Source organism: Bradyrhizobium macuxiense, assembly GCF_001542415.1.
GTDB lineage: Bacteria > Pseudomonadota > Alphaproteobacteria > Rhizobiales > Xanthobacteraceae > Bradyrhizobium > Bradyrhizobium macuxiense.
Map to the genome: position 1 here is coordinate 1 of NZ_LNCU01000019.1, position 180,082 is coordinate 180,082.

The following is a 180,082-nucleotide window of genomic DNA, read 5'->3' on the forward strand; positions in this document are numbered from 1 at the left end:
CCTTCGCGGATCACCCGCAGGCCGTCATCGAGCGGCCCGAGCACGACGGGCCTCGCCTCCACCGTGTTGTCGTCCTTGACCACGAACACGATCTTGCGCGACTGGTCGGTGACGATGGCGGCATCCGGAACCAGCAGCGCCTCGTAGGGCGCGGAGCCGATGATCCGGACCCGGCCGAATTGCCCGGGCAGGATCGAGAGGTCCTTGTTGGGGATGATGGCGCGGCTGCGCAGCGTCGCGGTCGAGACGTCCAGGCGGTTGTCGAGGAAGTCCATCGTGCCGTCATGGGAGGGCTTGGTCTCGCCGGTCAAGGACACCTGCACCGGGTTCGGCGTGTCGCGCGAGCTTGGCCGCTTGCCTTCGAACCAGAGCTTGCTGTTGCGCTGATAGGTCGCCTCGTCGACGTCGAAATAGATGTAGATCGGATCGAGCGATACGATCGAGGTCAGCAGCGTCGCGCCGCTGTCGGCGCCCTGCACGAGGTTGCCGGGGGTCACCAGATGGCGGCTGACGCGGCCGGTGATCGGCGCCAGCACATGGGTGAATTCGACATTGAGCTGGGCGGCCTTCAGCGCGCCTTCGGCCTGCGTCTCGGCGGCGTGGGCCGCCTGCAAGGCCTGGCGGCGCTGGTCGACGACCTGCTCGGAGACTGCACTGGTCTGCACCAGGTTCAAGCCACGGTCGAGCTCGCGCTTGGCAAGCTCCGCCTTGGCGCGCGCATCGGCAAGCTGCCCCTCTGCCTGCAGCGCGACCGCCTCGAACGGGCGCGGGTCGATGGTGTAGAGCAGATCGCCGGCATGGACGATCGCGCCGTCCTTGAACTCGACGGTGTTGACGAAGCCGCCGACGCGGGCGCGGACCTGAACCTCCTCGATCGCCTCGAAGCGGCCGGTGAACTCGTCCCAGTCGGTCACCGTGCGCCTGACCGGCTGCGCCACCGTCACGGGCGGCGGCGGAGGCGCGGCCGCCTGCGATTGTGCCTTGTCATCGCAGCCGCCGAGCGCCAGCGCGAACAGCAGGCCGAACGGCGCAAGGCCGCATCGTGCAAAGCGGCGAAACGAACCGCAATCGAGTCGGGTCGCCGGAGCCGGATGCTCCGCTTTGTCAGTCGCACTCATTCCGTCTCCCCAAGGACCTATAGACCTCCTGCCTTTTCAATCTTCCATAGTGTTCCGCGTGTCGATCGCGGAACCGGAAGCTTCGGCACGATGATGCTTTGGAGAGTGACCTTGCAACGTCGGCGGGTGAAATGGCCTCTCGCCATGGAGTCGATAAACGGGCGTTATTGCCGGTCGCTGTGCGGCGTGACGCCGTACCGAGGAATGCCACGAGCCGCATGGCGCTCACGAATTTCCTTGTTGGGGAGCTTCGACGCTGACTTCGCGGAGCATTCCTGCGGGTTATGGATATGATAGCTTTACCCGAATGGTCGCCGAATTTAATTTCCAACCGCTCCGGCCGGACCGCATGCGGCGCTGAGCTTTCGCACGAATTCCAATATCGCTGCCGATAGCGCGCCAACGGCAGAGTGGGATGCCGCCTCGATCAAGACCGAACGGTATGGCGGTTAACGACGCCGCTTTGCATGACACGCTCAACGCAATGGAAGGATTCTCTATGGCGCCCCACGACAAGGCATCCAGGCTCCGAGAAGTTTTCGTCGCGAGCGACCCCACCAACCATGGTGCGCTGGTTGGTCACGTCGACGCATCTCAGTTTCCTATCGGCGGTCCAGATGGAGCGGGCCACGTATCTCCCGGCCCCAATCCTTACGACCTTCTTAGCGCATCTCTTGCTGCTTGCACCGCAATGACTGTTCGCTTTCACGCCCGGCGCCGAAAATTCCCGCTGGAGCGGGTAGAAGTCGGCGTCAGCTTCCATCACGGCGCGCAGGGCGAAAGAGATTCGTTCGAGCGCACTCTCGTGCTGGAGGGAGAACTCGACGCGCAACAGCGCGCATTCTTGCTGGACGCCGCAAACCTCTGCCCCGTTGGCGAAATTCTCGGCATTGGCGCGGATATTCACTCACGCCCGGACGCCACTAGTTCCGGCCACAACGCAAGCGCTCACGCCAGTTATGAGAATGATCTGGCTGAACTCCAGATCCCGTATATCGATCCGGATTGAGCATCTCTCGCGCCGTCGACCACTGCGCCGGGGTACCGCAGCCTATCATACCCGCGAGGCCACGTCGCAAAAGTGGTTGATCTCATCCATTAGCGGCTCATTGACAACAATCCGGCCGATTCCTGATCTTAGCCAACAGCACCGGTTTTCATCCGTGCGGTCCAATTCTCTCGCGTCCTCCGTGCCCAGAAATCGTGCCCTCGCGGGGCATTCGCTCCGGTTCACTGCTGCGTTCGACGCGCTCTCTTTTTTGCGCGCCGCGTCGATGGCATCGATTCCATAGCTACAGGTCATTGGACCATCGGATTTCGCGGTCGTACTTTTGCTCGTCTGCAAGGGAAAGACATACCACACACAGGGAGATGGACGATGAAGGCAATCGTCGTAGCGGATCAGGCTGCAGGAACGGCCGGGATGACGCTCGTGGAGCGGCCCGAGCCGCAGGCGACGATCAACGACGTCGTCGTTCAGGTTCGTGCGTCAGGATTTGTTCCGACAGAGCTGGCGTGGCCCTCGACCTGGACCGATCGCCTCGATCGTGACCGAACACCGTCGATCCCTGGCCACGAGCTGGCCGGAGTCGTCACCGCGCTCGGCTACGGCACGACGGGTCTGTCGGTGGGACAGCGAGTGTTCGGCCTCGCGGATTGGTATCGCGACGGCACCCTGGCGGAGTACGTAGCCATGGAGGCGCGTAACCTCGCGCCACTGCCGGGCGACGTCGACTTCACGGTGGGCGCGAGTCTGCCAATCTCTGGCCTCACCGCGTGGCAGGGACTGTTCCAGCACGGCCGCCTTCAGGCAGGGCAGAGCGTCCTCGTGCACGGCGCTGCCGGCGCAGTCGGGTCCATGGCGACGCAACTCGCACGATTGGCCGGCGCCTACGTCATCGGCACCGGACGCGCCGTCGATCGTCAGAAGGCGCTCGACTTCAGCGCGCACGAGTTCGTCGACCTCGAGAACGACGTCCTCGAAGACATCGGCGGTGTCGATCTGGTATTCGATGTCATCGGCGGCGACATCGGGAAGCGCTCCGCGCGCCTGATTCGAGCTGGAGGAACACTGCTGTCCATCGTCGGGCCGAGCGAGGCGCGGCCCGCCAACGGCCTGGCGGTCGACTTCGTTGTTGAGTCCGATCGTGCCCAACTGACTGAGATCGTCGAGCGGGTGCGGGACGGACGACTGCGGACGAACATCGGCAACATCGCGACCCTCGACGATGCCGTCGCTGCTTTCAATCCGACCAAGCGGATCAGCGGGAAGACGATCATCCGCGTTCGTCCGTGAACGGCACGCATTCGATGTACAGCGGCCGGCCGCGTCCTATCAGACGCGCCGGGGTCAACCTGGGAAGCTACCCATAGCCGCTGGCATGAGATGTCGAACGGGCTCCATCCCTGCAGCATTTCCAGCAAAGAGCGCGAAGGCACTCGTGTATCTCAACCTATTCCTTCACACATAGGAATCACCATGACCAACGCCGTCATCGAATGTATCCTGAGCCGTAGCTCCGCCAAGTACTACGACCCTGCCGCCAGCCTGAGCGACGGCCAAATCCGCGAGCTGGTGCGAATCGGCACCACCGCGCCGACGTCCTTCCACTTGCAGAACTGGCGCTTCATTGCCGTTCGTTCGCCTGAAGCCAAGGCACGGCTACATCCGATCGCCTGGAATCAGCCCGCGATCACCGAGGCAGCCGTTACCTTCATCATCTGCGGTCAGCTGGCTGATTCCAGCGTAGTACCAGAGCGCCTGGCACCGGTGGTGGAAGCAGGCATCATGCCGGCAAAAATGGTGCCGGAATGGGAAATTCCCGCACGCGGTTTGTATATGGAGTACCCGCAGCGCCAGCGCGACGAGGCAGTTCGCACCGGCACCTTCGGCGCAGCGGCGATGGTCTATGCGGCCCGCTCGCTAGGCCTGGGTTCGACGCCGATGATCGGCTTCGACGCCGAAGCGGTGCACCGCGAGTTCGGACTGGCCGAGGATGAAGTACCGGTCATGTTGTTGTCAGTAGGGGCTGTGCGTCCGGGAAATTGGCCGCAGAAGCCGCGCCGTCCGGTGGCTGATGTGTTGGATATCGTTTGAATATTGGTGAAGCCGGCAACCTACGGAGATCATGATGCCAAGAACTGCAACTCTAAAGCCGGAACAGGTGCCGGCCGATTCGAAGCCGACCCTCGATATGTTCACCAGGAACATCGGGTTCACCCCAAATATGATGGCAACTTTCGCGGCAAGCCCGATCGCGTTCAACTCATGGGCCACCCTGCTCGGCTCCTTGAGCAAGGCGCTCGACGTGAAGACGCGTGACAGCATCGGCCTGGCTGTCTCTGAAGTGAATGGCTGCGACTACTGCCTGACGGTTCACAGCTTTACCGCCGATCACATGGCCAAGCTGCCGGCCAATGAGATCATTCTCGCTCGGAAGGGCCATGCCAGCGACCCGAAGCGGAACGCCGCCATCGAGTTTGCGCGCAAAGTCATCGAGACCCGCGGCAAGGTCAGTGAGGCCGATCTGAAGGTCGTCCGCGATGCTGGCTACACGGATGCGAACGTCATGGAGATCGTCGCGCTGGTGGCCATGTACTCCCTGACGAACTTTTTCAATAACGTGTTCGATCCGGAGAAGGACTTTCCCGCCGTCGCGCCGGCTGGCTCGATCTGAACTCTATCCCGTCACATCGACCATCTCTGAGGTGCTTGGAGCCTTTATGTGATGCGAACGTAACGCCAGAGCCACTTACTCGCCGGCGCAACGACGAGCATGCGCGGGACGAGCTCGAACGCTGCTTCGCCTTCGATGATGGTCATGCCGGAACCGGGGAGACCATAGCGTATGGTCGGCAGCTTGCCTCTATCGATGTGGAGCAGGCTCCGACGGCGAACAGGCACTCGGACAACGAGGCCGACGCTATTTCCATCTACCCATCAGATTGTTGAGATCAGCTCGCGATATTCGCCAAAGCGGTTCGCCTGCCGTATCCAGAAGACCTAGCGGTGCATCAGCTCACATCAGTTCGACGGTCAGAGGCCTTAGGACACCACTGTCCGAGTCCCCGCCCAGATATGAATGGGCAGCAATTCGACGATCAGCTGTTCAGTAGCGAACGAGCCCGAAAAGGCCGAATAGCCCGTCCGCATCCCGCCAAGCCTCAGCAACCCTCCATCCGCCAGAGCGGGCAAGCCGCTCGAAACTCTCCGCAGTATATTTTCGCGAGCTCTCGGTGTGGATGGTTTCTGACGTTCCGAAATGGAACGTGCGCCCGCAGAGCGTAACGCGCTGATCGCACAAGCTGACCAGGTGCATCTCAACGGCTTTATCGATCTCGTTCCAGCGCGCCACGTGCTTGAACTGGTTCAAACGGAAGTCGCCGCCCAGTTCGGTGTTGATCCGCTCAAGGAGATTGAGGTTAAAAGCGGCCGTCACACCTGCGCTGTCGTCATAAGCACGGAGAAGCATATCTACGTTTTTCTGGAGATCGACACCGATGATGGCGCGTCCGTCGTCGCCCAGGTGTCGTCCCATCTGCGTAAGCAAGGTCTTCGCCTCGATCGTGTTCAAATTCCCCATCGTCGAGCCCGGAAAAAATCCAGTCCTGCCGCCGCCGAAGCAATCAAACGGAACCTCAAATACATCCAGGAAATTGCGCTCGATGGGGCGGACCCAGAGCGATGGGAAGCGCGAAGCGATCCTCTTCGAGGTTTCTGCAAGGAAGGTATCGGCGATGTCGATCGGTACGTAGCCTCGCGGGTCACGCAGCCCTGCCAGCACAAGCTCCGTCTTAAGGCCGGCTCCCGCACCATACTCGATGAGAATCGCGCCAGACTCTACAAAATCGGCGATGTCGCTCTGCCGCTCTCGCAAGATCGACGTTTCGGCTCGGGTCAGGTAATACTCATCCTGCCTCGTTATCTCTTCAAAAAGAGCAGATCCGCGCTCGTCGTATAACCAACGGCTCCGCAGTGTCTTCACATCGGCAGATAATCCGCCGACGACGTCTCGGGCAAATGCATTTTCAACAGAGCCGATGCTGCTATTTACGTGAAGCATATTTTCCGCTTTCGATGACACGGCGGATGACGGTCGCGATAACCTCGCGGCCGATGTCATCACCGTGGTTTCTTGCCTGGCGCGGCGCGTATGTTATTTGACGGGCGTCGTCAGCTGCTTGTCATTGGTGTCGAACACGAAGACAGCGAGCAGCTTTGCCGGCTCTGTCTTGCTGGCGTTGCGGCTGATCGAATGGGTCGCGCCCGGCGGTTCGGACCAGCTCTCGCCTGCCCGATAGATGCGCATGTCGCCGTCATTCACCTTCGACTCGATCGCGCCCGAGATCACGTAGGCGAAAATGAAAGCTGACTTCGCGTGGGTGTGGGACGGAGAGGCCGCACCCGGCGCGTAATCGACCTCCACGGCGAGCAGCGACTTGCCAGGGATATTGGGAATGGCCGCCTCGAATTTCTTCGTGACGGTTTCCGCTTCGCTATCATGGGCGTGGATGGGGCCGGCCATCGAGAAAGCGGCGCAGGTGGCAGCGATAATGGTTCGGATCTTCATGGGCTTTCTCCTTCTGCCTATAGGCTGGTCTTCGTTCTTCATTGCTTCCTCTCGGCCTTGCCGGCTCGCTGATTACGGACACCGAACGGGTCAGTCTCGCGGGACGAAGTCGACGTGGGGCCCCGGCTCGATAATGAATACCGCGAGCATGGCGAGAACGCAGGCGACCGCGGCGACAGGCGCATGTCCCGGCCAATCGCCGCAAGCGCGACCATGACGACGCCGCTGCTGACGAACACGAGGCAGCCGCCCAGACTCGACGCGGCGAGCACCTTGGTGCTGCCCTGCGCGCCGACGGCCTTAGGCTCGCAGAGCGCCAGGCCGCGATCGGTCAGGATCAGGGACGCGCTGCTCACGACCTGATCCCTCAGGTGAGGTCGCGCGACTCACGGCGCGCAAGCTCATTGGCGAGCAGCCCGAAGCCGAGCCGCCGCGTCCGTTCGCGGATCACTCCTTGCAACATCGACTCTACCTCAAGTCTCCAAATCGCCGTCACTTCCAGCCCGCGCTGCGCGAGGCCACGGTCGAGCCACGGCCTGCACATGAAGAAAGCGGTCGATCGACACGATCCAAAAGGTGACGTTGAGGCACGAAGAGGACAGACCCCTTCGCCCTTCCCCAATTTCATTACGGACGAACGCGGATGATCGTCTTTCCGCTCATCCGCTTGGTCGGATTGAAAGCGGCGACGGCATCGTCGAGGGTCGCGATGTTGCCAATGTTCGTCCGCAGTCGTCCGTCCCGCACCCGTTGGACGATCTCACCGAGTTGGGCGCGATCGGGTACGAGAACAAAGTCGATAGCCAGGCCGCCGGCGGGTCGCGCCTCGGTCGGCCCGGCGATGGTCACCAGTGTTCCTCCCGGCCGGATCACGGCAGCAGATCGCTTTGCGATGTCGCCGCCGATGACATCGAGCACCAGATCGACACCGCCGACGTCTTCGAGGGCGTCGTTCTCGAGGTCGACGAACTCTTGCGCGCCGAAGTCGACCGCCTTCTGACGGTCAGCGGTGCGTCCGGTGCCGATGACGTAGGCGCCGGCCCCACGTGCGAGTTGCGTCACCATCGACCCGACTGCGCCGGCCGCGCCGTGCACGAGGATGCTCTGCCCTGCCTGAAGACGGCCGTGCACGAACAGTCCCTGCCACGCGGTCAGGCCCGGCATCGCCACGCTCGCACCCACCGTGAAGTCGACGTCGCCCGGCAGTGGCGCGAGGTTGCGTGCCTCGACGGCTACATACTCCGCCAGCGTGCCACCGCGATAAGAATCCGAAAGTCCGAACACGCGCTGTCCCACCGACAGCCCCGTCGTGCCGTAGCCGAGAGCGGTGACCACTCCGGCCAGCTCCTGCCCCGGAATCGACGGTGTTCGGTCACGGTCGAGGCGATCGGTCCACGTCGAGGGCCACGTCAGCTCACCCGAGGTGAATCCCGACGCATGAACCTGAACGACGACGTCGTTGATCGCCGCCTGCGGCTCGGGCCGCTCCACGAGCCTCATCCCGGCGGTTCCCGCAGCCTGATCCGTTACGACGATCGCCTTCATATGAATTGTCTCCTCAGTTCATTCGCCTTGGATACTGCAACGCGCGTTATTCGATCGGACATGGAGCTTCCACAAGCAAAGGAGGGACGGCACATCGACGCCATGCCCGCTTACCGGGTCAGGAACGGAACCGCACTGAAGCCGCTAGGGCAAGGCGACTACCCTTTTTCTCCACGACCACACCTTTTCCCCACGCCATTGAGTGTTATTCTTCGAGTTTGCGCCGGCGCGGCTCGATGAAATATGCGACAGTGGTACGCGTTAGATCGCAGCGCGCGACGAAGTTTTCCAATAGCCGGCATGTATAGTTTCCATAGAAGCGAGGAATGCCGCCGCGACGGCGTCGTGCGGCGAGGCAATAACGATTGTCTATCGATTCGATGGCGAGAGGTGGTTTCCCTCGCCGGGAGTTCGACCGTCACGATTGGAGGCTGCTGTCAGAAGCACCCTCACCTAAAACGAGACTGCGAATGACCCCTCATACAAACGAGAGTCGAAGAGCTTGTCGCCACGACGCGCAGCCGTTTGTAGAGCGGTGCGGCTACGGCGTTATCGACGCAGAGCCCTGCCCGCGAGAGCTCGGGCGGGAAGCGCCGCTTCGGTGCCGGCGCATGGTGCTCACGGCCTGTGTTCTCGCCTCCTCGATGGCGTTCATCGATGGGACAGCGCTACCGGTTGCGTTACCGAGATTGCGCGCTGATTTCGGAGCGGACCTCGCCTCTGTTCAATGGGTCCTCAACGGCTATATGCTGGCCCTCGCCTCGCTGACATTGATCGGCGGCGCGCTCGCGGACGTTTATGGCAAGGCGCGCATGCTCGGGCTTGGTTGCGTCCTGTTCGGTCTGGCGTCCGCGGCTTGCGCCGTGGCGCCTTCGCCCGCCTGGCTGATCGCTGCCCGCGTCGCGCAGGGAGCGGCCGCAGCGATCGTCACCCCCGCCAGCCTCGCCTTGATTGGAGCCACCTTTCCGCGCGAGGAGCGGAACCGGGCGATCGGCCTATGGGCCGCAGCATCGGCTCTCACCACCGCTGGAGGTCCTGTCCTGGGTGGCTGGCTGACTCAAACCTTTGGCTGGCCATCCGTGTTCTGGATCAATCCGCCGCTCGCGCTCGTCGCAGTCGGGCTTCTACTGGTCTTCGCACCCAAGGATGGCCGCATCCAGCGGAGGTTCGACATGATCGGCGCTGCGATCCTTGCTTCGGCGATCGGGGCGCTCGCTTGGGCGCTCAGCCGGATCGGCCCCCAAGCTCAGGCCGCCGCTGACGCTCCAGCCCGGCCGGGCACGGTGCTCATTATTGTCGCCGGGCTTGGCATTGTCGGGCTCGCTATCTACGCATTCTGGGAGCGCAGAAGCGAACACCCGATGACGCCACCTCGCCTGGTCGAGAACCACGCCTTTCTTGGACTGAACGTCGCCACCCTCATGATCTATGCGGGGGTTTCGATCATGTTCTTCCTGCTCCCGTTTGACCTCGTCGACCGCCGCGCGTTGTCATCGACCGATGCCGGACTAGTATTCCTGCCCTTCACACTCGGCGTGGGCCTCCTGTCGGGCGTGTTCGGCAGGCTGGCCGACAAGATTGGCTCGCGGGCCATGCTCATCGCAGGGCCTGCTGGTGCGGCGCTTGCTTATGTCTGGATGGCACTCAGCCAGGAAGAATCGCTGATGCTCAGCGTGTTCGCGCCCATGACGCTGCTTGGCCTGTCCTTCGCCGTACTTGTGGCACCCCTGACCGCGTCCGTCCTGTCGAGCGTTGACCAGACGGACGAAGGGCTCGCGTCCGGCATCAACAATGCGGCGAGCCGGATTGCGCAGCTTGCCGGCGTGGCACTGGCCGCCGGTGTCGCATCTTTCGAGTCCGGCTACCAGGTCGGTCTCGCTGTAGCCGCCGCGACCTCGATCGGCGGCGCCTTTACGGCCGCAATAACCCCGACACCGGCCGCCGCGAAAGCGGACAGCCCGAGAGAGGCTTAGACCGCACGAAATATAGCTGGACTCGAGTGTCCCTAAACCTGGCGGATCACCTCTAACTTCCCCGAAACGGCCTTACGGAGCGGAGTGTCTCCGCCCTCGCTCACCCGCGGCTGCGCAGACAAGAGTTGGGCGGTCCGGCAGCGAGCACATAGCGCAAATATCACCACACGACCTTCGACGCGGCGCCGACGTCCCGCATTTGGACGCTATCTGAACTGACGAGCTCCGCTGATGGCGGCTCCGATCAGAGCGAAGGTCGCTCCGGCGACCAAACAAAGGACCGCGCCATGATCTCCGCCCAAGCCGAAGATCAGTGAGACCAAAGCGGAACCAACTGACCATCCGACGTAGCGAGCTGCGGCATTCATCCCACTTGCAGCCCCGCTACGCCCTATGGGTCCGGCCGTCATCATCGCAGTATTGTTCGGGGTCTGGAAAAGGCCAAAGCCGATACCGCAAAGGGCCAGTCGCCATACGACATCCCACTTCGCCGGAGTTGTCGGCAAGAAGGCCATCAGAAGCAAGCCGGCCGCCAACAACGCCAAACCAATGCTGCAAATCGCCGAAGCGGGATAGCGGATTGTCAAGCGACCGGCAATTGGAGCCGTGATGGCGGTCATGAGCGGCCAGGGCGTGAAGAGAAAGCCGGTCTCCACTGCCGAAAGATGCATCCCCGTCTCAAATAAAAACGGCAAGGAGACGTAAGCCAGAATTTGCGCGGCATAGGAGCAGACAGATGTCCACACCGATAGGGTAAACAGAGGTATGCGGAAAAGATCGAATGGCAGCATCGGCATAGGGTGCTGGAGCTGTTGTCGAACGAAGAGGCTGAAACAGACGAGACCTGCTAGGATCTCTCCCATCGCAATGCGCCCATCGCCAATACCCAGCGTGCCGACGCCGACGACGAAAAGCCCGAATGCTAATGCATTGAGAGCGGTCCCGGTCAGATCGAGAGGGCGAGCAACCCGAACGTCTGGTGGAGCAGCGGCGATAAATAGCGGTACCGCGAGGCCGAAGGGCACATTCACCAGGAACAACCAGGGCCATTTTGCCACGGCAAGTATCGTCGCCGCGATGGTCGGCCCCACTGCTCCGGGTATCGCCACCGCTAATGCGACCAACGCGAAGCCCTTACTGACCATGCGATGCGGATAGATCACGCGTACCAATGCAACGCCGGCCACAGAAACCCCGGCCGCCCCGCCCCCCTGAAGCAAGCGCGTACTCACCAGCATCGGCAATGTTGGAGCGAAAGCACAACCCAACGACGCGAGGACGAAAATAGCTAAACCGGCGGCATAGACGCGCTTCAGACCGAGTGATTCGACCAGACTCGCAACGGGCAACAAGCAGACTGTTGCCGAAAGCTGATAGGCATTCACGACCCAAACAGTCGCCGCGTCACTACTTGCGAATGAACGCGAGATATCCGGTAACGCGATATTCACGATCGCACTTCCGAGGGAACTTAAACCAAGTCCAAGCAAGATGCAGAGCATCGCCCAGCGGCGCTTCGACGCCGTTACGCATTCGACGCCACCCATCAGGATGCAATCTCCGGCGCGATGAGAACAACAATCTTGAAGGCTTCAGCCCGTGTCGCGGGCCGCGCCCGGCTCTCACGAGTAGTCACCGCCGCTCTGCTGACTGAGGTTACCGAGGTAGTCGCGCTTCCCGATCTTCGCGCCGAGGCGCCGAAGAATCGCGTGCGCGATCGAGATGTGGAAGAAGAAGTCGGGCAGCACCAGGTGCCGGATATAGTCATCGCCGCCAAACCACCCTCGCACGATAGGTGGCGTCAGCTCGTATGTGTGGGACTGCGCGCGGGCAATCTCGTCCGGCTGCACGTTTTGCAGGAAGCCGCGCGTCTCGAGGAGCCGCGCCTTCAGTGCCGGGTACACCATGGGGGCGTTATGGGTTGCTGGCGCGTCGCGCTGCATCAGCTTCGCCATGTGCGCGTCGACCTTGTTGCAGCCTACGGAAAACTGCTCTCCGAAAGTCAGCATGTCGGGCGCAAGCCGCTCGCCAAGAATCTTCCCAGGCTCAATCCCCCTGGTCCGCTCGAGCGCTTGGGCGTGGTCGAGATAGTCGTCCATCACGTTCAGTCCGTGCACCATGACAGGGACCGTGATGTCATAGACCGAGAAGGACACGTCGAACTCCATGCGCTCGTTTGTACTCTGAACGTCGGTGGGCCCCGAAAAGTCGATGACCAAAACGAATGATCACAATAGGCTCTTCGACCTCTCGGCCTGCCGCACCAGCTTGCGGGATTCGGCATTGACCTCCGCGAAACCGCGGCAGGAGCGCCCACGCATACGGTCGCCTAGTGACGCAGGACAGGATATCCGTTCACGTAAATCCAGTCCGTGGCCTGGGCGGGCACGTGACACCCCTGGCAATCGGAACGGTAGTCCGTCGAGGTGGTCTTGAGCGGCTTGTCCGCGTCGAACCACGACCATCCCCATCCGTCGCCCCACAACGGGTTGCCGGGGTGCGTTCCCTTGCTGTCTCTCACCATGACGAACCAACCCTTGAGCTTGTCGGCGTGGCTTACCGTGCCGGTGGTCATCTCGTTCGTCGAGGTCGCGAAGACCTCCTTCACCAGAACGGCGCCGTCCGGGAAGTGCCCCGTATTTCGGTAGACATCGATCGCCCCCGGGGATGCGTAGACGGCGTGGATTTCTTTCGAACCCTGGCCGCCGTCGGCGGCAATCGCCCAGCTGCCGAGCGCTTGATATAGGGTTCGGTAGTCCGCCGGCACGCGCAGGTGCCCGGCGGCGTCCGCCACGTTCGCGGTCGGGCCGGCCGGGGTAGCTCCGCTGATCTGCGCGAGCGCCGCCACGGTGCCGGCGGCCAGCGAGACGGCGACAGCCAGGCCGACAATCCTCGGTAACTTCATTGGAGTCTCCTTTGCTGTCCGCGCGCGGCACGGTGACGCGGCGCAGCGGCTTCAATCACTGCTTCAAGCGCTGTAGAGCCGACCGCATGTGCTCGGCCTGCCTAGCGGACCCAAAGATCGAACACCGCCGCCGAAATTAGAAATTCCCTTTGGACATGCATTCGATAGGCGTGAGGTATCGTCCCCTCCGTCCGCGATCAGCCGTCGAGGAGTGAACCGTACTCGGGGTGCCGGGCGGCGTAGGAGGACATGAAGGGGCACCTCGCAATTGCTCTTTTTCCGTCGCGTCGCAACGCTTCGAAAACGCCATGCGCCAGCCTCGATCCGTACCCTAGGCCGGATAGCTCTTGTGGCACCTCCGTGTGAAGCAGGACAACGCGACCGTCTTCGACCTTGTAGTAGGCGACCGCGAGCGCGCTGTTGCTGAGCGGCATTTCAAACCGGCTCATGGCCGGATTGTCCCGAATGTCGCTTTCCATCTTCTGCCTCCCTCACGAGCACGTGGAAGCGGCCTGGCGCAGCGAGGCCAAGATTTGCGCTGGCTCCTCCCGTATCGTGAAGTCGGGCTCGACGAACGCGCTGCGGATCCGGCCTCCTGCGTCGATCACGTAGGTCGCGGGAATGGGCAACATCCACACTGGTGACCCGTGCCGGGCGCCGAAGTCGAAGCCCAGCCTGGAATAGTGCGCTCTGGTCTCGTCGGGCACCCGGAACAGCACGCCGTACGACATGGCAACGCCGTAGTCGACGTCGGAGAGCACCTTCAGATCCAAGCCCAGGCCCCGCTTGAGCTGCCGCGGGAAGTCCCTCGTTTCGGGTGTCACAACTGCGAGGGACGCGCCGACGCTCTCGAACTCATCCTTCGCGGCCTGGAGAGCGCAGAGCTCAGCGGTGCAGAACGGGCACCAGCCGCCTCGGAAGAAGCTCAGGACGAGGGGTCCGTTGCAGCGCAGCTGTTCGAAGGATTGGAGACGGCCGTCGGCGTCCGGCAGGAGGAAGTCTGGCGCGTCGTCTCCGACCTTCAACGCGTGCGATGCCACGTCTGTATCGCGGAGCCAGCCCACGAGGTGGTTGTATGACTCCCAGTCCGCAGCGCTGAACGTCGTCAGCAGCTCGGTGCGAATCCGGGCGAGTGTCTTGTCGGTCTGGTTTGGCATCGGTGGGGAGGCGTCAGGCTGCGGATCGATTGGCTGGAAGTGGTTAGTCGCCGGCGTGCGTGTCGTGGTCATGCGGGCGCGCTCGCCAGTTCCGGGAGCGTTGCGTGCAACATGCCCCGGCCGGGGACTTCGACCGACCAGTCGCGAAGCCGCGCGACCTTGACGAAAGCGTCCAGCGCCGGCGAGTAGCGGCGCCCCTGCACAGCCAGCAGTCGCACCTCCCGCGACACCGGATCGCCTTCGAGCGGAATGGTCTTGAGCGCCGGAAGGCGCGGCATATGTTCAGGCGCGAGTATCACGCCGAAGCCGGCCGCGGCCATGTGTTGCAGGTGCAGGTCGTGACCGCTGCAGTGGCCGAGGTGGGGCGGTTCGTCGGGGAAATACGAGCGCTGGATCTTCGGGGCGACGTCGCATTCGGCGCGTTCCAGCAAGACGGTCTCGCGGAGGTCGTCGATCCCGATCGAGGGACGGTTTGCGAGCTGGTGTGTCGGCGCGAGAACCGCGACATAGCGCTCCTCGAACAGCGACCAATCGTCGATGCGGGCGGGCATGTCCTGCACGTCCCCGACCATTGCGGCGTTGATCTCCCCCTCAAGCAAGAGGTCGACGAGCTTCTCCGCCGCGCCCTCGCGCAACTCGACGTGAAGTCCGGGGACGAACTTTGCGATCTCCGCGATCGGATCGAGGACGAGCGACGCCGAGATCGATGGAGCGAGGCCGATCTTCAGTGGCGCGACCTCCTTGCGTTGGAACTCCTGGGCCCTGCGATGCACCGCCTCTGCCGAGGCCAGCGTGCGCTCCAGCATCGGAAGGACTTCCTTTCCAAGGTCGGTCAGCTGCGTCAGCTGGCGTTCGCGGTAGATCAACTGGCCGCCGAGCTCCTGCTCGAGCTTCTGCACCCCCTTGGTCAGGGCGGGCTGCGTGACATTGCACTGCTCGGCTGCGCGGGTGAAGTTGAGTGTGGACGCGACGGCCAGGAAGTAGCGAACTTGATGAAGCTCCATGCATTGTTCTCCGTCAAGGTGCGGTTGTCTTTACTGACGAGACGACGTGACGGGGCACGTCGCAATCATGGGGCCTAGATGCAACTTGCATGCACACGTTGGAACGGCCCGGTCTATTGATTTGGACGCACGGACACGTCTTCTGGAATCTCTGAGAGCCGGACTAAGACGAATCCCCATTCACGAGTGCGGCTACCACACCCTTTTGCGCCGGATCGCGCTCAATCGCTCCACCTGCAACAAGAGCGTCATAGCGGCCGACGATGGTGGCGGGGGCTGATGGAACGGACGGGCTTGCGATCTGGGGCATCGCCATCTGCCTCAGAAGAGGAATGGATGAACAGCGAGTTCAAGGCCGAGAATGGCGATTACGATCAGAAACCAGCGCCGAAAAGTTGCGGCACTTATGCGCTCACGGACCGTTGTTCCGGCCTGCATGCCCAGCAACGCGGGAATGACCGCGAGGATGGACAAGGTAATATTTCCAAGATGGAAAGCTCCGCCACGAGCCAAGCCCGCCGCAAGTGCAATTGTTGAGACCGTGAACGACAGCCCCAGGGCCTGGATGAGATCGTCTTTGGAGAAGCCGAGGGCCTGAAGATAGGGAACGGCGGGAAGTGTGAAAACCCCCGTTCCTCCGTTGATCAGCCCGGTTGTCAACCCAATGACGGGCGACAGTGGACGCTCGAAGCGCGCAGGAACCGACAATGGCTTCGCGAACAGGCCATGCACCGCATAGACGATCAGGGCGGCGCCCAATCCAACACTTGCGTATGCCGTATTGGCGCTCGTCAGAACCCATGAGCCGGCGAGTGTGCCAGCCATGATGCCGAGCATCATCACCCAAAGCCTTTTTATCAGGGCCAGGACATTCGGCCCCGTGAATAGCTGCCAAAAATTGGTGACAAAGGATGGAATGACCAGCAGCGAAGCTGCGCTGACTGGCGACATGATCGCACCGAGGACACCCATTGCGACGGTGGGCAGGCCCATCCCGGCCACGCCCTTGACGAACCCGGCGAGGAAGAACGTCAACGCGATAATCAGGACGTGCGGCGAAAAGTAATCGTTCATTTTGGCTCACCCGGCCTGGAAAGCGCTGCATTCGAAGATTTCGCGTAAACCGATGGCATCTGCGCACTCATGGTGCGACGATCCGGCGAACGAACCAGCTGTCATCAAGGTGCCACCTCCTCAGTCCCTTGTTTTGTCATCGAAAACCAAGGGGTATGGCGTCGCATGTAGTAGGGTAAGCGCGCGAGCCGAACGTCACAATTGGTAGTTTCCGATGGGAAAGTTCGGCAGAAACGAAGGAAAGGCATTGCGCTTCGATTTGACGGATATGCGGTTGTTCCTGACCGTGGTGGAGCAAGGCAGCCTCACCAAGGGCGCCGAGAGCATGAACCTGGCTCTCGCTTCCGTAAGCGAACGCATTTCCGGAATGGAATTTTCGCTTGGCGCGCAGCTTCTGGAGCGAAACAGGCGGGGGGTCACTACGACTGCGGCCGGTGATGCCCTGATCCGCCATGCCCGTTTGATCCTGGACCAGGTGGAGCAGATGCGTGGAGAGCTGCGTACCTATGGCACTGGCCTGAAAGGGCGCATCAGGCTCTTGTCCAACACGGCTGGGTTGGCTGCTTTTCTACCCCATCAACTCGGCCGATTCTTGGTAGCCTATCCGGATCTTTCTATCGACCTCCATGAACGGCCAAGCAACGAAATTGCGCTGGCCATCGCGGAAGGTCGTGCTGATTTGGGAGTTGTGGCCGACATCGCCGATTTGGCAGCATTGCAAACTCACCTTATCGCGCAAGATCAACTCGTCGTTGTGGCGAGCGAAACGCATCGCATCAGCGATCAACGATCGATAGCCTTTGCGGAAATCGTGGGTGAGCCGTTCGTCGGCTTGTCCGATGCCGCGCTGGAAGCTCATTTGGGAGAACGCGCAGCCCGCCTGGGTCGCCAGATTTACTACCGCATTCAGCTGAGGCGAATTGAGAACATCGCGATGCTGGTTGCATCGGGCATAGGGATTGCAATTTTATCGGAGACGTTCGCAAAAGATCTGGGGCGTCCTGGCTTGGCGATGGTGCCGCTGCAAGAACCCTGCGCGCTTAGGCAGCTTCACCTTTGCGCGCGTGATTTTTCTGCGCTCACGCCGCACGCAGCTTGCTCGCGCAACAGCTCATGGAGTCGAAGGCTGTCATTCCTTAAGCGCTATGGCCGGAGCAGTTGTGCAGCCATTGCACGGTGCAAGTCTTCAATGCCGGCCATTCTCGAGCACGATCCCGGCCGGCAAAAAGGTGACGACAATCCATGTGGGAGGGCAGACCCACTCGCCCCCCGGACAGCGTTCAGATCGAGCCAGCCGGCTCAACGGTGGGATAGTCCTTCTCAGGATCGAACACGTTATTGAAAAAATTCGTCAGGGAGTACATGGCCACTAGCGCGACGATCTCCATGACGTTCGCATCCGTGTAGCCGGCATCGCGGACGGCTTTCACATCGGCGTCACTGACTTTGCCGCGGGTCTCGATGACCTTGCGCGCAAACTGGACGACAGCGTCCCGCTTCGGGTCGCTGGCATGGCCCTTCCGAGCGAGAATGATTTCATCGGCCGACATCTTCGCATGCTTGGCCCCAAAGGTGTGAACCGCCAGGCAGTAGTTGCAGCCATTCACTTCGGAGACAGCGAGGCTGATGCTCTCGCGCGTCTTCAGGTCGAGCGCCTTGCTCAAAGAGCCGCGCAGGGTGGCCCATGAGTTGAACGCGATCGGGCTCAGCGCGAAGGTCGCCAACATATTTGGGGTGAACCCGATGTTCTTGGTGAACGCGTCGAGGGTCGGTTTCGAATCGGCCGGCACCTGTTCCGGGTTTGGCACCGCGGTTCTGGGCATCGTAGTCTCCTTAGGTTTTTGGTTTCAGGGATCTCCTCCACGGCTCGTACCTGGACGACGCAGAGTCGAAATCGCAGCAGGCCGGCCCTTCCCGACGGAGTTGCGTCAGCCGTGGAGGGTCTCGCCGCCCTTGGCATCTGCGTAGTATTGAGGCGCCTCGCGACGGTCGTATTTCCCGTAGTCGCGCACGATCCGCACTTTCCGGACCCTCGCATTGTCATTCAGCGCGGAAGCATCCTCGTAGGCCTGCGCTGCAGCGGCGTCCCTCCAGCTTATGAGCAGAATCAGGTCGCCAGGCGTGAGCACGGCATCGAAGATGTCCCAGGACGTACAGTCGGCGGCCCAAGGGTTCAGTCCGAGCCACTCGGCGCAGTCGTAGGGGTTGTTAGTCTGCTTCCACTCCACGGGGCGCGTCGCGTTGATCAGCGTGACCGCCGCTCCCTCCCCGACTTCGGTCTCGTCGAGCCGCTGCTCCGTGAGGGCGTACCCCGCAGGCACCTGATTGTCGGCTGTGATCTGGCCGACGCGGAGGTGGTAGTCTGCGAGGATTTCGTCGCGGCCCTTCTGCTGGACCTCGTGATGGCGCATGCGGGTGCGCCAGCGGACGAGCGACTTCTCGTCCCGCCAGTTCGAAAGTGAAAGGATCCAGCCTTCGCGAGTGAGGCTCTTGTAGCGGATGTTGTCGACGAAGCCCTCGACCTGCTCCAGCTCGGGGCGCAGCATCTTGGCGCTGTCGAGGTAGTCATCCCAGTTCGCTTCATTGGGGAGGACTTCGAAAATCACTGAAAACATGATCGTATCCCGCTTCTAGAGTTCTGCGACGAAGTCGATCTCGATCTCGGAGTACTCCCGCCATGCGCATCGCCTTCGCCGCAGAAGACCTTCGAGCCGTCGACATCGATCGTCTTGGACAGCATCCGCGTGGCTCCCGTTTCGTTCACTGTTACGTATCCTTGCATTCAGCGCGACAGTGATCGCCGCAGGCCGCACGGATAATCCTGCGTTTGCGAAATTACCCTCTCGCGAAGCGAGAGGGATCGTCTCTCAAGCGCCGTAGCGTTCGGTCTTGATCGCCCCGGCTTCCAGTCCCAAAGCGAGCGCAGCGTCCGCCGCGATGTCGACGAAGGCGTTCGACCCGCACACGAAGGCGCAGCCGGGCGGCACAGGCAGCCGCCCCGCGACGTCAGCGACCATCCTGTCGTCGATCCGCCCGCTGAAGTCGGTGCGGCGCATCGCCGGCTCGCGTGTCAGAGCCAAAGCGAGCACCAGATCGGAAAGCGACCTCTCGAGCTCGAGGAGCTCGTCCCTGAACAGCACGTCACCCCAGGTCCTGGAGGAGAGCAACAGCGCGACCGGCACTGGCTCTCCGCTGGCCTTCCGATACCGGATCATCGCCATGAGCGGCACGACGCCGGAGCCGGCGCCGATCAGGAGCACTGGTTTGTTGGAAGGCCCCGGCCAGAGAAAGTGTCCGCCAAGCGGCCCGCGAAGCTCGATTGTGTCGCCTGCTTGGGCGACGTCGTGGAAGAACGAGGAGACCTCACCGTCCGGGAGGCGCTCGATCGCCAGCTCGATCACCTTGGAATCGCTCGGGGTCGAGGCGATCGAGTAGCTGCGCATGGCAGTGTAGCCGTTGGGCGCAGTCAGCCGCACGTCAACGTGCTGTCCGGCCGTATAGTCGAACGGTTCGGAGAGGCGGAGAAAGAAGCTCTTGATAGCCGGCGTTCTCGTCGCGACCGCGACAATCGCACAGCTCTGCCATCGCGCGGTCGCGGCGATCGCTTCAGTCATTCGTGTAGCGCTGCTCATTCCACGGATCGCCGTACATGTGGTACCCGCGCAGCTCCCAGAAGCCGGCCTCGTCGCGCTCGGTGAATTGAAGCCCGTTCACCCACTTCGCCGACTTCCAGAAGTAGAGATGCGGCACGAGCAGGCGCGCCGGCCCCCCATGGTCGCGCGGCAGCGGCTGGCCTTCGTACTTGAGCGCGACCATCGCCTTCCCCATTGCGAGGTCGGCGAGCGGCACGTTTGTGGAGTATCCGTCGTAGCAATGTGCGAGTGCAAACGGAGTGGGTGCGCCAAGGCAAGCGTCGGCGAGGATGTCGTCAACGGCCACGCCCTCCCAGGCAGTGTTGAGCTTCGACCACGAGGTCACGCAGTGGATGTCTCGCGTCATCTTGGTTCGTGGGAGCGCGTTGAACTCCGACCAGCTCCACGCTTTGACCGGACGAGGTCCGACCTTAAGCGTGAAAGTCCAGTCCGCGGGCTCGATTCGCGGCGTGGGGCCGGCCGTAAGCACCGGGAAATTGTCGACGAGGTGCTGTCCCGGGGGAATCCGGTCCGATGGTTCTGATCCATATTGGCGGCCTGTGAAACCGCGAGTAACCATAGCGGATTTCCTCCGTCGGCGGGTGAAAGGAGCTTAGTCCCGCACAACACGCTAAGCTGCTGTGCGCAGGATGAGCCAGGTACTGGCGAAGCATGGAATCCCGCGCGGCGAATGGGAAATGCCGTCACGCCATGAAGTCGATAGCCGCGCGTTATGATGCCTGTAGGCACGTGAACACCGCTTCGCGGTCGTCGATGGGAAGCGCTCCCACCGCAGCGTGCCAAGCGTCTTTCTGCCATTCCGATAACGATCGGCCATCGACTTCATGTCGAGAGGTGACTTTCTTTTAAGCCGTCCTAGACCCAATGTTCGAGCCGTTGTCGCTCGCCTAGGCGGGCGCGTGGAATCAATCATCTGGCGCGGCCGGCACCCGGGCCCGAGCGGGCGCACGGTCGCGAACGCCGCGTCCCGTCGCCCCTAGGGGAACGTCAGGCCGAAAGCGGCCGGATCGGGCTGCTCGCCTTTCGGGGGGACCAAGAAGCGCTCCAGCCCACCCGGCACGAAGCTGAGCAGCAGGGTCGCTTGGTCGCCGACCACCTCAATTGTATGCGGCACACCGCGGGGAAGAGCCGCGTAGGCGCCCGGCCCCACCTCGACGCGGGCATCGCCGACCCGCGCGATTAGCTGCCCCTGCACCACGTAGAGCAGTTCGTCCTCGCGCGAGTGGGTGTGCAGCGGCGGCTCCTCCCCGGCCCGCACCGTCCACAGGACAGCGCTGTATTCGCCTCCGGTCTGGCTGCTCTCCACTTTCATCTCGACGCTCGAGCCCCCGCTCGAGGTCACCGTCTCGCCGCCGTGGGGCGGCGTGAGAACCGGCTGCTTCACTGACATCTGTAGCCTCCTGACTGTGGACCCTTGTTCGGGTGTCGGAGTGGCGGCGCAACGTTGCCGCTCACGCTCGTCAGCATGGGATTGCGCGCGGCGAATGGAAAATCACCTCTCGCCATGAAATCGATAGCCACGCGTTATAATGGCCGTAGGCACGTGAACATCTCTTCGCGGTCGCCGAGAGTTCCGCTCGGGCGAGTGCTCGCAGAGAGAAGCGCCGCACTCCCTCGGGAGCGCTGCCAAGCGTCTCTCAGCTCTTCCCGATAACGGCCGGCTATCGACTCCATGGCGAGAGGTGATTTTTCTTTGGACCGTCATCGACTCAATCTTCGAGCTGTAGTCGCCCGTCTTCGTGTGCGGGGCCGAAGTCGGCGTTCCGTTGAACGATCGCAAGCCAGGAGGTCCGACATGCAGATCAAAGAGACACCCCACGTTTCCTTCCCCGGCGTGGTCAAGAGCCCTCCGTTGGAGGATGTCATTGTGCTCGCGGACAGCGCGGGCGTCGCGCTTGGAGTACAGCGCGCATTCGGCGCGAGGGTGCGGAGCGTCCGCGATGACGGCAGCGGCCTCGTCGCGTCCAGGTGCGTGGAGATTCCGCTCGTCGGGCGCGGCGGCGAGATCTCCGGGATCCTGTGCCGGACCACCCCGCGGTCCGACACGCGCGGCGTGTTCTCCTCCCGCGGGCCGGAGGGGGCCGGGGCGATAGCGGACGCCGCGCCGTTCGTCGTCCACGATATCAACAACGTTCTCGCCGTGATCGGCGGCGGCCTGCGGCTGCTCGAGTGCCAGGACGATGCCGCCTGCCGAAAGGCCATCGTCGGCAAAATGGAGGAAGCGGTCATGCGAGTTGCGTTGCTCAGCCGGCAGCTCCTCGACGCTGCGCGACCGCGCCCCAAGTCGATCGACGGACTTGTCGAAGGCCGTCGCCTCGCAGCGATGGCGGGCACGCTCGACATGGCGTTGCCTCCAGACATTACAGTCCACGCTGAGATCGCGCCTGATTTATGGGGCTTCAACGCTGATCCGGAAGAGCTGTACTTCGCTTTGCTGAATCTCTGCCGAAACGCGGCCGATGCCATGCCGGACGGCGGCGCGATCACCGTCGCGGCGCGGAACGTCGAGTCTCCCGCTGGCGCGGCCCGGGAGTTCGTCGAGATCATCGTCGTCGACGACGGGGAGGGCATGCCCGAGGAGGTCCTCTCGCAGGCCTTCACCCCGTACTTCACGACAAAGGCCCCAGGCAGCGGAACCGGTCTCGGGCTCCCCCAGGTCCAGCGCTTCGCCGAACGACGAGGTGGCGCGGTCTTTATAGAGAGCGAGCGGGGTGCCGGCACGCTAGTGCGCCTCTTCCTGCCGCGCGTGCACGCAGCTGGGCGACCCGGCAGTGTCGTCGGTACGGAGATCGCGTACACGCCGTCATCGGACGGCGGCGTATTCCACGTCGTCAATCCAGCGGCAGCTATGCCGACGTCTTAGCCGACGCGAACACCTGGAGACCGGTTCAGCGATGGAGCTCATGATCCCGCCCAGCCGCCTCGACCGTCCGGTCAACCACGAGACGGACCACGAGCTCGGCCCCGCCGATGCCGAAATCACGCTCGTCGAGTACGGCAGCTACGCGTGCCCGCACTGCAAGGCTGCCAACGAGTGTATCGCGCAAGCACGCGACCAACTCGGCGACCGCGTCTGCTACGCTTCTCGGCACGGGCTTTCGGCCGTCGTTCGGACCGTCCTTTTCTGGGGAGCTTCACGTCAGGAGCTCATCGAAGAGGCGCCGCGGAGCGCCGGCATGCGAGTATCGTAGCCCGTCGTGTCGTGAAGAGGAGATCTTTCGATGATTCTACCTACCGGTACGACAGTAGCAGTCGCTGACGGCGAGACGATCCGCATGTTCCACAATACAGGCGTGAAACCCGGGGTGCACCTGGTGGAGATCACCGCAGCTTCGCCTGCGCGCGCCCACGCAGGCTCGGGTGCACGGCATCACGTCGGCGCCGCCAACCCCGATGGCAGGCGGCTCGTCGAAGACGACTTCGCGGCAGCGGCGGCCGCATTCCTGAACAAGCTCAGCATGGACGGGACCATAGAACACCTGGTCGTTGTCTCCGACCCGAGGACCCTAGGGGAGATGCGCAAGCACTTCCACCACGACCTGAAAGGCAAGATCATAGGTGAGTTCGCGAAAGACTTCAGCCGGCGACCGCTCGAGGACATCGCCTCACTGATTGCTAACGCCTGACCGCCTCTGGAAGCCCGGGCAAGCCCGTCCTGCCAAAGCCTGCACGCGGCTCTGCACTATCGTATCTGTTGAACGAGTTCGTAGTTTGGTTCTGAATGGTCGCACTTGGGGCGCGCCGTTCAGAGCAAAACAGTGAAACTCATATATCATTGAAATTTCGATGTAATTCATGCCCGCTACTAGCGAGCAGCTGAGCGCTGCTAGCGATGATTCAGTCGCAGCAGAAACTCTCGCTGAGGCCCCGGTTTGTCTGTTTTTGCATAGCCGCGCAGGTTCGTTACGCACATGATCGCACGGAGTTGGAGGCCGTAACCGACATGTTGCTGAAGACGATTGCCGCCGTCGTTTCGAGCGCCACCGTGGCGCTCAAAAAGCCGCACGAGGGAAAACGACTCACTTCGATGGTTCTGGGGTTGCTCAGGCCGTATCGGGGCTGGCTGCTCATCGTTTTCGCCGCCATGCTGATTGAGATCGCAATGAGCCTGGCGGCGCCCTGGCCACTAAAGCTGGTTCTCGATGACGCTCTGGGACGGCACCAATTGCCGGACTGGCTGGCTTGGGCGCATGATTACGGGTTCGGACGACACACCGCTGGCGTCGCGCTGTTTGCCGGCGCCGCAACCCTGCTCATCGCCGTCGTCGGCGCGATCGCGACCTACATCGACAACTACTACACCACCAGCGTCGGCCAATGGGTTGCCAACGATTTGCGCGTACAGATCTACACGCATCTGCATCGGCTGTCGCTGCGCTACTACGACAACGTCAAGACCGGAACCTTGATGTCTACGATCACCAGCGACGTCTCGACCATCCAGGATTTCGCATCCTCCGCTACACTCGATATCGTCGTCGATCTCATCACCATCCTGTTTATGCTGGGATTGATGTTCTATCTGGATTGGGATTTCACGCTGATCGCTGTCGCGCTCGTGCCCTTTCTGCTGGTGTTTCTCTTTCACTTCAAGAAGGCTGTGAAAGAGGTGACACGAACCGTGCGCGCCCGGCAGAGCGAGATTGTTGCAGTCGTACAGCAGGGAATCGGATCGGTTCGTGCAGTAAAGGCATTTGGCCGGCAGGACCTTGAGATAGCGCACCTGGAAGCCGCAAGCCACGCCACAGTGGAAGCTGCGCTGAAGGCGCGCCAGATCAAATCCTTGATGTCACCGACGGTGAGCATTGTTGTTGCGATCTGCACCGGCATTGTCCTTTGGAGGGGGACGTCGCTGATCGTTGCGGGCGCCCTGACGGCCGGAGCGTTGACGGTCTACCTCGCGTACCTGACCAAATTCTTCAAACCGGTAAAAGACTTGGCGAGCATGACCAGCACGATCGCACAGACGACCGTTGCGCTGGAGCGTATTCAAACGATTTTGTCGGCCGACGATGTCATCAACGACCCTGTGGACGGCGTCGATCCTGGACGGATCAAGGGCGCCATCAGCTTCGATAAGGTGGCCTTCGGATATGACGACGTCCCGATACTACGAGAAGTGAGCTTCGAGATAGAGCCCGGTCAGGTCGTCGGCCTTGTCGGCCCCACCGGCTCCGGCAAATCAACTGTACTTAGTCTCTTGCCGCGGTTCTACGAGGCGAGCAGCGGGCGGGTGCTGATTGATGGCCTGGACGTTTCTTCATACAGGCTCGCGACCCTGCGCGCGCAGGTGGGATTCGTGCTACAGGAAACAGTGCTGTTTCGCGGAACGATCCGCGAGAACATCGCCTACGGTTGCCAAGGCGCCACCGAGGAACAGATCGTCGCTGCGGCGAAAGTTGCCAACGCTCATGATTTCATCAGCGCCATGCCGCATGGCTACGATTCGCTGGTCGGCGAACGGGGCGACACATTGTCGGGCGGCCAACGGCAACGTATAGGCATCGCCCGCGCCGTTGTGCGCAACAGCCCGATCATGATTCTCGATGAGCCGACGGCCGCGCTCGACACAGAATCGGAACACCTCGTCATCGATGCATTGCGTCAGCTGATGAAGGGCCGCACGGTTATCATGATAGCTCATCGCCTCAGCACGATCGCCAACGCCGACAAGATCGTCGTGCTGAAGGATGGTGTTGTGGTTGAACAGGGCTCGAACGACGAATTGCTCGCCATGGGCGGGGTTTACGCCGAACTTCACCGCATTCAATACGACACTGCGAACCAGCCTTCCGCGAAAGCCCTCTCGTGATTGCAGCGTTTCGGCCCGGAGATTCATAAACATGTCGCACAGCCTCATCGTGCTTCCCGACGACACCTTCAACTCGATTCTCGATCCGATCAATGCGGCCAAGCGTTCGCTCAATATCCGGATGTTCCTGTTCACAGACCCAACACTGCTGAAAGCGGTGATCGCGGCCAGGCAACGCGGCCTTAACGTTCGCGTCATGCTCAATCCGGCCCGCCGTGACGGCAATAGCGAAAACGAAATCGCGCGCGAACAGCTGACTGCCGGCGATGTCGAGGTCCAATACAGCAGTCCCGATTTTGCTGTAACTCACCAGAAGTCAATGGTGATCGATGACGAGCTGGGTTTCGTCGAATCTTTGAATTGGGAAACACGCGACCTGACCGAAACACGGGATTACGCGATTGTCACGACCAAAAAGATCGAAGTGTCGGAGATGGTGAGGTGCTTTGATGCCGATTGGATGCACCAAAAGTTTGATCCCAGTGCGAGATCGGAGTTGATCTGGTGCCCGAACAACGGGCGCGAACGTACCGCGCGCTTCATCGATTCCGCCAAAGAGACGCTCTGGATCCAGAACGAGCGCTATCAGGATACGGTGATCATCGAACGCCTGGTCCGCGCCATTGAGCGTGGTGTCCGAGTTCACATCATGGCGCGCCCGTCCCATAAATTGAAGAAAAACAAGCTCGTCGAAGGAATCGGTGGCCTTCGGATCATGCATGACGTCGGAGCCAAGATTCACACGCTGAAGCACCTGAAGTTGCATGGCAAGATGCTCCTCGCCGATGAAGAGCGGGCGATCGTCGGATCGATCAACCTCACGCCCGGGAGCTTTGACGATAGGCGCGAGCTTGCCGTCGAAACTCGCGCACATCATGTTGTCAAACGATTGGCCGAGACCACTCGACACGACTGGAAGCGTTCAAGAAAGCTCGACCTTTCCGATGCGGGCATTCTTGCGGACTTCGAAAAGCACGGCACCAAGGGGGCTGATTTGCTTGCCCTCGGCCCCTCGCAAAAACACGAGAACGACTAATCGGCAAAGTCGGTCGATGATCATGAGTAAGAGCCTACTATCTGGCGATGATCACCTGCATCGCTAGTGCCTGCGCGAAACCGGGCTGCGGCACATGATGGAATTCCGCGCCGATCGAGTTGCGAACGAACCATCGCTCCTGCGAGAAAGGACAGCTCTGGCTTCGTCATTTGACATTCCGGCTCGCCGCCGAGTGGACGCTACAGTGCTGGTCGGCGCCCATAGGGCAAGTCGGAGTTTTTCCGTTAAGCGTTTTGAGACCAGTTCTCGCCGAACACCCTTCTATGCTCGACAGAAACGCGCCCTAGCTTGCCCTACCAGAGCGCAACAGGCCTCTCGCTGTTGCGCGGGCATCATTTCCCGGATGGTCGGGAACCGATGACGCCTGAACATTCAACCTATCCCGTGTGCTAGGCACGCTACTGCGATGGCCTCGACGATACGCTGGTCGGGAGTGGTGTAACCGCTCGGATCGGCCTGTGCATGCGCTAACTGGATAATCGCCAAGTTCGACGACGCCGCACCAACGGCCGTTTGCCGCTCGGTTCCTGCTGCTTGCCCGGAACAGATAGACGTGGTCTTGCGCTCGGAAGCTCGTGTCCGACGAGGTGACGGCATGACGCGGTGACTACAATTGAAAGTATCCATTGATTCATCCGACCAGCTTAAAGGTCCGGACCGAACACATCGTTATTGAACTCGGCCGAGGCCTCGTCGTCGTCCATGCTGTTGATCAGGTTTTGCTCGGGATCCGTAAAGCCTCCTGCTGAGAGCGTATCTGCCGGCAGCGCGCCATAGCTGGCGCGATACTTGTCCATGGCGGCCACGCTGCCGACATACGCACAAGTGCATCCGGAGGGATCGGCGTAGACATAGTAGGGGCGTCCGCCCTTTTGCCGCAGCTGGAATTGATTGGGTGGAAACGACATCAGCCGACTCAACATCTCCGGCGTGGTAGCAGCGATGGGATTAAACCCCGATGATATTAACAATTGGTCCGTTGACTGTTGAGCGTAACTGCTAGCGCTCGAGTACAACTCGGCGAGAAGGATGACCAAGACGATGCCTGCAGTAACGCCCGTAGATCGAAAGCTCATTTTTCCTCCGGCGGCGCCTGGATCGACTACCGACCAGAGCCGGGAGTGAAAGGCAGACATCTATAAATATGCAATGTACGAGCTGATCCACACCAGGATCGACATAAGCAAACCGATGGCACCGGCGTCGTCCGCGAAGACGGTGGCGGTGCCGGGCATTCCGAGCCTGAGCTGACCGCGGTCGATGGTTTTCGGTATGGAAATGGCGGCCGGATAGACTTTGGCGCCGCCGATCGAGCCGACGCGCGCCAGCGTACCCGAGACCGCGACCTGGCCCTGCCCCACGCCCTGCGGGATGGCCGTGACCGTCGCTTCGTGGATGCGGCCGGGATCGTCATCGAACACGAGCTTGACCCGCGCGCCGGGCTTGATGGTCTTGAATCCGTTGGGCGGGAACATGCCCGCGATGAGGATATCGTCCATGACGATGAACGACATCGCCGAGCGCGCCGGGTTGGTACGGTCGCCGACGGCCAGGGCCATGATCGTAACGACGCCATCGCCGACGGCACGGATCGTCGTTTGCTCGAGCTCCCACTTCGCATGCTCGAGCTGCGCCTTGATTTGTGCGACTGTCGTGTTGACGCCGCCAATCTCCGAGTCCATGGCCAGCCGCGTATTCAGTTGCGCGGCCTTGGCCGCCTGCAGCTGAAACTCCACGGTCTCGTACTGTACCTGGATGTCTTGCAGGTGAAACTCGGTTTGCGCATCCTCAGTGACGAGCTTGCGGTAAGCGGCCAGCCGCTGGGTGTGATAGGCGAGCTGCTTGGACAGCCCCTCGACATTTGCGCTCGCCTGCTCGTAACTGGCCGTCAATTGCTTGACCTGCTGGTGCGCCTGGGCGAGCGAGGCCTCGAGCTGGTTGACCTTGTACTGGAACGGCGTCGGATCGATACGAAACAACACGGCGCCGGCCTTCACCGGTTCGTTCGGCTTGACCGCAATTTCGATCACCTCGCCGGAAACATTCGGCGTGACCTCCATGACGCGAGAAACCACGACAAAGCTTCCCGACGGAGTGAGGTAATTGAACATCGCGAGGAACGCCGCAAGGATCAAGGCGCCGAACAGCCCGGCGACGGTGCCGGACGCCCAACCCCATCGCACCAACTTGATCTTGAAGAAGACGAGCCACACCATGATCAAGTACAGCGTCAGGATGATGAGCACGGTTGAACCCCTCTAGCTGGCGAGTACCGGATTGAACACTAACAAGCCCGGTAGCACGGCAGTATCGGCCAAACGCTTGGATCCACGACCTTCGTCTCGCATCTAGCTGACCCAAATCCGATCTCTATGAGACGCGCTTGAAGCCGGGAGACTTCGACATCTCCTCACCAGCCGGCAGAATCGACGGCGGCGTGGTTACTCCCTTTCCGCGGTGGACGGACCTGACACGCTAAGCGTCTTGTCGTCCGCTTGCCAAGCTACCGAAAGTGCGACGACCCGCTATGCAGATTCGGCAAGCCGCGGCTTCCGGCCGCGAAGCTATCGCCCGCAAGGGCATCCAATCTGTTGCCTGCGGTTGGCCTTCGAACCGTAGTGCGCGCGCCAGATAGACCGAGCGCCGGCATCAGACCGAAACAGGCCGGGCCCGGCGCAAGAACGCCGGGCCACATTCCGCGCAGTTCCGTCAATAGCATGGTGGATAAGGATAGTACCCGCAAAGGGGCGGCCGATAATACGGGCCATACGCGTAAGCTGCTGCGGCACCGGCCGCCGCGGCGGCTCCAGCATAATACGCACCCCGATAGGCCGTGCGTCGCGCAACGCCCGCGAATGAAAGCGGCGTAAACGGAAGGCCGATGATGTCGATAAAGACAGAGGCAGGGCCATCGGCGCCCTTGATGTCACCCTCGAGAACGTCGACATCGAAGGCAAGATTATCACCTTCGAGCTTGGGATTTTTCAAGGTGACAACGGCATCCCGCACGCCGCTGCCATCTTTCTGAAACACAGACACCGTGGCGTTAGGCGGATCCTTTGCGAAATTGTCGCTGCCGGCTCCCCAATCCTCAACGATATGACTGGTCAGATCGTGGCCGGCCGAGCGAACCGGCCGATCTGCAAATATGATCGCATTTGACGCGACGCCGTTGAGGACCAGCCTGCCGGCCTGCATGTTCGCGCCCCTGGAGTTGAAGACTATCAGCGATGGAACGATCTGGGGTTTGGTGGCCCCGATCGTCTTTAGCGGTGCATGGGGCGCCGTATCCTGCGCTAAGGCCATGTTTGTGACCGTCAGAACGCCGAGAAAAGCAACTGCACGCATCGTATTCGACAACATGATTCAACTCCAAAATCAGGGATAATCCGGGCCGAGGCATGATGGAAAAGAATGGAGGCCGGCTGAATCGGCTGGCCTCCTTCTTCATTAGTAACCACCGAACTTGTAGTTGAGGCAAACTGAGAGCAGATTCGCGTCTGTCTTGGTGTTGGTGGTGATCGACGCGATGGGCGCCAATGACGGCGTCGAGAAAGTGTTGCTCTCGTTCACCCGCCACAGATAGTCGTACTCGATACCGGCCGTCCAATTCGGAGAGAAGCCGTACTCGAAACCGACACCCACGACGCCACCCCAGCGGGTCCGGCTCGCAAACGCGATGCCCGTGCCGGTCACGCTGTCAAGGATGGCAAAGTCCTGGCTACCAACCGCGCCGCCACCCTTGACGTAGAACAAGGCCTCGTTGACCGCGTAGCCAAGTTGAGCCGTGAAGAGACCCAAGCCGGCAAGGGTCGACTTGTACGTGCGGGCCGGGTCCTGCGCACTGATGCGCGTGTTGCGGATGTTGGCCCAGTCGCCCTGCGCTTCAAGACCGTACACCCATTGTCCGGCCTGCCAGCGATAGCCGAACTGGCCGCCGACGATGCCGCCGCCTTTGCTATTGCAGCCTTCGGCGAAGACGCCGCCAATTCCATTAATGGCGGTGAGATCGACACACTGATTGCTCCAGCCATATCCGCCGTTCGCGCCGAGATAGAAGCCGGACCAGTTATACATCATCGGCGCCGGGATCGGAGCCGCCTTGTAGACCGGCCGCTGCGGAAGGTCCGCGGCCTTTGCAATACCGGTGAGCGCAACGGACATCACCGCCGCCGTGGCAAGTAAACTAACTTTTTTCATAGCCTGACAACCTCATCGAAGGTGGAGAACACATGAGCCATGTGCCATCGACTTTCGCTCAGTTGGTATGCAGAAACTGTCACAGCCGACCAATTCACTGTGGTGTTGCACCAAAACACCACCCCAAACTCACGGCGAGTTGTCAGGCCTCAATGCGCCAAACCGACGCTGCGCCTCGGATGGCAACTCGCCGAACAGCCACCTATAGCGGCCGGCAAACCTGCCGAACTCGGTGACGCCGTGGGCCGCGAGGATATCGACGAGCCTGGCGGCCGGACCCATGTGACGGATCTCATGGTAAACCAGATTCAACTGCCGCAGCTTCAGATAGTGCTTTGGCGAGCAGCCGAGATAGCGCTCGAAAGCGCGCAGCAAGGTCCGGTACTCCACCTTGGTGGCTTTTACGATATCCTTGATATGGATGATGCTTTCCGGATTTTTCCTCACGAACTCGAGGGCCTCCAGAACGATGCGCTCGGAAGCGACCGTGTATTTGTTGGGCAGGAGGGCTTCGCTTACGCGATTGTCCCAGACGTAAGCAAGTTCATCCATCAAGGCGAACTCCGTCTCCCAGGCGACCACCGGCCGGTCGGCGAGCGCAGAATCGGAGATAGAGCGCAGAGCCTGCCTCGATGCTTCGATCAGTCCCGATGCGATCGGCTCTGACAGCCGGACGAGATGCTTGGCCGTCTTCGGCGACGCCTGGCTCGTGACTGCGGGAAGGATCTTCGTTGCAATACTCTCTTCCCGCGGCAGCGACCACGCTACCCATTCGACATGACCGGAACGAACAAAGGTGAAGTGACAATCCGGAGGCAAAATGACCAGGTCCGACGCTTGGCAGCGCGCACCATCGAGCAGGACGCGATCGTCGAAGTTGGACGACTGGATGATCAGGGTCGTAAAATTCGGGTCGGTGACGCCATGGACGATTCCTGGGCCGCCGTCTGCGCCGAACTGAAGAATCGCGCGACGCAATGCGAGATACTTCACGCCCCATCGATGCGAGGACGGAGCGGACTTTAGAAACGTCACCCTCGCGCCCCGAATGGCGTCGGTGTATTCCCCGAAATCATTCAACTCTAAAATACCCCCGCCCGTCAGAGCGGCAGTTCAAGCGAAGAAGATAGGAGGAAGCTATGCTGCTTCGGCAAAACTGCACGAGCGGATCAAGTCCGCAGATGACCGATCCGCTCGCAAACGATCTACTTCATCTGGATGCCCATCAGCTCCCGCTCCGCTTTGAACACCACAGCAATGGCATCGATGATGCGTTTTTCGGGATTGGCCTTGCAGTAGACGATCACCTCGTGCTCCGCGATCTTGCCCTTGCGCAGGTCGAGGAAATGCTTCTTGGCAAGGCCGTTGTACCACCCGCTGTACCAGGCCGTAAGCGCGTCGGCGTCTTCCTGGTAGGTCCCTGCGAGTTGCGCGCAGGTCAGCGTCTGGACGTCGATGAATCCATTTGCATCAACATAAGACGACAGCGGCACCTGGGCCCTGGCTGACGTCATGGCGGCAACCAGGAGCGTAGCGGAAAGGAGCAATCTCAAACGCATTGGGACTCCATTCGTAAGTGAATCAGAGGTTGAGAGATTTCCGGCGACCGAATTGCGAAACGCCGTCGGCTCGACCGGCATCCGAACTGAAACCGTCGGCCCGGATGCGCGATCAGGATCAAGACAAGGTTGCGGATGGCCTGCACCGCGCAGACGCCTGGATTAGGGGCAGCGCATATAAATCCGGCCATAGGCATCGACCGCCTGGACGCATGCGGGTACGACAACCGGGGCGGCCACGGCGGCGGCTCCTGCAGCGACGGCGCCTGCCGTCACCGCTCGCGCCGTCGTGCGTCTCGCAACGCCGGCGTAGCTCAGGGGCGTCAAGGGCCGGCCGATGATCGCATGGGCCTGGGTGACAAAAGAGCCAGCGTCAACGAACGCCTTGTCGCTCGCGAACAGGCCGGCAATCACGGCGGCCACTCCACCTGCAAGCTGCAGGGCCCTGGTGATGGACGATATCATTTCTTTCCTCCCTGAGGCGATCCCGGCGGGACTTCATCGATGTTCACAAGCGAGCCGAAAACCACCTGCTTCGCTTCAGCCGCAGGCTGGAAAGCAAAAGCGTCGGCCGGCGGCTGGCTGTTCGTCTTCCAGTCCCTGATCCTGAGGGTGTATTGAGGCGCTCCGGTCACCGTCTTGCTGGTGATGACGAACTTGCGAGGAACTGGATTGGTCCCAGCCTCGATCCATATCTGCCAATCCGTGTCGGATGAGCGGAAGGCGAGATGCTCGCACTCGACGCCCTCGATCACACCGCGACCGACATGCTTGGCATCATATACGCCCGTCATCAGATCGTCGAATGACCGCGATAGCAGCAAGTCGGCACCGGGGGCCTCGATGCCAAACTCGGAACGCATCTTGTCGATCAGCTGGTCCACGTTGCCGGAAAAATCCGCCTGGGCATAGGCGTCGATATTTTTTCCGAAGACCGTCACCTTCTTTCCGTCGAAGACCAACTCGACGTCCGCGTAGCCTCCCGTCCGGCTGGCACGCAGCTTGTCGGGACGGCTGAGGATCACCTGTCCCGAACTCGCGAACTGAACCTTTTGCAGATCGTCTGTGACGACTTCGATATCAGAATCGAAAGTTGCCTGGATGGTCGACCGACCGCCGATATAGGCGGACATTCGTTTCAGGATGGGCACGGCATCATCGCCCTGCGCGTTAGCGCCACCCGCGAGGATAGCGGCGCAGAGAACCACGCCGGGCGCGAAGATGCGCCGAACAAGAGCAAGTGTGATCATCGATGCGATCCCGCTCAGAACCGATAGTTGATGCCGGCACGCACGATATTCAGGTCATCCGTGCTCACTCCGGTGCCGACGACTTTCGTGTAGAGATATTCGGCCTTCAGAGACCAGTGCGGCGTGAAGCCGTATTCGAAGCCCAGACCAGCCGAAATGCCCGGACGCCAGGACGAGCCCGAACACGGCAGGACGCCAAGCGTGCCGCAGGGCACGCCTGCAATGGTCGATGCATTGGCGCTCGACTTGACGAAGGCTCCGCCGCCGGTGGCGTAGATCAAGACGTTGTTCATGGCGACGCCGACCCGCGCCCTCGCCGTTGCAAGCGCGCCAATGCTCGACGAGGTGTTCAGCGTGACGCCCTGCCCGAGGCCGAAGATACTGGGTGTTACCACGGACGAGCCGCTGATGTTGGCCCAGTCAATGTCACCTTCCAGACCGAGCACAACGTATCCCTGCTGAATCTGCGCGCCCAATGTGCCGCCAATCATACCGCCGCTGATGTCGAAACCGGCACGATCGAACCTGTTGGAGAACAGCACCAGCGGATCCTGGTTACCCCAGCCATATCCAGCGTTGCCGCCGACATAGAACCCCGTCCAGTTATAGACAGCGACAGCCGGAGCCGGCGCTTTGTAGGCGGGAGCCGCTGGCAAATCCGCCGCAGCCGCATAGCCGCCCATCATCCCCGAAGCTGCGATCGCAACTGCAAACTTACTGATCTTGTTCATTGCCCCACCCGAGTGATTGAAGGAATTCGTGCAGCATCAAATCGCATCTGGCACGCGCAACCCGCTATGCAGAATCTGACGCCTGCTTTCAATTTTTCCACCTGTGGCGCAGTTGCCGCAGCCGACGCATCGCGCCATCGATGTTGACCGCAGGCCTTACCTTCCCGAATGGCTGCTTGGTGCAACGCGTGCGGGTTGACGAATATGCAAATTCTGACAGTCCAGAGCGGCGATCGGTCGCTCTGGCTGGTTCAACTTTACCGAACGCCATCATGGTCACCGTCAGCCCAATTGCGTGCGAAATGCAGCGGCGCCTTCGACGGATCATCGTCGCCAGCACGGACAATTCCGCTAGAGAAGAAGATCAAAACGGCGAGCGTTACTCTCGGGGAAACGAACGCAATGGCGCGCGCTCAGCGCGCCCAACTTTCGCAGTTGCTCGCAAGACGCCTTCTTCGAACTTGTTGGAATGATATCGACGATACGCCGGAACGGCCTATGCAAAATCTGCCAACGCACGGGGCGGCGCCGCCTCGCGGCGGATCCTACGGCAGATCTGCCTCCTTGGTGTCCTCAAATGAGACAGGCTCGACAGGTGGCGGCTCGAACATTGCCGCGAGCCAATGGTGAATGAGCGTCGAGGGTATTGCCCGTCGCGGTCTGCAGGGATTAATGGTGCCCGCGGTCACAACGTATCCTTGCTCGAATTTCTCGCGAGCAAACCTCTGGGCATCGAGCTCGGTTGGAAAGCTTTCACTTTGTCTCGAACGTCGCTGCGCCAAAGCTTGGCGCACTTTCTTCGGCACCTCAAACGAAACATACCACGTTTTTGACAGGTCAGTTGGCACCGGGTCGTCCGATCTGTTTTCCCTGTTGGCTCGCCTATCTCTGCGCGCTCGCTCCCGCCATGCGCTTTCTGCACCACGAACTGGAGCCGCGTCTCATCCCGTCACGCAAAAAAGGCGTGGAGGTTCAATAGACCGGACGCAGCTGTAGGCCGGAAAGGCCGACGGTGACATCGATGGCAATTGACCCCTCTACGGAAACGGGCTGCAACGCAAATGACCGCCCCGAGCCCCCGACTAGGACATTGACGCCGGCGCCCAGGCCAAGGCCGATGTCACCTGACGCCCCGACATATTCGCCGGCGAGAGCGCCGACCGGTGGGCCTGCCGTCGGAGCAAAAACCGCCCAAGCGAGCGCACCTCCGGCCGAAACGCCGATATCGATTCCGACGGTGTTGAGCGCGCCTTCATAGAGTTGAATCGGGAACGGCGGGTTCTGAGTAAAGCGACATGACATCGATTGATGACCGAATATGACAAACCCGACGCTGGGGTCGACCTTGCACGCCAGCATGCCGATCTGGGTCCACGATGCCTGTTGGGCGCCTGCGGACGACACAGAGCCAGACCATGCCCCGAAGGTGCAAAGGACAGCCAGAACTTGTGCGCGCATTCGCTTCCCGATCATCTCGCAAAACCTCGTTGATCGCGGGCAGGCGCTGGTCCTGAACCGCCTTCTGCTTTTCGTAGATGAGCATGCGCGAAGCCGATGAGACTATGCAAAATCGGCACGCCGAACCCGCCGTCAGCGAAAAATCGCGCCTCGACGGCTGAATGACGAGGCATAGCCGAGCCGCTTTTGCACATGCGCGCGTCTGCCTGGCGCAGGCGGGAACGACGAGGCTGGACAAACCAGCGGTTGCTCTGCCAACAATTGCATAGTCGATCCTTGAAAAGCGCGCGCTAGCCGATTTTCAGTCCGGGCATTTCACCGCAACTGGCGCCTGAGGGGCGCGCGTACCTGATTAACGGAGAAAGGGATGCAGATGCTGATCGACACACCGACCGCCGCGCACCTGTCGCAGGTCATTTCGCAGGTGACGGCACCAGCGTTTCTCCTTGGCGCAGTTGCAGCTTTCGTTTCGCTTCTGATCGGGCGGATGAATCGCATTGTCGACAGGCTACAGGCACTGCACGCTACGATCGACGACGACATTTCCCGAACGCACCCCGACGTGCCGCACCTCAGGCGCCGCGCCGTGCTTCTGAACAAGGCGATTGTTCTTTCGACGATCAGCGCGATTGTCACGTCGCTCCTGGTGATCCTGGCGTTCGTCTCCGCCTTCTTCCAGTTTCAGCATGAATATGGGGTTGCCCTGCTCTTTGTTATTGCGCTGAGCTTCTTCACGCTTTCGCTGGTAGATCTGGTCCGGGAGGCCCGCCTGTCGCTGCATGACCTCAGCCATCAAAAACCAGGCCGAAGCCCGTAGCAGCGAAATTCGAACACTGAGCGTTTTCGATCATCCAGCACGTCCCATGATAGCCGAGACCTATCCTGGATGCGTCAATAGGCCGCAGATCGCCCTTCGGTTTCGAAACAACGCTTCATTAATCGGAAGTTGTATGCGATAGAGTTTCAACTTTCTTTTTGAAGACGATGTTACTTTCGAACGATCTCTCTCAGGCATCTGAACGTTGCGGGGGGTATTAGAAGTGTTTTGGGTTAGAAGGATGAGGATCGAAGATCCGCTGCTTTGCCCGAGTGCCGTTCAAGGAATGGAGACCAACGTATTTCCGACGAAGCGTGGCCAGCTCGATCTGACGATTGAGCAGATTGGTTTGGATCGGCTTTGGATGAGCCGGTACGAGGTGAATCTGCCTCAAGTCAGCAGATTTGCCGTCCGGCCCGGTCGCAGATCCATCAGCTTTCTGCCCGAATTGGAAGGCCCCTCGATCCAGCACTGCGGCATGGATGTCGCGCCGGGCGATATCGTTATCGACAAGCTCGACGTGTTGCAGCACCAGCGCACCGGCGCCAACCATCGCTATTGTGGAATGTCGCTCCCCGAGGATGAACTGAGTGCAACGCTGGCGACCGTCGTTGGAGCTGACTTTCTGGAAAAGCAGCTGGCAACCCGCGTGGTTCGGCCCCGCCCCGAGTTGATGTCGCGCCTGTTGAAGATGCACCAAGCCGTTGGCGAGTTAGCCCGTACGACGCCGGACGTGCTGGAATCGCCCGAACTACGTCGCGGGTTCGAACAACAAATGTCTTATCTGATGGTTCGATGCCTTGCCGAAGGCGCCGGCATCGAGATCACCGCTGGCAGACGGCGTCACGATGCGATTATCGCGCGGCTCGAGGATTACCTGGCTGAAAACTCGGACCGTGCCATCTATCTGACCGAACTCTGCGCTGCGACGAACGTTTCCGAGCGGACGCTGCGATCGGCTTGCGAGGAACATCTCGGCATGGCTCCGATCCGCTATCTCACGATGCGAAGAATGTATCTGGTCCGGCGCGCGCTGCTGCGCGCTGACGCATCCAAGGCCACCGTTACCCATATCGTGACAAATTACGGGTTCTGGGAGCTCGGGCGTTTCTCGGTCACCTACCGCACGCTGTTTGGAGAGTTACCCTCGGAAACACTGCGGCGCCCCGCGCAGGACCCCGATCTCCATCTCATTCGTCCGACAACGCTGCCGGCCGAGGTCATCGTGGGACGGCTTCACTAGCCCAAGCATCGACTTACCCCACCGCGGAAATCGACCGGCCAATTTGCGCCAATTCGGCTTTCGCTCGAAATTTGATTCCGCGCTTCGTTGAGCGCGCCAATTCGTCTCACGGCGCCGGAATTGCATAGTCGCCTCCCATCCATTGACTGATGGTGGCCCATCGAGGAAGCCCATGGGCATCAAATGGTCGCGAGAGCCATTCGCCCGTCCGATGGGACAAGGGGATATGGCTGAGCGCTCCATTTCAAGGTTTGACGATCCCGGAGCTTACGAAGCCGAATTTGGCGATATCGGTGTCAATTTCACGATAACCGGTCCCGGGAATTTCGACGCGGAGTTGCTGCGGCTGAAACTGGACCATCTCGTCGTCATGCGGCTGCGCGAATCACTGCCGCGCATTGCCTGCATTTCGCTTGCGGCCGACAGGGTCTTTTTGTCCTTTCCTGTTGGCCGGGTGAGCCTTGAATGCGACGGGCTTGCCTTCCAAAGTGGCCAGATCGCCTTTCACTGCCTCAACCAGCGGATGCATCAGCGATCGAGCGGCAAATTCCAATGGGGTCTGATATCCTTACCCATAGAACAGTTTGCAAAGAATGGTGCCGCATTGACCGGTCAGCCAATCCTGCCCCCGCGCTCGACCAGACTACTCCACCCTTTCGGCGCGGACTTGTCCCGTTTTCAGCACCTGTTCCAACACGCCTGTCACCTGGCGGCTCCTGCAAACAAACTGATTGAGCAGCCCGAAGTGGCAAGGGCGCTCGAACAGGATATGATTCATGCCGTGATCCATTGCCTCACCGGCGACGGGACGGAAAGCAGTTCCAGAGCACGCTCCAACCGCACAGCCTTGATGACCCGCTTCGAAACCGCGCTGCGCAAATCCGTCGGCCAGAAGATCACGTTGCCCGATCTTTGTGCCGAAATCGGCGTGGCCGAGCGCACATTGCGGATGTGCTGTCACGAGTTTCTCGGCGTCAGCCCGATGCGATACCTCCTGTTGCGCCGGCTGAACAAGGCCCGCGCCGCGCTACGGCGCGCCGATGCCTCCACTACGAGCGTCGCCAGAATCGCGCGGGAGTATCAATTCTCTGAGCTGGGACGTTTTGCTGCGACATACCGTGCAGCTTTCGGAGAAGCGCCGCTGACGACCCTTCAGCGCAAGGCCTAGGTGTGTTCGGGAGAGGCGCTCTATGATAGCAGCGCGGGGTGCGAGGCCGAGTTGTCCGGGATGGGAAGCCGGAATGATGACATCTCGAGCAACCAGCGCCTAAAAACTGCAGGCAGGAACGACGATGAAACTGAATGGCGACGTTGAACGTCGCCGCGAAGATGAGAGCTTGATTCATTTGCTCCGGACCTTGCTGAAAAACGTATAGTTGGAGAGAGCTGCGCTTTCTTTGCCGATTTTGCATAGGCGGCTGATTTCAGGGTGTCTACGGTCCGCACTGACCAACGTGCCGGAAGCCCCCGGCTGATTGCAAGGAGAACGAGATGCGCAACAAGAGAGGCGTGCCCATCTGCATGGCATTGCTGGCGGCAACGTTGCTGCTCGACACAGGGACTGCGCGGGCCCAGAACGCGCCAAACGGACAACTGAAAACGATAGGCACGCCTTCCGCTGCACATGCTCAAATTGTGCCATCGCTCATCGTCCTCAATTCCCGCAGCGCGACATTGCAAGGCGACAGCCTCGTGCTGACCGGCGTCATGCCGAACTCGATCATATTCGCGGACCGGCCCGTGCGCGCTGCCGGCCATCAACTGACGGCTGACATCGTAGCCGACTGGGGCACAGGCAAGGACAGCTTTGCCGGCGATCCCCCGAACGCGACTGTTTCGGCTTTCAACACCAAGGACGGCTCCGTGAAGGATGCCGTGGTCGTCCTGAAGAATCCGAAGCTGGATGGGGACAAGCTCGTCTTCGCGGTTCAGACCCTCGAGGGCGATCTGAACGGCGCGGACGGCGCAGCCTCGATCTTCATCGATATTATCGGCCGCCCCTTTACACCGCTTTCCTTTGCGGGCGTCGCGCGGCGCACTGCATACCGGGGCGCGATGTATGCCAGAGCTGCCGCCGTCGGAGCCGCCTACGCCCGGCCCTATTGCGGCTATTATCCCTATCCTCCTTGTTATTGAATGCGTCGCGTACCGGGGCGGCACACAGCTGCCGCCCGTTCCGGTTCGGCCCTTGCCGCAGCCTTGGTCGAGCAGGTGTAGTACCCGTATCGCCCGCTCGTCCCGTCCTCACCGTCATCGCGCCAACAGCACGCGCATCACGGAGCGCTAGCGTGATCGCCGCAGCCCATAGCATGCGGCCGCTCGCCGAAGTGGCGCAATTATGGTAGCCGATCGTCGCGCGCGTTTCTGACTCGCTCAACGCCGACAATACGGCTCGAGGCTGGTAGAAACATGGATCTTCTCGCGTCAGGAACGTGGATCACAGACTGGCTGTGCGGACTCCCCTTGATCGTCCTTGCGTCTGTCATCCACGTCATCGGTCTCGGCGTGATAGAACTCGGCGTTGAGCGAGGTTTAAGGCGCGCGCAAAGAGTTCGTGGCTATCTGGCGACATTTGTAGCGGTGGTGGGAGCGACCGTGCTGTCTGCCACCGCCTTGCACGCCGTAGGGGCCGCTGTCTGGGCCGGAACCTACCTCTGGCTCGGCGCTCTTCCAGACGAGCGCTCGGCGATGCTGTATTCAATTGGCGCGATGACGACATTCGGCCATGCAAGCCTCCATCTTTCTGACCGTTGGCAGATGTTGGGGGCGCTCGAAGCTCTCAACGGCATGTTGCTGTTTGGACTGACTACGGCCTTCCTCTACGCCATTATACGCAACGTTCATGCTGCCATGATGGGCACGCGGGCGATCTCTATGGAGGACGCCGAAGAAGTGCGGGCCATCCATCCGGTTGGCCCAATGCGCCAGTCCAGGCCCTGAACGCAAACGGTCATTTTCTGAGCACGGGCGGGATAAGCGCTGAAACAGCCAGGCGGCTTCCCTCCTGAGGCAGAATGGGCAAATCGCAGCCTATCGCGGAATTGGAAACCGGAGCGCGCTGAGAACTGGTGGCGTCATAGCGCCACGGCGAAGCAATGGTGCGATCTCCATCGGCCGTAGCGCGCGACCATCCAGCCAGAGCCTGGTGATCTACCGGAGGCGCTTCACACGATTGGCCGATTTCGTCTCTCGCCGAGATTTGTGCTTCTGTACCGTCGCCCACCCTTCTTGTTGGCGACGGTACAGTGGGACCACGAAGTCATTCGGTTATGCCGGCTCACCCGAGGGCCCGGCATCAGTTCAATTTCTCAAGCCCCGACCTTCTTGGCCGCAGGGATCGTCCATGTGCCGTTGATGATCGACGGGTCCGTTTCTTGCGGCCAATACATGCGCAGCATGAGGATGAAGTCTCCCTCAGGCGCCGGAAGCCAGTTCGATTCCTTGTCCTTACCAGGGGAGTCCTTCTGGATGTAGAGGTCGGTTGAGCCGTCGGGATTTTGCTTCAGGTCTTGCCGCGCGCTGATGGAGTAGCGGTTGAGCGGATTGTCCACGAAGAAGTAGGCGCTGTTGTACATCGTGAGCGACCAGAATCCCTCGGCGGGAGGCAGGTGCCCCTTCGGGAAACGCATGACATACTTGTTTGCGCCATTGTACTTGCGGCCATCCGCGTCCTTTTGCGAAGTCGGATAGACCGCATCCTGCGGACGATTGGCGCCGAGTCCGATCGCGGTCACGAGGGCTCGCATCAGATAGTCGGTACCGTAGATACCGGTTCTCGTTGTGAAGGCAAAGCCGTTCTCATCCTTGACGGCCTTGTTGACCTTGAACTGAAGCATGATCCTATCGAACGACACCTCCGGCACGCGCTTGAGGAAGTCCGCCTTGAGCTTGCTCTCGTCAAAATCCTGTCCGGGGACGATGCCGATGCGAGCAAATTTGGCAAGTTGAGGGGCGTCCGCTTCGTATGGCAGATTGTTTTTCATGAGCTCGCAGAGCAGCTTGAAATACGACACCGCGTCCATGCGGTTGACCTGTTCGCGGACAGCGGTCTTCATGTCGATCGAGGGATCGACCTTGCCCGCAGGCGGCGTGTACGGCTTGCCATAGGCGCTGAGGGGAACGAGCTTGCACTCATCCTGCAGCTTGTGGACGGCGGCGTAGTCCTCTGGAGTGCCGGTGCAATAGATGCGGCCGAGCAACCACACGATGTTGGTCTGCGACTTGTACTCCTTCACGCCATCCGGCAGTGTGCCTTTCCAGCCAGGTCCGGTGATCGCGTAGGTCTGTGCCCCCGTCCCTGTGGTGCGCTTGCCCGGCACCTGGAATACCGTGGTCCAGCCGTCCAGCATCGGCATCAGGTAATAACGCCCCTTCATGTCCGGGATGCTGAGGACCCACGGTTCTTTCCCGACATCCAAAAAGGAAGTCGTGTAGAGGGTGTCCGCGTTCGGTGCCGTGACGTCCTTGAATGAGGCATCCGGATATTGGCGCATCTTGATGATCTGCCCCATCGGCGCCTTCGTTTCCGCGGGTTCGGCGATGTTGGTGAGAACCCGGCGGGTCATCTCCATCGTCACCAACGGATAGCCGAAAACGTAGGCGTCGCTCGCGAGCCAAAAATCCTCGAGGCCCTCCCTCACGCCAAGGAAGGAATCCTGCGCAAGGGCAGATCGTGTTGCAGTTGCACCTGCCAGCAGGCCCAAGCCTCCCAGCGCGAGATTACGACGAGTGATCTCCATATTCTTCTCTCCTTGGCACCTGATTGAAACGGCTTCAAACGATTGGCGAGTGGGGCCGACAACGACAAAACTTCCAGGATTCTACTGCAGAAGTTCACGCCTCTTCAGCGCGTACGAACTCCGGATCGATCGCTTTTGCATCAAATGCTCCCGTGCCGTGCTGAGCGAGCTGGCATACCGGCGACTCCTCATCCGCCTGCCAACTAACGGAGAACTCGGCGACCTGCTATGCAAATTCGGCAAGCGCGAGCTTTGGTCGCGGACCAATGGACGCTGGATCAGCTTCGTAGCGACTGCGAGGGATTTCTCCGGCACGCGGCCAACAGGACCCGCACCTTTGCCGAAACTGCATAGCAGATCGAGGAAAAATTGGCGCTGATTACGTCGATTGCGCGCGTTCGCCCCGACGCCTGAGAGAGCGGGCAGCGCAGTTAGCCGGTTCGCGAGGAAAGCATTCAATGCAGATCTATACTCCGTCGGCCGCGCGCCTGTCGCAGGTCAATTCGCAGGTGGCTATGCAGGGCACACTTCTCGCTGCACAAGCTCACACGTCATAAGCAAAGCTAAGTCGGTGCGCGGCGGCGAATGAAGCGTGATAGCCCCGTCGCTCCAAACAACTCGCAGACAGCGATATGGCATTGAACGGACAGCAGATCGTTTCGCCTTTGGGCAGGTTACTTCGTCCCTTGGGCACCGACCTTCCCGTATCAAAAGTCTCTTCAAGCAAGGCTGCCATCTGGCGGAGCCCGGAAACGCACACATCGAGTGACGTGGGGCGGCACCAGTGTTCGAACAGATTCATACCGTGATCCATTGCCCGCGAGGGAACGGAATACAATCCAGAGACAAGACACGGCTGTGTCAGAGAAGCGCCGTTCACGACGCTTCAATGCAAGGCCTAACTTGAGTCGGAGAGTTACTCGATGACCGCCATCAAACTGCCGGCCTGGCTTCGTATCGTGATGGTGAGCGGCGCATTGCTGCTGGCTATTGGCGCGGGGCTGTTCGCCTATTTGTGGTACATCCGACCGGTCACGTTGGCCGCCGCGGTTGGATCGCTTGATGGCGAAGCCGATAAGGTGTTGTCGGCCATCGCCAGTCGCCTGACCGCCACGTCAGCGCCAGTGAGACTGCGGATCGTCAATCAATCGAGCGCCCTCGACGCCGCCAACGCATTTTCTTCGGGCAAGGTCGACCTCGCCGTCGTCCGTGGCGACGTCGGCGACCTCTCGCAGGCCCAGGCTGTCCTCGTGCTCGCGCACGCAGTCGTACTGATCGTAGCCCCTCCCGGGTCGCCGCTGAGCGACATGGCGAGCCTGAGAGGTCGCCGCGTTGACGTGGTCGGCGGAGAGATCAACAGAGCCGTCGTCAACGCACTGCGTCAGCAATATGATCTTGACCGCGCAAACGTGAAATTCAGGGATGTCTCGTTGCCTGAGGCACGCCAAGCAGTCGACTCCAAAAGCATAGACGCGCTTCTGCTCGTCATGCCCCTGACCCCAAAATATCTGTCGCTCGCGCGCAGCCTCTTCCCGCAAAATCCAAAATCCCTGCCGGTGCTCATTCCAATTGAATCGGCTGGCGCAATTGCGGAAAGTCATCGAGCCTACGAAAGTTTCGACGTGCCGAAAGGCACGCTCAAAGGTTCGCCGGCAGTTCCGGATGACGACCTCACAACACTGCGGGTGCCTTTCTACCTGGTCGCGCAGAAAAAGCTCAATCGCGACACCATAGCCGACCTGACACGATCGCTTCTCGCCGCGCGCCGGGACCTCATCGGCGAACTGCCGATCCTGGCGCAAGTCACCGCCCCTGATACGGATCCGGAAGCCTTCCTGCCGGTCCACGCTGGCGCAGCGGAATACTTCAACGGCACCCAAGAGAGCTTTTTGGACGAATGGAGCAATGCGATCTACCTGACTCCGATGATCCTTGGCGGACTGGCTTCGATCCTCGCCGCGGCCTGGAGGTTTATCGGCTTGCGGACGTCGAAGCCGGATGAATCAGCGCTCGACGCGCTCTATGCCCTGGCTCGCCGGGTACGCAAGGCCCCGCACGAAGATGCATTATCCGACATCGAGGACCGGATTGATGATATCTTGAGCGGCCAGCGTCTCAAAATCGCGAGCGGGGACGAAGATGCGGCCGATATGGCCACGTTGAACGTTGCCGCGAACAGGGTCGAAGGTCTGATTCATGCCCGCCGCGCCACGCTAAAACCATCTCAATTGGACGGTAGCTGAGGCTGCCGGCTCGGGAATAGGCCGCGGCAAGATGCGATACTTGAAATGCTCTGGTCGGATTCAGTGAGCAAATGGCCGGCCGTATCCAAGCGAACTTCCGCAACCGCTATAGCTCGTCTCATCCCGGTGAGGTGACGCTGTAGCAAACGCGGACTCCCCCTAGCTGATGCGCGGTAAGTTGAAGCGGTGCGCCACCTTGACACAACAAGAGCGACTTGCCGGGGACGCGGCCGCGGTGCGTGCGCGAATGGTGGCGAAACGTGACCGGATCGAAGGCGAGCGGCAACGCAACATTGATCTCGTGATCAAGTACGTCATCTCTGAGGAGGACGCCAAGCAGCGGATCGCGGAGCTAAAGGAAGAGCGCCTGCGCGTCGACGCCGAGATGGCCGCGCTCGAAGAAGCCCCAGTCCCCGTTGCGCTCCACCCAGCTGCCTTGGATCGCTACATCAGCACGGTGAACTCACTTGCCGAGACGATGGCTGATCATTCGAAGGCAGAGGACGATTGCGGTTCCCTAATCCAGGATTTTCGGACTCTTGTGCACAGCGTCACTGTCCACCCACGGGGCCTTGGAAGCGCTTCGAGGTCGAAGTGAAAGGTAAGCCCCTCATCGGCGGGAGGTCTTTCCTCGGGCCCACCACAATAGTGGGGGGATACATGCTAGCGGGAGAGGGACGCGCTACCAGGTTCAAAACGCAAGCGAAATCCTTAAGTTTTCCAGCACGTTGGCCGGATTGGGGTAGCGGAAGCGTCGGTGTTACATCCTACCCGGATGTCTCACCTCCCCGCGCCCCGGAAAGGCTGTTACGTGGCTCGTCCCTCCTACCTCGCCCGGCGCGGCGATGGTCGCTATTTCCTGCAAATTCGGTTGGGGAAACGGGCGGCAAAACTCTTTGGGCTTCCCCTCCTCCGTGTCAGCCTCAGGACCGGGGATTTTGGTGAGGCGATGCGCCGGCTGGTGGACAATCTCGGGTGGGTACAGGAGCTAATCGACGCTCCAGACCTGGAAACTTTGGGGACCGTGCTCGAGGCGCGGCTGCGGGGCTATGTCGACGACGGTTCGCCGGCCGACGAGCGAAGCTTGGCCGAGCGCTGCGCATTCGAGCACGAGGTGCGCCGCTTCCTTACGCGGGCGCAGGAACGCGGCTACGCCTATCCGATGCGCTTTCCGAGGATGCCGAGCCTCTGGGTCGACTTCGTTAGTCAGAACAAAAGCCGCCGAAACCAGCATCGTCCGGTTGAACGTTCGCCGCTCCTATGAAGCCGGCCGGCGTGACGCCACCGAGGCAGCTAACGATGGCTGGACGCCGATGGCGACGGCGCCATCGGCCGTCCCATCGGAAGCGTTCGACCCGATCGCCATGATCGATCGCCTCGTTCAGGACGCGGTGGCGCAGCGCGTGGCCCAGCTCGTCCCGGCCAACATCGTTCCATTGGCGCCGGCCATCGCCCCGACCGAGACCGGCGCCGCGACCGAGCTGGCAAAGTCGGATGGTCCGGCTGCGGGCAGCTCGGATCGCATGTCGATGCTGCTGCAAGAGTTTCTGCGGCCGGCTGGGCGCAAGCGGCAGCACAAGATGAAAGGCCGTGGCGAGGCAGAGTCGGTTGTGCAGTTCGCGATCGACTTCCTGGGCGATCCCCGCATGAACGAACTCACCGAGGAGAAATGGAAGCTGCTTGACGATGCGCTTCCGGACATTCCCAATCGCGAAAACATCCCGGCTGAATCTTCGAAGTCGCTGTTCAAGCGTTACAAACACGCCGAAACGCACGGCTGGTCCGAGCTCGCTCGGGTCACCACCACGACGATCAAGCGTCGCTACTGGGGCGGACTCTACAAGTTCATCGACTGGGCCATTCAGGAGAAGCACTACCGCGGACCCCGCTACACGTTCGAGTGTATCGATCCCGAAAACCTGGCACCGCTGCCGCGTGACGCGTTCGACGATGAGGAGCTGATCACCCTGTTGAAACAGCCGCTGTTCACGGGGTGCAAGAACAAGCACCACGTCTGGCAGCCGGGCGGGCATTTCGTGCAGTCGCACATCTACTGGGGATTCCTGATCTGCATTTTGACCGGCATGCGCCCTGGTGAGGTCGGTCAGCTCAAGTGCGCTGACATCAGGACCGACAATCAGTTCTTTTACTTCGATCTCAGGCCCTTTGATGCGCGGGGCGGACGCGTTGCACTGCAGGACCTCCGCAACCTGAAGACCAATGCGGCAGGACGCGTGATCCCGATTCATCCCCTGCTTATCGAATTGGGCCTGCTCGAGCGGATGCAGGATTTGATGGACAAGGGCGAGGAACGCCTATTCCCCGAATGGGAGGTCTATGTCAGAAAGGACGGTACGGAGCGCTGGTCCCAGCCGCTCAGCAAGTCCCGGCAATATGTCAAGAAGCTCCTGAAACTGAACCGGGCCGACCTGACGCTTTACAGCACGCGGCACCTCATGGCCGATTGGCTTGATAGCGACGGTATCGCGCGACGAACGCGCGACCGCACCCTCATCGCCACCGCCAAACTCAACGACATCGATCCACAGGCCTGGCTCGCCGACGTGCTGGCGCGCCTACCGGATCACCCTGCCAAGCGTATTGACGAACTCATGCCCTGGAATTGGCGACCTCAGAACGTCGCTCACGCCGCGTAAGCGCTGTCAGCCATCTGCTCAAGATGACTTAACTAGGGGCCGTCACCGGACGCGTACACCCAATCTCATAAGAACATATTTGTTAATTGGAGACTGGCTGATGCGATACGCTGTGGGACTTGGATTGTTGGTCGCTCTGTGTGCCTCAGCCGATGCGGCGGCGATGAAAGATTTGCGCAGACACCGTCACTTCGTTATTCGAAGCACGCCTCGCGTGATTGCTCCCCAAGGTCAAGTTGGGGCGCCGTCTGGGCAGTTCGCGGTTCCAGGCTGGTCCGACGACGCAACCCGCCGCTGGCTCGATAACGCGAGTTCGGCCTGGACTAAGGCTTGATAGTGGCGAGCCAACCAAGCGATTATTTGTAACGGTCAGGGAATTATTTTGGCCACGCTGTGCTAGGCCGCAGACCAAATGACCAGTCTTGGCCTGTCGGGGTAACCTGCTGCCGAAGTAGCGACCGCTCCCAAGCAGAGGGGTGATGTTGGACGTCGATCGACAGACCTGACGTGAAAAAGCAGCGAACACCTGAAGAAGTCGCGGACGAGGAGCAGGCGCGCGCCTCCGCCTCGGTCCCTCGCTTTTCGAGTCTTGAAGGGTTGATCCAATCGTTGGTCAAGCGAGTTGCGAGAGCAAGCTCTCGCGCCCAGGTGCCAACGCAGCTAAACGACGACAACATTTCTTGATCCTCTCGTCGATCGTAGCCTAGGCGCAGGCGAGAGGACGATAGACCGCCGCGCACAACAGTCAATCAAGGACACCCGTGTGACTCGCCTCACGGTAGTAGCCACCGGAAAGCTTCATGATGCGGTTCATCGGAGACCACGAGGTCTCGTCTCAAATGAGGAGAATCGCCATGGCTTGCGGAATGCGAGAGACAATCACCATTAGTTACTGGGGCGTGTGCTGGAAATGGGGCTTCATCCCCTATCCCTGCAAGAAGACGAAAACAGAGGTTCAGTACCGGTATGACTTCCTCCCCTGGCGCACCAGGTTCAGTTGGTCTCCCTTCCGTCGCAGTTACCAAGGATGTTGCAACGGCACTCTCTTCGGATGGTCCTATTGGACTTGGTCGCCGTTCGGCACTGGCAACGGTCCCTGGATCACATACCAGACACTGACGTATTTCTCCGACTCAACGATTGGTTCGATTGGTCCTTGTCCGTTCAAGACAGGTGCAACCAGTCAGCCCGTGACGTTGTCGGAGCCGGCCATCGGCTCAATTGCGCCCACGGAAGAGGTATTCTACGAGGACCATGGTTGTCCTTGCGTCTAGGACTTTACGAACACGCGCCTCCTAGTCCTAGTCCTAGTCTGCCCCTTGCAAAGGCCGTCGCGCTGTATCTCCAATCGGCTGCGGCGGCTTTCATTCGTCGGGCGCAATGATCCCCGCAGGATGGCTTCCGCTCTCATAGAGACGGCCGTGTAGTGCTGCGCGGCCTTGATAGACTTCAGCCGCGCCGGATCATTCCGAACGATGTCAGGATCAGCTAGCAGACGCTGCTTGTACGCGACGGAGGCGCGGCAAGATCGCCGGTTGTTTTTCAATACAATAGCAATCTCAGGCGTAGGGCGGCACGTTCACAAGCGTACCGATCAAACGTAATAGAGCTTGATGCTCAGGACCTTTTGGATTGCTCCGTAAGAACTCGCCCAATTCTATGTGCGTTAGTCGCCCGCGGGAGGGCGCATTTGGCTGGTGGATAATGAATGCATTGCCATTTGTCGGTTCTCGTCCAAGAAACCAAGTATCTCCATTCGGGCTGCGATACAGTTCTCTCCTTTCGGACATTTGGTCACGGCTCCAGCTTGCGGTGCGCTTTGGCCGCCGCAGCGGCTAATTCTCGAGCCAATCGCTCCGCTTTCAACCGTTCGCGGTTGGCGTGGAAGGCGTTCTGAGCGCGCTCATACTCTGACTGCGCAGGCCGGGCGTCTACTTTTCTAAAGGCCTGTTGGGCTTGATGCTGAGCTGCAGCGCGCCTCTTCAATTCTCGGATGTCGGCCATTTCTTGTCACACTACTTGATCGTCGTCCCCTCCCTTGGCCACCCAGATTCCGCGTGCCTGGATAGATTGCCGCGCCCAGAGGAGCCCGCGGCACTTTCGGCTTGGCGAGCTATACGCAGCAGTTTCTCGCGGCGGATGCAAGGTGGCATACCCTTGCATTGCACCCGCAAGTTTGCCGCCTCTCGCTCAAGGCTCCTCGCGCATCGATTGGTTGCTGACGCCTCTCGTCGACATGACGCTACTCCCTTGCATTGGGCGGGAGCGCAACTGGCGCGAACTTCATCCCTTTCGGCGCCTCAAACGATCCTCGGCGGATAAGTCGCCAGGAATCGCCAACCCGGTGGGTGGTTTTCTCCCGGTCTGGGCAAATGGGGGACTGAAAGGCGGGAGCTTAGACCGACTCTCGGGGGGCCGATTTGTTCCTATTGAAGGCCGGGCTTAGCTAACTAAGGTCCGCTATCGTAGGTCATCCTTGCGATGCTTATCACTTGGAAAACCGCGTCCCCGAGATCCATTTGGTTCGCGTTACATCTGACGACGGCGAGCGCCAGATTTGGCTTGCAGCATGCGCTCGAGATGAGGCTGTAAATAAGGTGCTCGATGCCGACCCTGAAGGATGGGCTGCGAGCCTGGTTCAGCGCCAGCTCAGCGCCGAAGATTCGGAAGCCCTGAACATGAAGGCCGGAGAAGTCCGCAAGCACCGGACGTTTTAGTTCCGCTGTGGCGTCCCGCGCCGGTCCCGGTCAGCCTGGGGCTGGGGGCCAAAGATAAAGCGACCGGGACCATGCGCGAAGCTTACGGACGGTGTTGTTACGGCTTAGAAAATCGACCTTACCCCATTTCATCGGACGTAAGATCGCAGCCTACTTCCAATCGAAGGGAGAGACGCCATGCCGTCGCCCGTATGCATTGCCTGTAACACGGAGCGGATACTGCTGGTGACGCGACGGGAACCAATGTGGGACCGAGCAGCAGGACACGCCTGAGCGCCGCCCGTATTCGCCCGGGATGGAAGTTCATTTCGCGCCGCAGCATATTCGCGGTGACGGGCAGGGGGATGGCACCGAAGGTAGCATCGATGGCGGTCAAGCCTGAGGGAAGAACTGGCGATACACGAACCGCTCGGCGCAACCCTGGACATCTCTGAGCCCCAGCCTGGCGCCCAGCTCCGCAACGCTGTGATGCACAAGCCGACCTCGCGCCGAGCGATTGCGGATGACGACCCAGTCAAAGCCGCCTTGGTCAAATCGGCACCGACACCTGCGGGCTTCCCACACCATCTGGGCGTAGTGACCTATTCCCGTCACCTCGTGCGAGATCGGGTCAGGCGAGACCATTGTACCGAGATCAAGAAAACTGTCGGGGACGGGCGTAAAAAGCGTATCGGCCGCAAGGTGCGCAAGGCGCATCAGATAGGTGTCGGAGGGGTATTAATTCACCAGGAAATCGATGGACGCCTTGATGTCCGAAATGGCCGCCTCGAAAGCAGCCAGCTCCTCGGCCTCGTTGTCCTCCAGATTTGCGCCCTCGGCGCGCGGGACGAAACGATGCAGCGGAAGCTCCAGCACAATCTGTCGATGATGCGCCCAAATGCACCGGTTTTCGAGATATCGCGTCAGGCCTCTCTGATTGCTGTCGAGATCAATCGTCCCGACCCGCTGACCGATCTTTAGAAGCGCGATCGCCAAATGCGCCGCCATCGTCGTCTTGCCCGAGCCGCCTTTCTCGTTGCCGACGACAACGACATGCGGCGATCCTGCCCCAGCGATTGGTGTCGCGTGCAGCATCGCTAGGATTCCGATTCCAACGCAAGACCAATGCGATCCACGTCCGTTCCACGCCGACGTTACTGACGATGTGCGACCGGACGGGTCGGAAGGTGTCCTCGTTCCAATTCGTCGGTGTCACAGCTGCCAACCAGGCTGCCTGCGACTCCTTGGCGGTTCGCCGAACGGAACCGTTCGGCTCCGGATGCGTTTTTCCGGCTGAAGAACGCCATTGGGCCGAACGCATGTGCTGATGCGCAACGACCGACCTGCGGTTACGCTTGAATGTCCTGCGTGCAGCCGGGCGACACGCCATCGGCTTCTTTATGTCAAGAACGGTTGCGACATCCTGCAATGTCCCGACTGCGGACTGGGACGCACCGAGGCGTCGAGCTTTGATCCCCTCGCCTACTATGACGATGGTTACTTTTCCGGCCGCCAGTCCGACGGCTACGCCGACTATCGCGGGGCCGAACCCGTGCTGCGGCGCGAATTCGCCCGCACGGTCGAGTTCATCCGGCGCCGCAAGGCACCGGGCTTCCTGCTCGAGATCGGCTGCGCCTACGGCTTCTTTCTCGATGAGGCGCGCCGCGCCGGATTTGAGGTAAGCGGCATCGAGCCGGCGGAGGCGGCTGCAGCGCATGCCGGCGATCTCGGCTTGAACGTCGTCCGCGGCCCGCTGAGCGAAGCGACCCTCAAGTCGCTCGGCACCCTTGACGTCATCGTCCTCCTCGACGTCGTCGAGCATCTGCCCGACCCGAAGCAAGCCCTCGCGCTGCTCGCGGAGCATCTCCGGCCGGACGGAATCATCGTGCTGACGACCGGAGATTTCGGCTCCCTGGCGGCGCGCTCGACCGGCGCGCACTGGCGCCTGATGACGCCGCCGCAGCACCTCTGGTTCTTCAACCGCGACAGCATCGCGTCTCTGGCCCATTCGATTGGTCTTCGCATCGAGAGTTCCGATCACCCCTGGAAATTTGTGCCGTTCTCGCTGATCGCCTTCCAGATCGGTCGCATGCTCGGCCGCAAGATCGCGGCCAGCCCAACCGGAAACCGGTTTGCCATTCCGGTAAACCTGTTCGACACGATGCGCGTTGTCCTGAACAAGGCGTCGCCACGTGCGGAGGCGAGCGTCCCATGACCGAAATTCGCAACCACCGAATTCGCAACCCTTGGGTCGTTGTCGCGGCTTACAATGAGGCAGCGGTGGTCGGCAGCGTCGTGTCCGGCATTCGCCGCGCCGGATACACGGTCATCGTGGTCGATGACGGATCCGCCGACCGCACCGGCGACGTCGCGGTGCTCGCGGGTGCCGTCGTGGTCCGGCATCCGATCAACCTCGGACAAGGCGCAGCGCTGCAGACCGGCATCGACTTCGCCCTCGAGCAGCATGCGGATGCACTCGTCACGTTCGACGCCGACGGTCAGCATTCCCCCGCGGCGATAGCGGCGCTGCTCGCGGCGATCGAGCAGCCCGGCGTCGATTTCGCGCTCGGCAGCCGCTTCCTCACCGGCGCGACGGCAAATCTGCCGGCGTCGCGCCGCATCCTGCTCGGCGCCGCGATCCGGTTCACGCGCGCGAGCACCGGACTGCCGGTCACCGATACCCACAACGGCCTGCGGGCGATGACTGCGCGCGGCGCCCGTACGATCTCCTTGCGGCAGAACCGGATGGCACACGCGTCCGAGATCCTGCACCAGATCGCGCAGAGCCGCCTGCGCTTTGTCGAGGTGCCGGTGAAGATCGAGTACAGCGCCTATTCGCTGGGCAAGGGTCAACGCATGACCGACGCCCTGACCATCCTGATCGATCTGTTTGCGCGGAGGCTCTACCGATGATCGCGCAGCTGTTTCTGACCGCCCTTCTGGCCTTGGTTCTCGTCTACGCATGGTCGGCGCATCGAACGGTGCCGATCATCGGGCTGTTCGCGAGCGTCGCCGCGCTCGCCGGCCTCTACTTCGTATGGGTGCCGGAGCATGCCACGGCGCTGGCGGCGTTCGCGGGAATCGGCCGCGGGTCGGACCTCGTGGTCTACACCTGGGTCGTGATCAGCCTGCTCATCATGCTCCATTTGCATCTCAAGCTGCGGCTCCAGCTCGACATGATCACGCGGCTGACGCGCGCCGTGGCGATCGATCGTGCCAGAGAGAGCCGGCGTGACGCACGTCCCCCGCGGAAACGTCGCGCGGTTATGTCGGCCCGAAAGACCGAGACGCCTCCGATCGGATTGCAGGCGAAGAAGTAAGATGCGATTGCCAGATTGCGCGGGACGCCGGCATCACTCGCTGGGCGCGTGAGGATTGGCGTAGATCCAGGCGAACGGGCGACCAAATCGCCTGACCTCATCAACCAGCACGGCGGCCGTGCCGGCGGCACAAGGCCAGCGCTCGGTGGCGATCAGATAGTCGGCCCGATCCAGATTTGTTTCGGCAATCCAGTTGCGACGGAACATCACGCCGGCCTGTTGCTCGCGCCAGCCCAGGCAGACCATCACGTGCGGGGGATCGCCCGCGAACCGGCCTTCAGCGTCAATTCGATGCTCGAGGCGGCGCAGCGCCTCGGGAACCGCCAGGCTCCAATAGTCGAGGTCGAAGCGGCCGTAGGCGCCGGCGACGCCGCCTGCCAGACTGTTCATCGCGATATATTCGAGCGGATGCAGGATCGCGAGCGTCACCACGATGACGGCCGTGTACGCCACGCCGAGGACCGCGGGCACAATCGGAAGGCGTCGCAACAAGGGCATGAGGCTCTTAAGCCCGCGCGCGGCCACGACGGCGAGCATCGGGATCACGAACAAGACGTGGCGGATACCGTCATAGAGCGTCGAGCCCTGCACGATGAGCACCGCGATCGGCCCGAACGCCGCCACGGCGACGACCAGCACCGCGCGCGATCCTGCGAGCTCGGCCGCGACCGGTCGCAGTCCGGCGACGCCGGACCGACGCAAGGCGCCGATAGCGGCGCGGGTCCACGACCCGGCAGCACCGATCCAGACCGCCATGCCGACCAACAGCAACGCCAAAAAGCCCTCAGGCAGGCGCGCCAGGAGCTGCCCGGGGATGTACCAGGCGGGCACGTTATCGGTGAACGTGCGTCGGCCCCAGTTCTGGAATTCGAACGAAGTGTCAAGCGTCGCAAAATGCCGACAGGCCTCGAGGAATTGCGTGAGCGGATTTCCGATCTGCAACCACGGCCAGAGCGCGATCGCCGTTATCCAGGCGACGAGGATGGCGAGCAGCGTATGCAAGGCGATCCGGCGCAATTCGGCATAGTCTGCGCGGCCATGGCGCAGCAACGCCTCGAGCGCACACAGGCTCATGCCGCCGATGAGATACGCATGCGTGATCGCCCCGCCGGGGCGCGTCGCGATGGCGAGCCCGGTGGCAAGGCCCGTCGCAAGGGTCAGACGCCAATTCGGCACCCGCTCCCGCACCATCAGGACGATCGCGAGCGTCGCCCAGGTCATGGCGAACAGGAACGGCACGTCGATCGGCGCGAAGAACAGGTTGCCGTAGACGTAGCCGGTCAGCAGGCACAGGGCGAGCGCCGTCAGCCCAGCCCAGGACCCGACTGTGAGCCGTGCCATCGGCACGACAGCGGCGAGCCCCGCGAGGCCGATCAGCAAGGTGATGGCGTGCCGGACCGTGATCGGGCTCGCGAGATGAAGCGACTGCACGGCCGCGATCAGCAACTGACACCACGGTCCGTACATCCACAGGAACTCTTCGACCGTCTCGAACTGGGACCGGTCGGCAAAGCCGCTCGTGTACCAGGCAAGCGCCTTGGGGCCGTAATCTTCGGTGTTGAATTCGTCGGTCGACAGTCCGTAATCCGCGGCAGTCGCAAGCCCGATCACCAGGACCACGCCCAGCACAAGGAGCACGAGCAAGGTCTCGGCACGGCCGGCAGCAAATGCGACGCCGAGTTTCGGCCTCGCAAAGCCGGAGCTGTCGCCATCCACCCGTTCAAGCGCCATACGTCCTCCCGCGATCGAGCGGCTGCACGAGGAGTTCAGGCGGCGGGATCAAGACGCAGGCGGTTTGCCATCGACCGACACTGCCGCCTGCACCAGGTCAGGCGACATCCCGCTCAATCGCGAACGAACCCCCAGCAACCTCAAGTGTTGTCCCTGGATGGCTTTCATAACACCCCTGACGGGAACTTTGTTCCACAGGTTCGAATCAGGTTCTTCCAAGGTGGACTGGCAATGGCGATCCTTGTCACCGGAGGTGCCGGATACATCGGGAGCCACATGGTGTACGAGCTCGCCGATCGTGGCGAACAGCCCGTCGTGATCGATGATTTTTCGTCGGGCTTCGAATGGGCGATACCGTCCGGCATTCCGGTCGTCGTCGGGAGCATCGGGGATCAGCGGCGGGTTGCGCAGCTGATCGCGAAGCATGGGATTTCGGAGATCATTCATTTTGCGGGATCGGTGGTTGTCCCGGAGTCGGTTGCCGAACCGCTTCGATATTACCGCAACAACACCGCAAATTCGCGAAGCCTGTTCGAGATCGCAATCAGAAGCGGGGTGCGGCGTTTCATCCTTTCGTCGACGGCTGCGGTTTACGGGGATCCGCCGGCAAATCCCATCACGGAAGAGACCCCCGTCGCGCCTGTATCACCTTATGGCTCATCCAAATTCATGGCCGAAACAATGCTGCGTGATGCCGCACGCGCTCATGGCCTGCGCTATGTCATCTTGAGGTATTTCAACGTAGCAGGCGCCGATCCTGCATTGCGCACCGGACAGGCAACGCGAGGGGCAACGCATCTGATCAAGGTCGCAGCGGAGACCGCCGTGGGTCTGCGAGACAGGATCCAGGTTTTCGGCACCGACTATCCGACGCCTGACGGCACCTGCATTCGCGACTATATCCACGTCAGCGACCTCGTGGACGCGCATTGTCGCGCGCTTTCTTACCTGCGCGACGGTGGCGAGCCCGTGACGCTGAATTGCGGCTATGGCCGCGGCTTTTCGGTGCTGCAGGTGGTCGATGCCATGCGGCGCGAATCCGAAAAAGACTTTCCGATCGAACTTGCCGCCCGCCGGGCTGGCGATCCGGCGGAGATCGTGGCGTCGGCGGAACGGATGCGCAATCTGCTCGGCTGGCGGCCCCGATGGGATGACCTTTCTCTGATCGTCCGCCACGCGCTCGCTTGGGAACGCAAGCTATTGGCACAAGGTAACGCAAGCCGTCCCTACACAGGGCCTCGGCTGGACCCGCTCCGCACCATTGCCGGCAAGGTGAATCGGAAGAAGCGTCGGGTACGCAGACGTTCACCACTCATCCAAGAACAGAAGATGCGCCGGCGATGAGCTATGGCGATCGCATAATGTCGCGGCTTGGCGCGCCATGCAGAATAAAAAAGCGAACTCATATGCTATTGAAATCGCGATATAATTCTAGCCCCAGCTCACGCTCTGTGGCGTGGTATCTGGCGACGCGAGCACAAAATGACTTTTAATCATGCGCCGTGGTGATCGCTGAAACCATCGAGATCGCCGAAGCAGCCGGCGAACTTGTCGCATCGCGGAGATCCCGATCAGGCGTATTTTGCGGACGGAATGGGCCGGGCCACGCACAACTCGGTCAATGTTTTGGCGTGGGATGCTGACTCCCAACTTTTTCACTGCCTGCCAGTAGCTGATCGTACAATCGGTCGATCTCGCGCGCCTGATCGGGCGTGACATCCTCCAGATGCAGCGCCCTTAGCTCATCCTCGGTTGGCTGGTAATTGCGACCATTGCGAATCGGCCATGGTCCACTGTGAAGTGGCGAGGCGCTCTCTGCGTTAGCAGCAAGCGCAGTAGGGGTACAAAGCGCAATGGTCCTCACCGCCAACAGTGCGTAAACGAGGATGGCACGTCGAGTTTTAGCAGCTATCATTTGCGAGTCTCCGTGCCGAGGGCTACGGCGAAAGTTGGAGCGGACACCGACAGGCTCGCTCTTCCTTCGAGATCGATTTGTCGCCGCCTTAGTTCAACAATATTATGTGATGGATTCGTCGCCGCGAGGCGCCGTCGGACGACCTGCTGAGCGCGCGGTTCAATGTTAGAATGCCTTCTTAAATTGCGCGACATAGTCGGGGCTCCCATAGACCCACATGGGCTCGTCACATTGCTGTGGACCTACGTCGTTCATGCAAGCGGAACTCCATGGCGGAGCTGCAATCTCGCGGCCTTCGATCCTGTATCCCTGCAGTCGACTGCCAACAGTCGGTCGAGTGCCGACATTCGCTCGATTGCTGCTTTCGTTGGTTCGCACAAGAGTCGTGGCTTGCGTCGCAAGAGATGGCACAAGCAGTAGCGCCGCCAGAAGGTATCTGGTCTTCATTGTTCAGCTTCCTTGATTGAGCCTCGCGCGGGCCGAGGCATGAGCGTTTCTGAAAGGAAGACCGAAATTGGGGTCTAGATATTTCCCGATCACGCAAACGTTTGGCAGTGTCGCCATCTATCTCGACGAGGCAGACATCGCATGGATTCAGGGCAAGGCCGACCACTTCAGCATCGGCGAGACGGCGGCAGTTAGAAGATGCCGTCGCCACTGCGCCCGCGACGCAAAGCGATTTCGTTCGGTGGGGTTATTCGCGCTGGTGGGGCCGCGTTACCGGCGGACTGGAGATCGAGCACCGTCGTTCAGCCGCGGGGCAGCAGCGAGAGGCTTGGCGCGCCTTGCAGCGCGCGCAAAATGATTAAGACTCTACGCCTCGGTGCTATCACAATCCGACGCGGCCCGACTTCTGCTCTTGGCCCATCGCGACATACTGCGCTGCCGCACGAAGGCGTCGCCGAGCAGGATCACCCGCCCCTTCGACCACGTAGCCAGCGACGGCCGGACGAACAGGCCCCATTTGTTCAGCGTGTCGACGCTCTTGACCAGGTCGACGATGTCAGGATGCCAGCCTTCGAAAAGCGGCTCGTGTTCGGACGCCAAGACCTTTTATTTAGACACCGTCTTATTTAGACACCGTCGAGAGCGCGGTCATCAATGGTCTAACGGCCGAATTGCGCGCGCCGAAAGTTATCTCGGAATACGTACGCACATATCTCGAGGAGCGGAAGCGCCTCGCAGCCACATCACATGCAAGACGGCAGCGCCTTGAGCAACAGCTTGGGCAATTAAACCGGGAAATCGAACGACTGGTGGATGCGATCGCGAAAGGACATGGCGATCGACTGCCTTAGATGCCGAAACGAAGCGGATATCTGAGGATTTGCAGAGTGAACCACCCGCAACGAAGGAAGTCGCGCTGCATCTGGCCATCCTCAAGCGATATGAGGAGCAACTCGGGCGGCTTGAAGGAGCACTGGGTAAAGGTATCAGTGCAGGTGACGGAGAGGCCGCAGAAGGCATCCGAGACCTGGTCGAGACGGTCACTCTGTTCCGCGATCCAGGACGTCCAGGTGGCGTGGCCGTGGACATAGCCGGCCGGCTAAACGCCCTGCTGGGGGAAAGGCCTATCCAAACCAGGTCAAAGGAGTGTGGGTAAAGGTGGTAGCGGAAACCCACTATTTCGGAGGCCCTGTTTTCCTATCGGCGCGCAGCCTAACTGGCCCTGGCGGCACTTCGATAGTCCGCCAAGAACCGCCGTTTGTGCGAGATCCTACTACGGATCGAACTTCCGCCGAGTCAATTCAAAATCCCCAGGCTCGCGACACCCATCCTTGCTATCGATAGCATAAGTCGTTCCACCAGTTGGTACCCTTTGCCCTCCGAAGGCAAAGGTCACACGTTCGAATCGTGTCGGGTGCGCCACTTCGGTACAAAACTGGGCACGCCAAAACTGGCAGTTTTTTCGCTCGACGCAGCGACGAGCGTGCGCAGGAGGACGCTTTTCGATCCCATGATGCGAACTTCTTTCTGGTCCACCTCGACGCGCTGGGCGAGCGCGCGCAGCTGGTCGCGTCGGTAGCCGCCGCTCTCGGTCCTCACCCGCCTGCGGGCCTGTGCGGCGAACGCCTTGAGAGTCTGCGGTGAGATGCTCGGCTCGAGCCGTTCGAGCGCATCCTCGGCCCGCTCTGCATCCGCGCGGGCCTGATCGCGGATGGCCCTGAGCTCGGTTACGCGGTCCTTCCGCATAGCGTCGGTGAGGTCGGCGACGCCGTTCTCGATCGCGTCATAGAGGCGCTTGGCCGCGCTGTTCGGCAGCCAAGACGATGCGGTAACCGATCGGCGGCAATGCACCATTCCAGAAGCCTTGCCGCGCATTCTCTTTCATTGCCCGCAGCGTATGCTTGGCGTTCTCCTTGGACTGGTATTCGTCAAACAGCGCCATGATCTGACGGATCATGTTGCTCATCGGATCGTCGCCGAGTTCTTGCGTGATCGACACCAGCCGTACGCCGTTCTTGGCAAGTCGGCGGACATAGAACTCAAGCTGGAACTGATCGCGGAAGAAGCGGCTGAAGCTATGGACCAGGACCACGTCGAATGTCGGCGGCTTGGTGGTCGCCGCGTCGATCATGCGCTGGAACTCCGGCCGCCGATCGCCGGTCGCGGACGCACCCGGCTCGACATAGTCGGAGACAATCTCCCAGCCGCGCGCCGCGCAATAGCCCTTCGCCTGGCGGCGTTGATCCGGGATAGATAGATCGCTGTCGGCCTGCCGCCCGGTCGAGACTCGCAGGTAGAGCGCCGCCCGAACCGCCTCAGCCATGGCGATATCCCCGTCAGCTTTTTCCAAAGAACTCGTCGAACAGATCGCCAAACCAAGCTTCGAGCACGTCGATCTCGGCTTCGGTCACTGGCACGTCCTTCGGCCAGTCATCCGTCACTGTCCACGTCACCGAAGCGCGCTTCGTCCGTCGCCGCGTACGAGGCAAGGACGCTGCCGCATAATCATAGAGATCGTCGAGCCGCGTGTCCGCCGACGCGCACCGTTGCTTCGATCTTTGCGCGGGAGCCATGGCGCCACTGTGGCAAGCCTGGCCGATCCACAGAACGACCGATGTCCACGCTACGTCACGCTGTGGTGCTGCGACTCGCACTTCTTCGGCAAGTGAGCGCTTGCGCTCACAACAAGCCATGATCGCTTGGCGGCAAACGGAGCTCCCGCGCGACCGGCTGGCGCGGAAGCCGGCGCGTTCGGTTCAGCTTGGGAGGATCCGGCAAGCGCCGGAGTTGAAAAGGAGCGAGAACGTAACGACGACGGCGCTCAAGATAGATCGAGTCGGGCGATTCATGAAATTCCCCTGGAGATAGACCACTGACATGGACATGACGGTTCGGACCGAGGTTTGTGACAGGTCGCGCGTCACGGCCGCATTTTTATTTGACATCGCCGACGCTGCGCCGTTGACGCTCATTGGAAGGTGGGCCGAACCGTCGAGGCGGCAAGATGTGAGCCGCGAACGCGCTTGATCGTTTGGAGAACATGCCGGGACGCGCCGCACCGAGCCATCGTGCGATGGGGGCCGCACGTCACTCCGGACGTCTAGGTGATCCTATCCGCAAGGATAGGTGATCCACATCTCATGGATTTCCATGAGGTGCGGCCGAGGCATGACCCCGCTAGTCTCGGTCTGCAGCACCCGACCGATCATCTTCCCCACTGGTGATGGACGCCATCGCCTCCAAGGAAAGCACCCCACTTTCGCCTCAAGCCAGGTTGCGCCAACACCGGCTCGAGCAGGCAATGAACATGCTGCGCTACACAGACTGCTCGATCGTTGAGGTTGCCGTGGCGCTTGGCTACGGCTCACAAACCGCTTTTGCCGCTGCGTTCAGGCGGTTGACTGGCGAGACCCCGACCGATTGGCGACGGCGAGCGCGTTAACAGCAATTGCTCTTCAGTCACGTCAATCGCTCTTGGGCAGTTCCCTACCCGCTCCGCTAATTGATGGTGCGCCCACGCCAGCAAAACGGAGAGGAATATATGACCTGGCAACACTCCATCAGCCGACTTCCCGGCACTTCGCGCCGGACGCTTCTCGCCACTGCGCTCGCGTGCGTGAGCTCGCTGACGCTGCGCTCCACCTCGGCCGCCGGGAAGGAACCAAAGATATCAACTAGCCCTGTCGACAAGATTGGTCCCTCATCAGTCTCCACCGGAGACGGCGTTCAAATCTTCTACAAGGATTGGGGGCCGAAGACCGCTCAGCCGATCGTCTTTCACCATGGTTGGCCGCTTAGCTCCGACGACTGGGACAATCAGATGCTGTTCTTTCTCGGCAAAGGCTACCGCGTTATCGCTCATGATCGCCGGGGTCACGGCCGGTCGAGCCAAACAAGCGACGGCCATGACATGGATCACTACGCGGCTGACGCCGCAACCGTTGTCGAGCATCTCGACCTTCGCAATACGATTCACGTTGGCCATTCGACGGGTGGCGGCGAGGCCGCGCGCTATGTCGCGCGCCACGGTAAGGATCGTGTAGCGAAGCTGGTCCTGATCGGTGCAGTACCGCCCCTCATGCTGAAGACCGAAGCCAATCCGAATGGCTTGCCGATCGACGTGCTCGATGGCCTGCGCAAGCAACTTGCTGCGAACCGCTCACAATTCTATTTCGATTTCGCAAGCGGCCCCTTCTATGGCTACAACCGCCCGGGCGCGGAGGCGTCACAAGCGGTCATCTGGAACTGGTGGCGCCAAGGCATGGCCGGTAGCGCCAAGGCACACTATGACGGCATCAAGGCCTTCTCGGAGACGGACTTCACTGAAGATCTGAAGAACATCACCGTCCCCACGCTAATCCAACACGGTGGCGACGATCAGATCGTCCCCGTCGCTGACTCAGCGCTCCTGTCGGCGAAGCTGCTCCGCCACAGCACTCTGAAGATCTACGACCTTCTGCCGCACGGCCTGTGCACGACACACGCCAACATCATCAACGCGGACCTGCTTGCATTCATCTCCGCCTAGCCATTTCCACTCACCTTCTTGCACCAAACAATCGGAGCAAATCACATGCGTCTCGTCATCATTGGCGCCGGCTTCGCCGGCATGTACGCCGCACTTTCCGCCGCTCGCCTTCGCGATATTCAGGGCGTTTCACCCGAAGAGCTTGAAATTGCGCTGGTTGCGCCTGAGCCGACGCTGGTGGTCCGCCCCCGGCTTTATGAGCCGAAGCCCGAGACTCTGACGGCGCCACTTCAGGACGTTCTGAAAGCCATCGATGTCGTCTACGTGCAAGGCAGTGCCGAGACCGTCGATACAAAGTCCCGCGCGGTGCAGATTGTCACCGCCAAGGGTGCGAAGAAGAGCCTCTCCTACGATCGGCTGATTGTTGCCACCGGTAGTCGACTATTCCGGCCCAATATCCCTGGCCTCGCCGACCATGCCTTCAGTGTCGACGGGCTGAACGACGCGATCGCGCTCGACCGGCATTTGCACCAGTTGGCGAGTTTGCCGATATCGGAGATGCGCGACACGGTCGTCGTTGTCGGCGGCGGTTTCACCGGCATCGAGGCGGCGACCGGAATGCCATCGCGTCTCCGCACGATCCTCGGGAAGGACGCCAAGCCGCGTGTCATCATTGTCGATCGCAATGAGGCAATCGCCCCCGACATGGGTGCCGGTGCCCGCCCCCTCATCGAGGCCGCACTCCGCAACGTCGGTGTGGAGACACGGCTAGGCGCGAGCGTCGCCTCGCTGGACAACTCTGGCGTCACGCTTTCCAGCGGCGAGCATATCGAAAGTGCAACCGTGATTTGGGCAGCCGGCATGCGCGCAGCCCCGTTGACAGCGCAGATCCCCGCCGAGCGCGACAGTTTCGGCCGGCTTCTTGTCGATCGCGACCTGCGCGTGTTGTCGGTGGATCGCGTATTTGCTACCGGCGACGCCGCTAGAGCAGCATGCGATAATGTTGGAAACTATTCGCTTATGTCCTGCCAGCACGCGACGCGGATGGGTGCTTTTGCGGGCAACAATGCTGCTGCCGAACTCTTGGGCGTCGCGACCAGACGGTATCACCAGGAGGCATACGTCACTTGCCTCGATCTGGGAGAAGCCGGCGCGCTGTTCACGCGCGGTTGGGAGCGCAAGGTCGAGATGGTCGGCGATCAGGCCAAGAAGACCAAGCGGGAGATCAACACTGTCTGGATCTATCCCCCACGGGCCGAACGCGCCGCTGCACTCGCGTCGGCCGATCCGGAGCATGTCACGGAAGTCTAGGGCCTCGCACTATCAGGCCGCGCTCCACGCAGGAGCGCGGCCTCTCTTGATCGACAAACCCGGAGCTCACTACCGTGCGACACGAGACCGTGCACGCGTCGTCGTTTGCGATGCCGCTGACTAGTCCGGCCTTTCCTCCCGGCCCCGACCGCTTCGTCAATCGGGAGTATTTTCATCCTTCAATACCGGACCGATCCCGAGGCGCTGCGCTGCGTCGTCGCGGAGCCGCTGGAACTGACCGAGCCGGTGATGAACTACGAGTTACCGCATGCCCGATTCAGCGGATTCTGGTGACTACACCAAGAGCGGCCAAGTCATTCCTGTGTCCTACAAGGGCCAGCTCGGCTGGCTTCACCCATCAGGTGTTCCTCAACGCGGCCGGCGCGAGCATCATCGGCTCTCGTCCCTCTCGGCCTGATGGAACACATTGTCGGTGAGCTCCATCATGGTTAGCGAACATCACCTCCTGCCACTTGTATTGATCAACATTCTAGGGCTTGCCGGTATTCTCATCTGGCACCTCCAAGGCCGCCGGCGTCCGACCGCCCGCTTGATCGTGCAGATCTTATTCTTTGGCGGCATGAGCCTTGTCCTCTGGGTCGCCAGAATTTCGCCTTATCAAGTTGACGCTGAGCTGCATGGTACCGGATTCTTGTTGGCCAGGTCCGCGAGGGTTCTATGGTGGCTTCACCTTGCATGGACGATGATCGGCTTCGTCCAGATCTACATCACCCTCAATCGGCGACCGCATGAGGCGCACCTTCTTCAAGATCTAATCGTCGGTGTCGTCTATCTCGGCGTGGCCCTGTCGGTCATCGGCTTCGTCTTCGGCGCGCCGGTCGGCCCACTCATTACCACCTCGGGTGTCGTCGTTGTCATTATCGGTCTCGCGCTGCAGAACACGCTTGCCGATGTTTTTTCCGGGATCGCGCTTGCGCTGGGCCGGGCTTACGAGATTGGCGACTGGATCCAGCTTGCCGACGGCACCGAAGGGCGCGTTGCAGAAACCAACTGGCGCTCCACCAATTTGCTGACAGGTGACCATAACGTCGTCGTCCTCCCGAACAGTGTTCTGGCAAAGCAGGGAGTGACGAACCGCAGTCGTCCGGATGAGTCACATCAGATTGCGCTCATCATGCGCATTGCCGCGAACCACAGACCGCGCCTGGTCGAGGAGATGATGTTGAGCGTTCTACGGGGTTGCGATCGGATCCTCGGAGAGCCGCCGCCGGCTGTCGTACTCAAAACAATCGATGCATTAGCAATCGAGGTCCAGCTGCTGTTCCGCGTGGCGAGTGCGGCCAGCCGTGTGGCGGCCCAAAACGAGATCATCGATGCGGTCTACGAACATTGCAAAGCAAATGGGCTCTCATTGGCAATGCCCGCCCAAAGCGTTGTCCATGCGCCACTCGCCGCAGCCAACGCACAGCAGGTCATCGTCGGGCCGGTCCCATCGGGCGCGCCAAGCAGGTAGCGACCTTCGGACAAGGCAGCGAGAATGGCATAGCAGTGCAGCTGTCCATTCAACTGAGCTTTCCAGGATCAGCATTCAAACGACCGGGTGTCCGGTCTGCCCAAAACCCGCCGCGTTGACGGGACTCGGAATCCGACAAGGTTGGCCACCGCCTCGCAGTCGACTTGGCTCTGACCCGCAATCCGCATGATAAAGCTCAAATCAAGTCTGTTTAGGTTCCTTCAAACTCTACCTCACCTCAATGCGGATGCCATTCGCGCCGTTGAGTAGCCGTCTCAGGTGATAGCTCGCGAGCGGATCATCGGCATGTACACCGACCAAGGCGGCAAATGCCGGCATGGCGCTAGCGCAGTGCGTCTTCAGTTTACTGAAGGCTTCCACATATTGAGTGGTCGCTGGCGCGTTGAACGTCGCCGCCGACAGCGGCTCATGGGCGCGGAGGGGCTCGCTACGTCCGCGCAGCACGAGATCGCCGACTGGCCGCCCCCTGAAGTCGCCTGCCCCGCTCGCGACCGCGTCGCTGACGCAGATGCGCGTCCCGAATGTCTTGTTCGCGGCCTCCAGCCTAGCGGCGGTGTTAACCGTGTCGCCGTAGGCAGTGAAATCGAAGAAGCGATCGCCGCCGAAATTGCCCACTAGCGCGGGACCCGCATGCACGCCGATTCGCGTTGCGCCAAACTCGACGCCCTTCCGCTTCCAACGTATGCGAAATCCCTCTGCCCATTTATCGAGCTCCTGGGCACAAGCGATCGCGCGCATCGCGTAATCGGCCTGATCGCCCGGCGCATTGAACAAGACCTGAATGGCGTCACCGATCACCTTCGCAACCGTGCCGTCATGGGCAAAGACGACATCGGTCAGGCCGCCGACATATTCATTCAGCAACTCGGCCAGAACCTCCGGAGCAGCCGTCTCCACGAGCGAGGTAAAGCCCGTGATGTCGGTGAAGATCACGGCAATGTCACGCCACCGCACCTGCATGTCATCGTCGTCGCCATCCGCCGCGAGACGCTTGGCGAGCTCAGGTGAAAAATAGCGTGACAGCGACGCATGAGCACGCTCGGCTTCAGCCTGACGTTGGCGCGCCTCGCGCAATACCTCGATGTGATGCAGCGTCTTTCGGATCGTGGCTTCCAGGTCTGCGAAATCGATCGGCTTGGTTAAGAAGTCGAAGGCCCCGCGGTTCATCGCAGTCCGGATATTGCTCATATCACTGTAGGCCGAAACTATGATGACTGACTTCTTGTCTTCCCGCTCCTGCAATCTCGCGAGTAGCGAAAGGCCGTCCATGCGCGGCATATTGATGTCCATAATTACCAGATCGACTTGGGGATGCCGCTCGATCGAGTGCAGCGCTTCAAGGCCGTCTCGAGCGAACACGAAGTTGATGCTCCCTTCGCGAATCTGCTTGCGAAATCGCTGCAGAACGAGCACCTCCAGATCGGACTCGTCATCAACCACGAGTATCGTTGCTGTCATGCGGTCGGGCCCAGCCGTGACTCGATCACCTGGCGTAGTTGCCCGAAATCGATCGGCTTGGTCAGCAGGCCCTTTGCTCCCCTGTCCAGCGCCGTCCTGCGCGTCTCTGCATCGCCATAGGCAGTGATCATGATGACAGGCACATCCGGTCGCCGGGCGCGCACCTCTGGAAGCATGTCGAGACCGTTCATCCCTGGCATGTTGATGTCGGAGAGAATCAGGATCAACGTCTGCTCGCCGGTGTCCGCAATGCGCGTCAGCGCCTGCGCCGCGGAACCGGCAAAATCCATCGCGAAACGCTGAGCGCGAAGATCGCGACGGAATTGCTGACGGAACAACACCTCGACATCTTCTTCGTCATCCACCACCAGAACCAGGACAGTCATGGCTCACTTCCCCTATTGCTCGAAATATTGCTCCCACGCGGCAACAGGATGGTGAACTCGGTAAACTCACCGGGCTCGGTCTCTACATCGATCCTGCCGCCGTGCTGCTTCACGATGATGTCGTGACTCATGGACAATCCTAACCCAGTACCTTCGCCGGGCGGCTTGGTCGTGAAGAACGGATTGAACATCTTATCCTTGACCTCGGGTGAAATTCCGACGCCGTTATCGCGGATACGAATCTCAACGTCATCGCCGCAGTTGCGCGTGCTGGCGTTCAGCGTGGGTTCAAATTCGACCTGACTTTCGCTGCTGCGCTTGGCCACCGCATAGAAGCCGTTGGACATCAGGTTCAGCAGCACGCGCGTGATTTCCTGGGGAAATACCACGGCAACGCCGGCTTCGGGATCGAAATTGCGTACGAGAGTGGCGTTAAACTGCGGCTTCTCGGCGCGAGCTCCGTGATACGCGAGATTGAGACTCTCCTCGACCAATCCGTTGATGTCTGTTGGCCGATGCTCGCCGCCGACTCCACGCGAGTGGAGCAGCATATTTTTGACGATCGAATCCGCGCGTTTGCCGTGCTGCACTATCTTTCGGAGATTGTCCTTCAACAACCCCCGCAGTTCGTCGAATTCATCACGAACATCAACCGGCAACACGACCGGCGCGAACGCGTCGTTGACCTCGTCCATTAACTCTACCGAGACAGCAGCAAAATTGTTAACAAAGTTAAGCGGATTCTTGATCTCATGCGCGATTCCGGCGGTGAGCTGCCCGAGCGAGGTGAGCTTTTCGGTCTGCACCAAACGGTCCTGTGCAGCGCGCAGGTCATCCAGCGATCTGGCGAGCTGTGTAGTGCGTGCCTGAACCTCCTCGAACAGCCGTGCATTCTCAATTGCGATGACAGCCTGATCAGCGAACGTGTTCAGGAGATCGATTTGGCTGTCACTGAACACGCCGGGCTCCGCGCGCGATACACCGATCGTGCCGATGGCCACGCCCTCGCGGAGCATGGGTACTACGATGATGCTGCGATATCCCCGCGCGCGCGCCATGTACTTGACAGGCTGCGGTACATCGGGCTCGGTTTCGACATCGGTGCGGAACGCCATCGTCGAGGTGAACGCAACCCGACTGTGAATCCCCGAAGACGTCAGCGGCGCTGGGAATGTCGCCTGGATCTCCGCGTCGCCAACTTCGCTTCCGACGGTACACGCAGCAAGATGAACCTCATCGTTGACAACTCGCGTCACCAACGCCGTCTCGCCACCTAGCAATCGCCGGGAGCTTTCGGAAATGACATCAAAGACCGGCTGAACGTTTGTCCGCGACAGAGCAATGACGTTGAGGATTTTCGCCGTGACGCTCTGCCTCTCCAGTGCGATCGTGAGTTCGGTTTGCAAGTTTGCATTATCGGCGGTCGTGCGCTGCAGCTCCCGCTCGAGTTCCTCGATCTTGCGACTTCCCGCGATGCCCATGGTCGATCATCAGATGTTTGAGTTGGCGCCAAAGTGCGAACGAGCACGTCGGCGGGTTCGGAGATCGCTGATAGAGCGTTGCCTGGGCATATACTCGTCTCCTTTCCTACTGTAGCCACAATCGAATAGTTAAGGCACCGGTCGAGAACCTGCACCAGAGGGATTGATGCGGTTGAAGGGCGATTGCTACCAACGTGTGCGCCGTCGCCAGTTGGTCCCACTCATGCGAATCAATCCATGCCGGTGGTCAAACGCTCTGATGCACAGCTTCAGCCCCGCGAGCTCCTCAATAGGCCGACCTCTCGATCGCAGAAGTCGCCCCACAGAAACTCCGTTGCACCAGAACGACTTAAAGGTGGGAATATCTACTCTTTAGCATGATGGCTCTTATCGCCATTGCGGTGAGCGCGACGACCATGAGCGCCCTGTTACGTTCTTGGATTGGCGAGGTCGGTCCCAACACGGCGCAAGGTGATCAACGTCGCCACTGCCAGTGATTCACTATGGGGGCTTGCCGGATGGGCATTTCTTTTTGCGCGCCAATGATCTTCGCCCGAATAGAGTCGAAACATTGCTTGGCCCAGCGGGACCGATAGCACCAGCACCGATTTCGGGAACGATGGTACTCTCGCTCAGACACCGGCGCCTTCTAAGCAGCACATGCCGCGCGCATCGGGACAGGGAGCGCCTCCCAGATTCGGATTAGCTCTCCGATCGACGACGCTTTCATCTTGCGCATAACGTTGCCGCGATGAAGCTTCACCGTCACTTCGCTAATACCAAGATCAAAGGCAATCTGCTTGTTGACCCGCCCACGCGCAACTTCGTGGAGCACTTGGCGCTCACGCGGCGTCAATGTCTCCAGTCGGTCGAGATTCGATCTCATGACTTTAGCTTCAGCCCGCTGCGCAACGTCTCGCTTGATACCGGCGGTCACGGCATCGAGCAGCGTCTGGTCTCGCACTGGTTTGGTAAGGAAGTCGATCGCCCCTGCCTTCATGGCCTGCACGCTCATCGGAATGTCGCCATATCCGGTCAGGAACACGATCGGCTTGGAATTGCCACTTGCGGTGAGATGGAGCTGCAGATCGAGGCCGCTCGATTCCGGCATGCGTACATCGAGAACCAGACAGCCCGGCCTGTCTAGCGCGTCTGTTTCGAGCAATTCGCGCGTCGATGCAAAGCTGGCGCATTCCATGCCGGCCGACTGCATCAACTCCTCCAAGGCCTCACGTACTGCTGCATCGTCATCGACGACAATCACCAGCGGTTGACTGGATTCGTTTCGCGGCCGTTTGCTTCCCGAAGCCGACTTTCGCAACGAGATCGGGTCATTGATCATTATTGCCCTCCAGATCGATGTCGCCCAGCGTATGATCTATGGCGGCGACCAGATCCTGCCCGCCGAACGGCTTCGTAAAGAAGCCGCTGATGTCCTTACCGGTCGCCCGGTGCTGATCGCCGATCTCGTGGCGGCCGGTCAAAAGAAACACCGGCAGCTTCGGTCGCGTTTTCTTCACGATGTCGAGAAGCTCGAAGCCGTCCATGCCTGGCATGCCGATATCGGTAATGAGGCAGTTGATACTCGACAAATCGCACGTGAGCAGTGACTGGCCAGATGAAAATGTAGCCACGGTATAGCCGACCGACTCGAACAGGTTCTCCAGAGACTCGAGAACTCTCGGATCGTCGTCGACAACCGCGATGACCGGTTTTTGGCTCACTTTTCGTCTTCTCCTGTCCGGCGCGAATGAGTCACCGGGATCTCTAGCTTTTCTGCAATCCGAACTAGATCCGCCAGCGATACCGCCGCCATTTTCTGCATCACGTTCCTGCGGTGGATCTGAAGCGTGACTTCACTGATGCCGAGTTCGGCGGCGGCCTGCTTGTTGAGAAGCCCACTGGTGACAAGCGGCAACACCTCCCGCTCTCGCGGCGTCAGATCGAGATAACGTTGCCTGAGAACGCCAAGGTCCGCGCGCTCCGCGCGTGCTTTCCTGTCTTGCGCCAACGCGGTGCGGATCGCCTGCATAAGAGCCGCATCGCTGAACGGCTTGGTGAGGAAATCCACGGCGCCATGCTTGATGGCGCGAACTGTCGAGGGAATGTCGCCATGCCCAGTTATGAACACGATCGGTGGATGATCCCCATCCGCGATCTGATTCTGCAGATCAAGGCCGTTGATATCGGGCAGTTCGACATCTAGGAGTAAACAGGCTGGCCGCTTCGGTTTATCCGCCTCGACGTACTCCCCGGCGGACGCAAAAGCGTGCGTCGCAATTCCATACGACGCCAGCAATTCGCCAAGCGCTTCGCGAATGCGGATATCGTCATCGACAATGAAGACGATAGAATCGTCGTTCGTCATGCAGCGTCTCTCGCTTCGATCGGCAACGTAAAGATGAACGTCGCACCGGCCGTTTCGTTCGTCTCCGCCCATAATTTTCCACCGTGAGACTCGATGATCGAGCGGCAGATCGCGAGTCCCATACCCATCCCGTGCGCCTTCGTCGTAAAGAACGGTTCGAATATCCTGTCCGGATGCTCCAAGCCGCGGCCACGATCGTTGATCTCGGTCTGGATCGTCGCCGCAACGCGGCGCATGCGCAAGCGCAGAACCTTGCCATTCGCAAGAGCCTCCATCGCCTCCATGCCGTTGCGAATGAGATTGATCAGAACCTGCTGAAGCTGCACGCGATCGACTGCGACAGGCGGCAGGCCTCTCTCGACCTCGAACTCCATGCGGACAGAGCGCCGCAATGCTTCTTCCGCCATGAGCTCTCGCGCCTCTGCGACGAGGCTGGCAAGCGTCATCGAGACGCGCGAATCCATCGATTGCTTGAACAGCGCGCGGATACGGCTGACCACATCGGCCGCCGCATTAGCATCGCGGATGATCCGTTCCACTGTCCGGTGAGCGCGATCGATGTTTGGCGGCTCCGCCGACAACCATCGTTGGCAGGCATGCGAGTTGGCAACAACCGCAGCTAACGGCTGGTTCACTTCATGCGCGATCGAAGCCGAGAGCTCGGCAAGGCTCGCCGCCTGACTTGCGCGCGCCAGCCGCTCTTGCGCGAGACGCAGCGCCTCTTGTGCTCGAACCTCGCCATCGATATCCAGACACATCACATTCCACTGCACGATGGTGCCTTCGGCATCTCGCATCGCCTCGGCGCGCGTCTCGACCCAGCGATATTCACCGTCGAAGCGCCTGAGCCGGTGCCGGCGTGCATATGGCTCGCCAGTCGCCAGGCTATGGGCATATCTCTCCTTGACCCCCGCGAGGTCGTCGGGATGCACACCCGCATCGAGTGTTCCGTCGAGCCGGGTCTTTCCCGTGCCATCCAATGCGTCAAGCTCATAGCCGAGAAATTCGCGCAGCTGCTGGCTGCGGTAGATCGGCTCGCCATTGGGAGCTGCACAATCGATCATGGCCGGGAGTGTTTCGACAAGCTGGCGGAGCGATCGTTCGCTCTCCCGCAACGCTTCATCCGTGCGCACTTGATCGTCGATGTCGATGGAAACCTGGTACCAGTGCATGATTTTCCCATCTCGATCGCGCAGAGGCTCGCAGCGCCCCTCCATCCAGCGGTAACTGCCGTCCTTCCAACGCCGGCGATACCGCATCATGAAGGGGTCGCCAGTTCTGAGACAGCTGAGGGATGTACGCAGCACCTCTGGAGCATCTTCGGGGTGAACCAGATCTCGCGCCACCGTGGTGGTGTCCTCGAAGGTCGCGCTGGAGAGGCCGAGATCCTCCAAGGATCGTTTGTTGACGTAGGCAAGCTTGCCGGCGGGCGTCCAGCTCCAGATGTGGACTGGCAAGGCATCGACAAGCTGCGACAGTTCCTGTTCTCGTTTTCGCAACGCCTCATGCGCGCGAACCTCGTCTCCGATGTCGATTGAAACCATGTACCATTGAACGATCGCACCACCCGCATCGCGCAACGGCTGCGCGCGCGCTTCTATCCAGGGATAGGCATCATCCTTGTCGCGTCGGCGAAAACGATTGACGAAAGGCGTTCCGGTCGAAAAGCCATCGAGTGCCCTTGGCAGCATGATCGGAAGATCGTCAGGATGAGCCAAGTGCCGGGCCAGGCCCTCGAAATCCTCGATGTGCGCCGGCGGCGTACCGACGCGCTCCAAATATCGCTTGCTGGCAGAGGTGAGCTTGCCCGAGGGATCGAAGCTCAGGATGTTGATGGGCACGGCATCTATCATCTGCTGCAGCTGTCGCGTGCTGTTCCGCAGAGCCTCTTCCGTCGCCAACTGATCGTGGATGTCGACGTTCGTGCCGTACCATTGAATGATTTCTCCGCGCTCGCTGCGAAGCGGATCCGCGCGTCCCTCTTGCCAGCGATAGATACCATCTGCGCGGCGGTTACGAAATCTCAAGGCGAACCTTTCGCCGGTGCGGAAGGAATGGCTTAAAGCGCCATACAGAGCATCTCGATCATCCGGATGGACGAGGTCTCCGATTGCACTGCGTAAACCACCTTCGGCATCGAAGTCTTCCAACTTCATACCGATGTAGTCCATCATGGTTTTGTTTATGTACGACGGCTCGCCCTTCGGGGTCACACACCAGATCTGTGTCGGAACCGTGTCGACGAGCAGCTGAAGCTGCCGCTCGCTATGCTGCATCGCCTGCTGGGCGCACATCATGTCATGAATATCGACACTGACACCGTACCACTGGATGATGTTACCAGCATCGTCGCGCAATGGTTCTGCGCGGGTCTCGGTCCAGCGATAGATGCCACCGCGGCGCACTTGGCGATATCGCTGGAGATAGGGCGCACCCGCCTCGCATGACCGCCTGAAGGCTGCAATCGCCTCAGGCCGATCCTCCGGATGGACGACGCTTAGCGACGGCCTGCCATCGGACGAGGCGATATCCTCGAGCGTGGCGCCTGTGGCCTCAGTGAACCGCTTGCTGACATAGGTCGGCGTGCCATCCGGCTCCGTGCTCCAGACCAGGGCGGGAACCGCGTCGGTCAATTGCTGAAGCTTCCGTTCGCTCCGCCGCAGCGCGTCTTCGGCGTGCATCTGGGCATCGATGTCGAGACACACACCGTACCATTGCACGATATTGCCGTCGCCATTGCACATCGGCTGGGCACGCGCATCCACCCAGCGATATGTACCGTCTGACTGACGAAGGCGATGTCTCAACCCAAAGGCCTCGCCGGTCTCGATCCCGCGTTGAACCGCGTTGCGGACGGCGCTCGCATCATCGGGATGGATGATTGCCTCAACCACCGCATCGATTGAACCCAATTGTGCAACAGGCACACCAATATACTCGACCAGCTGCTTGTTGAAATAGACGGGGTTGCCCTGCGGCGACAAGCGCCAGATCAGCACAGGGACCGTGTCGATCAATTGCTGCAACGAGCGCTCATGTTCGCGCAGTGCAGCTTCAGCTGTCTTCAGTTCGTCAATGTCGATGGTGGTGCCGTACCAGCCGACGATGCGGCCATCGCCATCGCGCGTTGGCAAGCCGAAACTTCGGCACCAGCGATATCCACCGTTCGCGTGCCACATGCGATGCTCGCAGTTATAGTCGTGGCCCGTTCGCAGGCTGCGACGCCAGGTTTGAAGAAGACGATCAAGGTCATCCGGATGAACGACGTTTCGAAAGCCGAATTCATCATCCTTCGTCGCAGCGAGATCCTCTTTGGGCAATCCCGTGAAAACCCTGGGACTTCGGCTTGTATAGAGAAATTTGCCCTCCACATCGGCAAACCACGCGAGCGCCGGCATGCTTTCGATGATCCGCAGTGCCTGTTCGGCTTTGCCGCTCACCCTTTTCACGCGCTTGCGATCGGCCAGCAGAGCCACGGCTGCCATCACGAGCCCAAGGGCCGCCATCACCGCGGCAATCGCAGCAACATGACCGATCGGCGAGTTGATCAGCCGCGCCAACACGAGTCCGGCGCCGCAGCCCGCCAATGCGAAGCCGAAGCGGTCAAGGTAAGGTGCTGTGATCATTATCGGCGGCTCCCGGCGTGAGACGGTCTGATGCCTCACCTCGCCCCCTCAGCCTGGCGTCCGTCCCAACTCAGGGATTTCACCGGAAATCTATCATGGCCGGGCCTGGCGGCATCTCATGGAAATCCATGATAGGCAACCACGAAGAACTATGGAAGCAGCCTCACGATACGCGGCGGCGACGCATCGGTTAACCGCAATCGCTCTTCAAACGCGGCAATCGTTCTGGCGCAGCCGCTGATACGAAGATGATATCGTTCAAATAGCTCCTTGGGCCGGCCATTCCTCAAGAAGATGGCTCCAAAGATAAGCCTTGCCTGCTCCACATCCAGTTCGACCTGACCAATAGCAGGGCGCAAGCTATCCCGATAGACAGTATCGGACTTGCGAAGAATTTCCCAGTTTTCCCGCGTCACGCACAGCGCCCGCCGGCTCCAAAACGCCCGCGGAAGGTGTCTGCCACGCGAGGAGAGACTGTTATGCATTGTCCCGCTTGCACCTATGTCATTAGCCGACGAAGCAGCTGGCACTTCGTCAGCGCCCTGTGCCGGCTCTCGATCAAGATACTGGAAATCGTCCAGCACAAGTATCTTGATCGACGCTGGCGGCTAGACCGGTCACGCGCATTTTTCCCCGTTATGGCCGGATGCTGCGCGCCCGAGCGAGTTCTCCCGAGCAGACGCGATCGCGCGGCGAGGCGTCCATGAGCAAACCTCGCGTTTCCGACGGTAGGCAAGAATCTGAGATGACTGATATATCCCGCCAGGGCGACAACACGCCGGTCGCCGGCCTTCGTCGTCCAGTCAATGAGATGTCACGCGTTCTGAAGACGACGCCAGTGCACATCGCGTCAGATTTATCCGGCGGCGCCATCGCACAGTGGAGTCATGACGCGTTTCACGAGGTGGTCAAGCCGATGACCGATCACGTCATCATGACGTATGTCGGTACGGTCCAACGACTAGAGCGACGCAACGGAAATTCAATCGTCGCTGGAACGGCACGCGACGGCACCGTCACCATCATTCCGGCCGGTTCGATGTCCCGCTGGGACATCTACCGATCGATGGATATTATTCAGCTTTACCTTCCACAAGCAACGCTCGAACGTGTTGCCCGGGAAGCGGACATCATCACGCCGCACGATCTTGTCGAGCGGACGACGTATCCCGACCTTGTGACGTCACGGCTCCTCGTGAGCGCGGCCGATACTGTGGAAGGCAACGAGGCACTCGACAATCTATTCAGGCAACAACTGAGCGATCTGTTTGCAACGCGCATGCTCTCGGCCCACACCGGTCAGCCTCCGGCTCATCACCCCGCACTCGGTGGCCTCTCACCGGCAGCATTGCGTCGGGCGATCGAGCGACTACGGTCGGACAGCGATGCGGACGTTTCGCTCGCCGCCCTGGCCTCCGACTCCAGGCTGTCGCGCTTTCATTTCTGTCGTGCGTTCAAGGAGAGCACGGGGCTTTCGCCGCATAACTGGCTGCGACGATATCGGCTCGAACAGGCAATCATCATGCTGCGTGACCCCAACAATTCAGTGGCGCAGATCGCGGCGGCGCTTGGCTATAGCTCGCAAACAGCGTTTGCGGCCGCGTTCCGCAAACTGACTGGAGAGACACCAAGCGATTGGCGAAGGCGCGCTCGTTGACCACAATTTCTCTTCAATGACGTCAATCGCTCTGGTGCGGCCACAGATCAATTTCGCTACGCCATCGCGACTATTCAAGTCGGACCCAGGATACGGGTTCGACCGAGCAATCCTAGCGGCCGCCCTGACGCTAGGTGATGCGAGCGGCGCTTGCCCCCATGCGCTCGGCTCGTCGCGACGGCCGGCCTTTCCCCACATCGGGCCGGCCGTCGTTCTCTTTTACGAAGCAGGTATTTGGCAGTAATGACGATCTCTTATGTCTTTCACGCCAGCGAAATGCCGCCGTCAACGCGCAAGGTGGCACCGGTGACGAAGCTGCTGGCATCGGACGCCAGAAACAACGCAGCACGGCCGAGTTCTTCGGGCTGGCCGAGCCGGCCGAGCGGAATTACCTTCGCCAGCGCGGTATCGAACGACGGCCTCTCGCTTTCAGAAACACCCATCTTGCTGATGATCGGGGTGTCGACAGGTCCAGGGCTCAGGACGTTGACGCGAATGCCGCGGTGCTTGAATTCCAAAGCCCAGCTTCTCGCGAACGCCTCAATCGCCGCTTTGCTGCCAGCATAGACCGCATGGCCGTCCAGCACCTTATTGCTGGCGATCGAACTGGTCAGAATGATCGATCCGCCGTGCCGGAGTAACGGCGCGACCTTCTGCACACCGAAAAACACACCGCGCACGTTGATCGCAAACTGCGCGTCGAACTCATCGATACCGACCTCGCTCGAAGGCCTGATGACAATGACGCCGGCGTTGGCAAAATAGATATCCAACCCGCCAAATCGCCGCCGGATGCCTTGAGCAACTTGATCATGATGCGCCAGGTCCGAGACATCTCCCTGGATCGCAAGGGTCCCATCTCCAATCTCCGCAACCGCTGCATCCAAAGCGGGCTGCGTTCGCGCGGTGATAATCACCTGCGCGCCGTTTGCCGCGAACAGCTTTGCAGCAGCTAATCCGATGCCGCTCGCTCCACCTGTGACCAGAGCCGTTTTGCCGCGAAGAACACTCATCATGTAACCTCTCTTGAATAACTTGGAGGAAGATAGATTTCGACAAGGTCGTGACCTTGAACGTTCGCTCGACTTCAGGGAGAGGTCCCCTTTTCGAAATCGGCCATTTTCTCGACCCTCCAACCGCGGTGCGAACGCTGTCGCCGATTGACCCGTCCGTTGTTCTTCATCTGATCATCCGAGTGCCGGATCTGATTTTTTTCGAAACGGACCCTCGCGTCAGCGCAGAACCTGGCTCCGAGCTATTTCTCAACAGCTCCATGATTCGAGGTCGTAGAACTCTACTAGTCTTCGAGCCCTCTTACGTGGAACCGCCGGAATGGCGATTCCACGGAGTTTGCGTGGACAGGATTGGATACCCGCTCTGAGCTGGCCAGTTGTGAGTACACGTCCTAGCTTGCTCGTAACTCAACAAGCGGTCAGTAGTCCCAGAACGCCGGCACCCAACGAAAGACGTCACCGTCGACCGCGACCCGTCCGACCGACGGGAACGGCAGGTGAGTGGCGACCAGCATCTCGCCGGTCTTCGCCAGTTCGCGCAAGAGACGAACGCGAACACGCGCGGCCTCCTCGGGGTCGTGTTCGAAACCGTTGTGCCAGTCGGGTTGGTCGAACCCGACCGCGAACACGGCGTCGCCGGCGAATGTCAGCGCCTCGCCGCCGGATGCCACGCGGACCACACTGTGCCCGGGAGTGTGGCCGCCGGTGCGACGGACGACAACGCCCGGCGCCACCTCGTGCTCCTCATCGAATGTCCGCAGGTTGTCACGGTACTCGCTCGCGAACCGCTTGGCGGTCGCACGCAGCGCATCCGGGAATCCCTGCGGCATGTTGGTGTGGGAGAAATCCGGCGCCTCCCAGAATTTGACCTCGGCGGCCGCCACGTGGATTCGCAGGTCCGGACGCAGCCTCTCCTTCACGCCGTCGACGAGCAGACCACCAACATGGTCCATATGCATGTGCGTCAGCACCACGTCGGTGACGGACGAAAGATCGATGCCGGCGGCCTCCAGTCGCTTGACCGTCTGCCCGGCCCGCGGCAAGTGCAGGTCCGGGTCCGACCCGAGCCCGGCGTCGATCAGGACGGTTTGCCCGCCGCTGCGGACCATGACCACGTTGAGCGCCCAGTCGAACGCGTCCGCCGGCAGGAACATGTCGTGCAGCCAGGCCGCACGCACGGCCGGGTCGGCGTTGTGTCCCAGCATCTGGGTTGGGAGCGGCAGCACGCCATCGCTGACCACCAGCACGTCGATCTCGCCGACCCGCACCGCGTAGCGCGACGGAACCAGCTCTTCAGGCTTGGATCCAACGAGTTGTGAAGCGTTATGTACGTTCATATTTGTCTCCTGCTGATATTGCGGACGATCTGCCTCATCTTTGAGAACACCTGCGTCCGACTCCAAACGTTCGATCCTAGGCAGTCCGTACTTTCGCGAGGAAAGTGCGCTTCAAGCTGGCGAGGTGTGCAAAGTTCGGCGACACGCTTGTGGCTAGTGTGTCACCGTGATCGACTATCGAACTTCGTTGGCGACCGCCCCAGAGCGATTGCCATTACTGTAGAGAGATTGCTGCCAACGAGTACGCCTCCACCTTGGATGCGACACCGCCAACGCTACGTTCGCGCATCCTTACGGTCGATTGGGGTAGGGGGATAGGACGAGCTATACGACGGTATAGGTTCTGTCGTTGAGGTCGCGAGTAGACGATTGATCGCCTTCTTCGTCTTAACCATGGTGGGATCGACGAAAGTCCGACACGGAGCCGGCCCAAAAATGAAGCGGCCGGCTGATCGGAAATCGCGAGTGTCGTTCAAATAGAATCAGACAAAAACGATGGCTTTGGAAAAGACGTCGATATTCTGCAACCACTATATGATCTTCCGCAAAAAAATACACCGACCGTGCATGGAGTCGCATGACGCGGTGGTGCGCAACATAGGCATGCGTTATGGATTTGGGACTTAAAGACTGTGTAGCTGTTGTAACCGGGGGATCCGCGGGTATTGGGCTGGCGACCGCAACACTTCTTGCTGCCGAAGGCGCGAGAGTTGCAATCTGCGGACGTGATCCTGATCGACTCCTCTCTGCGGCAGAGCACCTCTCGATGGGTAACGCAGATAGCGTCTTGGTAGAACGCTGCGATGTTTTAGATGCCTCTGCAGTCGGCGAATTCGCCAAGAAAGTTCAGAGCTGGAGCAATGGTCGACTTGACCTGCTTGTAAATAACGCTGGCCAGGGGCGGATTTCGACCTTTTCAGATACGAGCGACGATCAGTGGCGCGACGAGTTGGAATTAAAGTTCTTTAGTCAAATCAATCCAATTCGGTCGTTCAGACCCCTACTAGAAGCCAGCGACCGCACCGCCATCGTTGCAGTCAATGCGCTTTTTTCCGTCGAGCCCGAACCACAGATGGTTTGCACATCTGCCGCCCGTGGCGGCGTGCAGAACTTGATGAAATCCTTGGCCACTGAATTTGCGCCGCGCATTCGCGTGAATTCCGTCCTGCTGGGGACAATCTTTACTGATCAGCGGCGCCGCCGCTTCGAGGCGCAATTAAACGTGGGCCAAACCCTGGAGGAATGGCTTAGTTCGCAAGCCCGGAACAAGAACATTCCGCTGGGACGGTTTGGGAATCCTGATGAGGTTGCGCGGGCAATCGCATTTCTGGGGTCTCCCGCGGCCAGTCACATCACCGGCGCGAGCCTCGAAATATCTGGCGGTACGTCGCGACACATCTAACGAGAGTTCGCGGATGAACACGCTACTGTAGTAGCTTCTTGTCGTTTCAGCTCTCCTGGCCTGTCGACAAAGACCACCCATTCGTTGGTCGGACAGCTCTAAGCCGGCTGAAAGTTCAATGGACTCCACCTGGTGACGCTGACCCCGACCATGCTGGGGGCACTCAAATGATCGACTTCTTCTTCCTCGTCCCAATCGCCATCGGGGCCTGGCGGGTCTGGCCTCGTTCATGTGGACGCTCAAGAACGGCCAATATGATGATCTCGAGGGCGCGGCGGAACGAATTCCGTTCGACAGCAAGAAGGGTCCTGAGTAGCCAGCTGTTTTGCGTGGAAGCGCGGTTCCGCTGGTCACGAGGGAACGAAGCGCGCCCCCGGACTATCTGGTTCTGATTCTACAAGAAGCAGTACCCTGTGGCGAGGAGCAGAACAGATTGTCCGTTTTGCTCGCCCCAATGTCCTATTCTACGACGAGCACGTAATCGACCTGTACCGCCGGATCTTCGGGCTGTATCGATTGGGGTGAAGATAGAGAGACAAAGGGAAAGTCGTACAGCAATCTGACCGCGCCACGTCCTTCCACAAAACGTCGCACGAGACCCATTTTGTTCTCAGCAACTTCTCCACGAAGGTCTTGGAAAACAAGGTTTTTCCAATGGTGGGCGCACCAGGGCTCGAACCTGGGACCCGCTGATTAAGAGTCAGCCCCGGCCTGAGAAAAATCAATGACTTACTGGTCGCATCACTGGGCTTATCCGACTGAAAGTGGGCATTCGTCGCACGATCATAAAGATCGCACTGCCTCATATCCGAACACGCGCTACTCGGACTTTACCGGGTCAACTGCGACTACAAGGCCATCGATCGATAGGTTCAAATCGGGGAGGCGCAACCACCGATACCGACAATCGGTTCAAGTGGCGATCTGAGACGACACCCAATGGGAATTCCGATACGGCAGCCAATTAAGAGATAGCGACGGGTGGAGAACAATCAACGACTTGCCGGCCGTACTGCTGGACTTATCCGGCCGAAAATGGGCATTCGTCGCACTATCATGGTGCTTCGTTCGAACCGCGTATTACTCTCGCTATCCAAATGGGGGAAGGCAAGCGCGGGTTCACGGACCGGACCAAGGCGCCTCGCGTCGCGCGGACGCCCGTATCAAAAGGCAACGTGCGATAATCTGTCGAGGGTTCGAGTCGGGGTCCGCTACATCGCGATACTCACTATCGCGGAGGCCCTGTTTTTGTGCCTGACTGAAAGGCTTCGCGTTCTGTGGTTCACGCTACTTTGGGTGCTTCCACCAGATGATCCGTGCACTGCAGGTGGGTCCGAGCAGACGCGACATCGCTGCCGCAAGCGGGACGTGTCGACGAACCCCGCCAGTCACTTTAGCGAGATGGTGAGTCCGCTGACGTTGGCGGCAAACTCCAGTCCTGCCTTGGGTCCCTTGAGACTGAGCACGACGCCATGTTCATTTCGCAAGCTGATGCCGCCTGCTCCGCCAACCCAGGCTCCGCCACCACCGACGGCGGTATAGCTGCCGACGAAATCGTTGACATCCTTTATGCCTGACGCAGTGCCTTCCAGCCAGCTCGCCGAAGCGCCGGCTGATACGCCAAGGCTGAAGCCGGACACGACAAAGGGATAATGCCGTCCCCGAAAGGTCAGGACCCCGTTGCCTCCACCGCCGCCGATCACTAGGGCTGCCTTCACGAACTTGACTTGAACGTGTCCCATCGCTTGCGCAAAAGAAGGGGACGAAAACGCCAAGGCGAACACCGGGAGCACCGCAATACGGAGCACGAACTTCAACATGGGTGTTGTTCCGTTATCTCAGGGATTGGTCACGTCGACTTTCTTCCAGGTCTGATCGGGGTCGAAGACGATGATGCGGCTCGCGAGGAACTCGGTGCGTGAACCGAGATCCTTTTGGTAGACGGTGCCGACATGATTGACCATGAAGGTCATGACGCCCGAGTTACCGTACTCAGCTGGATAGGCGATCAGCGCAAAGCCGCCGATCATCCTTCCCTTCACCACATAGTTCAGGGCGCCGCCGGGAGCATCGGATCCCTGCGCTTTCAGGATCCGGTAGTAGTAGCCATGATACGGCACGTTTTCCGCTCCGACCTTGTAGCCTTCGCCGGCTGCCTGCGCCGCCAGTTCGCCGAGCGGGCTCTGGTCGTGATCGTCGCGCCAGAACAGGCCATCCTTCTTGCCGGGACTGCTGACGATGCGCGGCGCGTAGATGCCAGGCCCCTCACCGGTTCGGTCCTTATCGGCATACTCGTTCTGGGCGTCGACATAGGCGAGACAGGTCTGGATCGTATCGAGCTCGTTGCGGCCAATGCGGCGATAGAGGATCTCACGGCGACCCGCGGCCGCATCGAATTCCCAGCCATCCCTGTTGTTCACCAAAGGGATCGGGAACGGGAAATCATCTGCACCGAGGATTAGCGTGGCCTTCTTGTTGCCTTCCGCCTTAATGGAGTGCTTTGTGTCATAGGTGGAGAGGAAGGCCTCGCGGGTCTTGGCATCGGCGACTTCATCACCGGACTCGATGATGTCTTCGGCATCACGGCCCAGCACCTTCAGGATCGCGCGCTTCGTGCCGGTCTTGACCGCAGCGGCCAGGGCTGCGGCGGCATCCTCGGGATTTGGATAGGCCTGTTGCGCCTGGGCTGAGGCGATCAGCACCGCCAGGCTCGCCGCCATCGCGACGCTGACGAATGCAATATGGCTCAATCGAGCCATCAGAAAGCTCCTCATCGCGACACCTCCGATCCGGCCGGGACTTGCGCGCCCGCGGCGAGCCACTCGCTGTAAGTGCTGAACTTGAGACCGAGCTTGTCGTAATAGACCCTGAGAAAGCCGTCGCTACCGCGCGTCACGGCTTGGGGTATCACCTGCGCGACTTCCTGCGCCATCACGCCGACATAGGCCTTGTTGCTGCCGAGATAGCTGAAGCGGTAATAGCCAAGCCCGTTGGCGAGATGGCCGAGCAGGACGATGTCGTGTTTCAACGCGATGTCCGACCGCCTGCCGCCTCCACCGCCGCGGAAACCGCCGCCGCCTCCGCCACCACGGAAGCCACCGCCGCCGCCACCTCGGAATCCGCCGCCGCCGCCGGCGAACCCACCGCCGCGTCCGGCCATGCTCATCTGCCCGCGAGCGGATGCCACGCTGGCAGCCCGGCCCGACGACACGTTCCTGAATGCGTTGTCGCGACCGCCACCGCCCCGCGTCGCGTTGCGGCTGCGATCGGCAGTCGTGGCGCGATTGCCGCCACCGCCGCCCTTGCCGCGGTCCGCCGAGCTCGGACGATTGGCACGTTCACCGCCAGGCCGGTCGCGCGAGCTGACGCGGTCGCCGCCACGGTCACCCGCGCCGATGCGATCACCGGTGCCACCACGATTGCCCGTGCCAACGCGGTCGCCGCCACCCGGCCGCTCCTGACCTGGACGAAGCACCTGCTGACCGTCGCGGCCGCGGAAATCCATCCGATTTCCGGCACCAGCCTTGAGATTGTTGTTGCCGAAGCGCTGCTGAACGTTGGTATTGCTGTAGCGAACGCCCTGACGATGCGCCGAATTGTGCTGCCAGCTGTTTCCGATGTTGGTCGTTCGATTGAAGTTGTTGACGTAAAGATTGCGATTGCCCCAATTGCAGCCACCGCCCCAGTAATTGCCCCAGCGCCCGATGGCCCAGGCGGTCCCGAAAGCAATGCCCGCCGCGATAACGCCGGCGCCGATATAGGATGGATAGCCAAAGTAGTAGGGTGGATACTCCGCGTAGGGCCACGCGCCGTAGACCGTCGCCGGCTCGTAATAGGGCACATACATCGTGCCAGGGTCGGTCTGCTCGATGACGATCACCTGCTTGTTCTCCTGGGTCTGTACGCTGACCTTCTGTTGCTTGGTCGTCACCAGCTTGTTGTTGGCCTGCGCCTTGCCGCGCAACCGCTGGATCGCGTCCATGACATCGGCCTGCTGCGCCAGCACGGCGTCACCAAGGCTCTTGGTCCAGTCGAGCTTGTCGCTCATCATCGAGAGCACCGCGGCGGTGCTGGCCAACGCCTTCACGCTGTCGTCCCAGGACTGCTTATCGACTTCGGCCTTGAGCGTGTCGCCCTTGAGGTTTTTGCGCGCGCGCAGCCAGCGGTCGGCCTGGACGACCTCTAGCGGATAGCTCGAGGCCGCCAGCACGTTCGCCAGCAACGCATCGGGATAGAGCGCGATCGGCGCCACCAGCGCTTCGAGCTGCTCGGGCTTGAGCAACTGGTCCGCCGGCTGCGCTTGATCGGAAGGCTGCGGCGGCTGGGCGGTCTGAGCCGGAGGGTTGGTGGTTTGAGCGACCGCGGCGACCGACATCGCCGCCAACAAGATTAGCACGAGCCGGATCTTGCCCAAGCGAAACATTGCAACCTCCATCGACACCGACGGCCACCAGCATCGGCTACCGACATCGCGCCCCTTTGATCGAGATCAAGGAAGGTCGAGCCTTCTCAGCTGCCGAACGTCCTGGCTCGCTGCGTCGCAAGAAGAATGCGGCGGTCGTGGATGAGGTTTTCAAGGCGATGCGCGGCGACGTTCACCGCCGTGACGTCATGCTCGTCGCGGTTGCCCGCGATCGCGCGGCTTCGCTGGTTTCGAAGCAGCCGATCGATTTCGCGCTCAATCTCGTCCAGATCGGACGCGTGCCTGCTTTCCCTAATACGAGGCCCCAGCGCGTAGAGCGCATCGAGCGCCTCCTCCCTGGTCCGCGGCTTGACAGGACGAATGAATTTGAACGCCGCTGCGAGCACCGAAGCCAGCCCACCGGCAATCATTGGCGCGAGAAAGATCACGTTACCCCACTTGTCGAGAAAGCTTTCCCGCGTGCCGTCGTAGAATGCGGCCGCTCCCGGATGCGCGGGAACGAAAGCGTCAGCGGCGGTGTCAGGCGCCGCGATCTGCGCCAGCATGGGCAGCTCCGTGAGCAAGTCCCTGCGCGCATTCATCACGGACTGCGTAAGGTCGCCGATCAGGTCAGCGCCGAGCTTCGTCTGGGCCACGAGATAGAATGACGTCCTGAGCGTGGTCAGATCCTCAGCAGGAATTGCGGGCGAGCCGCGCAGAGCTCCCTTCGGCACATCGAAGCTTTCATAGGCCCGCTCTTTTTCCGCGATCGCCCCCGCAGATTCCACGGCGATCAGCACGGGGCCGGTTCGTGCATTGTGTGGAAACAGGTCGCGCAGCAGCGAGAGATACTTTTCCGTGAGCGGACTCACCAGCAGAACTGCACGAACATCCTTTGCGTCGAGAGCACGCCTGGCATCGGCCGGAGCGAGAGCCTTGAAGGTCACGCCGGCTCGTGTCAGGTCGTATTCATCGGTCAGGACCTTGATGAGCTTCCTGTTGGCGTCACCACCGATGACGCCGATTGCCGACCGCTTCAATTCCGTCACATCCGATGCTGCAGTCCCCGGCGGGGCTACCAACAACGCAACTGCATGCGCAAGCACCGCGACGGCGCGCGCTTCCGAAAGATCGCCGACGTCGCCGCGCACGACCGCAAGGTCGACCTTGCCGGACGCAAACAGGTCGGCAGACTCACGTGGGCCCGCGGTCTGAACCACCTTGAGACGGACCGGCGCCCCCGACTCGGAAAGCCTTCCGGCAATCGCCGACACCAGCTTGGTGACCTCGCCGTCGAGCGATCCCGCAGCAACTGTCAGCGTGGTCGGACGGACATACCACCGATATCCAAGAATGCCGGCACCACCGAGCAGGAGCATCAGCCCGGCAACCAGAGTGATCCGCAGCGGTAGTGGCCATCGGACCGGATCCATGGTGTCTCACTCACGTAGTTTGACTATGGCCGGTGCGCGCACGGGGATTGGCAAACCAGGCCCCGATGGAGACCGCGTCCGATTAGATCTTGCATCGGTGATACGTAACCTCCATCCCCTCAATGCCCGGAAATTGCCGCATGATGGTGTCGTCGTCGACCGTCTTGAGGAAGAACTGCACATTGGACAACATGATGCCTGAAGCGCAACCCACGACGATATTGATGGTCTGGCCGTCGTCCTTCCGGGATTTAATCACGCAATTCTCGAATTTGCCGCGGAGACGATTGGGCTCCGCGATGAAGCCGCCGCCATAGACGCCGGAGAAATTCGTGAACGCAACCTGGTTCGCCCTGCCCTTGCGTGCGAACACCTTGCTGCACTGTTCCGCGCTGGTAGCCCAGGCACCGGCAAGATCGAATGCATGCGCGCTCTCGGGCAATGCCAGGATCAAACTCGTCGCGGCTAATGCACAAATCGCTGCATTCGCTTTCATCCGAATCACCGTGCGATCGTTTGCGCCATCAATGGCCGCTCAAGACCAGGGTTTTGATCGGCAGTAGCAACGCCTGGATTCGAAGCAGCAGTGCATGCACCAGTCCGACAGTATCGATCGCGTGCAGAACAAAAGCCTGCCCCGTGCTGGTGTCCTTGGCCGAGATGATCTCGTGGTTGCTCGTGTAGGCATTGACGATGCAGGAGCTGCCCGCTGTCACGCCGTCCAGGCCTCCCTTGTACAGCGGCTCGAGAAACACCAGGATCGTGCCTGGCCGTGCGATGTTCTGGGCCTCAACCAGTTGTTCTCCGCCGCGGAACTGACCGGCTGCGATGTAGTCCTGAACCGAGGTGATGACCATCGGGATGATCACCCACGGCTTCGAGATGCAGGCCGCCTCGGCGACCATCCCCTCCTTCAGAACCTGAGCCTCAATCTGGCCGAATCCGGCCTGGAGCGACTGCTGCCCCGCCCCCTCCGGAATCAGGACCCCTGCCGGACGCATCAGTGGATTGACGACGTCACCAACCCGGAGAAAGAACTGCTCGACGCGCCCGTTGACACCGGCTCGGATAACAGTCTTGTCGAGATCGACCTGCGCCTGTGCCTGGGCCGCTTCGGCACTCGCTTTTTCTGCCGGCAAGAGCGTCGAAACGCGCAGCGTTGCCGACTGCTTGATGGCGGTAGCGGCATCGATGCCGGCTTGCCTCTGGTCGACTAGGACCTGCAGCTTCTCGATGTCACGCTGCGGCACAATACCGGGATTCCGGCGTTGCAGATCCCGCTTCACATCGAGTTCGTCTTTGGCCTGCTGGTATGCGCTCCGGGCCTCCTGGATCTGCGCCTCCGACTTCACGACGTCGGCCTCGGCCGCCACCAACTGGGCGTCGACTTCGGCAATCTTGCGCTTGGCGGTCTCCAGGGCGGCTGTCTGCTTTGAACTGTCCAGCCGGAAGATCACCTCACCTTTGGTAACCGGCGCGCTATATCCGATGTCGACCTCGGCAACCCGGCCCGAAGTTTCCGGAAGAATCGGAACGGTGCGGTAAAACAGCGCAGCGCTGGTCGTCGAAGGATGGAAATAGAAGATCGTCGTAATCAGTGCCACCGTGAGCATCAGGCAGCCGGTGATACCCCATCGAAGCTCGTACCAGACCGAGTAGAACGTGATCTCCTTGCCGAAGCGCTTGCCCTGCACATAGCGGCGAAAGAGATAGTCAGGGAGGATCGTCAGCAGCGAACAGAGGATCAGCTCAAACATGGCCGTGCGCCTCGCGCTTGGGCATGTCGGTCTCCTTCACGCCCGATTCCTTGCCGATCGGCGGCTCTGCCTGCTCCCTCATCGTCTCTTCCACCTTGGCATCGGTGTCCGAGGCATCGGCGATTTTCTCGACGGACCCCGCAATGCTGCGCAATGGTGTCCCGAAATCCGGAATGTCGATCAGGGCAAGCAGCAACCCCGCCACCCAGAACGCATGGATGTGCGTGAACAACGAGATCAAACCGAGAATTGCGACGATCTCGAATTGCAGCTTCTCCGACTTGTGCGCCATCCGCTCGGGCAGGCTGTGCAGGCGCCAGTAGAGATTACCGACGTAGAGCACGGCGGCGACCAGGAAGATGCCCATCGCCACCATTAAGACGTCCGTCTCTCCCGCCGGCGGCGCGAGATAGAATGGCAGATGATGCGGCGCCAGCGGATGGAGCTGTTCGCTCAAGCTTTATCTCCCGGTCGATTTCGGGCCTCGTGCAGCTTCCGATCGCATAGTGCGAGCCGCCATTCAGAGGAGATTTGATCTGGATCAAGGGAACGCCGAAGACCGATCCTAGCGTTGGCAAGAGATCGGTCCCAGGAGGCCCAGGCCATGCCAGACAAGATCGACGATCTGATCCCGAATGCGCGCGAGATCCAGAAAGAGGTGGCGGTCAAGGAGGCAGAGAAGGCCGAGGAGTACGCCCGCCGCGCCGCCGCGGCGGAAGCCGAGAAGCGAGCCTTGATCGAACGGCTGAGCAAGCCGTCGGGGCTCACCGAGGCAGAAAAGATCAAGCTCGCGTCGACCGTGATCCAGCGGGCAGTGCGGAATGGGCTGACAGAAGTACAAGTCTACCGCTTCCCGAACACGCTCTGCACCGACAAGGGACGTGCCATCAACCAGATGGAGCCGGGTTGGCAAATGACCCTGACCGGAATCCCGAAGGAGATCTACCAGCTCTGGGCGGATTACCTGCAGCCGCGCGGCTATCGCATCCGCTACCAGATCATCGATTTTCCCGGCGGTGTACCTGGCGATATCGCCGTCATCATCGCCTGGGGCGATTAGTCCTGTTTGAATTTGGGCAAGGCGAACATGGCCAAGGACGCACCGGCGGAGAAGATGAAGCGCAAGGTCTACGAGAAGGAGTTGCAGAAACTGCAGGTCCAGCTCTGCCATCTTCAGGAATGGGTGAAGGCGAACAGGCTGCGAGTGATCATCCTGTTCGAGGGACGCGATGCCGCCGGCAAGGGCGGCACGATCAAGGCACTGACCGAGAAGGTCAGCCCGCGGGTGTTTCGCGTGGTCGCCCTTCCCGCACCGTCCGATCGTGAGAAATCGCAGCTCTTCCTCCAGCGCTACATGCAGCATTTTCCGGCAGGCGGCGAAATCGTCATCTTCGATCGCAGTTGGTACAATCGCGCCGGCGTTGAATATGTGATGGGCTTCTGCACCCCCGCGGAGCACAAGCGCTTCCTCTCGCTGTGTCCGCAGATAGAGCAATACGCTATCGAGGGCGGCATCACCCTGATCAAGCTCTGGCTCGAGGTCGGGATGGAGGAGCAGGAGCGCCGCTTCAATGCAAGGATCGACGATCCGTTGCGGCAGTGGAAGCTAAGCCCCATGGATACGGAATCCTACCGACGTTGGTATGATTACTCCCGCGCGCGCGACCTGATGTTCAAGGCGACCAACTCCAGGCATGCTCCCTGGTATATTATTCGTTCCGACGACAAACGGCGGGCGCGTCTCAACTGCATCTCGCACATCCTGAGAACCATCCCCCATGGCCGCGTGCGTCGCGAGAAGGTCAAGCTGCCCAAACGGTCGCAGAAGGGCCGGTACAACGACCAGACCAGCCTGCGCGGGTTGAAACTGGTCGCCGAACGGTACTGACCGAGCGGGCCGCGCGATGGCGCGGCCCGCTCGCCCGATCTCTACTTCAGGCGTATCGTGACCCCGCCAACGGCGGCCGAGACTTCGGCGCCAACCTTCGGGCCGCTGAGCTGCAGGATGACGCCATTGGCGTTCTGCAATTGCACGCCTCCGGCACCGGCGGCGAGCGCGCCGCCTGCGCCGGCCACGCTGTAAGAGCCTTCGATCGAGCCCGGCCCCCTCAGATTGATGGCCCGCCCGACGAACCTAGTGGTGGAGGCGCCGATCGTGAAGCCAACGCTCATGCCCGACACGGTGAACGGGTAGTGCCTGCCGCGAAGCATCAGGACGCCCTCCCCGCCTCCGACGCCGATAACGAAGCCGCCCTTGGTGAAGATCACGGCAACCGATCCGGTTTCAGCCTGCGAGGAAACGCTGAAACCACCTATTCCCATCACCAACGCAATCAGAGCAACGAGCAGACGAGTCTTCATGTCTTTCCCTCCGGGGACCAGGTGCGATAACGAACTATTGTGCGAGCAGCATGGCGAAATAGCCGAAGATGGTGAGCAGGATGCCCGATACCGCATAGCCGACCGGGAATCCGATCCAGGGCACTGAGCTCTGGATCTCGACCGCGGCCTCGCGGCACGGGCCGGAATGCGACCGCGCGCCGGCGACGCCCCCCATCAGCACCGCAGGGTTGATCTTGAAAATGTGGTAGCCGATCGCCCAGACGATGAAGGGTGGAATCGTGCAGGCGATGAAGCCCGCGATGAAGATCTTCAGCGCAATCGCACCGGTCAACTGCGACAGCAGTCCCGCACCGGCATTGACGCCGACAATGGCCACAAAGACGACGAGACCGAGATCTTCCAGCACATTGCGCGCCGCGTTCGGCGTATTGCCGAAGAAGCGCAGGCGCGAAACCACCGAGGAGACGATCACACCCGACAGCAGCAGGCCGCCGGCATTGCCAAGCCCGACCTTGGCGCCGAACGCCGGGAATTCGATCAGGCCGATCAGGAAGCCGAGGATCATTCCGGCTGCGAGCGTGAGCAGGTCCGTCGAGGTGTTGGTCCGCGCGATGCGTCCCCACATCTCCCCGAGCTCGCTGACGGCGGACTTCAGGCCGACGACCGAGACGATGTCCATCCGCTGCAATTCGGTCTTGAGACCGGCCGGGATCGTCACACCACTACGTTCGACCTTGGTGACCTGAAGCTGACCCGCGACCGCTTCCCCGCGGAATGACTCGAAGGTCCGCCCGACGACCTCCTTGTTGGTGACAAGGATCTCGGCCTGATCGAGCGGAATGTTCAGCGCCTTGGCATCGGCGACCTCGGGGCCGATGAGGCCCATCTTCTCGGTCAGGTGCTCGATCGCGCCGCCAAGCGCGATAATGTCGCCCTTCTGCAGCACCAAGTCCGTATCCGCACCCATCTGCTGCCCGCCACGCAGCACATTGACGATCCGATATTCGGGATCCGTCTTGCGGAAGTCGGCGATGCTCTTCCCGATTGTCCCGGGGCTTTCGAGCCTGTAGGCACGCAATCCGAATTGGCGATAGCCTGTCAGCCCGCCGCCTTCGAGATCCTTGACGCCGAACTCTTCCTCGTACTTCTTCGCCGCCGCCCTGGCGTCGACACCCCACCACCGCGGCAAATATTTGCAGATCAGGATGATGCCGACGGTGCCCCAGATGTAGGTGATGCCGTAGGACAACGCGATCATGCCGGATGCATCCTCGGGCTTCATGCCTTCGGGCAACTTCACGACGCCTGATGTGACCGCCTGCTCCGCCGACCCGATCGCAGCCGACATGGTCTGCGAGCCCGCCAGCATGCCGCCCGCCGCGCCGACCGGCAGCTGGAACAGCTTCGCACCGATCACGACGAGCGTCAGTCCGAGCACGCTCGATACCAGCGCGAGGACGAAGAATTTCAGACCCTCGCCCTTCAAACTGTTGATGAAGGACGGTCCGACCCGCAGGCCGACGCCATACATGAACAGATAGTAGAACAGGCTCTTGGCGAAATTGTTCAGCTCGAGCTTCACGCCATAGGTCGAGGCCAGAACCGAAACACCGGCACCCACCACGATGGCGCCTGCCACCATGCCGAGCCCGTAGCCTTTGACGCTGGCGCGGCCGATCCAGACGGCGAGGCCAACGACGAAGAACAGCAGCAGATAGGGATTCTGCTGCAGGAACGTGAAGAAGCTTTTCATGACCGTCCCCTCCCGTGGCTCACGACGCCGCCTTGAACTCTGGCGCGGCGGCGGCTTTGGGCTTGCCCATCCTCGCCAGTGCCTCGGTCTTGACGAGCTTCAGGCCTTCGGTTGCGTCGTAACCGTGGATCTCCTTCACATCGAGCTTGCGCATGAAGTCGATGGTCTCCTGGGTGATGACCTGCCCCGGCACCATGATCGGGAAGCCCGGCGGGTACGGGATCACGAAGTTCGCGGAGACGAGGTCCGGGCCGCTCTTCAGGCGGCGGTCGATTTCCGGATCGTTGAGCCGGATGTATTCGCACCCGCCTGCGTCGTAGGCCGAATAAAAGCCGCCGCGAATGTCGCCTTCATTGGTCCTGGAGCCGGCGTCACTGCGATAGCTCGGATGGAAATGCGAGAAATTCGGCAGGTCGGGTACATTCTTCATCAGGCTGCCGACGCGTGCCTCGAAGTCGACCCTGGCATTGGCGCCGCCCTGGGCCAGGCGACGATCGACCTCACCGGCGATCTCTGCCAACACCCGCACAAGATGAGCGACGTCGCTGCGGGTGTTGTTGATATTCGACTGGATCAGGACCGAGTTGCGCGAGGTCTTGTTGACCTGGATGTTGTAACGGCTAGCCAACAGTCCCTTGAACTGCGTGCCGTCGAAGCCGGCGGTGCCGCAGACCAGCGTCATGCGCGTCGGGTCGAGGCAGAATTCGTCCTCGTCCAGGCTCTTCAGGGCCGCCGCCCAATTCATACCGGGCGTCAGGTAGTCGACGAAGCCGCTCTGGCGATATTGCGCGGGCACCATGGCATCGGCACCGAGCACCAGGAAATACCTGGAAATCAATGGATTGTTGTTGACGGCCTGCCGGATCGCGAATGCGATTTCCATGGCGTTGGCCACGAGACCGTAACCCTCCAGCTCCATCTGCCTTCGCGACACGTCGAGGCTGGCGATGAGCTGCTGGTTCGGACTGGTTGAGGCGTGGGTGAAGACGGCCTCCTTGAACTGTGCCTCCACCGTATGGAATTCAACGTCCTTGACGGACAGCATGGAGCCCTGGCGGATCGCTGACATCGACTTGTGCGTGGAGTTGGTCTGGTAGACCCGCAGCCGGATCTTACGCGGATCGGGGATCAGCCTGGTCTCGAGCAGCACCTCGTCGGGAGGGTTCTTGCCGAGTTCGGCCTGCTGCTTCTCGTAGGCCGCGACCGAATTCGGATCGCGCATCCACGCCTCGATCTCGTTGGCAGCCCCCATCGCGGTTCGTCGCCGCAGGAATGGCGAGAACCGTGCAAAGCCGAACCAGGCCTCGTCCCAGAGGAAGATCAAGTCCGGCTTGATCGCAAGGCATTCCTCCATCACCCGTCGCGTATTGTAGATGTGACCGTCGAAGGTGCAGTTGGTCAAATCGATCATCTTGATCCGGTCGAGCCGACCATCCGCTTTCGCATTCAGGAGTGCCTGCTTGATCGTCTTCAGCGGAACGGCGCCGTACATCGAATACTCGGTCATCGGGAACGCTTCGACGTAGAGCGGCTGCGCGCCGGCCAGCACCATGCCGTAGTGGTGCGACTTGTGGCAGTTGCGATCGACGATCGCGATGTCGCCGGGCGCCAACAGGGCTTGGACCGCCATCTTGTTCGAGGTCGAGGTGCCATTGGTGACGAAGAAGACACGATCGGCACCGAGCGCCCTCGCCGCCTTGTCCTGCGCCTTCTTGATGTTGCCAGTTGGCTCCAGCAGACTGTCGAGGCCGCCCGTGGTTGCGCTGCTCTCGGCCAGGAACAGGTTCAGGCCGTAGAATTCACCCATGTCGCGGATCCAATCCGACTTGAAGACGGATTTGCCGCGCGCGATCGGCAACGCATGGAAGGTCCCGATCGGCCGTTGGGCGTATTTCTTCAGATTCTCGAAGAACGGCGTATCGAAGCGGTCCTGCACGCCTTCCAGAATCGAAAGGTGCAATTCCAGGATATCCTCGACCGAGTAGAACACGCGCCGCACCACGTCGGCTTCCGGATCGCCGGCCATGTTCTCGACGTCACGATTGGACATCAGGTACAGGTCAAGCTCCGGGCGGACCCGCTTCAGGATGTGAGCCAACTGCAGCGCGGAAGCATCGGAGTCCTCGTCGAGTCCCATGGCGGCCGACATGGCACGAAGCACGGGCGCATCGTGACGCGAGCGCCAGCCGAAGCCCTCGTTGATCACCACGGCAGCAATATTGGGGTTGAGCACGGTGGCACAGAAGGCGTCCTCGACGCTGCCGACGAGGACCGGTTCATAGATGAATGCATCGACCGGACGCCGCAGCCTGCGCCATTCGGCCGCGAGCGCCGGCCAATTGTTGGCCGATACCCCTGTCACGATCAGTGTCTCGAAGTAGGGACGACGTGCCGCAGACTGGCCGAAAGTCGGCGGAAGCAGATCGGGGACGTCACCATCACCCTCATCCTCGGCATTCCAGTCGCCAGCATGATGCCGGAACGACTTGGTCTGCAGCGCCTGCACGATCTGCGTCACGAGCGCGAGCGATTTGGCGGCGTCGCCGACCGCGGCGGCTTCCTTCAGGGCAGCCATAAGATGAACGCCAGGATAGCCGTGATACTCTTCCGTGATTGCGAGCCCCGACAACGCCGCGTCATATTTGGCGCGATCCCCTCCCTTGCTCCAGGCCCTGGCGGCATCAAGCAGATCACGCCAGTTGTCGGCCCGTCCGCCCGGTCCGGAGAAGAACTGATCGATGCGCGGCTGTGCCGGTTCGGTGATGGGCATGGTCGGTCTCCCGCTCCTGTTGATTGCGCCGATGGTGCGGCCGCCTCACACGGTCCCTTTGATCCAAGTCAAGCCGAGGCAAGCTCGATGCGGCGGAATGCGCCGCAATCAACCCTCAGCCGGCGGCTTTCTGTCGCTCAGCACGCTATCGAGCGTTCGCATCCACTCGTTGCTGTCGGTCTTGTCCGCGAGGCCGTCCGCCTTCAAGACCTCGCGCAGCTGCGCATGGGCGCCGACGATGCACAAAGTGACGGAACGAGACGCCAGTTCGGCATGGAGGTCGCGCAGCATCTGAGAGCCCGCCAGGTCGATGAAGGGCGACGCCGAAAGATCGCAGACGACCAGCCGGACGTCAGGCGACGACCGCAACGCCGCAAGGACGCTATCCAGAATGGTTTCCGCGTTGACATAGAGGAGCGAGGTTTCGGGGCGGAAGGCGATGATGCCGACCAGGGGCTCGACACCCTCGTGCCGGGCACGATCGGAATAGCGCCCGCTGCCCGGAAGGCGGCCGAGGAAGGCAACATTGGGCTGCGACGCACGGAGCAGCAGCAGGAAGATGGAGGCAAGCGCTGCCAGCAGGACGCCTTCGAGAATGCCGAGAAACAACACCGAAACCAGGGCGATACTCGCCGCGTAGAAGTCGATCCGGCTGATCCGCCACATCCGCATCAAGGCGCCGATATCGACCAGCCTGTACACTGCGGCGAACACAATGGCTGCCAGAACGGCCTTCGGCAGATTGGTCAGGAGGCCGGTGAAGAACAGGAGACACAGCGAAAGGGTGACCGAGCAGAGGATCAGCGCCAGCGGCGTGCGCGCCCCGGCCGAGTCGTTCACCGCGGATTGCGACAGGCCGCCCGCCACCGGATAGGCATGACCGAACGCTACGGCCAGATTTGCGGCGCCAAGTCCGAGGAACTCCTGCCTGACGTCCAGTGCGTAGCCGTATTTCGTCGCAAAGCTCCGGGCGGCCGAGACCCCTTCGACATAAGCCAGCACCAGACACCCGGCGGCAACCGGAAACAGCTCATCGAATTCGAGCAAGCCAAAGCGCGGCGGCGCGAGTGCCGGCAACCCCTTCGGGATCTCACCGGTCACGGGCACGCCGAGCGCCGGCAAGCCCGCAATTGATGCGACCAGGATCGACAGGGCCACCACAACAAGGCCGACCGGCTTTCCCGGCAGTCGCCGTTCGCCGACGAGCAGAAGCAGGATTGCGACAAGACCAATAACCAACACCAGCGGCTTGGTATCGCCAAGCTGCCCAGCGAGCCGGATGGCCCGATCAAAGAACTGATGTCCTCCGCCCGTAACACCGAACAAGCCCGGCAACTGGCTCATGATAATCGTGAGCCCTGCCCCCGCCTTGAACCCCACGAGAATACTGTCGCTGATCAGTCGCACCAGCAGGCTCAACCTGAACAGCCAGGCGAGCAGGCAAAGCGCCGCAACGGAAAACGCAACAAGGCTCGCGATCTGCCCATAACGCACCGGGTCGCCTCCGCCCAAGGCTCCGACCGCGCCGGCAATCATCAGCGAGATCGCCGACGTCGGCCCGACGGCGAGCTGGCGGGACGAGCCAAGGACGGCATAACCTATGCCGCCGAGCAGGTACCCGTAGATGCCAACCTGCGGCGGCAGGCCTGCAAGACCGGCATAGGCCAGCGACACCGGGATCGCGTAGGCGGCAAGCGTGACTCCCGCAATCGCGTCCGAGCTGAGCCACGACGCTCGATATTCGCCAACCCAGCTCGCCGGCGGAAACAACCGAAGCCAGTTCGCATGCTGCAGGGATAGGCTCATGTCCGCCGTCTGTGCGTTGGCCGAGCGCTCCCTTGGCGCCAGTCGCATCAAACCGGCTTGATCTAGGTCAAGCTTCGCTCCTGGCCTCGCAGAGCAACAGCGCGACCAGCAGCGCGACGACGGGAAGGCCGAGTGCCACATTGGGCATCCCCTTCGTCGCAAAGGCACCGATGGCCGCCCCCACTCCGAACGCAACGCATACGCTGGCAAAGATACCCGAGCGACGAAGCATCTGTGGCTGACTGCCTCCGGCGGCCGCGGCGAAGAGGCCTTCGATCGCCTGGCGCAGGTTTCCGGTGATCATCACCGAGCTGTAGGTGGCACCCTCGACCTTGGTGAAGACCGCAGTTTGCATCGCAGCGACGAACGAGATGCCGATCGTTCCCGCTAGGTCCGGCAGTCGATTGTGCAGGATGGCGACCGTCACCAGCAGCACGATCTCGACCAGTATAGTCATCTCGCCGGCACGACCTCCCACGGTATGGCGCAGCCACGACGCAACCACCACGCCAAGCGTGAACGCGGCGAGCGGGGGAACGAAATGGAGCGCCTCCTGCCAACGGCCGGCCGTACCTTGCACCCAGAGCAACACGAGGTTGGCCGTCTGTGCGTTCGCCATCACGCCGTGAATGATCCAGGTGTAGGCGTCGAGATAGCCGCCTGCGAAGGCGAGCAGAAGCGCAATATGAACCATCTCCTCCCGCCGGATCGGCGGACTGCGCGCGGCATCCAACGAGCTCATGTGATTGACGTTGGGCGTAGCGGATCCTGCATTGGCCCATAAGTCGCGGCTCGAACTCTGCCTGGCTTGATCTGGATCAAACCGCCTCCGGTTCCAGAGGACGCAAATTGCGCCGTCGAGCCGCCGGGGAAGCGACCATGGACACCATCAGGTGGATCATCTCCACCGCTCCGGAAATCTTCCTGCTTCTGGCGGTCGCCATCGGCACGATCCTTGGCCGCATGCGAATCCGCGGGTTTTCAATCGGCACCACGGCTTGCATCCTGGTCGTATCCGTTCTCATCGGCCAGCTCGGCAGCTTCAGCTTCCCGGCGCTGCTTCGGGTGATTCTCTTCAGCCTGTTCGTGTTCACAATCGGCTACAAATCGGGGCCTGAGTTCTTCGCCTCGCTGAGCATCCGCACGCTCGCGCAGGTCGTCATGGCGCTTGTGCTCGGCTGCACCGGCCTCCTCATCGTGCTGATCTTCGCCTTCAGCTTCGGGCTCGACCCCGGCACGGCATCCGGTCTCGCCGCCGGCGCGCTGACGCAATCTTCCGTGATCGGCACGGCATCCGGTGCACTGACCCAGCTCGGACTGCCGAAGAATGTATTGGAGCAGCAGGAGGCGAACATCGCTGCCGGCTACGCTGTAACCTACGTGCTCGGCTATATCTTGACGCTCCTCTTTGTTCCGTTTGTCGCCCCGAGGCTGATGGGCGTCAACTTGAAGGTCGAAGCGAAGAAGCTCGAGGCCGAGCTCTCGGGTGGCGAGCCCCCTAAGTCGGAGAACTTGCACTATCGCAAATTCCAGGCGCGGGCCTATCGCGTCTCGGCGGCGACCGGACGGACTGTCAAGGCGATCGAAGACGCGATCGGAAGCCGCACCGTCATCGAGCGGATCGTACGGCAAGGCGCCGATATCGAGCCACATCTCGATACTGTACTCGAGGCAGGCGACGACATCGTCATGTCCGGACCAACCGCGGCCATCGTCGCGGCCAAGCCGGTCATCGGCAGCGAAATCGAAGCGGATGAGATCTTGGGGGCGATCCCCGGCAACGTGATCAAAGTCCTGGTCGACAACCGCAAGCTCCACGGCCGTTCAATCCGGGAGGTCGCCGACCGCGTCGGGAGCGATGCCCGCGGCGTATTCCTGCGCACGCTGACCCGCATGGGTCGCGAGGTTCCGCTCAGCCCGGACACCAGGGTCTATGTCGGTGACGTCATGACGTTGGTCGGCAGCACCCACAATATCGAGCACGCCGCCGCGCATGTCGGGCAGATCGTGCGTTCCGGCGACCGTAGCGACATCGCCTTTCTCACCGCGGGCATCGCCGCAGGCCTGCTGGCAGGTCTCGTCAGCTTCAAGGTCGGCGGCATCGCGCTGACGCTCGGCGGCGGTGGCGGCGCGCTGATAGCGGGCCTCCTCTGCGGCTGGCTGCGCTCGCGCCGGCCGACCATGGGCGCAATTCCACCCGCCGGACAGCAGACAGTGAGCGATCTCGGCCTCGGCGGCTTCATCGCAGCGATTGGTCTTGGCAATGGGCATGCCGCGTGGACTGCAATCCAGGGGCACGGCGCGTTGCTCGTGGGCATGGGGCTTGTCGTCACGCTGGTGCCACTGATGGTCGCGACCCTGTTTGCGTACCATGTGCTTCGCATGAACCCGGTCATCACTTGCGGCGCGCTGGCCGGCGCCATGACGGTTGATGCCGCGGTGACCGGAGCCTGCGAGGTCGCCGAGAGCCAGACGCCGGTACTCGGCGTCGCGGTGCCCTACGCGGTAGGCAACGTCGTCCTGACTGTCCTCGGCCCGATCATCGTGGCCTGCACCTTCACTGGCTAGGGAGGAGTGGATGCGGCGACATGCTTTCCCGAGTTGGCCGATCGCGGCCGCACTGCTCGTCCTGATTTCTCTGCCCGTTTCGGCACGCGCCGGCGATCAGGCCGCACCGCAAGCGATTCAGGAGGAAATCTGGGCACTGCCGTTGCCGCTCCCGATGTTCGCCTATCTGGTTCGTCCGGTTGGCGATGGCCCCTTCCCGCTGGTGATCATGAATCACGGGGTGTCGCTCAATCCCAGGGAGCGTAGCTTCTTCCCGCTGGTCGAATTCCGCGATGCCGCAATGTGGTTCGCGCAGCGTGGATACCTCGTCGTGGCGCCGGTCGGCACGGGATATGGCGCGGCGGCAATCGACATTCCCGAGCGCGGGCTCTATGGCCCGTTCTTCTCCAAGGTCGGCAAATGCACGAACCCGAACTTCCTGGATCCGGGCCTCGCGGTCGCGCAGGTCGACCTCTGGATCATCGATTACATGGCCGCCGAAAAACGGATCGTACCGAAGGATGTGATCGTGGTCGGGCAATCCGCCGGCGGCTGGGCCTCGATCGCGCTGTCGAGCCTCAACCCCGCGCAAGTCAAGGCCATCATCACCTTCGCGGCAGGCCGCGGCGGCCGCGTCGATGGCAAACCCAACAACAACTGCGCACCCGACAAGTTGGTCGAGGCGACCCGCGAGTTCGGCCGCACATCGCGCATTCCCATGCTCTGGATCTACGTCGAGAACGACACCTTCTTCGGTCCGGCCCTGTCCAAGCGCATGTATGAGGCCTTCACGGCTGCCGGCGGCCGGGCGGAATACCATCTGCTGCCGCCATTCGGCAACGATGGCCACTTCCTGATCGGCTCGGCCGACGCGATCCCGATCTGGTCGCCGCTTGTCGAACAGTTTCTGAGCCGACTTCGATAATGGGCCAGACAAGCCTGGGAGCAACAGCCATGAGCACGCCTTATAGTCGTCGACGCCCGCACCCCAAACAGCCTGCCGTCGCAGCATTCCTGCTGCTGGCGGCCAGCTGCGGCTTTGCGCACAGCCAACAGGCCCCAGCACCTAGCAATGCCCCCAAGGTAGACCCGGCCGAAGTCCCGACCCGCGGGCAGCGTCCGCCGCGGGAGATCAAATACGGCGATTGGCGCAAGCTCTGCTTCAAGGCCGGGAGTGCAAAGATGCTCTGCCGGACCACCATCACCGGCACATTCGAGACCGGCCAGACCGCGGTCCGCATCGATCTGATCGAACGCCAAGACGGAGGCGCCCGGCTACAACTTTTCCTGCCGGTCGGCCTTTACCTGCAAGCCGGCGTAACGCTCTCGGTCGACCAGAAAGAGCCATACCGATTTCCGTACACATGGTGTCTGAGCAACGCTTGCATCGCGGCTCACCCCGCCGATCCTAAGCTCATCATGGAAATGGAGTCGGGACGAACACTTGCGCTGGAGGTGGTCGATTCCAATATCCTGTCAGTTACGACATCGATACCGCTTGAGCGGTTCGGATCCGTAAGACACGATGCTCCGGCACAAACGTTCGATCAGCCCATCGACGAATGATGATGCAGGGCGCAGACTACAATGCCGTCCTCAGAAGCCGCTCGATCGGCTCGATCAGCGACCGCGCCGTGAACGGCTTGGTCAGATAGGCGATGCACCCCGATGCCACCGCGGCCATGCGCGTCGTATGATTGTCGTTCCCCGTGATGTAAATGACCGGCAAGTTGACGCCCAGATCCGCCAGGCGATGTCGCAGCTCGATACCGGAACCGTCGCTGAGATTGACATCGAGAATGAGACAAACGGCGCTCTGAAAGTCGCCATGCCTTAGCAAGGCTGCACCGGTCTCGAACAGTTCGGATGCGAAGCCGTGCCCCCTCAGCAGCCGCTTGATGCCTCTGAGCATCGAGGGATTATCATCCACAACGAAAACGAGATTCCGCGTCGGCAAGATGGTCGGCCTCGGCTACTTTCCAGATTCGATTGCTGATCCCGCGCCGCAAGGTTAATCCTGCGGATCAATCGCTTGAGGCGAATTCCATTTACCAGCCGACGCTCCCCGCAGCCCACGGCTCATTGTCACATACGCCCTGTCAAAACTCTTTCATATTGTCCCTTTGGACAGGGAAACTGCGCATACGGCATCGACGGCTCGTATCAACCGCGTTGACTCGCCGCCGGATCAAGCATGCCAAGTCGCTCCGCGATCGAGACCAGCTCTGCAAGGGACTGGACCTGCATCTTTTCCATGACCTCGTGGCGATGCGCCTTCACGGTACGCTCGGTCGTTCCAAGTTCGTGAGCAATTTGCTTGTTGATCTTGCCCCGCACGATCAGCTCAAATACCTGACGCTCCCGTGGCGTTAGGGTCGCAATAAGGGCGCGTAGCGCTTCGAGCTTGCTGCGCTGGCTGAGCGCGAGTTTCTGGCGAGCCATGGCGCGCTCGATCGCACCGATCAGTTGCTCCGACGAGACCGGCTTTATCAGAAAATCTTCGGCCCCTGCCTTGATCGCTCTCACAGTTGTCTCGGTATCGGCGTGTCCGGTAAGGAACACGATCGGGAGAGTCGAACCGAGCTCGATCAGGCGACTTTGAAGTTCCGGTCCGCTCAGGCCGGGAATGCGCACGTCAAGCAGAATGCATCCCAATCCGTGATTGTCTGGAAGCCGATCCAGCAACTCTTGCGCCGACGAATAGACCGCAACATCGTAGCCAGCGAGCTTGAGCCGACGCTCGATTGCTGTTCGAAATGACGTATCGTCGTCAACCACGTGAACGTAGCCGGGCAACATTCTCTCCTGCGCGATCGACAAATAAGTTGGTCGATCCGACCGTGGAACAATGTCCGCAAAGGCAATGCTTAGAAATACTGCATTCGTCTTATGAACAAGTCTCGTTACGCTTGCGCCGGTGGCTCCAGGTTTCTTCTGGCGAAACATTCCCGCAGATCGGATCTCTCAAACTCGATGAAGTTGCCTAAGGGTCGACTGGGCCACCAGGGGCAGCGACAAATGAAATACCGCTCCCCCGGCCGACTGGTTTTCTGCCCAGATTTGCCCATTGTGGGCCAGTATAATCGTTCGCGCGATCGACAATCCGATTCCCATTCCCTGCTCTTTCGTCGTGAAGAACGGGTCAAATATCTCGTTCAACTTGTCCTGCGGTATTCCCGGACCGGAATCCGAAATCGAGACCACCGCAGAGGCATCGCCGTTGACCTCTGTCCGGGCGATGACCGTGCGCCCGTAGGGCATCTTGGCCATCGCATCCATGCTGTTCACGACAAGATTGAGTATGACCTGCTGCAACTGCACGGGGTCGCCCTTGACCCGAGGTGCTTCCGCGGAAGTCTGCAGATAGAACGCAACGTTGTGCGCCGAAGCCTGCAGCGACAGAACATCAAAGGCCTCGCGCATGGTCTGGTTGAGATCGATCTCCGTTGTCTCAAAGGGCGCACGTTTCAGGAGGCTCCGCATCCTCCGGATCACTTCGCTTGCGCGCAGGTCGTCGCGCTTGATGTCGGAAATGATCTCCCTCACCTCATCAAGATCAGGCGTTTTCGAGTGCAGGATCAGCTCTGCCGACTCCGCGTTGGTCAGGATCGAACCGAGCGGTTGATTGAGCTCATGGGCGATTGACGAGGAAAGCTCCCCTGCTGTCGCGTGCCGATTGATGTGAGCAAGTTCAGACAAGCGCTGGCGCGACTCGACCTCCGCCCGGCGTCGCATGTGCCGCTCGTGCAGCAGAAACGCAATCAGCCCGGCCTGGATCAGAAGCGCTGCCCCAAGGGCGACTGCGCGCCAACGATACTTTTCGAGGAACGACGGTTCGCGAAAACGGACCTCGCTGCCTGAGGGCAGGTTCGATTCATTGACGCTCCAGCGCTCCATTTGTTGCCAATTAAAGATCGGCTTCACGACATCGACGACTGATAACGGAATGCTTTCCGGATTTTCACCGTCCAGGATCCGCAGCGCGCTCTTCGCCGCCTCCGCCCCGATCAGGGTCGGGGCAATAACGAAGCCGCCGATTCCGCCGGGCCCGAGATATGTCTCCGACGCCACCACGATCGGCCGGTTCGCCCTTTCGGCAACGACGGCAAGCGCGTCGGATGGCGGAAAGTAGTTGCCGTTGCCGTCGGTATAAACTCCTAAATAAATGATCGCGCTGTCGCCGGGCAGCGTGGCCACCCGATCGAGGAGTTCTGCCATGGGTCGCCCAACGATCTCGACGACGTTGAGACCCTCGATCCTGGTGGCAATCTCGTCCTTCCAGTTGCGGAAGAGCACCTGGCGCTCCCAATCTGCTCCCACGACGACCGCCGTTGCGAGGTTGGGCACTACAGCGCGCGCAGCCTTTACGGCATCGCTGAATTTCACGGATATGATGCCGCCGGTCACATAGGGAGGCGGGCGCAACCGCGCAAAGTCGCGTTCCTCGACCAAGGCGAAAACGACTGGTGTATCCGGCCATAGTTTCGAATGCCAGCGCAGCACCAGCTCCAGGGTCGCGCCGCCAATCGCCACTACCACGCCAATCGGCCGGTCGCGGTACTTTGCCTCGAGAAATTGGCGAAAATCCTCTTCATATCGTTCGCCCCCAAACCGGTTGAGATCGAGACTCTCGGTGTAGATGGTGGTCTCCGCTGCCGAATGTTCGCTGACCATCGCCCGCAACCCCGAAAACACCTGGTAGTAGAACGGTCCACGTCGGTCAGATTGGTCCAGTACAAGCATGGAATGCGGCCGCGCCTCATGCGCCCGGAGACCGGCCGGGAAAAGCAGCGCCATCAGCAAGATGATCAGCCTGGAGAGCCGGATTGCCTTATCCATAACGTTCGGAGCCGGAGGCAAGGTCGTGGGAAAGACTAGCACCAGATTGCGGCCATGAGAATGGACCGGAGACGCGCTCCGGCAACTACGAACCATTGTCGCAATCCCGCGCATCCTGTCCTTTGGGACAATGACCTCAAGGCCAATAGCGACAGCCTGTGCGTGTATCGTAAATCAGGGCGCGGACACAGCATTTCGAGCCGCGGCTGACGACGTACTTAGTATTTGGTACAAGCAGGGGGGCTATCCATGTTTGCTCACGTCAAGGCCAGCCCGACCTACCCTCCCGGCATTCTCGGCGGTCTGACAGCCAGCCACGTCACCTTCAGCACCAGCGAATTCAACTACCGCAAGGGTACCGAAATCTACGGTGAGAAGGAGCCAGCAGAGTACGTCTATCAGGTCGTTTCAGGCGCGGTCCGCAGCTATAAGCTCCTTTCCGACGGGCGCCGCCAAATCGGTGCCTTTCATCTGGTCGGGGACATTTTCGGACTGGAGAACGATGACGCTCATCGTTTCACCGCCGAAGCCATCATGGACACCACGGTGCGACTGGTCAGACGGTTGAGCCTGGAGCGGGTCGCGCATTCAGACCCCGTGCTCGCTCGCAACCTTCTCGTCATGACGACCAGCAACCTGCAGCACGCCGAAGACCATATGCTGCTTTTGGGCCGCAAGACCGCGCTGGAGCGGGTCGCCGCCTTCCTGCTTGAAATGGATCGTCGGTTGACGGGGGTCGACGTCGTCGCCTTGCCGATGTGCCGACGGGATATCGCCGACTATCTCGGCCTGACACTCGAGACGGTATCGCGGGCGTTGTCCAAACTGCACGCCTACGGTGCGCTCAACTTCCTCGGCTCCAACCAGCGCGAAATCATGCTGGTGGACCGCGATCAACTGGCTCGGCTGGATACCTAAGACGTGGACGCATCAATTGGCGCGACGCTGATCTGCATCCGCTATGGTTGCAGGCTCTCGTCCGGATTTGACGGAGCTGATCGGCACCGCGATTTCAAAGATCGATCCGTTCGAGCCCGATTGGCACAATCGCAGGGATCCCCCGTGGTTCTCCATAATCGTACGACTGATTGCGAGGCCTAATCCCATGCCTGATGTCTTGGTGGTGAAGAACGCATCGAAGATCCGTTCTCGATCCCCCGCTGGAATTCCGGGCCCCGAGTCTTGAATGGATATCAGCACGGCCGATCCCTCCCGGACTTTGGTCGTCAATCTGAGTCGCCGCATTTCGGGAGCAGAAGAGCTCGTCGCATCAATTCCATTCCTTATCAGGTTCAGAATGACTTGCTGCAATTGTGCGGCGTCGACGCTGATGTACGCCAGGCTATCCTGAAACTCGGTCAATGCCGCCACTTGACTTGCCTGCAATTCTGGTTCGGCAAGACTTAATGCTTGCCGAACGACATCTTCCACCCGCACAACCGTCCGGTGGTCTGCGGCTTCCTTGAATAGCGCGCGGACACCCGCGATCACCTGATTTGCGCGCAAGCTGTCCGCTTCTATGTCTCCAAGTATGGCATCCACCTCCTCCAGGATGGGCGGTTTGGAACGGAGCTGAGCAAGGGCGGAGCTTGCGTTGAGAGAGATAGCGGCCAGCGGCGTGCGAACCTCATGGGCGATCGCCGCAGTCGCGGCGTCCACGCTCATAAGCCGATTGGCGCGCTCGCGACGCAACAACGAAAACGCGTTGGCAAGGCGGGAATACAGCACCGTCATTTCGGTCAGCAACAGGCTTAACAGCATGAAGCTGGCAATGAGCGCAAAGCAACGTGCGGCGTACCAGCCAAGAGAAAATCTTGCGGAGCTGGCGAGAGCGGCCACCGCAAAGTTCGGCATCCAAGCTGCCAGGACTACGATGAGCCAAACATCCAGAATTGTGTGTCTGCGAGACAATAGCACCGCAAGGACGATGCCGTACCACAGCAACAGACCCACATTGACCCGATTTCCCAGGTTGGTTTGCCGAATGACGTCATCCGTGTAGAAGGCCGGCAGTTTTCCGACCCCGGCGGTCACCAGCCATACCAGTGCGACTATCACGATGAGTACGGCCAAGATCGTGAGCCCGATTGAAGCTTCCGCCGGTCTTCCGGGTTGCCCGATAGGTGCCTCTTCATCCTTCAAAAGCGCGTAGATGAGTATCCCCAGCGGGAACGTCATGTGCCACAGAACGAAGAACCAGGCCGGGCTGTTAAATCCGTCGCCGATGAGGCCTGCGGGAGAATATGCCCCGGGAAAGCTGAGCGTCTGCAGGAACGCAAACGACGCACTACACAGGTAGGCGCACCCGACAGCCAGGAGGGCCCGCTTTGGCAGGATCAAATATTGCGAAAACAGCAAGACTGCCGTGATGAGGTCAGCGACGGCCAGAACCGTTTGAAGCACGGGGACAAACGCGTCAACCCGAGCCAGCTGTGTGTTGGCGAACGGTGCAACCAGTGCCGCTACGATCACCAGGACGATGATGACAGCGACCGCGGTTCGGCGCTGCGCTGCCGTAGCCGGAATTGTCGCAATCGCTATTGGATAGTCTTGATTCGGCTGCCGCGCAGCAGCCGTGTCATTTGCGAGCAAAGCTGCCCCCAATATCGATGCGTCACGCTACCAAGTCCATGAGTCCGCGGCCCGGATCGCCGATCTAGGACGACTTCACCAGCGACGCTTGCCGTTCGATCGTCTTTTGCAGCACCTCGAACAGGATCGCGGTCGACCAACCAAACATCATAACTCCGTTCATGGCCGCCATCGGCCCGATCAGGAGCCACTCCTTCACCGGCGTGACGTCACCATAGCCGAGCGTCGTGTAGTTGACAAAGGCGAAGTACAGCAAATCGCTCCCGGCAGGCGCTACTCGAAGCACCCAATAGGCCAGCGCCCATACCGCAATCTCCAACGTATGGCCCAACATCAACACCAGCGCCGCCGCGACCATCACGCCGGCGAGTTGCAACGCGTTCCGCGCAGATGCACCGAGGGCCACGGTCCGCAGGAGTCCGATCACGGCGACAGTCACGAGCGAATGAATCGCGATGTTGATCGCACTCACCACTGCTCCCATGAGAAGCTGAAACAGCATCGCGTCATGTCCTCGCCCGGGGGGCGTGGTCGTCGCGTATCCACGCCGTCATCAGCTCCCAGGCCACAGCCAAAATGATCGGACCGATGAACAGACCGACGATGCCGTGGGCCAGCGTCCCCCCGATCACGCCAACGAAGATGACCAGCGTCGGCGTGGTAAGGCCCCGTCCCATCACGAGCGGCTTGAGAACATTGTCGAGGACGCCGACCACCAGGAAAAAAACGGTCAATACCAGAGCCGGAGCAAAATCCTTCGTCGACCAGAGCCAGATGATGACCGGAAGCAGCACGATCGCGGCCCCAATCTGCACGATGGCGAACAGCATCACGACGAAGGCCAACAGGCCCGCGCTCGGAATCCCCGCCAGCTTGAAGCCGATGCCCGCCAGCAGGGACTGCAAGACGGCGACGCCGATGACGCCTTGGGAGACCGCGCGTATGGTTGTCCCGGCCAGATCCAGAAAATGCTCGCTCTGCTCGGGCACGACGCGGGAGAGGAAGCCTCGGCAAGCCGCCGCAAGCTGCGACCCATACGGAAACAGAAAGCCCGCCAGCGCCACGGCGATCAGAAACTTCAGTGTTCCCACGCCGGCATTTCCTGCGAATGCAAACAGGGTCCCGGCCAACGGCTTCAAATACGGGACGACCTCACCCAGGACAGCGCGGAGATTCGTCGATGCCTTGTCCCACAACTGGTAGAGCGGCGCGCCGATCAGCGGCCAATCCTTGACCTGATCAGGTGGAGACGGAACGGCTATGCTCCCGGCGCTCAATTGCGCGGCGATGTCCCTCACGCCCTCTACAGCCCCAACCCCGAGCCACGTCGCCGGCCCGATGACGATCCCGAGGCTGACGATGGTCAGAAACGCCGCAGCCACCCTGGGACGGCCGCCGAGCCCTCGCGAAAGCGAGGTGAAGACGGGATAGAGCGCGACGGCAAGAACGATGCTCCAGGCAAGGACCGGCACGAAAGGTTCGATGATCACGAAGGACCAGTAGATCAGAAGCGCCAGCAATCCGAGCCGGATTGCGAACTGGATGAACTCGTCTCCGGCTACGAGCTGGCGAAGGGTCCTCACGGGCGCGCCCTCAGTTGAGCGTCAGCAACCACGCCATGAGCATAGCCGCCGCCTGACGACGCCCGGCTTGATCCAAATCAAGCGGAGCGAACCACACGCCCCGGCGTAGCGGCGAAGCCGCCTCGCCGGAGTGATCGCGCGCTCGGGATATTGCGGCGGATATCCATATTACGACGGATATCCCCATCACGGCGGCTACGACTACTGCCTGTCGGAGCGTTGTCGACCACGGCGTTTCGCGGCGTCAGCGGAGTCCCAGCAGCGAACGTCGATAACCGCTGTCGCGCGCCTCATTTCTGCATACGAAGCTTCCGTCGAAACCCTGCGCATACCGCTTCTGCCCCCTAAAGTAGTAGCGTCCCTTCCGAAAATCGAGCCAGACGACCGTGTCGCCGGGACAATGCCGTTGTGCCTGGGCTTGGTAGCGAAACGGGGTCAACGGTAGCGCGGCGACTTGTTGCGCGAGACACGCAAGTGCAAACACCCCTGTCCCCCATACGCTCAGCCGGGACAAAGGCCACCTCCCCCGAACCGCGAGGCGTGCGCCGGCCAAAACAAGAGCCTCGGTACCCGCTTCGCTTTGTCGCCGTCGATTTGCGTCAAGCTCCTGCCCAAAGAGCCGCGGCACCGGAGCTGTCCGTTTGCAAATTTCAGGCTGCGTGGTACCCATATTTTGGCGCCCGAGATGCCAGAGAAATATCCCGACATGCTTTTGGCACAAGTTGCACTGTCTCTGACAGGTACTCCAGAGTAGCTTTTTGCTTTATCGTGGGGCTACCCCATGGGAAGCGAATTACTTTATCACGTGTGGATCGTGATACTGGGGCTTAGTCCCATCATTATCGCGGCCATCGTTATGTTCATGTAAGGACCGCGTCAGCCGAGTGATTTAGCTTCGCTCGCATGAAGCGCGACCTGCTCTATTTTCGTCTCTCGTTGATCTGGCTGGCGATCGTCGCCGCCGCGCTCATCTGCGTTCTGGTCTTGTGAGCAATGACGATCGCGGGCGGGCCAGACCGCCCCAGTTTCTGTGCAGGGTGCTATCCAGCCGATCAGGCGGACCCCGACTATCTTGCGAGCCCTCCGAACCACGCTCCAAAATATCCTGCATAGAGTGCCGGCACTTCGAGGTTCATCGAGTGCCCCACACCTGGCACGACCACGAGCCGGCAGTCCGGCATCGCGGCTGCCATCGTCCTTAGATCGTCTGGTGGGATCCATCCATCCGATTCGCCCCACAGTGCCAGATGTGGATGGCGCAGCTCCCGCATACGCCGCCCAAGCTCTCCACTTTCGCGCTCGCGCGTTAGATTGACCGGTGTCCCGATCCAGACGCCTTCGGAAACGGCAAAGGTCTGCTGCAGTATTCGCTCGAACAGCGCCTGCATATCGGCAATTCCATCGCGGAATTGCGGGATCGTGTTCGGCGCAAGACTGTCGGGTACGAAAAGGGAGGATGCCGCAGTCGCCATCACGGCCCGCGTCAACTCCTTGCTCGCCATCATGGCGCGGAAGAGCCCGATCTGATCGGCATTGAACGACATGCCGAGCGGCGTGACGGGGTCCAGCGCGAATACCCGCCCGAATCGTTCCGGCTGCATGAGAAGCATCCACGCGGCGATGACCCCTCCGGTCGAATGCGTAGCAAGATGACAAAACCTGACGTCCAGAGCATCGAGTGCCGCCAGCATATCCTGCGCATGCTGTTGCATTGAGTAGTTCGAATAGTCGGGCGCGGCGATCGGCCGATCGCTGTCGCCACATCCTCGCCAATCGATTCCCACCACCCTCAAGCCGCGCGGGAATAGCGGCGCAGCGAGCTCGATCCAGTCCTTGCTCGCAAGATTTCCGTGGATGAAGACGATGGTGACTTCGCCTTCGCCCCACTCGCGCCAGCCCAGCTGGATCTCGCCCGCCTGCACCCAGGGCATGACGCCGACCTACTTGTTCAGCCCGGCGGTAGGTGCCGCTCCCGCCGGGGTCGGCGCCACCGGCAATGCCGAAACCACGGCCCCCTTGATCATGCGGTCCGTGCCGACTGGCGAGCTGGTGGCGACCGTTCCCGTGTTCACGAACTCCACCACGTCGACCGGGAATTCCACCGGATTGTCGGTATGGATAAAATGCCCGGTCTCCGGATAGATCTTGAGGATCGGCCGGTTTCCGGCATTGTTCATGCGCGTCATGAACGGGGTGATGACATCACGTCCGAGGTCCGTCAGTCCGTTGAACGCGGGCGTCGGGATGAACGGTTCCTTATCCCCGAAGGCCAGGAAGATCGGCGCCTTGATCTGGGTGAGCCGCTCGTAAAGATTCTTCGGGTCGTCCTGCTGAAGCTCCGCGCCGATTGTATAGATGTCGTAGATGAAGACGTTGCACCACTGCTCGAGCTCCTTGGGGTTACCCTTGGTCAGCCCAACGCGCTGCTCCGTGTGGAAACGAGCATATTCGCTGTCCCGGAAGAAATAGCCGCTCTTGGCTGCCGTCACGGCACCGGTTTCCGGATCGCGCTTCTTGAAATAGAAGAAGTCGCGGATAGCCTGCTCGGGACGTGCAATCTCTGCAGCCAGGATTCCCGTCTGGTCCCAGGTCTGCTTCCACTTATCGAAATCATGATCAAAGGCCGGGTCGAAGAGCCTTACCTTCTTGTCCTTGGCGATCGTGATATCGCGTGGATATTCCTCCAGACCGGAGGGGGCTTCGAGCGCGAGGCCCTGTACGGCATCCGGCCAGGTCAGGGCGTAGCCCATCACGAACTGACCACCGAGCGAGTGGCCGAGGTAATACGCCTTCTTGACGCCAAGCTGGTTGACGACGAGGTCGTAGATGACTTCGCGCATCTCCTGCATGGTGCGTGCCGGACTCTTGTCGAGATTGCCGGGGCCGGACATACCGTAGTGCGGCAGGTCGGGCACAATCACGCGCAGTCCGCTGCGCAAGGCATACTGCATGATGTTGCCGTAGTGTCCACCGAACGCGCCCTTGCCGTGGATGATGACGAGGACCTTCGGGTCCTTGTCGTTGCCGGCATATTCATCCATGTAGCCGATCTGCCAGGACGTGCCGCGCTTGTCCTTCGCGGTCGCGTATTTGACCGGATAGGGATAGGTGACGAAATTCTTCCAGAACGACTTCGTCGGTTCGATATTCGTGGCCACTCCGGGCACACGATAGTTCTTGTCGATATATTGCTGCGCCCGGTCGAGGCTCGCAACGTCGTCCATGAAGGCGACGAATTTCGGATCGTTCTTCCGATGGTTGACGATCGAGAACACGCCGTAGTGAGCAACCGGGCTCTCCTCGGCGATCAGATCAGCTCCCGGCACCCGGTCGACGGCGCGTTCGGCCAGCTTGAAATTCAGCCAGAGATCGTTGGTGATGTGCATCACCAGGGTACGAGCCTGGATTCGGCCCAGATAGGGGTTGATGTTGTAGGTCTCGCCGACCCGGTTACGCATGACGAGATCGACAGCGTCATACAGCTTGGCGCGATTGGTCACGCTGCTGCCCGCCTTCTCGTTGGGCGGGTCCCAGTAGAACACTTCAGGCTGAACCGACGCGAAGTTCTGGCTCGTGCGGTACGCGAAATCGTAGCCGGTCAAGCCCAGCACCGACCAGCCGAACGCGAGCCCCGGCACCGGGTGCTTCTCCTTGGGGAGACTGTAGTAGTCACCCTTGGTTGATTGCCACACCGGATCGGCCTGGATGGCCGCCGTCATCAACTGGAACGTCCAGTTGCCGACCGGATCCTCGGCGTCCGACTGCGTCGTGCCGCCGATCGGCATGAGGGCACCGATGTATTCTGGGTGCATGACCCCCCAGACATAGGTCTGGGTGCCGCCCATCGAGACGCCGGTGACAAGTGCGACGCGCGCAACCTTCAGCTCGTCGTGCAGCATGCGGTAATTCGCCTGCACCATGTCATAGTAGCTATACTGCGGAAACTTGATCCCGAGGCCGTCGGATGGCTTGCTGGCGCCCCAGGTGCCGAGCGGATCGACCATAATTACGTAGTAGCGGTCGGTGTCGATCGGTCGCCCGGGACCAATGATCGGGACACCGCCGGACAGGGCAGCACCCTTGACCCATTGCTCGTACATGTCGGTGGAGTCGCCGGAATAGTAGGAATTGATCACGACTGCATTGGTGATCTCGCCTGCGGCGTTGCGCCGCGGATTGCCAATAGCGATGTACGCTGTGTGCAATTTGCCGGCGCCGAGCGATTCAAGAGTGACGCCGCCCTCGCCGCCATTCTCCCATTTCGAGGGATCGGAAAGATCGTATTTGCCGCCGATACGGAAGTTCGCGATCTCAACTGTTTTCTTCAGCCCATCATGTTGCATCTGCGACGAGCGACGCGTGAACGGCTGCGCGACGGCAAGGCTGCCACCAACCAGCAGGACGATCAGGCTGACGACGCAATGCTTGATGGCGTTTTTGCCGGTCATGACGGCTTCCTCCTGGCGGTATTTTGCCGGAAGGCTAGGCAGGCCGGCGGGAGGCACTTTGATCTAGCTCAAGGGATTTTGGTCGCGGACGTCGAGGATCGCGATAGCTCAACACCCGCCGGGTTGCCGCAATGCCCTTCCTCAATCACGGCTCATATCGGATACGCTATGAGCTCGACGGGCCGGCAGACGCACCCGCCTATGTGCTCGTCAATGGACTGACACAATATGCCGAACTGTGGAGTGCCTACCGGGACACTTTGACCGCGCGGCACTTTCGTGTCGCAACATTCGACCTACTTGGCCAGGGTGCATCGGACAAACCCGCGCTCTTCATCAGTCAGGAAGACCAGATCGCAGCGCTGGGCCTGCTCATCGACAAGCTCGGCGGTGGCCCGATCTTCCTGAGCGGCATCAGCTTCGGCGGCTTGATCGCGCTACGCTATGCGATCGCCCATGACGGGCGGCTCGCAGGCCTCGTGCCGATGAGCTGCTTTGCTGAGCTCTCACCCCAGCTTCTCTTGCTTGGCAATGCCATGCGGACGGGCCTGATCCTCGGCGGCACCAGCTATTTGCAGGATCTGCTCCTGCCCATGAACCTTTCCGATGCGTGGCTCGAACCGCTGCTCGACAAGCTCGACTCGGTGAAACGACAGGGTTGGCTCGTCAACGACGTTTACGCCTTGCAGAACCTGATGGAGTCCTTCCTCGACTTTCGTCCGCTGACACCACTGCTACGGGCGATCAAGGCTCCGACGATGATCCTGAACGGCGAGTTCGACTTCCTGACGCCGCGCGCCCTGCACGAAACGCTCCGCGTCCAGATCCCGAACAGTTCGCTAGTCATCATTCCAAGGGGCTATCACGCCTTCACCCTGGAGAAATCCGCCCTCACGGCCGACCTGCTCGCGCGTTTTGCGGAAGACGTGCTGGCAGGCCGCTGGCACGGCAACCAGTCAGTCTGGATCGCTCCCGAAGAACCGGGCGGCGCGCTGGCGGCATTTCCCCCCGGATACGATCATCTGCGTGCCATTCCGACACCGCGCGTGGCGCCATGAGGGAACTGCTCGGACCACTCACGTCCGACGGCTGCGTGCCGCCACAGCAGCAGACGCGCGTGGCCGCATTCCTGATTTCCGCCCATGGAGCCCTGGCACGGCAGTATGCGCTCGCGCTGCCGATCAGGCTGGAAGCCGCCTGGCAAACCGAATTGAACGCGCAGCTTTACCGGGAGGCGGAATTCGTATCGCTACTGCAACGCGCGACATCATGGGTGCCGGACGCCGGGCTGGGCTACCTCACCGCGCTTTGGGAAATGGCCTGGCTCCCCGCGGCTGTCGACGGGATCACGGATCGGTCGATGGCGCTGGCAGCCGATCTTACCACTCTCGCTCATGCCGTGCACGCCGGCGTACGGCCCGCGGCCCTGCTTCCACTTGAGGCCAACGCTCACGATGCGTTCGTGGCAGCCCTCCGCCGCATCGAATTCGAGAGCGGCCGGCTTCTGCAGGCGCAGATCGTCTTTCTGAAGGGACCGCAACTGGCGCCGTTCCGTCCAGCGATAAGCCCAGCTCTCGAGAGGCGCCACGCCGATGTTCGCAGACTGTGGGATGAAACGCTTGAAGGCATCGGGATCGCCAGCCCGCGCGCAGGATGACCGCACGCTTTGACGCAGATCAAGAGTCGGCGGCACGTCGGAGCCAACGATTGACCGGCTGCCCCCGTAAATCGGAGTGTCCATCATGAAGCCAATCTCAGTCGAGGAAGCCGTGGCGATGATCCCGTCCGGGGCCAGCATCATGGTCGGCGGCTTCATGGGCGTCGGCACCCCGGAACGTCTGCTCGACGAAGTTGTACGCCAGCAGAAAGCCGGCCTGACATTGATCAGCAATGACGCAGCCACGCCGGGGAAGGGAGTCGGCAAGCTGTTCGATGCCGCGCTTGTTTCGCGCCTGACCGCCACGCATATCGGCCTCAATCCGAAAGCTCAGCAGCAGATGCTGGCCAACCAGATCGCCGTCGATCTCATTCCGCAGGGCACTTTCGTCGAGCGCATACGCGCCGGTGGTTGCGGCCTGGGAGGCGTGCTCACGCCGACCGGCGTCGGCACGTTGGTCGCAGACGGCAAGCGTCTGATCGAAGTACATGGAGAATCATTCCTGCTCGAAACCGCATTGCGGGCGCAATTCGCGCTGGTCCATGCCTTCCTCGCCGACTACCTCGGCAATCTCACCTACGCGCTGACCGCCCGCAATTTCAACCCGGTCATGGCCATGGCGGCCGATACGGTCATTGTGACGGCCGAGCATATCGTGCCCGTTGGAGTCATCGCACCCGACCACGTCGTGACGCCGGCGCCCCTTGTCGACTACCTCATTGCGAACGGGTGAACCATGGATCCGCAGATCATCATAGCCCGGCGCGTCGCTCGAGAGCTTCGCAGCGGCAACCTTGTCAATCTCGGTATCGGCATTCCGACGCTGGTCGCCAATTATGTTCCGGCCGATCTCAAAGTGTTCTTTCAGTCGGAAAATGGGTTGATCGGCACCGGACCGATCCCCGAGCAGGGGATGGCGCATCCCCTGCTGACCGACGCCGGTGGGCGTCCGATCAGTGCGCTGCCGGGCGCGGCCACCTTCGACAGCGCAATGTCATTCGGGCTGATCCGCGGCGGCCATGTCGATGTGACGGTCCTCGGTGGCCTGCAGGTCGATGCTGACGGACATCTCGCCAACTGGATGATCCCCGGCAAGATGGTGCCGGGCATGGGCGGAGCGATGGATCTCGTCAGCGGCGCAAGGCGGGTCATCGTTGCCATGCAGCACGCCGCCAAGGGAAAATCGAAGATCGTCGCCAAATGCTCGCTGCCGCTGACGTCGGCGCGCCCCGTCGATCTCGTCGTGACCGATTTGGCGGTGATTGGCTTCGCCCGCGGCAAGGCGACCTTGATGGAGACAGCTCCGGGCGTCGGCGTTGCAGAAGTGATGGCGGTCACCGAGGCCGATCTGACAATTCCCGGCACGGTACCCGAAATGAAGCTTTGATCAGGACAGAGCCATGCGGATATTCAGCAACTTCGATGACATCAAATCCGCGGTTGGAACCGAGATCGGCGCCAGCGACTGGATTGAAGTGACGCAAGATCGCATCAATCGGTTTGCCGACGCGACATGCGATGAGCAGTGGATCCACGTCGACCAGGAGCGCGCCAAGGCAGAGCTTCCCGGGGGCAGAACCATCGCGCATGGCCTGCTCTCCCTTAGCCTCGCACCGATGTTCATCCGATCCGTGGTCGGGCTCAAGGGTCTGCGAAACACCCTCAACTACGGGGCCGACCGGATTCGCTATCTGGCGCCGGTACCGGCCGGATCAAAGCTGCGGGGCCGCGTCACGGTCGCGGAAGCGGAGGACGTGCCGCCGGACGGCCTGCGCGTGAGCTACCATCTCGTCATCGAGATCGAAGGCGGCACGCGTCCCGCCTGCGTGGCGGAGCTGATTGCACTGCACTACCGCTGATGCCGGCCTGCCATTACGATCGTCAGTCGATGATGTGATAGCCGCCGTCGATATACATGACGCTCCCCGTGATCAGTTTGGCGCCATCCAGCGCCAGGAACGCCGTCGCGTTTCCAACGTCATCGATGCTGACAAGGCTGCGCGCCGGCGCCTTGGACTGGGCCTTGTCCATGAGCTCATCGAATTCGGGGATGCCCGACGCCGCGCGCGTCGCGAGCGGTCCCGGCGAGATCGCGTGAACGCGGATGCCTTTCGGGCCCAGCTCCGCGGCGATGTAGCGGACGGCGGCCTCAAGGGCAGCCTTCGCCACCCCCATCACATTGTAGTTCTCCACGACCATCTGACTGCCGTAGTAGGTCATGGTGAACATCGTTCCACCGTTCTTCATCAGCGGCTCGGCCAGATGCGCCATGCGCATGAATGACCAGCACGAGACCTCCATCGTCTTCAGGAAACCCTCTCGGCCGACGTCAACGACACGTCCGTGCAATGCCTCCTTCGGCGCGAACGCGATCGAGTGGAGGAGGAAGTCAAGCTGACCCCACTCCTTCGAGATGCGCTCGAAAACCTGCTCCATCTGCCCTTCAACCATGACGTCCAGCGGCAAGAAGATCGGAGCCTCCAGCGCCTGTGCGAGCGGTTCGACATGTTTCCTGGCGCGGTCGTTCAGATAGGTCACGGCCAGATCGGCACCGAGCGCGCGAAACGCCCTCGCGCAGCCCCAGGCAATCGACTGATCGTTGGCAATGCCGACGATCAGACCCTTCTTGCCCTTCAGCGCGACCTTGGTTTCCGGAAATTGCGGGATCATGATGCTCTCTCACGGTTTGGGCTGGACGGTTGACCATTCATCAGCAGCGCCAGCGTGTGCTGCGCAATCATCAATTCCTCGTCGGTCGGGACGACATAAACGGGAATGCGGCTGCCAGGGCGTGATATCGATCCGGCGTGGCGAGCGTTCTCGGCTGCATCCAGCTCGACGCCCAGCCACGACAGCTTCTCCCCGATCCGCGCGCGGATGTGCGCCGAATTCTCGCCAATGCCGGCTGTGAAAACGAACGCGTCAATGCCCTGAAGCGCCGCCGCGAGCATGCCGGCGTGCAGGCCGATCCGATGGACGAAATATTCGATCGCCAGGATCGCATGCGGATCGTCACTCTCCAGCAACTCCCGCATGTCATTGCTGATGCCGGATAGCCCCTTTAGTCCACAATCGCGATAGAGAAAGGTCTGCACGTCAGCCGCCGACATGCCCTTTCGAGCAATGAGATAGAGCACGACGCCTGGATCGATCTGTCCTGGCCGCGTGCCCATCGGAAGGCCGTCGAGCGCCGTAAACCCCATCGTGCTTTCGACGCTGCGCCCCTCCCTTATCGCGCACATCGACGCCCCATTACCGAGATGCGCGACGATGACGCGGCCATTCGCAACCTCGGGGGCCACTTGCCTCAAGGTTTTGGCAACGTACTCATAAGAGAGCCCGTGAAACCCGTAGCGCCGAACGCCCTCGGCATATAGCTGGAACGGGACCGCGTAGTGGTCCGCCAAGGCGCCGTGCGTACGATGGAACGCAGTGTCGAAGCAGGCGACTTGCGGAATATCCGCGCGGTTTTCCAGCAGCGAACGGATGGGAGCCAGATTGTAGGGCTGATGAAGCGGCGCCAACGGCACAAATTTCTCAAGGCGCGCCACGATGCCGTGGTCGATCCGCACCGGGCGCTCGTACTCGGGACCACCATGAACGACGCGATGTCCGACCGCGATCGGATTGATGCGGAGCTCGTCTTTCAGCCAGATGCCTGCAACTTCGAGAGCTGCCGTCACGTCCGGAACGCGCTCGATCGGATAGGCACGATCCGCCAGCGGATCTCCGTTGGCCGCGCTGGCTCGCAGCCGCGGCCGGCTGCCGATCCCATCCATCTGACCCTTGATCTGGCGCTGCAGCCTGGCGTCCCCGTCGACCGCGAAGATTTGAAATTTAACGCTCGATGAACCGGCATTGACGACGAGGATCGTATCCATGGCGATCACGCGACGGTTGGAGCGCGCCGACGGCGCGCGTCGGCATAGAGCGCGGCGACTGCGCACGAAGCCATCCTGGCCCTCGCTGAATCGGCGCGCGACGTCAGCACGATCGGAACCCGGGCCCCGAGCACGATGCCCGCGCCATCGGCCTTGGCGAAGTAGGCCAGGTTCTTGGCCAACATATTGCCGGCCTCGAGGTCGGGAACAACCAGGATCTGCGCCCTTCCCGCGACCTCGGACTTGATGCCCTTGATTCGCGCAGCTTCCACGTCGATGGCGTTGTCGAACGCGAGCGGACCGTCGAGCATGCCGCCGGTGATCTGACCGCGATCGGCCATTTTGCATAGCGCGGCCGCCTCGATTGTCGACGGAATCTTGGATGTCACGGTCTCAACCGCCGACAGGATGGCGACGCGCGGCAGCGTCCCAAAGCCGGCCTGAGTGTAGAGATCGATGGCGTTCTGAATGATGTCGCGCTTGCCATCCAGGTCGGGAAAAATGTTGATGGCTGCATCTGTGATGAACAACGTATCGGCATAGGCCGGCACGTCCATCACGAACACGTGGCTGATACGCCGATCGGTTCGAAGCCCGACCGATTTCGCTGTGACGCTCCGCATCAGCTCGTCGGTATGCAGGCTGCCCTTCATCAGCATCTCGCCCCGCGCGGCATGGATCAACTCGACGCCCCTGGCGGCCGCCGCCTCGCTGTGCGGCTCATCGATGATCTCGAAGCCGGCAATGTCGAGGCCGTGCTTGCTCGCGGTCGCCTTGATCTTTGCTTCAGGTCCGACCAAAAGCGGCTTGATGATGCCGGCCTGCGCGCTGTCCACGGCGCCGCGCAACGACGTCTCGTCGCAGGGGTGAACCACGATGGTCGGCACCGGCGGAATAGCCTTGGCCGCGGCGATCAGACGATCGTACTTGGTGTGAGCCGTACCGCTCGACTCGGATGACATGACATTCATGGTTGCCACCACTCCGGATACTGTCAGATCGTGTTACGACGCCTTTGCCTTGGGATCGAAAGGGGCGACGTTCGATGCTTTCTCCGAGGCTTCTCTCCCGTCCAGGCCGAACAGCTCCGCGATCCGGCTCAATCGGCTGGCCACCTCACCTGAAATCTCGGCACTGGCCGACAGAACATCGCGTATCGCGGCGAAGGCGGCCTGTCGCTCGTTCATATTGTCGGGGAGCAGCGTCGGGATCGCGGCCAACGCTGCTTCTCGATCAAGGAGAAGCATGAAGAATTGCTCGCGAGCGAGCGTCTTGAATTCAGCAAGCGTCACGGGCTTGCCGACCACGTTACGGCGGATCTGGCGCAATGCTTCCAGGCTGCGCTCGTCGACCATGCCACGCGCCGAACCCGCATAGAGAAGGGCGCGGATCGCCGCCTCGCGAAGGCCCCCCTCGCCGACCCGCGACTTGAGCTCCGCGATCCTCGTCTGCAGCCGCGCTCGATACTCGGTTGACATCTCCTGTCTTCGCGACGGCGCCGAACGCGGATCGACCCCGACCGCGGCCTGCAACGCAGGCGAGCCATAGACGGCAAGGAAGACCGCCTCGCTTAGCGCTTCCTGAGAACCGCGCCAGCTGTCGAGCGCGTGAACGATCTGCTTCGAGATGCTTTCCTGGAACGCAAGGAACGGATTGTCCGAACTCACGGGCTTGCGCTGGTCCTGGATGTGCTCGGCGGCCGCCTTGACGGCGGTCATGAACGGATTCTGGCTGCTTAATGCCTCGTATTGCACGCGCAGCGGATGGGTGTTCCGCATCCAGTCGGCCAGCTCAGGCGTCACCATGCGCTTGATCAGGGGCTGGACGAATTTGCGGTAGGCGGCAAGGTTGAGCTCGGAGACCCGCTTTGCAGCTTCGAATCGCCGCTCGTCGTCCGGCGAGTTGCCTCCCATGGCCCGGATGTCATCGAGGGTCCGGGCTTCGCAGCGCATCACCCATTGTCCCGGAGCGAGATCGGCATTTGCCGTCTCGGCGTCCTTGGCCTCAAAGGTTGCCTCATAGAGGCCGGGTGGCAGCACGTCGATCAGGTCGATGTTGCTGGAAAACTCCGCGTGTTCTTTCTTGGCCACGCCGCCCGACACGAAAATGCCGAGATGGCCGACGGTTTCATGAACCGTGTAGACGATCGTCTGTCCGTAGGCCCTGATCTCGTCGACATCGGCATAGAGGTCGAGGATCCAGTCCAGCGCCTGCTGCGGCGGAGTGATGTTGTCGCCCTTGGAACAGAAAACGACGATCGGCGATCTGATGTTGCGCAGGTCAACGGATTCACCATCCGACATCTTGATGCGGCCGGCGGCGAGATTATTGCCGATGAACAGCTCATCGACGATGAACTGGATCTCCTCCGCGTTCAGGTTGACGTGGCCACCCCACCAACGCTCGAACTCGAGGTAGCGGCTGGCCTCCGTATCGACCTTGGAGAAGACGTTGTATTGCTTGGTCCACAGCGTATTGGACGGATTTTGGTTCTCGAAATTCTGGACCAGCCAGGCTCCATCAAACTTTCCGCCGCCGAGGTCGCCGGCGAGCGCCGTCAGCCAGCTCCCACCGAGCAGGCCGCCCGAATATCGCATCGGGTATTTGCCGTGTACGCCCGCCCAATAGGCCAGAGGCGCTCCCGCAACAATCACCGGACCGAACAGCTCGGGCCGCAACGAGGCGAGGATCATCACGGCCCAACCGGCCTGGCAGTTTCCGATCACGCAGGGCTTGCCGTCTGCATCCGGATGGAGGCCGATGACCTTTTCGAGGAATAGCGCTTCTGCCCACGCAATGCGCTCGATGGTCTGGCCCGGCATCGGCTCCGGCAAGAATCCGATGAAGTAGCAGGGATGACCGGCCTTCATGGCGACGCCGATCTCGCTATCGGCCTTGAACCCGCCGATACCCGGACCGTGGCCGGCCCGCGGATCGACGACGACGAACGGTCGTCGCTTCAGGTCGATCTCGATGCCCTTGGGAGGGATAATCCGCACCAGCGCATAGTTGACCGGATCATCGAGCTTGCGGCCGTCCATGATCAATTCGGCAGCATAACTCAGGACGTGCGGAGCGGTTTGCGCCACATGCTCTCGGTATTGGTCGCCACGCTGGCGCAGAACGTCGAGAAACAGCACACTTCGCTGGCCGACATCGGTCATGTATTCCACGGCGGACGCCACCAGTCCCGATACCGGATCGCCCGACGGCGTTGTCCTGTCCATTGCCATGCTCCGATTTTCGCGTCGGCATCCATTGAATGTGCGCTGCGAGAAGGGGCTTTGATCTAAGTCAAGCGTCGAAGACCAATGGCGACGCGACATGACACCCGCACAACCGACCACCCCAAGAGAAGCTCCGCATGTCAGATGCCGCCCACTACACGGTGACGGAACCTGTTCGCGACGGTGCTAGCGTCATAATCCGGGCACTTCGGCCAGAGGACGAGGCCGACATGCTGGCTGCGCTCGAACGAACCAGTGCGGAGTCGCGGCATCGGCGTTTCTTTGTGATGAAACGCGACTTCTCCGAGAAGGAGCGCACGTTCTTCATGAATGTCGACTTCAAGGAACATGTCGCACTTGTCGCCGTGGTGACGGAACATGGCCGTCCCGTCATCATCGGCGGCGGCCGCTATGTCGTCTTCGAGCCGGGACGGGCCGAAATGGCGTTCGTCGTCGTGGACGGATGGCAAGGACGCGGCGTCGGCTCGCTGTTGATGCGCCATCTGGCGAGGATCGCGCGGCAGGCCGGCCTCGAGGAACTCGTTGCGGACGTTCTGCCGGAGAATGCAGCGATGCTGAAGGTCTTCAGCAAAGCGGGCCTCACACCCGGCGCGCGGCATGATCCCCAGACGGTTCGTTTGGCTCTACAATTGGCGCGACCAAGCGCCTAGCTGCCCTTCGCGCTGCTTCTGTCTCGCGCCATGCCGTCATCCTTCGGCTCCTCTCTGCTGATAGCTGCATTACAACTAAGAGAACCGCCCTTCGTCGGCTGCGTGCTTCCATGTACGGCGATCCGCGCAAAGGGATTCCGGGCGATGACCTTGAGCGCCGCAAGCTCTTCCTTGTTCAGATATGAGATTTTTCTGGGCGGAGTGGCCACCATCTTTCCGATGGTGGAAAGTGGAATGCCGAGCTTCGCTGACAGTCTCGCGAGTCTGATCGTGTCCCGAATGGTCCCATTATCCTCGCCCCCATGCGTGTTGCCCACTGAGTGAACTCCAACCTTCGCATCCGGTGCGACGTACCGCTTCCTGCTGGCTAGAAAGATGAAAGCGCATGCCGAATCGCATTCGTTTGAAACGTATGTAGGGACCTGTCTTTGGTGTGTAAGCATGGCGATCCGGAGGCCCTCGTAGAGAGATCCGCCCCCGGAATCAAGATCGATACCAACGATTCGCCGCTCCGCGCCAAAATGCGCGCGAAACCGAACGTAGTCTCCGTCTGCAATATCCCCGCTGAGCCTTAAGACGTCTCCGGCGCAGCCGGCCACACGCGAAATATCCATTCCGAGGCAGTCCGCTGAAGAGAGAGCGGCCGCGAGGATCACCAGATGCTTAATCACGTGTTGGCCCGAATACGTGCATGTTGGGCAGCAGCTCTGACCAAAACACGATCGCGCTGATTCTGTGATTGCAGTCTGGCTGCCGATACCCCTCGGCATTGTAGTCGAACCCGGTGGCGAGGCTTGACCTAGGTCAAGGGCTGGGCCGAAGGCAAGGTAGACTGTTTGGCTGGTCCAGCGACCTCAAAATCTCATCGCTTGCGGGTCGCTCCCATCTCGGCTTTTCAACTGCGCGAGCTAAAAATGGATAAGCCCAAGGCAGACGATACGCTCGAAAGCGCATACTTGCGCGGATATCAACGAGGGGCGGCCGACGCAATGAAGGCGCACGAACTGCCAATCAATGTCGAGATTTGGGATTATGCAACGGTACGGTTAGCAGACTGGTTGGGGGCCAATCCCCCTCCGCTCCCCTATCAGAAACGTCAACAGTAGGCCTGAGACATTCCCGGCACGTCGGGAAGCGGGCGAATGATCAGCGCGACCGTCACATGAGACATGGGGAGTCGACAGGTTAGACTCTATACGTGAACCACGAATCGGGTGGTCGCTGCTGACAATCGATTTCGCAACCGCAATCCTCTTCGCTTTCGGTGGGGATCGGCAATGATCTTCCTGTTGTTCGCCGTAGCCTTGGCTGCCTTGTTTTTCGTCGGCTCGCTCATCGCACTCCGATTGGGACAACACCTCGGCTTGCGCCATCGCAAGCAAAACGGCATTGACGGCTCTGGAGGATTGGCAACCGTCGAAGGCGCGATATTCGGTTTGATGGGTTTGCTGTTGGCGTTCACCATCTCTGGAGCGCTACAGCGGTTCGACGATCGGCGACAGCTGGTCATTCAGGAAGCGACCGCGGCCACTACCGCATATGACAGGCTTATCCTTTTCGGCGGCGACGATGCGCGCAGTCTTCAAAATCGCATGAAGGAGTATCTTCGTGCTCGCATCGATCTATATCGCATGCCGCATGACTTCCTGCTGCTCAAGCGGGCCGAGGACTTTTCGAACCTTCAACAGAGCAAGCTTATCGGTCTCAAAAATCAATTATGGAACGCGGTAGTGGCGGCGTGCCCGCAACCGAACTACCGTCCCGCATGCGCGTTGGCACTCCCGGCGCTGAACAGCCTCTTTGATGTCGCGCGTCAGCGCGCGGCCGCCGCAGAAAAGCATCCGCCGCAGATCATCTTCTTCATGTTGTTTGGGCTGGTCTGGCGTGCTCACTGCTGGCAGGCTTCGGCATGGCAGCGAGCGCGGGACGTAGCTGGATACACATGGTGATTTTCGCGGGTACATTGGCCGTTGCGCTCTACATTGTCACCGATATGGAATATCCCCGGCTGGGCCTCATCCGGATCGAGAGCTTTGATCACTTCCTCGACGACGCCTATGAGCAGATGCCCTCGGTTCCAGCGGGGAACGTGGGCGATCAATGATCGCGGGTGGTCGGCGTGACCTAGGCCAAGCGTGATCGAAGCGCTGTATTGTGCTCAGTTCCTCGTCGGCGTCGGCGCGGAAGCCATCGGATCGACGGCACCTCACAATAAGGAGCGCCGATGGTTCGCTACGGTCTGATCGGCGATTGATCTGACCTATTCGCGTGCAGGGCCGGTGGTGAAACTCACCGCCGTCCACGACGCTTCCACCGGAGTGCAACAGGCGATACGCGTCGAGGCCGAATTGAATGGTCGTCGGTGCTTACTGCCAACCGGGAACACCGCGCATGTCAGGCAGATGATGAGCGATCCCTTTGTGGCAATCGATGCAGGTCTTCTCGCCGGTGAACAGGAAGCGTTGGTGGGCAACGGCGGCACGTGGCGACTGCTTGGTAATGTCCATCGAATCCGCGCTGTGACAGTTGCGGCATTCCAGGGAGTCATTGGCCTTGAACCGCGCCCATTCATGCAGCGCGAGTTCCAGCCGTTTGTCGACGAATTTTTCGCGGGTGTCGATATAGCCGAACAGCTTGCCCCAGACTTCCTGGGACGCTTGCATCTTGCGGGCGATCTTGTCCGTCCAGTTATGTGGCACGTGGCAATCCGGACAGGTCGCCCGAACGCCGGAGCGATTGGTGAAATGAATGGTTGATTTCAGCTCCTGAAAGACGTTGTCGCGCATCTCGTGGCAGCTGGTACAGAATTTCTCGGTATTGGTGACTTCCAGCCCGGTGTTGAAGCCGCCCCAGAAGATGATGCCGGCCACAAAGCCCGCAAGCACCAGCACACCCAGGCTGAACACGGTACTCGGCCGCATCAGCACGTCGATCAGCTCGATCAAGAAACTCCAGATTCGCTTCAGTAATCCCGGTCGTGGGACCTTCGAGTCCACTTCGCTCATCGCTTGCCACCCGGCGTCGCGCGGTCCAGCAGGGTATCGACATCGACGAAATCATTACTGACGGGGGGATCGGTGACGCTCTGCGGCACGTGGCATTCAGTGCAGAAGTACCGCCGCGGCGAGACCGATGCGAGGAACTGACCGTCGCGATCCATGAAATGCGTAATCGAGACCATCGGCGCCTGCGATTCACCCGTGCGCGCCCTGGCGTGGCAGGACAGGCACTTGTTGCTTCGAAGGTCGATCTGGTAGCCGTCGATCGAGTGCGGGATCACCGGAGGCTGCTCGGGATAGTTCCGCACCTCCTTCTCGGCCGAGTTGCGCATCGGCGTCATCGGTGGCGCCGGCCCCTCTTCGTTCAGCGGCGCCGGACCGCGCAGGCCGGAGCTTAGCGTCTGGGCGGCGAGCGTCCCGATGCCGCCCGCTATCCCGACGGTGAGCAGAACGATCGCCAGCTTCCTGATCATGGCCGCTACACCTTCTCGATCCGTACTGCACATTTCTTGAAGTCGGTCTGCAGCGAGATCGGGTCCGTCGCGTCAAGCGTGACCTTGTTGATCAGCTTGGACTCATCGAACCACGGCACGAACACCAGGCCGCGAGGCGGCCGATCGCGCCCGCGGGTCTCAAGCCGGGCCCGGATGAAGCCCCGGCGCGAAATCACCTTCACTTCGTCGCCGCGGCGCAGTTTTGCCTCCTGGGCATCGTCTGGATGCATGAAGCAGACGGCTTCCGGAACCGCCCGGTAGAGTTCGGGCACCCGGCGTGTCATGGTTCCCGAATGCCAATGCTCCAGCACACGACCGGTCGACAGCCAGAACGGATATTGATCGTCGGGCGATTCCGCCGGCGGCTCGTAAGGCAACGCGAAGATGCGGGCCTTGCCGTCGCCATTGCCATAGAACTGCACGCCGGCGCCTTGGCTTACGAACGGATCAGCCCCCTCGCGATAGCGCCACTTGGTCTCCTGCCCGTTCACGACAGGCCAGCGCAATCCCCGTTCACGGTGGTAGACGTCGAACGGCGCGAGGTCGTGGCCATGGCCGCGGCCGAAGGTGGCATATTCCTCGAACAGCCCCTTCTGCACATAGAATTCGAACGCCTTCGACTCGTCGTTGGCGTAGCCCTGCTCGATGTCGGATAGCGGGAACTTGTCGACCTGACCATTCCGGTAGAGCACGTCGAACAGGGTCTTGCCCCGGTATTCAGGCTTCTTTGCCAGGAGCTCCTCGGTCCAGACTTCCTCGGTCTTGAACCGCTTGGAGAACTCCATCAGCTGCCAGAGATCAGAGCGCGACTCTCCCGGAGCCGTCACGAGCTGATGCCAGAATTGGGTGCGTCGTTCGGCATTGCCATAGGCACCTTCCTTCTCCACCCACATCGCAGTCGGCAAGATGAGATCGCCCGCAAGCGCGGTGACGGTCGGATAGACGTCCGAGACGACGATGAAATTGTCCGGGTTACGAAAGCCCGGATAGGTCTCCTCGTTGATGTTGGGGCCCGCCTGCAGATTGTTGTTGACCTGAACCCAATAGGCATTGAGCAGGCCGTCTTTCAGCATGCGGCTTTGCAGCACGGCGTGGTAGCCCGGCTTGTCAGGGATAGTGCCCTCCGGCAACCGCCAGATCGCCTCCGCCTTGTCGCGATGCTCCTTGTTGTTCACGACCATGTCGGCAGGCAGACGGTGCGAGAACGTGCCGACCTCGCGCGCCGTGCCGCACGCTGAGGGCTGGCCGGTCAGGGAGAACGGGCTGTTGCCAGGCTCGGAGATTTTTCCGGTCAGCAAATGGATGTTGTAAACAAGGTTGTTGCACCAGACGCCGCGGGTGTGCTGGTTGAATCCCATGGTCCAGAAGCTGACGACCTTGGTCTTTGGGTCAGCATAAAGCTCGGCCAGCGCCTCCAGACGCTTGAGCGGAACGCCAGACATATTCGCCGCCTTCTCAAGCGTGTAGTCCGAGACGAATTTCGCGTATTCATCGAAGCTCATGTCGGTCGAATCGTTCGCCTTGGCGGCGCCGCTCGCCTTTTTTTGCAGGGGATGATCGGGCCGCAGCCCATAGCCGATGTCGGTCTGGCCGCGCTTGAAGACGGCGTGCGCTGCCACGAAATCCCTGTTCACACGCCCGGTCTGGATGATGTGGTTCGCGATCGCATTCAGGATAAAGAGATCGGAGTGAGGCGTAAAAACGATGCCTATGTCCGCGAGGTCGAACGAGCGATGCTCGAAGGTCGAGAGCACGGCGACCTGCACATGCGGTGCGGAGAGCCGGCGGTCGGCCACTCGCGTCCACAGGATCGGATGCATCTCCGACATATTGGAGCCCCATAGCACGAAGGCATCGGTGGCCTCGATGTCGTCGTAGCAGCCGGCCGGCTCGTCCATCCCGAAGGTGCGCATCATGCCGGCAACGGCCGACGCCATGCAATGGCGCGCATTGGGGTCGATGTTGTTCGAACGAAAGCCGGCCTTGAACAGCTTTGAGGCGGCGTACCCCTCCCAGACGGTCCATTGTCCCGAGCCGAACATGCCGACGCCGCTGGGTCCGCGCTTCTTCAACGCGTCCTTGAACTTGTCAGCCATGATGTCGAAGGCTTCGTCCCAGGAGACAGGCGTGAACTCGCCATTCTTGTCGTATTTGCCGCTGGTCTTGCGCAGCATGGGCTGCGTCAACCGATCGTGGCCATACATGATCTTGGACAGAAAATAACCCTTCACGCAGTTGAGACCGCGATTGACCTCGGACTTGATATCCCCATGGGTGGCGACGACGCGGTTATCCTTCGTTGCAACCATGACACTGCATCCGGTGCCACAAAAACGGCAGGGCGCCTTGTTCCAATTCAGTTCGCTGGCTTCGCGCTCCGCGATGAGGTTTGCCGCCAGCGCCGGCATGGGCATGCCTCCCGCGACCGAAGCGATCGCCGCGGCCTCCAGCTTCAGCATCTGCCGGCGATCGATCTTGGGTACGGTCATGGACATTCTCCCGACGCCGGCGGTCAGCCCGCGTCGATGGCGTGAAAGACAAGTGAGGCAGAGTAGACGTGGGGCAGTGCGGCAATGGCGTTCAGCGTCGATCCGAGCGAGCCGGCGCCAAGTGCCTCAACCACGACGACAAGCTTGCCCCGCACGTCGCGGCCATGAACCTCGCATCCCGGGAAGGCTGCGATCGAGGCCTCGACGTCCTGCAACTGCTCAGGACGGACCTGCACCAGGATGCTTGCGATTTCACCACCGGGCGGCACCGCGACGGGATCAACGGAGAGAGCGCGGCCGGTGATGAGAGCACGTCGATTGATTGCATTCTTGAGCATGGCGCTCTTCTCCCGTGCTTAATGCGCGGCGGGCGGACCGGGAGGGCCGGCCACCATGTGATAGATCCACACCACGAGCCCGTAGCTTCCGACTACGCCGACAGCGAGCGCAGGCATCACCACTGCAGTCAGAAATAAGAAGGCAAGTATTTCCATGCGCTGACGACGCGATCGTTCAATATCCTGACTCCCGACGGGCATGCCGCCTCTCTTTTCCATGTGAGAACTGACGGGATTCGAACCGTCGCCTGATCCAATCCTGAAGGACGGTGGCCTGACGGCTTTTGATCTAGATCAAGACTGGTTGGTGGGCCCATTGAGCGGTGCCTCTAGACCTTGCGGGGGCTGCATTACCTGCTTGGCGAAGCTGCCTATGCCGGACCTTCCTAACGCGATCTCGTTCCAGCCCAGGTCTTGAACAGCGAGTGCGCAACCTACAGCGTCGTTTCCGTGATAACGGACAGCGCGAGCGACACGGCATCTGGCGGTTGGCGTACCTTGATCTGCTGGGCCTCAACGTAATCGTCAAGGACGGAATTGTTCATCTCAGCGGCTTGATTGCCGAGGAGCGCTGTCGCAAGGCCGCAATCGTCGCAGCGGAGAATGTTGAAGGCGTCGTCAAGGTCCACGATCACCTGCGGTGGTTCGATCGAATCTATGGGCTCACCTCGGAGCGTTCTCCCGAGGATGAAGAATGGGCCGCAGCCGATTGACGGAGGGACTCATGCCGTACCGCTCCAACGACGACCTTCCCCTCCTGGCTCGCGATCATTTGCCGGCTCACGCCCAGGATATCTATCGCGAGGCCTTCAACCATTGCTTTGCCGCGCATGCGGACGATACCAGGCAGGAGGAGATCTCGCACCGAACCGCGTGGAGGCGACGAGGAAGTTTTTTGCGAATGCGCCAGCCACAGCGGGGCATCGCGCCGAGGTTGGTCTGCGATTATCGGGAGCAAATTTCGCAAGCGTTCGCCGCTGTTCACCAGCGTCTTATTCGACCAATATTCAACGAGCGCGGCGGAAGGCTACCTAAGTGCCTGAGATTGCTGGCGCTCCCTAGGGGAATCGAACCCCTGTTTCAGCCTTGAGAGGACCGAGAGGCGACTGCTGCAGTCCCGCCTAGAATGAATCCTTGCATTGCTTCGAGATCTCATCTGCGACGCGACACCTCGCGAGGTATCAGTCCAAGCGAAGGCGCGGATAGCAAGGATTCAATCCCAGCGGTGTCACGGCTGTTGGTGCGAGTTGCTACGGAATTGCCGCGTAGTGATTATGGTGGAGCATTTCGCTCGAAAAGTGCTCAAAACCGCCGGAAATTTGGTAGCGGGAGACCGCTACAGCCCGAAACCCACTTTTGAGAATAGTGGGGGACGCATGGTAGCGGGGGTCCGCTACATTGCTAGACCCACTATTTCCGAAGCTCCATTTTCCTACCGGAGGGCAGCCTAACTCGCGGCGTGTGCCCTTGGTAATCCGTCAAAAGCCGCCGTTCCTACGCAAACTATCGCCGGCTTAGAAATGGTCCACGATTAAAGTTAAATCCCGGAGGTGCCACCGACATCCTGTTAGGTTACGATCTAATCAACGGGTCCCTCATCGCCCAGGTGCGGTGGAAAGATTGGGATTCTCTGCCAGCGCCCCAAGGGCCTCGAAAACTGCAGTAAAATCAGCGTTTCCGGACAACCGCGGCGGGTTGCGTTGCGTGTACTGCCGGTATGTACCGATGCGCCAGCGACGTGGGCAGGACGCGCCGCCCGAAAGCACGCGATTGCTACTGGCTCCGCGGTCGGCCTTGAGGCGTCTCGGAAAGCGATGTCGAGCGACTGCAAGACCGAGGCAAAGCCGGGTCCGAATTCGCGGTCATCGGCGATGCTGCCGATGGCCTGCCCTTCGCTCGCGCACCGTGCTGCTGGATCCCGCCACTCAGACATGAATTCCAATCGGCCTGTTCCGTGTCCAGCGACTGATTGAGGAGAAAGGCTAGGCGGATGCCGGCGCGGCTGAGTTGCAGCTTCACATCCTTCTCGACTCTTTCCACGTATCCTGAATCGAGATGCTGCACCCCATCGGTGGACAGCGGCGGGCTGCCGTAGACGTCCGAAACCGCGATATCGAACGCTTCCTTCAGCCAATCCTCGGGCGTTCCCGCGGCCCACTGCCTCGCTTGTTCCGGCGTGATGTTACTCAGGAGGGATGCCGCGAGCGAGCTTGGCGGCGGGCCAAGCGCGTCCACGAACTGCGTATCCAGAAAGCCATGCAGTTCATCCTTCGACTTGTGTGGAAAGCCGTCGACGGCGACCTTCACGCTGTTGCCGCCGCGATCATGGTGGTCCGAAGAGTGTAGCGGCTGATGGATATCTCCGACAAAATGCAGAACGAACTTCAGGGCCATCACCCGTTCTTCCGCGTCCGTGTCGGCCGCGCGCAACTCCGTCCGAAATTGCTTGATTTTGTCGGTCGCGCAAACCCTGCCCGGTCCTCCGGTCGCGGCTCACCTTGAGGCAACTGAGGATGGTCGAAACAAGCGGCATTCAGATCCGTATTGTCGATTTTCCATGTCGACGAAGTGCCAGTTCTGGGTGTGCACGTAGTGATCCTTGCGGTGGTTCGAATCCCGAAACTTGTCGGCCCACGTCGCCGCGCTAGCTATATCATGTCTGGTGACGTCGTCCGAGTCGGACCTCAGCATTGCGGTAACCTGTTTCTTTGCCGCCGGCGTCAGGCATTGCTGAGCGATCAGCGCAACCGTCTTGTGCCCATCGTCTCCCACGCGAAGGCGCGGTTCGATAGGATCAAGAAGGCCAAGAAAGACAAAGCAATGATTCTCATGGCATCCCGAATGGATTAAGTTGAAATATTCATACTCTCGCAGCCCGGCGCTTGGCACGCCGACTGGCATTCGCACCCGCGCCGATTTACTACTACGGCGCTGCCGGGCTCGGACCGAGGGTACCCCCTAGGGTGACAGTCCAAAAATGCCGCGTTAAGTCCTTCATCCTTCCTCACTCTCACCGGCCTCGCTGAACGTTGAGCGCTCGACCAGACGAAGAATCATTGGGACCTCCTCCGCCGGTACCTTCTCACCGGTTCCGCCTAACGTTGTCCGCGTGCATTCCGACTTTCGAGATGCTCGAAGGATATGTCGCGCGAGCGCCGATCAACCTGCTGCGCAGGACCGCCGGCCAGATTACGATCTTGGTGGGAAAGGGTATCGAAGGAACGCGATCTGGTTCTCGTGGAATGTGGGCGTGCCAGATCGATCATCGTTTCCTGCAGCGGTGGACCGCTATCAGGATGAGGGTCTTCACGCGACGTGGCGACCCGGACGCACTCGATTGGGAAGTTCTATGGCGATGCTTGTCGCCGGATATGTTCGATGACAGGGGGCTTCGTCTGGAGCTTCCCTCCGAGCGAGGCTCGTTCGGATACTACGTATTTTTCGCCCAGCCCGACGGCGGCAGCATCTACGGTAAGCGCGAGATCACCATCGGTGACCAGGACGCATTCGCCTATCATCACCTTTTGATCGCCGATCCGCAGCCCAACGGCATCAAAGTAGCGGATCGCCTGATGAGATCGGCGGTGGAACTCTACATGAGCTTGAGATTTAGACGCATCGAGCTTCGTGCCGGTCTGTCGGGGGGCGGACGCTTGTGGCCGAAGTACGGGTTCCGACCCAAAACGCCGGCCGATTGGAACGGCTGCAAGGACCGGATAAGAACAAATTTACGAGGCCTTGATGAATCGGTGCAACAAAGGTGGGGAACTACGGTTGAGAGGTATCTTAAGTCGAATTCACTCCGAACGATCTGGAACGTGAGTGATTTACCTCATAGAATTCAAGGGCATAAGCTCGGCGATATCTTGCTTACCGGCACCAAATGGCATGGTATACTCGATCTTGAGGATCCGGAGACGATTAGCCGTCTGGCTGCCCGATTGAACACGGTGTGAACCATGAGAGCACTTTTTTCGGCGACTCCGAAAGTGAAATCCGACGCCAGGAGCGGTCCCGTGACCGAGGTCGACCTGTTGCAGCAAAGCTTGGACGAGATGGATCGGACCCATCCGGGTTGGGATCACGAGGCCCTCGCTGCGGCGTGCAGAGCAGCCCTGGAAGACGGCGTCGACGAGGAGGCGCTTGAGCAGACCTACGGCCAGGCAATGCTGCGGGACGCCAAGCTGGCTGCCAAGTCGAACGTGATCGATGACATGGTATTCGTCGAACCGGTCGGCTCGGAGCCGGCCCGCTATCTCGCGGACAGCGTGCCCGGCCGCGTGGTCGGATACGGTCACATCTCGGACGAAAATCAAGGCCTGCTCAAGCTCATGCACGTCGGAGACCAAGTCGAAGTCGTCCGGACCGCCGGCGCGGTCGGCAGAGTCGTTATGAACGGCAAGAAGCTCCTGGCGGTGGGTATCACCGCCATAGCGTCGTCGCTGAACGCGAACGCGAAGGGCCGTTGAACGCCGTTCGACCAAGCGGGCGACGCCTACGCCCGGACGTCCAAGCTCCCACATCGCTCTTGTAACTCATCGTCAGACCCGACCAAGCGCATGCGCGGGCGACTCCGTCGGGAAGCCGACGTGCGAGCCGAGAATCCTCCGTCCGTCGCGTCCACTGGGAAGGCTCCTAGCTTGACGAGGGTTCGACCTCTTCGGAAGCTTTCGTCGCGTCCGAAGTCGAGGGGAGAGCGCCCATGGTCGAACCGAAAGGACCGAAGCCACCCGGTGCCGAAGACGGGAAACCGACCTTGCAACCGCCGGCGCCCGAATCGGAGATACTCGCTACTCCCTCGCCGGTACCGACGGCGGACGCCGATGTCTCGAGCGACGCGCAAGTCAAAAGGGCGAACGCCGAACATAAGCCGACCGATACCGAAGGCGCGCCGCTTCCTGGGTCCACCGCGACCGAGAAGGCCCCGACGGCTGGACGCCTTCAGTCGTCCCCGGAATTGATCACGGATTTCCGACGTGTCTATCTGCACGAATATTGCGAGATCACGCAGGCGATTCCGCCCGTCGGACTGGATGCTCGGACGCCTTCGACGTCGGACGGCATGATCGGCATCGCGCTGTCGGGAGGCGGCATCCGTTCGGCTTCTTTTTGTCTGGGCGTGCTCCAGGCGCTGAACGCGGCCGAGCCGATACAACGCTTTCACTATCTGTCGACGGTCTCGGGAGGCGGGTACATCGGAACGTCGATGACGGTGTCGATGGCCTACGACGACGACTTCCCGTTCGGCAAGACGGGGCGCGATCCGGGCGAGACGGTCGAAACCGGTCATCTGCGCGACCACTCGCGCTATCTTCTTCAGGACGGTCTTCCATCCGCGATCTCCGCGGTGGCCATCTACCTGCGCGGACTCGCGATGAACATCGTCGTGATCCTGCCGTTCCTCTTGTTTGCGGCCGGGATGCTGGCCCTTGTCGCCGACACCAGGCGTCTGGACGGCCTTCCGCAATGGCCGTCATCCGCGCCGGAAGGAATAAAGGCGACGGGCTTTCCTTGGTCTATCCTCGCGCTGGGCGCGCTGTTCCTGTTGCTTGTGGTCTACGCGCTCATCGTATCCGTCTGGCCGATCGTCAAGGTTCGCAATCGAAAGATATTCGCCAGGGCCGCGGGCTACATTCTATTTTTTCTGATCACTCCGCCCGTAGTGTTGGAGGCTCACTTCGCGCTTCTGAGGCTGATGTTCGGCGTCCATACGGATGCGGCGACATCCGCGTCGCCTTCCGGCGGTTATTTCGAGAACTGGGCGAGGATCGTGGCCTGGCTAACTCCCGTCGTGCTTGCGGTCCTTCCCTTCGTGCGTTCCCTCGCCGACAAGGCCCTGACGTCCGCGACCAAGGGAATTTCTGACGCAGCCTCGAAGTGGACGAGCCGCATCATCCTGGTTCTTCTCGCGTTGGTGATTCCTCTGTTGCTGTGGGTCGTCGTCCTTCAATTGGCGTACTGGGCCATTGGAGTCTCCGCGTGCGCGAAGGGCGCGGCGTGCGGTCCGGAGGTGATGGATGGCTGGAGGCATGCTCCGTCGGTTCTCGTCAAGTGGTTCGGCTACTCCAACGAGGTTCCGTCGGCGGAAGTCGATCGATCGGCCGCTTTCTCCTACTTCGGGGCCGGAGCGATCCTGCTGGTCCTGACGTGGCCCTTCTTCAATGTGAATTCCAATTCCCTGCACCAACTCTACCGAGATCGGCTCGGACGCGCTTTCCTGTTCAGGAGGGAAGAGCCCCGTGTCCGGACCGCGCGGTTTCCCAAGGTCTCGCAACTCGTCGATTGTCTGCGGCAGCTGCTCGGCGTTCCGAAACGACAAGCGATTTCTCGGCCGAGCCAGGAATTGAGACAAGTCGACACGACCCGCTTCAGCGAGATTAAGCCGCGCAAATCGCCCTATCATCTGATCAACACGGCGTTGAACGTTCCCGGCTCCCGTTTCGCGAACCGTAGGGGTCGTAACGCGGATTTCTTCGTCTTCAGCCGCCTCTTCGTAGGAAGCGAAGCGACGGGCTACGTCGATACGGCGCTCGCCGAAAGAGTGACTGACGGATTGAACATCGGCACCGCGATGGCGATATCAGGCGCTGCGGCGGCGCCCAATATGGGCATCGCGTCGATGCGGCCGCTGTCCCCTACGATAGCATTCTTCAACGTCAGGCTCGGTCGCTGGCTACGTCATCCCGCCGACATAGTGAGAGTTGCGGGATGGTGGGCTCCGCTGCGCTGGTGGTTGGGAAGGGCGGGTCCGGTCCACCTGCTCAAGGAAGCGTTCTTCAAGTCGGGAACGACGATAACCGACGCAGCCATCGATTCGAAGACCGGTGCCGGCTTCGTCTTCCTGACGGACGGAGGTCATATCGAAAACCTGGGGATCTACGAACTACTCCGCCGACGTTGCCGCCTCATAGTGGCGGTCGATGGCGAAGCAGATCCCGACATGATGTCATCGTCCCTGGTGCAGCTACAGCGTTTCGCGCGGATCGATCTCGGAACGACGATCACGATGGACTGGCAACCGATAGCCAAGCGTTCGCTGCAGGTATCGGAAGATGTCAAGAACAAGGTACGCGATCCGAAGCACGGACCGCATGTCGCGTTGGGCCTGATCGACTATCCGCCGCTGCCCGGCGGTACCGAGCGGGAGACGGGTGTTCTGATCTACTTGAAATCATCGCTCAGCGGAGACGAGAACGATTATGTGGCTGCGTACAAGGCGGCACATCCGGCGTTTCCGCACGAGTCGACGATGGAACAGCTCTTCTCCGAGGAACAATTCGAGTGCTACCGCGCGCTGGGGGAGCATATAGGTCGCAGGATGATCTCCGGAGAAGATCCGGTGTCCGTATCGGGGCAGCGCCAGTTGGAGTTGCTGCGGCTTGCCCGCGAGTACTTTCCCAACATCTGCTGATGGCGGGCCGTGTGCTGGCGGGAACATCCTCGCGACGGACCTGAACCGCGCGGTGCTAGACAATACCACCGTCGCATTCCACGAAGGCTACGTGAACTACCCTTTCACCTGCTCCCTTAACAAGCTCGTCACGCACCACGTCGGCTCGGAGCCGCCGCACTAGCTTTCCGCTCCGGCTCCGCAGACGCGGCTGGGGAATCCCCGGGGTTGTGACCTCGGATCGCCGCCCTAGGATCGGAGGTCAGATCGACACGGCACGGTGCTCCCGGGACTGGAAGGTCAAGGCCTCGGCGCACGGTTTCGGTGCTAGAGTCGGCCGCCGTCGGGCAGGGATCGCTCCGAAATGGAAGAGACAGAGCACGAGGCCGAGCGCATCATCCTCGTTCATGGCACGGGCGCCGCCGACATCGCCGATCGCGGCAGTCGCTGGTGGCAGTTCGGCAGCCTCTTCCAATCCCACGTGCAATCGCGACTTGCGGGCTTTTGCTTTGATAAGCCCTTTCATTGGTCGGGCGCCAACCTCGAGGATCGGCGATACCTCGCCGGCATGGAACTTCTCGCGCGGCTGTACGATCTCGAGGGAACGCGGTCGGCCTACCATCTGGTGGCGCACAGTCATGGCGGCTCCGTGGTGTGGCACTGCCTCGTCGCGTCCGCGCGGGCAGGGAAAAAGCTCAAGGGGTTGAAGAGTTGGACCACGATAGGGACGCCATTTATCGCCTTTCGTTCTCTTCAGACCGATCTGTGGCTCGTAGTCGCGTGTCTGACCGCGTGCAGCCTCTTCGCGATGTCGCTGGCGCCGGCCTCGCCGGACGAACTGCTCGAAGCCGTGAAGAGACTGCATCGGGACGGTCAGACGCTCCCGATCGCGATCTATGCGACGCTCCTGACGTTGCTTGCCCTGATCGCGGTATTCGCGGTTCTGACGGTGGCGCAGCCCTTGATCGCTTGGTTGAAGGACCGGCACCTCGCCGGCTCGGAACGGCGTGCGAAGGACTGGTACGGTAAGCTTTGGCTGGGTCTGTGGCACACGCTGGACGAACCCATAAATCTGATCGCCGGGACGTTGGGGACGGCTCCGTACATCGCGCCGCGGTTCAGCACGACCAGTCTCCTGAAATTCGTACCCTTCCTCGTTCCGCTGTATGACACCCTCTTCGCGCGTGCGGCCGACGAGTTCATCTGGTCGAAGATCGCCCAGAGGGCGCAAGGCAGCAACATTGTGGGCAGGAGGGTGGCATCCGTCGGTCGCGCTCTGCTCGTCATGTCGCCCGGTTGGGGACCGCTGCCAACCGACATTTCCGCGCGCTTGACCGAGCGGTCGAATCTCCGCGCGGGCGAGACGGTGGACCGCCTCCGTGCCCTGTTCGAAGGGGCGTACGATTCCCAGGGGTCGGAAGTCATATTCAGGACCGCCGCCCGATCAGTCACTTTCCAGGAGCTGATCCACACCTCATACTTCGATGACGACGGAGTTCGCGATCTGATCGCCAGTTGGATCCGTAGATCCTCCTCGCCGCCCGAGTCGGTCGAGGCCACTGTTTTTCCGTCCCCTCCCGATTTCCGCGCGTCCGAGACCGCCACGGCGCCGAAGAAGGGATCGGGCCTCACGCGGCTCAATCTGGTCTTCGCCCTCGCTTTGATTGCAACCAGCGGCCTTTTGGCGACCGCGACCCTTTCGTACTTCGGCGCCAGGATCGCGCCGGCGACCGATCGCTACCAGATCGAGAGCATCGCGGACGCGATGCGTCGCCCGTCGGTCACGAGTGTCGGCGCGGATAAGGCCCTTCCCGGGGTGCTCGTCCGCCTTGAGGCTCTCGGCTACGGGCCGAGGGCCGAAGCGTTCCTGGACGACATCGGCGACATCATCGCGATGCGGAATGCAGCCGAGGAGATAGGTTATGCGCTGGGTTACGCCGGAGATTTCGACAGGCTCGAAGCCGTGGCTTTGAGGTCCCGCGACAGTGAGGGCGTTTCGATCCAGATCCTGAGCGTTAAATCGGCCGCCGTTCTCGGCGCCGTTGCGGCCGGGCGCGTGCCGCCTGACGATCTGATTGCCGAGCTCAGGTCGCAATTCGTGCGCAAGGCGTCGGGCCCTTCCATGCGGACCGTCACGCGCGCCTTGATCGCTTTCTACACGAAGGCCCAGAACCACGTAGAACTCCTGACCAAGCTCGTCACCGACAGAGGTGCCTCTCCCATGCCGAGCGCGCCCATGGTCACTCCGTCCAATCTGGCCATCGATCAGACGGACGATTGCTTTTTCGCCTACTCCATAGCCCTGAGCCCCGACCTCAGTCCGGCCGAACGGCTCGACATCGTCCGGAAAGTCGATTGCCGAATCGACGACGACACGAGATTTATCGCGACGTTTCTTTCCTCGCAGATCGACGCGCCGGACTACGAAACGATACGCACCCTTGTCCGGGGCAAACCGATCGAGTCTATTTCGGCGAAGAACGCGCTACTCGGCGACCGAGATGGCGACGACAAGGAGGAGACGGTTGAAAACGTCGTCCGCCGGGTCGTTACGGCAATCGAGATAGGGAAGGCGTTCGAGCGCTTCCGGTCCGCCGACTTGAACGACGCTTTCGATGCCGCGGACGACAAGGTATCGACCTCCTTCGCATTGCACGTGATGAGTGGCGTGGCCGAACGGCTTGTTCGGATCGGAGACGATGAAGGGGCGAACGAACTGTATACTCGCCTGGAGCGCGACATTCCTCAATTGTACGCAGAACACCCAGCCGAAGCGTTCAAGAACGAGTTCTTCGAGGCCGACTCGATCGCCGCGTTTCGCGGGCTCGTGGCTCATCTTCGGACAATCGGGCAGCGGGAGAGAGCGGAATGGTGGACGCGGCAGACCTACGCGATCCTGCTGGACCGGAAGGATGACGACAACAAGCTCCGTCCTTGGTGGTACGCGACCATAGCGGACTCCGCTCGATCTCTGAATTTGACGAAGCTCGCGAGCGAAGCGCTGCAACTCGGATTGGCGTTGAAGGATCCGGCGCCGGAGGAGCGCAGCGTTCGGGGCGTGGTCGAACTGGCGACGGTTGCGGCAGCACTGGATGGAGCGGATCCTGGCCAGGTTACCCGATCGGCCCTGGAGAAGGCCACCGACTGGCTCAATCGCGTATCGCAGACCGAAGGGCTGGAGGTCGATCTGGTGCGGCTCGTTTCCGGATGGTCCCATATCCGCGAGCTTCCTCGTGCCCGCGAGGTGGCCGAGCACTCCCCGAGCAAGCGCGCGACCCTTGCGGGATACGTCGCAATTTTGGACACGGCCATCGACAAAATCGGTTCCCGAAAGCCGGCAGCCCGGTTGTCGTTAGAGCGCATTGTCTCGGGTTGGCGCGATTGACGGAGGAGCAGGGCCATCATGGAAAGACCCTGTTCCGATCGCTTCATGGGACCTTCGCGAGAGGCGCGAGTTGGACGCAGCCGGGCTCCGCTATTTTCACCAACCCCGAGCGACCAAGTCGGAACATTGCCCGTCGATTGTCGGCTGCCAATTTTTTGCGACGCTGGCACCGGCACCAAGCGGAAGGTCGGTAAGGAACTTGCCGCAACACTAGCGCTCGAACAAGGACTGCTTCACCGCATCGAATGTAATCGCCCAAAGCTGATGTGCCTTCCAAAGACCGAGCGCTGCCGGTGGCGTTCCGAATTTGGCCAATCCGGATCTGCTCGGAGCGAAAAGATACGCGCCGCCGGTTGGCTTTATCCAATCCGCGACAGGAGCGGAGATCTGGATCGGGCCAGCGGGGCTCTGTATCTGCATGGTGCGCAGGGCCCCGTCGGAGCGACCGACCAGGAGATCGTTGCCGCGACCCGGATTAAGGGCACTATTCATCCAGTGCTGCGTGAGAAATTCGAACTGAGATTTCACGGAGGATTGGAAGGCGAGAAAGGCTAGACCTCTGTCGTCCTGCGGCGCCGCGTCGTAGAGCGGCCCGAACGGTACGCCTCGACGGAGTATTCGCGGTACCTCAAGCACGTCCTTGGGCCCGTTCCTCGGATTGATCTTTCTTATGTGGGCACCGAGAGGGCAAGAGGCTCCGTCGGGATCACCTTTGAAGTCGAAGTCGTTGCTGGGCGGAAACTGGCCTGGATCCCGGGTCTGACCGGTTGCGACTGGAGTGCCCGACTGCCAACGTCCAACGATCAGGGCCCCAAGAAGGTCGGCGGTAAGTCCCGGCCACTGCGGAGCGAGACGCATCGCTTCCGCCGCGCAGAAGGCACGAAATGCCCCGACGTCTTGAGCGAGTCGGCGGAATACGAGAAGAGATCCATTGTCGGTCAACCCTCGCGGATCGACCACGGGCCAGAAGGGGTCGGATCCCGCATCCTTCGGATAGCCGAAGAGGAAGTTGCCGGGCTGCAGTTCGCCGAGATCGTCAAAGCCGGCGACCTGCGGCTGGGAGATCCCGTCGCGAAAGCCGAAATGTTCCCGGTCGTCAAGTCTGCGCAACGTCTCGCGATACGTCGCGGACATTCCGGCTGTCAGAGCGCTCGTCTCCAGATCCTGCGCCCGCGAAGCTGCGACTGCTTCGTCGTTTGAAGCGACGATCAGGAGAACGTCCACCGGCGCTTGCGTGCCGCCGACGCGCCAACCTGAGGGGTCGGACTTGTCGCCGAGCACGGACGGAGCGCGCTTTGCCATGCCGTTGTTGAAGGCATCGTCGCGAATGAGCACATCGAATTGCGTCTTGCTGAGAAGACGTTGACCTATTCCGACGCAAAGCCAAGGACTTACGGTCGCGGCCGACGACTTCATGGCCTCCCGCTGCGCGCGGACCTGGGAAACTGTGGTGACCGCCGGCGATAGGCTCGCCGCCCAGGCCGCCGCGCGCTGGAAATCCGCAGCATCCACCACGGTGAGCGCCACCAACTCCTGGATGTCCGTGTTGAACCCCCCGAGGACGTTCCCCTGTATGTCGTTGATATCCAGAACCCGATCGGTCATCTAACGACCGAACGCGGCTGGATCGCCGACATCGTTTTGGAGGCCGGCTTGACGGTCGACACCGCGACGGCGGCATTTGCAGGAAGCAGATCCGGGAAAGCGGGCCGAAAGCCATCGCTGCAGCTCCCGTCGCTCAATTCGAGCTGCGCGCCCTTTCGGCAGCATGTCGCATCACACTTCACTTCGGGGCCGACCGAAGCATCGCTCCTCTTCCACCGAGTGACGAAAAGGTGGACCGAAAGCAACTCCGCTACCTGGCCCGGGAAGAGAACCTTGTTTCCGCCGACCAACAAATCTTGGATCGTCAACTTTTCCTTGGCCGGCACTTCGAGCTCGAGACGCAGTACCCGACTGGCGGAAGCATCCCAAAGATCGGCGCCGCGTACGACGCGCCACCATTCTCTTGGCACCTTCGTCGAATTGTCCGGCAGCAGGAGGCCGGTATCTTCGATGCCAGCGATGTACAGACCCACGGGGTTGGCCAACGTATATCGATAGCTCTGCAACACCTGGGCATAAGCCTGCTGCGAGATCAGCGGATCGCTATTGCGGTTCGGATTCCCTCCCCGATTGCAGCACAACAGCTTCTCCGCGTCGCTTCCGTCCAGCCGCGTACCGTCGGCCTTCTTCCGTATGATTCCGGAAACGCCGGCGAGGTTGACTTCCGCGCCGAGCGAATTGGCGCGGTGCGACAGATGAACGATGCCTGGGTTGATGTTGTACCTGTTGCGGGGATTGAAGCCACCCGGCTCGACCACAGCCTTCGTCGTGCCGTTCTTGAGACGGCGATAGATACCGTCCTTGGCGCGGAGGTCGTCGGCCTTCAGATCCGGCAGGCCCGTGAAGTCCTTGTAGAGCTCCAGAGCGCGGCCTTCGTCGTGGGCGAACAATTCGGAGAAATAGTCATATCCCTCCGCCACGAACGTGATTTTCGTAATTCTTCCCTGTTCGTCCCGCCGTGCGGCCCATTCCAGATATTCGTCTTGGCGATCGCGAACGGGAAGGTGAAGGACCCTGTCGTGCCGGTCGATGAAGACGCCGGCAGGATGGTCCTCCTCTCCGAGATGCTCGACCGCTCTGTAGTTTCCGTCGGGATCGCCATCCGCCGGCGGATAATCAGGCCACGGGGCCCTTCGGGACACCGCTCTCGGAAATCCGTTCCATGGCTGGATCGGCAGGGTCTCGGCGCCCGCCGGCGGCGCGGTGCGGGTGGGATCGACGTAGGCGAGCGTGTCGCGCTCTGCTTCGATCTGATCGTCAGTCGGGCTTTCCACGCCCAGACTGGAAGCGGCAAGGATCGCGATGATGTCACGTGCTTCCTTTTCCATGGCGCGGTGCCAGTCGATCGGATTGCGGAAATCCTTAAGTCCGGCGGGCGCCTCGAAAATCCAATCGGTCATTCCACCTCTCCCCACAGGTTGCAGAGTACGACATCACGCCACTTTCGTAGAAACTTGCACCGCCGTTCGAGATAGCCGCTCGGCACGGACATAGTATCGAAGCCTGAAAGCCGACTCCTTCGCGCTTCGGCCGCGGCAGGCAAGATCATTGCCCGTAGCATTTTGCCTTGATGACCTTTGCTGCCGACCACCGCAGTTTTCGCGTCGAGTTCGAGACGATCGACATTCCGCCAACCAGTTCCATCAGACGGCAACCGCAATCTCGTGTTGCCAGCACCAACCCAGTAATGCCATGGCTTTTTCTGGCGAGCCACTTTGGGACCACAGGCTGACGACCTCCGATGCGGCGATGCCTGCCGATAGAGCGCGCATCATCGGCCCGAGGGACACGCCGTCAAAGTAAGCTACCGGCTCACCGATGTTGGGATGCATTAGAGACTTGACGCGAACCACAAGGTTATCGACGAGACAAGGCGCTTCAACGAATGTCACTTTTTCGGACATTCTGAGCACCTGCCCCGGCGACGGCAATGGAGGGTTAGTCGCTGATGAGGACGTAGCGGTCGAAGACGCTGTTGCTCGGCTATGCCAAAAGCTCGTCCGGCGCGCCGCATAAGCTTCCGCGTATCTGTGCGAGGCCCAAGTCTGATGGGTCTCGGATCGCGAAATCCGGCGATAACTCCAATATTCGTTTGCGGCGGCGTGGTCCGCCGATTCGGTGAGCAGAGTGTTGATGACCGGGCCGGCACAAAGAGCCGATTGAATAGCCGCCTGAACCCCGCTGGACGAAAGTGGATCCAACGCAGCATCGGCGTCCCCGATTCTCAGAAGCCCGTCTTGGTCGCCTTCCGCAATATACGGTGTGGCGTCGCATACCCTTGGCGGCGTGGCCAGCTCGAGCCCGGGCTCGATGGCGTCCGCATCCTCAAGCAAGCTTCTATAGCGCTCGTCCAGCGAACCCTTCATGCGACGAAGGAGGCCCGGGTTTGTGAAGGCGACGGCGACGCGCTTCCTCCGTCCGGTCGGCGCCGCCCAGGTCCAGGAGGCGTCCGCGGCGGAGATCCGAACGGCCCGCCGAACTTCACCCTGCCATTCGCCATGAACCGCGACCGTAGGAGTTCCGCGCCGACGTCGATCGCGATGTCCCGAACTTCGCCCTCTCGCGTCGACCAAAAAGGCGGCACGCACTTGTCGTATGCCCGTGGACGTGCCCACGTCCGCGACCCAGCCTTCTGCGGCACGCGAAAAACTCAGGACCATGGCGGGCTGGAGGACGCGCACGCGGTTTGCGGTAGCCATGGCGAGCATGTCGGAATCGAACTGCCCCCGATCGACGAGCAATGCCTTGATAGGCGTCGGGGTAAAACTCGTCGATTCCCACCGCCGCTCGATCGGCAGCCCGATTTGATGCGCAGAATGATCGAGGATGTGTTGCACGCCCAAAAAGTCGAGCTGTGAAATTACGCCCGGGCTGAGACAAATCCCGATGTGATCACGGGGGAAGGCGGCCGCCTCGCACAAGACCACGTCTCTGCCCAGTCGCGACAGAGCGAGTGCGCAGACCGCCCCTGCCGGGCCGCCACCGATCACCAGCACTTCTGCATCTGGCATCATCCTCATGAAGCCGTCCGGGATTTCGCGCCGAATGCCCGGTCCAAACCTTCCGGGCCCAATCGCAGGTACGCTTGCAGAGCGTAGTGTAGCCACCCCCGTATGAAATCACACGCCGGTCTGCCGCGGGCGATCACCTCGTGATGACAACCGCCGCCGCAGAGATATCGCGCCCAACATGTGCGGCAGGGCTCTTGTTTGTGGACGTGACGGCGCTCCAGCCATGCGTTCTTGCGATCATTGTCGATACCGGCGCCGATCGATCCCATCGCTCCGGCTTCGACGCCGACGAACCTGTGGCATGCGGCCAGCTCGGCGTCCGCCGAAACTGCGAGGTAGGCGCCTCCGGCCCCGCATGGATAGGGTCGATGAGTTCCCCTGTGGATCTCCCGGAGAGCGGTCGTCATGTTGGAAAATGCATATCTCTCCCCAGCCATGACCTTCCGCTCGAATTTCTGACCGCATTCGATCATCGCGGTAAGCATGTTCTGCAGCGCGACCTCGTCCATCTGTCCGCGTCCGGTCGGCGATGCAAGCATTGGAGAAAATCCGACGCTATGGAAGCCGATGCCCAGAAGTTCGTCGAGCGTCTGTTTCAGCGCCAAATTCGTCGGCGTGACGGTCACGCGCGCAGTCGTTTGCATCCGACCGGCGCGTCCCAGCAGCGGTCCGATGCGCTCGATAATCCGCTCGTAGCTTCCGCTACCGCCTTTGAAGGGTCGCAACTGGTCGTGTACGGCTGCCCGACCATCGAGACTGATCGTAACGGCAAATCCGTGGCGTTCGAAGAAATCAGCATCGTCGCGGTCGACCAAGGTACCGTTGGTGGTGATCGAGAAGCCGATCTTCTGACCTCTCGCAGCGGCTTTTTCCGAAGCGTAAACCGTGGCCTGACGCAAGACGGAACGATTGATCAACGGTTCGCCGCCGAGAAAGGCGATGTTGATGGATTCGTCCGCGCGAGTCTGCCCGATGAGGAGATCGATGGAGGCCAAGGCTGTCTCGAGCGACATATTTTTCGGCGACGCTCCGAAATCGCCTTCCTGCGCGTAGCAATACGTGCAGCCGAGATTGCATTTTTGCGCAATGGCTAACGAAATGGCGCGCACGGGAACATCGGTGGGTGCTTCGTCACAGATGCGTCGTGGCTCCGTCGTCAATCCGAGCTTCGTCAAAAGACCTGAGACCTCTTCATCGTTCGTAGCCGCCACGAACTTTGCGAACGTATCGGCATCGAGATCGAAGAGTTGGCTGCCGTCGGCGAGGAAAAGATGACCTTGTCGTCCAGTGCAGAGCAGATGCACATCGCTGAACTTCGGCTTACCGATTTCGGCAAAACCAGACGTCATCTCCGATTGCGCCGTCCGGTTCATTTTGGCGGCGGCTCCTGGATCCCGCCCACAACGAACCGAAGCACAGATTCCCAGGATTTGAACAGATCGTCGTAGCTGAGACTGGATTGGAAATCCCGATTGTCGACGATGTAGCTTCCGGTGTTTTCCCTCTGCATCCAATTGTCGCCCCTGCTAAGGCCGTCGCCCCCCGGGACAACGTTCACGTAATCGGGACGACTCGCGGCCCAGTAATAGCAAGCGCACTCGCGATAATCGTTTTGCCACGGGGAACAGAGTCCTTGACTCAATTCTCCCGGCTTCGCGAGAGACTCCGCCAAAAGAGCGAGCCGCTCGGACGCTCCATCTGCTTCATCACGTTCGAATAGCTGCCTCACCTCCAATTCGAGCGTTTGCGTCGCCACGTCCGGGTTGCCTGGCAAGACCTCCAATTTCGCTGCTTCCTTGGTGAATTCGCAACGCACCTTCGTTCCTTGCCGTCCAACGAGCAGAGCTATCGTGTTCGACCACTCCATGAAGGAGACGGCTTCAGGGCTGTCGCCGGTGGAAAGGGTCGCCGGACCGCGGCCTGGCATGACTGGACCTTGCGTCAAGACGGACATCGGTCGATCGTTGATCTTGAGCAGGCGATGACCTACGAGATCTTTGTATTTTTCGTCTTCGTAGCCAACGACGTAGTTATTGTTCTCCGATAGCACGATACCTACGAGGAAACGACGCCAGATGGCTCGGAAGTCGAATTCCAAGCCCGGAAAACAGTTGGATATGGCGGAAGATGGATGGGTCACCGGCGGATTGCCGCGCCCGCGGTAGCTCAGTTGCGCCGCGAGGTTGCGGGGTGTGATCTTCGCGTCATCGCCGCTCATTCTTCAGCACTCCCTCCGAAGAACAATCCGCTCGCAACCGATTTTCGGATCAGATCGATTTGTCGTCGCGTGAGCGTCATATAGCGTGCGTCCGCACCTCGCATCATGGCCGGCATCTTGCGTCGTCCTTTGTCCGAAAGGTCGCCAACTTCCTCGGGTCGGCGCAAAACGTCGACGAACCACGGCGGCGTTCCGCTCTTCAGAGCAGTAAGAATAGTTTGATGCAGGGCGACCACCGAAAGGTTGTCGACGAGAGTCGTCGCCATGATCGGAGCGAACATCCGGTGGAAGTCGTTGGAGTCTTGCAAAGGCATCATGCTCTCGGCGCCGAGGCGGCCGTCGACCGGATTGCCGTTTAGGACGGCGGTGTTCAGAAGCCGGACGGTCTCGTATGCTCGTCGGACGATGTCTTCTACCCGATCAGCCGATACGTCGGCCGATCGGACTTCCGGCCCGAACAGGGCTTGTTCAATTTCATCGGCAACCGTCCGTATCGGTAGGGAGTCCGGTGCGAACGCTGGCGGACCGGCCCCGATCCGAGCGAAGGCGCGTAGCTTCTTTTCGCCGATCTGGATCTCAGCTTCCACGATGCCGTCGCACTCGTCGTCGAGATAGCCCCAACTGACCTGCGCTCCCTTTGCGTTCGCGTATCCGGCGTAGATCTGCCCCGGATTGGTGTCGGTAGGCTCACCGGGGTCGACCCAGCCACGCCATGTCGCATGCTCCTTGGTCGGATCGTAGATGACCCGGTCCTTCACGATTTCATCGATTTCGGTTACGGGACCGTTCACGCCATCTGCAGTGATGCGCGTTTCCGAAGCTCCGTAGACCAGTCCGGCCGCGGGCGTGTAGCGCAGACGTATTTCGGGAAAGGCCGCGTTCGGCTTGATATAGCGGGCAGAACCGAGAGGAAGAGTTTTCCCCGGAAGGAAATTGTCGCAACGACCTTCCAGCGGATGAACGTCGTGGTCGCTGAAGGAAGTCGAAGCGAGAATCTTGTCCTGCTCGATCGTCGTACGACGGAACGCCTTAAGATTGCCCAGTGAGACGGTCCATTTGACGCTGCGGGGATTGAGGCCTTCGGCGGCGAGGAGGTCTACTGTGAGCGGGACCAACTTCTCGCCATCCGTTCTGGCGAAGACCTCGAGAAAAGGAGCCACCGGCCGGATGCTCTTGCCATCACGGAACTTGATAGGCATTTCCGGCTGGTAGGACTCCGAGATTTCTCCGGTTCGTGTATTGACCCGTAGTGTCTCTGCGGCGCAGATCTGGCGATGCCCCAACGGGTCTTTTACGACGAGTTCGTAGTTCTCTAGCGGCTCTTTGGAGGAACCGAGCCGCGCGATGGCGAGCGGCGGAAGGATCCGGATTTCATGAATGCTCATGCGCCCTCCTTCGAGCGACGAACGCCGGTGCGCACGGTGGACGCCCCGGCGTAAAGTCGCATCTCTTCCGACGCCTTCGCATCGAGGCTCAGCAACGTGGCGGCATATTCAGCGTGCTCGCCCTTGCAGATGACCTTGTCTTCGAGCAGCGCCCGACACGCCGTCAAAAGGTCGATATGCAATCGCCAAAAAGCGGCGTCGCTTTCGGGAAGCTGGAGCGAATAGGGCATCTGAAACGGCGCCGCAGCCTTTTGTTCGCCGGCCACATTCAATGGAAGGCGGGAAAGCACGGATGCAACCGCCCTCAAAGTATACATTTCGCCGAACATCCTATTGATGACGATACCTTGCCGTCGCGTCAGGCCGCCTTCGCCCGGAGAGCTATGGGAGTGCGCAAGGTAACTGAGCAGCATGCGATAACGGATGTTGAAGACATTTGCCCATTTGCCCGCCTCGGCGTCCTCGATCTGCGCCTGCCCCTCTGTTGCCGGCAGACCCGGGGCCACCGGATTCGACGGCACCGGCAGCGTCGCTTCCCATTCGCCGTCCTTGGGAAAATGTCTAAAGATTGCGAGAAATCGCCTGAAATGCGAGGATTCGTCGTCCTGCGCGGCAGCCTTGTTGGGAGCTTCTCCCTGCTCCGCAATGGCAGTCAGCGCGGCCACGGCATCTGCCCTTGAGGCAGCCCGCATAACCAAGACGTCCGGCGTCTTCGTCGTTCCTGCGACCGAGGATCCACGGGCTCCCTTACCATAACCCCTTGCATATTCGTCCCAGGACGATTGCGTCGGATACGATTCCGGGTGGAATTCCGAGCTGGCGAGCTTTGAGGGGTCGCCGACGAGTTCGATAAGCTTCTTGTATAGCGCGCCGACGCGATTGACGTTCATTTTGTCGGGGCCGGCCGCCAGTTTTTCGATTTCCTTGCGTTCTGCCACGCTGACGTCATCCGGCCAGGTTTCCGGAGATTCGGTGACGATGTACTTCGCCAGCGTCGCTCGCGTGAGGCGCTCTAGAGCGAATGGGTACGGGGCGAGCACGGAATCCCAAGGATAATCCTCGCGATCGAGCGCGAGCGGCGCTCCGAGGAAACGGATGACGTTCTGGACGGTGGCAAGATGTCCCATCTCCTCCTTCGCTATGCCAAGGATGATCTGACGCCACTTCGCGACTGCTTCGTGATGCTCCTCCGGCACTTGGGGGCCGCCTAAGGACCATCCCGCATACAGGTATTGGACCATTAGCGAATGCTCAATTTCCGCCGCGACGGTGAGAAGGAAAACGGCGAATTCGCGCCAAGTGAACTCGGGAGGCGGAGCATCCGACGGCGCCAGCTTCGCCCCGGTGAGCATCATCATTTCGACCCTAGGGGAGGCGGATAATCTGGGCGCAGCCGAAAAAAGGCTTGCGAGGTAACGTTCGTTGCGCGCACGCATGCCGACATCCCCCTAGTACAACTGGGAGCATCGAAACACGGATTGCCGTTTTCCGCTCCTCGGGACCTCCCTAGTCTTGTCGAAACGCATGTTGCTTTAGGATCGTCATGCGGGCGCACGGAATTCGCTCGTGACGACACGGTTCGATCCGGAGATCCGCATGGGCCTTCTCGCTACGCAGACGGTGCATCCCGGTGCGCAAGTGAACGTGCTGGGCACCGAGATCTGTCAAACGATTCAGAGCCCCGCGAACGACGTCCCTCTCGTCCGCGGAAAGCGCACCCTCGTCCGAGTCTACGTCGGACCGACGGGCTTCACCGGTGCTGCCGAAGTTCAGGGCGAGATCGAGGTCGCGCCGTCCGCGGCGGCGACGGCCAAGTACGTCGCCTCGACCGGGACCATTTCCGTCAAAGCGACCGCCTATCCCGATTTGAATGCCCAGCGTCGGGATATCCGGACAAGTCTCAACTTTATTCTTCCTGCCGATGTACTGTCCTGGTCCAGCCTGACCGTACGCGTGAAACGCCTGTTCGCGGGAGGATCCGACATTCCCGTCGGAGCGAACGCGCCGGTGACCGTTTCGATGATCGAGGCCGCTCCCTTGCGTATCAAGGCCATCGGCCTCCGCTACTTGCTTTCGACGCCTGGTGCTCCGCCAAAGCAGATCGCGCCGGCGGCATACCACTTCGATTATCTCCGCTCTTTCCTCGACAGAGCCTATCCCGTGTCGACGATCGAATGGTCGCAGCTCGTCGTGCAAGCCGACCCGCGCTTGGCCCCGCCTTTCTCGGGCCCGACGACCCCTGATGGCAATGACCCGCTATGGCTGGGCAAGCTCAACATCGCGCACAATCAGCTCTCCGCGATCCGCGCGAAAGACCTCGACGCCGGAACCGATCCGCGCACCCACTACTACGGACTGATCTCGGACGCCGATCAAGGCCTGTTTTTCCGAGGGGCGGCGAAGGATATTCCTCAACAACCCAATCCGTCGATCGTAGCGGTCGGGCCGACTGGTAATCCAGCCCAATACCCCTCCCTCTCGTGGGACACCGAACGATCCTATGGCGGCTGGTACGGATCCCACGAGCTCGGACATACGTTCGGAAGATATCATCCGGGCTTCTGCAATCAGGATGCGAGCGACCCGAGCTTTCCCTATGCAGACGGCCGGATCGGAGACGTCGCGAACGGAGACATGATCGGCGTCGACATGGGAGATCCGTCCCTGGGAATCCCGATGCGGGTCATGGCAAACGAGAGCTGCCATGATATCATGACCTACTGCGACAACCAGTGGATCTCCGCCTACAGCTATCGGGCAATCCTCGATCGCTTGAGCCAAGAGGACACGCTCTTTGCTCCGGTAGCCGGAGCATAGGAGGACACGATGGGCGCCGGAGTGCTCGACGGAAACTTCGCTCACGTAAGCGGTACATTCGACCTCGACCGCAAGAAGGGAACGATCGACTATGTGACGCCGGTCAAGGTGGCGGTGCAGTCGGAAGACTTCGAGGACGAAGGGATCGAGTTGATCGGTCTGGACGGCGCGGACCAGCAGATCTTCGACAAGAAGGTGAATCCTCAGCGCAATTCCTGCGCTCCGCATGCTCAGTCCGGCACCTTCGACGAATACGTTCCCGTCTCGCCTCAGTTGCGCCGCATCAAACTCATGATCAAGGGCGTCGAGGCCGCGCAGTTCGCCCGAGGGGCATCCGTGCCATCCGGCACCGTGGCGATGGGCGGCCCCAATCCGGGTTCGCCGAACCGCTTTACGCTCGATGCAGCGCATACGCTCGCTCCCTCTCCGGGAGTGACCTACACCGTCCAGGCCAAAGCCGAACACGAGCCTAACTGGCAGACCATAGCCGTCGGTCTTCCCATTCCGAGCACGGACATCGACATGAATCAGTTTCCGGGAGCCAAGAGCGTGTCGGTCCGTGTTCTTCAGTCGGACGGCTTCTCGGAGTCGAAGGTTTTCGAGGACAAGAAGACCTTTTAAATCCGGTACGCCATGCGATGCCCGAGAGAGTAGCCGTGCGCGCCGGCACGAAGACAGAAGGACGGCCGGTCCAGTAGTCATTGAACGCAGCCTAGGAGTCGAGTCATCACCCACGCGGATCGGATTACTCCCAATGGTTTCGCAAGCCGGATATTTCCGCCTAGGGATCTCCTAAGAAGGAGGAGCCGACGGGGTGAGCTCCGTGGAGTAGCGATGCCCGCGATCGGGGAGTGTCGAATAGGTCAGCCGGCGTCCATGCTCTGCGTTTTCGAAGGTACGCCGGACGGCCTCGGAGTAGGCTCGAGCGGCAGGCTCTCCCAAGCCGGCATTCGAAACGACCGCACCCGCGATCGCGAGCGCGGTGGACAGTGCGTTCGCGATCCCCTGCGAGCAGAGCGGATCGAATGAGGCGGCCGCGTCGCCGATAGCGGCCCATCCTGGACCGGCCGAGGGAAAGCAGAGCACAGATGACGCGTCCACGACCTGCCCCCTCGACCCGCGCAGATCGGCCTTCGAACCCACTTCCCAAGCCTCACATCTGCCTTCCGGCCCCTCGAGGCGGTAGCTCCAGCCAGCCGAATGGCTTTCAACCAGCAAGCGACCCCTCGTATCGGTCGGGACAGCTTCTTTTCGGCACGCAAGCAGCGCTTCGTGAAGCACCCTTCGCGCACCGAGGCGCCTCGCCAGAGCAGCCGCTCGGCCTGATGCATCGACCACGGTACGGGCGAACACCGTGATGTTCAGGCCGTCCCGACGTACGCGCGCGCGGAACATCGAATGCTCGCGCTCGACCGCGACGATTCTACCGCATATGAAACGGGCGCCCGCCTTTCGGCTGACCTCGCGAAGAACTCGGTCCAGACGACGCCGATCGATGGCGTACCCTGCTCCGCCCCGGTGGCTCAAGAACTCCTCGACCGAAACTTTGGCGCCCCAATCCCGCCGGATGCCTGAGCAGAAGCGCACCAGGTCGGGATCTCGCAACAAACTGCCGAGACCTACCGCATCGAAGAGCCTGGTGGTGGAAGGGGCTACCAGCTCGAGCCGTTCGGTTGTCCCAACCATCGGGTCCACGACAGCAACGTTCATTCCGCCGTTGGAAAGCAACGCCGACACCGTCGCGCCGGCGGGTCCGGCACCGCAGACCAGCACGTCCAACATCAGATCTCGCCCTGCCGATATCGGCGTTTTGGCGCTTGAGGCGCCTGCAGGACCAGTCCCCTGGACGCCTGCGCGACTTGCGTAGGCTCATCGTTACGAAGATCTTCGACGAATGCGACGAGCCCCGGCTTCGGATCGGATCCGGGAAAATCGCGATTTCGTCCCTGCTCGACACGAAAACCGTCAGGAAAATCCGGCGACGGATCTTTTACGGCGAGCACCATTCCCAATTCCCACCATTCTTCGACCATGTGGGCTATGCGCGCATAGTAGTCGAAACCCCGGACGTCCCGCAGCCAGTCGGAGCGGGTCATCAGGTATTTGGAGAATTGCTCCTCGTTCCCCTTCTTCCCGATCGCCGCCGCGATGGAATAGTTCTCGAACGACATCACCTGGTCGGGGACGCGTGCGCCCCAGAACGTGGGCATGGACAGGAATGTGCTCGGACTATAGTCCGCGTCGGAGTTGCAGGACGCTCCATCGGTTTGCCATGGCACGCCGAGGAATCGCGTCAACGCACCGGCGGCGACGCCGTCGAACGGTCCTCCGGGGCCGCAGCATACCTGGGGCGACAATTCCGGCCCGAAGTCCTGCTTGGCCGGATCGTCGGTAGGTAGCACCTTCAGGCGATAGCCGCCCTTCCAGACGTGCGGAATACGCATGGTCCACGTCAACTCGATCCCCGGATGGAACGGCCCTCCTAGGCACTCGTGCAGAGGGGCGCGGTTCAGATGCTCGATCTGCTCAGGCGGCGAGAGCTTATCGAATTCCGCGAGCGTCGGAATACCGGTCCAGTCGTCGGCGAAGTTTCCGTCTGCCCAGCGCCCCAGATGCTCCAACTGCGTGCGCGTGACCGAAAGGTAGTTGAGCGCGTCGGGAGGCGTGCCTTTCGGACTCTCGCCATACGCATCTCCGAACATCTGCGGCAGGGCCGGCTCGTTGAAGGGTCCCGTCGCGGCCGCATCGCGGAACAGCTTGAAGACCCTTGTCCGCCACGGAGCCATTGCAGCGGCTGGATTGCGCATTTTCGCGACGACCTGCGCGTTTCGGGCGTCGAGAGGTGAACCGAATCCATGCATGACAAATAGGCCATGGTTCACCCACTGGAGGCCGCTCATCCGATCGAAGATCGGCCAAACGTCCTTGGTGAAGGAGGTCGAGCTCGGAGCTGCGATCCAGCCTTGGCTTCGGAATACCTCTCTGACTGTGTCGTCCATAGTAACGAGGCCAAATGTCCCCGGCGCAAAGTTCGGTGGCGTGACCGCGACGTAAGCGGGCTCCGCTTCCTTGGACGAGCCGTCGGCGAAGGTAACGGTAGCGCGCACCGGACCGTCGCATACGTCGTCGTGCCAACCGTCATTATTGGCAAAGGTCGTCGGCATGAGACCCTTGCGAAACGGGACGGAAGTGCCTCGGCCGCCGAGGAAGATCAGGCGCCCCGCATCGTCGGTTTGCAGTTCGCCGAGATAGACCGGCGAACCGGCCCAGAACGTACCGTCGTCGAGGGCGAACTCCGGACCGGACTTGTTGGGCCCCTCGATCTCTTTGGGACTCGGAACGATGTCCAATCGGGCGCTCCGGCCCGGGACGGGTATCCTTGCGTTTCGCTTCTGTGCAGGCTTGGCGATGCCCCGCGGAAGATCCATGGCCTGATTGAATTCGTACCAGCCCGCCTTCAGGTTGGCTACGCCGACCTTCCATTCGATGCGGATCCCGTCGCTGGCCGTGACCTCGAACGTTTCGCCGTCCGTCGACGTCGCATAGATGCGGAAGCGGACCGCCTGGCGTTTGATCTTGCCGTCCGCGGTCCTGAAGTCGGATTCGTACATCGCGGCGGCGCCATTCGGGAGCGTCGGCCATCCGCCTATGACTTCCGATGCGATCACGTATTCGCCCTCGCCGTCTGCGTTACCGACCCTGGCTACGCCCAAAGGCGGGAATATCGCGAGTGAAGCGACCGTCGAGCTGGATATCCGTGGTGCGTTAGGTTCTGCCTTGGGTTCGGCCATGTAGGTCCCCTGCGAGAGTCCTGAGAAATCGGTTGCAAGCGGTCGGCGGGCGGCGAGGTCGCGCTCGTCATGCGCGGGCGGTACCGGCTCACGCGGCCGCTACCGATCGTGCCACAGGCCGGGCGTTCGCGCCCTAGGGACCTTCCTAGGCGACCAGCGTAGACCGAGCTGACTTCTTCGTGGTGTTCGCGTCGTAGCGTCTAGCGACTACGCGCAAGTGATCGAGCTCGGAATTTCGTGCCAGCTCGGCTCGCACTCTCTGGTCCTGTAGAACCACCGTCGGCTTTTGCATCCGCGCGGCTCCGTAGAACATCGATCCGGCATCTTCACTATCGATGAACGTCGAGACGAGACCCAACCTGTTGACCGCGGTCTTCACGCGTGTAGGATGAGCAATCATAAATTGTAAGAAAATCCGATTGGCCAGCAGTTAGGCGGCGTGTTGCCGCTCCCCTTTTCGGGGAGGACGACTCATGATTTCGCGGAATTGTTTCGTCGGAGGACTCAACCTCCAGTTGTTCCATCGGAGAGCCGGTCGAACGGGCATACTTTTGATTCACGGGAATTCCTCCTGCAAGGAGGTGTTCGCCAGGCAATTGAAGGACCTGAGCAAGACGAAGCTGGGCATCGTGGCGCCCGATCTTCCCGGCCACGGTGGGTCCGACGATTCGCGGCGGCCCTCCACGACGTACAGTTTTCCCGGATACGCGCGCGTGCTGAGCCAGCTCATGCGGTCGCTCGGCTACTCTTCGTTCCACGTGATGGGGTGGTCGCTTGGCGGCCATATAGGCATCGAAATGCTGGCCTCTGATTCGGCCGTCCGTTCGCTGCTGATCACCGGCACCCCTCCGGTCCGATTGACCCCCGAAGGAGTAGCGCGCGGATTCCGCTGGACGGCCGCCACCGCCCTCGCCGGGCGAAAGACCTTCAGCCAGGACGACGTCCGTCGATACACGACAGCGATGATGGGCAAGAGGCTCAGGAACGACCATCGCCTGCTCGAGATGGCGCGCCGCACCGACGGCGACGCGAGACACTGGATGGTCGCTAACGGAATGGCCGGCCGCGGCGCGGACGAGATCGACGTCGTGTCGACGAGCGATCGACCGATCGCTGTCGTGCAGGGGAAATCGGATCCTTTCCTCCGCGTGGATTATCTCGAACGTGTTCCTTTCCGAAATCTCTGGCGGCGAAACCCGATTCTGATCGATGCCGGACACGCGGCACATTGGGAGACGCCGACGGAATTCAACGATGCGATGATGGATTTCGTGACGAACCACTGACCGCGAACTCGAACCGCGTGGGACCCGATGGGAACGAACATAGAGACTTTCATCGAATCCACACGCAGGGTCGCCACTCCGGCCGATCTAAAGAAGCTTTTCCTGAACGCAGTCGCGGATCAAGGTTACGAGAATGCGGTTTTCGCGCGGACGAACAACCGGCGTCTCGTTTCCGTGCCTTGGAGCGTATTCCCGCCAGGCTATCTCGACACGTACAGGGCCGAGGGGTGGGACCGCATCGACCCGGTCGTACAGAAGGTACACTCGATCCGCGGACCGTTCAAATGGTGCGAGACCTGCCCGACGGGCGGCTTCACGAGACAGCAGAAGTCCTTCTTCGAGAGCTGCCGGGAGTTGGGCGTTCACTCGGGCATCACCATTCCGATCCGTGGAGCGGGCCAGGAAGTCGATCTCATTAGCCTCAGCCTGCGCGTCCGCGGCGACGCTCCGTCCGACGGAATGGCTCATATTTATATGGTGAGCCTCCAATACTGGCTGACACACTGCGAGCTCACGGACCGACGCGAGGAGAAGCCCGTTCAGCTGACGTCGCAGGAAGTGGAATGCCTCCGTTGGTGCAAGGAAGGTAAGACGAATTGGGAGATCGGTGAAATCCTGAAGATCTCAGAGAAAACGGTGGAATTCCACCTAAGCAACGGCATGCGCAAGCTCGGCGCAGGCAATCGCATCACCGCCGTCATCATGGCGATCAAGAGCGGCATCATACCTCTCTGAGCCAGTATCTAGCGGCGTCGGTTCGCCGAAGGAGGCATCTAGCACGTCTTCGATCGCCTTTCCGACCAGTTCGAGACCCTCGTCGAATACCGCCGGCTCTATGTTCAGTGGCGCCATGATCTTCAGAACCTCGTCATGGGGTCCACAGCATTCGACGAGTACACCGCGCCTCAGAGCCGCGCCGGCGGCGGCTTCGGCCATGCCGCGATCCGCGAATTCGAGACCCTGCATCATCCCTCGTCCCTTGGGACCCAAACGGCCGCCGAAGCGCCGAACCATGCGCCTGCACCACTCCGAGAGCATCCGAGAATTTGGAGTTACCATTGCCATCTCGCCGGACCGCCATAGACCGACCGCTGCCGTGGCGGTGGCGAACGCAAGCGCGTTGCCGCGGAACGTTCCATTGTGCTCTCCGGGTGACCAGGCGTCGTATTCCGGCTTCAACAGGAGCAGCGACATGGGTAATCCCAAGCCGCTGATCGATTTCGCTAGACAAACGACGTCGGGCACGATGCCGCTGCGTTCGAACGCGAAGAACGTCCCGGCACGGCCGCACCCCGCCTGTATTTCGTCGACGATAAGCAAAGCTCCCATCCTCTGGGTCATCACCCGTAACGCGCGCAGCCATTCATCGGACGCGACCGAAAGTCCGCCCTCGCCCTGGATCACTTCCACGATCACTGCCGCCACGGGCTCGATGCCGCCCGACGGATCGTCGATCATCGCTTCGAACCGCTCGAGATCGGCGACGCCTGCTCCATGATATCCGTCGAACGGCAGCCGCACCACGCCGCCGAGCAGCGGCGACGATGCTTGCCTAGCGGCCTTCGACCCCGTGAGAGATAGAGCGCCGGTGGACATCCCGTGGAAAGCATTGCTGAATGCCGCGATCGGCATGCGTCGGGTGACTTTCCGAGCGAGCTTGATCGCGGCCTCGACGCAGTTCGCGCCGGTCGGCCCCGGAAACTGCAGCTTGTAGGAAAGCCCGCGGGGCTTCAGGATATCTTCCTGAAATGCCTTCATGAACTCGAGCTTCGCGACCGTGTGAAAGTCGAGCCCGGCGACTATTCCGTCCGATGACAGGTGCTCGATGACGGCCTGCTTGAGGCGAGGATGGTTGTGGCCATAGTTCAGCGCGCCGCAAGCGGACATGAAATCGATGAACGATCGTCCCTCCACGTCCTGTAGCTGCGCGCCACGGGCGGAGCTCAGAAGGTTCGGGAGCTTGCGGCAGTAGTAGCGAACCGCGGATTCGCTCTGAGCGAAGACGTCCAGGTGCATGACCGACTTTCTCCTCTGCCGACCGTGTAAGTCGCCCGCGGCCTCAATGCCCGGAGCAGTGACATTCCGAATTGGCGATTTCTTCCAGCTTGCGACGGACGCCCAACAGATCCGGGACGACGATCTCCAGTCCTTCTTCGACCGCGACGCGGCACAGGTATGAGACGGCATCGGCCATTTTGCCGGCGGTATCCTTCGGATCGGGCCGATGCCGGCGCCCTTGGTCAGGCGGCTCGTGCGGCATAGGCGAAGTCCTCCGGATTCGCGAGAACGCTGCGTCCGATCCCGTACTTTTCACAATGATATTCGGGCCGAATGCATTCGGTAGGCACGAAGAAAGCTCTTTCGAGCTCGCCCTCTATCTCCGCCGTCGGGCCCAGCCACTGGATTCCGTCCCGAACGAAATGCGAAAGTAGATGTTCGCGAGTGACGCCCACCATTCCCTCGCCGCCAGTCGCACGGAGGATCTCCTGAATGGCGCAGAGCAACTCGGGAAAGACGGTGCGCCTCGACGCCGGCGGAAGCGACTTATCTACGCAGACCCGCGTGACCTCGATAATTCCGTCCGCGCAAGGCAGCTGCCTGTCTCCGACCAGATAAGGCCAGTACGATTGTAACATGTAGGGACGCGCGGTCGGCAGCAATCGTGCCAGACCTCGAACTACCCGTCTTTCGTCCCGCCATACGAGGTACCTGGCGGCAGGCGTATCGAACTCGTCAAATTCGAGTCCCTCGTATGAGAAATGAGGCAGACCGCGTCGCTTCACGAACACGTCGTGCCGCAAGCGCGCTTGCGAGGCCAGTGCATCCTGGAAATGATGTGCGGTGGCGAGAGAAAAGGCTTCGATCATGCGAAAGTTCCGATTCGCGCGGAGGGGCGCACAGAAATCGAGGTTGGTCTCGGCTTGGAACGGAGATGGATCGAGTGTCGGCGTAAGGATCCTAAGTTCTTCGTGCCCGCGCCGGGATCAATCAGGGCAGCCTTGATTTATCCAATCGACGATCTCCTGGACTTGGTCATCCGGAATGAAAGGTCCGCCCTTCGGCATCCGCAACGCAGGACTTGCGATGCCCGTACGCAGATCGATGACGAGGTTCGTCTTGTCGCCGCCGTTTCCGATTAACTCCGGTTGGATAAGCCGTTTGTTGTGGCCGCTGGCCGCCAACAGGGCCGCCTTCGTCGTCCAAGAGAATGTCGGCCCGTGGTTGGAAAGATCGGCCTTGCCGTTTTGCTTCTCCCACGCGGCCATACCCTGATCGAGGATATCCTTCACGCGTTGAAATCCCATGGCTCTCCTCCGATTATCGCGTTTCGCCAACAAACTTTGAAAATATGTGGCTTACGTTGAGCTTCTTGGCCGTCATCAGGACGTTATTCTGTAGATCCGTTACCTTACGAGCGTCATGGCAACCGAAGCAGTTCACGAATGAGTCCTGCGTGAACGATTCCATCGCCATGCTCGACAGCCCGTCTTCGCCGACGACGACCGCGCCATCGTCGTCGGGCCCTACGCCCTGCGGGTTGACGAGAGCTTTACCGAGTTGGAACGTGGTCTCCGGATGATCGAGCCAGACCGCTCCGACCAGCCGATAGTGCCCGCGTTCGTCTTGCCGAGCTTTGGCGGCGAAGTCGCTCCGCAAGTGACCATTAAGGCTGACGACGTCGTCGTCCTCGGGCACATTCTCTAACTTGGACGTCGGAAAGAGGCGGAATACCGAAGTTTGGAAAATGCCACCTTTCGTGAAACTTTGAGCGACGGGATCGAATGCCGCGACGAGATCAGCATCGACCGGAAGTCCGTTGGCCACGGCAGCCGAAGTACCGCCTTTGTAGAGAATTGAACTAGCTGAGTTTACTAGCGCATTGTTCGTCGAGCCATTTGGAAACGGGCCGTTTGGAGCGAGATCACCTGCGCCGGAATCATCGATGTGCTCGAAAGTCGCCCAAATCAGTTCAGGATGGCCTTCCAACGCGAAAACAACGTGGATCGCCAGAAGGGCGACGGTGACTTCCCTTGGAGCGGCACTCGCGTCGACGTCGACGGAATTGCCGACTTGCTTCAGCACGGGCACAAGGGCCTGCGTCGTAATGAAGTTGTCGGCCGAACTGCCTGTCGGTACGATCTGCCACGCGGACTTCAATTCGACCACTCCCTTCTCTAGGGACAAGTTCTCGTCCGCAGCCTGCAACGCGGCCTTGGTGATGAGACCGTTGCGACGAACGAAGTCGGCGAACGCTTGATTCATGTGGATGGCGTAGAAAACCGGATTGCCCCTCTGATCCACGAGCAACCCATTCAGACCAGCCTGTCGGGCCCCAGCGTTCACGACCGCGGCCTTTCCGGCGGGGTCGGTGGAAGGGTCGTTCGAGCCCTTGAGAGAGCGGGGTGCAAGCGCGAGCATCTTGCTGCGCTGGGGCGCGAAGCCAGACTTGATTGCCAAGTTCTGACCGAACACATCGGAGATGGTCGGATAGGAGAGGAAGGCCGCTCGCCCGTCGGCATCCGACTGCGTGGCGAACAGGAAGTTCTGCCAGGCCGGCTTGTAGAACCCGCAGTCCGGCGCGGGGTGCGGCGGCGGCTTGTCGTAGGTCGGCGCGGGCGTGTTCGGCAACCAGGTCGGCTCACTCGGACAGTCCGCCGACGCGCCGTTCGCAGAGAGCAAAACGACGATCGCCAAGACGCCGCAACGTATTCGGCTCGGAGAGTGCATGACCGATCCTCCCATGCTTCGGGCTGAACATCTCACACGACGCATGTAGAGCGTCCTAGGATGTACCCTAGGCACGTGGGCGTACGCGTCGCATTCGCTGCATTTCGCTCTGGCCAGTCGCAACGAACTAGGGACATGCCTAGGTCTTGCGCCCCGCCCGTACGATAAGGTTCGCACGGGTGTCGTACGGTGATGGGTCTGTTTCGACTGCCGCGAATTGGCTGCCCGTCACCAAGCCGACCACGAAGGCACTGAGCCCAAGGTCCTGGTGCACATGCAGTGGCAGCACCGGGATTGCAAGACCGATAACGAGGAAGGCAGCCAAAACGACGGCCATAATCGGCAATAAGGCCTTCGGATTCCCACCTTCATGGCCGCCAATGTCCGGCAGAGCTCGCTTCCCGCCTTCACCATTGAGGCTTATTGAGCTTAGCTGCTCATTTTCGTAGGCTGCTTCTTGAGAAGGAGTGGTTTTCGGATGAGTCGCAAAATTGAGGCGCATATTCGTATTGTAGCAATCGGTTCGGCAGGCATTAGCCGGCAACAAACGAATACGCTAATAAGGACGGTTCATAAATCCGAGCAAATCACGCTGATGATTTGAGAACAGTTTAAGGGGTTGCTTCGACGTCAGGACAACGTCGATCTCAAGCGGATGGTCGCAGACGTTTCCGAGACCTATGCCTTTCTGAAGAACTTGACCGAGGACGAGCGCGTACTGGCTGCCGATCAGCACAAGAAGGAGGAGCAACGGTATGATGTCTGTCGGGGCGCCGTCAGAGACGCGGATCCCGTTCCGGCGGAGACGGCTACGACGCTGCCGATGGGCGCGTGACGGTCGACGGAAGTATGAGTCCCGACGAGTGAAATGCGGACCGCAATGGATCGTTGCAACTTAGGAAGACAGCCGCCGACCAAGCAGGAGGGCATGGAGCGTGATCATATCGCATCGCTCGTTGCCGGCGCCGACCCGCAGAAGCATACGACCGATCGCACAGCGGGCATGGTGACAACGAATACCCCTAATGCAACCAAGCTGCTCGACTTTGCTCTAAGTCAGAACTTCGTCGTCACGCGAGACGCTGAAGCCATCTATTCTTTCTGCCAGCGACCGCGGCAATTAACCACCGACCACCAGTTAGCCCAGATTCACCGACGCAGAAGGGCGAACGGCAAGCAATGAACTCGGACGTCTACATCTTCGGCTATCAGAGTATCCTTGCAGCTGGGTCACTGGCCACCTCAATTCGACTGGCCGGCAGCGATCAACAATTCGTACCAGCCCGGCTACGCGGCTACGTTCGCACCTGGAGAGCAGTACGCAATTTCGTAACGAACGACAGTAAGCGCTATGTGCACACGGGCGATTGGAGAATTGCAGAACGCGTCGCATTCGCTACCCTGCAACGGTGCAGCAGCAGAACTGTTAATGGCGTTTGCTGGCGTGTTGCAAGCAGCCACTTATCGGATTTGGATTTTAGAGAGCAAGGTTACAAACGCATCGATATTGGAGAGGCAATATCGCCCTACAGCGGCTACGAGCTGGATCCGTCCATCCGGTGTTACGCCTACGTTGATCCTATTCCTGACACTACTTCGGCTGTCGTGAGCCGGGCATATTACAATATGGGGCGAAATGGCGCGGCGTCGATTGCCGAAATCGTACCGGGGTTCTTAGATGATTACCTTTCGTCCACCCTTGAGCCCGACGTTTTGGCCGACGATTTAGCGTTTGTGTTCTTCTCGAGCGAGGGCCATCGATTGTGGCTTTTGGAAGAGAGCGATTCCTCCCTGGTATTGCTTCATCGCTTCGCCTTTCCCCAACTGGCTCCACTGACCCTCGAACCGGCAGAGCAGCTACGCAGGGTGACAGCGGGCCTCGAATGGCTAGACGCTAGGCACCGGGCGCCGGCTTCCAACGAAGACAAACGCATTCCATCCGGTCTGGTTAAGGAATTGATTTTAGGTGCGGAGGGTGCGGACGTATCCGACTCATCTTACTGGCTTTGCCGCTTACTCGCAGCAGACGCACCACTGACATCGGAATCCCAGCTAGACAAACTGTCACGCGATGCCGATTTTTGGGTCCGACGTGCCGCGCGAGCGAGAAACCTCAGGCAATAGCCTTCACTCCCAATCCCACTGGATTCGATAGGTCCAATTGCGTTTTGGGTGCTCAACTCTCCATATCAACTCCTTTTCGGCGGTTTGGTTGAGCACGATGCCATCCGTTGAGGGAGCCGGTAAAGCACTATCGTTTGGATAGCTCAGAAACACCGGTCGCTTGTACGGCAGATCCTTCGGGAAGATGATGCGCATTGATGCGGAGGCCGTATCATCGGTTATCCTCATCCCAAGCCAGGTGTTATTACGATCCCACGGCGCGTCTACAGTGCGAGCTTGTGCCTTAAGTACGAATTTCTCGTTGAGGGGATGCTGTGTGACATCCAGTTGCAGTTCGTAGGAAGTTAGTACATTTAGGCCGCCGTCAGCGGGCGGTGTGGATCGCAACAATCTGACCCCGTCCACCTGTCCGGGCGACCATGCCACGAATTGCGAAGCTGCGGTCCGATAGAGATACTTGTATTGGGTGGCGCTCGCGTCACGCCGCGCCAAGGTTGATAGCCGCGTCAGAAGAAGAGGACCGACAATATTGGGGCTGTTGCCGCTGCGCTTGAGTTGGCGTAGATCCCACACTCTGCTGTCGCTTGTTATGTCGAAGCCTTCATTGGTAGGTTGGGTGAGCTTATCCACTACTTCTACGGAGATGTGAGGCGGCTCGGTCCATTCCGGCGGCTTGTCCCTGAGCGAAGCGGCCTGAAGACCACCTCTGATGCGGTCCAGCTGAGCTGCGATTGGACCGCTAAGTGCGAGCGCTGCTCCTAACAATGCAGCGAGTACTAGAAGCTGCATTCCGCTCACCCAATCGCGAACAGAAAAAAGGCGCCATTTTCGCACGGAACTACGCTGAAGCTTTCGTGCAAATTCGCGTTGAGCAGCAATTGGGGCATCTGCCGGAATGTCCCAGCCGGGAATCAACGGTGGAGCGGGAAGCCCCTTCTCCGAAGCCAACACTTTTGCGGTTAGATAGTAACCGTGTCTAATTAACTCACGAATTTCGAGTTCGGAGAATTTGTCCAAATCGGTGCGAACATTTTGAAGCTGTGCTTGTATTGCTATGGGGGAAGCACCGGAGACGTTTGTCTGATCTGATATTGAAATTACCTTCGTGGAAGGTGTAGCTGCACTCGCAGCCAAATCAAACAGTCTAATACGGAACATAAATATATCGACGGCCCGAAGCGCCGTACGCAATATCCCAAACTCGGCCACCTGCTGCGGGACGAAGGAACGGCCCGCATCGCTAACATAAATGTTGCTTAGCTGACCCGATGCCCCCTCCTTCAGACCATACAAGCCGAGATTGTCGAATATGCCGGCGTCGGTGAAATAGTTCCCCTGCTGAAACGAACCTTCAGGGGCGCCAACGTCTGTATGATCGAGCGAAAGTGGCGGAAAGAAAGCCGGGTACGCTGACGATGCCGCCACCATTTGAGCTAGTGGATTCATAGCAGTGGGAATCGGAGGGGGCTTTTGTTGTTCGAACGGAATATTCAACGCCTTCTGAGGCCCAAAACACGTCAGCCCTGGTAGCGACAAGTTAGTGCTTAGAACGAGGAGGGTAGGCCGTCCTGCACCTTCAAGCTCAGAGGATAGAAGCTTTCCAAATAAATGCCTGTCGTAGTATTTTGCCAGCAGGAGCGTTGGCGTCAGACGCCATCGGCTTCGAAGAAATGGGAGCAGCCCCCAAAGCCATAAAAACGGAAGCCTTCTTTGAATGCGACCGCGGAGATCAATCTTCACAAGCGACGTCAGCTTCTGAGCGATCTTTTCGAATCGTTCGAGTGTTGAGTTGTATTCCTCCCAGTTAGCCAGGAGGTGAGCTGCAGTAATGCTGCCCCCGGAAACGCTCGTGATGTAGCCAATGTCCGCTAGACGCTTTTCTGCGGCAAGTCTGCGGATGACGCCCAAGTGAAAAAGGGAAGCCCTAAATCCCCCGCCTGACAATGTAAGACCGACCGACACAGCAATAATCTCTTTAACAACTGTAAGAGCGGCTTAAACTACCGAAGATTGATCTAGTTTATGCACGTTAGCAAGAGGTTGTCCTAAGAATCTCGGATGCTCCCACCGAATTGCTGAACTAAGCGCCGTTGGCGGCGACTATTGTCGCCGTAAGTAAAGTGTCGAAACGTAATTCTCGACGGACGGCTTTTTCTTCGAGGTCCCTTCGCGCGTCGACGGGCGCCATGCTGGCGCTGGGAGAAGCGAGCCGATCCCGGCGAGATTGAAATGACCCAGATCGCGCAAAGGCCACGCTGGGCGCGCGGCCCGCCCTCTCACAGCCATCAAGGCCCTTTACCTGCAGGGTGCTCCGGTCAAGCATCGTCACAATCCTCGTCGCGCCAAGCGCGTCGCGGTCGAGCGACCGCCGTCGAAGGACTCACGATCGGGCCATCCTGGACACGTCTTCGCCTGTTCGATTAGGTTGTGAGCATGAGCTTGCGCCTCACACCTCTGCCGGGCACCGCGGACGCGGATTCTTGGCGCATGCAGAACGCCGACGAGGTGGTTTCGGACGGGCGTCTTGCGACCTTCGCCATTCTCAAGAGACCGACGGCTGACAGCTTTTCCCTGATCGGCACCGGCTTCTACCTCCAAGGTAAGGGAGGTTTCGCCACGGCGGCCCATGTCGCGCTCGAAGCGGAGCAGCACCTCGCCGAGATGCCGGACTCGGTCGGCATCGCGGGCACGCTGCCGAACGGACGGACCTGCTTCCTTCCGATCTGGAGATTCTTCGTCCACCCGACCGCCGACGTCGCGTTCGGTGTTCCGCGATATGAATTCGTCGATGATGCGTCCGGCAATGTCGTCCGGCCCAAAGTTCTTTCGCTGACTTCCCGGACGCCCTCGATCGAGTCGCCCGTCAGCACTTGGGCCTACCCCCTTCACGCCGTCGTCGACGCGGATGAGGGAAAAGTGTTCAGATTGCAGCCCGATTTCTACGACGGCGTCATGGAGGAGTATTTCGAGGATCGCGGCCCTTCGGTGAAGTTGATGCCGCCTTACTTCCGGACCAGCATCCATCTTCACGGCGGGTCGAGCGGCGGACCCGTGCTCAACGCCGCCGGAAGGGTGTTCGGGATTGCCTCGTGCAGCTACGAGGGCGCGACCGACATCGCGTTCGTCACGCCCGCGAGCGCGCTTTTGGATCTGGAAATACCGAAGTATATTTCGGACGCATCCGCGGGCGGACCGACGATAACCTTGCGGCACCTCGCGAAGCAAGGTTTGATTGCGATGGATGCAGGCTCGACCTGCTCTCCGGAGGAGAGCAAAGGCGATGTTTGATGACGACGTCAGAGCCCTTAGGACCGCGCTAGAGGGGGTCTCGAAAGACTACAAGCAGCAAGACCCGCAGCCGACGCTGCTCGGTGGCGGACCGAGCGCCGGAGCCGTCGCTAAGCTCGAGGCGACGATCGAACGATGCCACGCTTATCGCGCGATTGCAGGCAAGGTTCTGTTCAGCGGCGGCTCGGGGCCGATCATCGATTCCCACGGCCTGGCCGTGCGGCTGTTCGATAAAGGAGTCCATCTTGCCGACGACGTCGAGGGCGCGGTCTCCTGGCTCATGCGCCTCATGACCACGCGCGAAACGACGGGTCTGTTCAAAGCGGCCTTCTGGGGATTGCCGGTCGATGGCGACGTTCCCTTGGCGCGTCAAACCCGCCTGATGTCTTTCGACGCTCTTTCCGATTCCCACATGAAGAGAATAATTCTGGATCGGGCTCACCCCTGCTACGATGGATCCCAGTGGCTCCTGCAGACGTACTACGATCGCCCGACCGCCGCGTTCGTCGAGACGCTGCCGGGTTTTCCTTACATCAGAGGCGACGCCGCGGCCTTCGAAGTCATGAACGGCGCGATGTGGAAGGTCGACGAACTGTCCATCCTTCTCCAAGCCACCTGCGTCGGCAATCCGGTCGCCGTCGCCCTGCTGGTTCGAATACGCGGACGGAGATCTCGAATGGGCCGAATGGGAGAACAGCCTCACGTGGCTGCTGCCCGAGATCCATCCATCCGTTAGACTCGTGGTTCCGGCCGACGGCGATCGGATCACCACGAGTATCGAACGATATGCCAGCCTGGACGGCGATCAGCGCTCGCGACTTCTTCGATCGATGGAGAGGTTCCGGTTAAGCCAATCGCGCAAACAGCCGATCGATCGCGTGCTGGATCTGGCGCTCGCGTTCGAGATCGCCTTGAGCGACCAAGGAGACAACGCTCCACCAAGCTGGAAGGTGAGCGTGAGGTCAGCGCAACCGTCGGCGGCCAGGTCGCCGTGCGCTCGCAAAACCGGCAGGCAATCGCTTCGCTCTACGAACTCCGCAATCAGGCCACGCACGGCGGCTCGTTGAAGCCTCGAGGCAAAAAGACCGTCGAAGCGATCCTGCAGGACGGCTTCGCGCTGTACGTCTCCGCAATCGGAAAGCTGCTCGATCTTGGCTCCAAGCCGGACTGGAAGACCGTGGAGTTGGAACCTCTTGGATAAGCCGACAACGGAACGGTCGCGCTCAAACAAATCGCCTTTGGTACCTGGATCCAGGCTCATCGTGTATATCTGATCCCGACCAGAGACGGCTTCAAGCAAGCGACATGAGCGAAGATCCCTTTTTCGGCCTATCGGAAGACAGCACCTGGAACGCCTGCATCGGGCAGCAGGGCGACGAACTTCACTACGTCGAGGGCTATCTGGAGGCCGCGAGCGAACTCGCTAACGCGGTGATTGACAAGAACATGCTCGCCAAACGCGACACGCTCGTCCTTCCGATACTCTACAATGCACGCCATGCCATCGAACTCGTCCTCAAATACGTGACCAGCCAACTGTTCGATTGCGGCGCCATCGCGCAGCGGCATCCGGCCAATCACGACATCAAGGGACATTGGGACTATCTGGTCACGGCCGACGTCGCCGATGAAGCGATACGAAGCCATCTGAAGGCGCTGGAGCGCTTCGTCGTCAGCCTCGATCGGATAGACGACGACGGACAGGAATTGAGGTACCACGTCAACCGTGACGGCGAGATAAGCCTCAAGGGTGAATCCCTGGCAAACATTGTCGTCATCCGCGACAGCCTCAAGGAACTGTCGTCGGTCATCGATGGATTGATGCACCGAACGATCGATTTCGTCTCCGAGCGAAAGACCGGCACGCACACTTCCCGCTGCTCGCGCGCAGATCTCCGCGAAATCGCCTCCATGATGCCTCCGCTCGCCGAATGGAGCGGCGAAGCCTTCACAGAGGCGAAAAGAGCCGTGAGGGAGCGCTTCGCACTCAGCAACACCCAATTCAGCAAAGCGATCGACGCGATCAAGGCCAACCGCGAATTCTATGGGATGATCGGCGGCGAGACCGACCTTCCTTATCTGCTCGACGACGAGGTGATGCTCGTCGTAGAGCAATGGCACATTCTTCATCCCGACAGAGTAGGAAAGGAGCCTTCAGTCGTCCAAGGAAGGCGGTTCAGTTCGGCGGATCTGATCACGAGCATCAAAAAGAAGCGCGAATGCGTGGAAGCCCTGAGCGAAACAATCTTGTGCCAGGAAGCCGCGGATCTAGAAGCACTCTTCTATCTGGGCCGTGGAGATTTTTTTCCGGAGTTCTTCAACGAACGGGCCGCAACCTATCTGAAATCCTTGGGCGACGGCGCGGAGTTACGGGCTCGTACCGGACGGCTGTTGGACAAAACGAACCTGCTCACCTGTCTAGAGCGAGGCGCGCGTCGGGCTGGACGCCTTTCTCTCGCCCAGCGACTAGGCACGACACCGGCGGGGNGGGGCAGGTCCCGGTGCAGGACGCGAAGGACACGCCGGCGAAGCAATGACGTACCAAGCTGGCGGTCCGGCACATCGCCCTGCCCGCGCAGTGCCGGGCTCAACGTCAAACACCTAACGCTCTTCGTCGCGTTGTCGGAGCAGATTCTCGATCTCGAGATGGTTAAACTTCATCCCGCGAGCTCATGAAACTCTGACTTCGATTGGCTTGCGGCATCGCTTCGTAGCGATCCAGCATCTCGTCCTTGGTGCCTTCTCCGATCATTAAGGTCCTGTTCCGCCCCGAGCCATTTGCGATGAAGCATGTAGCAGTCATCTTGCGGCATCTTGCGCCTCCTTTCGCCGCGACACGCCGGCCGCGCGGACTCTGCCCATTTAGCTAAGGTCGAAGTCCCAGAACTTCTGCATTCACTTCGGACTTCGGATAGTGAAGGAGGTCGGCGTTACCGAGATCCGCACAGTGCCTAGGCCGGAATGAGAGCGGCCCTTACCTCGCCTCGACCGATCAACTTGGAGAACCGACGATAGTCCGAATGCTCGAACCGCCAGCGGCCGGCAGCAATTGCAGGATGCACGCCGGCTTTGTTCGCCGCCTCCATCACCTCCTCCGTGCTACTGTCTTCGTCTATCGGCTTCCAAATTGCGGCGGGGATCAGGGCGTTCCGCGCAAACGAATCTGCTTCGGCCTCGATGCCCTCCGAACTCGCCACATCAAGATCATCCAGAATTACTTGTCGATCAGAGCTCAAGTGGCACACGACATGGGCAAATTCGTGCAGCAGCGTAAACCAGAAATTGTCCAATCGATCATGGCGCAGAGTTAGCGCAATCACCGGAATGCCATCGCTCCGGCACATCGCCGCACCATCAAGGAACGTACCAGGCAAGCGCTCCAAAATGACAAGAATTACTCCCATACGGTGTAGCGCAGCCGCGATCTGATTGTACCAGTCCGGCAATTTGCTTAGCTGAGCCAGTTGCCGTGCCGATTTCTTTGGATCGTTGATCTTGGTCTTCTTGATAGCGACCTTCTCTGCCTGCACCAATGCAGCTCCACACCATGCTTCTAGTGCAGCCATGTCCGTCTTTGCATTGGTGCGCTCGGTCCTGGTCTTGCGCAACATCGCGACTGCGGGAGTAGAAGCTTTTGAGCGCGACAAAAACCCGGTGAGATTCTCCTTCGGTTTCATCACGCCAAGTCTACGGAGTTTGCCTTCCGCCGCTATTGACGTGCTCGATGGACCAGCAGCTGGCTCATGCTTGAACGCGCCAATCAGAGAAGCAACGGGAATGCCCAAATGCTGGTGCAGTGCCCTAATCTGATCGACCGTAGGCTGTCGCTGACCGTTAAGTATCTCTGACACTCGTGACTTGCTGCCAATGTAGGGGATCAGATCGCGCTGTGATAGACCAACTTGGGCCATTCGAAACTTGATCGCCTGCGCGGGTGTAGCAGCTTCGAAAGAGTGCTTAGAACGCTCCCATCTCTCGATGAGAGCCTGCAATACTTCAAGGTCATCACGGTCCTTTTGGCTGCCCTGCCCGAACAGCGCCGCAGCACGCTTGAGTGCCGACTGATAGTCCTCGTCCGTGCGTATCGGCCGAATTGTCATGCCGCCTTGCTCCCTGTCTTGCCGGCGCGTGCCCCGCTTCCCGGACCCGCATACTCGATGAGAATCATCTGCGCCTCGCAATCAGCGAGGAGATCGACCCGATAGCCGCCGTCTAGCGAAATCCGGACCGTGATACCGTCGACCACCGCCATGGGAAAGAAGCCAGCAATTTCAGTCGCCGACTGCCACGTACCTGCCTCAAGCTCCGCGAGAAGAGCCGGGATAGCCCCATCCAGAGCGTCTCCCGCACGACGCGAAAGATCGGCCAGCTTCGATATTCCCATCAGCTTCATGGCAAACGCGACCTCGCCAAAAATATGGTTCCCAATTGTGGGACGACATCTTGCGCTCCACCTCGCGCCATGCCATATGAGAATCGACGTTCCCAGAAGTGGGACTAACACGTAGAATCGTCCGGGCCAAGGGGTTTTGCTCCGCCCTCCCGCGCGCAGATTCCGGGGCATTGGCACTGGGCGAGCAGCCTGGCAGCAACGGAGTTTGGCAATGCCTCAAGATAACAAGGATATCGGCGATAAATCGGGAAAAGGTCACGACGACGATGTCGTGCTTGAGATCGCGACGCCGAACGGCGTCTTCCGCGGATCGTTCGACAAGAACGATAAAATCGCTGACGTCATCGAGGACGTGGTGAAAGACCGTGAACTCGCCCAAGGGGATGCATTCGAGCTCTACTTTGGCGACGTCAATCTCGAGCCGATTACCCGCCCCTTGGTTAGCTTCGGCCTCAAGGAGGGCAAGTACAAGCTGACGCTGGTCGCAACCGGCTCCGGGGTCTGATCATCTTGAGCACACCTGCTGCGCTGCTGGTGAAGGCCGAACTCGATACGCTCAGGGAGAATGTCGGTCTCATGAACTGGTCGCTTGAGCAAATCGACGACCTCACCTTCGTCCTTGGACTCCCTGCCAAGGACGGGGTCAACTGCCACCTGCGCGTCAGATGCGACGGATATGCCGCGATGCCACCTGCCTGGCACTGGTTCAATCCGGCGACCGGTAGGATTGACTATCGGCAGGACACGCCTCGCGGCGGTAACTTCCTGCATGGCAACGGTGTGATCTGCGCGCCGTGGAATCGCCTTGCCTATACCACAGTTGATTCCCGCGGGCCGCATTCGGATTGGGAGATCGGCGCTTGGCAGCTCAACCCCTACACTAAGGCGTGCCGCAACCTCAGTGCCATGGCCCTGCGCATCGCCTACGAGCTGATGAAGAACTACGACGGCAGGCTTGCAGCATGATATCCGAATGGCTCAAGCGCTTTCTTGGTCGCAAGCCGAAGAGCATTCCGACCATCACGCTACAGCCAGCTAAATTGTTGGTGACTGCAGGCGCGCTCGACGGCCTAACGGCCGCCCTGGTCGGATCTCAGCGGCAGCGGCAGGAGGGGATCGCTTATCTGCTCGGTCGGACCGATGGGGCCGTCACCCTTGCCGTTGCGGTCTTCGCGCCAGAAGCGCAGACGACGGCGGGCAGCTTTCATGTCCCGACCCGGGCCATGGTACCCTGCATGCAGGCGGCGGCGAGGTTCGAGCTACAGGTAGTCGCCCAGGTCCACACACATCCTGGCCAAGCCTACCACAGCGATGGCGACGTTGACGGTGCCAAGATTCGTTACCCGGGATACGCCTCGCTCGTGCTGCCAGATTACGGGCGGCATCTACCATCGCTCGCCGGCTCAGCCGCCTACTTCTGGCAAAAGTCGAACGGCTGGATGGTGCTTTCGGACGACGACATCATCATCATTCCGGGAAACGGGCCGTGGACCAGCAGCAGTTCTATGATCTACTGAACGACCGGATGCGTCGCTACGGCGCGTCGCCGCTCGACCCGATGCAGACTGTCACGATCACCGCATCGCCCGACCACCTTGCAAGCTACGACGGACAAGTGGCAGCGCTTGTGGCCTGCAATCTGCTGGGGCGGCTGTCACCATCAGTGCAGATCGGCTTCCACGATATCGCCATTCACCCACGCCTGCCCTGGGCTGGCCGCTCACTTACAGAGCACGCCCTCGGCGGCATGAGAGCAGTCGATCCGTTCGGCAACTACGGTGCCCGCCCAATTAACACGGGCGACTTCCGCTTCCATCTCGGGCCTGACGGCCACGACGCTCTCGTGCACGGGTCCGGGTGGAACGCTTATATCGGACAGGGGCCGTCACCCTTACCGCTGATTACGTCGGACGTCGGCGTTGGTGCAGCGCTGTCCGTGGTGCTTGGGGCGGCGCATCTGTTTCGCACTCGCTTTGGTGCCATGACCGTCCCTTTTGTCAGCAACGCATGGGACTGGACCAACGCCCCCATCGTGATAAATTTTTCACCGGTCGGCATCTCACTTGGTCACGTCATGACTGCGGGATTCGGCTCGGTAGGCTCAACCGCGAATTACTTTCTCGCTCTCGCGACTCGCGATTTCCGCGCCAGCCTGATCGACCACGACAAGGTTCGGGTCCAAAACATAACCCGATCTCCGATCTTCACCGATGCCCATGCCAAAATCGATCTGGTCAAGGTCAATGCTGGCGCTACCTTTCTGCGCGAAGTCGGGGTCAAGGATGTGGATGCCGACCCGGTCGCCCTGCATGAATCCTCGTTATGGAATCTCCGTGATTCGGGCTCGATAGACGTTCTGATTTCGGCAGCCAACGAATTCAACGTGCGGTACCACATAGAGATGGGATTTCCGCCGATCCAGCTCTACGCCACTACGGGTCGAAATTGGCAAACAACACTAATGCGACACACGCCGGGCGCGAAAGCTTGTTCGCTCTGCGTGTTTCCACCCGATGCGAGGTTCGCCCCCACAACGTGCGCCACGGATGGATCCAGCGCGCGCCAGACGACGGTCGAGGAAGAGCGCACCGACGCAGCTCTGCCCTTCCTCTCTTTCGCCGCAGGCCTGATGACGGCAGCAGAGGTTCTAAAACTCTCCGCCCGACGCTACCCATTGTCTCCCGAACGTGTGATGCTAGGCCTTAAGGATCAGCCTCTCTTGATTGGTACCCCGCTTCCGCACCGCAACGGCTGTCTATGCGAGAGCCGGCACGCTGGCGTGCACCGATCGGCAATCGCCGGCTCGCGCTACGCTAGGTTAGCATGTTTCGAGATCTAGCAGTGGTGATCTCTGCCAAATCGGTCGACGGGTTCGAGTCTGGGTAGACCAACACCGCGAACAACGAACGCCTCTCCAAGGTGCTGCGACGACAGACAGCATATCCTGTTGCGCTTTCACTCATACCTCGGGATCTTCATGATCTCGCGGTAGGCGGTCTCGATCCAGGCATCGCCATAGTCGGATGCGACTTTCTCGCCGGCGTGCCCCTGGATGATGTTCTGGACGTCGATGTGCATGCCAACGTGTCGCGCAAGCGAAGAGAAGCGGTGCCGCCAACCATGGTTGGGAGCCACCTTCTCGTCGGTGACACCGACCTCCTCGCTCCCGATCCACGCACCGAGGCGCTCGCCGGTCTTCCGGCAATGCTTGCCGGCGTCCCTTCCTCCACGAGAGCGGCCGGGATCGTAGAAGGGCGGCCGCCCATTACGGCTCTCCTTGTATTTCAGCAGTCCCTGCCGCTTGAGATCTTCGTGCAGCGGCACTTCGCGATACTCGTCCATCTTTGCCGCGTCCGCGTCGATCCTGATGTAGTCGATTCCCTTCCTGGTCTTGAAGTCCGACGGCAGCTGCTGCGTGATCTCGTTGACGCGCGCCCCCGTATAGGCGCAGATCCAGGGTACCAGCGCCTCGCCTTCGCATGCTCTTCGGACATATTGGGTGACGCCGGCGCCAACGTCGCCTTGAGGATCAGCAAGGCCTCTTCCTCGGTGAACCCTTTCTCGCGCTGCTTCTTCTTCCTTCTTACCCTGACCGTGACTTCGCTCGCCACGTTCTGCGACAGCTTCCGTTGTTGCTTCGCATAGTTGAGCGTGGCCTTGACGGCTGCGAGATATGAATCTCGGATCGTCTTCGGATCGAGCGTCTGCTCCGGCTTCTTCGCTTTTTTGTCTTTTCTCGACTGCCTCTTCTTCGTCTTGAGTAGTTTGTCCTTCCGGGCAATGACATTATCGACGGTCAATCTGGCAAGGCCATCGTGGCCGACCAATGACATCAGCAACCTGATCTTGATCCTCCACAATCGTCGGGTCTTGTCGTCGTTCTCAGCCTCATCGGCATAACGCTCGAACATGTCGATGGCATCGACTTTACCGTCGCTGACCAAGGCCTCCGGCTTAGCGAAATGCTTGGCTTTGGGATCCTCTCATCCAAGTCACGGTCGAGTTCGCGGCTCACCGTGTCATCGACCACGACTATTCTGCCGAATTTTACAGATCGAGAACGGGACACAGGAATATGATTCCTGTGTTCAAGAGCTAGTAGTGGCGTATCGCATATTTGTGCATGGATGCTGATCTCTCCCAACGATTCACAATTGCTCGTCAAGCTCTCGGCAAAGGGGTGTGATTCATCCTAATTGTACGCCACAGCTACCCAGCAGCTTTACCTGCGCTCTAGCTCTCTTTCTTCGTTGAGAAGCCTACGATCTTATTGCCTCAGACCGATCATGGTTCAGGGCGGAGGCATGGGTGGCAAGGACGAAAAGGGCCGGATCGAGGCATTAGAGTCGCTGGGTAATTTGAAAATGCCGCCTGCCACGAAGCGCCGTCGCAAGAACCGTGGCATGCCGCCGCCCGCGACGTTCGATATAGATTCGCTGCCGGGCAGCTCAAATTTGACTGTGTTAGAGGCGGCCGCCGTTATCCGGCGCACGCCGGGAGCGCTGGAGCAGTGGCGGCGCGATCCGAACCACCCGCTGAAATGGCGCTACGTCGACGGCCGTCCGCTTTATCGTGTCGACGCTGTCCGCGACTATTTGGCCGGATGCGACAAAACCACTAGGTGGTGTGGACTCTAAGGATTCCCTTTTGAGAGCAAATCAGATTCAAGGCTTCTTTTTGGGAGGTGGTCTTGGGTGTGATGGATCGGTTGGTGTTGAGCGACGCGGCGTGGGAGCGGATGGCGCCGTTGATCATAGGTCGGCCAGACCAGAAGGGCTCAACCGGGCGCGACAACCGGATGTTCGTGGAGGGGGTGCTTTGGATCGTGCGTACGGGCTCTCCCTGGCGTGATCTTCCGGAGGCGTTCGGGGAATGGAACAGCGTGTTCCGGCACTTCAGCCGATGGAGCGTCAAGGGTGTCTGGTGGCGGATCTTCGAGGCGATGTCCGATGATCCAGACTTCGAATATCTGATCGTCGATTCCACCATCGTCCGGGCGCATCAACACGCCGCCGGGGCGAAAAAAGGGGGACTGAAGATCAGGCGCTCGGCCGCTCGCGCGGCGGCTTGAGCACCAAGATACACATGGCTGTTCGCGGTCTGGGATGTCCGGTCCGCTTCACGCTCACTGCAGGCCAGAAGGGCGATGCACCGCAAGCCGCCGCATTAATCGAGGGACTGCCCGCCGAGGTCGTCATGGCCGATACAGCCTATGACGCGGATCACTTGCGCCAGGCCATCGCAGCCAAGGGCGCGCTCGCCGTCATCCCCAACAACCCCTCGCGCGCCCTCAAATATCCGCTCGACAAACATCTCTATGCCCAGCGCCATCTCGTGGAATGCTGCTTCAGCAAGCTCAAGCAGTTCCGGCGCGTCGCAACCCGCTTCGAAAAGACCGCCCGAAATTACCGAGCCGTCGTCACTCTCGCTGCCATCGTCCTATGGATGCGATAACTGTCCACACCGCCTAAGCCGTCTCAGCCGCATAATGCTCGCGGAGACGACCCAGCAGCTCAGCCTTGATCGGATCGAGCGGATTCGTTCTCTGCAGGCGCACGACCTTACCTACCCGCATCGCGCCGATCAATTCCGCGATGTAATCATGAGCCGCTTCGAATGCCATCTTGCGGATGATCCACTGTTCGTCGTGATTGTAGACCTGATCTATTCCGCTTGGCTTTTGTCCAACACACAGCCGCTGGATCTCGTTGTCATAGCCGCAGCGCGACATGATGGTACGCAGACTGCGCCTCAAGTCATGCATCGTGAATTTGGCGACACCCGCTTCCTTGACCAAGCGGTTGACCATCTTGGTGAAGCCCGACATTTGGCCACCGGTCTTCGGTGACGGGAAGACGAAGTCGGACGTGGCGCGCTGAAAATGTTTCGCGGCCGCGAGCACCTCGTCGACGAGGTGGGTGCGCGGCACATCATGGTGCAAGCCCATCTTGGTCCAAGCCGCATCGAAGGTAATGCGATCATCCATGACGTGCTTTTGCCATTCGATCATGGTTGGCTCGCTCCGGCGCGGGCCGCCGAGTAGGCACGTCCTCGTCAGGAGTCCAAAGGTGCCGAGCTTGCCGGATGCGTGCCAGACCTTGATGATTTCTTCATCGGCAAGTGCACGGCCCTTCGTTCGGCGTCCCACCCTCTGGGCACGGGTTTCCTTGGGCTCGCGATAGCCTGCGAGCACATTGTGGTCGACATAGCCCTCGCTGACGCACCATTCGAGGAACGTGTGGGTGTGCTTACGCAGGTCCTTGGCCGCGCCACGCTTACCGGTCTTGGTAACCTTCTCGACCGCTGCCATGATTTGCCGCCGAGTAAGGTCCCCCACACCGCTCTCAGTGTGCTCCTTGAGCCCGCGCCGCAACGCCGACAAGGCTGGCTTCCAGTTGACGACCTGCCGTCCGGTTAACGACGTCTGGTAGGGACCATCTTCGACAATGAGGTCCGCCAGCGTGGTACGCTGCTTTTCGGCCGCCTGTTGCCGCCTCGCCTCGCGTTTCGCGTCATTAGGGTCCGTGCCCTTGAACACCTCGCCAGCGGCAATAGTGGCGGCCTTGCGCGCAACCTTCTCATTATACTTGGGCCATGGGCCGAGCGTCTTGCGCTGGGTGCCCCTCACTCCCGGCTTGGTGAAGAGGTAAACCCAGGTCCGGCCGCCGGTAGCGCGCATGCGCAGCGCGAGGCCGGGCAGCTTATCGTCGTGGAGATAATGCTGCGCCTTGCCGGGTGGCATCGTGGCGCTGCGGATCACCGCGTCGGTCAGTGTCAGTTGGTTGCTCGGCTCCGGCATGATCCCTACGCTCCTCGTCACGATGTGCCCCCGCGGGCGCCCGGATCGTTCAAATGGCGGGAAAGCAGCATTGATTTTTCTTCGCTTTTCCGCCCTGGGGCACACGAGCATGGAAGGACGGCGCCTTCGAGAACAAAGGAGGCACAGACCCTTCCACGAATTGTGTGCCCCACGGGAAAATCTGTGGTGGGCACAACAGGGGCACACAAAATGCAGTATGGTCGCTTATGGCCAACTGAGGCCAAATCCAACACAAGCCACTGTAATAAAATAAATTATTCAGACAAAACTGTGGCCGGGCGTGGTCGGGTCGGATCTACAGATTGTGGTTCACACGGGAGAGGTCCAAGGTTCGATCCCTTGTGCGTCCACCATTCAGCCTCCTGAACCGACATTCCGGTGCCCTTCGGGGACCGCCTCATCGAAAATGTCGAAAACAACCCCATGCAAAGTAGCCGACGCAAGCCGGATCAATAGGTTACGCCATTTCCGACGCCGCCTGAAAACGGGCAAGCGGAGTCACCATAGGCCTGAGCCGAAACTGTAATCCATGGATTACAGTTTTCCCTTGCAGGTTGCAATCTATATATTACACATCTCATGATCGAGGTTCGCGCCCCACTTCACCAACTGGCTTGCTGCACTGACCGATCAGCGCACCCGCTTGCACATCGTTCGCCGGATCGAGCGGGTCATCTCTGGGAACTTTGGAGATTGGAGGTCGGTCGGAGGCGCGATCAGCGAGTTTCGCATCGATCACGGACCTGGATACCGGGTGGATTACACCCGGCGCGGCAAGGTCGTCGTCATCCTGCTCTGCTGCGGCGACAAGCGGACCCAGACCAAGGGCATTCGGAAGGCCAAGGAAATCGCGGAGACATCGGAGGACTGCGGATGAAAATCGGCAAACTGAAGAAGTTCGATGCCACCGAGCACGTCCGCACACCGGAGGCCCGCGCGGAGTATCTGAGCATTGTTCTTGCCGATGGCGATCCCGCCGAAGTCCGCGACGCCCTCAACCTCGTGAGCACAGGGCATGAGCGCGGTCGGCTACCGACATGAAGGGGCGAACGTGCGCCTCTTGCCAGGATTTCAGCGGGATATAGTGGTGCTTGCTTGAACAATTTGTCGTGGCCGATTTCTATGGGAGGCCGGTCATACCTTCAATCCTCGATAATTGCCGCCTCAAGCGGCCGATGTTGCGGAACACATCGAAAGCAATGATCTCGCCAGCGGGTCGTGGGGAAATACCATCAGGATGTTCTCGTAGAGCCGTGCTGCTTCATGGAGGTCGCCTCGCTCAAAACAGCTTGAGGCCGCCCGCGTCATCTCACAGAGCTTTTCGAACCCGTCCGGCGGTGCCAGCTCCGGATCGTCGCTGGTCCTGATTCCCATCAGCTCGTAGATCATGAACTTGTGATTGCGACCCTTGACCTGCACTTTTCTGATGGGCCTGGCCACGATATCGGGTCCAACAGACTCGACCACGCTGTCGCTGATGCAGAGCGTGGTACCAAAGGTCTTGTTGATACCCTCAAGCCGCGCCGCGACGTTGACGCCGTCGCCCATCACCGTATAGCTCAGCCGCTCGCTTGAGCCGACATTACCGACCAGCACGTCTGCGCAATGCAGGCCGACACGCAGACGGAGTGGCGGTCGCCCTTGCGCCTTCCAGTCTGCGTTGAGCTGCTGCATGCGCCGTGCCGCGCGCAACATCCCGCAACAGCCACGCAACACATGGTCGTCGCTATGAGTAGGCGCGCCCCAGAACGCCATGATGCCGTCGCCAATGAACTTGTCGACCGTGCCGTGCTCCTCCGCGATGGCCTGTGAGACGGCTTCGAAGTAGACTGATAGCTGGGCAAGCAGGTCGTTTGGCGCAATCTGCTCGGCCAGGCTGGAAAAATCCTGCAGATCGGCAAACAGCACCGTCATGAAACGGGACTCGACGCCGAGGGTCAGCGGGATCCCGGTCTTGATCAGTTCTCGGACCACACCCAGCGGCACGAAAGAGGAGAACGAGCGTAGCGATGTCTCGAATAGCGACAATGCCGTTTGCAGTTCCTTGATCTCCTTGATCTTCGAGGACGGCGGTGCCGCGTGCGAGAACGTAAGGTCTTCGACCGATCGGAGTTCGCGAGACACGCTCTCGATTGGTCGCGACAGGCGGCGTGAGAAGAAATAGATCAGCAGCAGCTCGATAGCGGTCAGAGTTGCGATCAGGACGATCATCTGCCGGTTGGTTCGCTTGAGAGTGCCGACAAAATCGTCGGTCGGCGTCAGGTTGATGATTTCCCATGGTCGTCCGAAACTGCCCGGAAACCGGGTGAAGGACGCGCTGATCTCCTCCCCATCCGGGGTTGATCGAAACAGGAAATCGTCCTCGTTCTTTTGCCTCTGCAATTGGTACGCCTGGCGGACATCGCCGTCGTCGATGTTTTCAAGCCCTGCGACCTCAATCTTGCCATTCGCCAATCGGACGCCTTTCTCCTTTTCGGAGAGCGCAATGATCTTGCCGTTGAGTGCGTCCGCAATGATTGTCTTGCTGTGCACGCTGGCGCGGTGAGCAGCCAGAAAGCGAGAGAGCACATCGAGTGTGATGCTGGCCCCCGCGCAACCAACGAAAGCCCCGTCGTGGAAAATCGGAACCCTGAGATTGATGATCGGAAATCCGGTATCGACGTTGACCTGCGGTTCGGTCACGGCCAGAGTTCCTGATTGCTTTGCCTCCGGATATCCCGACGTCGTCCGGTAGTCTGTGGTTGTGGGAACATCGTACGTGCCGACGACATGGTCCCAGATATCGTAGAACGTCCGATGACGGCTGCGTTTCTCCCCAGCCGAGAAGTCATCCATAAAATTCATATGCCAGTTTGCGTTTTGCGGGATCTTGGGGTCGGATCGCCTGCGATTGTCGTCGATCCGCGTCACGGCCCGGTGGTACCCGTCTTCGAAACTGACGAAGGTGGCATCGATCTCCTCAGCCGAGGTGAGCGATTGAAACAGGATTTCTCGGCTCTGTTCGGTTCGAAAGAAGGCGGGGTCGGCAGCCCCGACCTCCGCGAGGACGCGGGCCGTCGCAGCCACGCCGTGTATCATGGATTCCGCGTTTTCGATGCTGGCCTGCTTGGTCTTGGCCACGACGTCGTTCAAGGTCGCATTGATCGCGGCTGCGTTCTGCCGGTAGTTGTAGACCAGGATGAAGATCAGCACGGGGATGCTGAGAAGCACGAACAACCCCGACATCACGGCGCTGAGCCGCACCGCGCCGAACGCGCGGGCCTTCCGGTAGACGGCCAATGCGCCGGGACCACGCATGCCGGACCTTTGTCAACTGCGCCGCCGATTGGGTCGGCAGGATCATCTACGACCACGTTTCGATTGCAATATTGGGCAACGTCAAGGGCCGGCTGCTTGTTATTTTCCGACACCCTACGCTTTTGCGGCCCCCCTGCAAGTGCGGGTCTCCATCGAGGGCAGGATTCCGGTTCTGGCCCATCGTGACATTCTGTGCTGCCGCACAACTCCGGCCGCTATAGGGGCAAAGCGGACATTGCCTTCGCATCACGCCGCTGGGTTTATGGGTACACGGCCTAGCACTACTTTGGCAGAAACTGTTTTTGTAGCGACTTTTCAAGGATTCGTCTTCTGCAGTACGGACACCGCTGAGCCCGCGGTCGCAGGATGAGATCGACGATGGCGTGACGTACTGCGGGCATGGTTGGCTGAGGCGGAGGCCCGTTGATTCTTTTTTTTCCGCCCCGCATATGCGAGGCGACGATGTTGCAGGAAGGCGTAGGCGATCATGGTCATTAGAGCGTGACGATGAAGGCCTTGCCATGATCGCCCTTCGAAGTGATCAAGTCCAAGCTCCTCTTTCAACTGCTGATGCGCCTGCTCGCAGATCCATCGTGCCTTGATGGTGGCGGCCAGTGTGCGCAGATCCGTCGCCGCAGG

General features: G+C 60.6%; 161 protein-coding genes, 2 tRNA genes and 10 pseudogenes. 73 read left to right on the forward strand and 100 right to left on the reverse strand.

Annotated features, from left to right (window positions below; translation table 11 throughout):
* Window positions 1-1,118, reverse strand: a 1,118-nt coding sequence (locus tag AS156_RS03805; protein ID WP_066500219.1) for an efflux RND transporter periplasmic adaptor subunit, incomplete at its 3' end; no start/stop codon positions are given.
* Between the two features lie 442 nt (window positions 1,119-1,560).
* Between AS156_RS03805 and AS156_RS03810 the strand changes: the two genes are divergently transcribed.
* The 4 genes from AS156_RS03810 to AS156_RS03825 all read left to right on the forward strand — a co-directional run bounded on the left by AS156_RS03810 (window position 1,561) and on the right by AS156_RS03825 (window position 4,795).
* Window positions 1,561-2,127, forward strand: coding sequence for an OsmC family protein (locus tag AS156_RS03810; protein WP_066500222.1), 567 nt, complete (start codon window positions 1,561-1,563; stop codon window positions 2,125-2,127).
* 369 nt (window positions 2,128-2,496) lie between these two features.
* Complete coding sequence (locus tag AS156_RS03815; protein WP_066500223.1) at window positions 2,497-3,414, forward strand: NADP-dependent oxidoreductase; 918 nt, start codon at window positions 2,497-2,499, stop codon at window positions 3,412-3,414.
* 183 nt (window positions 3,415-3,597) lie between these two features.
* Entirely contained in the window at window positions 3,598-4,215 is a 618-nt protein-coding gene (locus tag AS156_RS03820) for a nitroreductase family protein (protein ID WP_066500225.1), read from the forward strand.
* Between the two features lie 34 nt (window positions 4,216-4,249).
* Window positions 4,250-4,795, forward strand: a complete 546-nt coding sequence (locus tag AS156_RS03825; protein WP_066500606.1) for a carboxymuconolactone decarboxylase family protein — start codon at window positions 4,250-4,252, stop codon at window positions 4,793-4,795.
* Between the two features lie 432 nt (window positions 4,796-5,227).
* On the opposite strand, the gene egtD is transcribed toward AS156_RS03825, so the two are convergent.
* The 4 genes from egtD to AS156_RS03845 all read right to left on the reverse strand — a co-directional run bounded on the left by egtD (window position 5,228) and on the right by AS156_RS03845 (window position 8,233).
* Window positions 5,228-6,181 carry an L-histidine N(alpha)-methyltransferase gene (egtD, locus tag AS156_RS03830; RefSeq protein WP_066500228.1) on the reverse strand — a complete coding sequence of 318 codons (954 nt, stop codon included), beginning with the start codon at window positions 6,179-6,181 and terminating at the stop codon, window positions 5,228-5,230.
* Between the two features lie 93 nt (window positions 6,182-6,274).
* Window positions 6,275-6,688, reverse strand: coding sequence for a cupin domain-containing protein (locus tag AS156_RS03835; RefSeq protein ID WP_066500230.1), 414 nt, complete (start codon window positions 6,686-6,688; stop codon window positions 6,275-6,277).
* Between the two features lie 38 nt (window positions 6,689-6,726).
* On the reverse strand, window positions 6,727-7,044 hold the full coding sequence (locus AS156_RS03840; RefSeq protein ID WP_066500232.1) for a hypothetical protein: 318 nt from the start codon (window positions 7,042-7,044) through the stop codon (window positions 6,727-6,729).
* A 271-nt stretch (window positions 7,045-7,315) separates the two neighbouring features.
* Window positions 7,316-8,233 carry an NADP-dependent oxidoreductase gene (locus AS156_RS03845; protein ID WP_066500234.1) on the reverse strand — a complete coding sequence of 306 codons (918 nt, stop codon included), beginning with the start codon at window positions 8,231-8,233 and terminating at the stop codon, window positions 7,316-7,318.
* Between the two features lie 611 nt (window positions 8,234-8,844).
* Here AS156_RS03845 and AS156_RS03850 point away from each other — a divergent pair.
* Window positions 8,845-10,206 carry an MFS transporter gene (locus AS156_RS03850; protein WP_066500237.1) on the forward strand — a complete coding sequence of 454 codons (1,362 nt, stop codon included), beginning with the start codon at window positions 8,845-8,847 and terminating at the stop codon, window positions 10,204-10,206.
* A gap of 206 nt (window positions 10,207-10,412) precedes the next feature.
* Here the strand turns inward: AS156_RS03850 and AS156_RS03855 are convergent, their stop codons facing one another.
* The 7 genes from AS156_RS03855 to AS156_RS03885 form a co-directional block, all read right to left on the reverse strand.
* Entirely contained in the window at window positions 10,413-11,753 is a 1,341-nt protein-coding gene (locus AS156_RS03855) for an MFS transporter (RefSeq protein WP_066500240.1), read from the reverse strand.
* A gap of 75 nt (window positions 11,754-11,828) precedes the next feature.
* A complete protein-coding gene (locus tag AS156_RS03860) occupies window positions 11,829-12,374 on the reverse strand; it encodes a DUF1993 domain-containing protein (protein WP_136625991.1) in 546 nt (181 codons plus the stop codon).
* A gap of 161 nt (window positions 12,375-12,535) precedes the next feature.
* Window positions 12,536-13,111: a cytochrome P460 family protein gene (locus AS156_RS03865; RefSeq protein ID WP_066500243.1), complete on the reverse strand. Its 576-nt coding sequence runs from the start codon at window positions 13,109-13,111 to the stop codon at window positions 12,536-12,538.
* A gap of 197 nt (window positions 13,112-13,308) precedes the next feature.
* Window positions 13,309-13,590 (reverse strand): GNAT family N-acetyltransferase, encoded by a 282-nt coding sequence (locus tag AS156_RS03870; protein ID WP_066500245.1) that lies wholly within the window; start codon window positions 13,588-13,590, stop codon window positions 13,309-13,311.
* A gap of 12 nt (window positions 13,591-13,602) precedes the next feature.
* Complete coding sequence (locus AS156_RS03875) at window positions 13,603-14,340, reverse strand: peroxiredoxin-like family protein (protein ID WP_066500250.1); 738 nt, start codon at window positions 14,338-14,340, stop codon at window positions 13,603-13,605.
* On the reverse strand, window positions 14,337-15,272 hold the full coding sequence (locus AS156_RS03880) for a LysR family transcriptional regulator (RefSeq protein ID WP_066500253.1): 936 nt from the start codon (window positions 15,270-15,272) through the stop codon (window positions 14,337-14,339). The genes AS156_RS03875 and AS156_RS03880 overlap by 4 nt, the downstream gene beginning before the upstream one ends.
* Window positions 15,273-15,593: 321 nt before the next feature.
* Window positions 15,594-16,346, reverse strand: a complete 753-nt coding sequence (locus AS156_RS03885) for a sulfite exporter TauE/SafE family protein (protein ID WP_066500255.1) — start codon at window positions 16,344-16,346, stop codon at window positions 15,594-15,596.
* Between the two features lie 214 nt (window positions 16,347-16,560).
* On the opposite strand from AS156_RS03885, the gene AS156_RS40250 reads away from it, so the two are divergent.
* Window positions 16,561-17,688: a LysR substrate-binding domain-containing protein gene (locus AS156_RS40250; protein WP_245312538.1), complete on the forward strand. Its 1,128-nt coding sequence runs from the start codon at window positions 16,561-16,563 to the stop codon at window positions 17,686-17,688.
* On the opposite strand, the gene AS156_RS03895 is transcribed toward AS156_RS40250, so the two are convergent.
* The 5 genes from AS156_RS03895 to AS156_RS03915 form a co-directional block, all read right to left on the reverse strand.
* Window positions 17,627-18,169 (reverse strand): carboxymuconolactone decarboxylase family protein, encoded by a 543-nt coding sequence (locus AS156_RS03895; RefSeq protein WP_066500259.1) that lies wholly within the window; start codon window positions 18,167-18,169, stop codon window positions 17,627-17,629. The two genes, AS156_RS40250 and AS156_RS03895, sit on opposite strands and share 62 nt — an antisense overlap.
* A gap of 105 nt (window positions 18,170-18,274) precedes the next feature.
* The gene (locus tag AS156_RS03900; protein WP_066500262.1) at window positions 18,275-18,961 is read right to left on the reverse strand and encodes an antibiotic biosynthesis monooxygenase family protein; all 687 of its coding nucleotides are present in this window, start codon (window positions 18,959-18,961) and stop codon (window positions 18,275-18,277) included.
* Window positions 18,962-19,213: 252 nt separating this feature from the next.
* Window positions 19,214-19,960, reverse strand: coding sequence for a ferredoxin reductase (locus AS156_RS03905; RefSeq protein ID WP_066500266.1), 747 nt, complete (start codon window positions 19,958-19,960; stop codon window positions 19,214-19,216).
* Window positions 19,953-20,558: a sulfite oxidase-like oxidoreductase gene (locus tag AS156_RS03910; protein ID WP_066500268.1), complete on the reverse strand. Its 606-nt coding sequence runs from the start codon at window positions 20,556-20,558 to the stop codon at window positions 19,953-19,955. The genes AS156_RS03905 and AS156_RS03910 overlap by 8 nt, the downstream gene beginning before the upstream one ends.
* 417 nt (window positions 20,559-20,975) lie before the next feature.
* Window positions 20,976-21,389, reverse strand: coding sequence for a cupin domain-containing protein (locus tag AS156_RS03915; protein ID WP_066500273.1), 414 nt, complete (start codon window positions 21,387-21,389; stop codon window positions 20,976-20,978).
* 405 nt (window positions 21,390-21,794) lie between these two features.
* Here AS156_RS03915 and AS156_RS03920 point away from each other — a divergent pair, with 405 nt between their 5' ends.
* The 5 genes from AS156_RS03920 (at window position 21,795) to AS156_RS03940 (ending at window position 26,847) form a co-directional block, all read left to right on the forward strand.
* Window positions 21,795-22,862 (forward strand): two-component system sensor histidine kinase NtrB, encoded by a 1,068-nt coding sequence (locus AS156_RS03920; protein ID WP_066500279.1) that lies wholly within the window; start codon window positions 21,795-21,797, stop codon window positions 22,860-22,862.
* Between the two features lie 31 nt (window positions 22,863-22,893).
* Window positions 22,894-23,190: a thioredoxin domain-containing protein gene (locus AS156_RS03925; RefSeq protein ID WP_066500283.1), complete on the forward strand. Its 297-nt coding sequence runs from the start codon at window positions 22,894-22,896 to the stop codon at window positions 23,188-23,190.
* A gap of 30 nt (window positions 23,191-23,220) precedes the next feature.
* Window positions 23,221-23,625, forward strand: coding sequence for a baeRF12 domain-containing protein (locus AS156_RS03930; RefSeq protein WP_066500285.1), 405 nt, complete (start codon window positions 23,221-23,223; stop codon window positions 23,623-23,625).
* Window positions 23,626-23,942: 317 nt separating this feature from the next.
* Window positions 23,943-25,811 (forward strand): ABC transporter ATP-binding protein, encoded by a 1,869-nt coding sequence (locus tag AS156_RS03935; RefSeq protein WP_136625992.1) that lies wholly within the window; start codon window positions 23,943-23,945, stop codon window positions 25,809-25,811.
* A gap of 31 nt (window positions 25,812-25,842) precedes the next feature.
* Entirely contained in the window at window positions 25,843-26,847 is a 1,005-nt protein-coding gene (locus tag AS156_RS03940) for a phospholipase D-like domain-containing protein (protein WP_066500289.1), read from the forward strand.
* Between the two features lie 665 nt (window positions 26,848-27,512).
* On the opposite strand, the gene AS156_RS03945 is transcribed toward AS156_RS03940, so the two are convergent.
* The 10 genes from AS156_RS03945 to AS156_RS03995 form a co-directional block, all read right to left on the reverse strand.
* Complete coding sequence (locus AS156_RS03945; protein ID WP_066500291.1) at window positions 27,513-27,776, reverse strand: hypothetical protein; 264 nt, start codon at window positions 27,774-27,776, stop codon at window positions 27,513-27,515.
* Window positions 27,777-28,004: 228 nt separating this feature from the next.
* A complete protein-coding gene (locus tag AS156_RS03950) occupies window positions 28,005-29,114 on the reverse strand; it encodes an HlyD family secretion protein (protein ID WP_066500293.1) in 1,110 nt (369 codons plus the stop codon).
* A 463-nt stretch (window positions 29,115-29,577) separates the two neighbouring features.
* Complete coding sequence (locus AS156_RS03955) at window positions 29,578-30,231, reverse strand: hypothetical protein (RefSeq protein ID WP_245312540.1); 654 nt, start codon at window positions 30,229-30,231, stop codon at window positions 29,578-29,580.
* Window positions 30,232-30,318: 87 nt separating this feature from the next.
* Complete coding sequence (locus AS156_RS03965; RefSeq protein WP_066500300.1) at window positions 30,319-31,068, reverse strand: outer membrane protein; 750 nt, start codon at window positions 31,066-31,068, stop codon at window positions 30,319-30,321.
* Between the two features lie 129 nt (window positions 31,069-31,197).
* Window positions 31,198-32,061, reverse strand: coding sequence for a helix-turn-helix domain-containing protein (locus AS156_RS03970; RefSeq protein WP_066500302.1), 864 nt, complete (start codon window positions 32,059-32,061; stop codon window positions 31,198-31,200).
* Window positions 32,062-32,273: 212 nt separating this feature from the next.
* Window positions 32,274-32,627 (reverse strand): HdeA/HdeB family chaperone, encoded by a 354-nt coding sequence (locus AS156_RS03975; RefSeq protein WP_066500304.1) that lies wholly within the window; start codon window positions 32,625-32,627, stop codon window positions 32,274-32,276.
* Between the two features lie 162 nt (window positions 32,628-32,789).
* Window positions 32,790-33,092 (reverse strand): hypothetical protein, encoded by a 303-nt coding sequence (locus AS156_RS03980; protein WP_066500307.1) that lies wholly within the window; start codon window positions 33,090-33,092, stop codon window positions 32,790-32,792.
* Entirely contained in the window at window positions 33,089-33,877 is a 789-nt protein-coding gene (locus tag AS156_RS03985) for a DUF2092 domain-containing protein (RefSeq protein WP_066500308.1), read from the reverse strand. Before AS156_RS03985 ends, AS156_RS03980 begins: the two co-directional genes overlap by 4 nt.
* A 14-nt stretch (window positions 33,878-33,891) precedes the next feature.
* Window positions 33,892-34,563, reverse strand: coding sequence for an outer membrane protein (locus AS156_RS03990; RefSeq protein ID WP_066500618.1), 672 nt, complete (start codon window positions 34,561-34,563; stop codon window positions 33,892-33,894).
* A gap of 1,017 nt (window positions 34,564-35,580) precedes the next feature.
* Window positions 35,581-36,081, reverse strand: a complete 501-nt coding sequence (locus AS156_RS03995) for a DUF992 domain-containing protein (RefSeq protein ID WP_082747308.1) — start codon at window positions 36,079-36,081, stop codon at window positions 35,581-35,583.
* Between the two features lie 352 nt (window positions 36,082-36,433).
* Between AS156_RS03995 and AS156_RS04000 the strand changes: the two genes are divergently transcribed.
* The 5 genes from AS156_RS04000 to AS156_RS04020 all read left to right on the forward strand — a co-directional run bounded on the left by AS156_RS04000 (window position 36,434) and on the right by AS156_RS04020 (window position 41,066).
* Window positions 36,434-36,883, forward strand: a complete 450-nt coding sequence (locus tag AS156_RS04000; RefSeq protein WP_245312542.1) for a DUF2721 domain-containing protein — start codon at window positions 36,434-36,436, stop codon at window positions 36,881-36,883.
* Window positions 36,884-37,124: 241 nt separating this feature from the next.
* Window positions 37,125-38,126: an AraC family transcriptional regulator gene (locus AS156_RS04005; protein WP_082747309.1), complete on the forward strand. Its 1,002-nt coding sequence runs from the start codon at window positions 37,125-37,127 to the stop codon at window positions 38,124-38,126.
* Between the two features lie 172 nt (window positions 38,127-38,298).
* Complete coding sequence (locus AS156_RS04010) at window positions 38,299-39,294, forward strand: helix-turn-helix domain-containing protein (protein WP_066500311.1); 996 nt, start codon at window positions 38,299-38,301, stop codon at window positions 39,292-39,294.
* 323 nt (window positions 39,295-39,617) lie between these two features.
* A complete protein-coding gene (locus AS156_RS04015) occupies window positions 39,618-40,262 on the forward strand; it encodes a hypothetical protein (RefSeq protein ID WP_245312543.1) in 645 nt (214 codons plus the stop codon).
* A 273-nt stretch (window positions 40,263-40,535) separates the two neighbouring features.
* Entirely contained in the window at window positions 40,536-41,066 is a 531-nt protein-coding gene (locus tag AS156_RS04020; RefSeq protein WP_066500314.1) for a hypothetical protein, read from the forward strand.
* Window positions 41,067-41,434: 368 nt separating this feature from the next.
* On the opposite strand, the gene AS156_RS04025 is transcribed toward AS156_RS04020, so the two are convergent.
* Together AS156_RS04025 and AS156_RS41730 are read right to left on the reverse strand one after the other, a co-directional pair.
* Window positions 41,435-42,865, reverse strand: a complete 1,431-nt coding sequence (locus AS156_RS04025; protein ID WP_066500319.1) for a DUF1254 domain-containing protein — start codon at window positions 42,863-42,865, stop codon at window positions 41,435-41,437.
* 544 nt (window positions 42,866-43,409) lie between these two features.
* Complete coding sequence (locus AS156_RS41730; protein WP_136625993.1) at window positions 43,410-43,667, reverse strand: hypothetical protein; 258 nt, start codon at window positions 43,665-43,667, stop codon at window positions 43,410-43,412.
* Between the two features lie 121 nt (window positions 43,668-43,788).
* On the opposite strand from AS156_RS41730, the gene AS156_RS04030 reads away from it, so the two are divergent.
* The 5 genes and pseudogenes from AS156_RS04030 (at window position 43,789) to AS156_RS40270 (ending at window position 50,482) form a co-directional block, all read left to right on the forward strand.
* Window positions 43,789-45,108, forward strand: coding sequence for a TAXI family TRAP transporter solute-binding subunit (locus tag AS156_RS04030; RefSeq protein ID WP_066500321.1), 1,320 nt, complete (start codon window positions 43,789-43,791; stop codon window positions 45,106-45,108).
* Between the two features lie 196 nt (window positions 45,109-45,304).
* On the forward strand, window positions 45,305-45,706 hold the full coding sequence (locus AS156_RS04035; RefSeq protein ID WP_160331050.1) for a DUF3375 family protein: 402 nt from the start codon (window positions 45,305-45,307) through the stop codon (window positions 45,704-45,706).
* 213 nt (window positions 45,707-45,919) lie between these two features.
* Window positions 45,920-46,372, forward strand: a complete 453-nt coding sequence (locus AS156_RS43895) for a hypothetical protein (protein WP_245312544.1) — start codon at window positions 45,920-45,922, stop codon at window positions 46,370-46,372.
* 1,243 nt (window positions 46,373-47,615) lie between these two features.
* A pseudogene (locus AS156_RS41735) lies at window positions 47,616-47,765 on the forward strand (transposase domain-containing protein); the annotation flags it as partial.
* A gap of 2,492 nt (window positions 47,766-50,257) precedes the next feature.
* A complete protein-coding gene (locus AS156_RS40270; RefSeq protein WP_082747312.1) occupies window positions 50,258-50,482 on the forward strand; it encodes a hypothetical protein in 225 nt (74 codons plus the stop codon).
* Window positions 50,483-50,854: 372 nt separating this feature from the next.
* Here AS156_RS40270 and AS156_RS43905 read toward each other — a convergent pair.
* A pseudogene (locus AS156_RS43905) lies at window positions 50,855-51,556 on the reverse strand (division plane positioning ATPase MipZ).
* Window positions 51,557-51,767: 211 nt separating this feature from the next.
* On the opposite strand from AS156_RS43905, the gene AS156_RS04065 reads away from it, so the two are divergent.
* From AS156_RS04065 to AS156_RS04075, 3 genes are read left to right on the forward strand one after another with little or no spacing between them, the layout of a single operon-like run.
* On the forward strand, window positions 51,768-52,676 hold the full coding sequence (locus AS156_RS04065; RefSeq protein ID WP_136625994.1) for a class I SAM-dependent methyltransferase: 909 nt from the start codon (window positions 51,768-51,770) through the stop codon (window positions 52,674-52,676).
* Window positions 52,673-53,374 carry a glycosyltransferase family 2 protein gene (locus AS156_RS04070; RefSeq protein WP_066500348.1) on the forward strand — a complete coding sequence of 234 codons (702 nt, stop codon included), beginning with the start codon at window positions 52,673-52,675 and terminating at the stop codon, window positions 53,372-53,374. Before AS156_RS04065 ends, AS156_RS04070 begins: the two co-directional genes overlap by 4 nt.
* Window positions 53,371-53,781, forward strand: coding sequence for a DUF2304 domain-containing protein (locus AS156_RS04075; RefSeq protein WP_066500351.1), 411 nt, complete (start codon window positions 53,371-53,373; stop codon window positions 53,779-53,781). Before AS156_RS04070 ends, AS156_RS04075 begins: the two co-directional genes overlap by 4 nt.
* Window positions 53,782-53,814: 33 nt before the next feature.
* On the opposite strand, the gene AS156_RS04080 is transcribed toward AS156_RS04075, so the two are convergent.
* Window positions 53,815-55,512: a hypothetical protein gene (locus AS156_RS04080; RefSeq protein WP_066500353.1), complete on the reverse strand. Its 1,698-nt coding sequence runs from the start codon at window positions 55,510-55,512 to the stop codon at window positions 53,815-53,817.
* Window positions 55,513-55,743: 231 nt separating this feature from the next.
* Here AS156_RS04080 and galE point away from each other — a divergent pair, with 231 nt between their 5' ends.
* A complete protein-coding gene (galE, locus tag AS156_RS04085) occupies window positions 55,744-56,856 on the forward strand; it encodes a UDP-glucose 4-epimerase GalE (RefSeq protein WP_066500354.1) in 1,113 nt (370 codons plus the stop codon).
* Window positions 56,857-58,240: 1,384 nt separating this feature from the next.
* Here galE and AS156_RS43910 read toward each other — a convergent pair.
* The gene (locus AS156_RS43910; protein WP_066500359.1) at window positions 58,241-58,474 is read right to left on the reverse strand and encodes a hypothetical protein; all 234 of its coding nucleotides are present in this window, start codon (window positions 58,472-58,474) and stop codon (window positions 58,241-58,243) included.
* A 749-nt stretch (window positions 58,475-59,223) separates the two neighbouring features.
* Here AS156_RS43910 and AS156_RS04095 point away from each other — a divergent pair.
* Window positions 59,224-59,296, forward strand: a tRNA-Arg gene (locus AS156_RS04095).
* Here the strand turns inward: AS156_RS04095 and AS156_RS45725 are convergent.
* Both AS156_RS45725 and AS156_RS45730 read right to left on the reverse strand, forming a co-directional pair.
* Window positions 59,267-59,728, reverse strand: coding sequence for a hypothetical protein (locus AS156_RS45725; RefSeq protein ID WP_347336605.1), 462 nt, complete (start codon window positions 59,726-59,728; stop codon window positions 59,267-59,269). The genes AS156_RS04095 and AS156_RS45725 overlap by 30 nt on opposite strands.
* Window positions 59,673-60,197 (reverse strand): annotated as a pseudogene (locus AS156_RS45730) (recombinase family protein); the annotation flags it as partial. The gene AS156_RS45725 and the pseudogene AS156_RS45730, both read right to left, overlap by 56 nt.
* Window positions 60,198-61,109: 912 nt before the next feature.
* Between AS156_RS45730 and AS156_RS04115 the strand changes: the two are divergent.
* The 5 genes and pseudogenes from AS156_RS04115 to AS156_RS04130 all read left to right on the forward strand — a co-directional run.
* Window positions 61,110-61,316, forward strand: a pseudogene (locus AS156_RS04115) (helix-turn-helix transcriptional regulator); the annotation flags it as partial.
* 99 nt (window positions 61,317-61,415) lie between these two features.
* Complete coding sequence (locus AS156_RS04120; RefSeq protein ID WP_082747328.1) at window positions 61,416-62,402, forward strand: alpha/beta fold hydrolase; 987 nt, start codon at window positions 61,416-61,418, stop codon at window positions 62,400-62,402.
* A 45-nt stretch (window positions 62,403-62,447) separates the two neighbouring features.
* On the forward strand, window positions 62,448-63,653 hold the full coding sequence (locus AS156_RS04125; RefSeq protein WP_066500366.1) for an NAD(P)/FAD-dependent oxidoreductase: 1,206 nt from the start codon (window positions 62,448-62,450) through the stop codon (window positions 63,651-63,653).
* Window positions 63,654-63,727: 74 nt separating this feature from the next.
* Window positions 63,728-64,057, forward strand: a pseudogene (locus tag AS156_RS43915) (acetoacetate decarboxylase family protein); the annotation flags it as partial.
* A gap of 41 nt (window positions 64,058-64,098) precedes the next feature.
* Entirely contained in the window at window positions 64,099-65,127 is a 1,029-nt protein-coding gene (locus AS156_RS04130; RefSeq protein WP_066500372.1) for a mechanosensitive ion channel family protein, read from the forward strand.
* Between the two features lie 228 nt (window positions 65,128-65,355).
* Here AS156_RS04130 and AS156_RS04135 read toward each other — a convergent pair whose 3' ends face one another.
* The 8 genes from AS156_RS04135 to AS156_RS41745 all read right to left on the reverse strand — a co-directional run bounded on the left by AS156_RS04135 (window position 65,356) and on the right by AS156_RS41745 (window position 74,883).
* Window positions 65,356-66,606, reverse strand: a complete 1,251-nt coding sequence (locus tag AS156_RS04135) for an adenylate/guanylate cyclase domain-containing protein (RefSeq protein ID WP_066500374.1) — start codon at window positions 66,604-66,606, stop codon at window positions 65,356-65,358.
* Window positions 66,603-66,992, reverse strand: coding sequence for a response regulator (locus AS156_RS04140; protein WP_066500377.1), 390 nt, complete (start codon window positions 66,990-66,992; stop codon window positions 66,603-66,605). Before AS156_RS04140 ends, AS156_RS04135 begins: the two co-directional genes overlap by 4 nt.
* Entirely contained in the window at window positions 66,989-68,473 is a 1,485-nt protein-coding gene (locus tag AS156_RS04145) for a GAF domain-containing sensor histidine kinase (protein ID WP_066500378.1), read from the reverse strand. The genes AS156_RS04140 and AS156_RS04145 overlap by 4 nt, the downstream gene beginning before the upstream one ends.
* Window positions 68,474-69,122: 649 nt before the next feature.
* The gene (locus AS156_RS04150; protein ID WP_430641776.1) at window positions 69,123-69,815 is read right to left on the reverse strand and encodes a response regulator transcription factor; all 693 of its coding nucleotides are present in this window, start codon (window positions 69,813-69,815) and stop codon (window positions 69,123-69,125) included.
* On the reverse strand, window positions 69,805-70,197 hold the full coding sequence (locus AS156_RS04155) for a response regulator transcription factor (RefSeq protein WP_066500382.1): 393 nt from the start codon (window positions 70,195-70,197) through the stop codon (window positions 69,805-69,807). The genes AS156_RS04150 and AS156_RS04155 overlap by 11 nt, the downstream gene beginning before the upstream one ends.
* Window positions 70,194-70,841, reverse strand: a complete 648-nt coding sequence (locus AS156_RS04160; RefSeq protein ID WP_066500384.1) for a response regulator transcription factor — start codon at window positions 70,839-70,841, stop codon at window positions 70,194-70,196. Before AS156_RS04160 ends, AS156_RS04155 begins: the two co-directional genes overlap by 4 nt.
* Window positions 70,838-74,467 (reverse strand): PAS domain-containing protein, encoded by a 3,630-nt coding sequence (locus tag AS156_RS04165; protein WP_245312545.1) that lies wholly within the window; start codon window positions 74,465-74,467, stop codon window positions 70,838-70,840. Before AS156_RS04165 ends, AS156_RS04160 begins: the two co-directional genes overlap by 4 nt.
* 149 nt (window positions 74,468-74,616) lie before the next feature.
* Window positions 74,617-74,883 (reverse strand): hypothetical protein, encoded by a 267-nt coding sequence (locus tag AS156_RS41745; RefSeq protein WP_136625996.1) that lies wholly within the window; start codon window positions 74,881-74,883, stop codon window positions 74,617-74,619.
* A 287-nt stretch (window positions 74,884-75,170) separates the two neighbouring features.
* Between AS156_RS41745 and AS156_RS04170 the strand changes: the two genes are divergently transcribed.
* On the forward strand, window positions 75,171-76,124 hold the full coding sequence (locus AS156_RS04170; RefSeq protein WP_066500631.1) for a helix-turn-helix domain-containing protein: 954 nt from the start codon (window positions 75,171-75,173) through the stop codon (window positions 76,122-76,124).
* 263 nt (window positions 76,125-76,387) lie between these two features.
* On the opposite strand, the gene AS156_RS04175 is transcribed toward AS156_RS04170, so the two are convergent.
* A complete protein-coding gene (locus AS156_RS04175) occupies window positions 76,388-77,137 on the reverse strand; it encodes an SDR family NAD(P)-dependent oxidoreductase (protein ID WP_066500634.1) in 750 nt (249 codons plus the stop codon).
* A gap of 419 nt (window positions 77,138-77,556) precedes the next feature.
* Entirely contained in the window at window positions 77,557-78,474 is a 918-nt protein-coding gene (locus tag AS156_RS04180) for an MBL fold metallo-hydrolase (protein ID WP_066500391.1), read from the reverse strand.
* 610 nt (window positions 78,475-79,084) lie between these two features.
* On the opposite strand from AS156_RS04180, the gene AS156_RS04185 reads away from it, so the two are divergent.
* Both AS156_RS04185 and ccoS read left to right on the forward strand, forming a co-directional pair.
* Window positions 79,085-79,876: an SDR family oxidoreductase gene (locus tag AS156_RS04185; RefSeq protein ID WP_066500395.1), complete on the forward strand. Its 792-nt coding sequence runs from the start codon at window positions 79,085-79,087 to the stop codon at window positions 79,874-79,876.
* Window positions 79,877-80,043: 167 nt separating this feature from the next.
* A pseudogene (gene ccoS, locus AS156_RS04190) lies at window positions 80,044-80,192 on the forward strand (cbb3-type cytochrome oxidase assembly protein CcoS).
* A gap of 1,072 nt (window positions 80,193-81,264) precedes the next feature.
* On the opposite strand, the gene AS156_RS04195 reads toward ccoS, so the two are convergent.
* From AS156_RS04195 to AS156_RS04225, 7 genes are all read right to left on the reverse strand, one after another.
* The gene (locus AS156_RS04195; protein WP_066500397.1) at window positions 81,265-81,696 is read right to left on the reverse strand and encodes a hypothetical protein; all 432 of its coding nucleotides are present in this window, start codon (window positions 81,694-81,696) and stop codon (window positions 81,265-81,267) included.
* A gap of 18 nt (window positions 81,697-81,714) precedes the next feature.
* Window positions 81,715-82,596, reverse strand: a complete 882-nt coding sequence (locus AS156_RS04200; protein WP_430641777.1) for a DUF2950 domain-containing protein — start codon at window positions 82,594-82,596, stop codon at window positions 81,715-81,717.
* A 50-nt stretch (window positions 82,597-82,646) separates the two neighbouring features.
* The gene (locus AS156_RS04205; RefSeq protein ID WP_066500638.1) at window positions 82,647-84,299 is read right to left on the reverse strand and encodes a DUF3300 domain-containing protein; all 1,653 of its coding nucleotides are present in this window, start codon (window positions 84,297-84,299) and stop codon (window positions 82,647-82,649) included.
* An 86-nt stretch (window positions 84,300-84,385) separates the two neighbouring features.
* The gene (locus AS156_RS04210) at window positions 84,386-85,711 is read right to left on the reverse strand and encodes a TAXI family TRAP transporter solute-binding subunit (RefSeq protein WP_066500400.1); all 1,326 of its coding nucleotides are present in this window, start codon (window positions 85,709-85,711) and stop codon (window positions 84,386-84,388) included.
* Between the two features lie 82 nt (window positions 85,712-85,793).
* Window positions 85,794-86,207: a hypothetical protein gene (locus tag AS156_RS04215; RefSeq protein ID WP_066500401.1), complete on the reverse strand. Its 414-nt coding sequence runs from the start codon at window positions 86,205-86,207 to the stop codon at window positions 85,794-85,796.
* A gap of 28 nt (window positions 86,208-86,235) precedes the next feature.
* The gene (locus AS156_RS04220; RefSeq protein WP_066500402.1) at window positions 86,236-87,468 is read right to left on the reverse strand and encodes an HlyD family secretion protein; all 1,233 of its coding nucleotides are present in this window, start codon (window positions 87,466-87,468) and stop codon (window positions 86,236-86,238) included.
* A complete protein-coding gene (locus AS156_RS04225; RefSeq protein ID WP_082747315.1) occupies window positions 87,461-87,925 on the reverse strand; it encodes a hypothetical protein in 465 nt (154 codons plus the stop codon). Before AS156_RS04225 ends, AS156_RS04220 begins: the two co-directional genes overlap by 8 nt.
* Window positions 87,926-88,072: 147 nt before the next feature.
* Between AS156_RS04225 and AS156_RS04230 the strand changes: the two genes are divergently transcribed.
* Together AS156_RS04230 and ppk2 are read left to right on the forward strand one after the other, a co-directional pair.
* Entirely contained in the window at window positions 88,073-88,528 is a 456-nt protein-coding gene (locus AS156_RS04230; RefSeq protein ID WP_066500404.1) for a hypothetical protein, read from the forward strand.
* 27 nt (window positions 88,529-88,555) lie between these two features.
* Complete coding sequence (ppk2, locus tag AS156_RS04235) at window positions 88,556-89,356, forward strand: polyphosphate kinase 2 (protein WP_066500640.1); 801 nt, start codon at window positions 88,556-88,558, stop codon at window positions 89,354-89,356.
* A 41-nt stretch (window positions 89,357-89,397) separates the two neighbouring features.
* On the opposite strand, the gene AS156_RS04240 is transcribed toward ppk2, so the two are convergent.
* The 5 genes from AS156_RS04240 to AS156_RS04260 form a co-directional block, all read right to left on the reverse strand.
* Window positions 89,398-89,829 (reverse strand): hypothetical protein, encoded by a 432-nt coding sequence (locus AS156_RS04240; protein ID WP_066500406.1) that lies wholly within the window; start codon window positions 89,827-89,829, stop codon window positions 89,398-89,400.
* Window positions 89,830-89,863: 34 nt separating this feature from the next.
* Window positions 89,864-91,564: an aspartate:alanine exchanger family transporter gene (locus AS156_RS04245; protein WP_066500408.1), complete on the reverse strand. Its 1,701-nt coding sequence runs from the start codon at window positions 91,562-91,564 to the stop codon at window positions 89,864-89,866.
* Between the two features lie 19 nt (window positions 91,565-91,583).
* Window positions 91,584-94,334 (reverse strand): aminotransferase class I/II-fold pyridoxal phosphate-dependent enzyme, encoded by a 2,751-nt coding sequence (locus tag AS156_RS04250; RefSeq protein ID WP_066500410.1) that lies wholly within the window; start codon window positions 94,332-94,334, stop codon window positions 91,584-91,586.
* 108 nt (window positions 94,335-94,442) lie between these two features.
* Window positions 94,443-96,140 (reverse strand): SulP family inorganic anion transporter, encoded by a 1,698-nt coding sequence (locus AS156_RS04255; protein ID WP_066500642.1) that lies wholly within the window; start codon window positions 96,138-96,140, stop codon window positions 94,443-94,445.
* A 67-nt stretch (window positions 96,141-96,207) separates the two neighbouring features.
* Window positions 96,208-96,882, reverse strand: a complete 675-nt coding sequence (locus AS156_RS04260; protein WP_066500413.1) for a YoaK family protein — start codon at window positions 96,880-96,882, stop codon at window positions 96,208-96,210.
* Window positions 96,883-97,019: 137 nt separating this feature from the next.
* On the opposite strand from AS156_RS04260, the gene AS156_RS04265 reads away from it, so the two are divergent.
* Genes AS156_RS04265 through AS156_RS04275 form a run of 3 tightly spaced genes read left to right on the forward strand, consistent with a single transcriptional unit; the run spans window position 97,020 to window position 100,253 of the window.
* Complete coding sequence (locus AS156_RS04265) at window positions 97,020-98,708, forward strand: aspartate:alanine exchanger family transporter (RefSeq protein ID WP_066500416.1); 1,689 nt, start codon at window positions 97,020-97,022, stop codon at window positions 98,706-98,708.
* A gap of 10 nt (window positions 98,709-98,718) precedes the next feature.
* The gene (locus AS156_RS04270; RefSeq protein ID WP_066500418.1) at window positions 98,719-99,612 is read left to right on the forward strand and encodes an alpha/beta hydrolase family protein; all 894 of its coding nucleotides are present in this window, start codon (window positions 98,719-98,721) and stop codon (window positions 99,610-99,612) included.
* Between the two features lie 29 nt (window positions 99,613-99,641).
* A complete protein-coding gene (locus tag AS156_RS04275) occupies window positions 99,642-100,253 on the forward strand; it encodes an invasion associated locus B family protein (protein ID WP_066500648.1) in 612 nt (203 codons plus the stop codon).
* A 16-nt stretch (window positions 100,254-100,269) separates the two neighbouring features.
* Here AS156_RS04275 and AS156_RS04280 read toward each other — a convergent pair whose 3' ends face one another.
* The 3 genes from AS156_RS04280 to AS156_RS04290 all read right to left on the reverse strand — a co-directional run bounded on the left by AS156_RS04280 (window position 100,270) and on the right by AS156_RS04290 (window position 103,526).
* Window positions 100,270-100,617 (reverse strand): response regulator transcription factor, encoded by a 348-nt coding sequence (locus AS156_RS04280; RefSeq protein WP_347336606.1) that lies wholly within the window; start codon window positions 100,615-100,617, stop codon window positions 100,270-100,272.
* 233 nt (window positions 100,618-100,850) lie between these two features.
* A complete protein-coding gene (locus AS156_RS04285; RefSeq protein WP_066500652.1) occupies window positions 100,851-101,483 on the reverse strand; it encodes a response regulator transcription factor in 633 nt (210 codons plus the stop codon).
* A gap of 168 nt (window positions 101,484-101,651) precedes the next feature.
* Window positions 101,652-103,526, reverse strand: a complete 1,875-nt coding sequence (locus AS156_RS04290; RefSeq protein WP_066500420.1) for a sensor histidine kinase — start codon at window positions 103,524-103,526, stop codon at window positions 101,652-101,654.
* 249 nt (window positions 103,527-103,775) lie between these two features.
* Here AS156_RS04290 and AS156_RS04295 point away from each other — a divergent pair, with 249 nt between their 5' ends.
* Window positions 103,776-104,444 carry a helix-turn-helix domain-containing protein gene (locus AS156_RS04295; RefSeq protein WP_066500423.1) on the forward strand — a complete coding sequence of 223 codons (669 nt, stop codon included), beginning with the start codon at window positions 103,776-103,778 and terminating at the stop codon, window positions 104,442-104,444.
* Between the two features lie 12 nt (window positions 104,445-104,456).
* Here the strand turns inward: AS156_RS04295 and AS156_RS04300 are convergent, their stop codons facing one another.
* From AS156_RS04300 to AS156_RS04320, 6 genes are all read right to left on the reverse strand, one after another.
* Window positions 104,457-106,118, reverse strand: a complete 1,662-nt coding sequence (locus AS156_RS04300) for a sensor histidine kinase (protein WP_066500429.1) — start codon at window positions 106,116-106,118, stop codon at window positions 104,457-104,459.
* 64 nt (window positions 106,119-106,182) lie between these two features.
* Window positions 106,183-106,620 (reverse strand): potassium channel family protein, encoded by a 438-nt coding sequence (locus tag AS156_RS04305; RefSeq protein WP_066500433.1) that lies wholly within the window; start codon window positions 106,618-106,620, stop codon window positions 106,183-106,185.
* Between the two features lie 4 nt (window positions 106,621-106,624).
* Window positions 106,625-107,701, reverse strand: coding sequence for an AI-2E family transporter (locus AS156_RS04310; RefSeq protein ID WP_066500435.1), 1,077 nt, complete (start codon window positions 107,699-107,701; stop codon window positions 106,625-106,627).
* Between the two features lie 244 nt (window positions 107,702-107,945).
* A complete protein-coding gene (locus AS156_RS43920; RefSeq protein ID WP_082747332.1) occupies window positions 107,946-108,215 on the reverse strand; it encodes a hypothetical protein in 270 nt (89 codons plus the stop codon).
* A gap of 553 nt (window positions 108,216-108,768) precedes the next feature.
* Window positions 108,769-109,632 carry an alpha/beta fold hydrolase gene (locus AS156_RS04315; protein ID WP_066500438.1) on the reverse strand — a complete coding sequence of 288 codons (864 nt, stop codon included), beginning with the start codon at window positions 109,630-109,632 and terminating at the stop codon, window positions 108,769-108,771.
* 9 nt (window positions 109,633-109,641) lie between these two features.
* A complete protein-coding gene (locus tag AS156_RS04320) occupies window positions 109,642-112,149 on the reverse strand; it encodes an alpha/beta hydrolase (RefSeq protein WP_066500440.1) in 2,508 nt (835 codons plus the stop codon).
* Window positions 112,150-112,352: 203 nt separating this feature from the next.
* Between AS156_RS04320 and AS156_RS04325 the strand changes: the two genes are divergently transcribed.
* From AS156_RS04325 to AS156_RS04345, 5 genes are all read left to right on the forward strand, one after another.
* Window positions 112,353-113,207 carry an alpha/beta fold hydrolase gene (locus AS156_RS04325; protein ID WP_245312547.1) on the forward strand — a complete coding sequence of 285 codons (855 nt, stop codon included), beginning with the start codon at window positions 112,353-112,355 and terminating at the stop codon, window positions 113,205-113,207.
* Entirely contained in the window at window positions 113,204-113,806 is a 603-nt protein-coding gene (locus AS156_RS04330) for a hypothetical protein (protein ID WP_066500444.1), read from the forward strand. Before AS156_RS04325 ends, AS156_RS04330 begins: the two co-directional genes overlap by 4 nt.
* 85 nt (window positions 113,807-113,891) lie before the next feature.
* Entirely contained in the window at window positions 113,892-114,539 is a 648-nt protein-coding gene (locus AS156_RS04335; RefSeq protein ID WP_066500446.1) for a CoA transferase subunit A, read from the forward strand.
* 3 nt (window positions 114,540-114,542) lie between these two features.
* A complete protein-coding gene (locus AS156_RS04340) occupies window positions 114,543-115,193 on the forward strand; it encodes a 3-oxoacid CoA-transferase subunit B (protein WP_066500449.1) in 651 nt (216 codons plus the stop codon).
* 13 nt (window positions 115,194-115,206) lie between these two features.
* Window positions 115,207-115,665 (forward strand): MaoC family dehydratase, encoded by a 459-nt coding sequence (locus AS156_RS04345; protein ID WP_066500452.1) that lies wholly within the window; start codon window positions 115,207-115,209, stop codon window positions 115,663-115,665.
* Window positions 115,666-115,687: 22 nt separating this feature from the next.
* Here AS156_RS04345 and fabI read toward each other — a convergent pair whose 3' ends face one another.
* From fabI to AS156_RS04365, 4 genes are read right to left on the reverse strand one after another with little or no spacing between them, the layout of a single operon-like run.
* Complete coding sequence (gene fabI / locus AS156_RS04350) at window positions 115,688-116,476, reverse strand: enoyl-ACP reductase FabI (RefSeq protein ID WP_066500458.1); 789 nt, start codon at window positions 116,474-116,476, stop codon at window positions 115,688-115,690.
* Complete coding sequence (locus AS156_RS04355; protein WP_066500461.1) at window positions 116,473-117,687, reverse strand: acetate/propionate family kinase; 1,215 nt, start codon at window positions 117,685-117,687, stop codon at window positions 116,473-116,475. Before AS156_RS04355 ends, fabI begins: the two co-directional genes overlap by 4 nt.
* A gap of 5 nt (window positions 117,688-117,692) precedes the next feature.
* Window positions 117,693-118,649, reverse strand: coding sequence for a phosphate acetyltransferase (locus AS156_RS04360; protein WP_066500655.1), 957 nt, complete (start codon window positions 118,647-118,649; stop codon window positions 117,693-117,695).
* Window positions 118,650-118,691: 42 nt separating this feature from the next.
* Window positions 118,692-120,920 carry a DUF3141 domain-containing protein gene (locus AS156_RS04365; RefSeq protein WP_066500464.1) on the reverse strand — a complete coding sequence of 743 codons (2,229 nt, stop codon included), beginning with the start codon at window positions 120,918-120,920 and terminating at the stop codon, window positions 118,692-118,694.
* 131 nt (window positions 120,921-121,051) lie between these two features.
* Between AS156_RS04365 and AS156_RS04370 the strand changes: the two genes are divergently transcribed.
* Window positions 121,052-121,585, forward strand: a complete 534-nt coding sequence (locus tag AS156_RS04370; RefSeq protein WP_066500466.1) for a GNAT family N-acetyltransferase — start codon at window positions 121,052-121,054, stop codon at window positions 121,583-121,585.
* Here AS156_RS04370 and AS156_RS04375 read toward each other — a convergent pair.
* Complete coding sequence (locus tag AS156_RS04375; protein ID WP_136625997.1) at window positions 121,582-122,256, reverse strand: COG3904 family protein; 675 nt, start codon at window positions 122,254-122,256, stop codon at window positions 121,582-121,584. The two genes, AS156_RS04370 and AS156_RS04375, sit on opposite strands and share 4 nt — an antisense overlap.
* 243 nt (window positions 122,257-122,499) lie before the next feature.
* Here AS156_RS04375 and AS156_RS41750 point away from each other — a divergent pair, with 243 nt between their 5' ends.
* The 3 genes from AS156_RS41750 (at window position 122,500) to AS156_RS42700 (ending at window position 123,689) form a co-directional block, all read left to right on the forward strand.
* Window positions 122,500-122,691 (forward strand): hypothetical protein, encoded by a 192-nt coding sequence (locus tag AS156_RS41750; RefSeq protein WP_136625998.1) that lies wholly within the window; start codon window positions 122,500-122,502, stop codon window positions 122,689-122,691.
* 171 nt (window positions 122,692-122,862) lie between these two features.
* Entirely contained in the window at window positions 122,863-123,534 is a 672-nt protein-coding gene (locus AS156_RS04380) for a bestrophin-like domain (protein WP_082747318.1), read from the forward strand.
* A complete protein-coding gene (locus tag AS156_RS42700) occupies window positions 123,528-123,689 on the forward strand; it encodes a hypothetical protein (RefSeq protein WP_160331051.1) in 162 nt (53 codons plus the stop codon). The genes AS156_RS04380 and AS156_RS42700 overlap by 7 nt, the downstream gene beginning before the upstream one ends.
* 262 nt (window positions 123,690-123,951) lie before the next feature.
* Here the strand turns inward: AS156_RS42700 and AS156_RS04385 are convergent, their stop codons facing one another.
* Genes AS156_RS04385 through AS156_RS04405 form a run of 5 tightly spaced genes read right to left on the reverse strand, consistent with a single transcriptional unit; the run spans window position 123,952 to window position 128,106 of the window.
* Complete coding sequence (locus AS156_RS04385) at window positions 123,952-124,590, reverse strand: NapC/NirT family cytochrome c (RefSeq protein ID WP_066500471.1); 639 nt, start codon at window positions 124,588-124,590, stop codon at window positions 123,952-123,954.
* Complete coding sequence (locus AS156_RS04390) at window positions 124,587-125,057, reverse strand: nitrate reductase cytochrome c-type subunit (protein ID WP_066500477.1); 471 nt, start codon at window positions 125,055-125,057, stop codon at window positions 124,587-124,589. The genes AS156_RS04385 and AS156_RS04390 overlap by 4 nt, the downstream gene beginning before the upstream one ends.
* A gap of 5 nt (window positions 125,058-125,062) precedes the next feature.
* Window positions 125,063-127,567 (reverse strand): nitrate reductase catalytic subunit NapA, encoded by a 2,505-nt coding sequence (gene napA / locus AS156_RS04395; RefSeq protein ID WP_066500660.1) that lies wholly within the window; start codon window positions 127,565-127,567, stop codon window positions 125,063-125,065.
* A 23-nt stretch (window positions 127,568-127,590) separates the two neighbouring features.
* Complete coding sequence (locus AS156_RS04400; RefSeq protein WP_066500479.1) at window positions 127,591-127,905, reverse strand: chaperone NapD; 315 nt, start codon at window positions 127,903-127,905, stop codon at window positions 127,591-127,593.
* An 18-nt stretch (window positions 127,906-127,923) separates the two neighbouring features.
* Window positions 127,924-128,106 (reverse strand): periplasmic nitrate reductase, NapE protein, encoded by a 183-nt coding sequence (locus tag AS156_RS04405; protein ID WP_066500661.1) that lies wholly within the window; start codon window positions 128,104-128,106, stop codon window positions 127,924-127,926.
* A gap of 308 nt (window positions 128,107-128,414) precedes the next feature.
* Between AS156_RS04405 and AS156_RS40300 the strand changes: the two are divergent.
* A pseudogene (locus AS156_RS40300) lies at window positions 128,415-128,618 on the forward strand (BON domain-containing protein); the annotation flags it as partial.
* 11 nt (window positions 128,619-128,629) lie between these two features.
* A complete protein-coding gene (locus tag AS156_RS45735; RefSeq protein WP_066500485.1) occupies window positions 128,630-128,995 on the forward strand; it encodes a ChaB family protein in 366 nt (121 codons plus the stop codon).
* Here the strand turns inward: AS156_RS45735 and AS156_RS42645 are convergent.
* Window positions 128,955-129,023: transfer RNA gene (locus tag AS156_RS42645), tRNA-Glu, on the reverse strand. The two genes, AS156_RS45735 and AS156_RS42645, sit on opposite strands and share 41 nt — an antisense overlap.
* Window positions 129,024-129,678: 655 nt before the next feature.
* Window positions 129,679-130,806, reverse strand: a pseudogene (locus tag AS156_RS43930) (S1/P1 nuclease).
* Between the two features lie 227 nt (window positions 130,807-131,033).
* Between AS156_RS43930 and AS156_RS04425 the strand changes: the two are divergent.
* From AS156_RS04425 to AS156_RS04440, 4 genes are all read left to right on the forward strand, one after another.
* Complete coding sequence (locus tag AS156_RS04425; protein WP_066500490.1) at window positions 131,034-131,861, forward strand: hypothetical protein; 828 nt, start codon at window positions 131,034-131,036, stop codon at window positions 131,859-131,861.
* A 60-nt stretch (window positions 131,862-131,921) separates the two neighbouring features.
* Window positions 131,922-132,374, forward strand: a complete 453-nt coding sequence (locus AS156_RS04430) for a hypothetical protein (protein WP_136626000.1) — start codon at window positions 131,922-131,924, stop codon at window positions 132,372-132,374.
* A 233-nt stretch (window positions 132,375-132,607) separates the two neighbouring features.
* On the forward strand, window positions 132,608-135,316 hold the full coding sequence (locus tag AS156_RS04435; protein ID WP_066500495.1) for a patatin-like phospholipase domain-containing protein: 2,709 nt from the start codon (window positions 132,608-132,610) through the stop codon (window positions 135,314-135,316).
* 343 nt (window positions 135,317-135,659) lie between these two features.
* Complete coding sequence (locus tag AS156_RS04440; protein WP_066500497.1) at window positions 135,660-138,680, forward strand: lipase family protein; 3,021 nt, start codon at window positions 135,660-135,662, stop codon at window positions 138,678-138,680.
* Between the two features lie 210 nt (window positions 138,681-138,890).
* Here the strand turns inward: AS156_RS04440 and AS156_RS04445 are convergent, their stop codons facing one another.
* The 7 genes from AS156_RS04445 to AS156_RS04475 form a co-directional block, all read right to left on the reverse strand.
* A complete protein-coding gene (locus AS156_RS04445; RefSeq protein WP_066500499.1) occupies window positions 138,891-140,285 on the reverse strand; it encodes a Dyp-type peroxidase in 1,395 nt (464 codons plus the stop codon).
* Window positions 140,282-141,685 (reverse strand): hypothetical protein, encoded by a 1,404-nt coding sequence (locus tag AS156_RS04450; RefSeq protein WP_066500500.1) that lies wholly within the window; start codon window positions 141,683-141,685, stop codon window positions 140,282-140,284. The genes AS156_RS04445 and AS156_RS04450 overlap by 4 nt, the downstream gene beginning before the upstream one ends.
* 243 nt (window positions 141,686-141,928) lie before the next feature.
* On the reverse strand, window positions 141,929-143,305 hold the full coding sequence (gene qhpG, locus AS156_RS04455; protein ID WP_136626001.1) for a flavin-dependent monooxygenase QhpG: 1,377 nt from the start codon (window positions 143,303-143,305) through the stop codon (window positions 141,929-141,931).
* A complete protein-coding gene (locus AS156_RS04460) occupies window positions 143,302-144,669 on the reverse strand; it encodes a radical SAM/SPASM domain-containing protein (protein ID WP_201455988.1) in 1,368 nt (455 codons plus the stop codon). Before AS156_RS04460 ends, qhpG begins: the two co-directional genes overlap by 4 nt.
* Window positions 144,666-145,514 (reverse strand): hypothetical protein, encoded by an 849-nt coding sequence (locus AS156_RS04465; protein WP_066500502.1) that lies wholly within the window; start codon window positions 145,512-145,514, stop codon window positions 144,666-144,668. Before AS156_RS04465 ends, AS156_RS04460 begins: the two co-directional genes overlap by 4 nt.
* On the reverse strand, window positions 145,511-146,899 hold the full coding sequence (locus AS156_RS04470; protein ID WP_066500504.1) for a hypothetical protein: 1,389 nt from the start codon (window positions 146,897-146,899) through the stop codon (window positions 145,511-145,513). The genes AS156_RS04465 and AS156_RS04470 overlap by 4 nt, the downstream gene beginning before the upstream one ends.
* Entirely contained in the window at window positions 146,896-148,335 is a 1,440-nt protein-coding gene (locus AS156_RS04475) for a ferritin-like domain-containing protein (RefSeq protein ID WP_082747321.1), read from the reverse strand. The genes AS156_RS04470 and AS156_RS04475 overlap by 4 nt, the downstream gene beginning before the upstream one ends.
* A gap of 130 nt (window positions 148,336-148,465) precedes the next feature.
* Between AS156_RS04475 and AS156_RS04480 the strand changes: the two genes are divergently transcribed.
* Window positions 148,466-149,716, forward strand: a complete 1,251-nt coding sequence (locus AS156_RS04480) for a hypothetical protein (RefSeq protein WP_066500509.1) — start codon at window positions 148,466-148,468, stop codon at window positions 149,714-149,716.
* 9 nt (window positions 149,717-149,725) lie between these two features.
* Complete coding sequence (locus AS156_RS04485) at window positions 149,726-150,337, forward strand: hypothetical protein (protein WP_066500511.1); 612 nt, start codon at window positions 149,726-149,728, stop codon at window positions 150,335-150,337.
* A 171-nt stretch (window positions 150,338-150,508) separates the two neighbouring features.
* On the opposite strand, the gene AS156_RS04490 is transcribed toward AS156_RS04485, so the two are convergent.
* The gene (locus AS156_RS04490) at window positions 150,509-151,498 is read right to left on the reverse strand and encodes an NAD(P)/FAD-dependent oxidoreductase (protein ID WP_066500514.1); all 990 of its coding nucleotides are present in this window, start codon (window positions 151,496-151,498) and stop codon (window positions 150,509-150,511) included.
* Window positions 151,498-153,507, reverse strand: coding sequence for a LodA/GoxA family CTQ-dependent oxidase (locus AS156_RS04495; RefSeq protein ID WP_066500516.1), 2,010 nt, complete (start codon window positions 153,505-153,507; stop codon window positions 151,498-151,500). Before AS156_RS04495 ends, AS156_RS04490 begins: the two co-directional genes overlap by 1 nt.
* A gap of 473 nt (window positions 153,508-153,980) precedes the next feature.
* Here AS156_RS04495 and AS156_RS04505 point away from each other — a divergent pair, with 473 nt between their 5' ends.
* Both AS156_RS04505 and AS156_RS40310 read left to right on the forward strand, forming a co-directional pair.
* Complete coding sequence (locus AS156_RS04505) at window positions 153,981-154,793, forward strand: alpha/beta fold hydrolase (protein ID WP_082747322.1); 813 nt, start codon at window positions 153,981-153,983, stop codon at window positions 154,791-154,793.
* Between the two features lie 27 nt (window positions 154,794-154,820).
* A complete protein-coding gene (locus tag AS156_RS40310; protein ID WP_082747323.1) occupies window positions 154,821-155,528 on the forward strand; it encodes a helix-turn-helix transcriptional regulator in 708 nt (235 codons plus the stop codon).
* On the opposite strand, the gene AS156_RS04510 is transcribed toward AS156_RS40310, so the two are convergent.
* The 5 genes and pseudogenes from AS156_RS04510 to AS156_RS40315 form a co-directional block, all read right to left on the reverse strand.
* Entirely contained in the window at window positions 155,442-156,980 is a 1,539-nt protein-coding gene (locus AS156_RS04510) for a diaminobutyrate--2-oxoglutarate transaminase (protein ID WP_201455989.1), read from the reverse strand. The genes AS156_RS40310 and AS156_RS04510 overlap by 87 nt on opposite strands.
* Before the next feature lie 53 nt (window positions 156,981-157,033).
* Window positions 157,034-157,660 carry an acyl-homoserine-lactone synthase gene (locus AS156_RS04520; protein WP_066500539.1) on the reverse strand — a complete coding sequence of 209 codons (627 nt, stop codon included), beginning with the start codon at window positions 157,658-157,660 and terminating at the stop codon, window positions 157,034-157,036.
* A 117-nt stretch (window positions 157,661-157,777) separates the two neighbouring features.
* Window positions 157,778-158,098: a cytochrome c gene (locus tag AS156_RS04525; protein ID WP_066500542.1), complete on the reverse strand. Its 321-nt coding sequence runs from the start codon at window positions 158,096-158,098 to the stop codon at window positions 157,778-157,780.
* Window positions 158,099-158,111: 13 nt separating this feature from the next.
* On the reverse strand, window positions 158,112-159,488 hold the full coding sequence (locus AS156_RS04530; RefSeq protein WP_136626002.1) for a hypothetical protein: 1,377 nt from the start codon (window positions 159,486-159,488) through the stop codon (window positions 158,112-158,114).
* Window positions 159,489-159,729: 241 nt separating this feature from the next.
* A pseudogene (locus tag AS156_RS40315) lies at window positions 159,730-159,858 on the reverse strand (arabinose transporter); the annotation flags it as partial.
* Window positions 159,859-160,176: 318 nt separating this feature from the next.
* On the opposite strand from AS156_RS40315, the gene AS156_RS04540 reads away from it, so the two are divergent.
* From AS156_RS04540 to AS156_RS04550, 3 genes are all read left to right on the forward strand, one after another.
* A complete protein-coding gene (locus tag AS156_RS04540) occupies window positions 160,177-160,356 on the forward strand; it encodes a hypothetical protein (protein ID WP_136626003.1) in 180 nt (59 codons plus the stop codon).
* Between the two features lie 93 nt (window positions 160,357-160,449).
* Window positions 160,450-160,704: a hypothetical protein gene (locus tag AS156_RS04545; protein ID WP_136626004.1), complete on the forward strand. Its 255-nt coding sequence runs from the start codon at window positions 160,450-160,452 to the stop codon at window positions 160,702-160,704.
* Window positions 160,701-161,645 carry a gamma-glutamylcyclotransferase family protein gene (locus AS156_RS04550; RefSeq protein ID WP_136626005.1) on the forward strand — a complete coding sequence of 315 codons (945 nt, stop codon included), beginning with the start codon at window positions 160,701-160,703 and terminating at the stop codon, window positions 161,643-161,645. The genes AS156_RS04545 and AS156_RS04550 overlap by 4 nt, the downstream gene beginning before the upstream one ends.
* Before the next feature lie 3 nt (window positions 161,646-161,648).
* On the opposite strand, the gene AS156_RS04555 is transcribed toward AS156_RS04550, so the two are convergent.
* The gene (locus AS156_RS04555; RefSeq protein ID WP_160331052.1) at window positions 161,649-163,607 is read right to left on the reverse strand and encodes a patatin-like phospholipase family protein; all 1,959 of its coding nucleotides are present in this window, start codon (window positions 163,605-163,607) and stop codon (window positions 161,649-161,651) included.
* Window positions 163,608-164,132: 525 nt separating this feature from the next.
* Between AS156_RS04555 and AS156_RS04560 the strand changes: the two genes are divergently transcribed.
* Together AS156_RS04560 and AS156_RS04565 are read left to right on the forward strand one after the other, a co-directional pair.
* On the forward strand, window positions 164,133-164,933 hold the full coding sequence (locus AS156_RS04560) for a S1 family peptidase (protein WP_066500555.1): 801 nt from the start codon (window positions 164,133-164,135) through the stop codon (window positions 164,931-164,933).
* A complete protein-coding gene (locus AS156_RS04565; RefSeq protein WP_066500558.1) occupies window positions 164,926-165,669 on the forward strand; it encodes a hypothetical protein in 744 nt (247 codons plus the stop codon). Before AS156_RS04560 ends, AS156_RS04565 begins: the two co-directional genes overlap by 8 nt.
* Window positions 165,670-165,738: 69 nt before the next feature.
* Here AS156_RS04565 and AS156_RS41755 read toward each other — a convergent pair whose 3' ends face one another.
* The gene (locus tag AS156_RS41755; RefSeq protein ID WP_136626006.1) at window positions 165,739-166,194 is read right to left on the reverse strand and encodes a hypothetical protein; all 456 of its coding nucleotides are present in this window, start codon (window positions 166,192-166,194) and stop codon (window positions 165,739-165,741) included.
* A 44-nt stretch (window positions 166,195-166,238) separates the two neighbouring features.
* On the opposite strand from AS156_RS41755, the gene AS156_RS04575 reads away from it, so the two are divergent.
* Window positions 166,239-167,420 (forward strand): hypothetical protein (locus tag AS156_RS04575; RefSeq protein WP_136626015.1); only part of this gene is annotated, 1,182 nt, incomplete at its 3' end.
* A 464-nt stretch (window positions 167,421-167,884) separates the two neighbouring features.
* On the opposite strand, the gene AS156_RS04580 is transcribed toward AS156_RS04575, so the two are convergent.
* Both AS156_RS04580 and AS156_RS04585 read right to left on the reverse strand, forming a co-directional pair.
* Window positions 167,885-169,033 (reverse strand): ImmA/IrrE family metallo-endopeptidase, encoded by a 1,149-nt coding sequence (locus AS156_RS04580; RefSeq protein ID WP_066500565.1) that lies wholly within the window; start codon window positions 169,031-169,033, stop codon window positions 167,885-167,887.
* On the reverse strand, window positions 169,030-169,326 hold the full coding sequence (locus AS156_RS04585) for a hypothetical protein (RefSeq protein ID WP_066500567.1): 297 nt from the start codon (window positions 169,324-169,326) through the stop codon (window positions 169,030-169,032). The genes AS156_RS04580 and AS156_RS04585 overlap by 4 nt, the downstream gene beginning before the upstream one ends.
* A gap of 211 nt (window positions 169,327-169,537) precedes the next feature.
* Here AS156_RS04585 and AS156_RS04590 point away from each other — a divergent pair, with 211 nt between their 5' ends.
* Genes AS156_RS04590 through AS156_RS04605 form a run of 4 tightly spaced genes read left to right on the forward strand, consistent with a single transcriptional unit; the run spans window position 169,538 to window position 172,165 of the window.
* Window positions 169,538-169,831, forward strand: coding sequence for a hypothetical protein (locus AS156_RS04590; RefSeq protein WP_066500571.1), 294 nt, complete (start codon window positions 169,538-169,540; stop codon window positions 169,829-169,831).
* A gap of 5 nt (window positions 169,832-169,836) precedes the next feature.
* Window positions 169,837-170,292, forward strand: a complete 456-nt coding sequence (locus AS156_RS04595) for a hypothetical protein (protein WP_066500573.1) — start codon at window positions 169,837-169,839, stop codon at window positions 170,290-170,292.
* A complete protein-coding gene (locus tag AS156_RS04600) occupies window positions 170,289-170,843 on the forward strand; it encodes a Mov34/MPN/PAD-1 family protein (RefSeq protein WP_066500580.1) in 555 nt (184 codons plus the stop codon). The genes AS156_RS04595 and AS156_RS04600 overlap by 4 nt, the downstream gene beginning before the upstream one ends.
* Window positions 170,813-172,165, forward strand: a complete 1,353-nt coding sequence (locus AS156_RS04605) for a ThiF family adenylyltransferase (RefSeq protein WP_136626007.1) — start codon at window positions 170,813-170,815, stop codon at window positions 172,163-172,165. The genes AS156_RS04600 and AS156_RS04605 overlap by 31 nt, the downstream gene beginning before the upstream one ends.
* 116 nt (window positions 172,166-172,281) lie before the next feature.
* On the opposite strand, the gene AS156_RS04610 is transcribed toward AS156_RS04605, so the two are convergent.
* Window positions 172,282-172,650 (reverse strand): site-specific integrase, encoded by a 369-nt coding sequence (locus tag AS156_RS04610; protein WP_066500583.1) that lies wholly within the window; start codon window positions 172,648-172,650, stop codon window positions 172,282-172,284.
* A complete protein-coding gene (locus tag AS156_RS04615) occupies window positions 172,611-173,270 on the reverse strand; it encodes a hypothetical protein (RefSeq protein WP_066500584.1) in 660 nt (219 codons plus the stop codon). The genes AS156_RS04610 and AS156_RS04615 overlap by 40 nt, the downstream gene beginning before the upstream one ends.
* Window positions 173,271-173,630: 360 nt before the next feature.
* Between AS156_RS04615 and AS156_RS04620 the strand changes: the two genes are divergently transcribed.
* Both AS156_RS04620 and AS156_RS40320 read left to right on the forward strand, forming a co-directional pair.
* Window positions 173,631-173,963 carry a hypothetical protein gene (locus AS156_RS04620; protein ID WP_066500672.1) on the forward strand — a complete coding sequence of 111 codons (333 nt, stop codon included), beginning with the start codon at window positions 173,631-173,633 and terminating at the stop codon, window positions 173,961-173,963.
* 101 nt (window positions 173,964-174,064) lie between these two features.
* Window positions 174,065-174,780, forward strand: a pseudogene (locus tag AS156_RS40320) (IS5 family transposase).
* A 13-nt stretch (window positions 174,781-174,793) separates the two neighbouring features.
* On the opposite strand, the gene AS156_RS04635 reads toward AS156_RS40320, so the two are convergent.
* The gene (locus AS156_RS04635) at window positions 174,794-176,125 is read right to left on the reverse strand and encodes a tyrosine-type recombinase/integrase (protein ID WP_066500588.1); all 1,332 of its coding nucleotides are present in this window, start codon (window positions 176,123-176,125) and stop codon (window positions 174,794-174,796) included.
* Between the two features lie 664 nt (window positions 176,126-176,789).
* Between AS156_RS04635 and AS156_RS04640 the strand changes: the two genes are divergently transcribed.
* Complete coding sequence (locus AS156_RS04640; RefSeq protein WP_245312549.1) at window positions 176,790-177,023, forward strand: type II toxin-antitoxin system RelE/ParE family toxin; 234 nt, start codon at window positions 176,790-176,792, stop codon at window positions 177,021-177,023.
* Complete coding sequence (locus tag AS156_RS42705; RefSeq protein WP_160331053.1) at window positions 177,020-177,187, forward strand: helix-turn-helix domain-containing transcriptional regulator; 168 nt, start codon at window positions 177,020-177,022, stop codon at window positions 177,185-177,187. The genes AS156_RS04640 and AS156_RS42705 overlap by 4 nt, the downstream gene beginning before the upstream one ends.
* A gap of 123 nt (window positions 177,188-177,310) precedes the next feature.
* On the opposite strand, the gene AS156_RS04645 is transcribed toward AS156_RS42705, so the two are convergent.
* Both AS156_RS04645 and AS156_RS40325 read right to left on the reverse strand, forming a co-directional pair.
* A complete protein-coding gene (locus tag AS156_RS04645) occupies window positions 177,311-179,356 on the reverse strand; it encodes an adenylate/guanylate cyclase domain-containing protein (protein WP_245312552.1) in 2,046 nt (681 codons plus the stop codon).
* A 402-nt stretch (window positions 179,357-179,758) separates the two neighbouring features.
* The coding region (locus tag AS156_RS40325) for a transposase (protein WP_144440953.1) at window positions 179,759-180,082 on the reverse strand (324 nt) is incomplete at its 5' end.

Excerpts from the sequence above, each read along its gene's own strand:
- AS156_RS04445 (WP_066500499.1), bottom strand. The coding sequence starts at position 140,285 with ATGACCGATCGGGTTCTGGATATCAACGACATACAGGGGAACGTCCTC.
- AS156_RS04560 (WP_066500555.1), top strand. The coding sequence starts at position 164,133 with ATGCAGAACGCCGACGAGGTGGTTTCGGACGGGCGTCTTGCGACCTTC.
- AS156_RS04330 (WP_066500444.1), top strand. The coding sequence starts at position 113,204 with ATGAGGGAACTGCTCGGACCACTCACGTCCGACGGCTGCGTGCCGCCA.
- egtD (WP_066500228.1), bottom strand. The coding sequence starts at position 6,181 with ATGCTTCACGTAAATAGCAGCATCGGCTCTGTTGAAAATGCATTTGCC.
- AS156_RS04440 (WP_066500497.1), top strand. The coding sequence starts at position 135,660 with ATGGAAGAGACAGAGCACGAGGCCGAGCGCATCATCCTCGTTCATGGC.
- AS156_RS04370 (WP_066500466.1), top strand. The coding sequence starts at position 121,052 with ATGTCAGATGCCGCCCACTACACGGTGACGGAACCTGTTCGCGACGGT.
- AS156_RS04160 (WP_066500384.1), bottom strand. The coding sequence starts at position 70,841 with ATGACGAACGACGATTCTATCGTCTTCATTGTCGATGACGATATCCGC.
- ppk2 (WP_066500640.1), top strand. The coding sequence starts at position 88,556 with ATGGCCAAGGACGCACCGGCGGAGAAGATGAAGCGCAAGGTCTACGAG.
- qhpG (WP_136626001.1), bottom strand. The coding sequence starts at position 143,305 with ATGAGGATGATGCCAGATGCAGAAGTGCTGGTGATCGGTGGCGGCCCG.
- AS156_RS04450 (WP_066500500.1), bottom strand. The coding sequence starts at position 141,685 with ATGACCGATTGGATTTTCGAGGCGCCCGCCGGACTTAAGGATTTCCGC.
- AS156_RS04230 (WP_066500404.1), top strand. The coding sequence starts at position 88,073 with ATGCCAGACAAGATCGACGATCTGATCCCGAATGCGCGCGAGATCCAG.
- AS156_RS04130 (WP_066500372.1), top strand. The coding sequence starts at position 64,099 with ATGGTTAGCGAACATCACCTCCTGCCACTTGTATTGATCAACATTCTA.
- AS156_RS04080 (WP_066500353.1), bottom strand. The coding sequence starts at position 55,512 with ATGGCGCTTGAACGGGTGGATGGCGACAGCTCCGGCTTTGCGAGGCCG.
- AS156_RS04020 (WP_066500314.1), top strand. The coding sequence starts at position 40,536 with ATGGATCTTCTCGCGTCAGGAACGTGGATCACAGACTGGCTGTGCGGA.
- AS156_RS04490 (WP_066500514.1), bottom strand. The coding sequence starts at position 151,498 with ATGTTGGACGTGCTGGTCTGCGGTGCCGGACCCGCCGGCGCGACGGTG.
- AS156_RS04010 (WP_066500311.1), top strand. The coding sequence starts at position 38,299 with ATGGGCATCAAATGGTCGCGAGAGCCATTCGCCCGTCCGATGGGACAA.
- AS156_RS04320 (WP_066500440.1), bottom strand. The coding sequence starts at position 112,149 with ATGACCGGCAAAAACGCCATCAAGCATTGCGTCGTCAGCCTGATCGTC.
- AS156_RS04435 (WP_066500495.1), top strand. The coding sequence starts at position 132,608 with ATGGTCGAACCGAAAGGACCGAAGCCACCCGGTGCCGAAGACGGGAAA.
- AS156_RS03935 (WP_136625992.1), top strand. The coding sequence starts at position 23,943 with ATGTTGCTGAAGACGATTGCCGCCGTCGTTTCGAGCGCCACCGTGGCG.
- AS156_RS04125 (WP_066500366.1), top strand. The coding sequence starts at position 62,448 with ATGCGTCTCGTCATCATTGGCGCCGGCTTCGCCGGCATGTACGCCGCA.
- AS156_RS04470 (WP_066500504.1), bottom strand. The coding sequence starts at position 146,899 with ATGAGCATTCATGAAATCCGGATCCTTCCGCCGCTCGCCATCGCGCGG.
- AS156_RS04200 (WP_430641777.1), bottom strand. The coding sequence starts at position 82,596 with ATGGCGGCGAGCCTGGCGGTGCTGATCGCCTCAGCCCAGGCGCAACAG.
- AS156_RS03880 (WP_066500253.1), bottom strand. The coding sequence starts at position 15,272 with ATGGAGCTTCATCAAGTTCGCTACTTCCTGGCCGTCGCGTCCACACTC.
- AS156_RS04465 (WP_066500502.1), bottom strand. The coding sequence starts at position 145,514 with ATGAGCGGCGATGACGCGAAGATCACACCCCGCAACCTCGCGGCGCAA.
- AS156_RS04545 (WP_136626004.1), top strand. The coding sequence starts at position 160,450 with ATGGAGCGTGATCATATCGCATCGCTCGTTGCCGGCGCCGACCCGCAG.
- AS156_RS04205 (WP_066500638.1), bottom strand. The coding sequence starts at position 84,299 with ATGTTTCGCTTGGGCAAGATCCGGCTCGTGCTAATCTTGTTGGCGGCG.
- AS156_RS04635 (WP_066500588.1), bottom strand. The coding sequence starts at position 176,125 with ATGCCGGAGCCGAGCAACCAACTGACACTGACCGACGCGGTGATCCGC.
- AS156_RS04585 (WP_066500567.1), bottom strand. The coding sequence starts at position 169,326 with ATGAAGCTGATGGGAATATCGAAGCTGGCCGATCTTTCGCGTCGTGCG.
- AS156_RS04275 (WP_066500648.1), top strand. The coding sequence starts at position 99,642 with ATGAGCACGCCTTATAGTCGTCGACGCCCGCACCCCAAACAGCCTGCC.
- AS156_RS04365 (WP_066500464.1), bottom strand. The coding sequence starts at position 120,920 with ATGGCAATGGACAGGACAACGCCGTCGGGCGATCCGGTATCGGGACTG.
- AS156_RS04380 (WP_082747318.1), top strand. The coding sequence starts at position 122,863 with ATGATCTTCCTGTTGTTCGCCGTAGCCTTGGCTGCCTTGTTTTTCGTC.
- AS156_RS04315 (WP_066500438.1), bottom strand. The coding sequence starts at position 109,632 with ATGCCCTGGGTGCAGGCGGGCGAGATCCAGCTGGGCTGGCGCGAGTGG.
- AS156_RS03870 (WP_066500245.1), bottom strand. The coding sequence starts at position 13,590 with ATGGAAAGCGACATTCGGGACAATCCGGCCATGAGCCGGTTTGAAATG.
- AS156_RS41730 (WP_136625993.1), bottom strand. The coding sequence starts at position 43,667 with ATGAATCTGTTCGAACACTGGTGCCGCCCCACGTCACTCGATGTGTGC.
- AS156_RS42705 (WP_160331053.1), top strand. The coding sequence starts at position 177,020 with ATGAAAATCGGCAAACTGAAGAAGTTCGATGCCACCGAGCACGTCCGC.
- AS156_RS04215 (WP_066500401.1), bottom strand. The coding sequence starts at position 86,207 with ATGAAAGCGAATGCAGCGATTTGTGCATTAGCCGCGACGAGTTTGATC.
- napA (WP_066500660.1), bottom strand. The coding sequence starts at position 127,567 with ATGACCGTACCCAAGATCGATCGCCGGCAGATGCTGAAGCTGGAGGCC.
- AS156_RS04390 (WP_066500477.1), bottom strand. The coding sequence starts at position 125,057 with ATGATCAGGAAGCTGGCGATCGTTCTGCTCACCGTCGGGATAGCGGGC.
- AS156_RS04025 (WP_066500319.1), bottom strand. The coding sequence starts at position 42,865 with ATGGAGATCACTCGTCGTAATCTCGCGCTGGGAGGCTTGGGCCTGCTG.
- AS156_RS03925 (WP_066500283.1), top strand. The coding sequence starts at position 22,894 with ATGGAGCTCATGATCCCGCCCAGCCGCCTCGACCGTCCGGTCAACCAC.
- AS156_RS03865 (WP_066500243.1), bottom strand. The coding sequence starts at position 13,111 with ATGAAGTTACCGAGGATTGTCGGCCTGGCTGTCGCCGTCTCGCTGGCC.
- AS156_RS04485 (WP_066500511.1), top strand. The coding sequence starts at position 149,726 with ATGGGCGCCGGAGTGCTCGACGGAAACTTCGCTCACGTAAGCGGTACA.
- AS156_RS04400 (WP_066500479.1), bottom strand. The coding sequence starts at position 127,905 with ATGCTCAAGAATGCAATCAATCGACGTGCTCTCATCACCGGCCGCGCT.
- AS156_RS04135 (WP_066500374.1), bottom strand. The coding sequence starts at position 66,606 with ATGACAGCAACGATACTCGTGGTTGATGACGAGTCCGATCTGGAGGTG.
- AS156_RS04600 (WP_066500580.1), top strand. The coding sequence starts at position 170,289 with ATGATATCCGAATGGCTCAAGCGCTTTCTTGGTCGCAAGCCGAAGAGC.
- AS156_RS04170 (WP_066500631.1), top strand. The coding sequence starts at position 75,171 with ATGAGCAAACCTCGCGTTTCCGACGGTAGGCAAGAATCTGAGATGACT.
- AS156_RS45725 (WP_347336605.1), bottom strand. The coding sequence starts at position 59,728 with ATGGTGCATTGCCGCCGATCGGTTACCGCATCGTCTTGGCTGCCGAAC.
- AS156_RS04565 (WP_066500558.1), top strand. The coding sequence starts at position 164,926 with ATGTTTGATGACGACGTCAGAGCCCTTAGGACCGCGCTAGAGGGGGTC.
- AS156_RS04150 (WP_430641776.1), bottom strand. The coding sequence starts at position 69,815 with ATGATCAATGACCCGATCTCGTTGCGAAAGTCGGCTTCGGGAAGCAAA.
- AS156_RS03945 (WP_066500291.1), bottom strand. The coding sequence starts at position 27,776 with ATGTCGTTTCCACCCAATCAATTCCAGCTGCGGCAAAAGGGCGGACGC.
- AS156_RS04620 (WP_066500672.1), top strand. The coding sequence starts at position 173,631 with ATGGGTGGCAAGGACGAAAAGGGCCGGATCGAGGCATTAGAGTCGCTG.
- AS156_RS04525 (WP_066500542.1), bottom strand. The coding sequence starts at position 158,098 with ATGGGATTTCAACGCGTGAAGGATATCCTCGATCAGGGTATGGCCGCG.
- AS156_RS04075 (WP_066500351.1), top strand. The coding sequence starts at position 53,371 with ATGATCGCGCAGCTGTTTCTGACCGCCCTTCTGGCCTTGGTTCTCGTC.
- AS156_RS03955 (WP_245312540.1), bottom strand. The coding sequence starts at position 30,231 with ATGTTGTCGAATACGATGCGTGCAGTTGCTTTTCTCGGCGTTCTGACG.
- AS156_RS03820 (WP_066500225.1), top strand. The coding sequence starts at position 3,598 with ATGACCAACGCCGTCATCGAATGTATCCTGAGCCGTAGCTCCGCCAAG.
- AS156_RS03940 (WP_066500289.1), top strand. The coding sequence starts at position 25,843 with ATGTCGCACAGCCTCATCGTGCTTCCCGACGACACCTTCAACTCGATT.
- AS156_RS03975 (WP_066500304.1), bottom strand. The coding sequence starts at position 32,627 with ATGCGTTTGAGATTGCTCCTTTCCGCTACGCTCCTGGTTGCCGCCATG.
- AS156_RS04340 (WP_066500449.1), top strand. The coding sequence starts at position 114,543 with ATGGATCCGCAGATCATCATAGCCCGGCGCGTCGCTCGAGAGCTTCGC.
- AS156_RS04475 (WP_082747321.1), bottom strand. The coding sequence starts at position 148,335 with ATGCGTGCGCGCAACGAACGTTACCTCGCAAGCCTTTTTTCGGCTGCG.
- AS156_RS04240 (WP_066500406.1), bottom strand. The coding sequence starts at position 89,829 with ATGAAGACTCGTCTGCTCGTTGCTCTGATTGCGTTGGTGATGGGAATA.
- AS156_RS03990 (WP_066500618.1), bottom strand. The coding sequence starts at position 34,563 with ATGATGGGCGGCTATGCGGCTGCGGCGGATTTGCCAGCGGCTCCCGCC.
- AS156_RS03920 (WP_066500279.1), top strand. The coding sequence starts at position 21,795 with ATGCAGATCAAAGAGACACCCCACGTTTCCTTCCCCGGCGTGGTCAAG.
- AS156_RS42700 (WP_160331051.1), top strand. The coding sequence starts at position 123,528 with ATGGTGATTTTCGCGGGTACATTGGCCGTTGCGCTCTACATTGTCACC.
- AS156_RS04270 (WP_066500418.1), top strand. The coding sequence starts at position 98,719 with ATGCGGCGACATGCTTTCCCGAGTTGGCCGATCGCGGCCGCACTGCTC.
- AS156_RS04165 (WP_245312545.1), bottom strand. The coding sequence starts at position 74,467 with ATGATCACAGCACCTTACCTTGACCGCTTCGGCTTCGCATTGGCGGGC.
- AS156_RS04550 (WP_136626005.1), top strand. The coding sequence starts at position 160,701 with ATGAACTCGGACGTCTACATCTTCGGCTATCAGAGTATCCTTGCAGCT.
- AS156_RS03850 (WP_066500237.1), top strand. The coding sequence starts at position 8,845 with ATGGTGCTCACGGCCTGTGTTCTCGCCTCCTCGATGGCGTTCATCGAT.
- AS156_RS04145 (WP_066500378.1), bottom strand. The coding sequence starts at position 68,473 with ATGGGCATCGCGGGAAGTCGCAAGATCGAGGAACTCGAGCGGGAGCTG.
- AS156_RS03895 (WP_066500259.1), bottom strand. The coding sequence starts at position 18,169 with ATGCCCAGAACCGCGGTGCCAAACCCGGAACAGGTGCCGGCCGATTCG.
- AS156_RS04590 (WP_066500571.1), top strand. The coding sequence starts at position 169,538 with ATGCCTCAAGATAACAAGGATATCGGCGATAAATCGGGAAAAGGTCAC.
- AS156_RS04245 (WP_066500408.1), bottom strand. The coding sequence starts at position 91,564 with ATGAAAAGCTTCTTCACGTTCCTGCAGCAGAATCCCTATCTGCTGCTG.
- AS156_RS04520 (WP_066500539.1), bottom strand. The coding sequence starts at position 157,660 with ATGATCGAAGCCTTTTCTCTCGCCACCGCACATCATTTCCAGGATGCA.
- AS156_RS04510 (WP_201455989.1), bottom strand. The coding sequence starts at position 156,980 with ATGCCGTCTCATACCTGTGCCGCGTCGCGGTCGAAGAAGGACTGGAGA.
- AS156_RS04030 (WP_066500321.1), top strand. The coding sequence starts at position 43,789 with ATGACCGCCATCAAACTGCCGGCCTGGCTTCGTATCGTGATGGTGAGC.
- AS156_RS04460 (WP_201455988.1), bottom strand. The coding sequence starts at position 144,669 with ATGAACCGGACGGCGCAATCGGAGATGACGTCTGGTTTTGCCGAAATC.
- AS156_RS04495 (WP_066500516.1), bottom strand. The coding sequence starts at position 153,507 with ATGGCCGAACCCAAGGCAGAACCTAACGCACCACGGATATCCAGCTCG.
- AS156_RS03930 (WP_066500285.1), top strand. The coding sequence starts at position 23,221 with ATGATTCTACCTACCGGTACGACAGTAGCAGTCGCTGACGGCGAGACG.
- AS156_RS03810 (WP_066500222.1), top strand. The coding sequence starts at position 1,561 with ATGGCGGTTAACGACGCCGCTTTGCATGACACGCTCAACGCAATGGAA.
- AS156_RS03860 (WP_136625991.1), bottom strand. The coding sequence starts at position 12,374 with ATGGAGTTCGACGTGTCCTTCTCGGTCTATGACATCACGGTCCCTGTC.
- AS156_RS04250 (WP_066500410.1), bottom strand. The coding sequence starts at position 94,334 with ATGCCCATCACCGAACCGGCACAGCCGCGCATCGATCAGTTCTTCTCC.
- AS156_RS04360 (WP_066500655.1), bottom strand. The coding sequence starts at position 118,649 with ATGTCATCCGAGTCGAGCGGTACGGCTCACACCAAGTACGATCGTCTG.
- AS156_RS04540 (WP_136626003.1), top strand. The coding sequence starts at position 160,177 with ATGGTCGCAGACGTTTCCGAGACCTATGCCTTTCTGAAGAACTTGACC.
- AS156_RS04295 (WP_066500423.1), top strand. The coding sequence starts at position 103,776 with ATGTTTGCTCACGTCAAGGCCAGCCCGACCTACCCTCCCGGCATTCTC.
- AS156_RS03845 (WP_066500234.1), bottom strand. The coding sequence starts at position 8,233 with ATGAAGGCGATCGTCGTAACGGATCAGGCTGCGGGAACCGCCGGGATG.
- AS156_RS03910 (WP_066500268.1), bottom strand. The coding sequence starts at position 20,558 with ATGGTTACTCGCGGTTTCACAGGCCGCCAATATGGATCAGAACCATCG.
- AS156_RS04120 (WP_082747328.1), top strand. The coding sequence starts at position 61,416 with ATGACCTGGCAACACTCCATCAGCCGACTTCCCGGCACTTCGCGCCGG.
- fabI (WP_066500458.1), bottom strand. The coding sequence starts at position 116,476 with ATGATCCCGCAATTTCCGGAAACCAAGGTCGCGCTGAAGGGCAAGAAG.
- AS156_RS03985 (WP_066500308.1), bottom strand. The coding sequence starts at position 33,877 with ATGATCACACTTGCTCTTGTTCGGCGCATCTTCGCGCCCGGCGTGGTT.
- AS156_RS04180 (WP_066500391.1), bottom strand. The coding sequence starts at position 78,474 with ATGAACGTACATAACGCTTCACAACTCGTTGGATCCAAGCCTGAAGAG.
- AS156_RS04505 (WP_082747322.1), top strand. The coding sequence starts at position 153,981 with ATGATTTCGCGGAATTGTTTCGTCGGAGGACTCAACCTCCAGTTGTTC.
- AS156_RS04260 (WP_066500413.1), bottom strand. The coding sequence starts at position 96,882 with ATGAGCTCGTTGGATGCCGCGCGCAGTCCGCCGATCCGGCGGGAGGAG.
- AS156_RS40310 (WP_082747323.1), top strand. The coding sequence starts at position 154,821 with ATGGGAACGAACATAGAGACTTTCATCGAATCCACACGCAGGGTCGCC.
- AS156_RS04345 (WP_066500452.1), top strand. The coding sequence starts at position 115,207 with ATGCGGATATTCAGCAACTTCGATGACATCAAATCCGCGGTTGGAACC.
- AS156_RS04255 (WP_066500642.1), bottom strand. The coding sequence starts at position 96,140 with ATGAGCCTATCCCTGCAGCATGCGAACTGGCTTCGGTTGTTTCCGCCG.
- AS156_RS04405 (WP_066500661.1), bottom strand. The coding sequence starts at position 128,106 with ATGCCCGTCGGGAGTCAGGATATTGAACGATCGCGTCGTCAGCGCATG.
- AS156_RS04070 (WP_066500348.1), top strand. The coding sequence starts at position 52,673 with ATGACCGAAATTCGCAACCACCGAATTCGCAACCCTTGGGTCGTTGTC.
- AS156_RS04005 (WP_082747309.1), top strand. The coding sequence starts at position 37,125 with ATGAGGATCGAAGATCCGCTGCTTTGCCCGAGTGCCGTTCAAGGAATG.
- AS156_RS04290 (WP_066500420.1), bottom strand. The coding sequence starts at position 103,526 with ATGGATAAGGCAATCCGGCTCTCCAGGCTGATCATCTTGCTGATGGCG.
- AS156_RS04355 (WP_066500461.1), bottom strand. The coding sequence starts at position 117,687 with ATGGATACGATCCTCGTCGTCAATGCCGGTTCATCGAGCGTTAAATTT.
- AS156_RS03815 (WP_066500223.1), top strand. The coding sequence starts at position 2,497 with ATGAAGGCAATCGTCGTAGCGGATCAGGCTGCAGGAACGGCCGGGATG.
- AS156_RS41750 (WP_136625998.1), top strand. The coding sequence starts at position 122,500 with ATGGATAAGCCCAAGGCAGACGATACGCTCGAAAGCGCATACTTGCGC.
- AS156_RS03875 (WP_066500250.1), bottom strand. The coding sequence starts at position 14,340 with ATGACCACGACACGCACGCCGGCGACTAACCACTTCCAGCCAATCGAT.
- AS156_RS03885 (WP_066500255.1), bottom strand. The coding sequence starts at position 16,346 with ATGAACGATTACTTTTCGCCGCACGTCCTGATTATCGCGTTGACGTTC.
- AS156_RS04335 (WP_066500446.1), top strand. The coding sequence starts at position 113,892 with ATGAAGCCAATCTCAGTCGAGGAAGCCGTGGCGATGATCCCGTCCGGG.
- AS156_RS04210 (WP_066500400.1), bottom strand. The coding sequence starts at position 85,711 with ATGGATCCGGTCCGATGGCCACTACCGCTGCGGATCACTCTGGTTGCC.
- AS156_RS40250 (WP_245312538.1), top strand. The coding sequence starts at position 16,561 with ATGGGAAAGTTCGGCAGAAACGAAGGAAAGGCATTGCGCTTCGATTTG.
- AS156_RS04000 (WP_245312542.1), top strand. The coding sequence starts at position 36,434 with ATGCAGATGCTGATCGACACACCGACCGCCGCGCACCTGTCGCAGGTC.
- AS156_RS04385 (WP_066500471.1), bottom strand. The coding sequence starts at position 124,590 with ATGAGCGAAGTGGACTCGAAGGTCCCACGACCGGGATTACTGAAGCGA.
- AS156_RS04305 (WP_066500433.1), bottom strand. The coding sequence starts at position 106,620 with ATGCTGTTTCAGCTTCTCATGGGAGCAGTGGTGAGTGCGATCAACATC.
- galE (WP_066500354.1), top strand. The coding sequence starts at position 55,744 with ATGGCGATCCTTGTCACCGGAGGTGCCGGATACATCGGGAGCCACATG.
- AS156_RS03905 (WP_066500266.1), bottom strand. The coding sequence starts at position 19,960 with ATGACTGAAGCGATCGCCGCGACCGCGCGATGGCAGAGCTGTGCGATT.
- AS156_RS03915 (WP_066500273.1), bottom strand. The coding sequence starts at position 21,389 with ATGTCAGTGAAGCAGCCGGTTCTCACGCCGCCCCACGGCGGCGAGACG.
- AS156_RS45735 (WP_066500485.1), top strand. The coding sequence starts at position 128,630 with ATGCCGTACCGCTCCAACGACGACCTTCCCCTCCTGGCTCGCGATCAT.
- AS156_RS03965 (WP_066500300.1), bottom strand. The coding sequence starts at position 31,068 with ATGAAAAAAGTTAGTTTACTTGCCACGGCGGCGGTGATGTCCGTTGCG.
- AS156_RS03900 (WP_066500262.1), bottom strand. The coding sequence starts at position 18,961 with ATGTTTTCAGTGATTTTCGAAGTCCTCCCCAATGAAGCGAACTGGGAT.
- AS156_RS04580 (WP_066500565.1), bottom strand. The coding sequence starts at position 169,033 with ATGACAATTCGGCCGATACGCACGGACGAGGACTATCAGTCGGCACTC.
- AS156_RS03825 (WP_066500606.1), top strand. The coding sequence starts at position 4,250 with ATGCCAAGAACTGCAACTCTAAAGCCGGAACAGGTGCCGGCCGATTCG.
- AS156_RS03835 (WP_066500230.1), bottom strand. The coding sequence starts at position 6,688 with ATGAAGATCCGAACCATTATCGCTGCCACCTGCGCCGCTTTCTCGATG.
- AS156_RS04015 (WP_245312543.1), top strand. The coding sequence starts at position 39,618 with ATGCGCAACAAGAGAGGCGTGCCCATCTGCATGGCATTGCTGGCGGCA.
- AS156_RS04220 (WP_066500402.1), bottom strand. The coding sequence starts at position 87,468 with ATGTTTGAGCTGATCCTCTGTTCGCTGCTGACGATCCTCCCTGACTAT.
- AS156_RS04425 (WP_066500490.1), top strand. The coding sequence starts at position 131,034 with ATGCTCGAAGGATATGTCGCGCGAGCGCCGATCAACCTGCTGCGCAGG.
- AS156_RS04140 (WP_066500377.1), bottom strand. The coding sequence starts at position 66,992 with ATGACTGTCCTGGTTCTGGTGGTGGATGACGAAGAAGATGTCGAGGTG.
- AS156_RS04195 (WP_066500397.1), bottom strand. The coding sequence starts at position 81,696 with ATGTTGAAGTTCGTGCTCCGTATTGCGGTGCTCCCGGTGTTCGCCTTG.
- AS156_RS04175 (WP_066500634.1), bottom strand. The coding sequence starts at position 77,137 with ATGAGTGTTCTTCGCGGCAAAACGGCTCTGGTCACAGGTGGAGCGAGC.
- AS156_RS04265 (WP_066500416.1), top strand. The coding sequence starts at position 97,020 with ATGGACACCATCAGGTGGATCATCTCCACCGCTCCGGAAATCTTCCTG.
- AS156_RS03855 (WP_066500240.1), bottom strand. The coding sequence starts at position 11,753 with ATGGGTGGCGTCGAATGCGTAACGGCGTCGAAGCGCCGCTGGGCGATG.
- AS156_RS41755 (WP_136626006.1), bottom strand. The coding sequence starts at position 166,194 with ATGAGCCTGGATCCAGGTACCAAAGGCGATTTGTTTGAGCGCGACCGT.
- AS156_RS04185 (WP_066500395.1), top strand. The coding sequence starts at position 79,085 with ATGGATTTGGGACTTAAAGACTGTGTAGCTGTTGTAACCGGGGGATCC.
- AS156_RS03995 (WP_082747308.1), bottom strand. The coding sequence starts at position 36,081 with ATGATCGGGAAGCGAATGCGCGCACAAGTTCTGGCTGTCCTTTGCACC.
- AS156_RS03980 (WP_066500307.1), bottom strand. The coding sequence starts at position 33,092 with ATGATATCGTCCATCACCAGGGCCCTGCAGCTTGCAGGTGGAGTGGCC.